Here is a 230,686-nt window from a genome sequence, read left to right as displayed (position 1 = left end):
CGCTTTCAATGAAATCCGCAACGGGGGATTCAAGAAGACGGTACAGACCGTCACCTATGCTCCTCACTTCATTTCAATGGTAGTCATGGCAGGTATGATTATTACCTTCTTATCGCCCTCCTCCGGGATCATTATCCGGATGATCGAGGCCTTTGGCATCAATGCTCCTGACTTTCTGAGCGATCCGCGCTGGTTCAAGACGGTATATGTAATCTCAGGCGTATGGCAGAGCACCGGGTGGGGAACGATTATTTATCTTGCCGCCTTGGCGGGGGTTGACCCTCAATTGCACGAAGCGGCTATCATGGACGGTGCCAGCCGATTCAAGCGGGTATTGCATATTAACCTGCCGACGATCATACCGACGATTACGATTCTCTTGATCCTCAATATGGGCAATGTGTTGGGCGTAGGTTATGAGAAAGTGCTGCTGCTGCAGAACAATTTGAATATGGAGTCCTCGGACGTCATTTCAACGTTTGTATATCGTTCGGGTCTGGTCAGCGCTCAGTATAGCTTCTCGACAGCCGTCGGCCTGTTCAACTCCGTAATTAATGCCATCATGCTCATTGCGGTGAACAGAATTGCCAAGCGGACGAGCGATACAAGTCTGTGGTAGAGGAATGGAGGGGAATCTATAAATGACAACAATCAGAGAGTCCAGATCGGACAAGCTGTTCCTGATCATAAATTACGTGTACCTGGTGTTAGCCTTGGTCGTTGTATTGTATCCGCTGGTATACATCATCAGCGCCTCTATCAGTAATCCCAAGCTCGTAAGCTCGGGTGAAATGTGGCTTTTCCCTAAGGGATTGACGTTGGATGGATACAAGCTTGTGTTTGACAATCCGAAGATTTGGATCGGATACAGAAACACGATTTTCTATACGGTAATCGGCACGCTGCTGAATCTGGCTGTTACATTGCCTGCAGCTTATGCCTTAAGCCGTTCCGACTTTGTCGGAAGACATTTCTTTATGGGGATGTTCCTGGTCACGATGTTCTTCAGCGGCGGGTTAATTCCAACCTACTTGCTGGTCAAAAACCTGGGACTTATCAACTCGGTCGGCGCATTGATTTTACCGGTGGCGGCTTCGGTATGGAACATTATCGTGGCAAGAACCTTCTTCCAGTCGACGATTCCAAAGGAATTGCAGGAGGCGGCGCATGTTGACGGCTGTACCAATATCAGACTATTCCTGAAAATTGTGCTTCCTTTGTCCTCGCCGATTATCGCCGTTATGGCTTTGTTCTATGGCGTAGGGCACTGGAACAGCTACTTCCCGTCCCTGATTTACTTGAATGATGACATGAAGTATCCGCTGCAAATGGTATTGCGCCAGATTCTAGTCCTGCAGGAAATGTCGGCAGAGACCACAGGAGCTGCGATCAGCGGAGATATCGCCCAGGCTATGGCTAACAAGGCTGAAATAGCCGCCCTGGTCAGATATGCTGTCATCATTGTATCCACGCTGCCCGTCATTGCGGTCTATCCATTCCTGCAGCGCTACTTCGTGCAAGGGGTTATGATCGGATCGGTCAAGGGTTAATAAGAGCCCATCGTAGGGTTAGCCTCAGTACCTCAGTAAGTATTAGCTCAGTAATAACGAAGATTCTTTCTTCGATATTATATAATTCTTTTAAAGATATAAGGGAGGATTACGAATGCAAAAGAGCAAAAAGAGCTGGGTCATGCTGTTAGCTGCTGCTATGTTGATCACGTTATTGTCTGGTTGCGGCGGCTCCGGCAACAAGAATGAACAAGGCAGTGCCGCTGGGGGAAGCTCCGCTGCATCGACAGTGAGCAAGGACGGTTTCCCGATTGTACCGGAGCCAATCACGCTGACGATGATGGCGCCGGACGTAGGTCTGCAGAATTGGGAGAACATGGCCGTTCTTCAAGAAATGGAGAAGCTGACGAACATCCGTTTTGAATTCAAGAATGCGCCGAAGGACAGCTTTGAGACGAAGAAGAACCTCGTCTTCGCGAGCGGCGACTATCCGGATGTATTCTACGCTGCTGGACTGACTCCGGCTGAGCAGATGAACTATGGCGAGCAAGGGATTCTGATTCCGTTGGAAGACCTGATCGAAGAATATGCACCGAACTTCAAGAAGGTGCTTGATGAGAATCCGAATGTCCGTAAGTCCATTACAGCACCGGACGGTCACATCTATTCCTTGCCGGTTGTAGAATTCAATCAGCCTTGGTACCGGAACCCGCTTTGGTATAACGGCGACTTCCTGAAGGCGCTGAATATCGATAAGCTCCCAGAGACGACAGAAGAGCTGTATACGTATCTCAAACGTGTGAAGGAAGAAGATCCGAACGGCAATGGCGTGGCGGATGAAATTCCGTTGTCCTCCACAAACAACCTGCGCGACATCCGTACCTGGCTGCTTGGCGCGTTCGGAGTCTATGAGGAAGAAATTTATGTGGATGACGCCGATGTCGTTCATTACACACCGATGGAAGAAGGCTACAAAGGATATCTTACCTTCCTGAACCGCCTTTGGAACGAAGACTTGCTGGATCATGAATCGTTCATTCAAACCGCTGAACAGAAGAAAGCCAAAGCACAAAACAATCAAGTGGCTCTGTTCTCCGACTGGCATGCATACATGACACTTGGCGGCGAGCCTAGCACAGACGATCCGATGTTCGCACCGGTCAAGAGCGATATGGTAGACAAGCCCGTAATTGCAATGAACAGAGGGATTACGACTGGCGCATTTGCCATCTCGAATTCCAATCCTGCTCCGGAAGCATCCATGAGATGGGTGGATTACATCTATTCTTATGATGGAGCTCTGATGTTCAACAAAGGGCCAGAAGGCATTCTTTGGGAGTACACAGATAAGGCAAACCTGGTTAAGCAATACTTGCCTGTGCCTGGCGGCGGTGACCGCGAAGATTACCGTGCGACAATAACGCCGAACTATGGGATCCCGGCACCAACGATTTCTTTTGACGATATCTACAAGGGCTTGAAGACAGATTTCGAAACGTGGGTGGATATTGAGTCGAAGACGAAGCTGTTGGATCAAGGTGCAAGAATTCCATTCCCAACCCTGTTCCTGACTCCGGAACAACAAACCGAGGTTACGACGCTCAGCTCTGACTTGACAACTTATGTTCGTCAAATGGAAGCCAAATTCGTAACGGGCGCAGAATCCCTCGACAACTGGGATAGCTATGTGCAAACCGTGAAGAAAATGGGCGGAGACCGTATGCAAGAAATCTATCAGGAAGCTTATAACACCTGGAAGTCGAACTAATATCCCGATTTCATAAATAAAGCCCGACTGGCTCTCCGAGAATTTTCTCAGAGGGCTGGTTGGCCTTAAAGGGAATTCGACCTAAATAATGATCTAGCGAGAGGTGCGAGTCATGGATTACAAGAACGAGCTTCTGTCTGCAGACAGGAGAGCGGAGGATCTCCTCGGACGCATGACGATCGACGAAAAGATTGGTCAATTAATTCAGCCCTTCGGCTGGAAGTGCTATGAAAAAAATGAGGATGGGTCGATCACCATCACAGAGACCTTCAAGGAGCACCTTGCCCAAGGCGGAGTCGGCTCCCTGTATGGTCTGCTGCGTGCAGACCCTTGGACAGAGGTTACGCTGGAGACCGGATTAACTCCCGAAGAAGGGGCCAAGGCCCTGAATGAAATTCAACGCTACGCGATCGAAAACAGCCGTCTGGGCATCCCGATCCTGTTCGGCGAGGAATGCTCTCACGGACATATGTCGATTGGCTCGACAGTCTTTCCTACGCCGATCTCTATAGGCAGCACCTGGAATCCATCCCTGTACCGCCGGATGTGTCAGGCTGTAGCCATTGAGACGCGCAGTCAGGGAGCGGCTGCGACCTACTCTCCCGTATTGGATGTTGTTCGTGATCCGCGCTGGGGACGCACTGAAGAATGCTATGGCGAAGATCCTTATCTTGTCGCTGAATTCGGTGTGGCAGCGATTGAAGGCTTGCAGGGAGATCGGCTGGACGGAGAAGACAGTCTGCTGGCAACACCTAAGCATTTTGCGGCATACGGCAGCAGCGAAGGCGGACGCAACGCTAAGGCGGTGCATATGGGGCCAAGGGAGCTGCATGAGGTGGATTTGCTTCCTTTCCGCAAAGCGGTAGAAGCCGGAGCCCGTTCAATCATGACGGCTTATAACGAAATTGACGGTGTTCCGTGTACAACCAGCAGCTATTTGCTGCAGGATATTCTGCGGGATGCCTGGGGCTTCGACGGGTTTGTAATTACCGATTGCGGAGCTTTAGGGATGCTGGTAAATGGCCACAATACGGCCCAAGACGGGGAGGATGCGGTTGCCCAGGCGATCAAAGCAGGCATCGATATGGAGATGTCTGGAGATATGTTCCGCAATCACCTGCGGTCAGCTCTTGCTTCGGGACAAATCACTGAGGATGAGCTGGGAAATGCGGTTGCCCGCGTGTTGAAGCTGAAGTTTGAACTGGGACTGTTTGATCGACCGTACGGAGACCCAGCCCGGGCAGCGGAAGTCATCGGCAGTGAGGAACACCGCGGATTGGCAAGAGAGCTCGCACAGGAAGGCATTGTACTGCTCAAGAATGAACAGGGCACACTCCCGTTATCCAAAGCTATCCGCAAAATTGCGGTCATCGGTCCGAATGCGAATACAGCCTATAACCAGCTTGGCGATTATACTTCTCCCCAACCCCAAGGAAGCATTGCCACTGTGCTGGACGGAATTCGCTGTGCTCTTGGTGATGACGGAGAACGCGTGCTATATGCTCCCGGCTCTCGAATCCGGGACGATTCCACAGAAGGATTCTCCAAGGCATTGGCGTGCGCGTCTGAGGCGGATGCGATCGTTGTTGCTGTTGGCGGTTCCAGTGCGAGAGATTTTGGCGAAGGTTCCATTGATTTGCTGACCGGCGCCTCCGTAGTTACAGACCATGCCTGGAGCGACATGGAATGCGGAGAAGGAATTGACCGTGCTTCGCTTAACCTGCTCGGTGCCCAGCTCCCGCTGGTTCAAGAGCTGCGCAAGCTGGGCAAGCCATTGATTGTTGTCTACATTAACGGACGTCCGATTGTGGAGCCTTGGATTATTGAGCATGCTGACGCGATCCTGGAAGCATGGTATCCGGGTCAGGAGGGCGGACATGCCATTGCCGATGTCCTGTTCGGCGATATTAATCCGTCCGGCAGATTAACGATCAGTATTCCCAAGATGGTCGGGCAATTGCCAGTGTATTATTACCATCGGAGAACAAGAGGCAAGCGTTATTTAGAGACCGACTTCCATGCGGAATATCCATTTGGTTTCGGGCTGAGCTATACGACGTTCAAGTATGACCAATTGCGGATCGAGCCGGCTTTCATCGGGCCGGACGGCAAAGCCTCGGTTACTGTGGATGTGACGAATACAGGAGATCGAAGCGGCAGCGAAGTGGTTCAGCTGTACATTTCCGACCTGGCTTCAACAGTTACCCGGCCTGAGAAAGTCTTGAAGGGCTTCCGCAAGATTCATCTGGCTCCAGGGGAGACTCAAACGGTGTCCTTTGAAGTGAGCCGTGAGCAGTTGGAATTTGTCGGTCCGGATCTATCAAGGATTGTAGAGGACGGAGAGTTTAATGTCCTGGTTGGCCCTAACTCGGCGGATTATTTGACGGCAAGGCTGACGGTTCGGACGGAGAGGAAGTCACAATGAAAAGGATCGAGCGGTTTATCGCAGCTCTAAGCAGAAACCAGTGGAGAGAACAACGCGATTTGCGCAAATGGTCCGTTCAACGGTCCACCTATCTGGCTCCGGAAGAATATGAACGTGGTCCATGGTCAGCGGAGCAAGGCCCGGTGAGCTCGTTGGATGGAGGTTACGGCACCACTTACTTCATGAGCACGGACACCTATCTCCCGGAGGAGTGGCATCCTACGGAGTTAGCCCTTCTCTATGAAGGGGGCGGGGAAGGACTCCTTCGTGTGAACGGTTCGCCTTATCATGGACTGGATCGGAATCATGGATTTGTTCCCTTGCCGGCTATTGCGCCAGGGCAGAGGATGCATCTTGAGATTGAACTGTATGATCCTATTCCCGAGCCAAAGGATCCATTGAATAGGCAAGCCGTTATACGTCCTTCTGTAACGGGAGTCTCTGTTGCATTGGTTCGGGTGAACCCTGCCGTATATTCGCTATTTCATACGGTAAAAAACGTATATGAATCTATAAGGTTGTTACCCCCGTCCGATATGCGCCGTATTCGGCTTGCAAAGGCATTAGAACGGATGATTGATGGACTGGATCACGGGGATGAAAGGGCGCTTGCCGATGATGAGAGAGTGTCGGTGATGGAGCGGCAGCTGGTTGAGCTTGCTGCTGTGGAGGCGGCATCCGGAGAGCGTAACGGGTTCATTCATCTGGTCGGACAATCCCATATCGATCTGGCCTGGCTCTGGCCGCTGAAGGAAACGGTCAGGAAAGCCGGACGGACATTCTCGACGGTCTGTACGCTGATGGAGAGATATCCGGAATTTCGATATTCCCAGAGTCAGCCTCAGCTCTATGCTTATGTGAAACGTTATTATCCGGAGCTATTTGAGCGCATCAAGGAGTATGTAAGGGAAGGCCGCTGGGAACTGGTCGGAGGGATGTGGGTTGAGCCTGATCTGAATATCCCGAACGGCGAATCGCTTGCTCGTCAAATCCTGTATGGCCAGCAGTTCTATGAGCTTGAATTCGGTAAACGAACGACGATCGAATGGCTGCCGGATACATTTGGTTACTGTGCTTCCTTGCCTCAACTGCTGAAGCAGGCGGGCATTCCATATTTTATGACGACCAAGCTTGGCTGGAATGACACCAACCCTTTCCCGTATACGTTGTTTGAATGGACCGGCATCGACGGCACCTCTGTCATTGCATACCAGAATCATGGTGTGAATGAATCGACCAGTCCGAAGGATCTGCATGAGCATTGGGAGGATTTCGGAGAGAAGAGTGAACATCCTGGCTTGATGCTGCTGTATGGACATGGTGATGGCGGGGGCGGAGTCACGCATGAAATGCTGGAGGCAGCGGAACGTTCCAATCTGATGGCCGGCCTGCCGGCAAGCCGGTATTCTACGGCCAAGGCGTTCTTTGCCGAGGTAGAGGAACGGCGTCCGGAGCTTCCCGTCTGGCGTGGCGATCTGTATCTTGAGCTTCATCGGGGCACCTACACCTCTCAGGCCTACAACAAGCGAAGTAATCGGAGAGCGGAGACGCTGTACAGGGATGCGGAAATCTGGAGTGAATTTGCCGCATGGAACGGGACAGCCCGCACTTCTGAAGCGCTTCGGGAAGGCTGGGAGCTGCTGCTGCTGAACCAGTTCCACGACATCGTTCCGGGCAGCTCGATTCCCGAGGTGTACGAGACCTCCAGGAAGCAGTACGGTGAAGTCTTCCGGATCGGAGCCCAGGTGCTGGACAACTCGCTTCAAGCCTTGTCTGTTCAATTGCAGCAAACAGAAGGAGCGAGACGGATAGAGCATTCGCTTGATCCTTCTTCCGAAGAGATGACGTACCTGATCTTTAACAGTTTGGGCTGGGAACGGGAAGAAATCGTATGGATCGAAGGAGATGAACGGTTGCTCGAGTGCAGCGTATTCGCCGGACAGCTGCTATTGGATAGTGATGTATGGGTGAGCGATGCAACGCTGGGCAAAGTCACGATGGCGGTTACGGTGCCGGGTGTCCCGGCCTTTGGCTATCGATCCATTCGGATTCGGAAGGCGGAGGATCAAGCGGCAAGACAGCCGAGGGCGAAGATTGATTTGAATCTGAAGGCGCCGCCAATTCCTTTTCCTGAAATTTGGGAGAATGAGCATTATCTGCTTGAATTTAACGATCAGGGAGAAATTGTGCGCTGGTATGACAAGGATCATGACAGAGAACTGCTGCCCGAGGGAGAGAAGGGCAATCAGCTCCTGTTGTTCCATGACCGTCCAACCCTATGGGATGCATGGGACATTGACCCGCGTTATGAGAAGCAGCCGGCGGGAATTCCGTTACTGGCTGAGCGCCGGGTGGTTCACAGCGGGCAGATCCTTGATGTGTTCCAGTTCCGTTGGGAATACGGACAATCTGTAATCGAGCAACAAATGATCCTTCCGAAGCAGGGGCGCCGCATCGATTTCAAGACCAGAGTCCAGTGGCGTGAAGATCATAAGCTGTTAAAGGTTGCCTTCCCGGTAGATGTGCTTGCCGACAAAGCGACCTATGAGATTCCATTTGGAGCATTGGAGCGGCCTACGCACCGCAATACAAGCTGGGAGCAGGCCCAATACGAGGTATGCGGCCACCGTTTTGCTGATATATCGGAGCGTGGATATGGCGTCAGTCTGTTGAACGACTGCAAATACGGCTATGACATCCATGGTCATACGATGCGTTTATCCTTGCTGCGTGCGCCAAGCTGGCCTGATCTGCATGCGGATCGCGGAGAGCATGAGTTTACGTATTCTCTGTATCCCCATGCCGGAGATTGGCGTGATGCGCACGTTGTACGTGAAGCAGCTGCATTGAATGCACCGCTGCGAATCATTGCTGGCGAGCATGGAGGTCTCTATCCTGAGCTTCATTGCTGGATGGATTTCCACAGTGACCATGTTATTTTGGATACGATTAAGCCTTCTGAAGACGGCTGCGGAAGTGTGCTAAGGCTGTATGAGTCGTCAGGCGGAAGAAGCGAGGCTATCCTCAGAGGCCTGTCGTCCGAGGCTCGAATCTATGAGGCGAGCTTGCTGGAAGAGGAGCGGGAGGAGCTTCGTACAGAGCAGGGCAAATTGCGGCTGAAGTTCAAGCCGTACGAGATTAAAACAATAAAAATAAAGCAGGATACAAAATAGGAGGCGGAAGAGATGAAAATTACAAGACACCCTGAGAATCCGATTGTAGTACCTGGCGGATACGAGTGGAGAAAGGTTACGGTGTTCAACCCCGCTGTCATTATTGATAATGACAAATTTTATATGATTGAGCGGACGGCAGGCTCCCTGACACCGTGCAAAAACTTCCTGGGCTTGCTGGAGAGCGAAGACGGCGTGCATTTTACCCATGTGAAGGATGAGCCGATCCTGACGCCGGATGAACTTGGCTTCCCTTATGGCAGTGTGCAGGACCCGCGTATTGTCAAGATTGATGATACCTTCTACATGAACTACGCTCTTCGTCCATGTGCGATGAGTTACTATCCGACAAATCGCGGTGTTCCTGAACGGTCGATTCCTAAATATCCGGATGGTTGGGGGGAAGAGGAGGGGCATTGGCTGACCCGTTCCTCCATCGTGAAGTCCAAAAACCTGATTGATTGGGAATTCGTTGCCGATACAACTCCGCTGGACATAAATGACAGGGACAATATCTTGTTCCCTGAGAAGATTAACGGCAAATTTGTTCTGCTCCGTCGTCCGGAAGAATATATCGGCGAAAAGTATGGAACCGAGAAGGCTGCGATGTGGATCACGTACTCCGAGGACTTGATTCATTGGGAAGAGCCCAAGCTGCTGGCTAAGGCGGAGAATATGTCCTGGGAGTCCCGGAAAATCGGCGGATCGACGCCGCCGGTGAAGACAGACCGCGGCTGGCTGGTGCTGTACCATGGCGTTGATGATGAGATCGTATACCGGGTAGGAGCACTGTTGCTTGACCTGGAAAATCCGGAAAAGGTCATTGCCCGTACCAAAGATTTTATTATGGAGCCGGAAACCTATTATGAAAAATTCGGCTACCAGATTCCGAACGTTGTATTCCCGACAGGCAATGTAGTGAAAGACGGTCTACTCTATATTTATTATGGCGTTACAGATACGGCAATCGCATTGGCCACGGTTCCCGTAGAGGAATTGGTAGATTACATTCTGGAGCAAGCTGAGTAAATCAGTGCAACCTATCTGGATATTACAAACACATGCAACAAGGCAAGGGGCTGTCTAATCAGTCCCCAAAATGAAAAGTTGGACGAAGAAAACGTAGAGTTTTCCGTCCAACTTTTTTTCTTCAAACATCACCGTCGATTTGCTCGCCTGTATATAATTTCCGATACTGTCCGGGAGTATAGCCAGTCTCTTTTTTAAATTTACGTATAAAATTCGGCGCATCAAGATATCCTACTTGCTCGATAATTTCTTTCAACGGCGCGCTGCTCTTAACCAGTAGGCGAGTTACTTCGTTCATGCGGCATTGCCAAATATACTGGGAGAAGTTCATTCCTGTCTTCTCTTTAAAGCACCGGCTAAGGTAGGAGGTAGATATTGAGAACCGAAGTGCCACATGTTCCAGACTTAAAGTGTAATCCGCATACTGCTGATCGACATAGGCGACAATGTCATCCAGCAAAGAATGCTGTTCACTTTCCGCATTACGCTCAACCTGCTGACAGATTCGGGTTGTGAGCGCTCCAAGTCTTGAATCTAACTCCTCTAAGGACTCGAAGGAGGTCAGGCTGGATAGATCAGTGAACACTTCATTCATGCCGAGCTCGGAGGCTGTGCGCAGCAATGAATTCAACAGGTCAAAGCAGATGCAGCGCAGCAGCGAGACAGACAACGATTCAATCTTCAATTCCTCAATCACAGAAGTAATCACTTGCTGGGTTACAAGCGCATTCCCTTGCTTCAGGCCTTGCTCGATCTTCAGGATGGTCTTCCGGGGAATCCAGTAACTTTCGGCAGAAGGAACGTTTAACTCGGCAATCTGCTCAAAATAAGTCACACGTCCATTGCTGCCAACCATCCGGTATTCAAGCGCTGCCGAGGCCTCAATGAAAGATTGGTTCAAATTCGAAAGATCATCGTAAAGCGTCCCTACACCCATATACGGAATGTCTCTTAAATGGTCGACAATAAGCACCTTAATAGCTTCAATAATAGGAAGAATCCGTTTCTGGGCTTCTTCATGACTGGACGCTGCGACGGAGATGATTAGAGCAAATTGCTCATCCGGAGAGAATTCAAGACCATAAACGCGGGTATCCAGCTCTGAAAATTCAAATTCACTCAACATTTCTTGCAGGTGCTGCTGTTCCTGCCAGTTTCTTTCCCCTTCAACTCCCACATCCCAAGCAAGAAGAACTGAAAAATAGAAGCCCCTGCCCGGCGGAAGCATTAACCCGGTTCCTTGAATCATTCGTTCCACATCAGCATCATTGGGCTGGCCGTATTTCAGGAGCAGCAGCAGACATTGGTTACGCACATAAGGCTGCTGCATATCGATTCTGGCGCTATAGTCATGAATCGTCTGCTTAATCCATTCCCATTCATTCCGATGCTGTAACTCATGAGAGGAGCCGGGCTTAAGCTTGGCGAATTCGAGCAGGTCTTTGATCGGGTGATATTGGCGCTTGGCCAGCAGCATAGCGGCCGCAATACCTGTGATGGCTGTGACACAGAAAATCAAGAATACCAGTTCCTTGATATGGGCGACACGGCTGAAGAACTGGTAGCTTGGCATCGTTGTAATGTACGTCCATCCATTATAATCGGATTTCACGACAACAACTGAATACTGGTCATGATTCAGTGTCAAGCTGTGAATTCCGGGCTCAAGGGACGGCAAGGCGGCCAGGTCCTCTGCCGGCAAGCTGGTGCCGTGATTGTTAACGGTCAGCGCTTCGCCGTTCTGGTCAAAAATAAAGCTGCCGCCGGAAAAGTCGCTGAGGATGGAATCCATTACGCCGGTCAGCTTGGATTCCTTCATTAAATAGACAACAATGCCATATGGATACTGATCATTCGGTTTGATCGGCACTAGATAAGTCAGCATAGGATCGCTATGGGAATAGACATTGACGAGTTCCGCCGGCCGCATAACCGGCTGCTTTAATTCATTCAGATCCCTGAGCATCTGCTCTTTCGTCCACCGTTCATACTTATACATCCGTTCAAATACAACATTAATATTCGTCATGCCGGCGGGAGCATAAATGACCGAGTCATTGTGATAATATAAAAACAAGTCTTCCAGGATACTGCTGTTGGCTTTATACTGGCTTAAGGTTCGAATTGCGTCTGCACTATACAGGGAATGATGAACCATATAAGGTGTCAGTTTCTGATCATAGGAAATTTTGCTCGCAATATCCAGTAATTCAGCCATCCGTTCATCGATGGTCGTCTTTACCTGATTCAACTGATTCACGTTCGATTGTTCAATCTCAATCCGGAGGCTCTTGACGGCGCTTTCATACACAAGCAACGTGACCACGGTCAGTGGAATCAGAAAGATTAACACATATGAGATCGTATATTTAAGAAGAAGCTTGGACTTAAAATGACTCCAGGTTGGCGAGGCCCCTGTGGTTTTAGAAGAGCCAGATGTTTTAGGCAAAAGGTAGTCACCTCCAGCGTATGAATTTGATCAATCATTATAACGTTATATCTATTATGCTATAAAAATGCGAAATTAGAAAGTGGAGAGCTGAAATTGTCGAAAATACTGTAGGAATATCATGTGATGAAAATAAATAAAAAATCCCCTCCCCACAGCACTATAAGCTGTCAGGAGGGAAATAATGTACCGCTTGCTGCTCATTTACTTCAAATCTTCGATAGAGTTAATCTCCATGTAAGCTGGAACGACGAGACCGGTCTTGACCCCGGTCATATTCGGTCCGAGATCCTCAAGCTTCTCCCCGAATTCTGCCCAGTAGTCGGCATGAGTCAATGGAAGCCAGGCTGCTGCGGAAGCATCCACATCGCCGCTGGCTACGCCGGTCCACATCGGACCAGCTTCAACTTGCAGGGAAGTAACATCATAGCCAAGCTTGCTCTCCAGTACATATTCGAGCACGTTGGTGCTGGCGATTTCGGAGTCCCAAGCCACATAGCTGAGCTTGAACGTATCGCCGTTAACAGGACTTAGATCCTTAACCCATTCGTCCACACGCTCCGGATGAGCATCAACCCAGTTCTTGGCTGCCTCGGCGGGATCGCTTCCTTCCTGGATGGCGGTCATGATCTCACCCATTTCGTCGGAGGTCCACTCAAACCGGTCGAGAAACTCATAGGCGGTTGGATGATCATCCTTTAGTCCTTGGCGGATAATGGTATGAATTTCTTCGGCTTCACCGTAGGTTTTTTGGGGATCCTCAAGATACTTCAAGTCATATTTGGCAAACATCCAATGCGGCGTCCAGCCGGTAATGATAATCGGATCCTCAGCTTTTATGGCCTTATCCAGCATAGCCGTCATCGCGGCTCCGGATCCTTCAATCAGCTTCCAGTCTTCTAGTTCATAATCGCTAATCGCCTGTTCGGTTGCCTTCATGATTCCTGCTCCAGGGTCAATACCGATAATTTCATGCTTCATACCGGAGAGTCCATTTGCTGCGGAGGCATCACCGTTGTCATTGGTTGCTGATCCGCATGCCGTCAAGGCGAACAGGGACGCCAGCCCAGCAAGCACCATCAGTTTCTTCATCTTCTTCAGCTTCATTAATTACACACTCCTCTTGTTTGATTTAAATAAGTTCTGTGTAAAGCGATCGAGTACGATCGCCAGAACAACAACGGCCAAGCCGGCTTCAAAGCCCTGGCCGATCTTGAGTTGGGTGACCGCACGGTACACCGTTGCCCCAATTCCTTGTGCGCCGATCATCGATGCGATAACGACCATGGACAATGAAAGCATAATGGTCTGGTTCACCCCGGCCATCATGGTCGGCATAGCGAGCGGCAGCTCCACCTTGATCAGCTTCTGCCAAGAGGTCGAGCCAAAAGCATCAGAAGCTTCTGTAAGCTCTCCGGACACTTGCTTGATGCCGAGATGCGTCAGCCGAATCGTCGGCGGAATCGCAAAGATGACAGAAGCAATTACCCCTGGCACGACACCAAGGCTAAAGAAGGTAACTGCCGGCAGCAGATAAACAAAGGCAGGCATCGTCTGCATGAAGTCCAGAACTGGAGCGACGATCCGGTTTGTTGTCTTACTGTAGGCGCAGATAATACCGATCGGAATCCCGAATAAAATAGAGAATAATCCGGAGGTAATGACAAGACCCAGGGTGCTCATCGTTTCCTGCCAATAGCCGAGATTATCAATCAGAAGAAATCCGATGATCGTGAACAGACTTAGCTTCCACTTGCCAATGAGGTAAGCGAGAACACCAATGATTGCTATAAAGATGAGCGGATGAGGAAATAAAAATACATTGGAGAAGAAATTAACAATCGTCTCAATGACCTCGGATATCGCTCCGAACAGAGGAGCAAGATGATCTTCCATCCAGTCGACGGCTTGTTCGATTCCGTTCGCAATGGGCAGCTTAGGCAAGAAGCTCATGATCGCTCACCTCCTTCTTGTGACTGACTTCTCCGGCTAGAGCGCCGAGTACGGCTCCGCGAACGATGACTCCCATTAGCCTCTCTTGGTCATCCACGACGGCCAACGGCACACGAGCCGAGCTGGTGACCTCGAAGAGCTCGTTCAACAGCGTATCCGGAGTTACGCGAGGTCCGTCGGTGATCAGGATATCCTGCAGCCCGCCCCCTGTTTTTAAAATCTGGGAAGCATCTTCCGCTGTTATAACCCCAAGCAGACGTTTGGTACGGTCAATCACAAACAGGTTGGATATACCGCGTTCTCTCATCAATTCCAGCGCAACACGAGGTCCGCGATCCAGAGTGACCGTCTCGGGACGCCGCATGACACGGGAAGCAGTCAGTACCTTGGACAGGTCCACATCCTCGATGAACCGCTCCACATAGCGGTCGGCAGGCTGGGTCAGCATTTCCTCAGGGGTTCCAATCTGAATCAGCTCGCCATCCTTCATCAAGGCGATCCGGTCTCCGATACGAAGCGCCTCATCTAGATCATGTGTGATGAATACAATCGTCTTCTTCATCTTATCCTGCAATGCCACCAGCTCATCCTGCATATCCCGGCGGATTAATGGGTCAAGGGCGCTGAATGCTTCATCCATCAGCAGAATCTCCGGGTCATTAGCAAGCGCGCGGGCTAGCCCGACCCGCTGCTGCATGCCGCCGCTGAGCTGATCCGGATAATGATCTTCCCAGCCCTTTAATCCAACGAGCTCAAGGGAAGACATAGCCCGGCTGCGGCGCTCGGATTTAGCCACCTTTTGCACCTCCAGGCCGTATTCCACGTTTTCCAGCACCGTTCGGTGTGGAAAGAGGGCGAACTTCTGAAAGACCATACTAATGCTTTTTCTGCGGAGCTCTCTGAGCTCGGATTTGTTCATTTTCCGAAGATCACGTCCGTGGAAGAGCACCTCTCCGCCCGTTGGTTCGATCAGCCGATTGAGCATGCGGACAAGCGTTGACTTTCCGCTTCCCGATAGTCCCATGATGACGAAGATTTCTCCCTCGCGAATTTCTAGGCTGACCTGATTTACACCGACGGTCAGATTTTTCTCTTTAGCTAGGCGTTCCTTGGAGTACCCTTGCTTTAACAGGTTAACGCCTTGCTCGGCACCCGGGCCAAACAGCTTGCTTAGTTGATTTACTTTCAATATTTCTTTTTGCATGCACTCACCTCTTACTATTTTCAATAAATTCTGTCTCCCGTGTTAACCCATGCAATAAGTCTAGCAAACGAACAAGCAAAACCTCAAGCATGATTACAGTACGTATAGAACGTACAGAAAAAACAGAACATAAAGATACTTGAGAATACTCCGGATTACTCACATATCCTGCCCAATCTGATTCTTTACTTTTTAAGTTGCTTTTCTTAAGATAGAGGAAGCATAGCTCATAAGAGCAAGAAGTACAGCTATCGTCAGAACTGGAGGTCGCATGACACATGAGCGCAAGCCTGAATCAGCTAACGTCGGAACAGCAGGCTGAACTGATGAAAATTCGTAAGCGTGTAATAGAAGCAATCGGCAGCAATATGGATTTATATGGAATATCGCATTCGACGGGCCATTTATACGGGCTGCTTTTTTTTGCAGATAAACCGATGACTCTTGACGAGATGGGTATGGAAATGAAGATGAGCAAGACCAGCATGAGTACGGGAGTGCGGGCGCTGCTGGATCTCCGAATGGTTAATAAGGTGTGGGAGAAGGGATCTCGTAAGGATTTGTACGAGGTTGAATATGACTGGCACCAGACCTTTACGGATTTTTTCGCGATTAAGTGGAGAAAAGCTGTGGAGAGTAATCTTCTTGTCCTTCGTAAAGCTATGAATGAAATCCATAAAACGTTGAAGTCCGATGATAAGCCGCAAGAACCTTATTGTTCAATATTGGAGGAAGACCTGCGCAAGATGGAGCAAGCGGTGCAATACTATTTGTGGCTTGATCGTCTGATTGACGTTATGGAGAGCGGGGACATCTACAATCTGGTGCCGAAAGAATAAATGAACATGAGCAGGCCATCCGGGAATCACTCCGGATGGCCTGTTTATTATTACGGCTTTAGCCAGTTGAACTCACGAATGCAAGCAAGATTGCACGTAAGCCTTGATCTGACCAGACTTATTCTAGCCATGCTCCTTCTGGTCGCAATTTAGTGAAATTACTTCCCTTATATTCTCCGTTCGGCGTTTAAAGCCACCTGTAGTGAAAAAACTTACCTTAAAAACCCAACAATTTGTAAAACCGACGTTTTAGCCAACTTTAAGCGCAAAAGTTTCACTATTTCCGCCCCTCTAACCATTTTCCCTAAATGTAAGGTAACTTTGTTCACTAAATGTATGTGTGGCCGTATTTGCATGTGGTCGACTCACCGTCATCATATTGCGAAACACCGTGCACTGGAACTGCGTGCGATGCGAGATGTGAAGTCGCTTGCTCGCGGATTTCTCCCTTGTTATAACTTAGTCCAATCAAAGAAATCCGCGAGCAACAGCGATCGTAGCAACTCTTCGCACGTTGCCCCCATCACTTGCAATCCTAAATTCAACTTGTATTGTTACTCATATACGCCGATATCGGCAATCATGACACGGCCCATCCCGTTATAAAGGTGAAAGCTGAGCCTTCCGATACCGGCTTCCGGGTTGAACCGGGAATCTGCTTCAGAAAAGGCATCCAGGTTTAACTGAAAGGTCTGGAAGACAGATTCCGTAGGCTGCTTGTATTTTCCGTCCGATAAGTGGAGATCAAGCCAAGGATGCAGAGTGAACCGGGTCTCGGGAAGCGGCTGCAGCACCATGAACTGCGAGAGCGGAAGCGAGACGGCAACCCCAGCCATGGTTTCCAGTTCAATTTCAATCTCCATCGGTTCCGGCGGGATATCCTCAGCAGAGGACTTCGCAGGTTTATCTAATTCATAGCTTCTGTCCGCCATGGCGAAAGACAGGATACCGATGCCGCCTGCCGGCTGTGGAGCCCCCTGCTCCCAATCCAGTGTATAAGTGGATACCTCGTCAGAGAATTCCCTGCGTTCCAGCATAATCCCTTTTGTGCCTTTTCCCGTATTGCGGCGGTTCTTGGCTTCTTCCTCTCGCCAAATGACTTCCTCGCCCCCTGCGGTTCCGCCCTCAGGGAGGGTGATCCGGTTGGCATCCTCATCGAATCGGGTCCATGCTGTCATGGAACTGCTCTCGAAACGATTAAAATAAGAAGTCTCCGGCAGCCAGTCCAGGGCTTGACGGGAGTCAACGAATAGAGGCGTATACTGCTCCTTGCCATGCAATGCAGCTTCCAGAAAAGCCGATATATACACTTTGGCAATCTGGCGTTGCTCTGCCGGTGTGAGCAGTCCCTGCCGGTTCAGCAGAATTCCTTTCGGATAACTGACATCATGTCTCCCCCAACCGGTATTGAACTGGCTGTGGTTAGCATCTCCGATGTAGAGGGCGGCTTTGAAATAATACTCTTCATCCCCGCTGGAAGAAGTAAAGGAGGTTCGAACGTACTGTCTTTCCCCGTCAAAATCACTGACATCCCCATCCCTTGCTCCTTGCAGTGTTAAATAATTGATGTTCTCCAGCTCAGCCAGATTCCCATCCACTTTTTTATCCGTAGGTGCAATAGCGGCAACCGCTTGAATCTGATATTGCTCAAGTCCTTCAAGCCCGGGATCGGAGTCGAACCAGCGCTGATAATCCGAAGCCATGGCAACCGCCTGACCTCCGCGTGAATGACCAATCAATGCGATCTTGTCGAAGTTCACCTTTTGATAAAAAGGAGACTCCGCATCCTCGGCAAAGGTGCCAATCTGCTGCAAATGCTTCAAGAGCATCCATGCGCGCACCTTCATATCATTATCGGGAATACCGGTCCACACAGAGTAATTCAGGAAATTCTCATCAACGGAGACCGCGATGAATCCCCGGCTTGCCAGCAGATTTCCGAGATAAGCGTAACCGTCGTCAGAGTAGTCCTCCATCAGGTGGTTCCCGTGTACAATCAGCACGAGCGGAAAACTGCCGGAGCCTTCCGGCATCCACACTCTGCCATTCACCGGGAGCGATTTCTCATTGAATCCCCAATATTTTGTCCGGAGACGGTTCCACTTTTTAATATAGGCGGATGCATCCACACTCTCCGTAATATAGTCGCTCTGTTCGCCGAATTCCGGCTGCCAGTAATCCTTGCCGCTGCCATAGGTGAAATGATGGACCTCATAGGAGCCGGCAAGGGAGGGATCCGCAGCCGTTAACTCTTCAATAACCACATCGCTGTCTGCGCTGACCTCCATATCATGCTGGGCCTGCTCAGGCCAGAGGGCGGCTGTCAGCAGCATAAGAACAAGCACAGAGCTGATCGTGAATTTCGTTCGAAAACGTACCTGCCGGGAGGCAAGTACAGCGAATATAAACCCGCCGACAATTCCTGCTACAGTCAATATGCCTGTTACAATGGAAGAAATAAGTACGGATTGATCCTCCTGATAGAAGATCAGATAGACCGCAGCAATATTAAACAGCAAGCTGCCATAATACAGCCTGGGCCCGGGAACTCCGAGCAGTGCCAGCAGGAAAGCAGCGATATGGCACAGGATGAAGTGAGCCAGCGTTCCTAGAAATAAGAAGACAAGGATATCGAAGGCGACGCCGAACCCGGTAGGCATTCCCATGGCAGCAAGCATAAATGCAAAGATGCCGGCCCCCCAGGGACCGGCAATGGCAAGCCGCCAATAGGCGGTATCATATTGATAAGTTCGCCGGATCCGATCGCGCAGTCTGAGGCGAAACGGGCGTCTGCGCGGTTTGATCACATATTGTGTCTGGTAAGGAAGTTCCATAGTATCCCCCAAGTCTTGTACTCTGCCATCAGCAAGTAGTTACAATACGTTTACTATTGTAGCATGCATGCCAAAGAGAGAGAACAGGATAATCCCGGGTTGTGCGGTAAAAGACGGACGCAAATGCTTAACTGGTCAGCTTTGGCGACCCGGTTTTCTTGAAGCGGAGAATGGACCAGACCGTTAATATTCCCAGCACCGCCAGACACACCGCGATGCTGATTCGATTCTGAGGATCGAACAGAAACAGTACGGCAATAACACTAAGGCATAGTACCGCAACCAGCAATACGACGAATCCGGGAACAGCCATCAGCAGGCGAAACAGCCCGTCTTGGGCAAAATAGGCGATCAGGGACCCCGTAATCAAAAGAACGGCTACCCACTGCAAACTGCGAACAGGCACGCCTTTGGACGAGAGCCTTGCGAGTCCCGAAGGCGCTTCGCCCCCGATAGCCATGGAGTGCAGCATCCGAGTCATGCCGTAGATTCCTGAGTTAGCAGCAGATAGTACCGCCGTGATCAGGATGAAATTCATCAGATGGGCTGCACCCGTCATTCCGGCGGAGGTAAGTACCTGGACGAACGGGCTGGTCTGCTCGCTCAGGTTGTTCCAAGGGATCAGACCGCAAATAATTAGAATCGGCAGCGTGTAGAAGAGGATCACACGCAGAATGAAGCTCTTTACCACGCGAGGCAGCACCCGCTCCGCATCCTGGGCTTCAGATAAAGTCAGCCCGAATCCCTGTGCCGATTACCCCGCCCATGGCCATGAAGCTGATGTGCCGGGGAAGTAATTTCCTTTGAAGTGACGTATGTTCTGAATTCAATCAAAAAGCCTCCTAAGCTTCAATGAAATGCATAGCTATTGAATCATCTTACAATAATTCTCACGGAATGTAATCTTAATGTTACCTTGTTGATTAGTATCAGATTTCGTTGATTGAGCAGATAGTAAGCGCGCTTTCATTTTCTTAAAATAAAGGGTAGACGGAGAAAGCAGTAGAGGGAGGATACATAAATGGCGCAATTATCCGTGGAAAACAGGCTGGAACCGGCTGCGGACAAGAAGAGAAGCGGATTCTGGAGGTTTATCAAGCAGTGGGATTTGCAGCTTATGGTCATACCGGCATTAATTTTGATCTTTATTTTTAGCTATATCCCGATGTATGGCATCCTGATGGCTTTTCAGGATTACAAAATCGGAAGAAGTTTTTCCAGCAGTCCGTGGGTAGGGCTCAAGCACTTCGCTTATTTCTTCAATGCACCGGAATTTAAAAACGTGATGAGAAACACGATTGTTATCAGTTTTCTGAAATTTCTCATCGGATTTCCGGCCCCGATTGTTCTGGCTCTCATGCTGAATGAAGTTAGAAAGATGGCCTTCAAACGGGTTGTGCAGACGATCACTTATTTGCCGCACTTTATGTCCTGGGTTATCCTGGGCGGTCTGGTCAGCGCATTGCTTGCGGTAGATAACGGGAGCATCAACATGCTTCTGGAGAAGCTGAACTTCATAGACAAGCCAATTAACTTTTTGTCATTGCCTCAATATTTCTGGGGGATTCTCGTAACGACGAACGTCTGGAAGGAAATCGGATTTGGCTCTATCGTCTACCTTGCGGCGATCGCCGGTGTGGATCCAAATACATATGAGGCTGCATCGATCGATGGTGCGAGCCGATTCAAGCAAATCTATCTGATTACGCTTCCATCCATTATGCCTGTTATCAGCATCTTCATGATTTTGGCGATCGGCAACCTGTTGAGCGCGGGTTTTGAGGATATTTTGATTCTCGCCGCCAACCCGGCCATCCGGGATGTATCCGATGTATTGGATACGTATGTGGTGCGTGTCGGGATCGACAATTACCGATACTCCTATGCAACTGCCGTTGGGGTCTTCAAAGCCGTAGTCAGCGTCGGTTTGCTAAGCTTGGCCAATTTCATAGCACGGCGGTCGGGCAACAGTTTGTGGTAATCCGGATATAATCAGAGGAGGTTGCTTGATATGAAAGACACCTTGGGTGATCGCTTTATGATGTTTTTCATCTATTCATTTCTTATTTTGCTCGCGGTTTCTACGCTGTATCCCTTCTTGAACGCTTTAGCGGTATCTTTTAACCAGGGGCTGGATACTTCCAAAGGCGGAGTTACGCTATGGCCGAGAGTATTCACCTTGGAAAACTATAAAGTCGTCTTTAAGGACGACCGTTTGATGAGCGGATTCTTCATCTCGGTTCTACGGACCATCATCGGCACGGCATCCGCGATTCTGTGCACAGCGATCTTTTCTTACGGCATGTCCAAAAAGGAACTGATGGGCCGTAAATATTATATGGTTATGTGCATTATCACGATGTATTTCGGCGGCGGGTTGATTCCTACCTTCATGCTGATTCGCAACCTGGGTTTGATGAACTCCTTCTGGGTCTTCATTATCCCTTCGCTGATTGGCGTGTGGAACATGATCATTTTCCGAACCTTCTTCCAAGGGCTTCCGAATGGATTGGAGGAGTCGGCCAAAATCGACGGCTGCGGGAACTGGGGCACCCTGTTCAGAATCGTTCTCCCGTTGTCGGGACCGGTTATCGCCACCCTGGCGCTGTTTACCGCCGTGTATCACTGGAATGAATGGTTCCTTGCCGGGATTTATATCTCCGATCAGAATAAATACCCGATCCAGACGATTTTGCGGCAGATTCTGTTATCCAATATCGTCACTGAACAAGGGGGAGGGGGGCTGGATGCTTCATCGCTGGCCCACATGCAGCGGGCCAAAACGATCACAAGCAAATCGCTTTCGATGGCGACGATGATCGTTGCTACACTTCCAATTATTTGCGTCTATCCTTTTGTACAAAAATACTTTGTCAAGGGCGTACTGGTCGGTTCACTGAAGGAGTAGGTGAAGTGGACGAACGACATCTCGAGCGGGTTTAGAGCACAAGCTTTAACCATAGATCCTATCATTTGTATTTCAGAAAGGGGAAAGCAACGCTATGAGGAAGAGGAGAAAGTGGCTGGTTACCGTATTATCGGCCCTGACGATTATTGCACTGGTTGCCGGTTGCTCCGGCAAAAACAGCAATAGCGGAAAACCGGCTGACCAGAACGGCAACACTGCGGAGCCGCCAGCGACAGAGGCGAACTCAGAGGGGCCGAAGCTCTACGAAATTGGGAAAGAGCCGCTCAACATTACTTTGTTCGGAAATTATGACTGGTATACGATGCCTAAGTGGGGCGATGATCCAACCACGAAATGGGTTCAAGACAACAAGAAGATTACGGTGACGGAGGTGCCAAACGGCGGCAACGCTGCTCAGAAGCTAAATACGATGATTGCATCCGGCGAATTGCCTGACATCGTATGGGGCGAACGGGGCACCGACGTAGAACGGCTGCGCGAAGCAGGCTTGCTTGTGCCGCTTGATGATTATATCGATAAATACCCGAATTTGAAAAAATGGCTCGACCCGAAAGCTCTGAACATGCTTCGCTCACCTGACGGTAAGCTGTATCAGTTCCCGAACTGGTATACGAACCGGCCGAACGGAAACGCCGGCTGGGTTGTAAACAAGGAGTACTATACGGCGCTTGGGTCGCCTAAACTAGAAACTACGGATGACTTATACGCCTATTTGAAGCAGGTTAAGGAAAAGTATCCGAACGTGATTCCGTTTGAAACGGACCTTGCCACTGAAGGGCATGGTCTCGACCAAATTTACTCCGCGTTTAAGGAAGATAACATGGGCTTCGGCAGATTCTTTGCCGTACCTGACGGCGAAGACAAGATGAAATCGATCTATAAGGATGAACCTTACCGTGAGTCCGTAGTATATGCTGCAAAATTGTTCCGTGAAGGCTTGATGACGCAAGACGCATTTACGCAAACCCGCGACCAGGTCGACGAGAAATTGATCAATGGCCGGGTAGCGGTGTATGCGACAGCGAACCCGACGGTTTACGCGATGGCAGCGGATACCGAGCTTAGAAAGAAAGATCCGTCGAATCCGGATCTGGGCTATTTCATGATCTGGCCGATTCATAAAGAAGGACTGGATAAGAACAAAATCTATCCGGGCACCTACAATAAATTGGGCTGGAATGCGGCAGTAATTACTACAAGCGCTAAAGATCCGGAAGCCGTTTTCGCATTCCTGGATTGGTGGACCGGTCCGGAAGGAACGACGCTGCAATTCTGGGGCGTAGAAGGCGAGTATTGGCAAGGACTTGAAGCGGACGGTTACACACCGAAATTTACGGAGAAGTATGCTACGCAGAAAGACAAACTGGCTGAGTATCAGAAGTTCATGGATCCGTTGATGTGGGTAGGCAATACCGTATTTGCGGATGATACAAAAGGTAAATACGAGTCTACCTTGGCTGAAAACGAACGTAACTGGGCGACTTACTGGCAGTATCAAATTACGTGGAAAACGCAAGGGGACGCCACGGAGTTCGTTAATATGCCGCCAAGCCCGGACAGCGAAGCAGGCATTGCGTTCCAACGCGCTAAAGACATTTGGGATCAAGTGAGAGCGCAGACGCTGTTCACGAAGAGCGACGAAGAAGTGTTGGCTCTGTTAGACAAGGCTTATGACGATACGATGGCCGCCGGATTCCAAGCCACCTTGGACCACTTCGCTAAAAAGTGGGGCGAGAATAAAGCAATGATTAACGGCAATTAATTTAATCATGAAAGGGCCTGGTTCATTCAGGCCCTTTTTTCCTCTCACTGCCGGACGAACCTGTGCCTGTTCAGGAACATATCGTAACGGTATACTGGATTCAAGAGCCTATCCTAGGAGGACACACATCATGTATAAAGTGCTGTTAGCCGATGACGAACTGCTGGATCTGGAAGGGATGAAACGGTTTATTCCTTGGCAAGACCTTGGGCTTGAAGTTGTTGGAGCTGTCAGCAACGGTTTTTTGGCATGCGAGGTTCTCGAACAGCAGCCCGTCGATATCTTGGTGACCGATGTTAATATGCCGAATATGTCCGGACTGGAGCTGGCACGAATTGCTATTGAACGAAAACCGAATGTTCGAATTATTTTTGTAAGCGGATACCAGGACTTTCATTATGTTAGAGAGGCATTGTCGCTCAAGGCATGCAATTATGTGTTGAAACCGATGGATGATGAAGAACTGATTGCCTCCTTGGTAGCGATTACCGGGGAATTAAAGCTGGAAGCACGTCAGCGTGAGGCAGAAGAGAATTACCTCCGAATGAAACCGATGGCCAAGAACGATCTGCTGATCCGCTTGTTGGAAGGCGAGTTGAGTTGGGATCCTGCCGATAGCTTGACCCGGCTGGCTTCCTCTTATGGTCTGGTTTCGTTGAAAGGCCCGCTCCGGGTTGCGGTGCTGGAGATCGATGATTTCAAATGGCTTCGGCCTGAGCACGGTGAGGAGGATGCCGCTCAGAAGCTTGAAATGTGTCTGAAGCATATTTACGAGATTATTTACAGTAATGGGCTCCATTATTGCAAGCTGAGTCGAAACCGGATTGCAGTGCTGCTGCACGGTGAGGGGCGGGCAAGAGGTCTGGAAGAAATCCGCGGCTCGATCGATTCCACCATCTCCATGTCGATAACCGTCGGATTGGGAGAAGAGGTTCTGAGCCCAACACAATTGCCGGCCTCTTTCAGACAAGCAATTGAGGCATTGGACGGAAAAATGTTTTTCGGCCGCGGCCAGATTATTAATTATGAAGAAGTACATAAAGCGCCGGAGATGAATGATGCCAAGACATTGGATATCCGTCTGGATGCCTTGTTTAAGGCGATGAGCAACTATGAATTGGTACGTGTCCACGATGAGATCGACAATCTGTTCAAGTCGGTGTCGACCTTGCGCTCCAAGTTTACCATTTATAACTTAGCGATGTATATCGTATTCAAGCTGGATCATTATTTGCAGGGCCAGGATGAGGACTTGTTTGAAATGCTGGGGATGGAGCTGCACAGCCTTGATGTGGTGCTCAAATTCGAGATGATGGGCGACATTCGCTCCTGGCTGGTTCGCAAGGTATTTGAAATTTCAGAGATGATGCGCAGGAAGCGGGATACGAAGAATAGCAGGCTGATCCGTGAAATCATGAAGATGATGAAGGATCGGATGCATGAAAATATAACGCTCAAGGATATGGCAGAGCAGTTTTCCTTCTCGCCGAACTATCTGGGCCATTTGTTCAAGGAGGAGGTCGGCAAGAGCTTCAGTGAAATGCTGATCAGCATGCGGATGGAACGGGCCAGGGATTTGCTGCGAAATCCGGTGATGAAAATCTATGAGGTCGCGGATCAGGTGGGGTATCGGTACATTCCCTATTTCAGCCGCCAATTCAAGGAAACCTATGGGATGACCCCGATGGAATTCCGCAAGCGGGAGTAATCGCGGAAGAGAGGTGAATACGGATGATCCCGGCCAGCAAGGCTTCGAAGCAGCCAAGATTCATTCCCTTCGGATATAAACTGATGATTACTTATATGGTCTTTATCATCATTCCGGTGATCGCGATCGGTTATTTCTCTCATTCGATGTATGAGGATTCGATTCGGGTACAGACGAGGAGTAATATTCAAGGCACTCTGCTGCAAATGAAGGATAATATTGAATACAAGCTTTCCGATGTCGAACGGATATCGAACATGCTTTACGAGGATTATTCGCTGATTACACAGCTTCGCATTTATGAGAAGGGGTGGGACACTTATGAGCGCACCACCAAGATCGTAAGACCCAAATTTTCTATTGCAGTTAATGCAACCAGCCTCAATATCGCGATGTACATATTTCTCGCAAATGAATCGTTTCCCGAAATTTATCATGGCAAATTCCTGCAAGAGCGGCCGGACCTATTAGAAAGAAACTACAACCTCTACCATCTTAGCCGGATCGAGGACAAGGCGTGGCATCGCAATTTCCCGGCGGAACAATTCGGCGAGACGATGACATGGCAGCGGGTGGAGAGGGACGAGGATTTTGGCCGGATCTCGTTATTGCGCAGACTGGTAGACAGCCAGAATCCGCTGGACTTGAATGAGATTGGGTTCATGAGGTTCAGCGTCAGGATAGATGAGCTGTTTCAAGGGTTGGATTATAGCAAGATCGGGGAAGGCAGTGCGCTTGTGATTAAGGATGAGTATGGAAGAGTTCTCTACCAGTCAGGCCTATTGCCGGAAGGAGAAGCTCATGGAGAAGCTTCATCCCATCTCTATTTGACGATTCAAGAATCGGTGGGAGAGTCCTGGGCCATGACAGCGTATGTACCTATGACGGTCATGGAGCAGGACTCGGCCAAGGTGCGCATGTTCATTTTACTCATTTGCATGCTCTGCCTGATTGTCTTCACGTTCGCAGGGATGTTCATTTCCAGGTATTTCTCTATCCGAATGAATAAAATTGTCTATGTGCTCAATGCTTTCCGGGAAGGGGAGCTTCACAAGCGAATGGGCTATCGGGGAAAGGATGAGTTTGGTCAAATCGCTGCGGCATTGAATGAAATGGGCAGAGACATTGATCATTTGATCGACCAGGTGTATCTGACCCAGATCGAGAAGAAGGAGGCGGAGCTGGAATCTCTGCAGGCCCAGATTAATCCGCACTTCCTGTACAACACATTATCGTCCATCAGCCGGCTCGCGCAATTTGGAGAGATTGAGAAGCTTCAGCGGATGGTGCTTGACCTGGCGAAATTCTACCGGCTCTCGCTGAACGAAGGCCGGACGGTCATTCCGATCCGCAGCGAGCTGGAACAGGTACAGGCTTACATGAATATTCAGACTACCAAATTTGGCGATGCGGTCTCCATATTCTATGATATTGACCCTTCGATCATAAAGTACGATACGATCAAGCTGATTTTGCAGCCCTTTATCGAAAATGCACTGGAACATGCCTGGTTCGGGAACTCCATTCATATCACTGTGTCAGGGAAGCTGCATGGAGAAGATATCATTTTTAAAATTATCGATGATGGAACGGGGATGAGTCCGGATAAGATCAAGCAGATCTTCGACCCGGTAGAAGGACTGAATACAGGCTATGGCATCCGTAACGTCAACAGCCGGATTCAGCTTCATTACGGAAGCAAATACGGGGTAAGCATCGGCAGTCGCCCCGGAATCGGAACAACGGTGCAGATCGTCATTCCTGCATGGCGCGAAAAGTAGCTTGACAGCCGCTCGGTTCGAGTTTTAAATAGACCAATAGTGTGTAAAAGTCGGATCACGAAAGGGTAGCGATCATCATGTTTCCTCAGTTAAAGCAAATTCACCCGTTGTCCTGGACGATCATTATTGGAACTATTTTCGGGCGTATGGCTACGTCAATGAGTATTCCTTTCCTGTCCATCTATTTGATCGGCAAGCTGTCTGCAACGCCTTCCCAAGCTGGAATCGTGGTAGCGGTCAGCTCTTTGATCGGAGTATTTGCCAGCTTCTATGGCGGTTATATTTCGGATGTGATCGGCCGTAAGAAAGTGCTTTTCATTTCAATATTCGGTTGGGCTATTGTCTTCGTCGGGTTTGCCCTGGCGGACCGGATCTGGCTCTTCTTCGTGTTTAATGCATTGAACGGCTTATGCCGTGCCATGTTCGAGCCAACCTCACGGGCGCTTCTTGCCGATATTACCGCGAAGGAGAACCGGCTGCTGGTATTCAATCTGCGCTATGCGGCGATCAATCTCGGGGTCGTGGCGGGTCCGATTATCGGTCTGCAAATGGGCGTTGCCGACTCGGCTCATGTGTTCTATATCGCTGGGCTGGTGTACTTTTGCTATGGTCTGATTCTTCTGATGCAATTCCGCAGACATACCCACATTGGCGGAGTGAAGTCACAGGCCGAGGAACGGCTGACCTTATCAGAAGCATTGCGAGTAACGGGAAAGGATCGGACCTTTATCTTTGTTTTAATGGGGACGATATTCTGCGTGCTGGGATACGGTCATTTCAATTCTACGCTTCCTCAGTATATGGAATTAAGCGCGGTCATTCAGGATAGTGCAACCTGGTTCGGGTATATGATCTCATTGAATGCAATTACCGTGTTGATCATCCAGTTCCCGCTCGTCCGGCTGGCGAGCCGGTTCTCTCCGGTTGTCCCACTTATTGCCGGGAATGTGTGTGTAGCATCCAGCCTGCTCTTGTTCGGATCCTTTCCGTACCTATGGACGATGTTCCTCGCCGTTATTCTGTTCACGATCGGCGAAGTTCTGATGTTCACGATGACGGATTTGTTGATTGACCGGATTGCAAAGCCGGGGTTAAGGGGAACTTATTTCGGGATGTTCGGCTTCAATAATCTTGGCAATGTGCTGGCGCCATTACTTGGCGGATTCTTACTCGAGGGTTTAGGTGTAGACCGGTCGGTGCAGATCTTCGCGATTATCGCATTAACGACGGCATTTGGCCTGCCGTTCCTGTTTATTGGACATCGCTGCCTATCGGGCAAGACGGCACAAGACGCTGGACAGGACAGCCTCACAGGATAATTCGAAAACAGACCGCCATATGTGCGTGTTCAAAAGATGACTTTTTGAACAACCTCTATATGTTTCTTTCAAAGCTGGGGTTTAGCCCAGTCCCTCCCGGGGATGACACGTATACTGTGTTATGACCCTGGGGAGGTGAGGAACGGTGACGGTAAAAGAACGCGTAAAGCTGGCTCGCAAGCACATCGGAAAACGGGTGAGAATCCGAACGAAGACCGGGGCAGATCTTTACGGGACAATAGTCAAAGTAAAAGGGAATAGATTATATTTGAAGACGAGTTCAGTTCATCCGGAAGGAAATAAAGCCCATGTAACCTTTGCTCCTTTGATTCTTCCGTTAGTCCTGTTCGATTTGCTGGTTATCGTATTGCTGGATGACCGGAGAAGACGGAGATATTGGCTCTAGTATTTTAAAAATAGAAGCTCCTTTCAGGATAAGCACTGCGCCTTATGCTGGAAGGAGCTATATTATTATCTGCTAATGCAGAATGTGTATGATGTAACAGCGTTTTCATGGTATCTTGGTGTTGATACTAATATATGAGAAGGGGGGATTTCAGGATGGTTTGGGTTATCGATTTCGTACTTGGCAAGCTCCATGCAAAGTCTGCAGGATCGACCGGGCGATAATTTGCATGGAGCGATCATGAATGATCGCCCGTTTTACTGGACTTGATGTCCGTTAACAGTTGATTCTCCGCAGGCTTTGCTCCCTTAAACTCAAACCATGATTTAAGGAGCGGAGCAAATATGAAATATAAGAATGCGGATGCGGTTTTGCCGGAAGTGCTGCTTAGAGAAATTCAGAAATACATTCAAGGAACTACGATATATATCCCGAATACGGACGGGGTACGCAAAAAGTGGGGAGAGAACTCGGGAAGCCGTGAACTGTTAATCCGCAGGAACCGGGAAATTAGGGCCAAATTCTCTGCGGGGCAGTCTATCGACCAGTTGGCTGACACCTTCTGTCTCTCTCACGATAGCATCAAGCGGATTGTTTATACGAAAAAAAGATAGCATTAAGCCCGCTCGCTCTTATAACAGCGGGCTCTTTGATATGGCAAAAACAAATATGAACAGAACTCGATCTATTCGCTTTGGAGGAGATTCTTTATTGTTGAACTGTAGCTCATTTACGAAAAAGGATCGATTATTATGGAATACCGCGAATTGACGTCATTATTGGATAGGAATCTTCACAGGATTAAGGCGAACGGAATGTATCATGAGAAAATAACGGAGCTTAAGCGCCTGCTTAACGGCGGGGGTGGCCAGTCGGGTATGGATTTTGCCGTCGAAGCAACAAAGACAACAAAGAAAGTAAAGGGTGAAGAATATGACGATAAGTCTACGGAAGTATGAACCTGATGATCTATATAAAGTGCGAGATTTTATTATTAGAACGCAAAGCTTGCTGGGTCATCCTAACAGCTGGGGAATCGACCGCTGGGAATTCGTCCCTTTCTTTCAGGAGACAAGAAGCGGTACATTGGAGCAGTGGCAGAGCAGGATCGGAATTTGGGAGGATGAGAACGGGGACATTGCGGCAGTTGCTTGCGATGACGGGGATGTGTATTTTTTGCTCGACTCCTTGGAGCCCGGTGAGCAGCTTGTGCAGGAGTTGTTCGAGTATGCGGAAGAGAAGCTTTTGATTTTCGAGCCCGGGCAGCTCTGCACACGTAATGCGCTGGCGATAACAGCGGGAATGAAAGGGATCGACCGCATAGCGGAATCCAGAGGATACACGCGTGGGCCAGGGGAAGATACGATCATGTCCCTTACGCTCGATAGAGATTTTCAAGTCTTCTTGCCGCAAGGTTATGTTATTAAAACGGGTGAAGAAGTAGATAGCCGCACAAAAGCCCTTGGGCATATCATGGCTTTCGACTACGCCGGCACAAGCGATGCGGACAAGACGCTTCTCCATTACGGAAACATCGCCAAGGCACCTGATTACAGAGCAGGGCTGGAACTGTCTGTGCTGAACACCGCCGGGGAAGTAGTATCGTTTTGCAGTCTTTGGTGGGATGAAGCGAACAAGGTAGCGACTCTAGAGCCGGTAGGTACGCATAAAGCTTACAGACGCAAAGGGCTGGGGAAAGCCGTTATTTATGAAGGCCTGAACCGGCTGAAAACACTCGGTGCAGTAAAAGTATATGTCGGTTCAGGCCAGACATTTTACCGGAAAATCGGCTTTGAGCCGGAAGTCTCCATGTACCGCTGGATTCAAAGTAAGAGATAAGCATATTTTGCTATGTGCATCTCACTTTATCAGTTCACCTGGTTATGATTAAAATAATCCAATCCCATAGCTTCCCGCACTTCGCCAAGTGTTTCCTTTGCCAACTCTTGTGCTCTGCGGGTGCCAGTCTTCAGAATATCCTCAATATCATCCGAACGTCGGGTATACATTGCCCGGCGTTCCCTCATAGGCTCCAGCATTAAATTCAAATCCTTGAACAAACACCGCTTGCACATTGTGCAGCCTATACTCCCCATTTGGCAAGCCTCCTGAATTTTATCTGCTTCTTGTGACCGGAATGCTTGATGATAACTAAAGATGGGGCAAATTTCTGGATGTCCGGGATCGTCTTTGTGCACACGAGCCGGATCCGTCACTGCCTTGCGTATCTTGAATGCCAGCTCCTCCTCTGTGCAGTCCAAAGGAATCGTATTCCCGAGGCTTTTGCTCATCTTTGCATTTCCATCCGTGCCAACTAGCCTAGGCATCTCGCTGATAATAGCTTGAGGCTCGGGAAAGACAGGACGATACAGTTCATTAAACCTTCTGATTAACTTGCGAGTTAGTTCCAGATGCGGAAGCTGGTCCTCGCCTACAGGAATAACGGTCGCTTTGCAAAAGGCGATATCCGAAGTCTGGCTGACCGGGTAGCCAAGAAAGCCGTAATATAACTCCCCAAGGCTTCGATTTCCCGATTCGGCCTTAATAGTGGGATTGTGACGAAGAGAATTAACCGTTACAAACATTGAGAAAAAGACGGTCAACTCAGCGATTTCAGGAACCATGGATTGAATAAATATCGTTGATTCATTCGGATCCACACCTGCAGCCAGATAATCAAGCGTTATTTCCCGTAAATGCCTGCTTATATTTTCGGGATGATCAAAATGTGTGGTCAGTGCCTGGACATCTGCCAGCATGACCAGGGTGTCATACCGGCTTTGCAGCTTTACTCGATTGTGCAGGCTGCCGGCGTAATGGCCCAGATGCAGCTTGCCAGTCACGCGGTCGCCCGATAGCATTCGCTCTTTGCTGAAAGGAATAATTTGATTCATTGGTAATCCTCCTTGAATATTGAATTTTTATTGTGTCTATGCAGCAGTTGCGCCACCAGCCCTCATCCATGACCATCACCCCCTTAAATAAAAAAAACTCCGTCCATATAAGGACGAAGAGTCGTTGTGCCACCTTAATTCAACTGCCTAAAGTCTGCCAACATACTTCAGCGCAGGAGATCTCATTCCCAGTACGGAAGAGCCATGAACATTGTGTTCAGATGAGTTCTTCGATACCTGTCCCATGATAACGGCGGGAAACCCGGCTGATCCTACTGGACGAGTCTTTCGGACGAGCAGCTCCAAAGGCCATTCGAATCATCGGTGGAACACCGGCTCACAGCAACCGCCGGCTCTCTGGGATCCTGTCCGATATCTACTTACCCTTTTTCTTAGCTGATAAAGATATACACTTTACTTGAAGAATTACACATTATCTTACTGCAACTTCTGTTAAGAGGTCAATGGGTGGGTTCCTCACGAGGAAGAATAATTGTTTTTTTACACTGTCTCCGGTACAAAATGTCATTGGAAATATGCATAATTTATGTCAGAATAATTTTCAATAGAACATTTTTTTGGATTTATGGATTTATAATCCTCAGAACAATTAAGGGGGACGAATTGGATTTTTTAAAACAGTTTCATTTACAACGATCTAGGGAGTGTATTAAGTTATGGAATATATAAGAAGAAGTGGTACCCGAGCATCCCTTTTGATGTTAGTTACATTCATATTGCTTACAGCCATATTATCTGGTTGCCAGAAAAACGATACTTCCCCGCAAGATGGCGAGGTAGAAATCATCTCGAAAGAACTAATAGAAATCCTTGGTCAGAACCCCAATATTGACATCTATAAGGTGTTTTATAAAAGCGATGGTATCAAGGTGCTGGCTTACCTGACCGTCCCCAAGGCTCCCGGAAAGTATCCGCTTGTTGTGAATCTTCATGGGGGATTAGCGATTGAATACAAGAATCTTACTCATTATAATTCCGACTTGACCTACGAATATATGGATATGAGTGACCAGGTGGTTTACTTATACCCTGCCTATCGTGGCTATTTGGAGAGCGAGGGCTATGTGCAGGGGATTGCGGAGAACACACGGGATGCAGACAATGGAATCAAGCTGGCGATGTCCACTGGCAGGGTCAAGGAAGATTCTGTCTATCTGATTGGTGCCTCTATGGGAGGAGCAGTGGCTTTGAGATTAGCCTCCGAGCGTCAAGATGTACAGGCTGTAGTCGGCATAGCTCCCTTTACGGGTTGGGATGTAATTATACGCTGGTTGGATGAGCATCCAGGCATAACTAAACCTGAAGTTGTAGATAATTTCAGGCAGAACGCATTCTATGTAAGATATAGCTTAATTAAATTGCATCCCGAATCAGAGGGTGACTATTCAATATTGGATAAAATCCCGAACATTAATGCTCCGGTGCTGCTGCTGCAGGGGACGAACGATGATCGTCTGATCTGGCAGACCGTTCAGGACTTTTCCAACGATCTGGAGGAGGCGGGGAAAACGGTAAAGTTCGTTCTCTATGAGGGCGGCGATCATAGCTTAGGGGGTGATTATCTAGATCAGAGAAACCAGGAAATTCATCAATGGCTGCAAAAATATGGTCTCACGGAGTCATTCACCATGCAGTAGCGCTAATCAGCCGTGTTCTAAGGGGCCATCTTAACATGGACTCCAGTCTGAACGCGGCTGATGAAATGGGCGGTGCTTATTTGCTTTTTCGTGACAGATTAAGCATGGACAATCCAAAGAATAACAGGGTTGTGCCGAGAAGGATTACAATGCTTAGCCAGCTTTGTACGGTGTAATCTCCGAAGTAGTAGACAACACCCATGTTCTGCTGGAACTGCTCCATAGCCTCTGCGGGCGCTCCGGCGAAAGAAATTTCCATCGGTCTTTCAAGCATCACACTGCGAATTAATACGCCGGCATGGGATATCGGGAATAGCTTGATGACCCATTGCACACCATCCGGCAAGCTCCCCACAGGTACATAAATGCCTGTCAGGAAGCCGATCAAGGTTCCGATGACGGTACTGGCCGCCGAGAAGGCATTGGAGCTACGCATAAAGGTGGTGATGAAGAAGATGATCGAGCTGCTTGCCAGCACGGCCAGGACAATCAGCCCAAGCACTTTGAGCAGACTTGGCAAGGGTAGAAGCTCACCGTCAAACAGCAGGAGGTATCCTTCCCCCAGCAGGAGGGTCGCTATGCTCATAATGATCCCGACAGCGCAAGCGCTCAGAATGTAGCCGCCAGTCAGCTTCGCTCTACGAATGGGGGAGGTTGTGAAGTCCTTGAGGATCTTCCTGGATCGGTCCTCCACCATAATGCCGAAGGCCCCCGTCGTTGAAGTTACCGAGGTTACGGCGAGGATACCCGCCAATATCCAGCTATTGATAAGAAATTTGACACCCGAAATCCCCGATAAGCCATTTGCGATATTGTCCGCAAGAAATATGACATATAATCCTAAAATGATAAAGACAGCAAGCAAGGAAAACAACACAGCCGCCCGGTCGCGGAAGAAAATCTTCAAGTTTCTCTTTGCAATAGCAATCATCCGTTTCTTATCTCCGTTCCTGTGAGTCTAATAAAGACATCGTCCAGCGTTCCATTAATGATCTCCACGTTCTCGATATTGTTCCGGCACAAGTCCAGAAGCGGCAAGGCGTCCAGGGTCTGATCCAGAGAGATGCAGTAAATGCCTGCTGTATCCCGCTCATACGTAACCGCTTGCTCCTCCAGCAAGGCCACGAGTTCCTCGTCCTGCCGTGGTTTGATTTTCAACACATCCGAGGTGTAGCGAGTCTTCAGCTCAAGCGGAGTGCCATGGGCAAGAACCTCCCCGTGATCGATAATCGTAATATAATCCGCCTGTGCAGCCTCCTCCATATAATGTGTGGTCAGGAATACCGTCATGCCTTGCTCGCGCTGAAGCTTCAAGATCATCGCCCAGACAGACTTCCGCGTCTGAGGGTCGAGACCCGTGGTCGGCTCATCCAAAAACAAGATCTTGGGTGTGTGTATCAATGCGCGGGCGATATCGGCGCGGCGGCGTTGCCCTCCTGACAGCTTGCCGTAAGGTCGCTTCAGGAATTCCGTGACATTGGCGGTCCGCGCTGCCGAAGTGATAGCGGCATCCAGCTCGTTCCGCGACATCCCATAGAAGCTGCCGCGTGTTCGCAAGTTCTCCTCTACCGTCAGCAGCGGATCCAGCAGGCTATCCTGAAAGACGATGCCGATGGATGCCCGTATGTGGTCATCCTCTTGTCCAAGCTCATACCCGTTGATGACAACTCGGCCCCCGTCGGGCTTCAACTGGGTGGAGACCATATCAATGGTCGTAGATTTGCCGGCACCGTTAGGTCCGAGAAAGGCAAACAGACTGCCCTCCTCAACGTAAAAGTCAATTTTTTTGACGGCTTCGAGGGATCCGAAGGATTTCTTCAAATGACTCACTTCCATAATTTTGCTCATTGATTCTCTCCCGTCCTCTTATCTCTATTTTGCTGCAGCCATTGCAATTGCTGGTTGATGCGGCTGGCATCCACCTGATCCTTGATCATCAGCACCCCATATACTGCGAAATAAACGAAGATGCACATCCCGACGACTACCGCCAGATTAAGCGGGTTTAATACGAAAACATTCAGCAGCATGCCTGAGACAAAGACGCCAATTAAAACGTCAATCAAATCTACAGCGATGGAGAGCCAACGATTCTTCCAGGCTATTCTGTCTGTGATTGCCAACAGCAGGGTGGCGGCGGTCGACATGGCAAATAATTGAAATGCCAGCAGCGTGGTGAGCGGGGGCAGAATGTCAAGTGAAGCCAAAATGGAGTAAATAAGCACCACGAAGGTAAACGAGATACAGTCGCTGGTCAAGTATCTTTTGATATAAAGCATCCTTCACGCCTCCTAGAAATTGAATTTTTTCTTGAAGTTCTGGACGTAATGCCGGTTGATGATCAGCTTCTCCCCATTATGCAGAAGGACCTCAAATCGTCCATTCAGCAGCGCGCGTACACTGGATAGCTTCATGATATTTAGAATGCAGCTTTTGCTGATTCGCACAAAATCGGCCTTGGCGAATTGCTCCTCCAGTTCATAGAGCTTGAGGCTGCATTCATAGACATCCTTCTCGCAATAAGCAAAGCTCTTGTCATCGATGGACTCGAAATAATAGATATCTTCCAGCCGAAGCGGATAGGTGGCGCCGTTCTTTTTACCTGTGATGGAAAAACCGTACAAGCGGATCTGGGCGATGAGCTTCTCCAGCTCGGCGTCGACCAGCTTGCATTTAATCGTAATTTCAATATCCTCGTGATCGAGGGATTGATCGATAATCAGCTTCAAAGGATTCACTCCTCGGGTGTTGATGGATTGAACATTTCAGGCTGTACCTGCGGTGAGTTAAACATATCACGGGCATTTTTACAGGCGCAATAGGGTTTCCGGTAAACTGCACCTGCGGCAGGGTGAAATACATTTGCAACTTGTCTGTTGTCAGGGAGGGCCAGTCTGCATAATCGGCCAAGTTCCCTCATAGACATGTATCAGTTTAGGAAATCAAACTGCAGAGGGGATGATCACATGCGTCGGATCACGAAGATGCTGGCGATTATGATCGTTGTAAGCATCGTACTGGTTGCATGCGGGAAGAAAGATGCGGCCGGCGTCGTCAAGGATTTGGACAAAGTAGTGAACAAACTGGAGAGTTACCAGGGTACTGGTGTGATGACGCTGTACACGGGTGACAAGCCCCAGGAGTACCAAGTGGAGGTGTGGTATCAAAATCCGTCTTTTTACCGGATCGCGCTTACGAATGCTGAGAAGGATGTTACCCAGATTGTGCTTCGCAATGAACAAGGTGTCTATGTGCTGACGCCAAGCTTGAACAAGAGCTTTCGCTTCCAAAGCGACTGGCCGGAGAATCAGGGACAGGTCTATTTGTACCAGACCCTTGTCCGGAGTATTCTAAGCGACGGAGCAAGACAATTCGCCAGCGACAAAGAAAATTACGTGTTTGAAGTTGCAGCCAACTATAATACGCATGCCCTGGTACGCCAGAAGATTTGGCTTGATAAAGAAAACTACGCGCCAAAGCAGGTGCAGGTATCCGATTCTCAAGCCAAGGTCGTAGTTGAAGTCAAATTTGACAGCTTTAATTTTGATACCAAGTTTGAGAATAATTCCTTCGATATGCAGCATAATCTGGATACGGCTGCAGAGGATGCCAAAGGGACTTTGTTAGAAGTAGATGAGAACGGGATGCTGGTGGAGAAACTTCCGGATTCCTCAAGCGAAGACCCTGTGTCAGGGAGCATAGCAGAAGGGGAAGAGGGAACAGCTTCTGGAACAACTCCTGCGTTGACAGATTCCTTTGGGGTCATTGTACCGACCTATTTGCCTGACGGCGTGGCCTATCAGGATGATAAAGTGGTCGAGGGCGAAGAACGGATTATGGTACTGCAGCGCTATAATGGTACATATCAGTTCACCCTCACCGAGACGCGTTCCCCGGATCGCACGGCTTCTACTGTAACCGGTGAAATGGTCGATATGGGCTTTACCTTCGGATTTCTCAGCGGAGATGAGCTGCGCACTTTAACCTGGACAATGGATGGCCTGGAATTCCGGATTACAAGCGAGGACCTCCCCGTATCGGAAATGGTGAAAATCGCTGCTTCCATGCAGGATCAAACGGGTAAATAATAGGTAGTTCGGGCGGGTTGCGGCTGTTCGGACGGGAATCATAGTCCCTCCGTCATCCGTCTATCCGCCTCTTTTTATCCATCAAGCCTTCTCTCATTTGACAGCCGCACCGAAAGAACATTACGATAGGTGTATTGTTTTACATGGACTTTGAATCTTTTGAGAAGGTGACCTGAAGTGCAAGTGACATATCGACCTACCCAGGCTGTTATTGATCTGGATGCCCTATACTCCAACTACCGGAAATTTCGTGAGGTTCTGCCTGCTGAGATGAAGCTGCTTGCTTGTGTGAAAGCAAATGCCTATGGGCATGGAGCAGTGACAATTGCAAGAGAGCTGGAGCGCGTTGGCGCTGATTATCTCAGTGTAGCGTTTTTGGACGAAGCGCTGGAACTGCGCAGTGCTGGGATCACGATGCCAATTCTGGTGCTGGGATATACACCGCCCCATGGAGTACGCAAGGCGTGGGAGCATCGTATTACACTGACCGTGTTCAGTGATGAGGTGCTGGAGGCGATAGAGCGACTTGATCCTACGGAATTTGATCATAAGCTGCAAGTCCATGTCAAGATTGACTCAGGAATGGGGCGCCTTGGATTGCTTACCGCAGAAGAGGCTGTGTCCTTCATTCTGAGACTCCGTCAGCTTTCCCATGTGGAGGTTGAGGGGCTGTTCACGCATTTTGCCACGGCGGATGAACGGGACAAGAGCTATACATTGGAGCAGTATGGGCGTTTTCAGGTAGTAGTGGACGCGCTGCGCAAGGAAGGGATTGAGATCCCGGTTATACATACGGGTAATAGCGCAATTGCCATCGATATGCCGGAGCTGTCCGTCAATATGGTTCGGATCGGTATTTCGATCTATGGTCTGTATCCATCGGATGAGGTTGGGAAGGAACGAATTGAGCTGAGTCCGATTTTGACGCTGAAAACCGAGATTGTGTGGGTGAAGACTCTGCCGCCGAATTCGGCTATCAGTTATGGAGCCAGATATGTAACTAGCAGCGAGGAGATCATCGGAACACTCCCGATCGGGTATGCCGATGGATACTCGCGGATGCTGGGAGGCAAAGCGCAGGTATTGATACGCGGCCGTCGTGTTCCTGTCGTTGGAACGATCTGCATGGATCAATGTATGGTTTCGTTAGAGGCTTTGGCTGACGAGGCCGAAGAAATTCAAGCCGGCGAAGAGGTTGTACTCATCGGTCAGCAGTCCGGCAGCGTAATTACTGCGGACGAGCTGGCTACAAAGCTTGGAACCATCCCTTATGAATTGGTCTGCATGCTGGCCCATCGTGTTGTCAGAGTGTATGTGCGCTCGGGTGAACCAGTTACGGCAGTTAATGCACTGTTAAGTGAATAATTGCAGTGATTGACAAAAACCAACAAAACTTTTTTCTCCTGGAAGGAATTTATGCCGGAGCATCGAAACAATAATACATGGCAATATTGAAGTATATTGTTTATAATGGGATGCAGCATACTTGATATACGCTCGGCATATACTTCTTTGTATATATTTCCTTGAATAACGCTATACTGTATGTCAGGGAACAGGGTCGACTAGGTTTTGGGGGTGGAAGTTAAGATGGCCAATTTGCAGAACACCAAAAGAATCATGATCAGTTTGCCGGATCATCTTTTGCAGGAAGTGGATGGAATCGTAGCAATGGAGAATTCCAATCGCAGCGAATTGATTAGGCAAGCCATGAAGCTGTATTTGAATGAGCGGAAGAAGAGATTCATTCGCGAGTCGATGCAGCGCGGCTATATGGAGATGGCAAAAATCAATCTTTCCATGGCCTCTGAAGCATTCCAAGCGGAGGAAGATGCAGACATCACTCTGGACCGCCTAGTAAGCGGGGTGTAACTATTGATCGTAAAGCGCGGTGACGTTTTTTTCGCGGACCTTTCTCCTGTTGTGGGCTCAGAGCAGGGAGGAGTAAGGCCTGTGCTTATTATCCAGAACGATATCGGCAACCGATTTAGCCCTACAGCAATTGTTGCTGCTATAACGGCGCAAATTCAGAAGGCAAAGCTGCCGACGCATGTTGAGATTGAAGCGGCGACGCATGGCTTTGACCGGGATTCCGTAATTTTGCTGGAACAGATTCGTACGATCGACAAACAGAGACTTACTGACAAAATTACGCACTTGGATGAGGAAACCATGAAGAAGGTCAATGAAGCCTTATTGATCAGTCTTGGGTTAATCGACTTTTAAGTGTTCATATGAAGCGCCCTGACTTTTTTTAGCGGGGTGCTTTTTTATTTGAATAATATCTAGAGGTGCAGGATGATCCAAAAGCATTTTATAGCGACCCAGATCAGAAGAACGAATCGTAATCTAGGCATATTGACACTGCTTACGATTATTCCCGGAATCATCTTATTAGCTATTGGAGGAATTGAGGGAATATTGAAGCTGATTGCTGCATTTATTGAAGGACCTTTGGGATTTGAATTGCTGCTTGAGATCATATCTAACTTTATGGAGCTTCTATTCTTCGTTGTTGGATTAAGACTCCTAATTTATGGTTTAAAGAAGATGTGGCGGTTAGTACCCCGCTTAATTCATTTTGAGCAGCATCCTATTTACAAAGAGGTGGCTTATTATGGTGAATTTGAAGATGTAGCCCTCAATATTCATTATGATCTTATCCAGAGTGGGCATAAGAAATACAAAAATATATACATAACCGAGCACTGGGTCATGCAAATAACTGCTTTCCATTTAGCAGTACTCAAGCTGGAGGATGTTGTCTGGGCATACGAAAGAGTCTCAAAGCAAGAGCATGCAGCAGTGATTCCAGGCGTAGTATCCGTAGGACCGTCTGAAGTGGCCAGGACCTACAGCGTAGTTATACATTCCAGAAATCCCTTGGTGCCGATGCTCCAAGCCAGTATTACACATGAACTGGATTTTACGGAGGATATAGAGGGCAATGCACTTGAGGGAAAGAGAAAGCAAGCATACATGAATACGATTCTAGAGGAACTTGAGCGCAGGCATCCGAGGGCTATCTATGGGTATTCACGAGATTTAGAAGAAATGTGGTATAGGGATCGAAGGACCTTTATTAAAAGCGCAGGATTTAGTGTGAATTAGAGGAAGAACTGCAAAGAAACATAGCCCCAGCTTTTACTGGGGCTCACCGGTTTTAAGTTGGCTTGGTCTCAATCAGTCCGCAACGCGTATATAGGACGAAGCTTGGCTGCTTTATAAGCGGGAATCATGCCAAAGACGACCCCGATAAATAAAGAGAAGCCGAAGGAGAAGGCAACCACAGGTGCAGATACACTGGTGGAGAGCTCCGAATATTGGCCGATCAATGCGCTTGCTCCATACCCGAGGCCGATGCCTACCAATCCTCCAAATCCGCTTAGTGCAATAGATTCCACGAGAAATTGAGTCAGGATGTCCCGCTGCTTGGCGCCAATCGCCTTCCTTACCCCGATCTCCCTCGTCCGTTCACTTACCGATACCAGCATGATATTCATAATTCCGATTCCGCCGACAAGCAGGGATATGCCAGCTATGCCTCCAAGTGCAAGAGACAGTATTTGAGTGGTCGAGTTTAAGGTGTCGAGCATTTCCTGAGAGTTGAAGATGTTGTATGCATTATCAGCATTTAAGAACTTTTTGTCCAGCGCAGCCTCCAACTGACTCTTGACTCTATCGATTTGATTCGTATCCTCAACCTGAACTGTAATCGAACGAACCCCCGGACTACGCAGGAAGCGTTCTGCTGTGCTGATCGGAATCAGCAGCTTATTATCGTTTGAGGCAGTCAGGCTGGAGCCCTTGGATTCCAACAAGCCTACGATCTTGAAGCTTACCCCGTTCAGTTGAAGCGTTTGATTCACCGGATTTTCTGTTCCGAAAAAGGTGGCTGCCGCTTCGGTCCCGATCAACGCAACCTTCATCCGAAAGCTGTTGTCCAGGTCAACGATGTAGCGTCCTGCTTGAATGTGGAAATCCTGGACCTCTTCATAGGAAGGCGTGATGCCCTCGACAGAGAGGCTGTCATTGGTCGTTCCCTTCTTGGCAGTGACGGATCCGGATATAACAGGGGATACATTAGCAACCCCTTCAAGATCAGCCAAATCCATAGCTTCTTCGAGAGTCAGGGAACTTGAACTGCCGCGGCCCATAATACTTACGGTAAGGAGATCCGTCCCCAATCCTTCGAGTTGTGCTGTAATCTGTGAAGTCGTTCCTTGGCCGACAGATACGAGTGTAATGACCGAGGATACGCCAATAATGATACCCAGCATGGTTAGGAAAGCGCGAACCTTTGACCCGGAGATGCTCTTCCAGGCCATTTTCATGCTCTGCAGCAGATTCATTCCTGACTCCCCCGATCCTCAACGATTTTGCCATCCTGAATGCGAATGACTCGTTTTGCCTGTTCGGCAATGGAAAGGTCGTGGGTGATGATGAGGATGGTATGTCCGAGAGCATTCAGTTCCTTCATTTTTTCCATAACCTCAATTCCGGTCTTGCTGTCAAGCGCTCCGGTAGGCTCGTCGGCAAGCAAAAGGGGAGGGGAACCGGCGATTGCACGGGCAATAGCGACTCTCTGCTGCTGCCCTCCTGAGAGCTCTGATGGACGATGATGCATCCGGCTCTCCAAGCCTACGATACGCAAGGATTCCTCGACAGCCTTCTTGCGCTCTTTATGAGGCAGGTTACGGTAAATTAAGGGAAGCTCCACATTTTCATAAGCCGATAACTTAGGCAATAAATTGAATTGTTGAAAAATAAAGCCGATCTTCTCGTTACGAATGGTAGCCAGCTTGTTATCGGAAAGCTCCCGAACATTTTGTCCGTCAAGTAGATAAGTTCCGTCATTTGCCACATCCAGGCAACCCAGCATATTCATGAGCGTTGATTTTCCTGAGCCCGATGGGCCGATAATCGCAACAAATTCACCATGATAGATTTTAAAGGTCACTTCATGAAGGACGGTCATCAATTCACCGGCCATGACATATCCGTGCCCCAAGCCTTGAACCTCAATTAAAGGAAGGGAGGTTGAAATCATCTATCTTCCACCCCCGCCGCCATCGAAGCCGCTGCTTCCACTTGGAGCAGAACCTCCTCTTCCGCCGCTGAAGCCGCCGCCCCCCGGTACAGAACCGCTTCCTCCTCCAAAGCTGGCTCCACCGCCGAAGCCGCCAAAGGTTCCTTGCATGGCTGGTTGTTCGGAGGAACCCGATGAAGACTGGATGACGGTAGGAACAACTACTTCATCTCCTTCAGCAAGTCCGCTAACAATTTCTATGAGGCTTTCATTGTGAACCCCGACTTCGACTTCCTGGAACCGCTGGTTCGCATTGGCAGCATTCCCTCCAGGGCGCCTCGAAGGTGCAGACCCTTCAGAACCGGTATCACTCTCCTGCGCTTCAGGCTGCACACCTTCAGGTCTTGCAGGAGCTCCGGCACTGTCCTGCTCCGACGAACCGTCAGGAGCTGTTGCTGTCGCTGTCGCATTATCAGGCAGAATAACGATATAACGGCCACCCATTTGCTGCACGGCCTCAATAGGAAGTGTCAAAGTATCCGTCTTTTCGTTAATGATGATTGTGGCTTCGGCGGACATCCCTACTCGGACATTTTCGGAATTGTCCAATGCAACTGTGACATCAAATAAGGATACGCCATTGGAGGAAATTCCCTCGTTAGCAATTTGAGAAACCTTACCCTCAAAGGCTTGATCAGGAAGGGCATCAATTTGTATCGCTGATCTCATTCCGACGGCTACGTCCGGAATCTCTAGTTCGTCTACTTGAATTTGAACGCTGAGCTGCTGATAATCGTTGATAACGAACAATTCGGATCCGCTCTTTGCCTGCTCTCCTGCGGTGATATTTATACTCGTAATTGTGCCGTCAATTGGAGCTACCAAAGGGTCAGGCGGAATCATCTCTTCCTGTAAGCTTGCAATCTCAGCTTCCGTGTTCTCGATATTCATCTCTTGCTTGGTAATGGATTGCTTGGTAGATTCAAGGGTTTCTTCGTCCGCACCCTCCTGGACCTGTCTTTTGAACTGATCTTGCAAACTGGTCAATTCCCATTGTTGAGACTGAAGGTTATTCTGCATCGATCTAAGACTGTCCGTATGATCTGTTGCTTCAAAGGTCAATAGGGTTTGTCCTTTTTTCACGACATCTTGTTCCTTGACAAGCACCTCGCTGACTTTACCTTCCTCCTTAGTACGGACTGCTTCGCTTTTTGTGGAAATGATTGAACCCGAGCCGGAGACGCTGACGGTAATATCATTTTTACTGACTCGGGTTGTGTTTTGCACAGGTCCGGTTGGGCTGGCCTCTTTGTCTGGGATAACTAAGGTAATTACGACAGCAACAATACACACAATTGCAAATGCAATTCCGATCCATAACCATTTCTTCTTCATCGGTCACTCCAACTTCCTGCTAATTTTATGCTGTAACATTATGTATTGCGAGTTGCCTATCATTTTTATCGTAGGGGTTGTACATGAATCAAACCTGAATCCCAGCTTAAAGTTTTCTGAAAATTGTTTACAGAAATGCTTGGAAGCCAAGCAGGGATCAGGTACAATAGACATAATATGAGCATCCAAGTGATGTATCTGCCGAGGAGGATTTTTTTTCATGAATCAGCAACCGCCGAATCAATATCAATATGACAGTTATAACCCTCAACAAAATTTCGGGCAGCAATATCCTTATCCGCCTGCACCACCCAAGACGAGCACAAAGTCTATTGTTGCTTTGATATTTGGTATCTTGTCTATCCTTATTCCTTACATTGGTTTTATTCCCGGGATTGTGGCTATCATCGTCGCCAGCTTGTCCTTCAAGGACTTTAAGCAGAAGGGAGAGCAAGGCAAAGGGCTTTCCATTGCGGGTTTGGTCTGCGGGATCATCGGTACCGTAATTTGGGGCCTGGTTACCCTGCTTGTGGTTATTGGACTCTTAATGTATGTAAATGGCGGAGATAATTTTTACAATAATTACTACACCAATTTCTAATCCCAAAGCGAAGCACCGTTGGTCCATACTGACCCGGTGTTTTCTTTATTTTCGGGCGGCTAATTGAAGCCGGGGAGCGATACTGGAAAAGCCGACTCATCTTTGTGATAATAATAGGGAGTGCATTTTTGAAGGAAAGAGGGATTTTTTTGACGCAGCAGGTGACTGAACAACAACAAGATATGCAAGCTTCTATAGATCAGGAAAGACTCGTTCAGCAGGTAGCCAAGGAGCTTAGTCTTTCATTGAAGCAGGTGCGAACGACGATCGGGCTTCTGGATGAGGGGAATACGATTCCGTTTATCGCCAGATACCGCAAAGAAATGACCGGCGAGCTGGATGAGAATCAGTTGCGGGACATCGAGGAACGGACAGCATACTTGCGGAATTTGGAGGAACGCAAATCCGAAGTGATCCGCATCATTATGGAGCAGGAGAAGCTGACGCCTGAGCTTGAAGCTTCGATTCGGCAAGCCGTCAAGCTTCAAGAGGTGGAGGACCTTTATCGGCCGTACCGCCAGAAGCGCAAGACGCGTGCCAGTGTGGCGAAGGAGAAGGGGCTTGAGCCCTTGGCGGATTGGATCTTGTCTCAGCCGAAGCAGGGATCGCCTGTCGTAGAGGCGGAACAATATCTTCAGCCCGATCTTGGGGTGAATACGGCAGAGGAAGCGATCCAAGGCGCAATGGACATTATTGCCGAAAGTATCTCGGACGAAGCAGCTACCCGGGCTTGGGTTCGTAAATACACAATGGATCACGGAATGATGGTGTCGGAGGCCAAAGCGAAGGATGCGGAATCCGTCTATGAAATGTACTATAACTATCGTGAAGCCGCTAAGAAGATGCCCTCCCACCGGATTCTGGCGATGAACCGCGGGGAACGGGAGGATATTCTCAAGGTCTCGCTTGAAGTAGAGGCTGAGCCGATTCATCGGTACATTGCTTCGAGATGGATTCAAGGCCGCTCTGTAACCGAAGATTTATTGCGTGCAGCCATCGAAGATGCTTACAAGCGGCTTATTGCGCCATCCATTGAGCGTGAGGTGCGGGGAGAACTGACGGAAAAGGGTGAACAGCAGGCGATCTCCATCTTCTCTGCCAATCTGCGGAGCTTGCTGCTTCAGCCGCCTGTGAAGGGACAGGTTGTGCTTGGAGTGGACCCGGCTTATCGTACAGGCTGTAAGCTGGCGGTCATTGACGATACAGGGAAGCTGCTTGAAGTAGCCGTAACCTATCCGACTCCGCCCAATAATAAGAAGGTTGAAGCCGAGAGGAAGTTTAACGAATTAATCGACCGCTATAGCGTGACCTTGATTGTCATAGGGAATGGAACCGCATCGCGCGAGACAGAGCAGTTTGTGGCGGAGGTTATTGCAGGACGTAAGGATAAGAAAATGGCCTATTTAATCGTAAATGAAGCCGGTGCCAGCGTATATTCCGCTTCCAAGCTGGCTCAGGAAGAATTCCCTGATCTGGATGTAGCCGAACGAAGCGCGGTATCCATTGCTCGCCGTCTGCAGGATCCGCTGGCTGAGCTGGTCAAAATTGAGCCTAAAGCAATCGGGGTAGGTCAATATCAGCATGATGTGTCCCAGAAGCACCTGGACGAGAGCTTAAAGGGCGTTGTGGAATCTGCCGTTAACCATGTTGGCGTTGATGTTAATACAGCTTCTCCGTCATTGCTTGCTTACGTGTCCGGAGTCAATGCCACTACGGCCAAGAATATTGTGAAATATCGGGAGCAGACCGGGCGTTTCATGAACCGTAAGCAATTGCAGAAGGTGCCACGCCTCGGAGCAAAAACCTATGAGCAATGTATCGGTTTCATGCGGATCATGGAGGGAGAACATCCACTGGACAGCACACCGATTCATCCTGAGTCCTATGAGGTGGTTAACCGCCTGTTCGCCTTGTTGGGTGTAGACTTCAGTCAACTGGGCTCCAAGGAGCTGGCTGCTCATCTGGCTTCATTGGATCCGGAGGAGCTGGCAGCCCGGCTCGAGGTCGGGGTGCCTACACTCCGGGATATCCTCGACAGTCTTCAACGCCCGGGCAGAGATCCGCGGGAGGAGCTTCCGCTTCCGATTTTCCGTACTGACGTACTTAAAATCGAAGATTTAACACCAGGGATGGAGCTTCAGGGAACGGTTCGTAATGTGATTGATTTTGGAGCCTTTGTGGACATTGGAATTAAGAATGACGGACTTGTCCATATATCCCAGTTAAGCGAGGGCTACGTAAAGCATCCGATGGATGTTGTGTCTGTCGGAGATAATGTGACCGTATGGGTGCTTCAGGTTGACTTGAAGAAGGGCCGAGTAGGGCTGACGATGAGAAAGTCCCAGGCGCCGGCAGTAAATACGGAGCAGGTATAGCGCTATTCTCTAAAGAAAAAGAGGGCACCGGAAAATCTGATTTTCCGAGCCCTCTTTCTTGTCGCGACTATTCGGTTTTTCCGGGTTCGCTTCCGGCATCCCGGCGGTTATAATAGAAGAACCAGCAGTCATTCAACAGGCGAATCTGACGGCGGTCGCGCTTAAGGAAGGCGCGCATCATCTGGTTGCTGAGCCATTTTGGCAACACGATCTCCTCCTTGGCACCCTTTGCGAGTAGCATATGGGGAAATGCCCGGAGACGTGCAGGTCCGATCAAATTTTTAGTGAAGCTGTTCCTCTTCGTACCACTGTTCAAGCTGCGCAAGTAGCGCGCGAATCTCGGTGAGCAGGGAAATAAGCGGATAGTTCTCTTCTTTAAGAGAGGAGAAGGAGGACTCAAGCTCTTGAACGTATTCCAGTCCGCTTCGAACCGCGAGCGATTCTTGAAGCAGATCAAGCTCCTCACACTCGGCAACGGCAAGTGGAAGAACGGGGATATTATCTGCGGTGAGCTTGCCCACTTCCTTGTTCAGACGCAGATTTAGGGCGCTAAGCTGGTAAGCATATTCGCGGGGCATTTCCACAAAGATAAGGTTTTGCTCCCGCTGTAAAATAACGTATCTCATAAGAGCCATTAGTTGAAATCTCCTTTTACTATCGGATTCTACTTGACAGTGTAGCCTAAGGAGAAGTTAAAATTCAAGTACATTCTGGAAAATGGGGGGCTGGAGAATGAATGATGCTGAGCTTCAGACCTGGGTAGAACAAATATCGCTGAACAGCTTTGGTATGGCGTTTCGTCACCGTGCCAGATTCAATTCGAGACTGCGGACGACCGGCGGAAGATATTTTATGAGGACTCACGATATCGAGATCAATCCCGCTCAATTGGACAACTTCGGACGGGAGGAAGTGGAGCGGATCATCAAGCATGAGCTATGCCATTACCATCTTCACTTGGCGAAAAGGGGGTACCGCCACCGCGATCCTGAGTTCAAGGCGCTGCTTGCAAAGGTAGGAGGCAGCCGGTATTGTCAGTCTTTGCCGGAGAGTTCATCGCGGCGCACCCTACCCTATCGTTACCACTTAATATGTGAAGCGTGTGGAATGACTTATCCCAGGAAGCGTAAGGTGGATACGCATAAATACCGCTGCGGGAAGTGCAGCGGCAGTTTAAAGCAATATAAATTAATGGAATCAGTATGATATACTAAAGAAAATATGCAATGGAATAAAGGAGAGATGCAAGATGGCCAGATCAAGTGCCAGTAAGAAGCGGATCAAAGCCGTGCGCGAGGGCAAACGCGATCCGCTGCATAGCAGAAGCCCGTTTGCCAATCAGGACCTGCGAACGAGAACCACAAAGACGAAGCAGGATGTATTGAACAGGACTAAATATAAGAACCGGATTTCCTACGAAGGAGATAGCGGTTCTTATTTATTTTGCCCGGGCAGCATGTCATGCGGGATCTTCGTTATGGTAAAGAATAGCTCGTAGATATCCTGATCCTCCGTTCTGTCTTTACGCTCATGCGCGTTGCAAAAATCAAGAATAAGCTGGTTCAGCTCATCAAATTCTTCCCGGGTTAATTGCAGCTCGGTATTTGTAATTCTTCCACTAGGTTCTTTTTGTTGATTGGCCTCTAAAAAACGCTTTTTATTCTCATCGTACAAATTGCTGAGCAGCTTCGTTGTTTCGGATTGAAACACTTGATGGATTGTCTCGTCGATCCCGCTCTTCTTAATCTGTACTGATCCTTCGTAAGCTTTATAGTATTTAGCAGTTATGCCATTGATAAGCTTCGTATCCACCAGCGTAAGAAGTCCAATGCTTTCGAGCTTCTTGACGTGATAATGAACTTTTGCAGGCACTTGCCCCATCGCATCGGCAATTTCCTTGACCGTAGCGGGACGTCCGAATTTATTAAAAGCATTTAGAATCTGAATACGATAAGGATCCGAGTAAATCCGGATTTCTTCCAAGGTTTTGAGCTCGATCATAGATTAGGTGCTCCTAAGCATTTTTGTTTCTATTATATCGCATCGTTGTTCAGGCGTACAAAGCACATAATACATATTCAGCTCAAGCGGCAACTATATAGACATGAAGCTGCGATATCTTGGCAGCAGGAGCACCGGGATGATCAGTAGGATGCCGAATCCAAGATAGATGATATCCGTCCGGATCGCATCTCCTAATGCACCAGCCAACAGGCTTCCCAACGGAATTGCGCAGGTGCAGATCATCGAGTGGATAGCCCCAACCCGGCCAAGCATTTCTTGGGGGACGTTCTCCATGAAGTAGGTTGTCGCAGGTGTGCTGATTAAGGAGACGGCAGCCCCCATCCCGAAACTGAACAAGGAAGCGGCAGCGATTGAAAGAACAGGCAGAAAGCCGGGAAGATAGAGCAGGGCATAATTCACACCAAGCAGGGTATATCCTGTGAGCATGAGCACGCTTTTCCGGAAGGCACTGCCTTTACGGGCCAGCCACAGTCCACTGATAGCCATACCGCCGACTAAGGAGATTCCCATCATGCTGAGTCCGGCTGGACCCTCCCCAAGAACCTCTGCGATGAAGGCAGGGCCTAATACGTTGAAGGGGGAGAGGCAGAAATTAGAGAATGCCGCGATGATTACGATGGTCAGGATCGTTTTTTGGCGCAAAATAAAGGTAATTCCTTCTCTGACTTCTTGAAGCAAGCTGCTGCGGTTTGACTTCTCCGTTCCGGCGCTCTCCTTGGACTTCTCCGCTAATGAAATGAATCCGACCAGCAGAGCGGCGGAAAAAAAGGTCGCCCCGTCAACAAGCATAGCTCCGGACACACCGGCGATAGCAATAATACCGCCTGCAGCAGCCAATCCGGCCAGCTCTGCAATCCGAGTAATGGATGTGCTTAGCGAATTTCCGATAAGGAGCTTCTCTTTCGCCAGCAGTCTTGGAACCAATGATATTTCAGCGGGTGAGGCAAAGCATTCCAAGGTGGAGGTCAACAAGGTCAGGATATATAGATGCCATGGCTTCAGCAGGGAGGTTGCGTAGAGAGTTGCTGTGAGGATGACGATGAGGCCGCGGCCCACATGGGTGATTATAATAACCTGACGCTTGGACCAACGATCTACCAGCGCTCCGCTAAAGAAGCTTAGGGCTAGATTGGGTACAAAATTCAGTGCGAAAAGAGTGCCCATCATCAGCTTGGATCCGGTTAACAAATAGACCATCCAGCTGTAAGCGATCGAATCAATGGAATCTCCGAACCGGGTAATCACACGAGCGGCAAGAAGATACATAAATGACTTGTTTTCAAGAATTGCAGCCCATTTTTGCCTTTTAGGTAACGCATTTGCCTGTTCTGTCATTGTGAATCAACTCCTTAATTTTCATTTACATCTTCCGATAAAATTATTTTAACGTTAAATTTATTTTAATGGAGAAATGGAATATTGCAAGAGGTTTTAGCTAAAACGATAAATTTTTTTTCACGGCTTGGATTTTAGCAGCAAGTGAGGGTCGATTTCTTGACTTCATTACAGAAACGTGATAAATTAAATCTTGTTCTAGCGTTCCCTGATAGCTCAGTTGGTAGAGCACTCGACTGTTAATCGAGTTGTCACAGGTTCGAGTCCTGTTCGGGGAGCCACTATCTTGGAGAGATACCCAAGTGGCTATAAGGGGACCCTCTGCTAAGGGGTTAGACTGCGTAAGCGGTGCGAGGGTTCGAATCCCTCTCTCTCCGTATTGAAACAACACCAACCAGAAGCCTCCGGTATGCCGGGGGCTTCTTTATGTATAGGGATGAGAACCCTCAAAAGGAGGGTTCGTCGAAGCATAAGCTTCGATAGGAATACATCGCAGTCTCGAACGAAGTGAGAGTATCCCTCTCTCTCCGTTCTGAAACAACATCAATCAGAAGCCTCCGGTATGCCGGGGGCTTCTTTATGTATAGGGATGAGAACCCTCAAAAGGAGGGTTCGTCGGAGCATAGGCTTCGATAGCAATACATCGCAGTCTCGAACGAAGTGAGAGTATCCCTCTCTCTCCGTATTGAGATACATCATTACAATAGCCTCCGCGATCCGGAGGCTATTTGTTGCAAAAGGGATGAGAATCCTCAGAAGGAGGGTTCGTCGAAGCATAAGCTTCGGTAGGAATACATCGCAGTCTCGAGCGAAGTGAGAGTATCCCTCTCTCTCCGTTCTGAAACAACATCAATTCAGAAGCCTCCGGTTTGCCGGGGGCTTCTTTATCTGGAAGTTTCCAGTTCGGGGACTTGTCCTTTTCTCTGTGTTTTGCGGCAAGTAAACAAGTATAAGGTCGGATGGTGTAGTGTGGCTTTACAAGGAATACCGTACAAAGGTCGTCCTCTGTAGTGAGTAGGATAAAATTGCAGGCGTGGGGGTTCGTGCGACGAAATAAGTGCTCAAAGGCATTAGAATTGCAGGTGCGGGTGCTTCCACGCGAATATAGTGCATAAAGTCACCTAAAGTTCGTCTTAGTATCGCTCGAAAGGCAATAGGCGGAATTTAATGGTTGTCTTTTGGTAGAGTCTGATCTTGTTAACGTTTGTGTTACCTGCCTCAGAGTGATACTATCCTAGAACAATCAAAAGAGAAAATAGGAAGATTATAGGAGAAAATTTAGGAGAAAATTTTGGTTGCATTAGCATTCGGATTTTGCTATACTCATTTTTGCCGCTGCTTCTTGGCGATCTTTGATGTGGCCCGTTGGTCAAGGGGTTAAGACACCTCCCTTTCACGGAGGTAACAGGGGTTCGAATCCCCTACGGGTCACCATTTAACTGAATACGCGGTCGTGGTGGAATGGCAGACACGCTATCTTGAGGGGGTAGTGGGTGTATACCCGTGGAGGTTCGAGTCCTCTCGACCGCATTTCATGAACTAGGATGATTCCTGTGCAAAACAGGGATCATCCTTTTTTTGTTTTGATATTGGCTCAGAGACACATATGTCGAAAAGTATTTTAGTAATGGGTAATATTTACTATTTATCATAAATGCTCCTCCAAATGAAATATGTTCATCCGATATAGATATAAGACAATAGTTGGAGAAATTGCATCTATGTCTGACTAAGACAGGAGGTTATACATAGGAATGAGTGGAGTATGCAAAAAAGGATGGCGGGGCTGGAAGCGAGCTTGCCTGATCTGGACCGTGATATGTCTGTCAGGAAGCTTAGGAGGAGCAAGTGCTGTTCATGCTGTGGGTGCGAGGGGAATCGAGATGGCTTCGGCCGCTATGAGCCAGTCGGATTCAGGGGTATCCGATGGAATCGTGGTTTGGCTAAATGCAGCAGCTGATGGGGAACAGCAGATTTATGCCCGTTATGAGTCAACAGGAGAGACGAAGGCATTAACCTCTCGGAAGACGAGGAAGGATGTGCCCTATATTAAGGGGACAACGGTGGTCTGGGCAGATAAGGGAGAACAAGACGCTTCCAGTACCAACTGGGATATTTACAGTTATGATCTGTCCACCGGAACAGAGCGGAAATTAAATAGCAAAGCAGGCCAGTACGCCAATCCTTCCGTGGATGAGAGCGGAGTGGTATGGGCGGACCAGCAGAAGTATGGACGCATCATTCATTATGATCCGGTCTCGGGAGCGGAATCCTCACTTGGCGAAGGGCAGTACCCGATCCTCAGTCAGGGGAGGGTCATTTTCAAAAATGCTCGTGATGGCGGATTAAGCATGATTGAGCTAAGCAGTGGAGTACAGCGTCAGCTTGTTAGCCTCGGTGCGACGAATTATGTGGATTGGTTTGTGACGAATGGTGAATACGTGCTGTATAAGCAGAAAAATAGCAATCTCGAAAGTAAATATGCGATCATCTCACTTTTGGACCATTCACTCGAGACTCGGGATTTGACTCCCATGAGTGCCAAGGTAGAAGAGTACGCATTTATGTCGATTGGAAATTCGCAGGCAGCCTACCTGGTAAATGAAGGCGGACAGGCTGTGTTAAAGGGCGTTGATTTGGCTACAGCCAAGGTCTATTCGGTTAGAGAAGCCGAAGCAGGCGTTCAATACATTGGGTTCAACGGAGATCGCCTGCTCTATGCTCAATCGGACGGTTCTCTGGGGTCGCTGGAGATGAGCAAGTACAACACGAACCCTGATTCAGGCGGCGGTGAAGTGCCTTCGCCAACAGGCCCGAATAAACCAACAGAACCGAATCCAACAACCAACCCGGTGAAGAATGACGGTGGAAGCACTCTTCCAGAAACATCGGCAACCTTTGTTGTGGGATCTCAAGGGGGTGCTTTCAGCATTCTGGACGGTCAGGTCCAATTCATGATAGCCGCAGATGCGTTCTCAAGAGATACCGAGATCAAGGTGTCGGAGATGGCTGCGAATCATTATTTGCTGAAGGATGAGAAGGGGCGTTCACTGGAAGCTGCCGGGAAGGTCTGGGATATCCAATCCGCCGGAGAATTCGGTAAAGCACAGCTTTCGCTATCCTATTCAAATGAGCCTTATTGGACAGAGCATCGGGAAAAGCTTGGTATTTACCAATATCAAGCAGCACTTGGCTGCTGGAGCTATGTTGGCGGTGTCACTGACAATCCCGATGGCGCCCCAACTATTCAGACGACTATTGATTCACCTGGAACCTATGCAGTGCTGCTGCGGAGCATTCATTTTGCCGATGTAGACACCGCTCACTGGGCTGCGAAGGAAGTAGAAGTACTTGCCGCGCGCGGTATCGTGGACGGAACGGGAGCAGATCTTTTCGCGCCGAAAAGCATCCTGACACGGGAGCAGTTCAGCAAAATGCTGGCAGGTACGCTCGGACTCGAGCCCGTATCACCGGCCGAATCCTCTTTCGCAGATGTTCCTTCCTCCAAGTGGAGTTACAGCTGGGTCGAAGCAGCGGCTGCAGCAGGCATTGTTGAAGGCGATCATGGGTTGTTCAAGCCGGAGGATGCACTTACACGGGAGCAAATGATGGCGATGCTTGTACGTGCCGTTAAGGACCGCCTGGAAAATAACCAGACTCAAGGGACGGAGCTCAATCGATTCAAGGATCAGGAGATGATCAGTGAATGGGCTCTGCCGTTTGTGAGGCAGGCGGTAGCGTTAAAGCTTGTCGAGGGCAGCGGAGAGATTATCCAGGCACGCGCTACGACAACAAGAGCCGAGGCTGCTGTAGTTCTCTACCGGTTGCTTGAGCAGCTAAATGAATTGTGATGTCGATAGATTGAGATTGAGTTGAATGGGGAGTTGCGTTTAATGAAGATGATAGAGAGCTTATTCCTGAAGAGACGCCGATTCAAGAGCAGATCTGTTCTGGCAGGCATACTTGTTCTTATTATGCTGGTAACCTCGATACCTTTCGTTCCTGGCATGAAGATTCAAACAGCTGAAGCCTCGACGAACTTGCGTATTTCACCAAGTGAAATCAATACCGATCTGGGCGAAAAGACCGTCATTAGCTTTAGCTTTAACGCCGCAGATAATGGTCTGGCAGAGCATGAAGTCAAGATTCAATTGTGCACACCCGGCGTGAATGGAGGAGCGCCCCAGTTAGGGCAGTTGATTGCAAGCGGCAAATACCCCACCAAAAATGCTCAGGGTGAGTATATTGTGCATGAGGTGGAATGGGACGGGAAAATAAATGGTGTTCCTTTGCCGGAAGGGAAGTATTACATTGCAGTTTCTCCTGCCGACTATAACGGAATTGGCGTCTATTACGGCCAAATTGGCAGCTTTGAAATTGTGAATAGCACGCAACCGAAACCGCCGGTCTTGAGTTCCATAGAGTCGGGGGCGACCGGTGCAATTACCGTTAAAGGTACCTCGGAAGCGGGAACAACAGTGAGCCTGGAGGTTAGAGATTACCTGGGCCAGCTGGTAGATACGCATACGGGAATTAAAGTCAATGGACAAGGACAATGGACGCAATCCTTGAGTGTGGGTACGGGGAAGCCGGTTCAAATCTCAGCTAGAAGTGATAATAAGGGTCAGCGCTCCAGTTATTCTGAAATCAAGGAAGTGCTTCGCATTGCCGCACCCGGCTTTCCGGTGAGCTGGGGAGCACTTGCAGGATTTTATTATAGGGCGGATTCCACAGCAGCCGTTCAAGCTTCTGTACAGGAAATAGCGGCATGGAATGGTCTGGGCAGTGTCCAAGTATCCGACAATGTGCCAGGGACGTCAATCCTGCTTATCAATCCACAGTCGACGAGCACTTTAACCCAGAGCGACCTGGAGCAATTTACAAATGAAGCCATTAAGAAGCGGCTGCGTATCGTCAATCCATCCTGGAATGACGTGGTGGAGCCTGCGCGGGGAGACTTTGCTTACGCTGCCGATCCACTAGTCTTGCAAGCGTTAATGCCGCTCAACTTCGGCGTGTCTTATCTAAGCCGTGATCCGTATCAGGGAGTGAATGGGCTGGGTTGGCATCATTCCTATGAATGGCGTCTGACTCCGGTTGACGGCAAGCAAGAGCTCATGCAGCCGGATGGCTCACGCTTTGAGTTTATCCCTTTGGCGGGGGGAGCTTATCTGACTCCTGCAGGAACGGACTGGATGCTGAGCAAAAGCGCGAACGGGCATGCTCTAACAACTCCGCAAGGGCTTAGCTATCAATTTGATGCAAGCGGTCTGCTAACTTCTATACGTGATTTGAACGGAAATGAAATCAAGCTGAACTATCAAGGAGAGCTTCTGCAGCAAGTAACAACAGATGGGGCTTCGCTAACCCTATCCTATGGTTCAAACGACAGGCTGATCTCTGTCACCGACCATACAGGACGCAAGCTGGAGTATAGCTATGATAGCGCTGGAGATATGGTGTCTTTTACGGATGTTGATGGGGCAGTTACAAGGTTCGGTTATGATGGCGAACATCATGTCATCTCTGTTACGGATCCGGCACAAACGGCAATTATGCGAATCTCATATGATGATCATCAGCGGGTCACGAGTCTCACGGACTTTTACGGCTCTACACAGACGGCGGAATACAGCGGCAAGGTAGCTCCCGTCGTGCGGGAAGAGGAGGATGAAGCGGTATCGATCGATCCTAGCCATGGCCGGGATATCCCTGAATCCGATGTGGTGCTCTTGTCGGGTACAATGCACAATTTGCGGAATGCTCCGCCGCATCAAATTGTTCCAGGCCTGAAGCCGGTGATAAGCAAATATTTGGATAGTCTGTCCGAGGGAATCCGAAAGCAGATAGATAGTTATGAGGCTGCAGCGGGCTCCGGAGTCGCCGGTGACATGGATACCGTCAAGAAGATGATTACTGCTGGCGGAGGCAGCAGTCCTGTTATCGTCCGTGCCGGGCAATTGAATGTCGAAGAGGGCGTGACCTTAGGCAGCGCAAGCCAGTCGGTCATCCTGATTGCGGATGGTATGAATACGAATCAGGAGATGACAATCAGTATTTACGGCACCCTGATTCTGAAGCAAGGCTTGAATGCCAATACCAAATTGAATCTCAATGCGTATAAAGTCAACGGAAAGTACGGAAGTATTTGGGCAAAGGGTACGATTCATCTCAATAATGACTCCAATGTTAAGGTTGAAGATACGTTATATGCCGGAGTGCTAACCTATAACAGCGGCCAATTAACAGTGGATGCACCTTCAGTTATTGTGCGAGGGGACTTGTCGATCAACACTAAAGTTAAGATGAATATTGCTAGAGAAATGGTACTTGGAGGCATTGTCTCCAATAATCAGATTGCGGATCTGGTCATCAAGGGCGGAGATTTGTTCGTCCGGGATCATGTTCATGTGAATAATCAAATGTCTGTTACTGCTGGCGGAGTCTTTGCCATCGGGAGCGATATGGTTCCCAATCAAACTCCACAGGTGCGTATCGGAGCAGGGGATGGCAAGACAAATCTGACTTACCCTGAAACCCCCAGATTGACTGGGAAGGAACCAAACTATGCTGAGCTTGTAGCCGAGGCCAACCAAAAGGTAATTCTGCCCGCGACAGTCTCTGCAACACTCTTGTCTGTAAGTGAGACGAAGCAGACAGATGCGCAGGGATACGCAACGACTTATACCTGGGGAGATCGGTTTCTCCTGACCAATTTAAGCCTTCCGGACGGATCAAGCTGGCAATATGATTATGATGCCGGTCATCGATTGGCTGCTGTCACGGATGGGAACGGATATAGAACAACTGCAAGCTACGATGCCCGGGGCAATAAGCTGCTGGTTGCGGATGGCAACCGGCAATCTACTGTGATCCGGTATAACGTGCAGAATCGACCGGTAGAGGTTGTTAATGCATTGGGTGAATCTATTCTGTATACCTATGATGCTGCCGGTAATTTAGTGGCGGAAGAGGATGCGCTAGGAAATAGCGTCGCCATTACAAGAAATGCCCGTGGTATAGCCACAGAGGTAAAGGATGCGCGCGGAGGCATTACGCAGTATACGGTGGATGCAACAGGGTTCGCCACCGCTGCCGTAGATCCATCCGGTTACAAGATCGAGATGGACAGAGATGCGCTGCATCGTGTCACTTCGATTCGGGACGCAAATGGCATTTTGGAAGAAATAACGTATGATGCCAAAGGACGGACGCAGGCGAGCACGGATGCTCTGCAGCAAGTACAGGAATGGCATTATGACGCCAACGGCAATTTGGTATCCATCAAAGATCAGGCCGGTTCGGAAACCTCGCTTAGCTATGACGTATACCGCATGGCTACTGTGACGGACCCGCTCGGACATCTGAGCAATCATGTGCATGATGCGGTCGGTAACATCGTGGAAGAAAGCGACGCTAATGGCGGGACAAGCCGTTATGTGTATGACGGTATGGGTCGTACGGTCGAGTTCATAGATGCGGATGGCAATAGAACGGGCTATGCGTATGATGGCAATGGCCAGGTAGAATCTATTACCGATGCTGAGGGGAATAAGACAACATATACGTACAATCATGCGGGCCAGATTTTAACCGTGAGCGATGAGATCGGCACGGTGGTGCAGTACAAGTATGATGCTGCAGGACAGCTCGTCAAAGAAACCGATGCCCTGGGCAACAGCACCTGGTACAGCTATGATGCCGCCGGGAGATTAATCCAGGAGACCGATGCCCTGGGGTATGTTACGAAGTATGCCTATGATGCTTCAGGAAATCTGATCGAAAGTACGTTACCTGATGGCAGTGCCTGGACGACGACCTACGATGAGCGCGGGCTTGCCAAGAGCACGATTGATCCATTGTCGCATGAGACCGTGATAGAACGGGATGGTCGCGGGCGAGTAATTTCCTACACAGATGCAGAGGGAAATGTTACAGAGTACAAGTATGATCAGCTTGGGCGCACGGAGGCAATCCGTAATGCATTGGGATATGATACCCGCTACAGTTATAATGCCCTCGGACAGATAACAGGATTAACGGATGAAAATGGACAGCTTACGAGCTTCAATTATGATATTTTAGGGCGCCTGACCGAGGTTGAGGATGCTGCGGGTCATCGCACGAATTATACTTACGATGCACTGGGGAACCTGCTTACCAAGACCAATCCGCTTGGAGCAGTAACGAGTTACAGCTATAATGGACGCGGCTTGCTGGAGCGCACCGTCAATCCGTTGCAGGAGATTTCAACGATCTCCTATGACGGCAACGGCAACGTGAAGTCAACGATAGCTCCGGACAATACGATAACGCAGTACGGCTATGACGGACGAGGTCGCCTTACGGAAATCAATTATGGAGATGGACAACAGGTTCGATATGGTTATGATTTGGCGGATCGTCGATTAACGATGGATGATGCCACCGGACTGACCCGGTACACTTACGATGCGTTAGGCCGGTTGACGGAAATGATTGATCCGCGCGGACAAAATGTGCGCTATGAATGGACACCAACAGGACAGCGCAGCCGCATTATTTATCCGGACAATACAGCGGTTCTCTATGAATACGATCAGGCTGGACAAATCAGCAAGTTTACGGATGCTCTGAAACAGCAGACGAACTACACCTATAATCGTAACGGTCAAGTGATCAGCCGCGCGTTGTCGGGCGGTGAGCGCAGCCGCTATGAATATGATGCCTTGGGCCAGCTCATTGGCATCGAGCATCGTAATGCCGGCGGAAGTCTATTGGAGCAGTTGAGCTATGTGTATGACCCGGCAGGCAATGTTGTTCATAAGGAGCGCCTGGAGCAGGGCAAGGATGAGGATCGGCCGCAAGATGCGCCGAAGCCGGCAGATGTAGAGGATTATACCTACGATGCCCTGAATCGCCTTATTGAGGTTCAGAACCTCAATGGTTCTACAGTAACTTATGCCTATGATGCAGCAGGTAACCGTCTGGAGAAGAGTCAGACTGGAGTAGGAACAACGATACCGGAAGTAGAGTATTACAACTATGATCTGGCAAATAGACTGACTCGCTGGGAAAAAGGAACCGACTACAAGAACTATACGTACGACTTGCGCGGCAATTTACTTCAAGTAGAGGGGATTGACAGTGCTGCAGCCCTGATGCGGATAACCTCTTTGAATCCGCCGCAGAATGGAGTTGGCGTACCGCAAGATGTATACGGGGATCTGGATTCAATTTTGCCGGATCTTTCGGGAACGCCGGATATAGTAGGCGCGGGTAATCCTCTTGAACTTGTCCCAAGCGTTGAGGCTACATTGGAGACCGATTCTTTAAGCGTGACCCAACAGGTATATGGACCTGAGGATTGGAAAGCTGGAGATGCATTCGATTCACAAATTGCTGCTGCACTTGCCGGGCCAGGAGTGCTGGAGACCTATACTTGGGATGCTGCTAACCGTCTGATTCATCACATGAACCCGGCAGGCGATCAGACTGAATATCGGTATGACGGAGACGATAACCGGAGCTTTATGGGGGTTACAGTCGGCATCGGCAACCAGCAGAACCGTTATCCGGCAAGTCATCCGGCAGGACAGGTAGCAGGCTGGGAACCGCAGTATAAGAAGCTGCAAACTGATATTTATTTTACCTACGATATCACCAGTTCATTACCTGAACCTTTGTATGCTGCTGACGTCAGCGGCAACAAATGGGAGCAATCCTATGTCTACGGAGCCGGCGGAGAGCGGATCAGCATGAATTATCTGCCGAGTGCAGATGGAAGTAATGCTTGGGAGCCAGTAGCAGGATCCAGCGGCGCAGCACCGAATACAACACCTGAAACGTTATTCTACCTGAATGACAAGCTCGGCAGCCCGCTCGCCCTAGTGAACCAGGACAGCGAAGTGGCGCTCCGGTACCATTACGATGAATTCGGGATAGCAGAGCAACCAGAGAAGTTCGACCTGAACTATCCGGGACCAGACAACCTGTTCGGTTACACAGGACTGGGCTACGACGCCTCAAGCGGACTCTCCTACGCAAGGGCCAGATAATTTGATTCCGGAATTGGGCGGTTTGTGAGCGAGGATACGTATCCAGGGGAACTGAATAATCCGCAGAGCTTGAATTTGTATGTGTATGTAGTGAATAATCCGTTGAGATATGTGGATCCAAGTGGTTATATTCCTACGGTGCTGGAAGCCGCAAGAATGGCACAACACATCTATGGTGCTACAGAAGACGACATTCAAAGTCAAACAAGAATGGATGGTGGATGGACAATAATCGACATAATGACTAATGATGAAGGATTAAAAATGGGGGTATATTCAAGGCTCAAGAAGGATGGGGCCACAGAATACTCGCTAGTTAACAAAGGTACTACCACATGGGGGGATTGGGGCAATAACTTTCAACAACCAATAGGCTTTTCTACAGATATGGAAGATTCCATTGAGAAATCGATTGCATTTGTGAATGCGCATAAGGATGATGAAGTAACCATGGTTGGACATTCAAAAGGAGGAGCTGAAGCGACAGCAAATGCAGTTGCTAACAACAAAAATGCTATTACATTCAATACTGCACTAGTGCACCTTTATGCTTATGGTTTAAGCAAAGGAGATTATACTGCAACCATGACCCATTATGTGGTCGAGGGTGAGATATTAAATTATATCTTTACTGCACCTTCAATTGGAAAAACGGTCTACTTACCACAACAACATAAAATTAAGTGGTGGCATGCTTCCTTGTATATCACAAACCAAAGAATAAAAAATCATTCAATGAACTCAGTAATAAATGCTTTAGAGGAGGCTGATTATAACTGAAAGAGAAAATGATGCTAATGCTAGGTATCGCATTTTTATTTGTCATTGCAATTGTAGTGTGTATTGCTTGGCCTTGGTTGGCAATATTATTAGGCATTCAATTGGAGCCCAATCCCCCACGCCCAGAAATCGCCTACGGGGAATTTCCATTTCGTTTGGAATATGAAATTAACGGTCAACGGAAGGTTCTTCAAGATACTTTAATATGTGAATATGATGGTATTGGCGCAGACGAAGGGAGAGGAAAATATCGTAAGTGGAAGCAAAGATTAGCTAGTGGAAATGAGAGAATAACGTTGCTAAGGATCGATGAAACACAAGAAATATACTATTCTCCAGGTAGCGCAAACTATTATATGGGTGATTTAGAGACTGGTAGGGAGTATCAGCATGGTTTTCCCAATGCGCTAATAATTGAAAAGGAGGGTAGATTTACTAGTAATAGATTAATCCGCGCAGATCAATTACTGAAGGAGTACAATATTAAATTGATAAGTTGGGAAGCAAGTCCACCAATTATTAATAATTTTTCAGGGAAATAAAATTAGATGTTTACCACATGTGAGCATAACAACTCCATGTGGTTTTCTTTTCTAGTAGCCCTCATCCAGTGCCGAATGAATCAGGCGGTATTTCTCAATAGAACTTCATCCTCATTGTGATAGAACCCGATAGATATAGTGTCGAGCTCATCGCATCAATTTCACAGGATACTCCGGCCACTATACTGTCAGGACGTAACAGAACATTCTTTCTCGGGAAGCTTATGTGTTAAATGGCTATCCACCTGTCCCTCCTATAATTAAGCCCAAAATTTACCGAAAATTTGGAGGTGAAAGCAAATGAACGGGGTCACTGTATCCAATTGACCATATTATCATTTACTTTAATAGGCGTTCATTGAAAACGTAACCAGTAGTAGCATTCGTGTTCTTCTGCATTGATTCTTATGCAGTATTAACAAGTGGAAATTACTGCATCTCTTAGATGGTAGAAACGCCCATTATGGGATGTGTAATATCGAAAGCAATATTACAAATTACTATATTCCGGATTTTATGATAGGTGCTGGTTTTCAGGAAATCGTAGATAGTAAGGTCTTAGGATATTATGATTATGATAAAAATGATGATCTGTATTTCGTTTCATCAAGCAAAGTAAGATATTCAACATTTTGGAAAGAAGCCAACTTATCTGAGGAAGCTTACTATTATGATTGGGTACTGGCAATCCCACTAGCAGACGCAGTGTTTGGCTCAATGGCCAGCGTAAAATTACCATCAACTTTTAAAACGAATACTACCAAGACGACACCTAAACAGAAGATGCCTAAGGGTGCGGGAAATCTTATCGATTCAAGTCCAATTAAAATCCCTAGTAATGCTGTAAAAGTAGAACAGGCTAAGAATGGGTACGATCAAATAAAATATACTTGGTCTGATGGAACTTATAAGTATGAGGCTCGTTGGCATACAAGAACTCCTGGTGCACCTGCAGACCAAGGGAATACTTTGGTTGTTACAAGAACAACTCCAGGAAGCCAAACAACAAGAAAACAGCAACATATTTTAACGGGCGGGAATCAATGGACATCTATGAAACAGTGGCAGGATGCTGTAAGTGCGAGACAAAATGGAGTAGCGACGCCTGAACAACAAGCGCTCTTAGATTCAGGTCATTGGCCTGCTCCTTAAAAATATGAGGTGTCAAATGGAAATAGTCAAAGACTTTTATACTGGATTTGAGGGTGAACCGGAGATCATCTTCTATTTCGAGAATTCCGAGGAACAAAAATATCAAATTAAGACCTGGATTGGTTATTTTGATTCGATTATGAGGGCTATACAACCTAAAGAAAACGGATGGAGAGGTCTCTCTTATTACTATCATACGGATACTGGTTGGTTTGAAGAGACGCCATGGAGAATACCTGATCTAGGTGATGCGTTGAACGATCTTCAAAGTGTCCATAAAACAGAATTAGATCAAGAGACACTAGCAGTTTATCGAAGTATATATGAACTGCTTCATCAAGCGCAATCCGTAGACAAAGAAGTTTGGGTGGAATATGATTAAATTTTGTCATATTTGACTAAAGACCTTGATCGGCTTCATGCCTTTCAAGGCTTCTTTTTTTAGAGGGGGGCGGGTGACGAATGAACCCATCATTCAACCAATAACACATATAACCCATGTAAACCCGTATAAAGATTTAAGAATAACGCTTATTCTTATTCGAATTATAGCAAACAAATTCAAAACTTCATAAATGAAAACGAAAAGAAATCTGAATCGGGGTGGTACAATTTTTGGTATGGAAAGGATACATTTTTTAATAATATTAAAATAGGAAAGCAGTTATTAGATTAGAAGTGTAGAACAGGATAGATATTGATTATCTATCCTGTTTTTAAGGAGAGATAATGTGAAGCATTGGATTATAGGATTAGCAGTTATCTTTTTGATCTTCTTTGCATATTCAATATTCAATGGAACGCCATGGGGAAAAGAAGCTATGAAAGAGGAGTCAGCAAAATACCTACAAGAAAAATATGGAGATAAGATGGAAATCGAGTCGGTCGAGTATGATTTTGACAATTCATCATATTTCATATATAGATATTACACAGTTGTTCACTTAAAGAGAAATCCCCAGATTCAGTTTAAATTAAGTAAGTATGATGGGAAGATGGTTGATAATTATTTTTTATCCTACTGGGAATACGAAGTTAAAAATGAGATCAAACAGCAATTTCATCAAATATCGAGTGTGTCTTTTTTATTGAGGTCAAATCCATTAAAAAATCTTTCTGAAGGTAATAGAATAAATCCTCCCAGTTATCATGAAATAAAGGGAGAAATCAAGGATGAGGATATTTCTGATTTGAGGTTGTGGATTAATGTAAATGAAGACATACAAGATAACATTATGAATACACTGCTTGAAATTGTTTTGTTTCTTAAAGAGAAGGAATATAAGGTATCTGCTATCCAATTTAAATTTGAAAATCAAAATCACACAAGCTATTATCTGAACAGTGCAGATTTAAAGGATATTATTGATCATGACTCACTTATTAATAAATTATCTGCCGAGTGCAGATGGAAGTAATGTCAGGATCCAGCGGAGCAGCACCGAATACAACACCTGAAACGCTATTCTACCTGAAGGACATGCTCGGCAGCCCGCTCGCCCTAGTGAACCAGGACAGCGAAGTGGCGCTCCGGTACCATTATGATGAATTCGGGATAGCGGAAGATCCGGAGAAGTTCGACCTGAACTATCCGGGGCCAGACAACCTGTTCGGTTACACAGGACTGGGCTACGACGCATCGAGCGGACTTTCTTACGCAAGGGCCAGATACTTTGATTCCGGAATTGGGCGGTTTGTGAGCGAGGATACGTATCCAGGGGAACTGAATAATCCGCAGAGTTTGAATCTATATACGTATGTGTATAATAACCCGTTAAAGTTTGTGGATCCGAGCGGACACAATCTGGTTTCATAATTGGTTTAGTTGCTTTTTAAGCACCACTTTTTGCTCCCTCTTGCAGTCCACCTTTTACAACTTTAAATTCCCTAAAGGGGATATCCGTTGTCCAGGTGGCGTGAAGTTGGAATTGGTACGGCCTTCTCCACGCTAGTTTATTGCGATCACAATATTACCGAGCTGTTCACTCCGCTCCATACGCTCAAAGGCAAGTGCAGTTTCTTTTAAAGGATAGACAGTATCAACAATAGGGTGCAGAGAATACTGCTCCATGAATTGAAGCATCGCGATAAATTCTTCCCTGCTCCCCATAGAAGTACCAATAATGTGGAGCTGAGGAAAAAATATGGCCCTTGCTGGAATCGTTATTTCATCCCCGGAGCTTGCACCGAACATAACAATTCTTCCATTGGGCTTGATGACATCAAAGTATTGGTCGAAGGTAGCTGGACCAACACTATCTAGTATTAAGTCGACGGAATTGTCTCCTAGATGTTCTTCCCAGCTCTCATGACTATCCAATGCTCGAGCTATGGGTAATTGCAGGGCGGCTTGGCGCTTCACCTCGCTTCTTGAAGTTACGCTTACCTCTGCACCAATTGCAGCAGCCATCAGTGTGGCAAAAGTGGCAACTCCTCCTCCGATCCCCGGAATGAGTACATGCTCGCCTTGCTGCAAATTTCCTCTAGTAAATAGCGCCCGGTAGGCGGTGAGGGCAGACAAGGATAGTACTCCTGCTTCTTCCCAGGTTAGATAGGCAGGCTTAGGGGCAACATTTTGTTGGGGAACGATTACAGATTCAGCAAATGTGCCGTCTGTGGGACCTCCCAATATGGCAGGCACAACAGGAACTTGATCTGTTTTTTCCCACCCTATGCATGGATTAATAATGACCTCAGCACCTGGAGTCAGATGGGTTACCTCGTCACCAACGGCTTCAATAATCCCTGCACCATCTGAGCCAAGAATGAAAGGAGCCTCCTGATTCGTTCGTGCAGACATCAGAAATAAATCTCGATGATTAAGCCCTGCTGTTTTTAATCGTACCTTTACCTCGCCTTTTCCTGGCAGCTTGTCTCGCTGCTCTGTATACTGCAATCCACCGATCCCTTGCACTCCCGCATGTATGATCGCTTTCATCTTCATCCTCCTGCTGCTGTAGTTTAAGTAGCTCTCCAATGTCTCCTTTCATTGTACACATCCTGATATACTTGATAAAATTAAGAAAAATGAACGTGGGTATCATAAATAATCATAGCAGGGAGGTGAGCAGAAATTGGAAAGTGGCGATTTAAAAATATTTCAGGCTGTCGCAAGAGAAGGAAGTATTACAAAAGCCGCGCAGGCACTAAACTATGTTCAGTCCAATGTGACAGCTCGTATCCGATTCCTGGAAGCTGAACTAGGCCTTCCGCTTTTTCGGCGAACGAATCGAGGGATGATCTTAACATCAGCAGGGGAAAATCTGCTTCAGTATGCGGATCAAATTATAGATTTGCTGGCAGAAGCGCTGAGAACTACACAACATTCAGATTTCCCCGCAGGTTCTCTGCGCATAGGGTGTATCGAATCTGCTGCTTCCAATTATTTGCTTCCCTTCTTAAAAGATTATCAGTCCAATTATCCGGATGTGCAGTTTCTGCTGCATACTGGTGGAACACATGATCTTTTGCAGAAGGTGCTGACTGGTGAACTGGCTGGAGCTTTTGTATATGGCCCGATCAACGAGTCGCACATTGAATATATACCTGTATTTGAAGATGAGCTTGTTTTGATTTCGGAACGGAACAGAACAGAGCCAATAATGGAAGAATTGCTTACTATGCCTATGCTGTTTTTTGATGTAGGCTGTACGCATAGAACCAGGGCAGAGCTTTTTTTGAAAGAGAAAGGAATTTCTTCTTATGAAATCAGAGAATTTGGCACGATGGAAGTGATCATAAATGGCGTTTCCGCTGGATTAGGCGTATCTTTATTGCCACGATCATCAGTCGCAATTGCGGAAAAGGAAGGAAGAATCTCCAGTCATTCATTACCAGAGCAGTATCGCAGGTTAGAGGTTGGATTTATATATCCATCAGGACAGATATACTCTGCTGCATTGTTGGAACTGATACAACAGCTGCATTAAAATTTGAAGCTTAGAATAGAGGAAACCTTGCAGGAAAGGGGGATGAAGGGCGGCAGGCGATTGAATGCGGACAAATTCGCGAGATTCAACTGGGCTGGAGATGGAGCGCCTCTCTCCGCATCTAAAATTAACCCCGAACGATTTCGAAACTAGAAATTAGAATTTCGAAAATCGTTCGGGTTTTTTTGAGATGAAATACGCTCATCCCAGTCTCATGCGAACCATATCCGATGGAGACTGGTAAATAAAATTGCAAGAGTGCTGCAAGCGTCACCGCACGCGTTGTGCCACGCTATCGCTATCATGTTCATACCAGATCAATCGGGAGCTCTTGCTTGCTTCGATCTCGCCGAATTCCAGTTCGGTTGCGGTTTGCTGTTCGTAGAAGCGCGTAGGGCTGATGGGCAGCAATACAAATGTCATCCCGTTGCCCAGTCGCATACAGAGTTGACTATGCTCGATAAAGACCTCTGCGGATAACGATTGCCCCTGTTCATCCTGAAAGAGGTATTCACCGAGAAAAGGTTCATAGTCCTCTGCTGTGAGCGGGAACAGAGTGCGTGGAGCTGCTGCCTGCGGCACCTCCATCGGCTCATCGGCAAGAGCCTGCTCTACGCTTCGGAGCAACTGCTGGGTATAGTTGTAATCCCGTTCTCCATTTTGCAGAAGGATAATTGTCAGATCCCGCTCGATATAGCGCTTCAGAAAAGTGGCATATCCCGGCCAGCCGCCGCTATGGCTTACCGCTCGGCCTAATTGTGGATGCTGCTCGATCAGCCAGCCGAATCCGTAGTCGAACGTCTCCCCGTTATGGAGTGTCACAGGTGTGAACATGGCTTCGCGCAACTGCGGCTGAATAAACTTGTCGTCATACAGCGCGCGATCGAGACGAAGCAGGTCCATGGCTGTACTGTTCACCATGCCATCTCCCTGCAAGCCGTCCAGATAGTGGACATAGTTCATTGCCGGCACGGCATCCGGAAGCACGTATCCGCCGTGCTCCAGTCGATAGACGTAGCCCCAGGCATAGTTGGATGGCACAGCATCGGGATCAAGACGGCGATTGTAGATGCGTGTCCGCGCCATGCCGAGCGGCTGGAATATTTGCTCAGACAGAAAGTCCGCATAGGATTGGCCACTGATCCGTTCGATCAGAATAGCGAGCATAATATAGCCCGTATTGCTATACATCCAACTATCTTGCGGCGCGAATAGCGGCGCGGGACGATGGGCTGCGAGCATGTTCAGGACATCAGCGTTAACGGCGATCTGTGCAGGATTCCACTTTTCGCTGAATAGCGCAATGTAATCCGGAAGCCCGGAGGTATGGGTCAACAAATGTCGGATGGTAATGCCTGGATAAGGCAATTCGGGCAGCCATCTGGATACCGTATCGTCCAACTCCAGAAGTCCCGCCTGATGCAAGCGTATGATGCCGAGTGCCGTAATTGGCTTGGAGACGGAGGCTAACTCGAACATCGACTCTGTCGTAAGCGTACGCGCCGGTTCCTGCCCCTGGCTCAGTTCTGCGAACCCCACGGCTTCATATAGCAACGGTTTTCCCTGTTCCGCAACCAGGATCACGCCATTAAAGTGTTCTCTAATCTGTTCCATGAGTGCGGATAATTGTGCTTCCTTCTTTTTTCTTGTCATTTCGGTACCCTCCTTGGTCTACAGATGCTCCTGCAGAAAATGCAGTGTAAGCTCATTAATCTGGCGGTGCTGCTCCTTGCTATCGGGAGCAAGCGGTTTAAAGAGCAGCGGCGAATAGAGGGGAAGATCAGTGAAACTCAAATGTCCAGCTTGCGGCAGCGTCACTTCAAGCCCATTTGGGCCCAGCAGGCGGTTTCGGACAGCTCGTTCTTCCTCCAGCCCGACCATCGTCTCTTCCAAACCTTTAACTTGCAGACCGCCATTTACAATGAGCAAGGGCTTCTGCTGAAGCTCGTCAGGATATTCGCCATACAGATACCCATCGAGATTAACTGCGGCTCTGGCTATGGTTGTATTAGCCAGTATATGTGCGGCAGCTGCGCCGCCGAAGGAATGCCCCACCAAAGCGATTCGGTCAGGATCTATTCGATCGGAGAGAGGCGAATTCGGCTCATAACGGTCGATTTGCTGTAGATGCTGAAGTACGAACTGAACATCGGCCTGCATTTCCTGGATGATTGGAACCGCAACCTTATTATGAGCGCTGAAGTTGTCGGGCAAGCCCGTGAATGAATTTGTGAACGGGATGTAACGGTCTTCATCGAAAACACTTAAGAAGGCTGTGCCGGGATGTTCAATCGCAATAACCATGTAACCATGACTCGCTAATTCGATCGCTTGGAACGTGCCTGTAAATCGCGTGCCGAGTTGATTGCCGTGCAAATAGACAACAACGGGAACAGAGTTGGCATTCGGATAAAAGGGAGCCGCATACTGAGCGGGAATTTCGAGTTGACGGTAATTGCGCAGCAGTTGCGACCACAGGCCGTATTGTTTTTTTATTGCTTGGATAAATAAATCTGCTTGAGGAATATAGCGCGCAGGTGTGGTAAGGTCATCGCTTGCCGGATACCAGATTCGAACATTCAATTGGCGGCTTGTTCCGTCAATTGCTGTACGTTCAGGATCGGTCCAGGTGTAATCTAACACGCCCACATTGTGGGAGCCGCTTGGTTTCGTAAATTGAAAAAGTGGAAGCAGACCTGCCCCTCCCCAAGAAAGTGTTCCCGCAAGCAACGCAAGCAGGCTGAGCAGGAACGGCCGGAGCCGTCTAGATGGAGGGGAGACGTGGTTCCGTCTTCTGAGTATACAAGCGATAACCACGACAGTTGTGATTCCATATACAGGAAGCATGATCCAACGCGCATGTTCGAATATCAAATGAAGAATCAGGATTCCGAGCAAAGAAGCGGGGATAACCAGCTTCATTATCGGACGGAAGCGCTGCTTAGCCCAGATGACATAGAGACAGCTAAGAATAGAAGCGCATAATAAGGCATACTCGAATAATTTCATTACAAATTTCAACTCTCTTCATAAATAATTCCGAGCTTTTGTGCGATCTGTCGCTATGGTCCGGTGATTCCAGGAAGGCCGAATTTGGCCGCATAATGTGCTAACGCCTCATCCAGCCAGGCAGTCTCCCTTTCGTTGAAGGGGAGATCGACCAACTGCTCCAACTTCTCATGCTGCTCCTCCGGAATCTGGGCAAAGTTTGCAATCGCTTTGTCATCCAGAAAGCTGAGTGTTCGTTGCACGTAGAAGCCCAGCATTTCTTCGACCTCCGAAGTATCGGGTTTTCCGGTTGAAAGACGCCTGACGGCTTCGGCAAAGGCGAGCATATCCCGATCCAATTCAACTGCGGTATTCTGGGAGATATCGAACAAGGTAGTGGCTGTGTGCTCCGACAAATGCTCCGCCGCCCAACTGCGCTGTTTGTCCTCCCTTAGCATGTTGCGTATCAGCAGAAACATCATCTCATGCTCCAGTTCTCCTTCACGCTGGAGGATGGCTTGCAGTCGTTCGATTATCTCCAGTGACTTGTCTAGTTCAACGCGGGCGGCTTGCAGGGCTTGTTGCTGAATGCGCAGGGCGTCGGCCAGCTTCATCTCCGGTTCACGATGATGAATGAACTGGCGAATACGCTCCAAGGAAAAGCCAAGCGACTTTAAGCCGATAATTTTCTGTAAGGTGATCAAATCAGCCGAACCATAGATGCGATGTCCATTGTCCTGACGGCGCGGACACAGCAGTCCTACTTCTTCATAATAATGAAGCGTGCGTATCGGAATGCCGCTTAACTCGGCAAATTTCCCGATGGAATAATGTGCAGCTTCCATCATCCTCTCCTCCTCTCTTGCCCCATTATATAACCTCCAGTAACTGTAGGATCAAGCCCATAAACTGTATTTATTTAATAAGAGATAGAAGATATGTATCTAAGAGAACTGAATAATCCGCAGAGTTTGAATTTGCATGTGTATGTACAAACAACAGCCATTCACCACTAATTAATGAGGTGGAGGGCTGTTGCTCGTCTTTTATCCGGAATTACTGGCAAATAAGCTGGGTTAGCAGGTTAATGGTTGTTTCGCTTTTTAACGGGTATCCATACTTCAACCTGGGCATCAGACGGGTTTCCATTTAACAGAATTTCAGCAATAGGAGCACCCGTATAGATCCATTTGTCGTTTTCGGTCAGCAGATCATTAAAGGCCTGGTCCTCCAATCTGTCGAAGGCTAAGCGCGACAAGCCGCCGTTCCCCGTAAGGACTAAATATTCGCTCTCCGGAAACAAAACCTCCTCTGTTTGTTCTAATGCAAGCTGCGAGGTCTTAACTCCCGCATAGTAGAAGACATTCCCTTGTTCCACAGTTATTGCGGCATAGCCATACGAATCTTCGGCAAGTGGACGAAGGAGTGCCATTTGACCATTTTCAACGGCTCCAATGAAAAACTTCGTTTTTTGTTGGGAAAATTCCGGGGAATGTGCATTGCCGGATCCCTCTAAAGCCGTTTTGTAACCAACGAAACGAAAACCTTCTTTTCTCTCAACTCTAAAGTTACTCATTTCAATTTCCTCCTGCTTATTTTTTTGATACATAAATAACGTAGCATTCTATATATGACAACAGTATGGCATACTTAGAGTTGAGGTGATGTTGTGAAAATTGACCGTCTGATTGCGATGATCATGATTCTATTGGAAAATGAAGTTATAAGTGCCGGAGCGCTTGCCAAAAAGCTTGAGGTCAGCAGCAGAACCATCTATAGAGATATCGATACCTTGACAATGGCTGGCTTGCCGATTTTCACCACACAAGGGGTAGCTGGCGGAGTAGGCTTGATGAAATCATATAAAATCGATAAAAAACTGTTCACACCCAAAGATATTCAAACCCTGCTAACAAGTCTGAGAAGCTATAGACAGTTATACAATCATAAAGAAATCGTTCATGTACTGGAGAAGCTAAGTAATATAGGCCAAGAAGGCGTGAAATCAGAGAAAGGAAGCAGTTTTACTGTCGATTTATCCTTAAATCAAGGGAACCGATCTCTGCGTTCCCTGCTAAGCAGTGTAGAAATCGCCATCAATGAAGAGAGATATATAAAGTTTGATTATATCAATAAAGACGGGAATGTTACCTCTAGAAAGATAGAGCCCTATCAAGTTGTTTTTAAAGAAAGCAGCTGGTATTTGCAGGCATTCTGTACCTTGAAAGAGGATTACCGAATATTCAAATTGGCTCGGATGGGCAATCTTTATGTGCTGCCAGAAACGTTTGTACCTCGCGACTTTTCACCTCTAGCAATGGATGGATCAGGTTGGATGAGTGATGAAAGGGTTCCGGTCAAGATCCGAATTGCCTTATCCTTAAAGGATAAAGTGATAGAAAGATACGGTGAGGAGAACATTATTAGTGTAGAAGGGGATAGTTGTCTGGCCATATTTCCAATTGTCAACAACGAATACGGTTATGATATACTGCTAAGGTTTGGAGATAAATGCGAGATCATTGAGCCTTCCGATGTTCGGGAAGCTTTTCAGAACTATGTTCGTAAAATATTGGCGATATACAAATAGCTACGAGTTGGACTTGTATATAATAGGGTATTCGGGCTTCCAATCCGATGATTGACCAAGGTAATTAACACCACGAACAGGACTCCATATGGGGTTCTGTTTTCTATTACAGCACGCTCAACTGAACATAAAACATTTACAGCCACCCTTAAATAAATGATAATGATAATTGTTATCACCCGCTAATATAACTATATTCATATACCCATTCATGAGTAAGGAGTTCGATTGCGAATGAAAGCACAATCGGAAATGATGCTTCATCGAGATAGGCCTTGCGGTTCTTCAGGTCGCAGATTTGGCGAACAGCAAGCAGTGAACATGGATAAAGCCGATATCCGGTTTCATTTGCGTGACGTGCAGTATCTTCAGCCACGACCGGAGAGAAGGGAGCATCAATTGCATGTGCTGACGGCGCTCATTCTTGTTCATGAAGGAGAAGGAGTGCTGGAGCTGGCAGATCGCAAGAGGCTGGTTCGAAAGGGAGATTTTATAGTGTGCCCTGCAGGGTCTACGTCCTTATTCTACTTCCATACTCCTTCAAATCCGAGCGACGCTTCCAATTCGGGCTTAGCAACTATGTTTCACTTCGATGCTTATCGATGGGGAGAGAATTTTCAGGAGAGTCCTACGGTTCCGGATACCGCATGCCCTTGGTTGCCTTCCTCAGGTAAGCTGGCGAGCCAATTGGAGCGAATCGGGGTGTACTGCCGCTCGATATTCGAGCATTTTTACAGTGGAGAGGATCGCAGTTTGTGGCTTGCCCGTATTGAGTTTGAGCACATGCTGCACGAAATATCCCTCTATGCCGAGACACCGTGTTCGAACGATAGAATGGGTGCCGTTGAGAGTACGAAGGCATTCATTGATCAGCACTATGCGGATGAGCTAAGCCTGGAGAAGCTGGCCGGGCTGGCCGAGCTGAGCCCCAAATATTTTGCCGAACAATTCAAAAAGTATTATGCGGTATCTCCGATGGAATATGTGGCGGAAGTGAGATTGCGAAAGGCCAAGCAGCTGCTGGCTTCCGGGAGCGGACCGATGAAGGAGATTGCCCATGCGGTGGGATATCGAGATGAGTTCTATTTTAGCCGCAAATTCAAGAAAAGCTTTGGTGTTTCCCCTTCGGCCTATCTCAAGACCAGACACACCAAAATAGCGGTATTTGGAACGTCTGCGATTCTCGGATATTTAGCCGCTCTCGATGCGGCTCCCTATGCGGCCCCGCTGCACCCGAAGTGGTCTCCTTACTATTACCGGACCATGGGCCCCGATATTCCGGTACATCTCAATGCCTACCAGCATCGGCAATTTCAGCAGGAGAACCTGGAGCAGATTCAGGCGGCTCAGCCTGAACTTATCCTTTGTTCTTCGGGTGTGCAGGATTGGGAGCTGGATGTGCTGCGGAAATGTTCTCGCGTTTACGAAATAGAAGGGGCACATGGAGAGAAAGCCTGGAGGGAGCAATTAAAGGATTTAGGCGCATTGCTGCATAGAGAAGAAGAGGCGGATGCGTGGCTGGCTGGATTTGATGAGCTTTTGGCGGAAGCCAAACAAAGCCTTTCCTCCATAATTGGAGGTGCCAGAGTTCTCCCGATCAGATTGTTTAACGATAACTTTTATGTCAGTGGAGATGAAGGTGCGTCGGAGACGCTTTTCACACAATTAGGCTTGGTGCCCTCAGAAATGCTCAATGGACTCAAGCCCGGAGATTCCCGCAGATCTACACTTGCGGAAATCCGAAAGAGCGATGCCGACCTGCTGCTGCTCGTCGTTCGTCAGGATTCGCATACGCTTGAGCATTGGCGAAGCATCCAGAGACATTCGGATTGGTCAAGCCTGCCGCAGGTGAAGCGGGGGACCGTATATGTCATGTCCTCTTACCCTTGGAGAGAATATTCTCCGACAGCCTTTGTACACATGATTCAAGACCTGCTAAGGATCTCAGGGAATTAATCCATGTAAAACCGGAAGATTGTCCATGGATTAACGGGGGAGTATCCTTTAACATAACCAATAATGATAATCATTATCAATCTAGAAAGATGGAAGGGGAAAGCGGGGTATTATGAAAAAGAGTAAACTGATGGCGTTTGTGCTTCTGGCAGCCGTCCTGCTGATTTCTGGTTGTGGCGCCAACAAGACCAACGAAGCCTCCGGTAATGCAGCATCCAATAATGGAGCAACAAACGGAGTAGAAGAGACACAAGCGGCAACGACAGAGACAGAGCCTGAGGGCAATGAGTCAGCGACGAGAGTTATTAAATATCTGGATCAAGAATATACCGTTCCATCCAAGATTGAACGAATCGTTATTACAGGGGCTGTAGAAGCGATGGAGGATGCGATCGTGCTGGATGTTCAGCCGGTCGGGGCGATTTCATTTGCAGGAGAGTTCCCCGAACTGTTCTCCAAGGTGACAGCAAATGCTGTATCCATCGGTGAGAAGACGGAACCAAACTTTGAACAAATTCTGTCCTTGAAGCCGGATGTAATCCTGGGTACCTCGAAGTTCAAGCCGGAGGTAGCGGAGCAATTGAACAAAATTGCCACGATGATTCCTTACTCGCATATCTCCACCAACTGGGAGAGCAACCTGAAGCTGCTCGGTGAGATCAGCGGCAAGACAGCCGAGGCGGAAGCGGCGATAGCTCAATATAAGAGTGATCTTGAAGCAGGGAAAGGGGAGCTTGGCGAAGCTCTGACAAAGAGCAAGGTAGTCACAATTCGTATTCGTGGCGGCGAGGCCTATGTCTATCCGAAGGACGTCTTCTTCAACCCTGTTCTGTATGAAGATCTGGGCTTTACCGTGCCGGCTGAGATTGAAGCTGCCGAAGCACAAGAGCTGATCTCTACGGAGAAATTGGCCGAGATGAATCCGGACTATCTGTTTATCCAATTCTCGGAAGCTGAAAATACGGACACACCTAAAGCATTGGAAGAGTTCCAGAATAATCCGATTGTAGGAAGCCTGGATGCCTTCAAGAACGGTCATGCCTTTGTTAACGTTGTCGATCCATTGGCACAAGGCGGAACAGCATACAGTAAAATCGAGTTTCTGAAGGCGGTATTGTCGAGTTTGAAATAAAATTTGCGATAAGGCGTTGTTAAACTATGCGATTTCGACCTTCGCTGCCGGCTGTCATTCTCATAATGACACCGGCAGTTTGCCTGTTTCTTGCTGTGGTGTCCGTTCTCTACGGTGCCAAGGATATCTCCGCCGAGACGGTCTGGCAAGCTTTATTTTCCTTTGATAGCAGCAATGTGGATCATCAGATTATTCGCGCCTCCCGCCTGCCTCGCGCGCTCGGCGCACTGTTGATCGGTGCTTTTCTGGCCGTATCCGGCGCCCTGATGCAAGGGATGACGCGCAACTATCTGGCCTCCCCTTCGATTATGGGGGTAGCGGATGGCTCGGTCTTTGCCGTGACGATCGTGATGATTCTTTTGCCGGATACAAGCTCTTATGGACTGATCTTCAGCTCAATGCTGGGCTCCCTGATCGGCGCCACGATTGTCTTTGGGCTGGCCTGGCTGGTTCCCGGAGGGCTAAGTCCGGTTAAGCTTGCGATTCTTGGCACGATTGTCGGGACCTTCTTGAGCGGAATTTCTTCGGCGATCTCGGTTTATTTTCAAATCTCACAAAATATCAGCTTCTGGTATAATGCAAGGCTTCACAGCATGGACCCCGCTTTGATCAAGCTGAGCCTTCCGTTTGCTGCAGTCGGACTGCTGCTTGCTATCGGCTTGTCCCGTTTCGTTACGCTGCTTGCCTTAGGCGAGGATACGGCGAAAGGGCTGGGGGTGCATACCTGGCTGATCAGGGTGCTCTGCACCATTGCCGTGGTCATTATGACGGGGGTAGCTGTTGCTCTGGCGGGGAAAATCGCATTTGTCGGATTGATCATTCCGCATATTGCCCGCTTCTTTGCAGGCACGGATTATCGGCGGATTGTTCCGGTGTCCGGGGCGCTCGGAGCGATTTTCCTTCTGGTCTGCGACATTCTTGCCAGATTCATTAACTACCCGTTCGAGACGCCGGTTGGGGTGGTCACCTCACTGATCGGTGTTCCGTTCTTCCTTTATCTAATCAAGATGAAAGGAGGAAAGAGCAATGTCTAACCGGAATTCATCGTTCGCAAGGTTCGGGTGGGTGGTATTCATCGGGTTGTTGTTCGTCCTGGCTACGATGTATGTGAGTCTGACGAATGGCATGTTTGATATATCGGTAAAGGATGTCTTTAGAACCTTGCTCGGGCTGGAGACCAACGAGGATTATCGCCTTGTCATCTTCGAGTTCCGCCTGCCGCGTATCGTCCTGGCAGCTCTGGTGGGAGCAGCCTTGGGGATGGCAGGGGCGGTTATTCAGGGAATTACCCGAAACGGCCTGGCGGATCCGGGGATCCTGGGGATCAATGCCGGAGCGGGGATGACGGTGGTCCTGTTCATGTTCTTTTTTCAGGGGCAGGTAACCTTTACCGGATGGCTTGGGGTAATGCTCATGCCATTGTTTGGATTGGCGGGAGGGATCGCAGCCACCTTGTGCATGTATGCCTTCGCAAGGCAACAAGGGCGGCTTGATCCGCAGCGCCTCGTGCTAGTGGGGATAGCGATCGCTTCAGGCTTTGGAGCGGTGACCTTGTTCATTTCATTAAAAATGAATCCCAGAGACTACGAGACGGCCGTCTCCTGGCTGGCAGGAAGCCTGCATGGAGCTAACTGGAGGTTCGTCGTCACGATGCTGCCGTGGATGCTGGTGCTTCCGCTCTGTATCTGGCTTAGATCCAAGCAGCTGGATATCTACCAACTAGGCGAGGACAGCGCCAGAAGTTCCGGAGTAGCGGTGGAGCGGGAAAAGAATCTTCTCTTATTGTGCAGCATCGGGCTAGTGAGCGCGGGGGTATCCGTATCAGGCAGCATCGGCTTTATCGGGCTGATCGCTCCTCACCTCGCGCGCCGTCTCGTGGGCCTTGGTCACAAATATATGCTGCCCGTTAGCGGCATCCTTGGCATGGCTGTGGTCGTGATCGGCGATTTCATCGGTAAGACCCTCTTCGCACCGGCAGAGCTTCCGGTAGGGATTGTAGTGTCGATTATCGGCGTGCCTTACTTTGTTTATCTCATGATTCGAACGAGAAATTAACGAGAAATTAACGAGAAATTAATGAAGGGAAGTTGACAGGGTGTATTTACATCGACTCCAAAAGATAAAGGTAGGAGAACGAGCTCTAACCGTGTACCTGCCCCCATCCTATGACCAGGGACAGGAAGCCTATCCGGTGGCTTATGTGCATGATGGCGGGAATCTGTTTATGGACTGCTTGAACTATCTGGAGCATCTGTACGCCGCATATAAGCTGTCAGGAGTTATTCTGGTTGGCGTCGAGTCCGCAAACCGGAATGATGAATATACACCATGGCCGGCCGAGGAATTGATTAAGACCTGGCCGAATTTCGGAGGAAAAGGCCCGGCATATGTACAAGAATTAGCTGATGTCATCAAGCCTTATATTGACGAGAATTACCGCACCTTGCCTGAACGGGAGCATACAGCGGTAATCGGAGGATCTTTCGGCGGCCTGATTTCACTCTTTGCTCTGTATTGGAGACCGGAGGTGTTCGGTAATGGCGGCTTGATCTCGGCATCCTTCTGGTATGAAGGCGTACTTGCCTATGTGCAGGAGCACCCGCTTCCTTCCACGGTTCGCGTATTCATGTCGATCGGGAAAAATGAGGGAATCTACAAGCAGAATATCCAAAAAAACATGGTGCCTTACACCATGAAGGCACATCAATGGTTCCAGTCCGCTTTGCCAGACGGCGAACTGCTGCTGGCAGTAGATCCAGAGGGCACACATGATCCCTTGTTCATGGCGAGGCAGTTCCCGGAAGCTCTATCCTGGCTATTTGAGCGGAGGGGGCGTAAGGTGCATGAGACTGATCATGGCGAAGGGGAAAATAAACCTCATCAAATTCAAGGAACGTTCAGCTTCCTGAGAAATTCTGAGCGGACCGGCAGACAGTACCGAATTTCTGTCGCCGAGCCAATGGCGCCGCCTCCAGAGGAAGGATACCCGGTACTATATATGTTGGATGCGAATGCTTCCTTCGGCACCTTCGCAGAGGCGGTCCGCTTGCAAACCCGGCGTCCGCGAGGGCATGAACCGGCCATTATTGTCGGCATCGGGTATGATTCTCCGGATGCGATGGTCACACCGGACCGGTTCATCGATTACACCGAACCTGCTGACCAGGACAAAATGCCCGTCCGGCCGGACGGCAGCTCGTGGCCGGAAAATGGCGGAGCCGAGGAGTTTCTTCACTTTATCAGCGAGCAGCTAAAGCCGGAGATCGAGCGGATGTACAGCATTCATCGGAAGCGCCAGAGCCTGCTGGGCCATTCGCTGGGCGGATTTTTTGCTCTCTATGCGATGATGACCAGAACAGAGCTGTTTCAGCAGTATATCGCTGCGAGCCCGTCGATCTGGTGGAACGATCAGGCCTTGTACGGCCATTTGGACCGATGGCTCGCTTCCCGGCAGGCCAGCCATGAACCGTTGGAGCCTGTCGGCTGTATGATCTGTGTCGGTTCGGAGGAAAAGGAAAACATGCTGGACGGGGCTAGAGCAATGGCCAAGGTTCTGAGCGAGCATCAGGAGCATGTAGATGTACACTACTTTGAAGTAGAGGGAGAGGGGCATGTCTCCTTGCTGCCTGCTATTGTCAGCCCAATCCTTCGGTATGTCTCGGGACACCGTAAGCCTTAACCTTGCAGAGTTTCATAGTTTTTGATGAAGAGCAGCCCTCTCAGAAAGGGACTGCTCTCCTCTCTTTTAAGGGCAATATGCTATAATATAATACATAAATTCATATAGATATTATTGGATTTGAGGGAGTAAGATGGAGAATCTATTTTGGATCATTGCGGTGACAGGTGTGGGGACTTATTTATTTCGTGCTGGTTCCTTGGTATTGGGAAGCCGAGTGAAATGGAATGAACGGACAAAAGAATGGCTCTCCTACGTCTCTCCGGCTGTGCTGGGGGCTATGCTGGGGGCTATGCTGGGACCAGTTCTGCTATTGTCGGACAATCGCTGGGTATCCGTGACAGACAATGCCGTATTGCTTGCCGCGCTCCCAACCATGCTTATCGCATGGAAGACGCGCCGGTTCCTATTAACCGTAACCTCCGGGATATTGCTGTATGCGCTCATTAGCCACCTCATCTTATAGTGCGAGAGAATTCGGAGAGAAGAATATGAATCCATTGGACAAGATCAGACTTGGGTTAAGAGATGTACTTCCTGTTGTATTAGCTTATTTTCCTTTGGCGGCCGCATTTGGCGTTCTGGCTTCCGCTTCCGGGATGCCGGCACATTATAATTTTCTGACCTCCGCATGGATATACTCTGGCGGGGCTCAATTTATGCTGCTTAGTCTGCTGGGCGATGCTATCTCGCCTTTTACAATCATATCGACATTGCTGCTGGTTAATATGCGGCACATTATGTATGGCACATCGATCGGGCCGCATGTAAGGGGCTGGAGCGAGCCCTATAAATGGCTGGGTGCCTTCGGGCTGACCGACGAAGTATTTGCCGTCGTGTCCAGCCGATTAGACAAGAACGAGCGCTTGAGTGTCCCTTATTTCATTACTGTGATGCTCGCGGCATACGGCTCTTGGCTGACGGGAACCCTTGCGGGCTATGGTCTGGGTACACTGATCCCATCAGGAATGGCAGAAATTCTCGGGTTTGCGCTCCCGGCCTTATTCATAGCCTTGCTCTTTGGCAGTGAACGAAGCCGCGCGGACTGGACAGCTGCGCTGTGCGGTGCCCTCTTGGCTACCCTCGCAGCCTTATGGAATGCCGGGGGGATTGGGATCGTGCTTGGAGGGTTGCTCGGCGCGGCCGTCGCAATGAAGGTGAGGCCTAAGAAGCGAGAGCACAGCTAATCAGTATCGGAGGTTTTGTCAGGGGCATCGAGAATGGAGGAGTATTCAGGGTATAGGGTTCTAATGCAATCCGGGCAAATATCGTGGGTAAATTCTGCATGAGTGTGCCGAATGAGATATTCCTCGATCAGGGTCCAATGATTAGCTTCGTCCTTAATCTTTTTGCATACTGCGCAGATGGGCAGCAAGCCCCTTAACGTCCTCACTTCACCCAGTGCTGTCCTCAGGCTGTTCTCCAGCGCTTTGTAGAAGGTGATGTCGGTCAACGTCAGCAATAACCCTTCGACCTGGCTTGAGAAGGGATGAATGAAGGGAGAGAGCTCCAACACCAGTGATCGTCTGGAAGGGGTATCGATGGTAAACTCCATGGCGAAGAAGGGGGCACAGCCTCTTAATACGGAACGAAAATGGCGAAAAAGCTGGCGGAAGGTATGTGGTGGAGAGAACTTGGGATAGGGTCCTTCTTTTAAACGCTCAAGCATGTTGAACCCAATGCTGCTCCATACAGGCGAGAGCCCAAGATCAACGGTTTGCTGAATCAAGACGGGATTCACGGCCTGAACAACTCCTTCAGGATCGATGATTGCAAATCCTCTAGACAGATTTTGTGTTGCTTGGTGTGCGGAAATGATCTCGGTCACAGTAGACGCTCCTATAATACATATTTATATCCGTGCTTTACGACCCTATTAATGGCTGGAAATGCTGTGATATAATGGTTCTACAATTCTATTTCTAAGTCATTATAAGCGCAAAAGCGTAATTTCTCAACTATTAATTACTTTTATGCGTAATTCGATGTATTTTGAAGGAAGGTCGGGGCACAGTGTCTATCTACAACAGGATCGAGTTTCTTATTAAGTCGCACGGTTTAACGAAGAAAGCATTTTGCGAGGAATTGAAAATCAGCACAGGCAACCTCGGAGATTGGAGAAGGGGAAAGTCGACGCCAAGCACGAACAAACTAATTGAGATCGCTGCCTTTTTTGATGTCAGTCTGGATTGGCTGCTAACCGGGCGAGAGCGGATCGCTCAACCGGCGGGGCGTGTGAACGAGCTTCCTGCCGACTATGTATTTCAGGAAGGGGAAGGATTGAATACGGAGCTGGAGCCGGAAGAGAAAGAATTTATTCAGGAATACATAGCCTTCGTGAAATACCGCAAGCAGCGCGATTCAGGAGGGAATTAATACCACTTTACATTTAAGATTTCAGAAGATATAATAAATCTTGTCGCTTTAACAACTTGCGGTCGTGGTGGAATGGCAGACACGCTATCTTGAGGGGGTAGTGGGTGTATACCCGTGGAGGTTCGAGTCCTCTCGACCGCATTGAAATGATGGACTCCGTGAAGAGTCTGAGAAGAGATCGATTAGGGGCAAGTCCCTTAGTCGATCTTTTTTATTTTGACATCTGCTATAAGTTCAAGCTAATCCGGCAATAATGGAAATAGCCCCGGAGCAGATTGTCATCCTCTTCCAAGTTGACACACCCCGGAAAAATAATTTAATATGTCTAAGTACTACAGAGCACTATATCTTATAAATACGGGTGATGATCATGTCTTACAGACCGAATGTAACGAATGTGACCAAGGCTGGAAGCAATGAGAAAGATGGATTGTACGAGTTTATCGTCAAGTTGGCCGATGGAACGGAGTGCCGGGTATTTTACAACCGCGAACCGGAATGGCAGCTGACAAACATCAGCCGGTTGCAGAAGACGCCATGCCCGGTCTGCCGTAAAGACTTCATCTGCAAATGCATGGATCAGTTTTCAGGTGATATTGCGAGCCAGATCGAAGCTGGACAATGGTTTGACAAGGCTCTGGCTCAATAAGCAGCAGAGTTGGAATAATGAGCGCGGGGGAGCAGCCCCGTGCTTTTTTCTATTAGAGGTTGTTCAATACGCAAGCAATATAAGGAGGTTAGGATGAAAAAGAGTCCGCCATTGAAGCAGGAACGCAGCATCGTCTTGTTTGACGGTGTATGTCATCTGTGCCAGGCTGCCGTTCGTTTTATCATTGACCGTGACCCTTCCGGGAGATTTGCCTTCGCGTCTCTGCAATCGGATACTGCGGCAAGGTTACTGGGAAGAGCCCTTCCGGAGGGAGAGGCTCCATCAACGATCATCCTGGTGGAGAACGGAAGCTGTTATACCCAATCCACGGCAGCCCTTCGCATTGCCAGACGCCTTCGTTTACCCTGGCCGGCCTTGTATGTCTTTATTGTGCTTCCTTCACCAATCAGGGATCTCATATATAATTTTATTGCTGCTCGCCGTTATCGATGGTTTGGCAAGGATACAGCCTGCATGGTGCCTACGCCGGAAATTCGCAGTCGTTTTATTGAAGAAGAATAAGGGTGACGAAAAGGCATGGCAGTGGTATGTTCAAGGAGGGGTTACTGAGCGTTTTAGTAATTACAAGTATGGGGGTGTAGTATTCAACGCGATTTAGTATGAGAAGAGGAAGCACCTCTTATTTAGCGGAAACGCTTTATAAGTGGTGCTTTTTTATTCTAAGAGATTTTTTTAAAACCAATACTTGGCGAGGTACAAGAATAGGACACAATAGCCAGCCAATGCTAAAGCTCCGCATATTCTTCCTGCGATCGACAACCCTTTTCCTTGACTATCTGAACTTGACATTTCATTAATAGATTGCCTTGACAGTATAATTGCTGCTATCGCAAGGAAAAATCCAAAAAGCGGTATGACCAAAGATAAAATTCCCAAGATTAACGAGGCAACAGACTTAGAATTAATCTGTTCTGGTGAATTTCTAGACAGTTCCTTCGACCTCCTTTACTCCGTTGACCTAAATATATCAAATTATAGAAAAGTATCCATACTTTATGTCCAGTCATTGCTTTTGTTTGGGTGTGATTAGAAAAAAGGACTTGTCTGAATAACGGTATTATGATATTCTAACTGTAAATTTAAGGAATACCGGAACGGAAGCACCGTCCACCTACCGAGTCATCGGTTTGTGGGCGGTGCTTTTTTTGGTTCCGGGAGGAGGTGAGGCGGGCGATGCAGCCAATCAGGCTTGTTTTAGCCGCAACGGAAGAGGATTACATTGAACCGTTTCTTCAATATATCCGTTGTAGTGAGTTTGAAAGACGGGTGGTGGTGACCGCTTTCAGCCGGAAGGAAGCACTTTGGAAATATATTGAGAATGAGTCCGATGAGATGGATGCCGTTCTTGGAGAGACATCGTTTCGGGAGGGCTGGCAAGGGAAGCTGCGGGAGGGAGCTCCATGGATTGAACTCCGGGAAGGAGGATATTCCGGTCGGGAAGGGAGATCAGGCCTAGGGGTATCGAAGTACCAGCCCTTAAGCCGTTTGCTGGCAGAGATTGAGGAGATGATCCGGGGCAGAAGAGAGGCGGCTGCAAATGAGGGAAGGACAACACTGATCGGAGTCATATCGGCAGCCGGAGGAAGCGGGAAGACAACAGTCTCTATCCAGCTTGCCAGACAGTTCGCATCCGAAGGAAAGCATGTAATTTACATCAGTCTTGAATCACTTCAGTCCAATATCTCAAGTGACGGAAGGGAAGAGATTGAGGCTGAGGGACGTCCGGGTTTGGCTCGGCTGTTATATGACTTGAAGGCAGCAGAAGAGAAGCATCAGAAGCCCCGTTATCCAATTAGTCACTATGTATATAGAAATGCTTTCTTGAGGGGCGACGCCTTTCCGGCATTGTATAACCTGAACGAGATGAAGGAGCTGGAGCGAAATGATGTTGTGGCATTGCTCAAATTCATTATCGAGAGCCGGAGTTATGATGCTGTAATTGTTGATACGGATTCCATTCCTGATCTTCGTATAGAGACCGTGATGGAAGAGGCGGACCAGCTTCTTTGGATTGTCGGTGAGAACCGGATCATATTGGACAAGACGGTAAAATGGCTGGCATTTCTGGAACGAACCAACCCGGGGCTATACAACGGGATTATAGGGAAATCGCTGTTTGTTGCCAATCGCACGACAGGAGAAGGCCTCCTTACTCTTCCTGAAAGAAACATCCCGATTTCGGCCGTATTGCCATGGATTCCAGCGTGGAATGGCTCAGCCGGATATGCCGACATTCAGCGGCAGGCGCCCGCATATCAACGAGATGTGATGAAATTGAGCAGATTGCTTCACGAGAATGAGAACTGGACGACTCCTGGCGGAAGGGAGAGCCCGGCATGATCGAAGATGAGCTCTTCCTGACACTGCGTCGAGAGATTCGCACTGGGCTTGATGTGACATCTGCCATGCAGGATGACCAGCTAATGGAGCATATCGAGCGGTATGTTCTTGGAGATGAACGGTTGACGGAGCTGACTTCAACGGCGAAGCGAAAATGGGTGCGCAGGCTGTACGATTCCTTCCGGGGGCTTGACGTACTGCAGCCGCTGATTGATGACCGAACCATCACCGAGATTATGATCAATGGTCATGAGGAGATTTTTATCGAGCAGGCAGGAGCGATCCGGCAGCTTACGGCGCAGTTCGAATCCAGAGAAAGGTTGGAGGATATTATTCAGAGCATTGTGTCGAATGTGAACCGGGTTGTCAATGAGTCGTCTCCAATTGTCGATGCCCGGTTGAAGGATGGCTCCCGTGTCAACATTGTACTCCCGCCAGTTTCACTTAAAGGACCGGCAATGACGATCCGGAAATTTCCCGAGCGGCCGTTATCTATGGATGATCTTGTGGCTAAGGGCTCGCTGGACACAGATACCGCTGAATGGTTAAAGAAGCTGATTTACGGCAAATTCAATATTTTTATCAGCGGCGGAACCGGGTCCGGGAAAACCACGTTTTTGAATGCTCTGTCCCAGTACATCCCTTCAGATGAACGGGTGATTACGATTGAGGACTCCGCAGAGCTGCAGATCGTAACGGTTCCCAACCTGGTCTCCTTAGAGACGCGGAATGCGAATACGGAAGGCAAAGGGGAAGTTACGGTCAGAGACCTGATCCGCTCCTCCCTCCGGATGCGCCCTAACCGCATTATTGTCGGGGAGGTTCGGGGGGCCGAGGCGCTTGATATGCTCCAGGCGATGAACACTGGCCATGACGGCAGTCTATCATGGGTATTGTGGTGTTGAAAAAGAATATTGAAATCAATGCCACAATACTTATAATGGGTCTCCATCATGGGTATTGTGGAAGTGAAGTTAATCAAGGTGCTTTTAATTGAATGATATATCTTGGATATAAGCATCAAAGAACTTGTTCTTTACTCCCTTTACATTTTTTAAATCTGTGTTAACTATAATTTCACCAAAAATGGTATAGATAAGTTCTTTCTTCTCCTGGTCATCGAAATATGACCAGCCTTCAGCTAGTCCAACCAGTTCTTCAATTCGAGGTATGCCAGAAAAAGCCTTTTGTTCTTGTACAATCCGCTGGCGAAGCTCCTTCTCACGCTCATCCTCTTCAGCCATCTTCTTACGAATTTCCTGCTTCCCTATCAAGCCTTCAACAAACATGTACTTCCATTTTTCTCGACGTTCAGCAACTTTTGAAAGTTCACGTTTGGCAACATCAATTTCACTGTTCTTTCTTCCTTCATCAGCAAATATCTTAATAGCCTCATCATTGAGCTTTTCCATATCTGCTTGGATTTGATTAATATACTGGAATACCAAGTGTTCAATATGTGTCTGACGAAACATAGGAAGATCACACGTTTTACTGTGATGACGGTTAGAGCAAATGTAATATTGAGAACGAACGGTTCCTTTGCTTGTAGTCCTTTTTGTCGTCATTCTACCAAACATAGCTGCTCCGCAACGACCACATCTTAATACACCACTGAACCAGTACGTTGCAATTGGACTAAAACCACCATTAGATTTGCGCCCCATATATGCTTTAAGTTCTTCATACTCTTCCAACGTAAAGATTGCTTCATGACTTCCTTTTCCATATACACATTTGACTCTTTCGTCTTTTTTACTGTTTACATACGTTCCAGCAGGCGTCTTAGAGCCAATCCTAATGATGCCCGCATAATAAGGGTTTTCTAATGTGTAGGCAACGGTAGCGTCAGTCCAATCCTTGCCTCTCCGCAGTTTACCAGCACGATTCATTCGCATGGCTACACTTTTGTATCCAAGACCGCTCATATATAGTTCTCTAACCTCACGGATCAGCTTGGCTTCTTCGGGAATAAGCTGCTCGTCTGGTGTGTATCCAAAGGGCCTAACCCCACCTGGTCTACGTCCCTCAGCAACCATCTGCTCTACACCAAATCTAACCCGCTCTGAGATGGTTCCACGTTCCCATTCAGCCATTGCGCCGACAAGAGTGATAAAGAACCTCCCCATTGCCGTTGTGGTCTCAAAAATCTCCGTAGCGCTTTTAAACTTCACGCTGTACAGGTCGAAAATCTTGAGCAGGGAGTGGAGGTCGCCTACAGAACGAGTGAGTCGATCTAGCTTATAAACCAATACGACATCAAATTTCTTGTTCTCCATGTCCTCTAGCATACGTTGCATACTAGGACGCTTCAGGTCTTTAGCTGAGTATCCGTCGTCAACGTAAAAATCGTATACAGTCCAATCTTGTGATTCTGCAAAGCTTATCAGCCTACTACGCTGTCCCTCGATACTAAATCCCTCTTCAGCCTGCATATCTGTTGATACACGGATATAGATCGCAACGCGCATTTATCTTTCTCCTCCTAGAGCGCACAGTGAATTAAACATACTCCATCTGTTTTTAGCTAGGTCAAGCGGAACAATAAACTCTTCAGCGATCCAGCGAATACCTTCATTGATGTAATTGATATGTGCAATATCGTCGTGATTGATCATATGAAGGGGTACAAGCAGATACTCAGCGAAGTGTGATGCTTGTATTTCATGGCGCTGGATATGCAATTTAGATATCTCCAGATGGGATGCTACATGCAAAACATGATGACACAACTCGTGTGCTACAGCCTGTCTCCACTCCGGAAGTGGTAATTGTTCATTTATATATAGTCCACTCCATCCTGATTTAGTGGGATGGGGGATGCAATGGCTACGAATTGGAGTCGGGAACACTTCGGCCTTACAAGCATAAGCGATAGCTTCAATGTCAATTTGATGCGGATAAAGAATACCAAGGTAATCTAAGAGCTTATTTATGTGCTGTTCTAAATTCATAAAACATCATCCTTTTTTCTTGTTGTTTGGGTGCAAATGCATTTAAACACGCGTTTAAATGGAACGTATGTTCTGTTTTTGCTGTAAAAGAAAAGCCCCAAAGGGCTATAGGCTTATTCGTCTTTCAAATCCCATGCAGAAGAAGTAGTGTCCTTTTCTGTTGGAGGTGCTTTCTTTCTCCTTTTGATCTCTTCATGCCAGTAGCGAATAATTTCCTCTTTTTCCTCCTTTGAAGCCTCTAGGAAGCCGTCAAAGAAAATTTGTTCAAGTAGAGGAAGATTTGATGTATCAAGAGATGTTTGAATGGTCCCGTCTTCTGAGTGGCGCGAACGTTCGTCGGAATTCCCAACCAGATAGTCTATGGAAACATTGAAAAAATCACTCAACAAGACCAAACGCTCTTTACGAGGTAAAGAAGAAATGGAAGATACCTCCAAGCGCCTGATTGATGCAGCTGGAATATCAGTTTTTTCAGCTAGCTGTTCCTGAGTTAAACCACGTTCTTGTCTAAGTTGCTTTAGTCTTTGTGCAAAACTCGGCATCTAATCACCACCTGAATCAATAGTACAACAAAATGTTCGTAAAATAAACGTTCAATAAATGAACAATTTTGTGTTGAATTATTCGTATTACGATTATATAATGAGAATATAAATCGAAAAACGATCATTAATGAAAGGGGAATCTCTATATATGAAACGTAATAATTTGGTATCTGCAAGAAAAAGTAAGGGATGGACACAGGATGAATTGGCTGCTCGAGTAGATATTTCTAGGGCATATCTTTCAAATATTGAACGTGGCGTATATTCTCCTTCCTTGAAAGTAGCTCAGCGTCTGTCGAGCATTTTGGGACTGAGTACCGACACCCTTTTTTTTAATGATAACGCTCGTTTATCGAGCTAAAATGTTTGTTTGGAGATGATTTTGTGAATATAAAAAGTCGAATTTCTCACAACCCAGGGCTGTCGGAAAAGGCTTGGGATAGATTGCACAAAATGCTGGCGGCTCTAAATATCAAATACGCTGCTGAAATTCAAGCAAATCGGAGATCAAATCAAGAAAAGGCGATCTGATATTAACTCAAAACTACTAAAGGAGGTACTCTGATGGGAGCAGCATTTGCAATTCAGGTTATGACTGGTAAAGAGAACAATGTTAAGAAACTGATGGATTGGGCGTTTGCTCGAAATGAATCCGCTCAAAATTGGATCAAGACTGTACATACATTCACGACAACAACTCGACGATTGCTCGGTCAGGGAAAGCTCGGAAAAGAGATTAAACGTGCTATTATGCCTGGTTATATTTTTATCGAAATGAACTATTCAGTTGATGATAATAACTGTTCGGCTCATTTACCTGCTGAAGTGTGGCATCTTATCAAGAGTATCCCCGGAGTATTAAAACAATTTACTGGTTCTGGACAAGTCATTGGAGCTGATGAGTTCCAAAAGATGCTTGGGCTGGAACCGGAAGAGCAACTGATTGAGATCGCAGTGCCTATTGAAGAAGCTTCTGGATCTGAGGAAGAAAAGGTTCAAGTCGATGAAGTCGAGAAAAATATGAAGAGTGCTCTACATGAAGTCAATATGGCCAAGACCAGTAAAGAGCGCGTACAAGCACTAAAAGCTTTGGATCTTGCTGAACAACAGATGAATGTATTGGTTGAAAAGGTTTATGAAGAGCCGGTTGGAGTAGTAGCGAAGGAACTGAGTGGCATTCAGCAGCTTAAGAACCGTATAGCTGAAAGGGTACGAGCATTTGTAAGAAATAGCAAGGAGATCGTGAGCTTTCCAAGGGCCTTTTTGAATCAAATTATATCTCCTACCGATCTTCAAAGCAAATGGCAGCAATCACCGCGATCATTGATAACCTTATTGTTTGAATATCTACGTGAGTCAGGTGCTAGTTGATGGAAACACCAATTTTCGAAACAAGTACGGGCCATGTGGTGTACTTTATTCATCCGCGTAACGGTAGCTTGAGTGAGGAAAACAACTTTGGTATAGCGCGTTGGCAACCTGAGAACGGCGGTGAGCCGTTTGCTATCAAAGGTAATCTATTCGGAGTAAACAAAGGTGAACGAATTGCTATACACGGCAATTGGGAGACTCATACCAAGTATGGGCAACAATTTGCAGTGGAACATTGGGAGCGGCCCCTACCTAAAACCAAAGATCAGATTGTTTCCTTTCTCAGTTCCAGATTTGTGAAGGGCTGTGGGAAGAAAACGGCTGAGCTGATTGTTCAGAAACTTGGTGATCAGACGCTTGAACGAATTATGCATGAAGGCGCCATCTGCTTGACAGGTATTAAGGGTATTGGAGCCAAGAGTGCAATTAAAATTGCAGATAGCATTAAAAGCAATTTTGAAGTTCAGCAGATTATGATGACGTTGTTGCCCTACGGCATTTCTACGGATACTGTAACAAAAATGTATAAGCAGTGGGGAAAAGAGTGCGTAGATATTGTCCGTCGTAATCCATACAAGTTAACTGAGATTCGGCTAATTGGGTTTCTTAAAGCCGATGAGATTGCAATGGCAATAGGCATTAGTATTGATTCACCCTACCGTCTGAACGCAGCGCTGCAACATGTTCTTGGTGAAATGTGCTATGGAGGCGGTCACTGCTTTGTCTTTGAGCGTGATCTGATTGAGCGTACTAAGGAGCTTTTAAGGGGAGTTTCAGAGCAGGATATTGAAATTGAACTTCAACTAATGGCAGCCCATGAACAAGTGATATGGGAAGATAATAAGATTTATCTGAAACCTCTGTATGTATATGAAAATAAACTTGCCCATAAGCTGGCTTGCATGGCAACCCGGAGTGGCGAAGCTATGCCTTTTTTAGAACCGATGATTCGTGAATATCAGCTACAGCAGGGAATTGTACTGGCTGAAAAGCAGCGTGAGGCAGTTAGAGAGATGTTCAGAAAGCAGTTGCTGATCATCACAGGAAATCCAGGCACTGGCAAAACCACTGTGGTTAAAGCTATGATTGATATCTATAAGAAGCATCATCCTGAAGCATCTATTGGGCTATGTGCGCCAACAGGACGTGCAGCACGCAAGCTTGGAGAACTGACAGGAATGGATTCCGAGACGATCCACACAACTCTTGGCTTTCGTCCTGGAGAAGAACCTATGTATAGTGAAGCGTTACCTCTGCCTTTTGATCTTATTTGTATTGACGAGGTATCTATGATGGATCTGCAGTTATCTTACTATTTTTTCAATGCTATTAGCACGAAAACTAAAGTGATTCTAATCGGAGATAGCGATCAACTTCCATCTGTTGGGCCAGGGAATGTCTTACGTGATGTTATTGCTGCTGGCGTTCCACATGTACGACTAACTGAAATCTTTCGCCAGGCACAAAAGAGCCAGATTATTACGAATGCCCATCGCATCAATCGTGGGATGGATATTGTAATTGATAAGAACAAAGATGACTTTTTCTTTATTGAACAATCTGTCCCGGAAAGAATCGGTCACTTAATTGTCCTTAGCGTGCTTCGCTTCTTGGATAAGGGCTATAAGTTAGAGGATATTCTAGTTCTAAGTCCAATGAAAAAAGGGGTTATTGGCACAGAGGAACTAAATAACGCATTGCAAGAGGCGGTAAATCCTCCATCGGATGAGAAAGTAGAATTTAAGGTGAGAAATCAGATATATCGTCAAGGGGACAAAATATTAAGACTAAAAAGGAATGACTATAAGAATAAAGTATTAAACGGAGACGTCGGGACTGTTGTTGGAATTGGTTTTCTTCGAGATTCGGAGGGGATTGAGACAGATGAGCAAGGATTAATATGTGAGTTTTATGGGAATAAAGTCACTCTTTCTAGAGAGGACTTGAATCATTTTGGATTGGGTTATGTTGCAACGATTCATAAAACAATTGGATGTGAAGCGCCTGTTGTGATTATGCCAGTGTCAACCGCTCACTATGCAATGTTGTTGAGAGAGAACTTTTATACTGGATTAACTAGAGCAAAACGTGTTTCAGCAATGATAGGAACTCGTAAAGCGCTTAGTATAGCTATAAGAAATAACAAGATGGCACAGCGTAGTACAGGGCTAAAGGAAAGAATCGAACAGTATATGAGAAAAATGAACAAAGGAACTTTTAAACAGGAGAGCTGCGGTCTATTAAAATTTCTTGTCTAATGGAATGATGCGGATGGGAGAGGTCAGATGTGCCAGAGAGTAGACCAGTTACGGCCAAGACAATGAAACTAAAGCGAGATTTGGATAAAGCTGAACTTCGAGCTAAACAAAGGGCAGAGGTTCAATTGGATGTAGTGAATGCGGAAGCAGCCAAGGCGAATGATAAAGGGTTTATGCTTGTAAAGAAGCCAGAAGCAAATAGAACTTTGTTTTCACAAAATATTTCGGAGAATATTGAATATCTGAATGAGAAGAAGTACTTGACTGGGGCAGAGAACTCTTTTGTATTTAAATTGGCCCCCTATCTTCAAACGAATACGAATGCGCTGACTGACCGGAAAACTGGTCAGTTTTTTAGTGTGTCTGATATTGCCAAGAAATTAGGGATTAGTCGTACAAATGCCAGCTTAATCATAGATGGTCTGCTCCATAAAGGAATTCTATATGAATTTGTAAATGCGGTTGAATGGAAAGTATACGGGCGCACGGTGACACAACGCCCCTTCTTTATGAATCCAGAGATTATTTGCTGCGGAGATAAGTCAAAACTTGATGCAGGTATTGTCGATTTGATGGTTCACTACAATATTTTGGAGAGGAAGGGGATCAAGTTGCCGATCAAGGCAGTGAGGTTGCCGAATGCTAGATACGGCAAGCTAATTAGCCGTAAGCAGTACTTGGAGATCCGAAAATTGACTAAGTAATTTTTTTGCAACCTTTCATTGGATGGGGGAAGTGTCGAATGGGGGTGTTAAGATTTGTTAACACCTGTGTTAAAGAATTTTAACACCCAAAATTGCCCGGAAACATTGATGCACCAAGGGTTTAGAGTGTTTTCGGGGAGGAGGTTTTTCTTACTCTTTATATATACAACTGCAGTTGTAGTCTCATTTTGCTTAAAGTTATGCGCACGCGCATGTGTTGTCTGGTAGAAAGAATGCTAGTGGAAATAATTTTTCAGTTGGCTAATCCTGCTACTTAAGCTTTTTCCAAATACCTTTTGTATAGGTGGCACGCTGGGTAAATGGGGCTGATGGGCATAAGGGGGGGATCATAAGAGCGTTACGCAGCTATGGTAGATCAGCCAGGACATAGGAGCGATCCCATCCCTAGCCCTGTCAGCCCCATATCTCAAAGCCTGTTATTGCACTAATGACCTAAACTATGAAGTAGAGTTGATAGATTATGGAACTTCAACCATTCTGTGTGATTTGCTTCTGTGATCTACCGAAACTGCGTCTATGTCCTGATTGCAAAAAAGGTTCAGGATCAATTGGAGGTTCACTGGGAGCAGCGGCGCCAAGATGAAATATCGAAGCTTGATGCAGATGTTGGTGATGCTGACGCGGCTAAGCGGTCTGGTGTGCTATTCGGTCAGTTGAACCCAAAAAATGGACATAATAAGGGTGTGTTTTCTATGATAGACATTGCTTTAATCATCGTAGCAACTATCAATATAACCTTTCAGATTGTAGCTTGGAGAAAGTGGAGAAATTTATATATAAAGAAAAGAAATATCATTTTTTTGATTAATATACTGTTATTGTTTGCTCTTATCATTAGGCTTTTTGTCTTAATTAGCATTAGTTTAGAACCGTTATTTCCACAAGCGGTAGTAGAGTAGAGCGCATTCCGATAAAAATTCCGTTCTTTAAAGGACAAAGAAGCGAAGGCAATTGGGTTTATGGCAGCCTGATAATAAGCGAAGATGCGGAAGAAGAATTCCAAGCGATCATAATTCCAAGAGTAAACAATGGCGTATTCACAAAAGAAGAAATTTCATACCCTATTTCCGTAAGCGACAGGGCCAACAGCCAGGGCACTTCGAATAGATGCACCGTGACAGCGCCATGCTACGGCCAACGGTGGGCGAACCGGCAATTTAGCGAAGGAGAAAGGTTAGATGAAACTTGAATACAGGCGTGAACCATTGAGAACGGGCTGAGTGGATCGACACTGATCCAAGTACAAATCTTTGTTGGTCCATATGGCCATCTTTTTTTCAGTAAGAGGAACAGAAGGGATTGAATTGAATGCAGGAACCAGTCGAGTTACAGGACATTTTGTTAACCTACAGCTTAAAAGATTGTAAAGAGTTATTTCAGTTGGTCAGTAGTGATCTATTCGATTACTCCGAGCTACCAAATGAATTGCAGAAATTCCATCGGGCTAGACTGTGGAGATGTTTGCTGGAGCGTATAGAGAAAGGGGATATCACTGTAATGTTTTGAATTCCAATTTAGGGTATACGTGTGCGCAGCATGAACAGTTCTTGAAGTGCCGGATGTGCAGGATGTCACTTTTGGCGAATAGGCTGAGGGCATAAGGGAGAGGGGAGGAACGATGGGTGCTACATAGGTATGGTGGCTACTGGCAGACATGGAGCCGTGACCCTCCCAACCAATCAGCCCAATGTCAAAAGGATATCATTCCTCTTATGATCATTTAACGAGTGAAAGTTTAGAGAATGTATCACTATGATGTCGTTTTTTTTCGATACAAGATTCCAAAATATATAGTACAATATACATAGTAATCCCAAAATATAGGAGGTACAAAGTTAAATGAAGAAGAAAATTCTATTGATTTCTTTTTTAGGAACCGTGTTTTTATCCTTTGCTGCGGGAGCTTCAGCGGCATCGACAATTGAGAAGATAACTGCAAGTTTGGACAATGGTATTTCTTTTCTCTTAAACGGGTCAACATGGGCACCGAAGGATGGGAATGGTAATAAAGCTGCTCCTATCATCTATCAAGGTACTACCTATGTCCCTCTACGTGCGGTAGCTGAAGCTGCAGGAGCTGAGGTTAACTTTGATGGAGCAAAGAAACAAATATCTATTGATATAAATGCGAATGAAGAAGCTACTACTGATGGACAGCGCCTTCCTTTCGACGAAAAAACAGTAACACATGTAAAGGGTTTTCATAGTAGTGGTATTACAAGATCCGAAGCGGACTTACTCTTTGGAGAGGTGCAATACAACGCTGCTTTTATCGTAAATGAGGTAAATGTGGCTAAGAAAGAGTTTGGGTTTACGGTAAAGGAAGGCACAAAGCAAATTGGTATTTTGATGGGATATAAAGATAATGAAGATGATCTGGATAGATCAGCCACATATAATATTACCGATTCCAAGGGAAGTTCGGTTGCTTCTGGTAAAATTGAGGACGGTAAAGTTCTTGGAAATGTGATTGTGACTAATGGGGAAACTGAGTTTACAGTTTCGTTTGAATCTGGGAGTACGAAAAGTGTAGGAGCAGGATATTTGATTTGGGATGAAAGTTGGATTGAAAACTAAATTTGAATAAAAGTTAAGCAAGCCTCTGACCAGATAAAAGGTCAGAGGCTTTTTGCTTTTTTAGAGAGTGAGGAAACTCTTAAAAAACAAGATGGAGGAATTTGATATGTCTGAAAATGTATTTAAAGTATCTTCGAAATCTCCGGTGAATGCATTGGCTGGGGCTGTGGCTGGTGGTATCCGAGATGGAAAGGTAAAGGTGGAGCTGCAAGCTGTTGGTGCAGCAGCCGTTAACCAGGCGCTGAAAGCTGTAGCCGTAGCTAGGGGTTATGTATCAGCACGGGGGATTAACTTAACTTGTACCCCTACTTTTGTAGATGTCGTGATCGAAGGGAAACAGAGAACGGCTATGAAGCTGATTGTCGAGTCTGGTAGCAACTGATAGCGTCAATTTCCTATGAGGGGGTGAAAGAATGTTCTTTGCTGATGAACAACACAAGGCTAACTTTCAGCGGATTGCGGCAAAGTTCCCAGAAGTGAAGAAAGCAAGGGATTATTGCGCTGCTTGTTATATTGGGGCATATCCAGAGATATATAAGTGTTTCTCATTGGAGAAGCAGAAGCATGGGCCTTTCGATTGGTATTTTGATTACATGGATGATCCAGCTGATTTTGTTAAACGAAGAGATCGTTGGAAAACGACAGGCGATACGGCTCCACTTACTGGGCAGACGCGACGGTTGGTCGAACTTGGCTTGAATCTTTGGAATGGTCATGATTTCAACCTGTCTGATGGGTTGAATACTTGGGATCGTGAACTATATCTTGTGGCGCTCCAAGCTATTGATTTGCGGCGTTCCTCACCGATCTTGTCATTAGCTCAGTAGAATGGAGGAATCGTTCATATGGAAGCATTAACGAAGGTTGAACAAATTCGAAGTAGAGAAAACATCCAGACCATACGTGAGGAATCTGGACATAGCTGTGAGTATATCGACTTTGTTACTGGAGAACGTTGCAGTCATCCAGCAGAGGGAGAGCCGCATCATATTCGTACTCGCGGAGCTGGCGGGGATGACCGCAGAGAAAATCTAATTCATTTGTGTGGTTGGCATCATAGGCTGTTTCATGATGGTAACTTGGACAGAAATGAATTAATAGCTATCGTTGCCAAACGCGAGGGAGTGACACCGGAGGAAGTGGCAGATATGTTGAAGCTGAGCTATCAGCCTCCTCCAGCCCAGCCAGCCCCTCAGCCCAATATAGAAGAACTATTACAAGCTTACATCCAGATCGACGAGCAAGAACAGGAGACACGGTTCGTCAAAGGTCAGCTTCTGGATGCAATGCTAACGGCTGGGGCAAAGCAAAAGTTCCTATCATCACAGATCGGTGTCAGCCCTGCTCAAATTAGGGAACTCGTGCATGTTTACCGTACATTTCCCACACCAGAATCTCGTATCCCTTCGCTCAGTTGGTATCACCACCGAGTAGCCAGTCATTCAAACGAGCCTGCTGTGCTATTGGTCAAAGCGAGTGATGAAGCTCTGAGTACGAGAGATTTAAGAAAGGCCATCTTAGAGCAGGAGGGATCTGGTGAGATTGTTAAACAAGAGGAAGATCGGGAACAAAAGAAGGCTCAACGATTATTGGTATCTGTAAAGAAGTTCCTGGATACAGGAAGTGCGGCTGCCAAGTGGCTTGAAAACGAATTAAAACAGTTATTTGAGGAGGAAGAAGATTGATTTTGGAAAATGTGCTTAATATGCTAGATCGTGATCATGCCAGACGAGTCAGCGAACTTTCAAAGTCACTGGCACGCCAGTTGGGGTTATGTGAGCATGAGATTCATCTTATCGGTCAGGGAGCCTTGTATCATGATATCGGGAAAATAGCTATCCCTACGTCCTTACTGGAATCGAAAGAAAAGTTTAATGAAGAGGAACGTAGGTTGATGCAACGACATGTTGAGTACGGCCTATCCATCTTGTCTGTACATACAGGTGAAGAGATGGAAGCGGCGAGGGAGATTATTGCCTCACATCATGAACGTTGGGACGGTCAGGGCTATCCTCATGGTCTAATGGGTGAAGAGATCCCGTTGTATGGTCGTATCGTTGCTGTATGTGATGTGTTTGATGCTCTATGTTCTGACAGGTCGTATAAGGCTGCATGGCCTGTAGGTAAAGCATTGGACTATATAAGAGGGCAAAGTGGAGAGACGTTTGATCCGAGAGTGACTGAGGCATTCATGCAGATGCTGGCAGAGGGTGTCGCAGTATGAACGGGGCTTCCCATTTAGTAGGTGGAGTGACCGCCGCAGTTGTGCTTGGCATCCACTCTCCAGCCCAGCTTGCTGTTGTAGCAGTTTCATCCTTACTGGCTGATATAGATCGTAATAATAGCTTGCTAGGGCGTTTTATTCCTGTTTTGCCGAGTATGCTGGAGTCTACTCTTGGAAAGCGGACATTGACACATAGCATCATATTTGGATTTTGTATATGGTTATTGCTTAGCGTTCATTCAAGCTGGCAATGGCCTTTTTTGATTGGTTATATATCACACCTCCTACTGGATGTCATTACGGGTAGGGTTGCTTTACTGTGGCCGCTTCCATGGAAATTCGGTATACCGCTTTTTGGTATACCTCCGATATTTGTGGAGACAGCAGCAGTGGCTGCTTGGGGAGCATGGATGGTACTAGGTGGCTACAGTTATTTTTATATCACTTAATGCAACGAAAAAATTAGAAGCTCCTGCATATTGTTGCGGGAGCTTTTTTGCTTTTATCGAGAAGATATGAAGGGAGGGGATCGCATGTTTGCAGGTTGGATTAGCAAAAAGTACGGCATTGCGTGGTCGGTGAGTAAGTTTCGGAAAGACAAACGAGTTGGAGTATGCAAATGAAGGAGGGCATCCAGTTGAAAAGACTTAAGCAAATTATTTTAGTCATGATGGCGGCGTTGTTATTTATGTTCAGTGCTGTCCCTGTTCAGAATTCTGTACATGCGCAGAGCATCAAGGAGAGAATTCAAGGCAGCCAAGGTAGTGAAGTATCTAATCTAGAAAAAAAGGTAGATGATTCTACTAGTGCGGGTGTAAGTATGGCACGGCGCATTTTTGTAACATTCACGGTTATTTTTGGATTGTGGCTTGCTATTTGCTATTTTAGAGCTGGATTTTCGCCAGATTCTTTACGTGAGACAAAAGGAAAAATTTTGTTCTTTATTCTTTTCTTAATTCTATCGTTTTGGACAGAAGACATCATAGGGGCGGCCTTCAAGCTGTTTGGTATAGACCTGTCCAAACTGTGAACTGTGAGGAATTAACTATGTGGGGACAATATCATCCGATACCGTTCAAAAGTGCAATTAAGGAAAAGTTCATTTCGATCTTTGGCATTGGCCTGAGTCTTAGCCAAGCGGCTTGGTGGACAGTTGGAGGATATCTATCTGTTCAGATGTCTAAGGTAGTTCCGCGCATTGGAACAGACTGGTTTTATTCAAGGCTTCACTACTCCATACCGTTCTTAATCTGCATGTATCTTTGCTATTTCAAACATACCGGGACTAACCTCCCGGTATGGAAATACTATTATTTAATACTCCGCTTGAGACTCCGAAATAGAAAATTTTTGTATAGGAAAGGAGGAGCGTGAATTGACTTTTATATTCATTTTAGCTCTAGTGGCAGCAGTGTTCTATTTCATGAAATATCAAAAAAGGGAGCAGCCACTTACCGTCCAAGACCTAATTGGAGCGAAAGCATCCAAAATTACCTGGGATGGACTTGCTCAAAACGGTAATCAATACCGTTTAGTGGTTGAAGTTGAACCTATCAACCTGGATAATGCCTCAATTGAGGAAAATAAAGCAGTGTGGCTTAACTTCCTTGGACTGATTAACACGATCTCGTTGCCGTATACCTTTGTCACGCAATCTCAACTCTTTGAAATGAAGGATTATACGGATGCTTACGGGCAGTCTGTTCATGAGCTTCCTGATGAATATCCGGATTTGAAGAAGTCGGGTGACTTGGTGAGACAATACTTGATAGAGAGTTTGGATCAAGGCACGATCAGAAACTTTCACGGCTATGTCATTTTCAATTACAACCCATTGAAGGCAGAAACAGGCGTAGTGGGGGCAGGAAAAGTGAATGCAATTTTGGACAAAGCGGCTCCTAAAAGGAATAGCTTATCTGAAGAAGAACAGTCCGAATTGGCACTGCAAGTATTAGAGGAAGCCGAGAGCATTTTATATGGTTTCTGTGAGCAAGTAGGAATGCGTTATCAGCGGCTTGATAAGGCAGGGATTTGGAATCACACCTATCAAACTTTACAGCGGGAGATGGCTCCACAAGCTCGGATGATCGATGCTATCCGGTCCGATAGTTTTAAACGGACGAAAGAATCGCTGACATTAAGAGAAATTGAACATGCGTAAAGGAACTTGGGCAGATGCTGTGAAAAAGGCCGGACATAATGAAGTTGATCAAGTACCCAATAGACCTGGAGTTTGCCCTTGTGGAAGTGTAAGTTTTTCACTAAGCTATTTAAGCGGTCGGCTTATTCGTACATGTAAAGCTTGTGGGGATAAATTAGCAGTATAAGAAGGTGGAATGGCAGTGTTCAATTTTAAATGGAATAAAAAAGGTGAGGGGCTGGAGCACGAAACTCAGCCCCTTCTTGATGTAGGAAAGGCAAGTGGAGCCGACTTCGCAGCCCCTTCCTTTGTGAGAGAAACGCTTCCTCAAGATATAAGCTCGAACCAAGTTAAACTTGATGACTATGCGGTGGAGGTCGGGGGAACTATTACGCCAGCCCGTTATTTCCGCAGTTTTTATGCTGAAATTTCTTCGGGAAATACATGGGCAGGGATGTTGGATTCTCTAATTCGTGGTGATCACGGTAGAGGGGATGTGGACTTGGCGATCCATATTCACCCATCCTCGAACGATCGGGAGCTGGATGAAATCGGTCGGCGGATTGCTGGGTTGTTATCTGATCTGGCCGATGAGAAGGACGTTCGTAAGATTGATGCTATGCGCGATGAGATCGCAGATTTGAAAGAGCGACAAAAACGCATTCGTTTGAATGTTGAACGCAGTTTCAGGGTCTCTATTCAGGTAATCGTAAGCGCCCCTGAATGGAAAGAACTCATGAAGCTGTGTCGCTCGCTTGTCCAGCGCTTTGCTGGGAAGTCGATTTATCTCCGTTCAGCCGATGGTCAGCAACTTGCGGCGCTGCAATCCGTATTGCCTACAGCCACGGCTACGACAGTTCCAAAAGAGCACGTCCTATCATTGGAAAGCTCTAACGTGGCTGATCTTTTCCCGTGGGGTGGAGGTAGTCTTAATCACCGCAGCGGTGTGGTAATTGGCAAGGATAGAATGGGAAGACCAGTATGGCTTGATAACTGGCATCACGAGTTGGCCAACTATAATATGTGTATCATTGGACGTTCAGGTGCAGGTAAAACGTTCGTTACTATGCTTGTCACTCATCGTTCTTCACATATAAGGAGACAAATAGGAATTATTGATTGGAAGGGTGAGTATGGTGACTTTCTTCGGGCTTTGGGTTGTCCATTTATTGAACTCCATGAACATTCAAAGCATCGAATTAACCCGTACGACGTTGATATTACAGAATTGGCCGATGGGACAAGGTTCGTTGACATTGAAGAGGCGGCAAACTCTGTACAAGCGCTGGCTTTCAAAATGATTTCTGTTTATGATCGTGCTGTTTTAACGGGTGAAGTTAAGGTATATATTGGACGTGCTATTAGGCAACAGTATGCAGAGTGCAATATAAGCACAGACCCTGAGAGTCTGTATACAACAGACCAGACAATGAAAGATGGTGTTTTTCGGACTGGCAAGACGAGAAAAGCAATGCCTGAATTAATTGGGTTATGGGAGAAAATGAATGCCCATAAAAGTGAAGCGATCCGAAAGGCAAGCGAGTTACTACAGCCATTTACCCGTAAGGGAGAAATGAGTTCATATTCAATATTTGATGGGCAGTCCAATGTAGAGTTGAAAAACGCACCTATTTTTGGATTTGCAATTAACCGCCTTGATCCAGAAATAATGCGACCAATAGGTCTATTCGTGACTGAACGTTGGATGATGGAACGTTGGGCGAAGAAGCATCCCGAGGTCAAGAAGCTCCTTATCATTGAGGAATGCCAGAATATTTTTTTGGATGAAGATTTTGGAGCGGTTTGGGCAGAGAGTGCATTTCGTGAGGGGCGTGCAACAAATACAGGGATTGTCCCTGTTACTCAGGGTTTGGAGGTATTTACTCGTTCTCAAGCTGGGATGGCCGCAATAAAAAATAGTCCAATCAAGATTATCGGTATTCAAGAGGCGCTGGATATTGATGCTGTTCGTGGGAAACTAGCATTAACTGAGGGTGAAGCAGACTTTTTGGTATATCAAGCTCGTAAAGGTGACATGCTCGTCAAAGTCGATAACCAATCGGCTATTGTACATGTAGATGCAGCTCCATTCGAGCATATGTTGTTTACCACAGACCCGAATGACCCATTATACGCTGAACGTAAAAGGTATATCAAGGAAAGGGCCCGAGGAACAGCGTAGGAAGGGAGGGATGAGATTTGCGCCGCGTTACGATAGTTGTATGTTTATTTCTAATGCTGGTTCACAGCTTTACCTTAGCTTCACCAGCTATGGCAGCCGATGAAAAGGGAGTGATCGGGAAGCAAGTCGAGGAATATTATTCGGATGAGGATAACAAGCCGGGCTTGATGGAACGAACCCTTTCTGATGTTCTTATTGGAGCAGCGAATTTTTTGATCAAAGCATTCGGGATGAAGGATGTAACTTTATTGGTTTTTGGAAAGAATCCTGATCCAACAAGTGATGGTTTTCTTCAGGGAGGGGATGCGGGAGACCTTCGTTCCGAGTTATACCTTGGGACTTTATCTGAGGGAATGATGAATGCAGTAGACGCGATCTATACCACATTTGAACGTTTTATACCATATCCTGTTGTCATCGCACTTCTACTGATGGCGTTCTTGTTACTATGGCATGGCTACACCGGAGAAGGGCGAACGAAAGCGAAGGATTACGCTACAGCCTTTGTTGTAGGCCTACTATCTGTTCGTTTTGGGGTGTATCTATGGAAATTCATAGCGTCCATAGTTAGTTGGTTTACAGATTTAATTTGGGCGGTTATGGTTGATTATGGCTTGAATCCAGGATTGTTTCTAAATACTGTTTGGGGGACAGGAGAAGCCGGATATGACGATATGGTTAGCTATCGAGGGTTTGTAGTTGCTGTCTTGGTATTATTAGCTGCATTTATGACAGCAAAGTTGAATTACGATTATACCATTCGATCAATTAATCTGATGTTACTTCTGGTCACATTCGTTGCATGTTGTATATTGACCTTGTTCCCACGTTACCGAAACGCTTTGCAAACATGGTGGGATCAATTTGTTGCCAATATGATATTGCCCTGTGCCCACGCCCTGGCTATAGGGCTATTTTTTTTGTTGCTTTATTTTAGTAGTGATGGTGTTTCGAATTGGGTGATTGTGGCGTACTTATTTGGATTTTCCTCTATACAAAATCTTGTTCAACGCCTTTTGGGGACTGAACAGCCAGATTCAAAAATGGGGAAGGCACTAGGTTTCGGTACATTACTTATGATGGGTAAAATGTTCTCTGGAAAAAAATCTAACGGAGCTAGTAACGGAAAGACGAGTGCGTCCAAAGAACATTCTGGAGGAGACGGTAGTGGCTCAATTGAGTCGATGGACGATATGACTGGTGAAGTTTCATCTATGCGATCAACAGGGGGTGCTTCCGGTTCATCTTCCAGCGTAATGTCTGGTGCAAAGCCGAATTTCAGGAATAGAGCAACAAATGTAAGTAAAAAGGTCGCAGGTTTCGCATTAAATCAAGGAGCAAAAGGAGTTGGGGCTGCATTAGGGGCTTCGATAGGATTGATGGCAGGAAGACCTGCCGAGGGTGCTTTTGTTGGTGGAGCGATTGGAGGGTTTACAGGAAAAGGAGTCGAGAAGGTAGGTCAAGGTGGCATGTGGTTAGGCAAAAAGGCATATTCAGGAATACAAAAATTAAACGGATTGAGCGCAGGGAACTCAGAATCAGTCCCAGATGAAGATATTGGCAACGTTATGTCATCAGTATCTTACTATGAAGAAAAGCCAATGCAACGTTCAACAACCGTTGTAACTGAACAGCCTTTCAGACCAAGAGCAAAAGGTGGATCAGGAGTTATAAACGAAGGTGTAGTTATCAATGGTGGTAGATTCGACAAGGATTTAATAGTGACGGGTTCCACCTCTGATACTGAGCGTAAAGGTGAAGATACGAAAGCTGAAAGTACCAAAGTAGGAAGTACCATAAACCGGGGCGTCAGAATCAATGGTGGTAACTTTAAAGGAAACGTTATTGTAGATGAGGATGATGTCACGATTAAAGAAGGTGTGATAGATGCAGAAAAAATCAAAAATAAGAACGGCGAAACTGTATATTCATCAAGAGAGACCAAGGGGCCGACTCCTTCGCAATCTCCTTCTTCGGCGGCTCCAAAATCAGGACAGTCTACATCTCCCCCATCTGGAGGAAAACACTATAACTACCACGTTTAAAGGTTTATGGTGAAAATATGGATATTGAAAAGCTTTTAAAGCAGGGTGGCAAGTTGCTTCTTGATAAAGCGATTAAGGCGATACTAAAAGCAATTCTTCCCTACGCGATTACTATTGGAGGGATTGCACTTCTGCTATTTCTGGTCTATTTTATGATCTTCGAGCTTCCAAAGCAGTCAGTGATGGGGACGATCGATTCGGTTAAGGAGCGTACATCTGGTTTCTTCTATGGTACTAAAGAAAGTAAAGATGAACAATTGTTTGATGATTATCAAAAGATTGCCGACCGTTGGCACGAAGAATTAACAGCGGAGCAGGAAGTACAAGTTCAAAGCTACGCTTTGAATTGGCAGTGGCTGGCTCAGGTGGATCGTTCATTGAACGATCCTTCTTTTTTTAACACATTTTTAGATGAAAACGTCAAGGAAGTAGTGCTGAAACCAGAGAAGACTTTTGAAGAAGTACGCCCCAAGTTCACCTGGAAAAATTCTGAGATTATCACGGTGAAAGAGGTCTGTCTTCGAAATGAAGATGAGGAAGGCGAAGTTACGTACGAAAAGTCAACAGTGACTGAAAGTCAGCCCGTTCTTCTTCTGAAAAAGGCAGAGACAATTCAAAATGATTATCTTTATACCTACGTTTCAGAGACAACGACTGAAACGTCATCCTCTGCATGCGGTGAATTGACAACAACAATCACCCAAGACAAATTACAACGGATTGAACCAATGTTCAGTGAAGATTGGGAGCCATTAAGAGAGATTCTTCTTGCTCATGGTGCAAAGAGAGTAGAAGATCAGGATTTTCTCTTAGAATACTGGCTTTCGTATCTTTCAGATGGTGACGGGGAAGGGAATTCTCTAATTGGGTTTTCTCCAGTCGTAGGAGAATTAGTATGGCCGACAGAGGGGAGCAAGATTACATCCACTTTTGGCAGCCGAGTTCATCCAATCACAGGAATTATTAAACTGCATGCAGGTGTTGATATTGGAGTTCCAGTAGGTACGCCTGTATATGCTGCGAAGTCGGGGAAAGTGATTTTTGCTGATTACATGGGGAATGCAGGCAATGCGATCATGATTCAGCATGATGGCATGGAGACAAGATATTACCATCTGAATAAATTCAAGGTGGAATCGGGGCAAGAGGTCGAAGCAGGGGAAGAAATTGCAGAGTCGGGAAATACAGGTGGTTCAACAGGACCTCATTTGCACTTTGAGGTGAGAGTGAATGGAGATCCTGTCAATCCACTGGTTTATTTCGGTTATGAAGGATCCTCTGATATATTGGCCTATCGTCCTTTGGATATTCCTGTGTTACTTGAATGGTTAGGCAAAAAAGATTCTATGTTGGCTACACAAGAGATTTTAACAATGATAGACAATGCGGCTAAAGGTCAAGGAATTGACCCTTATTTGCTAATTGCCATAACAGGAGCAGAGCAGTCTTTTGTACCAAAGAGTAACAAGTATGCTGATAAAATAGTGAAAAATCCATGGAACGTTTTTGGAAGCTGGAAAGAGGGGAAGGGAGCAGATTTAACAACGAAGGAGGCTGCGGTAATTGCGGCCAAGACGATAGTAAAGCTTTCTAAGGGGAAACCATCTACAGTTGGTCCTATTGCCTGGTTAAGTGATCCTGATAATCCAAGTGGGGTATATGCAACGGGTTCTAATTGGGTGAAAAACGTGACCAGTATTTATCAGCAACTATCTGATTTGGGGAATTGACAGTTGTCTAAAGTTAAGATATTCTATTAATGTCCTTAGCGAAGCTATGTTTTAAAAACTGTAAATATATACCAATACAACAACCTCTATCTTAGGGGTTGTTTTTGTTATGCCATAAAAGGGAGGACGTACAAATGATTTCAAAAATTCAGGCGATAGTAATCACAATCCTTATACTGGTTGGCTGTGTTCCCTTTAGTGTTCATGCAGCATCTAGTGAAGCATCCTCAATAACTCAGGAGATTGTAGAAGGGTCTAAGGGGTTTAATCCCGAGGAAGTAGGAAGCCGCTTAAACAAGAAGGGAGAAGAACTTTTCGAAGCAGCTAGATCGGGGAGTAACTTCTATATCTATCTTGCACTGGCTGTTTTCCTGATTTTACTTATTGGCGGTTTGTTCTATAAGAAGCTGCTTTCAGTTGCTTTTCTACTCTTGTTTCTATCCATTATTGGATATCTGATCATCAATTTCTGGCCGCAGATATTTGATACGGTTGTGTCTATCTTGGATTGGCTGTTCGATAAGGGAGGAAGTAACGGTGAAGCTGCACTTGGTGTTTGATCTGTCGATTTTAACTCCGCTTGTCGGAGCGCTAGAAGGACATGGACATTCTATTACTGGTACTGATGTCACACTTGAGCAGTTTGCCGTTGCTGCATCGGCAGGGCAGGTAGATGCAGAAATCGCGATTGTCGATGGAGGCTTGGGAGTTATACGTAGACAGGATTGTGTAACCCTCCTTAAAGAGGTGCGCATGCGCGTACCTGATATGCGGCTAATTGTCATCTTGCCTGAATTAGATAGCGAGTGGCAACGAAGTTTAGGAATGTATGGTATATACGATGTTTATGCCGCTGAACAATTTGGAATAGAGGACATACAAAAATGGATTCAAACTAAGAAGACACTTGCGGACATTCCGGGCTTCAGTGTTGATATGCCTGAGTTACCTCAGAATCAGAAAAATGTAACCAAGAAAGTTGGATTCTCACTGGAGAAGAATAAAGGGAAGATCCAAACTTTATTGGCTGACTGGACAAAGGGATTCAAGCGTAGTGAGAAGGATGTTAATCCGGATGAAAGCGAAAGTATAGAGGCGGAAAGTCATGAGGTAACAGAGCATTTAGAAAGCTTGGTTGATGCGAAGATAGAAGAAGTACAGGAACATGCAGAGACAGATGAGTCGAAGAAACCTGTTCTCCAGCCAGAACCGCAACCAAATTACCAAGTGTCCCAGCCCTTTATTGTCGCTGTTGGAGGATTGGCGAATAGAAGTGGAAACACACACACAGCTATCCAGATTGCCTATGAGACAGCGAGCAAGGGATTGAAAACGGCTTTTGTTGAATATAGAAATAGGCCACGGCCATCAGACATCGTGAGTTTTGCTACAGATTTTGACGGTTTAAAATTTAAGTGCCAGGGTATTGATTTCTTCCCTAACCGTTCACCATTTGATGTAACTGAAGTTTATACATTAGGATATGACTCAGTTATTCTTGACCTGGGTGTATTAGTGGATGAGAATGAAGATAGGTTGGAGATGAACTCAGCCGCACAGGAATTTTTGCGTTGCCAATTTCAATTTATTACCCTGTCAGCTGCTCCCTGGGACTTGCACTATATTGTCCAACATCTTAACGAACTCTCTGTTCTCTTGAGAAAATCATCATTCATCATTAACTATGCAGATGAAGACATGATCAAGGAATTTAGAGAGATGTTCCCTGCTATAACCTCTATTATGAATCCTCTAGAGGCTAATCCATTTACGGATTCAGGGGAACTTGCTTATTGGCTGGAACGGCCTAAAGAGAAAAGAAAACGATGGTTTGTACAGTAAAGGAAGCCTCTGCTCATTTTTTTGGGCGGGGGCTTTTTTTGTAACTATTGAAGGGAACGTTTATTCCCTATGAATTTATAAGGAGAGGAGACATGTCTAGAGATGTTTAGAAGAAAGACAGAAAAAGAACCTGCACGCTCAGCGAAAGGCGTTATGGTGGCACTGTGGAACCCGGCGGGTACGGATTCATCGTCGCTCTTAGAAAGGCTATTGAATCACGTCAAAAAGCGAGAAGAAACGGCTGTAGTCGTTGAGCTTCCTTGCCTGGGTTTGCCGCGAGTGGCATATCGCATGGGGGTGTCGGAACTGGAGCATGCCCAAACAGTGGATCAATTGCTGATTGACTATGATCGAGGAATGTTGCAGGGCATTCATCAGTATTTGCAGCACTTCGAAGGTTTCGATGGACTACTCATTCAGCCCAAAAGTAAACCAGATAGTTCTACGTTGATTAAGCTTCAGCAGGACAAAACGTTGAGTGAATTGCCAGCGTATTTGAAAGTTCATTTGTCAGGCTATCACTACATCTTTGTGGTCCTACAAGGTCAATTGATTCATCCAATGACCTTCTTCGCATTGCGGGAAGCTGATCATGATGTGTTAAACATGAATGAACCAGTTGAAATTATCCGTACCTATGCAGCCTGCAAAGCTCTGAGACAGGACTACGATGTGCAGAATGTAAGCTTATTTAGTAACGAGTTTAGAAATAGTGACTTTAAGGAAGAACCTATTCTAAGCCGTCCAGAACAACTATTTACAAGATGGGAGGGTGAAGAGAATGGCTATCGGATTGATCAATCCGGCAGAGTACGTACAGTACCGTCGGCCTGATATCAAAATGACCAGTGCACGTAGTAAGACGGACGATGAGAATTTGAAATCATTGCTTGAGCGCACGCAACAATACCTTATCACTAACTACAACGATGAATTTGTCCGGGCAATTATAGATGAGCAAGCAAGGAATAGGGTCAAGTACCACATTTCGGACTTCATTCGTGATCAACGTGATTTGAAGTTTAGCATGGATATTGGTGAGGTCATCGATTATATCCGTACTGAAATTACGGAAATGGGAGTGTTGCAGCCAGCGTTAGATGATCCGGCTATTAGCAGCATAGAGATCAATGGCCCTACGGAAGTAATCGTTGAGCGTAATGGTTTTTCCGAGCATATGACGGAAATCAAGTTCCGAGACAATGACCATATTTATCAAACCATTGATAAAATGCTGATGCCTATTGGGAAGACGCTCACTGCAAACGAACCTGTCATCGATGCTAATTATCGTGGATTTCGTATCAATGTCATTATGGATGTGAGCCGCGGAGGGGTAAGTACACGTAGCCCAATAATCTCTATCCGCAAATTTCCTCCAGATGTATATTCTGATGAGGATTGCATCAAGTATGGAAATCTATCACAGGAAATTGCAGACTTTCTAGCTGACATACTACCGCATGGGGTTAACACGATTATTGTAGGAAGTACTAACAGTGGTAAGACAAGCCAACTTATACGATTTCCTAAATACTATGATAAGCTGACACGTTTTTTTTGTATTGAAGATTCTCAAGAAATGTTGTTAAAGGCAAAAACAACTTATCAGGATTACCCCAATATTGCATCTGTTATTGTGAAAGATCATGAAGATGTACGAAAGGCCTTTCCAATACCGAAATTGGTTAAAACCAGTCTTCGTCAGAATCCTAATGTTATCTTAATTGGGGAAATAAGAGACGAAGAGGCAGCTAAGCAAGCAATTGTTGCAGCCCTTACAGGACATATTGTTCATCTTACGGAACATGCGGATGGGGCTGAGGAAGCGCTTATACGTATGTTAGAGTTAGCAGGGAATAATCGGATCGCTGCATCTCAAATCGTTACATCATTCCATTTAGTTATGTATCAGCAATATGAGAAAGCAACAGGGAAACGGGTTGTTTTTGAAATAGCTGAAATTATTGGCTTTGAGGATGCCGAACGTCCAATTGTGAATCCAATTTTCAAGTATGACGTAGAGAGCCGTGAATTTAACCATGTGGGTAAGCTAAAAAGATTAAAAAGCAAATTAATAGGTAAAGGCGCACCTAAAGAGGTTATCGCTCGTTGGTGTGAGGAGGAGTGAGTAATGTCAGTATGGGTCAGTTACATTTACTTTTTCGTCTTGGCTGTCGCTACATTAATTTTAACCATTCCTAAGGCTAACTCAGGTAGCAGTTTCACACTTTCTAAGTTTTTGGGATATGAAAAGGTAAAGAAAGAAGCGGAGACAGTTGGGTGGTCACTCACCTTTCGAGAATTTATTTTTCTGATTCTGTTCTCCATAGGCTTGATAGGAGTAATTGCCTTGTTTACAGGTAACTACTTTTTTATTGCTTTGGGTGCGGTGCTATCCTTTACGCTCCCGAGAACGATTGTCCTAAAAGTGAAAAGGAAAATCAGACAAAATGTTTTGTTTGATCTTCCTTCAAATTTACGGCTGTTTATCAGTAAACTGACCGATTTTCCAAATATCCAGAAAGCTTTAGAGAATGCAGTGCTTGATATGGATGGTGTCACAAAGCCGGTCTTTGAAAAGGCATCGAAACAATTACGTGTGGGGCTTCCGATTGATCGCGTGTTTGAGGAAATGCTGGGCGAACTGAAGATCAGAAAAATGGAAGACTTTTTGGACAAGCTCAGAATGGCTCAAATGGAAGGTTTCCATCCCGAATCTTTAGATAGCCTTAAAGAGACTGTAGATGAAATCGGGGAAGATATCACACAGATTCAGGAGCTAGATATTGAAGCGAAAAGTAAACGGAAGCAACTCTTTACGGTGATTGGTATGGCTTGGATGATGCCGGTGATGATGAGTTTTATGAACAATGGTAATGCAAACGTCTTTTTGAATACGGTACATGGTCAAATTTATATTGTTTCCTTTGCAGCTGCAACGCTGTTTTCAATAGGAAAAGGCGATGATTACTTGTCGCTTAATCTAGACAAAATCTAAAAGGGGGGATGTCCATTGATTGTATCTAATATCTTGCTGTTTCTGTCTATCATGCTACTTACTGGATTGGCTATGAAAATCCTTTTACCGGGCTTTGACCTGGAGAAGCGCTATGCGAACCAGGCAACGTTACTCCAGAAGAATCACAGGGAATTACGGCAACTGAAGATGGACCCCGTTACGGTCTTTCTTGCAGATAGGATTATGCCCAAATTGCTTAATATTCAACTTCCTATTTTTAACGGGAAACTCCGACGAATGTACAATTTGCTTGGGAAAGAAAACACTTTTGAGGAAGAGCTTGCTGACAAAGCGGTTAAATCGCTTGCCGGGAGTCTTCCTTTTTTAGTGCTTCCTTTTCTGCTCGATCTTCCAGTTCTGTTTTTAGCCATACCGTTGGCTGTAGCTGTGTTCTTTTTTGCGCAGGTTGGTGAGATAACCAAGGCTTATAAGCGCAGGCAGGATGAAATCACAAGGGATTTACCACAGCTTATAAGTAAAATGATGATTGCCCTGGAAACAGGGAAATCTTTCATGATAACGATTCAGCGCTTGGCAGAAACGAGCGGACCACGGATGAAGAAGATGCTGGCACGGCTCAATGCCAATATTCGCATTATGAAACTTACCGATGCCGTAGACCTATTTGCGGCTGAAACCGATGTTCCGGTTATGCGCGACTTTGCGGCTGCTGTGAAAATTGGGGTCAATAGCGGCTATGGAGAAGCAAAGAAATACTTCGACAGTATTAAGGGTGATCTCCGAAAGCTCCGGCTGGCTGCATTAAAGGAAGTTACTCGAAGCCAGCCTCAAAAGATCAAGATGCTATATGTTTTGGTGGCAATCCATGCTTTCGCAGCTGTCATTATTGCGTTTATCGATACTCTCTCACAAGTTCAAAATTTATAAAAAATACGGAGGTAGTTTGTAATGAAAAAACTTTTAAATAGAGTGGTAAATTGGAAAAATGGTTGGGCTGGGAAGTTGGCAGTTCGTACCGAGGCTGTTGTACTACGACTTGCAAGACCGTTACAGAATCAGAATGGCGCAACTATCGTTGAAATCTTAGGTTATGCTCTCATTGCGGTACTTGCCATAGTGGTTGTTTGGGGACTTATTAAAGGATGGTTGCCTACTTTTTGGCAGTCTATTACTGGTAGATTAGATAACCTCTCCTGATGCTTGATATTTGAAAGTCCGGGGAGGAGGGACAAACTTGAAATTGAACAGATGGTCAGTTCCGTTAAGAAATAATCGCGGGGCTGTGGGATCTATCCCACTTATGTTTTTTATGCTGGTTGCAGCCATATTTCTCTACCTTGGAATCGACCTGTACGGCTACATCGTACAACAGCAGAAGTTGACTGTAGCCACGAATGAATTGCTTGAAATCGTAAAGGCGGAAAATGGCTATGACAGTATTAATAGAGAGCAATTTGATAAGCTTGTGCAAAAATCAGGCATTGATCCAGCTAAGGTAAGTCTTTCAGCAACACCCAAGCAGGTTGAACGTGGTGGCACTGTTGTTGTTGAAGCAAGAATGGTATATGAGTGTATCGGCCTGAAGCCATTAGGGAAGACGGTAGAGCTTCCGATCCGTGTAAAACAAGATGGCTTGGCTCGTACATTCTTCCGATGATGATAAGGAAGTGATGGAATATATGTTCCGAAATCTGGCGCTGATATTATTCGGCGCCTTTGCTTTGTATTTTCTTGCTGATTTTCTTGTAGTGTACAATGCTCACATCAAAATCGAAAAGGCGGTAGAGCAGGCGTTAGATGGAGCGATTATTGCCAGTACAAAAGAAACAGACAATCAGCGAGGTCGCTTGGCGATAAATGAATCTTTAGCAAAAGGTGCAACTCACAGCATTTTAAGAAGCAACTTAAAGTTAGATGTCACCTTGTCAAACGACTTTTTTTCGGATAGTAGCTTGTCGGTATCACTGGCTTATTTAGGTACAGTCCCGAGAATTGAAGCTCAGTTTGATACTCGTGTGAAGCTCGTTGCAGGTAAGATTTTCGGATTGGAATCTTACCCATTGACAGTTAAGCGTCATACGCCATATCTTGGTGAATTTAAGTAGGGAGTGAATACAGTTTGAAGAAATTATGGAACAAAGTCACGCGGCGATTGCTGATCGTGTTTATCGCCTTGATATTGGCAGGGGCAGCCGTTGCTATTCAAAGCAGCATTGTTAATAAGCAGGTGACAACAGAGCTTGTTTATGTGGCTGTAGACGATTTAACGCCGTACAGTTTAGTGGAGGGTAAGCTTGTACAACGCAAGGTTGTTAGGAGTGAGGTGCCTGAGGATGCGATCCGAGACTTAAAGGAACTCGAAGGAGAGTCTTGGGTTACAACAGAGATTGGGATTCCGAAAGGAATACCAGTCTCTAAATCCATGCTTCTTACAGCGAAGAACAGCAAGTACGGTGAAAGCCTAGAGCTAAGAGACGGAGCGATGTTTGTTGGCGTTCAGACAGACCAAGTAAAAAGTGCTGGCGACATGATTAAGCCAGGAACTGTGGCTGACGCTTACGTTTATATCAAAGGGGCAGAAAGAGAACCATCTCGTCTGGTTACTCCTGACGATGATCCGCTACTGAAGGGGCTTTTAATTAAAGACCGTCAGAACCAGAACGGTTATGAGCCTCAGAGAGAAGGAACGGGCAATCAAAATCCGATCCCAGCCATTGCTGTGGTGGAAACAACTAATCCCAAGGTAGCGGCAGCCCTGATTCATTATCAAGAAGAAGGCGAGATTTATTTTACTCCTACAAGTGTAGAGATCAGTAGTGAATTGAATTTACAAATTCAAGAGGAGCAAGAACAAGAGTTTGGCGATATTTCTACAGGCACTGAGCCTCCTATACAATAGGGGGCTTTTGTGATTCCGATAAAGATTGGAGGGCTTAAAGTGAGCAGTATTAAAAGAATACTGAGTATGATGTTGGCAGTCGCCATTGTGATCTCGGGGTTTTTGCTTCCGCCAAAAGCATCGGCTGCACCAGTCCGTGTCACAGTCTGGGACAAGTATGACACAAAGATGATCTGGACTGACGGCGAGTGGGAATCCCAAGGTTTTAGCGGTGGCTCTGCCTATGGATATAGGGATTACCGAATCAGCAACGGTCAATTCGAACTTTATGGAGATAAGGGTTTTAGCGAAAATGGATCGTATGTATACGAACGTTGGAACGGCATGCTTGCTAGATATTCATCGGCGGTCGATTTGATTAACGGTAATTGGCAATCTGGCTTTTACTGGTGGACACAACGCTATCCTGTACAAAAAAAAGTTCGTGGCGATTTAATACAGTCCAATTTGGTAGGAGCATATCCAGATAACGGCCTTCATTCTGATGGATACTGGTACACCAAAAAGACAATTAGTAACAATGTACCCACAATATCTATTAGTAATTCTGTAGATAAAACACTCTATAACGATGGTGGAACTTTCAGCATATCTGGGACTGCACAAGACCTGGACAATGACAACATCACAGTGTCAGCTACAATTGGTGGCGTCACTAAGTCTACTGTGCTGACTGGCACATCAACAGCTAAAACATGGACGCTGACCTGGTCTGGCAGCGAGCTGCCGGTGGGTGTATATACTAGCCCAACTGTCATGGCTGCGGACGGTAAATCAGAGTCTTCGACAGCTTACAACGGCAAGCTGGTGATTAACGCTCAGGTCTACTATTTCTGGAGTATGTTTACTACAAAAGCTGCTACAGGGTGGTACGTAGACCGAGATGCAACCGCGTCAGAGGTATACAATAAAAGTATTAAGACTTATTACCAAGAGGATCAGTCCCAAGGGTATATTCAAGCCCTTGATGTGTATAATCGTGGTGATCATACGGGCAAGCGTGTAGATCAAAATCTAGATGGTCGTTTAGGATTTGGCGGTCAATTAGACGCGGGTATTATGAATAGATATTACAAGGATTTTACTTGGCAGGGAGTCCTATATCCTTATATAAAATTCACCTATTTTTCGTACGAGGGGAAAGGCAGGGTTTCTGTCTCCGAAGTAACGGGGAAGGTGAGTAAGGAGAAAGGGACGTTAGTACAAGCCAACATCAAGGCAGCTCAAGGTACGTACCCGGATGATGGTCTTCATACTGATGGATATTGGTACGTTAAATCTGGTGCAGTCCCTAACAACATGCCAGTGCTTGCCGTAACCTCCAGCGGTAACAAGTCAATTAACCTTAAGCAAGGACAAGACACGTTTACAGTATCGGGTAGAATCTCTGATGCCGATAATGATACGGTTCGAGTCTATGCAGAAATTGGGGGCGTGCTGAAAGAAGCGGCTATATCAAATACGACATCCACCAAGACCTGGACTTTGACATTTCGGACTTCCGAGTTTGTCCAAGGCGGTACTTTTAATGGCATTACCGTTACAGCTGATGATGGCCGCGGTGGAGTGGCGACGGCTACCTACTCAGGTACACTGACGGTAGATAAAACGCCACTGTTTTATTGGGACAAATACACGTCTCGTGAAGCCTACGTGCTATCAACCTGGGAATATGAAACATGGAACCAACTTACCGAAATAGACGGTTATGAAGACTACGCCATTGATGTAGGTAATCGAGTCTTTGTCCCTCAAGGTAAGAAAAGTTCAACACATCTACTTGGCCCATATCGTTATGAAATAACCAACAACGGGAAAATAATACGAAGATACTCATTGACTAATGGTTATTTAGGATACAATACCGTGACCACAAATATTGATATCCGTAAATTCGAAACGAACGGTCAAAAAGAAAAAGGTAGCTTACTTGAATCAAATATATTGGATTTAGACGGAACTTATCCAAATAACGGGATTCATACTGACGGTTACTGGTACGTCAAAAAGGCAACGAACAATTTGTTTCCGGTGCTTTCCGTCGATAATTCGGATATTACGATCAACCAGTCAGCAACAAAAGTAATTTTAAGCGGTACAGTATCCGACTCAGATGGAGATTCGGTCACTATAACAGCTACGTTAGCTGGAGTAGATAAATCAACCGTCGTTGTAGGATCTGGTTCATGGCAGTTGGAATGGACAACTTCTGAGGTTCCTGAAGGTATCTATTCCGGATTAACCATTACTGGAAATGATGGAAACGAGGGTATCGACACGATAACCTATGCAGGTACGATCATCGTTGATAAAACAGCACCGTTCATTACTGTCACACCAGATCAGCAAACTTGGACAAGCGATCCGATCAACTTGTCTATACAATGGTCGGATAGTTTATCAGGGGTCGATGCCAATGAACGCAAATATAAGTTGAGTACTTCTCAGGCAACTCCTGCCAGTTGGGATACTGCCGACACTAATCAGTTGGACCTGAATATTCCTGGGGAGGGTGAATGGTATTTTCATGCTAAAGCCTTAGATATTGCTGGCAACGAAGCAACCATTGTTGTCGGACCGTTCCAATACCAAGAGCAGCCAACGGTCCCTACACTAAAGGCGAACAGTGTCGGAACTGATTGGGCTGAAGTAGGTTGGTCGCTGCCCAGCGGTTCTTTTGGGCACGGTTATCAGTATGAAGTGCAGAATACTGTGACTGGCCGATCATGGACAGTGGACTATCCAACAGATCAAGTCAGGGAAGAAGGCTTAAGCGCTGGCACAACTTATCAATATCGTATAAAGGCGAAGAACCACGTGGGAGAAAGAGATTGGAGTGAACAGTTTGAAGTGCTCACTCTTCCGGCAGCTGTAGAAGATTTAAAGGTTGCGTTTGTGCCAAACACGAGTGGTACAGTCAATGTATCATTTGAAACAGTGGAGTCCGCTGAAAGCTATTTGCTCACTATTAAAAAGGGAGCGGATCTCGTTTATGAGGAGGAGCTTGCAGCCGCTGGAACTCATCAAGTAACAGGACTAGAAGGCGGCAAGCAGTATACAGCAACTGTTACAGCTAAAAACGCGAGTGGCTCCGGTCAGAGCAGCGTACTTGGCTTTTTATCTCTTCCGGCAGCTCCGGGCGAATTCCAATCTGCTCAGATTAGGGAAACAGAAGTGGAGTTGTCATGGAATGCCTCGCCAACCGCATCGCTGTATGAGCTTCTGCGTGATGCCGTAAGTCGATATAGCGGGCTGGACTTGTCATATATAGACACGGGATTGGAAAGCGGCACTGAATACGATTACTCCATTTCGGCTACAAATGAATCGGGTTTTGGGGACATCGCTTACCTTAATGGAGTTCTTACGCTGCCGGGTAAGGTAGTGTTGACAGCGAAAAAAATCGAAAAGGATGTCGTGAGCTTTACTATTGAGCCGGTTCGTGGAGCTGGGCATTATGTGATCATGGTGAACGGTGTGAAGGAGAAGGAACTTGCTCCTGAGACAACTCAATTTGAAATTGACTCATTGTCACCAGGAACTGAATACACGTTTGAAGTCTATGCGGAAAATCGAAGCGGAACTGGCGTAGCCGACAGAGTGACAGTCCGCACTTTGCCGGATAAACCGGACGAAGTGATGATCTCCGATATTGGTGAGACAACGGCGAAGCTAAGTTGGCAGCCAGTACAAGGAGCGGACAAATATAAGGTAACTGTAACCGATGACGTGTACTTCGAGACATCCAGCACTGATGTATTGCTCAATGAGTTGCTGGAGGGTACAACTTATCAGCCGAAGGTGCAAGCAGGTAATGCTTCGGGATATGGGGAGGCTGCTGTGGAGACTTTCTTGACGCTGCCAGCCAGCCCGAATGTGCAATTGAAGAGTGTTCAGGCCAATCAGTTTACCTTGGCTTGGGATGAGGTTGCTAGCGCTCAAAAATATGCCGTTTATAACGAAACAGGCGAGCTAATTGGAGATGTGGAGGGGACAGAATTCTCTGTCACAAACTTGAAGCCCGGTCAAACTCGTACTGTTTATGTATCAGCCATGAATGAGACTGGCGAGGGTAAGAAAGCTGGATTTACGCAACGGACGCTTCCTGCGAGTTGGGCTATTGATCCGGACGACCCGGAAGCTAGCCGTCCGATCACTATTGGGGATCGGGGTGAGCACTCTGTAGTTATCATCGTCAATCCTGTAGAGGGTGCGGATCAGTACAAAATTGTTGATGGCGGAGGGAATGTTATTGGCATCATCACAGTCCCTGAGACGGCCAAGGAGATTGATGGTCTGGAAAGCGCGAAGGAATACGCAGACTGGACGATCATCCCGATTAATGATGCGGGTGAAGGACAAGCAGCCCCGGTTCCACCGTTTGTAACGCTTCCTTCTACTGACTTTACTGTGTCGGTAGTTGATCCAACTACATCGTCACTGACCATCAGTATCGACAGCCAGCTAATCAATGAAGTCTTTGTTTATGCAATGGGTGGCAAAGAACTGCACCGTGGTAAGGAGAAAACTTTTACCGCGAGCAATTTGTCGGCGAACAAGAGCCATACGTTTACTGTGTGGGCAGAGAACAGCGCTGGTGATAAAACTGAACCTAAATCAGTAACTGGCCAGACCCTGCCAGTACCATCATCGGGCGGATCAGACACTGGCGGCGGTGGAAGTAGTGACCTGAAACCTGAGGAATCAGGTAAAGAGAATGAACCGACGAATACAAATTCGGGAGATTCGCAAGATTACAAGAACAAGTCTGGCTTCCAGGACATTGACCGGAGTTTTGCGAAAGACGAGATCCTTGCTCTCTATGACAAGGGCATCGTCAAAGGAGTATCTGATTCTAAATTTGAGCCGGATCGGCAAGTGACTCGCGTAGAGTTTGCATCAATGCTCGTACGCGCTTTGGAGCTTCAGGAGGCTTCTGATGATGCCCTCACCTTTGAGGACGTGCAACGGACAGCCTGGTACGCACCGGAGCTTTCAGCAGCCGTATTAAACGGTGTGGCCAAAGGAATTAGCGCGAAAGAATTCCGGCCATTCGACCCGATTACAAGGGAGCAAGCGGCTAAGATGATTGCTAATGCTGCTTATAAAGAAAACGTGCCCGCAGCTCAAGCCAGCTTTAAGGATGAGGAATTGATTGCAGTTTGGGCCAAACCAGAGGTGGCAGCCCTTACCGCAGAGCAAGTCATTAATGGTTATCCTGATCAGACATTTAAGCCGAAGCGTGACTTGACGCGGGCTGAATGTGCTGCACTAATCTATCGTGCGTTGGGCATACTGAATTAGTTGACATCTGATTAATGGGTGGATAATATAGTATTAATCGAATATTTTCAAAAAGCGGAAGCACCGCTTCGAATAAATGGGGGAAACCCTTTATTTGGAGCGGTGCTTTTTTCGTTCATATAGGAGGGGACGATGAGCATTTTCTGATATATCCGATAGATATTTAACTTTGGAGGTTAGAAAAATGTATCAATACTGTTTGGACTTTTTCAGTAAGGAAAAGAATGTTTTTGAAAGAGGGCAGTTTCGGCAGATCATGAATTTAGGGATTTATGAAAGTCCCGTTGAATTGCATACTGGAGAAGTTGTAGTTTTAAGTGAGGAAGTTTGGGATCAAATTAGAATGGAGTTTCCAGAGGCTAGAAGTCCTCAAATGTGGGTTGGTGGAGTTATTCATTATGTGCCTGATAACTCGTTGCCGACAGTGTACATTCAAGTAAAACGACCGTAAATGACACCAGCTATTAAAATGGAATAAGTAGGTAAAAAAAGGAGCCAGTGAATCGGCTCCTTATTTCAATTGCTTTGTTGTTACAAGGGTAATCTTTTTACCATCGCTTACCGCTGTGATAGTGCCTTGTTTATCGGTCCTATACGCAGTAGCATTGATATTCTTCAGCCTTGCAAGGATGCCCGAATCTGGATGACCATAGCTATTCTTCCCAACTGAGATGATCGCATATTTTGGGCTAACAGCATCAGCAAAAGCCTTGCTGGTGGATGTTTTAGAACCATGATGGCCGATTTTCAGCACATCTGCCTTCAGATCACTGTCTTCAGCCAACATGTCTTTCTCGGCCGCATATTCTGCGTCCCCTGCAAATAGAAAGCTTGTCTCATTGTAAGTAACCTTTAAAACTGCGCTCCAATCATTTAGATTATTTCCATAATCATTGACAGGGGAGAGGAACTCAGCTTCAATACCTTCGAGTTCAAGCGAAACGCCAGCCTTTGCGGTTTTAATGGTACGCCCTTCATTTTTAACTGCTGTTAAAAAGTCCTCAAATGTTTGAGTATTGTGTTGCACTTTAGGAGCGAAGACTTGCTTTACATCTAGTGCCTTAAGTACATCATCAAGACCTCCGATATGGTCCGCATCTGGATGAGTAGCGATCATGACATCGAGAGTCTTTACTCCAAGATGAGTAAGGTACTTCACAACGTTCTTTCCTTGATCGTTATTGCCACCGTCAATCAGTATGTATTGGTTTTTAGGAGTAATGATTAATGTAGAATCTCCTTGGTCTACATCGAAGAAGTAAACTTGCAGGGTTCCGCTTGTTTGCTTCTTGGGCAATACAATTTCAGTGGCTTTTGAATCAACTTTCTTCGTCGACTTATCTTTTTTCTCAGTGGTCGTACTTTTTGTTTCAGTTGTAGTGTTTGTGCGTTTTATAGTTCCGTCCGAGTTATGATAATGATATTCCCCATCCTCAAGGCCCCATTTAGCACAGTTTGTTCTGCAAGTATGACCACCTTTGGAATCAGTTCTTCCTGGATGAGCATCAGCCCCTGCCGGAATGAATGAAATAATCAGTGCGAATAGCAAGAATAATGATGTGAGCTTCTTCTTCATAATCATCCTCCATGATCCTTTTGACCTAAGTCTATCAAATAAAGGAAGATGTATCCAGACATTAGTTTGAAGCCTCTTTTGTAGCATATGTATCTGATGTAGTGCAGAAGTTAAGTATGGTTGTAACATGCACTATTTCATTTAACGGTATCCAGATTGTTCGTTCATCTGACTTAATCTTAATCCTACTGTGATCCTGACCCCAGCTTGGCAGACCCGCAATTTTCGAGTTGTCCTTAAGTGTAAGTATAATTTCTCTGTTTACTTTTATTGCTTTAGCTATGTATGTGTACACATGTCTCACCTCCTCAATGTACATAATTATCCTTCCGAATTAAAGGAAAAGAGCTGCATTTAGCAGCTCGCAAAATCTTGCGATATGTTACGGCAGTAGCCGTACTATACTCATTTATCTCAAAGGTGAGAATGTTGTTGAAGATAACGTAATCAGTCCGCTTGCTTGCTGAATGAACCACGGTTGTTGTCGTACTTGTTGATGGCATACGTAGTTAGTGATTTTAGTATTTATAATTCACATAAGAAGAAATTAAATAATCAGAACTAATTGAGTCGTTTGCCTTTACTGAATCTTTCATACCATTCCAATAAGTTGCTCCTCTAGATGTAGTACCGTACCATCTGTCGTAATAAATAGAAATCATTACTCCCTGATCTACATCCGCATATTGTCTGATACTACTTACAAAGTTGGCATCACTTACCGTTTTTAATAAACCCAAAGTGGCGAGATAAGGACCAGCAGCTGGAATAAATGATGCTCCAAACCATACAATACCTTCGAAAATCGATGTTTCGCTTTCTCTCGCAAATGCTCTTGCATCCATAGGATTTAAATATATCTGGTGCATTTCAATATCTACTCTACCACCTGCAGCTTTGTACCGGGCATATGAGTATGCTCCATTAAGTGGTGTGTCGATTTCTGCAAATGGACTTACTGAATCTGTGGGTACTGCACGTGAATTAAGGAAATCTGCTGGAACTACTATATCTTTCGGAAGCACCTCTAGAACTAGCTGATCTACTGGATCTACTGGAAGATCTGCTGGCGCTGCTGAAGCTCCAACTGCTCCAAAAAGCCCCGAAACAACGGCCAGCGATAATACTAGCGACAGAATTTTTTTCATAATTATCCTCCCTATGAAAATATTTACACAGAAAGCATATCACAAAAATACTAAATATGTCCATTTTTATTATATAATTTCCCAAATATATAAATTATAAGTCCTAAAGTAAATATAATTATTGCTGTACCTATGCTCCCCATTTTAAAAACAACAAATAAAATAGAGAATCCCATCAAAAATTGCCCTAACAAACGAATGTACTTGAGCATATTAAAAGCCTCCTTGTAATTTACAACTTTGAACAAAACCAAGAGCAAGCTGAGTGAAACTCGTCTTTTTGATTGTTAACCATAACCTATAATTTCCTTATTTAACTTTTATAATAATAATTGTATCAAATAATCAAGGGGATCACACATAATATATTCCTAGTTCGCGGCCGTACTCCTCCGGACGAGACTTTTTCTTTCAGATCTTCCTCCACTACTGAGAGGACACTTTTTCGAATCTTAACGCTGGCTTGGAGGATCGTTTACCGTTAGCCTTGTTCTTATTAATATGTGTAAGCAATAATCTTAACTTCGTAGCATCGTCTATTCAATATATTCACATAAACTCATTCTTTAAAAATAATAATTTCGGTTTTTCCTCTATCAAATTTCGTAAAGATAGACCTTGGGAATCAAAAATAGGTATAAAGATACATGACAAAGAAGGGGAATACTTCCTAACGTCGAAGATACATAGTATGAACGTCAAATATTGTTGTTTTATAGCAAGATATGTTCTCTTTGTGAGAGAAATAGAATTTTAACAGCGAGAAGTGGAGTAGATACGGATGAGTAATTCTCTTTTATCCAAAGACAGTTTATCCGAAGCATATAAGAGAGAACTGAAAGAAATTAGGAACATCGTTGGAAACTCATTAGAGCAGCGAAAATATACCATAGTTGCCGAAGTTGAATTCATCAATGAAGGCAGATTTGGAACAAATTTCGTCACTGTTTTTGATGAGAGTGGTACTAAGATTCAGATGAAGGTAGCAGAACAACTTGCTCATGTACTTGAGCGAGAGAAAACCTACATATTCTCGGGTCACTTTGAAGTCGGTTACTCAGAAAAGTTTGGCGCTCTACAATTTAAACCACAGCAAATTGAAGCGTTTGGGAACAGCTTCAGGACAATGCAACAGCAGGTTGCTTCGAGAGAACTTATTGAAAGCCAGTATTTAAGTAAGTACAAGAATGATTTCTCTTCTTTCCTGGGCAAGCAGAGATGCCATGTGGCCTTAGTTACCTCGGGCCAGTCAAAAGCAATACATGATGTGGAGGAAGTATTAAAAAGGCGACCAGGCATTGTACATAGCGTATACAGAGTAAAGTTGAATGACTCCAAAAGCATAGCTGCTGGAATATTTGAAGCATCGGAATCTGGCTGTGATGTGGTAATGATCGTGCGTGGTGGAGGAAGCGATACTGATTTTCTTGTCTTTGACAGTGTTGAAGTAGTTCGAGAAATCTATAATTGCTCAATCCCTGTCATAACAGGTTTGGGGCACACGAGCAATCTTACGCTTGCTGACCAGGTAGCCGATCGATGCGAAACTACTCCGACTAAGGCAGCTCAGTTTCTCTTGGATAGGCTGGGGAGAGTCGAAAATACAAGTAGTTATGAAGTACGAGAAGAAACTTCGCATTATGCAGCATATAAGAAGCCTGTGAGGTTGCCAGAGCAGCCAATAAAGAATAAAAAAGGAAATATACCTTTATTTATTGTGATCTCTATCTCTGTGGTAATACTTGCTATCATCTACCTGAATTATTATTTGTGATTTATAACTTTCTTGATTTATCTCAAAGCAGAGAAATCAGTGTGTGAAACATGGCATTAATATCAAGCGGTTGAATGATAGAGTATGTGATTGGCAAATGAATGAAAAGGAAGAAGTCTAGTGAACTCATTTACTGAATTGTTGAAATATGCGGGTTTACCCAACACTTTAATATTGGTTGTGGCAGTTATATTTGCTTTTAATAGGATTAGACCCATTACAATGGTAACTTCAACTTTTGTTGAAGGAAGTTTACAGACAAAAGAAAAAAGATTGTATTCTAAAATTATCAGGAATATAGGGTACTTATTTATTGTATTAATTTTTCAAATGATAATTTTATTGAACTCTATCTTTTTTCCAATTAATCACTATAGGGAATTTGTAATTGTTATCAGCGTATTAACTATTCTAGGACTGATCTTTGCTGTTTTAATTCGTTGGGGTAAAGAATGGTTTAGAGGATTTTGGCAGGAATTATCGATTCCACTACGTAGTATAATATTACTTTTCTTTGTAATCAGTATTCTCTCTACTGTTTTCATGTTTCCTTTTATAATTGGTTCTAATGTTTCCATTAAGGAATCTACTGATAATGTTTATAGAGATTTAATAACTTTTCTTACAGTCCTAGTAGTCATTTCTTTAATTTCTTTGTCTTTGTTTAAATGGCAAATTAAATCAATAGATACTGCCCTATCTAATCCTAAAAGTATATTTGTTAAAGAAGATGAGAAAGAGTGGTATGTTTTCTATCCAGTTGATGATAAATACTTTTTATGCGGCAATCAATCTAATAAAGAAGAATCAACTGTCTTTAAATATTTTGATAGAACTAAGTTACTTGAAAAGGAATTGCATGTTTTTGAGAAAAAAAGTGAACAGAAGGATGCTATAGAGTACATAATTTGATTTTGGATATTTTTAAACGCATTTAGTTGTAGATTGATACTGGATACCAATATCGCATAAGGATCAAATGGATAGTTTAAAAGAGTTATTGTACAAAGCGTTTTGATTTTACTCGCTGAGCTTCAAGAGTTGATGGAGGAAAGATAATGATTACTATATCTAAGGATGAGTTTTTTGAAAAATATCATATTCCTGAAGAGAGTAAAGAAATTGTTAATTGGGATCAATTAAATGAGATACACACTCATTTTCTATCAATAAGAGAGAGCCTTACTACCCAGGCTGACTTCATTGCAAATACCTTGCGTGTAAACGGAAAAATTCATACCGTAAGGTCAAGAGTTAAGGACCCCGAACATTTAATAGCAAAAATAATTAGAAAAGTGCCTCAACGTAGGGAACAAAAAGAAAAAGACTTTTGCTTCACAGTTGATAACTATCAGGATGAAATAACTGATTTGATAGGCGTTAGAGCAATACATATATTCAAAGATGAATGGGAAGAAATTCATAATTACATTAATAAAACATGGAAAACTACTGAGATTATTGCAAACGTTAGGGCGGGCGATGATACAAGCAGATTTGAGGAACTTGGAATTCCAGTAGATCCAAGAGAAACAGGTTATCGTTCAGTTCATTATCTAATTGAATCTTCTCCTACTAGCAAAAAAATAGTAGCAGAAATTCAAGTAAGAACAATATTTGAAGAAGGTTACGGAGAGATTGATCATATTTTAAGGTATCCTCACGGTGATGTACCTCAAGTGCTTGCTTTGAATTTATTATTACTTAACAGAATTGTTGGAAGTTCTGACGAGATGGCTTCTTACATTAATCTTTTAAAAGAAAGCTTAAGGCAAATACAAAATGATTACCAAAATGCAATTAGTAAGAAAAATGAGGAAATTGAATCATTGCAAGAAAAAATTAACAAAATGGAGATGAAAGAACAAGACAGAAGCTCTTTGCTGTCTAGCATAGGTGTTATTAAAGAAAGTAATACGTCGACTTATAAGTTACCTTCCACCCAGACTATTAGAGCATTAAGTCTGTCAGATCTCATTAATAATCAAGCAACAGAATTTAAAGCGGGAACGATTCTTACTGGAAATCTTTCCCGATATTTGGAGGAAAAGAGCGGGGATGATTGATCATAGAATCATTTTAAAGAGACTTTTGTTATAAGTCTAAGTTCTAGCTCTAAAAACTGATAGAAAATATTATGAAAACAAGTGAAAAGTGAAAGGAAGAGGAGGAGAATGGAGCTAACAGATAACAGTTGTGGTATGGGAACAAAGCCAGGCTCAGATTGTGTCATTTTTATGAGTGCATACAAGTCTAGTTATTTTACAAAAAAGATATTTCTACTATTAAAGAAGGAACAAAAGGCACAAGATTTACTTAATAAACATCATGTCTCTAGCATAATGACTAACGATAGGCTTCTGACACCCGAGGGGATTTTGAAGATACAAACAAGTTATAATGTCTATAATCAGAGGACATTTTTTGAATTTGAATTATATAATCAAAATGACGATATAGAAGACTACGATAAATTTATTGAAGAGACAAAGTGGTGCTTATCATTAATTCATTCAGTTGAAATGCTTCTTGACCCATCCAATTTCGAAGCCTCTTTATTTATCAACATGGATAGTTTCTTGGTTTTCATATCTGATAAGAAGTTTCAAGTAGACCCATTAGTTTTCTTCATGAATGAGGTCATGTTTATATGTTTTGAGTTGATAGATTTTGATTCAGGAGAGCCGATAAGAAAGGAAAACATATATGGAAGGGCTAACAATTACAATATCACACCAATAAGTAAAATTAAGTTTTTTGGAAGTGATGAGGTCTTAATAAACAATAAAAGAATTCCAGATATTATCTTTGAAAACGTAAATTCTTTATTAGAAAAGATAACTCGAGGTAGGTTAATTTTAGATAAAACGAGTTATTTGCATAATCTTCTTGTTATTACTGATTCTATCTCGAATGTGACTACATATTTTCAAAGTGTTCTAGGTGAGAAAATATCAAATATAAAATTAGATAATATTAGTACTAAAGATACTTATGATTACTATTCGCAAGAATATTTAGGCGCTGTAATTATAGTAAATAATGAACACAGAAGTGAAGTTCTATGGGATGTTCAGGTATTGGAAATACTAAAGATGTATATTCTTTTGAATCAGATCGTAAGTTATGACCTTACTCTGGATTTAAAACGTACTTTAGATGAAAAAATGTACATTGATCAACTTTTATTGATGTCAAGGGCTCCCATCATAACAACCAAAGCTATTAAAAATATACAACTTACTGAATCTTTTGAAAAATTCAAGGAATCAATCAATTTTAAAATTTCATATTTGAATATGTATTCTGAAAGACGTAAAAATCGAAATGCACTGCTTCTAAATGTGCTCTTGTACGTTATCTCATTTATTGGGAGTGTGGGTACATTTCAAATATTACAAGAGGAATTTAATTTATCCTTTAAAATTAGCTTTATAGTTTTAACGAGTATCTTCTTTGTGTTAGGAGTGTTATGGATTTCTCTCGAACGAAAAAAATGAAGAGTCCAGTTGGGTAAAACTAGGGCGTGTCTGAAAACTCAATCAACTGTAGATTTCAATATTTTTTTGTCGGTGGATGCATTTGCAAAAGGCCACTAAAGTACCTTTTGTAGAGCAAAGCGGATTGAAATCCGATTGATATCTATCCTTATTAAGAGTTTTCAGACATGCCCTAGAGATTTAGAGTTATAAATTTTTCATATGCTTTGCGATGCTCGTAATTATAGTAATATTTAGAAAAATGAAAAAGTGTACATAATAAGTACAGCTAAACGGAGGAGTGAAAATTCCAAAGATAAATTGATTAACTAAACTACATTCATTTTGAAGACTATAACGCTTTAAATAATTCTCGAATTTGGGTTATAACAAATAAAAAAAGGATAATTTAACAAAGGAGATGTGCTGATGTTACCATCGAACTCAAATCTTCCAATTTCTAATAATTTAATACAAACGGATGTAGGGAATTTTGCGCAAGGTCTCACTCGTTACCTTGATGAGTTAGGACTCCCATCAGCTCAAGTATTAGTTGATCCTAGTGAGAGCCTAAGGGTCATTACTAATTTACCTTATGTAGTTGATAAACTCAGTGAAGAAAAAAGAGGCAACTCTATGTATATATCTAAGTTTGTTGCCGCTTGTGGAGCAGGATTGTTTGATGCAGCATTAAATATGTTATGGAATGAAACAGTAAACAACTTGAGAGAAAAAGTAACTAGATTCGATATGGATTACTTTTTAGACAGTGTTATTACTGACACTAGAAGAAGAGTAATATTTAAATCTGTAGAGGATTTAAATAAACTTGAAGAATGGGAACTCGTAAAAGGTTGCAAAGACACAGGTATAATTACTGAAATTGGATATAAACATCTTGATTACATTCGAGATATGCGAAATCATGCAAGTGCAGCACATCCTAATCATAATGATCTTACAGGTCTGCAACTTGTAGGATGGTTAGAAACTTGTATTATTGAAGTACTTGGTAAAGAGCCAGAGGGTCCTGTTATCCATGTGAAACAATTGTTACATAATCTAAGAACCAAAGTGTTGAGTAATGACGATGTAGCTCCAATAAATGCTAATATTCAGCAGCTTCCTATTGAGTTAATAAATTCAACTTTACGAGCTGTTTTTGGGATGTTTACATCACATGAGCTCGCTGTACATGTGCGCAATAACTTGAAGCTGATTAGTAAATCTTTGTGGGATAAAAGTTCTAAACAAGTAAAGCACGAAACGGGAATTAAGTACGCTACATTCTCAGCAAATGCTGAATTGGATAGGAAGCAATTTGCACATGACTTTTTAACAAACGTTAATGGATTATCATTTATACCAAGTGATCTTAAAGCAATAGATATGGATCAGGTACTCGATACACTAACTAATGCACATTATGGTTGGAATAACTTCCATAATGAGCCACCTCATGCTAGACTGCTCGCTAGTTATATTCCTGATACAGGAGAAATTCCCGAATCCGTTAGTGAAAAATATGTGAAGACGGTTATAGATTGTTCAATTGGAAATGCCTATGGAATATCAACAGCAGCAAATAGTTATTATAGATTCATGCTTGAGCGGTTTACAGAAGATCAACAAAAACAGTTTATTTTATTGTTATGGGATGATGATATTTGCTATAAGCTATCTAAGAAAGAGTGTTTGAATAATTTCAAAAGCATTGCATCTGAATTTTCAGATAAAGCAACAAATCCTTTATTGAAAAAAGTGCTTTCAATGATAGTGAACCCCAAAGGAACAATTATCGAAGGAGCCCCCTTATCGCAGGTAAAGAGTGTTACCAAATTTTATGAAGAGGTTGAAAGATTATTGAATTCATAATGAGTCATTGTTAAATGTGCCTGTAACAACCTTGGAATTCGATTAGTAAAATAGATGTATGCAGTTTCCTTTATTGATTAAATAAGGGCCATTATCATGAGACAGGAGTAATTGAAGATCGATTTATTTGGTATATTTAATGATAATTTAAAATTATTTCTAATCAGAAATTTACTTCAGTAACGTTTGGATAGGAAAAACTTCTAGATATTGGATGTTATCTTCTGGCGGAAACATTCGGCTATCAAACAAAGTGGTTTGTACAGGAATATTTTTTGTGATAATTAGTTTGGAGGGAACATGATAGAAAGATTAGAATATATTACTAGTGAACGAGCATTCTCTGATTTGTGGATTGAATATGAATGTCCTGATGAAATAAATGGTGTACAGGAGTGCTACCTTTTTTTGTCCAAATTAATGGAACGAACGGAAGGTTACTTTGTATTAGATCACTTTTCTGGAGCTAGCTACGATCATATTCAGCGTATTGAAATGAAGGAAGAAAAGTTATTTATTTATTGGAAAGATTTTAAAATCAATCCTATAGATGTTGAAGAGCAAGAGTTGAAAGAGTTATTATCTTGGATGTATGACAACTCAACATTTATTTATACAGTATGTGATATAAGAAAACTTAAATTTTTTGAATCTAATGGACACTTGTTCATACTATTTATGCCTAATGTTATTAGTGTTGACGAAACTAAGAAAGTTTTAAGTGTTCAGAATTTAAAGAATGAAGAGGTAGAGATTGATGAAGAGTATAATTCTTTTGAAACAAAGATCAGATTTGTGTTGGAAGGTAAAATCCATGATTGTATAATTTCAAAATTCCCATTTTACAGCTTTCTAATTCAGCCTAAAGAAAATGTTTCTGTCACAGTCTATTCTACCGAATTGTTGAAAGAAAACACCTTGATTGAGGCGCAGAACAGATTGAATAGAGCGCTGGAGACTTTAAGTTTTACTGAAGGCTTAGAGTATGATCAGATAAATAGTGCAGGGAGCCTTGCACGAACTGTTCTTGAATCAATAATTAAATACTATTGTTTGTATTCAAAATACTCGTTACCTAACGAAAGTTATGGTCACAATATGCTGGGAAACTTAAGGAAACACTTGCAAAAAAACAACGATGAAATTGCCAAATTACTTAGTAACGAACTTATTAAAAAGGCTAATCAATTTTCGCATGATACAGGAAAGACACATACGATTAAAGAAGTAGAGGAATTAATTGAAGCTATAAATGATATTATACTCAGCATTCATGATAAAATTAAGTATAGGAGTAGGGCTAGAAAACAACGATAAGCAATTTGAAATTTTCTACTAAATGAGTAATTTTTTGTCGATGGGAACATACGCTCTTTCATTCTTTCTACACAAGGTGTATAATGGAATTAATCAAGTGGCGAAGCTGTAAAGTAAAATATGTAAAAATATTATATCTATAATTCAACTCCACTAACTTTAATGTTGGTGGAGTTTTTTGCATTTTATAGAGGCTGAAACATGGGGGAGGGAAGATTTGATTGAATGCCATTGTCATTTCAAGAAAGCGTAGGTTAGCCTTAAGGACTGTTATAGTTTTATAAATTTCAGCCGTTAATGAAGGATAAGTACTATAATGTAGCTCATGCTATTCATCAAATAACCCGTTAATGCCCTCATCATTGGGGTAAGCCCTAAGAAAGACCGCAAAAAAGCGGTCTCTCTTAAAGTGGATATAGTTGAACAATATACATGAAACTAAAGAGCTGCTTTTTTAATGTTCCATTCCGTGACTGAAGGTAATTACAGTGGATGTGGGAATTGTAGGTAAAATAACTACACTAAATAACCCTAACGAAATCACCATCATAAAAAATACTTTTTTCATCTTTTCTTAACTCCTCCTCCAGAACAGTATTCATAATACTTAAGTAGTGTTGTTGCTGTTCTTCACTAGCATATTTTCTAAAGGATTCGAACAATGATACACATTTTTTAAATCCTATTGTATCTTTCAGTGTATGAGATAATGCAAGACCTTGCAATGTGTTATCTATCGCATCTACGTACCGATTTTTAATCAAATAGTACAATGATAATTTATGGAAGAACTTTGTTGCATATAGTGACTTTTTTTGTTTGTAGTACTCTTTTGCTTCTGTGATATTATCCTTAAAAGATTGTAACAATCCCGCCACATCGATCCCAAAATTATGTTGCATATCTGCCTCTATAATGTTAAGCAACCCTGGAAAGAGTTCATCAATCCTGGATTCTCGGAGAAATTTTATGTAAGAATCGAGACATTCCTTATTCCCTTCGCGCACGCTTAAAGCATAACTGTTTGCTTTTGCAAACAACTTGAAACTTTCTATTTCCTCAGCTGCTTCCGGACTTTCATCATTCAACCACGTAAGATCTCGGTACTGCTCAATACAATATTTTGATTCCTTAAATTGTTCTTTATTTTGCAAGGCAATACCTTTGGCTAATAAACTAAAACCAAAATAATAAATAATGTGCCTTTTTCTATCACTGTAAACATATTTTCTTCCTAATTGAATGGCTTCCTTTTGTTTATTGTAAATTTCTTGTGCGGAGTCATAGAGTCTATCTGCTATCTCAATCATCTTGTTCCATTCTTCAAGAGAATAAGATGCTTTAAGAAGATCAACCAAGGAGTCAATCTTTAGATCTTCTAAATATAAATCGTTCAAAACTGTTCCCCTCACTCATCCATTTTTATCCTATAATATAGAATTATTTACCATCAGTCAATTAATCTGATCAAAAATGCATAATTTTAGCATTTATTATGAATTTTGTTTGAACTTGAATTATTATCAGAACTTATGACATGAAGTGAAAAAAAACGAACAAACGATCTTGTTTTCTCCTTAGGGTAGGTATATAATGGAGTTAATCAAGTAGCGAAGCTCTCTAACTAAATATGGGATTTTATTCCAAAATAAACATTCCCCTGAAAAGGGGATGTTTTAGTTTAGGGGCATAAATTTAAAAGCTCGTTTAAACGCAATTATTCATTGAAGAAGGGACGAGAAAAAGAATGAAGAAGATTTTCACTCCGTTTAGTAAGTTGCTGATTTCGGTTTTGTTCAGGTGGCTTACTGTGCTGGCTTGCTTTTTGGCCGTGCAGTACGACCTAATACCTTACTATTCGTGGATAATATTAATTACAGTCCTAACGTTATTCTGTTCGCCTGAAACAATCGGTGCTTTTATTGATCAAATCGAAGATATTTCATCTTCAACGACTGAGAACTGGGCCATAATCGGGCTTAGCGAAGGGAGTGGAGATAGTTACAGTACCGCCCATATGTTAAACTTTATTTTCGCCGCTCTAGGTACAATTTTTTTGGTAGGCATCTTTATCGTGTTTGGCGCTGTGAAATGTGGATATTTGTTACTTAAAGACACAATCATACTTATATTGCACTGGGTCAGAACTGCGCGACAGAGAAAATCTAAATATAGGCATTCTAATTCCAAGTCCAGAAGACAAAAAAATGAAAGAACTCAGACTAGAGTATATTATTATGTATAAGGAGTTGTTATTTTTGAGAGCAAAAATGATGATTGTAGTATTAGTGGTAGCTGTAATGTTAATGGGCTGTTCAAAAGGAATATCGAATGATACGCCTGAGGCAGCAGCTAAAACATTTATTGAAGCACTTATTAATGGTGATGAAGATACTTTAAATAAAATTAACCGTTCCAGTTCTTTGGACTATCCAACAAGCTATTTGTTAAGTGATTTTGCTCCAGAATATGCTGATCGAAAAATTGAAGACTTCACATTTGAAGTTATAAGTAATGAGAAGGTATTAGCGCAATCAAAGGATGGAGAGAAAAAATGGACCTTACGAATTAAGAAAATTGGTGATGGATACTTTTTTACAGGTAAGTAAAAAGAGGTCTTATCCTTAACATTAAAAAGGTTATTAATCAGCGCTCCACTGACTTCGGTTGGTGGAGCTTTTCGCATTTTTATAGAGGCTGAAATATAGAGGAGGGAGAATTAGATTGAAAGCAATTGAGTGATATTGTCGTTTGGATTATAATGGATTTTATGTTGTGTATTCGGGAATTGAAGGTTTTAAAATCAGTAGGGTATGCGAATACCCCTCTAATTCAGAAAAGGGAGTTGTAGAAATATGTTTAAGAAACTAGGACTTGTTTTAATGTCTACAGTCATGTTGCTGGGGATGGCATTGGGATCGGCTTCGGCGGCTCAGACGGTTTATGTTCAGGTTGATGGGAAGAACGTGACGTTCCCGGACGCGAAGCCTTATGTTGAAAGAAACAGGGTCCTGATTCCGGTGCGTTTTGTCAGTGAGTCGCTTGGTGCTAAGGTGGATTATAAGAAGGAAACTATCGGAAATAAGGTAGCTCGTACAGTTTACGTGACCTTGGGTGACAAGAACATCAGCTTGGAGGTTAACAGTAACAAGGTGCTGGTGGATGGCAATATTGTAACCCTAGACGTGCCAGCCCGGGTTAAGCAAGAGCGTGTATTTGTACCGCTGCGGTTTGTATCGGAGGCATTGGGTGCAACGGTTGAATGGAAATCTAGCCAAAGTCTTGTAAGCATTTTTACAGGCAAGGAAGTGAATGAGCCTGATCCGGTTCCTAGTGATGGGGATAGCGACAATGTATACAGTAAGAACTTTGAATGGAAAGCTGGCTATACGGAGCTGGCGAAGGAACTGTTTGTTGATAACACGAAGGTGGAAAATGGAAAGTTGACATTCACACTTCCAAAGGGAGCTACAGCCCAGCACTATGCTGCTGACGGTACACCTACTCGTCTTGTACCGGGTAAAACATACATGTACTCAATTGGAAAAGGGAATGGTTTTATCTCATTTGCAAAGGTTTATCCTGGTCGTGATGAGCAAGAAGGGTATGTTGTTAATCTAGATAGTAGCTTTAACGAATACTTGCAGGAACTGTTTGAAGGAGTAAACGATGCCATTGTAATAAACTCAGGTAACTCCTCGGCTTCTCCATTGACAGAAGTCCAACAGTTGGCAGGAAAATTGTAAAAGTATAATTCTATATCATGTGAGGGTCTGCGAAATAATCGTAGACTCTTTTTGATTTTCTATTTTTATTTAATGGAGGTAAATGAAAAGGAATGAAAAAAAGGGTAGCCTTTGTATTTATAGTGTTGTGTATGCTAATATCAACAGCGACATCTGCTGCGGGAATACCAATGTTAAATAAGCATGTAAAATGGGAGTATGGTATAACGGGAGAAAGCTTTGTAGGTTTTATTCCGGCGCTAGGTCGCAATGCAGAAAATAATAAATGGAAACTTTATCAATGGAAAGCTATTTTTAATTTTGCTGATGGTCAAAAGAAGAATATAGATAATTATGATGTATTCGCTGTGAAAGAGAAGCCGGATGAACCTGCATTTTCTGATCAGAACGGATTTGGCTTAACGTACAAAAGCAAAGAAGCAGCAGGAGAACTGTTTGATGCCATATGGTCAGATCATATGAATGTATCCCCAAAACAGCAGCAGTATTTTCGAGATACTTTTACAGTACGAGGAGTAGATTACAGTTCAAACCATGATTATTTTTACGAATTGGAAAAAAGTTATTTTTTTCTCCGCACTTCCGGCATCGTCAGTCGTATGGGTGTCCAATTCGACCGCACAGAAAAGATTGAGGGTAAAGGTCATGCTTACTTCAAAGTAACAGCATGGCCTACCTTGAAAGTCACACAAGGCGAGGAACTGACAGTGAGCTTCACGACTTCTGGTGTTGACACTGGTGAACGTCAGGTAGATGTCTATGCACTGCCTAAAGATGCCTTCCCTGATATGAGTAAGCGTGTAAAGCTCACCTCAATCATTACAACCGATGCTGAGTACAACAATACCGTGAAAATCGCCAGCAAAGAGCTATCGCGTGTTTTAGGCAAAGACGTGGACATTGTTGTAGATGATGGCTACGGACGTACTCAGATCGAGAGTGTGACATTGGCGGATGATCTCAACATGGACTACGTTCCAACCAAGCTCACGCTAACTGAAGCTGGCCAGCTTTGGGTGAAGTTCCGCTATGATGGCGATGAAGATATTATCTCCGGTGACTACGCAAGTGAACGTGGAATGCCCATGACAGCGAAGGTAAGCATTGGCGGCGCAGTTAAGGCAAACTTCGACCTCTCGTCAATGCACAAGGAGTTACCTGAGCAGTTTTCGGTAGGCAAAGAATATAGTTACATGCTCGGCAAGATTGAGATCAGCGAGGATCCAGGCACGTATTATATCAAAGCAGATGTCACGATAAACAATCCAAATCATCCGGACAGGGCGCTGGAATCGCCAAATGAGTCGTATCATAACAACGAGATTAAAGGTGGCTGGACGATCGAGCGTAAGGGGGCAGAGAACGACCTGATTGCTCAGTCCATTACGGCCAGCCCATCGGCGCTAACCGTAGGTCAATCGTCTACCCTAACAGCCAAGGTGAAAAATGTGGGGGCTACGGATATATCCAACGTACTGATTCGCTTTGTGGAGAATGGTAAGAAGACTATATATGAAACCCGAAAAGACATGCCAGCCAACAAGCCAATCACTGTAGGAGGCTTCAAATGGACAGGCCCGGTTGGGACTCATAACTTAAGTGTTCATGTAGACCCCGAGAAGGAGAAGCGGGATAAAGATCGTTCTAACAACGTAGCCTTCACAGGCTGCTCTGTAACTAAGAACGGCGGGGATGCTTATTGTGATACCACCAAGCCAGAAGCAAAGTGGGATGTATCGTATCCATTGATTACAGGCTATCCAACCAAGACAAGAACAGTAACATGGACGGATAGTGAAGGCAAATCGCATACCTCTACCGAATCGTACACTGACTACAGTGATCCGATTTGGGAGAACCGTACAGTAACCTATAATGAAAAACTTACCGTTTCGGCTGAACTGAATACCAAACAAGGGATTCCCACTGAGCCAAAAGATTATGAAGGAAAGTATCGGGAAAGCCGTGGTTCGTGGGAGATCATTCCATGGGCGAAAGAAAACGGATTGAATCCAAACGAGGTTACTCGTGCCGGTTATGGAGTAGAAATCAAGGTTCAGACGAAATACACTAGCGATTGGGAAACGAAGGTTCCTAAGGGACTGGAGGACACAGCCAAACCGATTGGCGGAGAACTAAAAGGGCCAACTGAGGTCAGAGTATACATTTGGGATACCAACGATGACTACGTGACCAGCATCGGTCTCGTTAAGACAGGCGGAGACGATAAGACATCCACATGGGAGCTACCAGAAGAGCGATACAAATCTGATCTTATAGATTTTGACATATATGAACGCAAATTCTATACGGATGTAAAAGCTCCTGACGGAGAGTATACGTTTGAGATTGTAGCTATGCATGCAGGGCAGAATGATCTTTCTTCTTGCTTTGTTAAGAAAATAACGATTTACGGCAGTATGTATGATGATTGGCAAACGAAGCGGGATACATCGGAGTGGTATTAATAAGGGCGTTGCATGTATGTAATTTCAGCCTTATAATAAGAATAAGAAAGGGACGGCGGTAACCGTCCCCTGCAACAGCCGCTTTTAAGGGCGGTTCGGCTTTAAAAAGGATAATGCTTATTAAGAAATAAGACCGAAACCTTTCCAAGGGGGGCGGTCTATTTCTTTTGGTTAAGGATCGCCAAAACAATTGTAACTACCAGCGTCAGTAGCGCGATAATTAGCGAACTGAAACCGATCATAATTGTTAAAGCGTCTTTAACTTCCATGGCATCACCTCCCTTCCGAGAGGTTAGCCGACCGCCCATATAGCCTTTCTGTTGCATCTTCAATTATAGCATGAACAAACATCAGCAGTCTCTTCGGAGGCTGCTTTTCTGCATTTAGTAAGAGTAATTTTGAAAGGAGAGAATATGAGCTATATTTACGTGCAAGTTACTCTTTTCCTTGTAATAGGAGTAGCAACATATACTGATCTTAGATGGAGAACTATTCCGGATTGGCTTATTATGAAAGGATTAGGGCTTATATTACTGATAAGGATTTTTAATTCAGATCAGAATCAATGGCGCTATTTTCTTGGACTGTTTGTAGCATCAGGTGTGTTGTATCTTGCCGCTTTACTGATTCCAGGTTCAATCGGCGGTGGAGATATAAAATTGATGGCTCTAGTCGGGCTGGCTATTGGCTGGCAGGAGTCATTATTGTTTCTTTGTTTAATGCTGATCTTGGCTGGGGTATGTGGAGTCATTGGGGTCATGGTTACGAAAAATCGAAAAATGAAAATACCACTGGCGCCATTCTTTTTAATAGCGCAGACATCAATGCTTGCAATAGGATTAAGTTAACTTGAACTTGGAAAAATGGTTAGAACGAATATATCAATATAGAATGTATGTTTCCATTTTGAGATGAGGGTGGTATAATTATCTTATATATTTATTCTCTCTATACTCCCTAATGCAGGAGACAAGAGTCACCTAAATTGGTGAAGGTTTGCAATCCCTCCCCTACAGGCTATAGGCTGAGGAAAAAGTAGGACAAAGAGGTTTCCCCAAATCTCCATCGCTGAGAACAAGGGAAGAAGAGTACCGAAAGGCTCTGATAAAAGTATTGCTTTCACGCATTTGCTTGTATCTGTTGAAATTATGACATTGTTTTAAAAGCCGATTTTTGCATGGATTTTTCATGTGGGAATCGGCTTTTTTATATTTAATGAAAGGAGCGTGCGCCATTCTTATTTGTTTGATAAGTTAAATGAGGAGGTATTAATTTGCTGTTGCACGTTAAAAGTGGAGAGCTGTACCCGGTTGATTTTCTCCCCCTGCAACCTGTGGATATAAAGCAGGGAATGAAGGGTTGGGAGAAAGCATTTAATTGGAGTATCTATTTTGGATACCGCAATGTAGAATTATATAAATTGGTTGTTAGAGGGAATGATGAGATACAAGGGGTTATTGCCTTGGAACGAAAAGCAGATCATGTGTATATACATTTGATCGAAAGCGCACCTCATAATCGCTTTGATACGGTGTTTGATTTTGTGGGGGAGACTTTAGTTTCCTTTGCTTGTCAACGTAGCCTTGATCTTGGCTATGAAGGATTTGTAGCTCTTGATGCAAAAACACATCTAATTGCCTATTATGCACGGAATATGCTTGCTACGCATATAGGCGGTGGTCGTATGATCATTAACGAGGCTAACGCCAGAAAGCTAATTATGCTATACTTAAAATAAGAGGTGATGACCATGGAAAGAATGAAGTATCCAGAGGAGAGCATTGATGAAGCAGCTCGCCGTTTAACCGATGGACATTATGTTGTTCCATCTGTTCCAGGGGACAATCCTGATCGTGACAGAACTATCAGTGAGGCCATCGCTAAAATGAAAGCTGAACGTGCAGAAAATGCTCGTTCCTGAATAACAGCTTATAGATATTTGATATTGTTTATTTAAAAGTCGATGAACAGGGAAACGCCTGCAGACATTGGCTTTTTTTGCTATTCATAAAAATCTCGCCTCTCGCCCGGCGTTAAACGGCGGTGTTTATTTCCGACACCGCCGTAAGGCGGCTTGGGATAAACGGGAAGGAGTGAAAATGAGTTTAGAATTGAAAGGGCACAGTGCCAATGAGATTATTCAGGAAGAGATGGAAATTCGTCGTATGAATGCGGAAGCTCGGTTGATCAACGCTCGGATTCGGGCTGAATTGTTCAAAGGTAAAAAGCAAATGGACTCAGGGAAATCCGCTTCTCCTTCTTGCGGGAACGACTATATTCTTCAGAAATATCGTAAAATTAAGCAGTTGGAGAACTACGTTAAAGAGGAAAAACACCGCTTGTTAGAATTGATGGAGAACCCGGAAGGTGTATTTAATTTACACCTTGAAGATGAGCAATCTCTCGATATTGGAGAAAAATATTTGAAGAAGTATTATTTCAGTTTGTTTCGAGAAAATGTATTGAAGATGGGATTGCTTCCTGAACCAAAGTGGTCAGATGAATTTAATGTTCTGCTTTGGTGGAACAAGTTATTACCCATGCTCGATAAGGAAACAGTTAAAGAACTGTACATGTTTTTCCAAGTGGATGAGAATGATCGTGAAGTTGAACAAGTCATGCGAAAAATGATTGTAGAACAATATCGACGTTTAGGTTTGAAATGATTAGACTTAGCCTCTGCCTTCGGGTAGGGGCTTTTTTTTGTTTTTACTGAAGGTTGAAGGGAGGGAGACGATCTTGATGAGCAGAGAAGCCATATTAGATTCAATATTGTCGGCTACTGCTGAGAACGAAAACATGATGTGGATGCTGGCAGCTCTCAGGATGGCAGAACGGCCTGTGCAGAAGGAGCAGTTAAGAGATGTGACCAATGCCTTATATCAGCAAATTCACCCTGATGTGGAGCAAGAGCAGTTACCGATTAGATCAAGGCACTTGCTGGACGAAGCAGCAGCCATGTTGGAAGGAGCTTCGCTGGTAAAGGTTGCTGAAGTAGCAAAATCCAAGCGATACACATTATCTCCGTTAGGGGAAGAACTACTCAACTATAGGCAATATAAGCTGATGCAAGAACGAGTCAAACGAAAGGAAGTGGGGCAATGAATATCAGCTTGAAGTATGGTTTTTTCGGCTTGGGTATGGGAGGGACATCTATTGCTCATGCGTGTGCTGGAATACGGTTGACTGCAAAGAGTGAACAGCGCCCTTATACGGCCATGCTCGTTAACAGTAACCAAATGGATCTTCTTAAATTGCCGGATTACCCAAATATTAAGAAGATTACGCTCACGGGGTACGAACGAGGTGTAGGTCGAGATATTCAGCTTGGACAGGAGGCATTCAATGTCCATAAGGCTGATATTGCGGAGACTGTGCAAAGCTATTTTAGTGACCGAGATTATATTTTCATCTGCTGTGGTTTAGGTGGTGGTACAGGTACTGGAGCGGTTATTGAGGCTATTCGTCTATTGCACGGAAAAGGCTTTGTTGGGCGCTTCGGTCTGCTGCTTACGTTGCCACGGCGTAATGAAGGCAGGAAGGTACTGGATAATGCCTTGCAGCGTCTTCAGGTGATAAAGAGAGCTATGCAAGGATTAGGGGCTATCGTTGTAGTGGACAATGAAAAGCTGTTTCAAACTGGCCTGAGTCAAAGTCAGAGTGTAGAGGACTTCATGAAATCATGTAATCGGCATGTAGCACGTCTGCTTCATGATCTTAACACTGTCACTTCCTGCTATAAGCCCTATGGTAGCTATCATTTTGATGCTTCGGAGTGGCTGAACATGTTAAAGACGGGAGGATGCCTGCATATTGGTAAGTGTGTACTACCTGCTCAGTCAGTTGATCTAGCTTCTCCAGTAACATACATGGAAGCAATCAAGAAAAGCGTGCTGAACGGAGAGCTGTCGGCTGGGTATGATCTTCAAGGCGCAACCAGTAGCGCAGTCAGCATTGTAGCTGACAATGTAGCGGCAAGACGTCTTTTCACTCATGCGTTTGTGGAGCAGATTCAGTCGTTCCTGCATGAGAGTACACCGATATTGGATGAAAATCCGGTGGCGACTTATGTCGGAGATCAGCCGGGGCAAATTACGATCTATACCGTATTTGCAGGACTCAATTTCCCGGATAGTGTGATGAAACTGACAGAGGAATTGGCAGAGCTAGAGCGCAAAGCGGAAGAACGCAGCCAGAAAACGGATACCATTGCAGAAGCGCTGGCAGGGGTTAAGTCTCAAGGGAAGAAGGCAGCGGTCGATCTGGAGGCATTGCTCACAGAGGATGAACCAGCTTCAGCCCCAGCCCAAGGGAAGTCAATTGACAAAGATCCCTTTGATTTTTTAAACCACTTGAAGTGATACGCTTCAATTAAAACGGTCTGCGGCAGAAGAAACGAGAATTTTCTAAATTTTTACTGTTAAGTGATGCACATAAGAAAAGGAGAGTGAAGCAGATGTCATTTTGGGAAGATCAGGCCCGAAATAAAGTTGAAGAGGTTGAGGGGGTGTATCGTCAAGCAGTGGAGCTTTCATTTAAATTAGGAAAGTCTTTGTCGGAATGGCGAACGATGCTACCTGAAAGTACATCTCCTGATCCCAAGGCTTATCCACCGTGTATCTATAGCACATTCATGTTAGGAGATTATCCAGTGTATCAATTCTCTTATCAAGGAATGCTTCCGCTTTACCTGAAAGACAAGCAATACAAAAATCAGATTAAGGACTACTACACTCAGGCCACTATGGAAGCAACCGCAGCTTCTCAAAAAGAAGCCCCAGTATTGAAGTCGGCCTTTATTTACATCTGTCATTTCTTTGAGGATTTAATGATTCGTGATCTGGACAATCGTAACCGTAGTGCAATAATCAACGCTATTCGATATGCCGGATTTGTTAAAGATGATTCATGGAAGGAAATTGAAACAATGGAATCAGGATTCTTGGATGTGAAGCGTAGAAACCACGTTCAAGTCTTTGTTACACCTTCCCGAAATGCTTTGAAAATGATCGAAAATGTCCGTGAAAAATATAAATCAGGGTACGATTTTTCGGGTATGTTTGAACCCGATAAACGCCCCGTATGAGTTGAACCCGTTATTTTCGGAAAGAACTTCTTGAAAATATATGCTGGATGTTGGATTGTACCCGGTACGGAATAGAGGCTAGAGCGGAAAGGTGGGAAGAGGCTACCGCGAAACGCAGTTGAGCGTTAGACTCTGAGCACCCCGTCCTACGCCCCCCGTCAATTAACCCATAACCCGTCCCTGATAAGACAATGTGCCTTAGAAAGCGGGGCAGTAAATTTCCAGCGGAAAGGAGGTAAATATGCCAAGACAACGTGAATGGACAGAGCGAGACCTGAGTATATTGCAGGAACTCTATGAATTGCGGGAAATGACGAAGAAGCAAATTACGGTGAAGCATTTCGATAGTGAGAAGTATGCCCATAAGCGGTTGTATGTCATGAAGAAGGAAGGACTAATAACTACGAATGTGTATGGTAAGAGAACGGCAGGTCGTACAGTAACGGCGGCGTATGTTCGATTGACCGAAGCGGGGATGGATTTGTTAATAGAACGTGGTTTGTTAGATAGCAAGAACTATCGTGCAAGGGATTTGGGACTGTCGATTCAACAGCGGCAGTACATTACCGATGCGAACGAACTGTTCGTGCAAATACCAGAAGTACCGTATATGGACTCTCGCCAGATCAAGCGGAAATACAATCTCAACCGTGGTAATCTAACGGTCGGTGGATTCAGAAGTGACAAAGGGGATTATATGATCTACATCCTGATGCCCGATGCCAGGGAACAAACGCTAGTCAAGATCATCAACGAGATCAAGAAGCACATGAAACTGCGAGGATTCCTGGTGTATTACAAGAGCGTATCCGTAAAACATGCTTTTGAAACCATGAGTGAGAAGCTAAATTTAGTTACAGGTGGCATTCCGGTTCACTTGCTGCCGTTCAATGAGTGGGGGATTCAAATCACAAGGGAATACATCCTGACAAACACGTTTTTAAGGCTACAGAAATTGCTTGAACCGTATGGAGAACTGAAAGAAGTTGGCCATTCCAGCAAATACGGATTTGAATACGGGCTGGTGCAAAAAGAACGGATTGGTCCGTGGAAAGACCCCTATGTCATCGAACTCCTGACGAGGAACATGATGACTTTGAAACGATGTTTAACCAACTACTCCATAGGTGTAAGCCAGACAGTAGGACGAAGAGTCCTTCTTTTTTGTTATGAGGATGAAGTTGAACACTACAAGCAGGAGTTATCAACCGCAGCACATGTGGATATTGTGGGTATTTCAAAGAATTCCCTTTGAATTCATTTGAACGAAGATTTGAAAGGAAACTTATATGCCATGATCAGATTCGTAAGCTTATTGCTCACTCTTGGCGGGTGGGCTTATTTGTATTGGCGCTTACCGGGTTGGCCGTTATTTATTCCTTGGTCACTTAGCATCATCGGTTTAATCATCTATTTATACGGTTGGGTGTTAGAACGGGAGAATAAGCTAATTTACTTCTTCACCAGCCTGCTTTGGATTGGGATAGCGTTGTGTCTCAGACTGAAAGAGGAGATTATAGCGACTCTATCCTTTCCGTTTTCGATAACAGGAACCGTGCACACAGCCTTTATAGCAGCACTCATTTTGTCCTCGTTCCTTACTTTTGCCAATTACAGACTCGAACACAATTTGAAAAACCGTCGAGGCAATGTGAGCAAGCAACAACTTGTCCATGTCAAACCTACGGCAGCCGATCGTTGGAAAAGTTTTAAACGTCTATTTATTTCCTCCAAGACAGAGATTCGGCTGATCTTGGGTGAAGAAATACCTATGAAGGATTGAGGTGAGAGCATGATTCAATGGGGAGGCAGTGATATGTTCACGCATATGCTTGTTGTTGGCCCTACCCGCTGTGGAAAGACAGCCACTTTACTCAAGCCCATGATTTATCAGTTGCTGCTTCTGAAGAAGAAGGGGGTTCCACTCGGACTTTCTGTTGTGGAGCCTAAAGGTGATGTTGCGGCAATGGTAGCAGAAATGTGTGATGAAATGGATATGCCCTGTGTCCATGTTGATCCCACAATAACTCATAGCGCGCGGTTTCCGGTGATGAAAGGCGACGAGGACGACGTAGCAGAAGCTACGGTTACTGTCCTTAAATCTATGTTCGGGAAACAGGAAGCATTTTTTGCTACAGTGCAGGAGCTTGCCGGACGGAATATTACCAAGCTTTTAAAACGTCTTTACTTGGATGATGTTAACCTGGGCGATGTACTCCGAACGATGCGAGATCAACGAATGCTGGAGGATAAGGTACAGGAACTTCGTTTTAAAGAGGGTGAATCCGATCTGGTTCAGTTTTTCCAATCGGAACTGCTTGGGGCACAGAAGGAAAAATATCAGCAGTTTGTTATCGGGCTTCGCGCCCAGCTTGAGAACTTAACGTCTAACCGGCATCTGGAGCCAATCTTGACTGGACAATCCGATTTCGACATGGACAAGCATTTTGCTTCTGGCGGTGTATTAGCCGTAAATACGGCCATGGGTAAATTGCGGAAAGCCGGAGATGCCTTTGGTCAGTTCGTCGTTATGCATTTGCAGAGCGGAACATTCCGCAGGCCGGGCACAGAGCGCACGCGCGTACCGCATTTTATGATCGTGGATGAGTATTCCCGATATATTAATCCCGATGTGGAGTTGTTCTTATCCATTGCAGCGGAGTATCGAACAGCCGGAATATTTGCTATCCAGTCTTTGGGGCAGCTAGAAGTCGAATCTGGCAAGATCAACGCTAAGGCCATGAAGCAATCCATTATGACGAGTTGCCGAAACAAAATCGCTTTTGGCGGGCTATCTTATCAAGATGCTGTTGAATTTAGTCGGGAATTTGGAAAAAAACAAATCATTATGCGTCAAAGCACATTTAAACAGCAATTATTACTCCCTAACTTTTTGCCGGAGAACTACCGGGACACGGAAAAGGAAGAAGACCGTATTTTTTACACGCAGATGATGGATGGACTACCCAAATTCCATTACGTGGCGAAGCTTCTGGACGATGGCACACCTTTACCGCCGAAAATAGGCAAAGGTTCATTTGTTCCGAGGGACTGGAAAGAGCGGCGGGAATGGGAAGTAAAGCGGCGATGGTGGAGAGGATTTGGTGCCGTAATCAAGAGCGGAGGCGCTAAACTTGAACAGGGCAATGTGGCATTAGATGTGCAGCCTAATCAAGAAACATTTACTTCACGTTTAAAATTTATATCCGACCCTATCCAAGACGAACCACATGTAGACGAAGATGATTTCGATTACACAACGACAAAAACAGAAGAAGATCCATTTGAGTAAGAACCTCAGCGCTAATTGTGCTGAGGTTTTTCAAATATCAAAAAACAAATTTATGGAGGTTAATGAACATGAGTGAAGAGTTAAAGAAAGTGCTGATTGAAGGTTATAACGAGGAGAAGTTGGAGCAGAGCAGCTATGATGAAGGCTGGGCGCAGATTTATAGTGCCCGGCAGAATGATCTTGTATTGCAAGCTGAACTAATTGGTCTTGAGCCAAAGCTAAACAAGCTGTGTGGCGTGGTATTAGTCGGTGGAGTCAGAGGATATATCCCACAGGATTTCTCTGGTACGAAGGATGCCCATGAATTTCGGCGGTTACTTGGAGAACCCGTTGCCTTTAAGATCCTGAGCTATGATCGTGAAGGAGATACCTTCATCGCATCCCGTCAAGCAGCCCTGGAACATATGGAAGGTTTGACGTGGAAATGGCTGGAGCAAGATGCGGTAATTACAGCGGTAGTACGTAATGTTACTCCTAAGGTGTTGATGCTGGATATTGGCGGTATTACAACGGAGCTGCCGGTTCAGGAGTATGGTTATGGATGGGTAGATGATCTTCGTGAAGAAGTAAGTGCCGGGGATCACCTCAAAGTGAAGGTTGTAGAACTGGATAAAGAAAATAAAATCGTGAAGGTTAGCAAGAAGGCAACAGAGAAAAGCCCATGGCCGGATTGCGCAAAACGATATGTATCAAAAGGAACCTACAAAGGTAAGGTATCCGGTGTAATGGAATATGGCATCTTTGTTAATCTTGAGCGCGGAGTCGATGCTCTGGTTCCCCATATCCGGTTCGGAAAAGTGAAGCGGGGCGATACAGTCTATATTCGGGTCCGCGGGGTTGACCCTAGGCAAGAACGGATTTATGGACGGATTATTCCAAAAAAGTGAAAGGGGCGATTCTCGCCTCTTTCGCCTCTTTCCTTACTTCGGTTTTAGAAAGGAGCTTTGTATGAAAACATCACCATTCTCAATTACACATGAATGGACGTTTAAACCTGCTTCATTTTCGGAGGAGCTTGTACCGGGATATGCTCCATTACGAGCTGCTACCGAAGCAGATGGGCTCAGATCGCTTGGTTTAATCGGCTGTATGGGAAGTGTTCAGATGGAGCGTTTATTCCAGTGGAAACGACATCAAGTCCGGCGCATGTTAGCTGAGAAGAAGCTAATTCAGCACCTGCTTCTCAAGAACAAGAACACGATACCCATCTATACGATTGGCCCGCGAGCTGCGCAATTACTCAACCTGGAATGGTCACATGAGTTCTGGAGAACATGGACAATGGAACAGATTTTGTCCCATTTAGTGTTTTTTCAGTTTTGCTGTGCCATGCGGGATAAACAAAAAGCGTTTCAAATTCATGCCGCTCCTTATCCCTTTACGGGGAGAGTTGAGATTGGATCTGAATCCAGAAATGTATTGGTGATCCGTGGTGATACCAGTCACTTGCATGCATCATTACGGCACTCGTCGTATCCCATTATCGCAATATCAGAATCTCTTGAAGCAGTTATGCCGGTGAATGAACTTTTGAAGGAAGCGAAGTTACTACTGGACGCTGACCTGAAACAAGAATATCGTTTCTACAGGCAGATCAAGGGAGAATGGGTAATTAAGTAAATGTCTTGGGAAAAATCTCCTTTCCTATTGAAATACGAACATATGTGTGGTAAATTGTTCCTATAAAAAGGAACATACATTCGTATTGTAGGGAGGAGTTTTGGACTATGGACAACCAAGAAAACAGACAAGCGGCACTAGAAAAGGCTATGAAGGAAATTGAGAAGTCTTATGGGAAAGGGGCTGTCATGAAATTAGGGGAGGCAGCTCATGTCCAAGTTGAAACCGTTTCGAGCGGCAATCTTGCTCTTGATATAGCTTTAGGTGTAGGAGGTTTTCCGAGAGGACGAATTATTGAAGTTTTTGGTCCAGAATCCTCCGGTAAAACAACAGTGGCACTACACGCGATTGCTGAAGTACAGAAGTTAGGAGGACAAGCTGCTTTCATTGACGCCGAACATGCACTGGATCCTACATATGCTAAAAATCTGGGCGTTAATATCGACGAGTTGCTGCTGTCTCAGCCCGATACCGGTGAACAGGCGCTTGAAATTGCAAATGCCTTGGTACGAACCGGAGCGGTAGAAATTTTGGTTGTTGATTCCGTAGCGGCCCTTGTTCCTAAAGCAGAGATCGAGGGAGAGATGGGGGATTCTCATGTAGGACTTCAAGCCCGGCTCATGTCTCAAGCGATGCGAAAATTATCCGGTTCGCTTAATAAATCCAAGACGATCGCTATTTTTATTAATCAACTCCGGGAGAAAGTCGGCGTATCCTTTGGAAGTCCGGAAGTGACTCCTGGTGGTAGAGCTTTAAAGTTCTATTCAACAATACGTCTGGATGTTCGACGCGTGGAGATTCTTAAGGCAGGAACTGAAGCAACAGGGAATCGAACACGGATCAAAGTTGTTAAAAATAAAGTTGCTCCACCGTTTAAACAAGTTGAGGTCGATATGATGTTTGGAGAAGGAATCTCAAAAGAAGGCAGTATTATTGACCTTGGGGTTGAAATGGGTGTTATCGATAAGAGTGGATCATGGTATTCGTTTGGCGAAGAAAAAATTGGCCAAGGAAGAGATAATGCAAAACAATTTTTAAAAGATCATTTTGGTATTGCTCGGCAAATTGAAAAACGAATCCGTGAGGCGAGTAACTCATTAAGAACAAGTTCACTAGATGAATCTTTGGTACAGAGTGGAGTGGCAGGATAAAAAATTGGATTTATAAGGCGTTTATAAATAGGGGCGGGACCGGGTGCTGATTTGTGTGTCCGTCTCGCCTTTTTTAGTAACTAGCCTCTTAGGGAAAGGGCCTCTTCTGGCTATCTATAGATCGAAACTTACCGTCTTTATCGTGGATGATAAGCTCGGAGCCTTGACTTCTTGCAATATCTCTAGCAGCGACAATGGATTTTTTCTTCGTTTTTTTTTACTTTGGTTGCGAACCCATGTTCATATGGAAGAACATATTTGTTAGGCATATTATCCCCTCCTTTTTTAGGTCGAAAGTTCGACACAAAGGGAGGAAATACCTTCTTGAATGCCGAATATTGGATTCATTCAAGCTCAAACTATCATTACAGGTGAATTTTATGATATTGACTAAAAGTAGAATTGATCTTTTTGAGTTAAATCCTTACGAACCCTGTCCGTGTGACTCAGGTGCTAAATTTAAATTTTGTTGTTATAAAAAAGCAAAAGCTAGTAAGCCAAAAAGGATTATTGATTTAAGTTATTCAGATGGTCGGATACATAATTTCGTCAAGCAATTTTGGGAAAAGACAGATTTCCATACTTGTTTCGCCTTCAATAAAGAAGAGTGTGATGACTTAATTAAAAGCGCTCATTCAATCCAGAATAATAGAATTCTTAATAGAATTAGCAAAGATGGGCATTTATACACTATAAGTTCAACAGGGACTAAAGAGGGCCCAGTTTCCTATCTTAATAAAATCAGTAGAAATAAAGCCAGCACATTTTTTGGGTTTTGTAATATTCATGACACAGAGCTCTTCAGACCAATTGAAAAAAAAGAGTATATTGGAGAGTCAATACAAAACTTTTTGTTTGCATTTCGTGCTCATGCTATTGAACATCATAAAAAACTAAGAAAGCTTAATTCACAAAAAAATATTTTTATCGAGTTTCCGTTTACGATGTTAGAAAAAGAACATATTTATGTATATAGAGTCGCTCAACTTGATGTTAGAGATTGTTCCGTTGATTATAAAGTGTTTAAGAAAGATTATTCTAATGCGAATTTTGACAACTTTAGAACCTTATATCGAAAATTAGATTTTGAGGTATCCTTTGCAGCATGTTCATCATTTGCTGTTGAATATGACTTAGAAGGTAACATAATGAATGATATTTATAGTGTTGGTTACGAGCATATGCCATCAATTTATGTCAATGTATATCCGACAAGTGGGGGAACAAATATTTTATTATCGTATCATTTGAATAACGATGGGACATATAAAAATTATTTTGACCAACTAGAGAAACTAAAAAATGAAGACTTATTAAAATATTTAAATTTCTTATTAATCCAATATACAGAAAATATTTTCTTCGATCCTTCTTTCATAGAAAATTTATCTGAAAAACAAAAGAATTCATTATTAAAAAGTTTTGACAGTTCCATATATCCAATCGAAAAGGCTATCCTAATAAGCGAAGGTAGTTACTATAAGTTTAACTTGTTTGAGAAGAATATGGATAAATCTGATTCCTAATTTATTTGATGGATAAGAACATATGTTGCATTGATATTAGTCAAATGCTATAATATTCCTGTAATTATTTTTACCTCTAAACTCCCCATTGCCGGAGACAAGAGCCACCTGAATAGGTAAGATTGCAATACCTCCCCTACAAGCCGTTGAGCTGAGGATAAAGTAGGATAAAGCAATAGCCCGAAATCTCCAGCGCCGAGAACAAGGGAAGAAGAGTACCGAAAGGCTCTGATAAAGGTCAAACAGCACGCGCATGTGTAATTTAATGTACTGATAATGTGAATTAAAGCCGATTTTTGCATGGATTCGTCCGTGCAGAGATCGGCTTTTTTTATTTTCCAAAAAATGAAAGGGTGGATCGAAGCATGTTTAAACACTGGTTCAAAAAGGACAAGCGTCAAGATTCATTAGTTTCACGTCAAAAGCTGGTTCTTCCCAATGAGAGCGAGTGGACTAAGCTCAAGCTAATGTGGGAGAAATCCAGAAATGAGCATAGCTCTTTAGAGCAAAGTCTTATTCAGGCTGAAGCAGAAGCCTTTGACCGAGTTAAAGGGATGCTTGAAGAGACTCTATCGTTATTGGATGATGCCTGTGTCGAAACAGACGGAATGCTCAAAGTGAGGCTCCAGCAAATCTGGAGTGATCTGGATGAACTTGTGAAGACCTATACGTTTGATTAAAAATCAGAAAGGATTCCCTCCCCATCTTCCAATAGCATATGGAGTAAGCGGGGAAATTACCAAAAGCAAATGAACGGCAGGAGGGGCGGAATGTTAGGACATCCCTTTCAGCAAATCAACTTCATGACACTGTCGTGTTCCTTAAAATACCCATGTGGATTGAAGCAAGTAACAGTAAAAATGGTGAATAAACGTTGTTCCTGATAGAGGAAGGACGTTTTTTTATTTTACCTTTCTGTGCGGGTATAAAAACAGCACAGGCGTCAATTGACGGGTGGAGGTTAAAAAATGGACTTGTCGATTATGGAAAAGGTAGTAGTTCAAGGTGATCTTTCTTCATTGAAACCTGAGGAACGTTTGATCTACTACACGAAAGTTTGTGAGAGCGTTGGACTTAATCCCCTCACCAAGCCGTTTGATTATCTGAAACTGGATGGAAAGTTAGTGCTTTATGCTAAGCGCGATGCTACGGATCAGCTTCGTAAAATTCACAAAATCAGTATCACAATAACCAGCCGTGAACGCATTGGTGATGTTTACTGTGTGACAGCTCGTGGAACGACTCAAGACGGTCGTGCTGATGAATCCATAGGTGCTGTTTCCTTAATGAAAGAGGAGAAGATCTGGGACGAGATGCGTAGATGCAAAGTCCCTACAGGAAAGATTCTCCCGTTGACAGCAGATGAACTTGCCAATGCCATTATGAAAGCCGAAACAAAAGCGAAGCGTCGGGTAACGCTGTCACTATCCGGCCTTGGAATGATGGACGAAAGTGAGATTGAAACCATTGAAGGTGCAGAACGGATTGAAGTGGGTGAGCTTGCTCAAACGAATAATCAAGTTCCGAAAAAGTTGTCTTCTGATAGCACTGCATCCAGTTCTGATCCTAAGACTACTGAAAGTAAAGGTAAGAAAAACAATTCGGGTGGAAAGCCTTCAAACTCGAATCCAAAGAACTCGGGAGAAGTATACAAGATGCTGGATATGGCAACAGGAACCTCTCCGGGCGGAGTAACATTCGCCAAGTTGAAAGTAGTCAATGTAGGGACGGGTGAAGAATCCATTGTGCTTGCCAATACAGCTGAAACGCTAGATCAGGTCAATGCGATTTCAAATAACATGCAATTTAAACTTGATTTTGAAATGAGCAATGGATTCAAAATTGTGAAATCGATTCAGTTAGTGGGTGAAGCTGCATGAGTCTGACAACCTTTACGGATGGGAAGGCACTAATCTGTGCGTTCCCATCCAGTAAGCAAAATGGTGTGTATCTCGTGAAAGTGGAGCCTCATTACAACGATTTGATTATTACGCATGACTGCCCTGCATGTCATTTCGGACACAAGCAATGCAAGCATGTTCAAATGGCTGCGGAAGTTTACGAGCGTTGGCAGTGGTGGGAGCCTAAAAAACAGATTCACACGGTTACGCGCAAAATTGTTCTTTCGTCGGAGTGGGAACAGATACAACTTCCTCCCAGCCAAGAAGAACAATTAAGGGCAGTGATCGACCATGCTTCCTGACATTCTGGACGTTGCAGACCAGAACGGACTCATTATTAAGCCTTCCTCACAATCGCGGGAGGAAGTTCTCTGTAAATGTCCATTTTGCCATGAGGATTCTAAACCGGGAAAAAGGCGAAGATACTACCTTTCTCTTAACACCAAAGACCAGGTGTTCAAATGCTGGTTTTGTGGGGAGAGTGGGGGAGTGCTTCGCTTTATTTCTCTTTTGGAGGGAGTTCCGGAAGAACAGGTGCGGCAGAGATATCGTAAGCGGAAAATTGTGCATCCAGCTGAACGACTCAGCCGAAATCAACGAAAGTTATTGAGGCAACACACAGGAGGCAAAGAGCCTAATTGGAAGCTGATGAGAGAAAGAGATTTTGCCTATTACATGCGTTCTATGGATCTTCTTTGGGAGCAGTGGAATGAGTTTCTGGAAACAGAACGGCAAGGTGCTTATCTCTGGCTGATCATCGGGATAAAGAACTTTAAATATCAAAAGTACATTGGGCGTATCCGACAACGCGAGAAAGAAATTGAAGCTCCCTTATTGGACGATGTGCTCCAAATTTATTCATGTTCAGTACGTCCTAGGTGGACGGAAGACGCGGAAAGATTTGTTTGCAATTTTAAATCTGTAAGTCCTGAGCCTGAAAGGGCAGGCATGAAGACGGAGGATAAAAAATGAGCTTGAACCAAGCAGTATTAATCGGAAGACTGACAAAGGACCCTGAGTTACGTTATACACCTTCTGGTGTAGCAGTGGCACAATTCACATTGGCTGTAGATCGTCCCTTTACGAATCAAAATGGAGAACGAGAAGCGGACTTCATTCCTATTGTGGTCTGGAAGGCAGTCGCTGAAAATGTAGCTAACTATGTGAAGAAAGGCCACCAGGTTGCAGTTACAGGACGAATTCAGGTTCGCAACTATGAGAACAATGAAGGGTGCCGTGTATATGTAACGGAGGTAGTTGGACAGTATGTTCAATTCCTTACTAACACATCTAACGGGACTTCTCAAACCGGCGATCGTCAAAATTCGACAAATAATAAAGGGACCAATTCAGCCGGAGATGGATGGAACATCTCTGATGAAGATTTGCCATTCTAATGCTGTACTCTTATTCCCGGCTCTCGCTTTATGAAACTTGCCCTTATCGATTTTACCAAAAGTACATTTTAGGTAAAAAAGAGCCAGTTACCAAACCACTAGCTCTTGGAAAAGCAGTTCATAAAGCGATTGAGCTAAAGATCAATGGAGTATCTGAGCATGAAGCCATTATAGAGGCAATTATTGAATCAGATTTTCATCCCGAAGTGACTTATGAAGAGATTGCTTCATTGGTGCAGCGTGCTCCGGAAGTCAGGGGACAAACGGAAGTTCATTTTGTACTTCCACTTGGAGATAGCATTCAATTTCAAGGCTACATTGATCTTCTGGAAGAAGAACGATTTTGGGATTGGAAATCGAATTGGCGACTGTACCGAGCAAATGATACAAGGCAGCTTGCATTGTATGCTTGGGCAATTATGAAAAGAAGAGGACTTCGGCAAGTCAAGGGGACATTGTACTTTCTACGCTTCAGGAAAGCAGAATCGTTTGTATATAACGAGTCTGATGCCAATGAAGCTAGAGAATGGGCGCGTGGTTTGGCGGAAGAAATTGAAATGAAGAAGTCTTGTCTGGAATCATTCCCGGATATGGCTTCTTCTTTATTTCCACCTACACCAGGCAGCCATTGTAAGCATTGTCCGTTTGTGCTGGAGTGTTATTTAAAAAAGGGAGAATGCTGATTCGGTAAAACGAAGTTCTAAATTTGCACTCTTTGCAAGTGTGCGGAAAGTAAGATATATAATTACTGATCCGTTGATGTTCCCCTTCCGTTTGGTTACAATGAGTTTAATAAACTAAGCGGAAGGAGGGGCGTCATGAACAAGGAGGAGAAGCAAGTGGCAAAATCCAAAGATACAAATTCGGAAAATGCTAAATTAAAAGATATTCCTAGAGATGCTTGGGTCGTTGGCTCTGAGTATAATTTCTGGCTGAACGACAAGGACGATGTTTATGACGAACTCTACAAGGACGTTTAAACGTGGGAGTGTTTGGATTGCTGAAATTGTTTATCGTGACGATGTAAGCAAGTCCAAGAAGCGACCTGTCGTTGTGTTAATGGAGGACAATCAGGATGAAGATTTACTGATTGCTCCAATAACAAGTTCATATATGCGGAATCATTGGGACATAAACTTGCTCGATTGGAAGTTAGCCGGGTTGGTCTTTCCTTCCTATGTTAGAACGTCCAAATTGAGTAGCGTTCATTATGAACGACTAAAACATGAAATAGGAATTTTAACTGATGAAGACTTACAAGCGGTTCTTAATGCTTGTAGGTCTTTATTTTTATGAAAATTAAATTAGGAGAGTGTTGAAAATGACAGCAGTAATTGAAAAATTGACCGAAGAAAAAGCAATTGAACTAGCCTTAGAAATCGAGCGTACGGAAGCGGCGTTGAAGCAAATGAAAGTGAACTTGAAGGCTTATGTGGATGATAATGGCCCACTGCAAGCTGGAGATAAATTGTGGGGATACAGTGTTTCGACTTCTTGGCAATTTGGAGCCGATGGTTTAAAGGAATTAGCCGTGGCGATTACAGCAGAGGGAAAGAATGCTTGGGAGTTCCTGAGTCTTCCGGCTACTTCCATTAAGAAGCTCGGTTGGGAAGAAGCTGCGTTGTCTCAATATGGCACGCTGAAAGAAACGAAGCGTTTCGATTCGAGAAAAGTCTAATTGCATCTTTAGTTCTCAGAGTAAATTATGGTTCGAGATAGTTATAAATAATTTCGCCTCTCGCCCGGCGTTAAACGGCGGTGTTTATTTCCGACACCGCCGTAAGGCGGCTCGGGATAAACGGGAAGGAGTACAAATGGAAGATTTTATGGTGAGGGAATCTCAGTTGAGCGCTTTGCCACCTAAACGACGCAAACAGGCTGAGAAGTTGCTTGAACTGATACGAAAAGTGATGGAAGGGGAGAAAGATCACTATATCCATACACCAGCCGATGTTTTTCAGGCTGTGGCTACGGATTTAGTCGGATTAGATAAGGAGCACTTTATGATCCTTATTTTAAATACAAAGAACCGTATTTTGTCCAAAGAGGTTATCTCTATCGGTACATTAAATTCGGCAATCGTGCATCCTCGTGAAGTTTTTAAACCTGCGATTATCAAAGGTGCGGCATCTCTCATCTGTACTCATAATCATCCTTCGGGTGACCCTACTCCAACTGTTGAAGATATTAGACTGACAGAAAGGCTAATACAAGCCGGTGAAATTCTTGGTATCGATGTTTTGGATCATGTTGTAATCGGAACGGAAGGATATGTTTCTCTAAGGGAGCAGGGTATGATATGACAGCCAAGGATCGCTTTTTAAATGAGCTTTTGAAGCGGAATGGTAAGGAACGGTGGGTAGCTGCGTTGTTGCTTGCTGCTCCTCCTGAAGTTTTGAGTACAGTTACGGTGAAAACTTTGCGCAAGGAAGGAAAGGTGAGTATGAATGCTTCGGGTAGCTAATGAAATTAATTACTTTCAATCTACGCACTTTTCATAAATAAGTTGATAAGCCGGTAATCAAAATACATGAAATTTTTAGGATCAAATTCTTATTAGTACTTAAACTTTTAAAAATTAGCCTGTGGTATCCATTTCGTCCACAGGCTTATGATCTTAACAGGGCACAAATTAGTCTGCATTAATATTTGTTGTCCTAGACTTCTCCCAAACAACACTGGCTCCGATTGTCTCACTGATAAAACGAAGTGGTATTTACATGCCCCCCTCAAGTACATTCATCTTTTCTACAGAAGAGCGACAAATTTCACTGTTTAATAAGCCTTATATTTTCCATAAAACTACTAAACTATTAAAGTATAATATAGGATGTAAAGATCAATAGAGAGGATGCGAGAATATGAAGAAGTTTAGTAAAATTTGTAAAATCTACTGTTGTACTGTGTACTGCATTTCTGGTCATCAGGTACGCAGGGGCAGCACCCGCAACTGAATTGTCACAGGATCAAAAGGACGCTTACTACAAGCAGTATGTTGAAACTGTTAAAAAAGTTGTTTCAGAACATCCTGGTGTTTCACTTGAAGATTGAGTTGATCCTGCGATTTTCAAGAAAATTGCATAAGAATGAGCTTCCGCTAAATTAGTTGTCACTGATAAAAAAAAGGGTTTTCATTGATGTCCACCGCTTCTGCTTCAAAGACAGCTACATTGAATTCAAACGGTGCAAGTGTAACTTAAACAATTATTGGTTCTTTTGAGACTTCACTGGCTGGCGGTAGACAGGTGTTTACGGGAATAAATTCAATTACTTCGTCTACTAATAAAGGCTCTTGTAACCAAACTGGCTACGAATATGATCTCTTCGATGCAAGTCGTACCTATGGCGCAGCTACGGATATCCAACCTGTTAGCAGCGCTCCACCTTCCGAATGGTTACCTGCGGAAAGTTCACCTCCGTGTAGCCTTACAATTCTTTGTGAAATGGTCAAGCCTAATCCGCTACCTCCAGTTGAACGATTTCTAGATGCTTCACCACGATATAGAGGTTCAAAAACTCGATGTAGTTCTTCCGAGGAGAAGCCCGGGCCTGTATCACGGATCATAAACTTTATTTTGTTACCTTCTTTATAACATTGAACAACAATTTCACCATACGAGGGTGTGTGTCTGACGGCATTATCCAACAAATTGTTCATCGCTCGTTCCAATAAATGCACATCACCGTTAATGAAGCAGTCGTCTTCAATATGGGTCGAAATCGAGATGTTCTTTTGGCGAGCTAGCGGACTTAAACTGTCAATCGATTTCAGGATGATGAGTTTAAAATCAATCTTCTGATTATGAAGATCCATCTGCACATGCTCCATCTTTGTAAATGTGAAAAGGTCCTCTACCAACCGGTCCAATTGCGCCGATTTTTCCTTACAAACGGCCAAATATTTGGTTATTTTATCCGGGGATTGGGCAATGCCTTGTTCCAGACCATCCAAGTAACCTCGTAAAGCGAACAACGGGGTACGCAAATCATGAGCGACAGCTGTAATGACGAATCGGCGCTCTTCTTCCAATTCTGCTTGTATTTGAAAAGCTTTTTGCATTCCATTCACCATCACTTCGAATGCATCGCGTACCTCAGAGATTTCGGTGATATAGGATCTAGGCAACTCTACGTCCCAATCTCCTGCAGCGATTTTTCTAGCTGCAAAGCTCATCTTTTCGAGAGGCTTAAGAAGAAACCTTCGCATTTCAACACCGACAATAAAAAAAGCTAACAATAGCCCGGTAAATATCGAAATGAACTTAGCCGCATTTGACTTCGGAAGATAAATAATGACCTTTCCAAGTAAATGACCGTCCTCTATAATGGAGAACCGTTCGGTAGAAGGCAATATGCCATGGCTCTGCGGATTAGAACGGTAAATTTCTTGATCTGATGCAGATAGAATAGCCGCTTCCATTTTCGCTTGTTGCAACTCATGATGCAATTGGTTTTGCCAATTCGGATCCCTCCAATTGTCCGAATTGGTTTCGATCAGCTGTACGATCTTCTCGATCCATTGTCCTTGCAGAATCTCGGCTTGAGCTCCGTTTTTTGCGAAGCTGAGCGTTTTTGTCTCTATGAAGTGTGTTGTCACATAAAAGATCCACGGCACTAACATTAAGAAAAAGAAAAGCAGTATAGTAAACGAACGAATACGAAGTGTTCTCATCTTAACCTCCCTCGAAGCGATACCCTATTCCCCATACGTTGACTAGGTATTGAGGATGGTTCGGATCGGATTCAATTTTTTCGCGAAGTCGACCGATGTGCACCCGAATCGTATGCCTGTCACCTACCCCATTCCAAAATTTCGAAAGTATCTGTTCATATGAAAAAACATGCCTAGGGTGTTCGGCAAATAATCGCAATAATTCATATTCCCTCGGGGTGAGCACTACACTCTTCCCATCCACGAATACTTCTCTTGTGGATAGATTTAGCTTGATGCGGCCAAAATCCAAGATTCTCTCACTCATTTGCAGTTGGGAAACAGAACGCCGTAGTACAGCTTTTATCCTGGCTACGATCTCGCCAGGTGAAGCGGTTTTTACGATATAATCATCGCCGCCGAGCGTCAAGCCACGAATCTTGTCTACATCGTCGCTGCGTGCGCTCAAGAAAAGGATCGGAACATTACTCTTCTCACGAATCCGGCGACATAACTCAAACCCGTTTTGCCCCGGCATCATGATGTCAAGAACAATACAATGAATGGAATTCCGCTCAAACAAAGTCCAAGCTTGAACAGAATCACAAGCGGTTATAACGCGAAAATTTTCATACTCTAAAAAGTCGCTCAATAGTTCGACAATGCTTTGATCATCGTCAACAACCAGTATGGTACTGATTTCACTCATGATATCCCACCTTTGAAAACTAGTTTATCATTTAACCCCATGCAACAAACAGAACCACCTAATTTGTGATGATTTGTTTATTGTTTTGTGACCTTTATACAACTTCATTTGAGATACTCGTTTGTTACGATACTTCTTGCCGAGTCGGACAGCAAATATCGCGAGTTAGGGCCCGTTCTACGCAAAAACGGATGAAGGAGGTTGACATAAACTTGGAATACGGAAGTTTCTCATTTTTTCCATTCGGTGCTCTATTTTGTCTTACACTTTTTTCTTTTATGGTAGTTCGAATTTATGCGATTAATCATCGCTACAGAGTTTCCAATCAAAAAGACCGTGACATCACATTGATTCTAAAAGGCCGGATGGCTAGTGGTGAGATCGACGAGAAGGAATATCACAGGCTGAAGGATCTTCTGACAAAATAATTTTTCCCTGATACGATCCGCAGGTTCGAGGATCAATCTACTGACTTTGAATATGAGGAGGTTTGTGGATGTTAACGGTTCAAGTCGTGCTTTTTGATGGCTTTGACCTTCTGGATGCCATTGCGCCTTACGAGGTTTTTTGTGCCGCGGCAATGTATGCTGAAAACGCGTTAAGCGTAGAATTCGTCACCGCTGAAGGGCCGAGAATCGTCACCAGCGGCATCAACGGGTTAAAAATTGAAGCGAGCGGCAGACTGAACCCGGAACGTACGGGCATCATTCTCGTACCTGGCGCGTCGGGTGACGTCGAAGGAGATGGGCCGAATTCGCCCCCAGCCATTCTGTCTCGGGCATTGAATACGGAATTGGCTGGATTGATTGAGCGAGCACTCGGGCAAAAAGACATCATCGTTGCCACGGTTTGCGGCGGTTCCCTGTTACTGGCCATGGGGGGGCTCTTGGAGGGCAGACCGGCGGTAACGCATCATCTGGGCATGAATGTACTTGGAGCAACCGGAGCCATTCCCGTCCCGGCACGCGTAGTGGATAGCGGCGATCTGGTTACTAGCGGCGGCGTTACTTCGGGACTCGATGTAGCGCTGTATCTGGTGGAACGCGAGCTTGGACCGCGTATCGCGCACGCGGTAGAGCAGCTGTTCGAATATGAACGGAGAGGAACGGTCTGGCGGGAAGAAGGAAGGGCGCCTAGCTCTCACAAGGCAGAGACCGACGAAGAAACGAACATCGCGACGAACAATACGGGGATGATTTATGATACCTCGGAAATCAAATTACCCGGAGAATCTGAATTCGACGGGGATTGGGATACGACAATTGCTACGCCTGTTGGGAAACTGGAGGTCAAGCTCTCCATTTCCATAAGGAATGGGTTGATCCAAGGCCAGGCCACACAAGGGGATGAGACGGTCGAGTTTATAAACCCCTTACTTCAGGACAATAAGCTTACCTGGTCGCTGCGCGTCACGAAACCTATGCGGTTAAATCTAAAATTCGAAGTTATCGTGCGTGGAGATGACATGATTGGATTTGCCAGGGCCGGCATACTGCCTGCATCCAAATTAACAGGCAAGCGTGTTACCTAACCCATAAATGCGAATTGGTCATAAAAATGAGGGGATGGATCGCATGAAGGAATGGAAAATAACATACGGACTTTTGGCCTGCATCAGTATTCTATTTATCCTTTACGCTTTGGTGGCCAATTTTATTATCGATCCTGGAGCCAAGGCGTTTTTAAGCCATAAAATCGGCCTGAAGCGCGAACTAAATCTTCCAGTCTGGATAAACGTTATGCACGTTCATGTTGCGTTTGCCTGCATCGCCATGGCGACGGGGTTGCTGAACTTCTCCAACCGCGTCTTTGAAAAAAGCCGCAAGCTCCACCGTATAAACGGCTACGTTTATTTAGTATCCGTCCTTCTTGTCGTGATTACTTCCGGATATATGGCTCCTTATGCTACTGGAGGAAAAATAAGCAGTATGGGGTTCAATGCTCTTAATATAATATGGCTGTTTATCACCATTATGGCGCTTGTACAAATCAAAAAGAAACGTATCATTCGGCACCGGAACTGGATGATCCGAAGTTACGCCTTTTGTTTTACGAACATGACAATTCATCTCATCACCTCCCTTTTTTATCAGGGATTTGGTCTCATTTACGCTACCAGCTATACAATTGGCGTTTACGGCTCTATTGTGCTGCTGTTGATCATTCCTAACATCATTATCAGAAATATCAATCGATCCAGAAAGGCAGTGTAGGATGAAAAAAATTATAGGAGTACTCATGTCGTTTGTACTAGTTCTATGTCTAGTTACCTCTACAGCAAGTGCGAATTCAAAAGAAAATAATGATCCATTCAAAGACAAAAGGATGCATGTTCAAATCGTCTTGTTCGATGGTTTCGATCTGCTGGACGCATTAGCACCATACGAAGTATTCGCTGCTGCGGGAATGTACTCAAAAGGAGCAGTTACTGTGGAATTGGTTTCCGCAGAAGGCAAGCGTTCTGTCCCGAGCGGTCTGAACGGGCCCGCTCTCGAAGCGCAAGCTGCATTAGACCCAAAGCGTCCGGGAATCATTTTGGTGCCTGGGGCTTCGGGCAAGCCAGCGGGAAATTCGGAAGATGCCATTCCAAATATATTAAAGAAGGCCATGAAGACAGGCTTGTCGGAAAAATTGAAACAAGCTTTTAACAATGAGGAAGTTATTGTAGCTACAGTATGCGGTGGTACACTACTGCCTGCGATGGGAGGTTTGTTGAAAGATAGACATGCGGTTACCAATCAAATAGGCATGGAAGCGTTAGGATCTCTCGGTGCAATTCCGATTGAAGCAAGAGTCGTTGAAGATGGTCCTCGCTTCGTAAGCGGGGGAGGCGTGACTTCGGGTCTTGATGTGGCCTTGTATTTGGTTGATCGTGAGTTAGGTCCCCAAATCGCAAATGCTGTAGAAAAGTTATTCGAGTACGAGAAAAGAGGCACTGTGTGGCGAGCGGAAGGCATTGCGCCGATCAATTTTAACGAAAACTAATACCGATCCGATAAGAGCAACAGCGGCAGACTAGGATGCAAAAGACCCTAGCCTGTCCGCTGTTGTTGGCTCGATCACATGCCAAAAGAATGCAACTGGCCTTGGTATGGCTAAATTTTCATGAGACTGACTTGCATCTTATACAAAACAAGGTTATCATAGATACATGAAGTCTTTAATTTGAAATGGAGGAGTACTATGAAAATTCACAAGCAACTGATTATGCGTTTGAGGTGATGTTCTATTTATTGGTTACTGGCAACAACGCCGGACAAGATTACTAGACCCATTTTATGACAAATTAAAGATATTATATATCCATAGTATATTTAATTGAAAGGAAGATCACGATGGCTATTCAACATGCGATAGATTCTACTTTTAAAGAGATGGTGCAAACGGAAGGTACAACAGTAGTGAATTTTTGGGCTGCTTGGTGCGGTCCATGCAGAGTGTTTGCACCTGTATTAGAGGAGTTTGAAAAGGAAGCAAATGATTCCATTAAAGTCGTTAAAGTTAATGTAGACGAAAATCCGGTAACCTCTTCACAATTTCAGATTATGAGCATACCGACAACCATTATATTCAAAGATGGACAGCCTCTATATAAAGAAATAGGCATATTGTCGAAAGGTGCCCTGCAGCAGCTTGTTGCCTCCAAATAAATCAACAAAAAAGGGGAGATTCTATTGACTTATGATTGTGCTATTATCGGCGGAGGCCCGGCAGGACTCAATGCGGCTCTGGTACTTGGGCGAGCCAGACGCAGTGTTGCGTTATTTGATAACAGCCAGCCCCGAAATGCGGTTACACATGCTTCTCATGGATTTATAACAAGAGACGGTGTGACACCAGCCGAGTTTAGACGTATTGCATATGAGGAGGTTCTGGGGTATCCCTCCGTTGAACTTTTACCTTGGGAGGTAACCGAGATTCACCGGAATGATCACAGGTTCGTCGTCGTGACGTCAACCGGAAAACAGATTGAAGCACGCAAATTACTGATCACCACGGGACTTAGGGAGATTTTCCCGGATATTCCAGGTTTACGTGATTGTTATGGAACAAGTTTGTTCAGTTGTCCCTACTGCGATGGTTGGGAGCTTCGAGATCAGCCGCTAATTGTTGTTTCCGAGAACTCTGGAGTGTTTCATATGGCCAAGCTGCTCTATACCTGGAGTAAAGATCTTGTGATTTGTACAAATGGGCATGCTGTTCTGGACAACGATCAAAAACAATTGTTGAAATCCAGAAACATCGAAGTGGTTGAACAAGCAGTAACGATGTTTATCGGTCATGAGGGGAAATTGCGGCAGGTGGAATTTGCGGATGGCACGCGAATCGAGAGAACGGGAGGATTCATTACACCGGAATGGAAACCGAAGGCGTCTTTTCAGGGTTCGCTTGGTTACGAGGTAAATGAGTTTGGCGGTATCGCCACAAATGAGTGGGGCAAAAGCTCGGTTCCAGGTGTGTATGCCGCCGGGGATGCAGCTTACGTAATGCCTTCCCAGTTGATTTTTGCTGCAGCAGGCGGAAGCAAAGCGGCGATTGGCATCAACATGGAGCTGACAGAAGAAGATTTCGTTTAGCTCTAAGTGGACATGTCCTTCTCTTGGGAAAAAAGTTTCTTAGAGAGAAGGACTTTTTTCAAAAGTCATAAGTGTAATGGCTACATATAACAGAAAGGGATGAAGAGGATGATGACGAACGATTTTTTTAATGATGCCGTTTGGGAAGCAGCTTGGAAGAATGATCCAGATACAGCGGTTAGCAAAATGAAAAAAGCTGGAATTGATCCAGCACATACTTTTGACCATAGGGCAAAGTCATTTAACGAGCAGGCGTTTAGCGAAGAAGGCAGGCGAAGAACAAAACGGATTATGAATTGGCTGGAAAGTCAGGGTGTGACATTTAAAGATATCTCCATATTAGACATTGGAGCGGCCTCAGGCGGATTTACAGTGCCATTTGCGGAGAGAGGGGCTAGTGTTACTTCTGTGGAGCCTAGTCTTCCATTAGTTGAGCTATTGAAAAGTAATATAACGGGATTAAAGAACGGGAATGTAGAGATTGTGGCTGAGCCTTTTGAAGACATTGATATTCAAGCAAAGGGGTGGGAAAAAGCCTTTGATTTCGTATTTGTCTCCATGTGCCCGGTTATTGTCGATTGGGACAGTGTGGAGAAAGTGCTGAGCTGCGCACGACAGTATTGCTATATCAGCCTGTCTGTCGGCTCCAGGGAGCACAGTCTGGTAAAAGAGATTTGGCCTTTGGTCACTGATCAGCCCATGAAAACGGAACATTTGGAAATGGCTTATTTGCTCCATTTACTGTATCTCAAAGGGTATTCCTATCAGTCGCTCGTAACCCGGGAAATGAAATCTACAGAAGTATCTAGAGACACGGCGCTCCAGGAGGTTATGGAATGGCTGAGAATTTTCGGTTTGACTGCGGACGACCAGAATAGGAAAATCATAGCCAATTATTTGGAACGGACCTATCCGACGGATAAGGTTGTCATCCAGCAGGGTGGGCGTTTTGGCAAGGTGCTTATTCAATTGAAGGATCAGAGCATGTACACCGGTGTCCAAGAATTTCCCCATAAGTAATTTCTTTAACTGTATAATGGATAAAAAATATCTGTAATATCTACAAACTGTTAAGGGATGATTATATTCATGGCATTTCTACACGCAACAGATTCTACATTTCATGGGCTGGTTCAGACAGAAGGAGTGGTCGTAGTAAATTGAGGAACGTTATGAAAAGAAAACCTGTAATCATTGTCGCATCTCTAATCGTCGCGAATTTTTTGGCACAACTCATGCAAACCATGCTGAACACGGCTTTGCCACAAATGATGCTTGACCTTGGAATCCAGGTCAATCGGGCGCAATGGCTGATCACCGTCTATCTTCTGGTTTCTGGAATTGTCATCCCTGTGACGGGATTCCTGATCGGAAAATACTCGACGAGAACCCTGTTTTTCGCATCCGCTGGGGCCTTTACGACAGGGACGCTAATTGCCGGCTTCTCCGTCGACTTCACATTGATCCTATGCGGACGAATTATTCAGGGGATTGGCGCCGGATTGCTGGTACCGGTGTTCCTGAATACGATTATCCTAGTGTTCCCAAAGGAAAAACTCGGGGCAGCGATGGGGCTGGCCAGTCTCATTGTGGGACTCGCCCCTGCACTGGGGCCGACGATTTCCGGCTTCGTGATTCAAAATCATTCTTGGAGAATCTTATTCTATGGGGTGGCGCCCATAGCGATCGCGAACCTGTTTGTCGCATATTATTGCTTGGAAAACGTTTGGGATACGCATAAAGCGAAATTGGACTGGAGATCTATTCTCTATTCGAGTTTGGGCTTCGGTTGTCTGTTGTATGGATTTAGCATCCTTAGCGATCAGGGAAAAGGGATTCAGCTTGCGCTGACCTTCCTTATCGTGGGATTCGCAGTGTCGTTTCTGTTTGTGAAGCGCCAATTCAAACTGGCCGTCCCTTTGCTTGATTTCAACGTATTTCGTTACCCGAGATTTACTTATGCATCGATTATAGGCGTAGTCCTGTTCATTGTGATGGCCGGGGTGGAACTGCTGCTCCCGATATATGCACAAAATGTCAGGGGACTACTGCCTAGAGAATCGGGGCTAATGTTGCTCCCAGGTGCATTGCTGATGGGGGTGTCCGGAGTGGTTTCGGGTAAAATCTACGACCGTTATGGCGGTCGCTATTTGATTCGGATTGGCTTCTTCGGGATAGCCGCCGTAACGGCCCTATTAACGATAGCGCTATCGATTCACGCTCCGTATGGTCTGTTGGTAGGGTTATATGCGTTGCTTATGACCGGGGTCGGTTTTATGATGACCCCAATTACTGCTTTTGCCATGGCAAGCTTGCCGAATTCGATGATGAATTACGCTTCGCCGATGACCACGGCCATACGTACATTGGGCATGTCAATGGGCGGGGCTCTGCTCATCACCTTGGTGACAATTACCGCAGATTACAGCTCATTATCTTTTCCGATCAATATGCATCAAGGAATTCAAGCCGCATTTTGGTCACTAGCCCTCGTTGCAGCGAGTGGTTTTCTTCTTACCTTCTTTGTTCCATATGGTAAAGGTTCAGTGGAATCGTAGGTCTTGGAGTGTTGCCAGTTACAACGAATAAAGGAGTAATAAGGGAGGCGATATTTGACATAAGCCAATATAAAAAGTTATTATGGGCACATAAAGTCCATAATTGAGGTGAACATCACGTTATGAAATTTTCTAAAGCGACAAACTATGCTCTTCATACTATGCTCTTTCTTGCCGCATTCCCGCCGAACAAACTTATCGGCGTACAGCAATTGGCGGAGAGACAAGAGGTTTCTCCAACGTATTTATCCAAAATCCTTACCAAGCTGGTCAAGGCAGGAATGATTGAATCGACTTCAGGAGCCAATGGTGGATATCGCTTAAAACGGAATTGGGAAGAAATCTCGTTTCTCGACGTGATTCATGCCATTGAAGGCTCCGCCTCCTTATTCGACTGCGAAATGAATCATGGATCAGAGTGTTTAGTTCAGAAGGTGATGGTATCGGCTGAAGAGAAAATGGAGGACTTTTTAAAAAAACAAAAATTATCTGAGATTGCTAAGAAATTGACGGTAGTTCTTTGAAGAAAAACTGTTTTTATGAGAATGGTTTATTTTATTAAACCGTTTGGGAAAAGTATGAAAGGAAGATATACAAACGGCATTGAACAAGATAGTGCTGCGTTAGATTGATACCATTGTCCTCTCGACCGCATCGATGTTCGCGAAGAAGAGCTCTCGATATAGCTTAATGGTGAATCGAGAGCTCTTCTTTTGCATATTCGGAAACTTGTCGAATGCAGGAGCCTGGAGGGTCTGGTTTAATTCGTGAAATGATGGGTCAGGAATCGGGATGATGGACTGAAAAATAAAGTATTAGACTAGGAAAAATAAGTTGTAGACTGTGAAATTAAGTTTTAGACTCACACGGTGGTGCTGAACGGGCAGTATAACACGACAAAGACTCTGTGGTGTATATAAGCTGGATGCTTATATGAATGGGCTGAAGAAAAAGGAAAATCTAAGCCAAGGGACTTATTCTAAACTGTCTGTTATTCCGTCAAGTAGGTTCAGCATTAGGCTTAGCAGCTGGCGGCCCTGCAGCAGCCGTGATTATTCCGGGTGGCGATTAGCTGCAACAAACAAACTTCCTGAGGAACGAAGCTCACTGCTCTGCTCTTCAGGAAGTTATTCAGCAGACAGTCCCCTCAGCTAGAGCCCAGTCAATGATCATTTATTCGTGAGGGCTAAGGGCTAACAAGCGTTTCAGGTTATCATCAATAAACAGATTATCCGCACTGTTGATTCCACGGCCGGCAAAATGGCCCCAGATGGACGGAATTGGCTTAAAGTCGGCATTAGGCATAAACTTGGCTTCGTATGCATTATCGTCGGCTGAGCAGAAGAGGTCCGTGCTCCCCGGCATGATGCAGGCTAGGGCTTTAATGCTTTTAAGCGCCTTCTCAAAATCCCCGTTGTATGAAGGGTTCGCACTAATATCTGCATGCTGGCCTGTCTCTAACATGGCCAGTACATTATGCGGATCCATCTTCATGAAGCTATGTTCCCAGACCTCGGTCACAAAGGCCTCCAAGGAGTCAAAGCCTAACTCCCGGTACAGCTCCTCCCTATAAAACGCCTGCGACAGTCCCCATCCGGCATAAACCCGGCCAACGGCGCGCATGTCTTCGGAAGTCAGCTGGTTTAGCTTGCTTGAATCAAAGCCTACTCCTGCCAGTAGCGCGGCCTTCAGACTGTCCAGCACCACAAAAGTATGAGGCCAAGTTTTGGCAATTCCCGCGAAAGGCGCAATTCGTTCCACCATCTCCGGGTAACTTGCCCCCCACTGAAAGGCTTGAATGCCGCCCATGGACCAGCCCACTACGAGTGCGATCTTTTGAATGCCAAATTGTTCGGTCACCAGCCGATGCTGGAAACTAACGTTGTCATAGAGGGTTACCTTGGGAAAATGAGCTCGGTCAAACGGAGGGGCTGTGTTGCTGGGAGATGAAGATAACCCGTTGCCCAGTAGATTGGGAACGATAATAAAATATTTGTCCGGATCCAGGGCCATTCCGCTGCCAATCAGCCATTCATTCTGAGTATGCTGGTCACCAAATGCAGTCGGATAGACGATAACATTATCTTTTTGTGCATTTAGTGTCCCATAAGTCTTATATGCTAGAAAAGCGTTCGGCAAAATCACTCCTGATTGCAAGGTGACATCACCCAAATTAAAAATTTCATAATCCATCCTAGAGGCCTCCCTTCTAAATGAAACCACATGTTCAAGGTCAGATGTGATTTCTTGTGTTTAGTATAGAGTCGTGATACTCTCAGAGAAAGTGAACACAATTCATAATAGTATTCAATAATTTTGAAGGTATGGGGGATCGATAAATGGAGCTGCGTCAACTGAATACGTTTTGTACGGTTGCATCAACCTTAAATTTCACTCGGGCCGCAGAGGTGCTGAACTACGTACCCTCTAACGTAACCATGCAAATAAAAGCCTTGGAGGAGGAGCTGGACGTTCGTCTCTTTGACCGCTTGGGCAAGCAGTTGGTTCTCACCGCAGCGGGTAAACGTTTTTTGATTCATGCCCGGAGCGTTCTGGACAAATTGGATGAAGCACGCAGCGTTGTTCATGATAACGAGTCTTTAAACGGTACTCTGACGATAAGTGCCAATGAGGTTATTTGCGCGTACCGGCTTCCTGCTGTCTTTCGGCGCTTTCGTTCGCAGCATCCCAGCGTTCGTCTGATCTTCCGCTCCGTTCCCAATCAAGAGCTCAAACAATCGCTTTTTGAGGGGAACTCAGATATCGTCTTCATGCTTGACGAGCCCATTCGCTCGAGCGGACTTGCCGTAGAACCGCTGCTGGAAGAAACCTTCCGCCTGTTTGCTGCTCCGGATCACCCGCTTGCTAGGCAAAAGGAGCTGCAACTGGAGGATTTTCACGGAGAAGTGTTCCTGACGAATGAAAAAGGCTGTCCTTATAGAACCATGTTTGACCGGTCATTTGAGAAAGAGGGCATTGACAGCATTACGTATTTAGAGTTTCAAAGTGCAGAAGCCATTAAACAATGCGCCATTTCGGGAATAGGTATAGCTTTTCTCCCAGAAATCGTAACGGAAGCCGAGGTAGAGCGCGGTGAACTTGTTGCCCTTCCCTGGCAAATTCCCGATCTGCATGTGTATACACAGATGTTGTGGCATAAAGACAAGTGGCTTTCACCCATCCTGTTGTCTTTCATAGAAGCGGCGAGAGAAGTTCTGACTTAACCCCCCTTTTTTTGTCGGGGATACAATCAAGGACTTTAGTTTTCACATGGGAGGAAATTGATGGATCTATAGCGTCTCACGCACCGGGAGCAACTGCTGTCGAAGTTGTAAAGTGTTGTAATGTCTGCAAGGAAGCTTCTGCGTTATATGGATGTAGAAGGAAAGAAGGCGGATTCGTATTTCGAACTTAATGAACTGAGAGAAGTTGGCACGCCTGGTACTAACATTATCACACTGACGGGATATCAATATACTGAGGCAAGTTTCTCGGATATTATCACTACGCTTATCACTCTACTAAATAAATCCGCAAAAATAAAAATCCAAAATTACATTGTAGTTTGATGCAAGAAGCGGCTAAAAGGTGTATACTCGACTCTGTTCTATCCCAAGGTCGAAGATTACAAGGAGAAGTTTATCACTTACGCTGAGCTAGAAATTATCTCATTAATTGACAAACCAAACACTCTAATTTATAGCCAAGGACTTAGAACTCCATTGATTTCCTTCTATCGGATTTTGGATGAAAAATACGTCAAATACGTTGGTTTACCAAAATATTCTACCAGTGCAGATCCTCTGTCTGGACAACTGGATATCTTGAACTAAAGGGAGGGCACGATATAAAAAACGACAATGGAGTACGTATGGCTATCTATAAAGAATAAGTAATAAGTGGGTGTGAGGGTGATGATATACGAGAAGTGTCGAATTAAACTGAAGTAAAGATTTTAGTTGTATTCTAAAACAGTTGATACGTTAAAGAAGTAATCCATTTCTAACGTCGAAGCTAGTTAGTTGCGATTAGAGTTTGAGGGGGCTACATAATGAATATTACTTATGAAGGTAAAGTAGATTTCAAGATGCCGTCCACTATTTTGCCCAGTAATGATTCAAATATTAAAAATATCACTGTACACGCGGACGGAAGTATAATATCGTTTCTTTTCGAGACGAATTATGAAAATGAAGCAGATGCACTTTATGCCACTAACAAAGAACTCATTAAAATCGAAAAAATGATATTTTTTACCTTTGAAGAGAAGATTCGTGATCTCGACTGGAAAAGCCAAGTAAAAACGAATGATGCTGGCGAAAAGGTTTTGATTATAAAAGATAAAGTTGATCTCGATTCGATATTGACAGTAAGACGTAATTATAACTCTGAGGATACTAAAAAGCTTAAATTGAACCTGGAAGCCTATAGAACCGAATCAGACATTTATAACGTACTTATAGATATTTTAAAGATGAAAGATAAGGTTGGTAGTTTTGTTATGCTCTATAGTTTGCTGAACATTTACGTCGGTCCTACTCAAAAGGAAATTGATAGGTATATAAAGGGGAAAAAACCTGAAATAGAGATGAAGCCTACCACTAGAGAGGGCAAGAATTACAAAGAGACAATTTATACATCTTTGCGTAATCAACTGGGACATCTTTCAGTCTCTTCTGATACTGACACTAATCAAATAATTGAAGAAATAAACAGACACTATAAAGATTTCTCCGCTGTAGTTAAACAAATGCTCGTCGAAAAAGAGATAATATAAAGACATTTCTTATAAAAAAAGATAAAGCAAAAATATTTTGGTTGAGACATTTGAATAATATCGAAACGATTTGCTAAAGTTTGGAGAGAACGATTCATGCTCCGAACGTATGATTGCATCTTTGAGAGCTGAATGCTATAATATTCCTGTAATTACTCTTACCTCATACTCCCAATTTTGCTGGAGACAAGAGTCACTTGAGATAGTAGTACCTCCCCTACAAAGCTTTATAGCTGAGGATTAAAGTAGGATAAAGTCATTACCCCCGACATCTCCTGTGCTGAGAACAAGGGAAGAAGAGTACCGAAAGGCTCTGATAAAAGTTTTACATTGGCGCATTTTATGGCGTTATAGAAATTTGATATTTTTTAAAAGCCGATTTTTGTATGGATTATTCATGCAAAAAATCGGCTTTTTTTGTTTTTATTAAAAAATGAGAGGATGAATAAATATGTTCAATTTATTTAGAAAAGAGAATCGTATTCAAGCCGAGTTCACTTCATTTTTACAACAAGAAAAATATCGGTGTAAAAAGGCGGATGAGTTTATTCGGATGCTCTCAGAAGCCATCCCATATGTTGCAGAAGAAGTATGGGGGCTGCGAGATAAAGAAATTACGATTGGCGATAATATTGTTTTTCAGTTTGAAGAAAAAGGATTTTACCTCATGGATGAAAGAAACGACACAATAGAAGAAGTCGAGATGTTAAAAGGGCAATTATACTGGAAAAGCGTGCAGGTAATTATGAACTATGCTAAAGATATGATCGAAGATATACAGGAGCGGGATGCAGGAAGAAATCGACTCGTTGCTGAGATGGCTAATTTGACACAACAAATGAAAAATAGCCCCATTATCTCTGACTTAAATGTGAAAGTATTTCGGGTGTAGGCCATTAGCAAAAATTAAATGTTAAGCCAAGACTGGTTCCTTACTCTTAGGAATTGGTCTTTTTTATTAAAATGAGGAGGTTTTTCTTATGAGTGCCATTTTAAAGGATGTAGTTGCTGTTCCATCCAGTAAAGACAATGCGATTGGATTTTTAACCTGGAATTCTCTATCCAGCATGCTGATTACTCCAGATGAGTTGAAACAAAAGCTTGTTGATTCTGGATTAGGGGCTGGTTGGATGCCAAAGGACATCCGATCCCCGGATGCTTTTAGAAGAGCCACAAGTGAAAAATTTAAGCGTGAAGTATCACCTGGAGTCTATGAGAACTACATGTTCCGTGAGGTGGCTTCAACCAGCACTTTCGTACAACGAAATTTAGTTTGCGAAACTAAGGATACGAAAGGTAGAAGATTAAAATATGTTCCTGATGTAGGGGCACTGGTATTAGATCGAAAAACGGAGACAGTAGAGACCAGCTATATTTCATCAATGGCGCAGCAACTAGTTAATAATGCTGCGTTGCAGTTTGAAATTTATCGAAACAATTATGGTTCTACTACACTACGTACGTTGATTACCAGCGTCTTAAAGAGTATGTCACCTACACCGGTTAGACCATCAGGTGGTGTTTACTTCATACCGGCACAGTTTGAAGGCAATTTGGATGCATTGGTTCAATTCGTTGTGTCTCTTGAAAAAGGGGAGGCAGAGAAGGTTCCTGTAATGAACACCATGGATATGAAGAACATGGTTACAAGGAAGCTTTTAGATCATCTTCGTGGCACTCTGGCTGCATGTGAAAATGGGGTAGCTAATCAGCTCAAGAAGAATGAGCTTAAGGCTATTCTTGAGGATGCCAAGGTGATTGTATCCAATGTTAAAGATTATGAAGCGATTGTTACTGGGGATTTGCAAGAGATGGAAGAATACGTTGCGCTTATCCGTGAAAAAGTGGCGAGTGCGCTGACAAATATGGCTGATTAAAACAAGGATTCGTTATCTGACGATAACAGAAAGGATAAAATCATGGAAGGACAAGCTTACTTGCAGCATTGGCCTTTGATCAGAGAGATACTTGAAGAGCATATTGATTCAAGTAAAGTGAGGTATAGTTATCACGCCGATGAGCGGATGAGAGTGCGCGGAATTACAAAGGCGATGGTAGAATTCATCCTGTATCATAATGATCCAAAAGAAATGCACGAAGCTCAAAACTATCCTTTTGGAGAACAACCCTATAGAAACGCTGATCCAGTGCTTACCGTAGTTGGTGAATATAACGATCGCAAGCTGGCTATTGGATTGGCTGTGAAGAGAAGAAACCGAGGAGTGCTTTTTACAGTAGTGACTGCTATGTTCCCTGAACATGGTCGGCATGTAAGATAGCAGAAGTTCCTTTACTATTTCGTTTTGATGTATAATTAATACATTCCAAGACGGGTGGTGAAATTTTAAGTGAAAGGAAAAAAAGACATGATAATTGACAATGTCAAAACACAAAATTTCCCTTACGAAGTTATTGACGGGGAAGAACACTACCCTTTGCATTCTGCTGTAGTAGTTGAAAGTATTGCATCTAAAATTCCCGATGAGGTAAAAGCATCTATAACCATTGATTACGATCAGATTCCAGAGTCTTATTTTCAAAAGATAAAGGAAGATATGGGGATTCGTTCAGTGGATAAAGATCAGGGTGAGACCATGCAGCGTGAACGCAAATTATTGGAACTCTTAGAGCAAGATGGCGCGTTTCCAAACTAAATCGTGAGACACAATATATAAACAAAGAGCTGATGACTTCTTAAATTTGAGAAGCGTTGGCTCTTTTTATTTTATCTAAAAATGGAGGAAGCTAAATGAAAATCAAGGATATCCAGAATGCATTAAATAGTCAGTATACTGAACGCGAAGAGGTGATTGAAGGTCTGATGGTGGCTATGATCGCTCGGCAGCACGCTTTGTTGATTGGACCTCCGGGGACAGGAAAGAGCGCCCTCGTCAGTGATCTAACGAAGCGTTTTACAGGGGCGAATTACTTCCAATGGCTGCTGACACGTTTCAGCACACCAGAAGAACTGTTTGGTCCTGTCTCGTTGAAGGAATTGGAGCAAGGTGTGTACAAGCGGAATACGGCTGGAAAGCTTCCGGAAGCTCACACTTCATTCTTGGATGAGATTTTTAAGGCAAACAGTTCAATATTGAATGCCTTGCTCACGCTCATTAATGAACGAATGTTCTATAATGATGGCGCACCAGGACAAGTTCCATTAATGTCCTTGATAGGTAGTTCAAACGAATATCCAGAAGAAGGGGAAGGGCTTGAAGCTCTGTTTGACCGCTTCTTGCTGAGATATGAAGTGGACTATATTGGCGAAGATCAATCTTTTGTTTCCATGTTGAAAGGTTCAGTACCATCTCAAGCTGATATGAGCATTGATGAATTATTTGAACTTCAGTTTTTTAGTGACACGGTAAGTATTCCTGACGAGGTTTTTGAAGCACTGAGCAAGATCAGACGAGAATTGATGGATGAAGGTATTCGTCCTTCAGATCGGCGGTTCAAGCAAATTCTTTCCGTAATTCGGGCAAAAGCTGTGCTTGCAGGCAGAGACTATGCAGAACTTGAAGACCTCATGATCCTTAAACATGGCCTGTGGGAGAAGCCGGATCAGCGTGATAAGACAGCCAAAATTGTACGTAATCATGCTCAGGATGCTGTCAAGACTCGTGTTGAGGAAATTCAGGTCGAAGCAACTGATATCATAAGGGGTCTCGAACAGTCTAATAATTCTACGGATGTGGCTGTTGAAAGTACGAAAAAACTCAAAACCTTGGTCAGCGAACTTAAGAAACTTCAAAAGGATAACCCGAATCGCTCGGAGGTTGAGCAAGCCATTGTTCTTGTTCAGAAGTCGTTGAATGATATCGCATCCCAAGTGTTAGGAGTGTAGAGGATGAAGGAACATAAAGGCTCTGTTTTAAACACAGATTCATATGATCGAAGACGCTTCGGGCAGCTCATGGAAATGTCTGAGAAGCTCAGAGAGGTTAGTAAAGAGGGAAGTAAACTATTTCCCTCTTTTCAGCCTTTAATGGGTGACATGTGGGCAGGTCTATTTAAAATGAAGCCTGAGTTGCTGGAAGAAGTTACTGAAGGGCTAGAGATGAACCATCAACTTATGGAGCGAGTCATGTCAGACGAAGGCTATCAGGAGTTTCGTGAATTTACTCGTCTGGATGATCTGGCCGCTGCACTTGGCACAACGAAGTATAGCGAGACTGTTCTTGGCTGGGTGAAGGAACAAGCGCAAAGGGATCAGGACTTAGCGGATGCGCTGCAGAACTATATGAAGGGGAAGGCAGGGGCATCTCAGGAGGCGTCAGAGGCGTTATATTCAGCCTTGAATCAAAATGGCAATGCACTATCTCAGATGCTAGCCAAAGCTGCACAAGAAGCAATAGAAGCCAAGGAAAATGTAAAATCTCTTTTGGGAGGTATGCAAGCAGGAAGTGGAGACAGTGAACTGAAAAAGGTTCCTTTGAAAGATCAACTGATTCTGGCTGAAAGGTTGAGCCATGATAAGAAGATGAAGGACATTGCGAGATGGGCTGGTCGTATGAAAGTAATTGCTAATCGGAAACAGCGTTCGAAGCATAAGGATGCCATCAACCGTAATGGGATAAAGCAAGGAAATGCTATAGAACAACTGCTCCCGATGGAACTTGGCAGTTATGCCAGCCCAATGACGAAAATGGATTTCCTACGCCGATATGTCGAGGGGCAAACACTTCAGTACGATACAAAGGGACCTGAGCAGCTTGGTAAGGGGCCAATCATTTTGTGTCTGGATCAGTCTGGGAGTATGAGTGGTCAAGATACCATCTCCAAAGGATTTGCTCTTGCCTTGATGAGTATTGCCCGTAAGCAGCGAAGAGACTTTGCATGGATTCCGTTTTCTTCACATGCAGATACCCCATTGATCTATGAGCGTGGGAAAATAACAGTTCAGGATATGATTCAGTTGGCCACTATTTTTTTGGGTGGGGGAACAAGTTTTGAACCTCCACTTAGGGCAGCAAGTCAAATCATTCAACAGAGCCGCTTTAATAAAGCAGATATTGTATTTGTGACGGATGGCGAGTCTCATGTGAATGACCATTTTCTACAGTCGTGGAATGAATTGAAGGACAAGAAGGGATTTTCGGTCTTGTCTTTACTTCTTGGAAGGGAGTCTATTCAAGGAGTGGAAGGTTTCTCGGATCGAATTGTCAGAGCTTCTTCGTTTGAAGATGAGTCAGTGCATCAGGCGTTTGAAATATGAAGATGAGCAGGGCAGATTATTTCTGTCCTGTTCTTTATTTTAGGGAGGGTTATGTAAATATGAAGAGATCAAGCATTCAACGTACAACAAAGAGCCTCTTGAATATGCGGGATCGAATTCGTTTCGATCTTCCGTTTCAACGTAATAGCGTTTGGAAGAATGATCGCCGCTCGTATCTTGTTGATTCAGTCATTCGTGACAAATACATCCCAAATATTCTCGTATGGGATAACGGCGATGGGTACATTTGGGTTGTTGACGGAAGGCAGCGTTGGGAATCCGTTTTCTTCTTTGCAGATGGTGACTACAAGCTCAGTAAAGGAACGGCTGACTTCAATGGGGAAAACATTGCTGGTAAGAAATTTGAAGACTTGTCTTCAGATACGCAGTTTGAGTTTCTCACGTACAACTTTACGGTAACAGAGTTCCGAGAATGTACCTTTGAAGAAGTAGAAGAGATGTTTTATCGGGTGAATCAGTCGGTTCCGTTGACCTCAACAGAGAAGACCAGAGTCAAAGTGAGTCCTGCTGTACGAGAAACGGTACAAGAGTTGGGACAACATTTGTTCTTTGAGAAGATTGCCTTTACCAAGGCAGATCGCAATAGGTACGTGGATGAGCAGCTAATTTGGCAGTTCATTGCTTCGTCCATGAACCAAGATATTGATTTCGGTGGGGCAAGTTTAAACAGGTTCATTTCTGGTTTGGATGAGGTTCCAGCCCATATTGTGGAACTGATAGAACAAAAGATTAATTATATGGATGCTGCATTCCGAAATTGGGATCAGGCTAAGCGTAAAATGCTGAAAAAGGTTCATGTTGGAAGCTTGTTTCAAGTCGTTGATCATGCCTTAATACAGAATTGGACAGATGAGCGTTTTGGTAAATGGGCTGAGTCATTTTTGATTGACCGATATTCAGTGGACAGCCCTTATGGTCAGCTTTGTCAAAAAGGTGCAACAAGCAAGCAATTTGCTTTGAATAGACTGAATTATATGATTAAGGATATGGTTCAATCAACCTAATATCTTGACCTTGTTCTAGCAAGAAGATTTGAATAGAGTACCCCAAATAAAGAGAAGCCTAAGAATACTATAATTATTCTTGGGCTTCTCTGAATAATGATATTTTTACAATTCCCCATACAATTTCATAATAGGCATCGTGGCTATGGTTTCTAGGGTTTCGTTATCCAACTTTGAGTAGAGTCTTTTGGCCTCAATCTTGCTTTCAAGTAGTATACAAGCACCGAATTGTTTAAGAATGTCTGCTGATGGGGCACTCTTGAGGGACATTAATTTATCTTCTTCCTCTGCTGTTAATGAGCCGTTAAGTCTTTTATTGATTTGTAAGAAATTAATATAGTTAAAGTCATCCGTTTCAATAGACGGATGCATGGATAGAATATATTTTGCTAGTAATAGCAATTCTCTCCTATTAGACTTGTCATAAGCATTGATACATCGTAAACAAAAATTAGTAGTTGTACTAGAAGCAAGTTCATTAACAAAGGGATCATATGTTTGAAAAGATTCTTTAATTGCTGGGAAATCTAAGTTTATCCCTTTAGAAAGTGAATCATCATTAAGTTGTACATAAATGCTGTAGTCGCACTGGTCTGGTGTATTGTAGCCAAGAATGGCTTTTATATTAATTTGATCTTTTGAAAAGAAGTTTTTTAATTTATCATCGTTGAGAAAACAAATAATAGTTTGATCCCCTACCAATAAATTAATGAGGCATGAATTCTTCATGGTGGATAATCGCTTTTTGAAATCCGAAATGTCCCCATGTTTGGAGGCCCTAACTAGAAAGGAAAGACCGACATTCAAGTTCATACCTTCCTCATTTTTAGAAAAGATAGTATCTGGGTTTATAGAAAAGTATAGAAAGGCCTTTTTCAAGTCCTCAATAAATAGTATATGTTCTTTCATTTCATCAATAAAACGTATGCTCTTTTCTGAATAATCCGTTATCTGGATATCTCCAATAGGTAACGTTATCTTCTTTCGTTCTATCAAACTTGATAATAATGGTATAACCTTTAATTGACTGGACAAAGAGTGGAACTGGCAATTGCTAATTTTGAGGTCGTTTCCATCCAAAACCATTTTCAAAACATTTTCGAATGTTATCGTCAAGCTTCCAGAATTGAATGTAGTCGATACACTGAATTTTTGATTAAACCCGTCTATATTTACATCCATCTCAGAACTACTAGTTATAGATGAAACCCTCCCCATACTTATAGGAATATGCAGGTTTTTCTCTAAAGCATACATGAAAAAATCATGTTCAAATAATTCATCGAATTTCATACTTGATGGATTAAATGTGAGACTTCTAAAGATATATTTTTGGTGTTCCTCACCTAATAATGTCTCACCATCTTCTATAAGTACAAGTGGCTGATGTAATTGTTCTTTTAGAAAAGCTTGGCAAATTCGCTGCATGTCGGTGCCTTTTAAGGATCTTAATTCAATTCTATGTGATTTTTTTTCTTTCTGCTCACACTCATTAATAATATGAGAAAGCTCAAGTGGAAGAAGTTGTTTGTAGAATATTTTACTTCTTTCTTCTCTTAACTCAACTACAAAAATAATAACTCCCTCCTTTTTATAATAGTTTTCAAAGTGGGCTAATTGAAGTGAAAACGTTCTTTTATTATCAGAAAAAAACTTTACTTGTGTACCTTTCACCTGTACTGGAATAGATCCATTGAAGGAACTGGTAGTGTGAGAACTATCATTAAAAACAATTATCTCCCCATCAAATGATATTCCTTTATCTCCTTCTGGGATCTCAGCTTTTAAGCAATATGGAGGCTTAGTGACTTCACTTTTGACTGCTTGTACAGCGAGTCTTTCTATAATATCATTTGACAGTTTGTTCATAGTTCTCAATGCTCCTTATAAGAATGTGATTGTGTATCGTTGGAATAATTTGAAAAAGTTCATCTTAAGTAGATTTATGTAAGCAATGATCCATATGGTAATATTATCAAAAAAGTCGGAAAAAGTGGTACTACTACTGACTACTAGTAGGATTTATCCATCGAAATTTGAACGATTATGTATAAATAAGGTTGAAGACGATACAAGAATATACATATCACATATCTAGAGTTTCATCTGTAAGGGGATGTAGATTAACTGAAAATGTATTTTCTAAATCTTGTATGTTAAAATATAGTTGAATAATCTCAAATTAGGAGGAGGGACTCGATGTTGGAAGACACGGAGAGTGTATCTGAAGAAGTAACGCCTGAACAGAAACGTATAATTAAAGTACAACAAGATAAAGAAAATCTAATGAAACAATTGAGCGAAGGGGTATTAAAGACTGCAACAGCGAGGGTCGCATTTATTCTGAATCATTATCCAGAGACTCGTGATTCAGATCGTTTACTCACCTTGCGTTATTGGGAAACATTTCAAAAAGATTTATATAATGGTGGGGTCATTACAAGCCAAGCATTTTTAAGACTTGAGCAGCAAAGCGATATAACTAGGGCAAGAGCAAAAATTCAGAATACGTTTAAGGAGTTTAGATCGAGTGAAGATATCCAAAGAATAAGATCTGAACGAGAAGATACATACAGAACCAGCCAGATTCAACTTAGTGAAGATGCTACACCAGTATCCTTCATTTTTTATGATGAAACCGGAAAAACCCAGAATTATATCTCAGTGGGCGGTATGTGGAGGAGTGGGCAAGATGGAGTTCTTCGGTCTTCTATCATGGACTTACGAAAACAACTTGAAATGGAGTCAAAAGATGAGTTCCATTTTGTTAATGTGGATAAGAAAAATCTAGAAAACTATGTTAGATTAATTGATGTAGTAGCTGAAGAATCAGCCAACATTGGATTCAAGGCAATATGTTTCTGTCAAAAGGGATCTGGTCAGAAGCCTGAAGATATAGTCACTAGACTCTATAAAGTAGGAATATCAGATGGATTACAACATGAAATTGAGACAGGTCGCATATCAATTCCCCGCACTCTAAATATTGTAAAGGATAAGGAAGATGCTAAAGACACACTATTTTTAGAAGCCTTGAGGCTGGATGTGGCGGGGCATATCAAAGCAGCTTTTGATGGAAAAGTAAAACTCGGAGCATTCGCAGCAGTGGAATCACATATTGATCCTTTTATCCAAGTAGCAGATGTTTTCATGGGTTGCCTTAATCGAAGATTAAACTTACCGGATGGAACTAATGTAAAGGATCAATTGGCAAAGTATTTCTTTGACAAGTTTGGCATTAATCCAGAAACATTTGAAACTGAGCATTATTATGATTTTATAAACATTCGCATGTTGGATTAACATACATAAACTTGATTGAGTATTACCTTAACGGTCTCCTAGGAGGCTGTTTTTTAATTCTCTTATAAATACCACAATACCCATGATAGGAGCTTATCCACTGGGCACGCGAACAATACAGCAGATATGATCAGCCGTCTGGAGACCATGGTGTTGAGTGGAGCTGATTTGCCGATTAGGGTTGTAAGGAAGCAAATTGCTTCGGCGATCGATATTTTTATCCATTTGTCCAGGCTTCGTGACCGGAGCAGACGGGTAATGGAAATCTCTGAGGTCATCGGCATGGAGGATGGGGAGGTGGTTCTGAACCGATTGTATCAATTCAAAGAATTGGGTGAGGAAGAGGGGAAATTGATAGGGGTTCTGGAGCGAACGGGAACGATGCTTCGAACCGAGAAGCTGAGCATGGCGGGGATTACTGCCGATGTAACGGCCCTATCTGAGGAGGCAAGCGCACATGGCATGGACTAAAAGGGTGCTGAGACAACCAAACGAAGCCAAAAAGCAGCCGCAAGGTGCCTCACCACTTCCTGACTATCGGCAGTATACGCTCAGTAACCGGCAAAGAGCGGCCTGTTTATTGGTGGGCGGGTTATTGCTGTACGGCATTGGCTATGTGTTTTTCCATTCGGTCATGATAGCTTTTGTTCTTGTCGGAGGCACGGTGCTTTTGCCGAAGTACTGGAGCCAATATTTGCTGCGCAGAAGACGCGAAGCATTAGGTCTTCATTTCAAACAGGCGCTCTATTCGCTGTCTTCCTCATTAGCCGCCGGGCGCTCTGTGGAGAATGGATTTCGTGAAGCGATCAAGGATCTTGAGCTGTTGTATCCGGACGGGGGCAATGACTTGATCCGCGAGTTGGAGATTATCTGCGCCAGAATGCAGTATGGTCAACCTATCGAAGAGGCATTGCAAGACTTTAGCCAACGTGCAGATCTTGAAGACATACGCAATTTTGCGGATGTGTTCACAACCTGTAAACGCTCCGGAGGCGACCTCATCGAAATCGTAAGACGAACCTCCACCATTATCAGTGAGAAGCTGGAGATTACCCAGGAGATCGGAGTCATGCTTGCCCAGAAGAGGTTTGAGTCCAAAGCGATGCTGGCGGCACCCGTGTTATTTCTGATTTTTATGGATGTCAGCTCACCGGATTATATGGAGCCCCTGCATAGCGGGGGAGGACTCCTTATTTCTGCGATAGCTCTTCTGATGTATGGAGGCTGCTCCTGGATGATTCTGCGTATGATGGATATCCGCCTATAAGGAGGCTAGGTATGCTCATTCTGGCTGGACTATTATTTGGGATCTTATCGGTAGGCTGGATAGTACTCTTCGCTGTATCCCGGCCAAGATATACGGCTGGCAAGCCTGCTGATCTGGAGGGAATCCGCCTTCAGGCCATTGCTCCACCCATGTTGTATTTATTGGATCAGATAGCCGTTTCACGAAGACTCCCTATTTTCTTCTATAAAATTCAGCGCTCGATTACAAAAATTAGCGGAGGCAGACGCGGCGGAGAACACACCTTATTATTTTTAGCTGAAATGCTGTCTTATACTTGGCTGCTGCTCACATTGGGCTGTCTGATGTCCTTGTTGACTCAAGGATCGGATGGACTGATTATCGGCACGATGCTTGCCTTCCTGCTGCCTGCCGCATTGATTCATGATTTGCACAAAAAGGTCGTTCGGCGGGAGCAAGAGATGCTGCTGGAATTGCCGGAGCTGCTTAACAAGATTATCTTGCTGGTCGGCGCAGGCTCAACTGTGCAGCAGGCGATTCGGACGAGTATCGAACGGAAAGGAGAGGATTGTAAACATCCTTTGTATAGAGAACTGAGACAGATGCAGCGGGAATGGGACGGGGGCTATTCATTTCAACAGGCGTTGGAGGGCTTCTCCAGGCGCTGCGGCATCCAGGAGATTTCTGCATTCGCAACAGCCGTCCTGCTGAATTTCCGAAGAGGAGGCAATGATTTTGTGCTTGCCTTGATGGACTTGTCCAGATCGTTATGGGAGCGGAGGAAGGCGATATGCAAGACACTCGGAGAGCAAGCCTCTTCGAAATTGATATTTCCGATGGTGCTCCTGTTTTTGGTGGTCGTCATTCTCGTAGGAGCCCCGGCATTTATGATGATGAATTTATAACTTGCTTAACTTAATTTAATTCATGAATAGGAGCGGATGGATATGTGGATGCAAATTCAAGGGAAAGTAAAGAGCTTTTGGGGAAATGAGGACGGTCTTGGCATGCTGGAGATGATCCTGATTATTGCTGTCATTGTTATTATTGCAATCATTTTCCGGTCTCAGCTTAAGGAGATGATTACGAGTCTGATGGGCAAGGCGAAGTCTCAGACTGAGGACTTCATGGAAGGTAAATGAGTAAGCTGCGTCGGGATTGTGAGGGAAGCTTTACGCTTGAAGCTTCCCTGGTCATGCCGGTTATATTTGTATCCTTGTTTCTGCTTCTGTTCTTCTGCTTGTATTTCTATCAGCAGAGTATTCTCAGTCATGTTGCTGTCGTGGCAGCGGAACGAAGCGCCTATGTATGGGATAACAGCCACCGCGGGATAAGGGATGGCTCCTTTGGAGCCGGTGAACACGATCAACTGTACTGGCGTTTGACCGAGGATCGGATGCTTGAGGCGATTTTCGGACTCGGAGGGAAGGTAGACACGACGGAGTTGCAATTGCCTGTCGATGGGAACAGCAAAGATTCACTTGCGATCACGAAGCTGCTTAGAGTTGGTACAGAGATTCCTGCCGGACTTCAGGGGAGTGTGGAATACCGAAATCAATTGCTGCTGCGAAAGGTAAGCGTCTCGCTAAACCGATTCGTTCCCTTTCCGGCCTTGGAGCGAGTCATCGGCTCACTGAAGCAAATTGGCCATTCCGAGGCCTATATCGTCGATCCGGTGGAATGGATCAGGACAGTAGAACTGGCTCGATATTATGGCGGCAGATTTAAAGAACGCGGAGATGGTGGAATGAATCCCTCGGAGGCAGGGAAGGCGCTCGAAGCTTACGGAAAATGAGTGGTCCGTTCCAAGCGCTTGGAGGTGACGTGATTGAAAAGATGGAGAAATCATTCAGAAGCAGGCAGTGTATCCGTATTCTTGATTATGATATTTGCTGCGGTATTTGCCTTTGTTGCCATTTTCATTGATTTTGCCAGAATGTCGGCGCTGCAGGCAAAGACAGAGCTGCTGGTGCGCTCTGCATCACGTTCTGTGCTCTCGGCTTACGATCCGATGCTTCTGGAGCGATACGGCTTATTTGCCTTTGGTGAAACAGATGAGAATTACCTTATGTCCAAGGTGTTAAGCGACCAGCTGAACTATATGAGGCGAAGCGATTCCTTTCCGATTGTGGATGTTCGGCTGGATGAATCTACAGTGGAGCTGGGGCGGCAGCTTGGTAAATATGAAGTGTTTGAACAGCAGATTCGGGAACAGATGAAGTATCGTGCCCCGATTGACTTCTCTATCGATATTATTAATCGCTTTAAGCCGATGTCGGAGGCGATGAAGGAGGCTTCCAACACGGTAGATTTACTTGGAAAGCTGCAGAAGCTGTACGACCGTCGAGAAGCCAAGCTGGATGAATTGCTGAACGGACAAGCCTCAGCGGCTCAGTCAGCAGCTCAGTTGGCTGCCTTGCTTCCAAGAACCGGTTCAGGTTCCGGCAGCAGTCAATCGGGCTTATCAACGGCGGAGCAGCTGGTGTCAGGGTACAGCAATTATGTCTTGATGATTGAGGCTGAGCGGGCACGCAGAGAAGCTTCTGAGCATTCAGGAGAAGAACAGGATGAAGATGATAGTTATGCTTTGGAAATTAGCCGGTACCAGCGGTCGGCTTCGCTTCTGTTTAGCGAGATGAACGACCGTAATAATGCTGCAAAGCAGCTTCATAATGTTGTGCTTTCTAAGGCAAAGGAGCTCTTGCAAGAAATTAGAAGCTTGAATGCAGAAATGCTGCTTCTGATCGAGAAGGCGGAGCAACGCCCTGAGCAGGAGGCCTATAACAAAGTGGGAAGCGGCGAGAGCTTACCGGTCTCCGGAAAAGAAGAAATCGCTCCGCTTCGTGCTCAAAGCCGAAAGCTGCTGCTTTCTGACTCATTATTGAATGATATTTCAGCAGGAATTGAGGCACAAACTGAGAGGGTCATTTCATTTTCAGGCGCTGCAAGCGCATTTTTATCTATGGAAGGCTCGCTACTGTCTGCGTCGGCTTCAGAGTCAGCGCTTCATTCTGCGGTTGATCAAGCGAGAAAAGAAGCCGATAAGTACTTGACTGAATTTGCTGATGCCGGATCTGGAAACCGTCTGCAGCGAATCAAGGCAATCATTGAAGAGTACCGCGGATCAGACAAGGAACGCAAAGAGACCGAAAAGAAGGCCGAGGATAAACTGGATGAAGCTAAAGGGCTTCTTGGCCGAATTGATAATCTGAAGGAGGAATCGCAGCAGCATCAGGAGCAGTTTGATCTGCTGGAGTCCTTTTACAAGGCGAACAAAGATATGAATCAAGCTGGGGATAGCGATAATGCGCGAAAGAACAGCATTAAGAGTGATCCATATGAAGCCGGAGGAGCGGCGATGGGCGGAATGGATTCCTTCTATGGTGGAATTGCGGCACTGATGGACAGTATGTCGGACAATCTTTTTCAAGCAGAATACATAACAGGCTATTTCAATCATTTCGATTTGAAGGAGCTTCAGGGAACGATCGACTCCTCGGGGGGAGGGGCTGGTGCATCGGGCGCTGCAGATTTCTCTGTGGAGAGCCAGGAGATTGAATATATTCTCTATGGATTTCATTCTCCCCAAGGCAATATTGCCGCCGCGTACGGGGAGATCTTTGCGATGCGTCTGGCGATTCGGACGATGGAGGGGCTGCTCAAAAACTCGAAGAACGGGAACCCGTTGCTGATTGTGGCTGGAGCGCTTCTCTACGGCGTAGAGCACGCTATTAAGGACATGATTTCACTGACGAAGGACGGATATCTGGAGCTGAGTGATTATCTGAAGGTCAAGCTGACCTACCGGGATCACTTGCGTATATTTCTAATGCTTCATGGTCCCGGCAAGTCTCGATTGTCACGTATGCTGGCTGTTATTCGCCTGAATACCGGGGTGCCTGTTGATGAGAGGGAAACCTATGTGAGTGCCAAGCTGACGACGGCAATTCCGCTATGGTTCCTCCCGGGAATAGCAGGTTTGATGGGGAATACGGGGATTTTGAAGGGCAAAGTGGAAGGGACAAGATATTATGCGGAGAAACAAGCAGACTTTTCATACTAGATCCCTGGGCGAAGTGCGCGGAAGCATTGTACTGGAAGCGACCCTGGTTATGCCTATGTTCGTCATGGTGCTGTTCTTGTTTATCTATATGATTCAAATGACCCTTGTCGCTACCCAACTTCATGCTGTGACATCGAATGCGGTCAGACAAGTATCAGCACATATCTATCCGGTCGCGCTTGCAGTTGCTTCTTCCCAGACGGAGGAGGAGCAAAGTGCGAGCTCGAATAATTCGCTATCGCTTGAACGCATCTATGACTTTTCTTTATCAGAATGGTCGTCCCAGTATGCTTCCAAGCTGCCTTCTCCGGTATCGGAGTGGGTTCAGGCAGCTGTGAAGAAGGGCGAAGCCCCCCTTCAGGACCTTAAAGGAAATGCCGCAGAGGCGGTTCTGGACCCGGTGATCAAGCCGCTCCTAAGTCCATTTCTGCAGGCGACCTCCTTAAATGAAGACAGATTACATGTTAGCAGAGTTACGATTCCGGATTTACGGACAGGAAAGACCCCGTACTTTGGACTGGAGGTTAGCTATGTGCTGCCGATCAAGGTTCCTTTTACCGGGCAGGCGATCCGGATCCAGGCTCGGGCAGAGGAACGGCTGTGGATCGGAGACACGGATGAATTGGGGAACAAGAATTCAGATGGTGAGTCCGGTACAGGGGCTGCAGCCAAGGTATTATCCAAGCCGGATCCTGCTTATGCAGGCCGCAGGGCTGAAGTGACGGCGTTAGTCGAGCCGGGGGCGTCTGCCACGATGACTGTTTATTATAAAAGCGGGGTCAGCCAGGCCAAATATTTAGGGGAAGCCCAAGCGGACGACAATGGAATCGTTTCATGGAATTGGCTAGTAGGCGGCAATACCACCCCCGGGGAATGGACTTTCGTCATCGAAACAGAGGATGGGGCGCGGACCACAGAGCAGTTCCTTGTCGAGAGCCCGCGATCCAAAGAATAGGAAGGAATGATAGAAAATGAATCTGCCATGGGAATATATCGGATGCTTCATCATGTTAGGAGCGGCATTTGTTACGGATATTAAAACTATGAAAATTCCAAATTGGATTACGATTAGCGGGCTGGTGACAGGCATAGTTGCTCATCTGCTCCAAAATGGCTGGTCTGGAGGGTGGTTTTCACTTCAAGGAGCGGGGGCAGGCTTTGGCTTGATGCTTCTGATGTATTGGTGCGGTGCGGTTGGCGGAGGAGATGTCAAGCTGTTTGCAGGGATCGGCGCTTGGACTGGTACACTGCTTACCCTGCAGATTTTATTCTATTCTGTAATGGCGGCAGGTCTAATCGGTCTGATTGTCTTGTTGTTTAGAAAAGAGATGTTTTCCCGGATCAGGGCTCTGTTTGCCCGTATCTTTTCTGCCCTTATGCTGCGCAGTATTGCTCCTCTCCGGATTGCTGGCAAGAGTCAACTCCGGATTCCATTCATGCTGGCCGTCTTGCCGGGAGCTATTCTGACCGCTGCTTTATATTAGTAGGATCGAGGTGTATGAACTGTGGTAGTGCTGCTGACCGATTTCTCCAGAAGTGACGGCGTCTTTATGCACTTGACCGGTAAGGAGCCCTTGAAGGGAGCGCATATGAATCGTGTTCAACGCATGATGCTGTCTTCTATGGCAATCCCTCATTTGCTTCCGCTTATCGTTCGCGAGGTCGATGATGATGTAAGTCTTCAATATAATATTACAGGCAAAAAGATGCTGTCCCAATGCCTGAGACAGGACAAGCTGGAATTGACGGAGTTCTACAGTCTCCTGCTGCAAATTGTGACCGTGCTGGAAGAGAGTAGGCAGTATATGCTTTCTCCGGATCAGTTTTATTTGGACGAGGACCATATTTTTGTGGAGGAGCCCTTATCCTTGGCGGTATTGCACTTCACGTATGTGCCTTTGAAGCAGGCGATCAGGGAAGAGCCGCTGCCCCAGGTGTTTTTAAAGCTGATTACCAAAATGATGGCATGTGTGGACAATATGAATGGAAACGGTATCCAGAAGCTGCTTCGCTGGTGCTCTGATGAACGCTTCACCCTGGCGGAGACCAGGCAATTGATCAGTGATTTTATGACCGATACGGGTCCGCAGCAGCCCGAGCCAAAGAAGCTTGACCCTCGATTCAAGGTTAGGGAATATGTAAGAACGAATGAAGAACAGGTACAGTTTTCGGCTGTTTCTTATTCTCCAGAGTGGAAGATGCCCGAAGCGCCGCAATGGAGGATGCCGAAAGCCCCAATGTTCTCCGATGAGGGAGAGGAGGAGGAACAAGAACAGGCGGAACAAGAGCAGGAGCCGAAATCCTCATCGATGAAAACTTATATTGTCCTAGGAGCTGTATTGGCTGCGGCTATGCTTTGGAAATTCGTATATCTGGATCATCCGGGAGCCGGGGCATTATGGATATGCCTGCTGGGAACGCTGCTATTGGCGGGGGGGATCCTGCTGAGCCGAATTGGCTTCAAGCCGCCTTTTCCCAAAATGGGAATACATAAAAACGAAGAGCACGAAGAATATGAAGAGTACGGAGAGCATGCAAAGGAAGCAGAGAAGAATAGCGGCCTGGGTGCATACAGATATCCGGTAGATGAGGATGAATTGTCTGCACTAAGTAACTGGAGAAGGGATGAAAAGTCGGTCACTGTTCAAGAGGAAGCCCCGGTACGAAAAGAATTAGAGAAAAAGCCTCCAGAGCTGATCGTCCAGCCGCCTCAGACTGTGTTGCTCTCAAGGAGTGGACTGGATAAAGAACATAAGATTGGCGCTGCTGCCTATTCTCTTGAACGTACCAGCCGCGGTTCATCAGGAGGTGAGACCATTACGCTGTCCAAGGGAAGCTTCGTCATTGGAAGGTCCGAGGAGATTGCTCAATACATCGATAACACGCCGGGCGTATCTCGCGCTCATGTTGAATTGATGGTCAAGACCACAGGCTGCACGCTTAAGGATCTGGGATCCAGAAACGGCACGGTACTCGGAGAGGAGCTAATGGCCCCCTATAAGGAGTACCCTCTGAGTCCTGGCGATACGTTCTCTATTGCGGAGGGTAAATATACGCTGCGGGTAGATAAGTAACTTAAAAGCGAAGCTATAACCCAAAATATGTAAAAGTATTACATTATGTAATTAACTCCACTAACTTCATTTTTGGTGGAGTTTTTCGCATTTTAATAGGGGAAGCATTTAATTATTCAAGTTTTCTCTGATCTATTGATAGTACAAATAAATTTAGTAAAAAAACGGAAAGAGGGTAGGAAAAAGGTTCTTTTGGAGAAAATCTCTTCAATCCGAAAAAGATCAGACTACGTACTTACGTGGCAACGAAAATTAATACATTTGTTGATTATCATTATGTTTGGTGTATTTATGGGATTTTTAGTAAAGTACTTTGATGGAACGGAGATTGGGCTTATTGGTTCGAAGTTTGGTGTTTGGATTTTTTCGGCAACAATTATTGCAACATTGAGTCGTTCATCCCAATCTGTCGCACTACATGTGTTTGCTTTTTTTTCCCCAGTTTATCTGTATATTATTTTTATTCATCATTATTGTTCGGCTTTTTCCCCACAAAATATGTACTAATGTGGGCAATGCTTGCTTTGACCACGCCAGTAAGAGGATGGATTGTTTGGTTTGCAAGAGGAAAGTGTTGGGTATCCTCAATTTGTGCGGCGCTTCCCATAGCACTAATACTTGTTGAAGGAGTTGATTAATATTATTCCTTCTTATCGGAGCTCGTTATATTTTATCTCGATATAATGGATTGGTTTGATATCCTTCTAGCAGTTGCTCTATTACTACTCTTATCATGTGCATTTTATCAACTTCAAAAGATTCTGATTGTAACACTTTGTTTGTTTTTTTAGTGTTAGAATACATTGGGATATATCAATATCTATCAGTATGAGCCATCTTATAAAATCGACCTACAAACTATGCATTTTTTTCGACTTGTTTAAATTGTATTTGATTACATTTACACACCAGTCTGTTTCTCATGGGATAAGGCCCAAGGAAAGCAGGATCATCCTACAGTTATGATTACGGTATCGACGCAGCATATTGTGAGACACTATGGTTTAGGTGGGTATACTATTACATTTATGGACTACAAGATAAAAAAAAGCTTCATGAAGACCATGAAGGGAAGAACATATGCTTCTCCCGGGATGCTGATATAATGAACCCCAAACACGCCCGATATGCGGTCGATTCCAGCGCGGCACCCGTGACAATACTATATTGCTGCAACAAGCCAGCAATGTAACAAGGGTAAGAAGTTTGAATTTGCTGCCTTGCTTGTAAGAGAGTCCTCTCCACTACGGTTAATCGATTAAAGAACAGGGGGAAGAAAGATATTTTATAAATAGTCTCACAGATAATAACAAGTAAGTATTATAGACTCTTGATTCAGTGTTTTAGGTAAGGTGGGATATATGCTGAGAGTTGGTAGTAATAGGTGAACTACCTAAATATATATTCTTTTTGTTTTTGAACTTGTGTACTGGTTACTTGGCTCATTTTCAACAGTGATGCATAGTAGTAAATTGAATTAATGTCCATCTCTCCGCGCTCACCTTTTATTACCACCATATCATCTATCTTACGAATATTAAAGTGATTAGCTACTTGTGCTTGTTCGAGCTTCTCTCCCATGGATCGTTTTAGGATTTGGTAATGGTAAAAGGTTTCATCTGTCATAACTGATTCTTTCTGTTTTAAAATACCTTTTATCTTATCCCAGTATTCGACGGAGTAGTCTTGATCAATTTTAAATGTTAGCCAAATATCAAGTGCTACTACCATACCCCATTCATCTTTTTTATCTAGCGATAACTGACTTTCTGACTTTAGCTTATCGATCTCTTGTGAACTTAGCTCAAATCCAAGCAAATGATATGCTTGATATAGATAATACTTAGACATCATAGAATTATCATCCAATTGCAAGGATTTTTTTAATGCCTCCACCTTTTCAAAAGGATATTGAAGATTATTTAGATAACTAAACAGGACCTGATAGTATGTTTCCATTGTTGAATTACTAGGCAGTGACTTAGAAATATACTGAGATAATAAAGTTGTCAGATCATTCGGGGAAGTATCAATATTAAGCAGTTTACTCATGATTATTTGCCACTGTAACATTTCAATTTTATTATTTTCTTCTACAACATAAATCGGGTATAGATGTTCACTTGTCGTGAGGATAGCAGCATGGAATTGTTTAAACAAATCACTGTAATTTTCTATCGCTTTTATATCATAAATCTCCAATATTTTATAGCTGTAATAAAGTTCGTATGCATTAAAAATGTAACTTAGTCGATCCTTCATTAGATTTAAGTATCCTGGATCCACAATAAACTTATTGTCAACCTGCTTACTAATTAGAATATAGTTGTAAAGAGTTTGAATATCAGAATATAAAATTTCATCATTTAGCTCATATTTTAATTTTTTTGCAATATCAATAATTCTATCGTTGTTCTCGGAGGGGGGGAAACCTAATTCCAATAGATCAAAGTACCAATATAAATAGTATATTAAATTTTCATCGATGTTACTTTTGAGTATAGTATTCCCTAAATTGATCAAACTAAGAGGGCTTTTTTCGTTTTGATATACATAAACTGCTTTAGACAAAGAATATACTAAATATGGATTACTATCGGCACAGTTACAAGTGATTTGATATGTGTACTCGTTATACAAATCTTTTGGCATTTGACTGTTGTGGTTGTCCTTCTTACTTATTTCAGCTACTAGATCCAAGTAAATACTATTTGAAGGATCTTCCTTTTGCTTATGTAATAATTCTTTAGAGAACGTATGGGCAACTTTTTTATCATATGGAATATTAAACATATGTTGAAGTTTTAGCCTGTAATAAGTCTGATCTAAGCTACCAATATTATAGTCAAGTCGATTCGTAAAAAAGTTACCATTATCAGTCGGCATTTCATTAAGTAATGCAATAAGTTTATCTGGAAATAGGATATCCGTTTTTAGACTTCCGCTATCTTCTATATCTATATTAGTCTTAATCGAAGAATCCTGTTCTTTTTGTAATGAGTTAGTACCTAGATTGGAAAATAAATAAGGTTGGGATAACAAGAGAACAAAAATGAAAATGATCAAAAAACTGAAGATTAGAACCTTACTATTACTTTTTATCGGAACCACATTCTTTCTTTTCGTATTTTCATATGTACATTGCCCAGGTACACCGCCATAAAATATTTTTTGCAGTGTACCTGAGAAATAGGAAACGTTTAATTAATTTTGCTACTTCTATTTATTTTGGGTTGCTTGGCTGGTAATACTTGCCTTCTTTACAATACTGCCACCCCAGCAAGAAGCTACGTTTGTCATTGTTATATATTTCCAATCCCCCTGAATAGCAACATTAGATCGATACGAAGAGTCTTGCTGAGACTGAGTATTCTGATAGTATTTCTCTGATGTGGTAGCTTGAGTAACTGTACTTGTCGTCGTAGCAGTAACATTTACACCAGTTGGGAAATTCATAGAAACAGAAGCTGTAGTTGTAGTGCTCACTGCACCAATAGTAGCTTTCCATCTGGTTTCAATGTATTTGTGGTCTGTTGCATCATAGTTTGCTGAAACTTGATAGTCAGCAAGACCGTTACTGTCCACACTACCTAACCAGGTATTACTTGTTAGAGTGTTTTTTGTATCGGTTTTAACGGTTTTAGAAGAACTCGCAAAGGTCGTAAATACTCCTTCAGCACCTGAGATCGGGGAGAGAGAGGGCAGCGAATTTTCAATTGCTGCAGGTGTCGCATTTACTTGAGTTTGGTTTGCTGCAAAAGCGCTATTAGTTCCTAAAGCAAATGTGAGAACAGAAACTACTAACATACTTTTCTTGAAATTTAATTTTTTCATTAGATTTTCATCCCTCTTCTTATTTATTTTATATTTTGAATGCTATACTTCTGAAACTAATCATAAAAAAATCTAATTCAATATTATCGACATATTTCAATAGAGAGACAGTTCAATCAACTTTGATGTCTAGAATATTGCTTAGCAATACGACGAAATAGTGCCAAGATTTTTCTCAATTCCGTGGTAAAAATTGTCTTGCAGCATCCATATCTATTGTTCATAAATACATGTTTCGCTTCACCTCCCTATATTTAATATAGTAGATCTAAAATACATAATAAACCATTTATGTATTTATAATCTCACATGTAGTATATATACTTGTAATGGCTAAAACAAGTTAATTTTGAAATATATTACATTATTGCAAGAAGAATAATCTATCATTTCTAAGTTAAAATCATATAAATTACTATCAAAAAAATTCTCTGATCTATTGATAGTACAAAATGCGTTGAAATTTCACTATTTTATGCTAATGTCTATGGTATTAATAAATTTAGTAAAATAACGGAAAGAGGGTAGGAAAAAGGTGCTTTTGGAAAAAATATATTCAATCCGAAAAAGATCAGACTACGTACTTACGTGGCAACGAAAATTAATACATTTGTTGATTATCATTATGTTTGGTGTATTTATGGGATTTTTGGCAAAGTACTTTGATGGAACGGAGATTGGGCTTATTGGTTCGAAGTTTGGTGTTTGGATTTTTTCGGCAACAATTATTGCAACATTGAGTCGTTCATCTCAATCTGCCGCACTACATGTGTTTGCTTTTTTTGTTGCCAGTTTATCTGTATATTATTTTTATTCATCATTATTGTTCGGCTTTTTCCCCACAAAATATGTACTAATGTGGGCAATGCTTGCTTTGACCACGCCAGTAGGAGGATGGATTGTTTGGTTTGCAAGAGGAAAGGGTTGGGTATCCTCAATTTGTGCGGCGCTTCCCATAGCACTAATACTTGTTGAAGGAGTTGGTTTATACTATTCTTTCTTATCAGGAGCACGTTATATTTATCTCGATATAGTAGATTGGTTTGATATCCTTCTAGCAGTTGCTCTATTATTACTCTTGCCACGTACATTTTATCAACTTCAAAAGATTCTGATAGTAACACTTTGTTTGTTTTTAGTGTTAGAATACATCGGGATATATCAATATCTATCAGTATGAGCCATCTTATAAAATCGCCCTATAAACTATGCAATCTTTCTTAGTATTGAGATGACAAGTTGTTAAGGAAAGAATAACAAGTTCTTTGGAATTGTAATTGCTGCAACTATCAAGGATAACTATGAACGTTTGATTGCATTTTTCATGAGCTAGTCAGCCACCTGTTATCAGGAGGTGAGACCATTACGCTGTCTAAGGGAAGCTTCGTCATTGGGAGGTCTGAGGAGATCGCTCAATACATCGAGAATACGCCGGGAGTATCCCGCGCTCATGTTGAATTGATGGTCAAGACCACAGGCTTACGCTAAAGGATCTGGGATCAAGGAACGGAACGGTGCTAGGAGAGGAGCTAATGGCCCCCTATAATGAGGAGTACCCTCTGAGTTCTGGCGATACGTCTCTATTGCGGAGAGTAAGTATGCGCTACGGATATAAAGTTAATGAAGAAGCTGCTTTTCCTTCAACAGCAGCTTCTTTTTCTGTAAACGATCAACTGTGATCGTATCTCCAAGAGAAAGTATCTATATAGTTTGGAATTTCCAAATTTTGAGGTGAAACGGTGAAAAGTTAAAAGTGTATTTTCATTATTATTTTTGTTTGTTCCTTAATTAGCTGTCAGGTGACTGAGCAAAAAAAGAAATTAGTACTCTTTATAGCTCTTTATCTGACTTTCAACATTTTGTTTTCTCCAGAATCTTTATTATGCAGACTTAGTAGATGAAGGTGCGTTATCTAACCTATCTGCAATTCAGCTATAGATGAATTAACGGGGATTAACTCAAATATTATCAGTATGAATAAGTTAATTGATAGCAATGCACTAAAAGGCAGCCTTCAAAAAAGTCTCCAAATATTATTTTATTATAAAATAGGGTGTGAAAAATGAACTATAAAAAACCGACTTTTGTAAGTGCCCTAGTTCTTATCATCACTTTTTTATTTTTCTCTACTTCAGTGCTAATCTTTCACAGATGAATGTATATCTATCATTTTCTATATGTCTATTGATTAGCATCATTTGTTTCTCTCTAGGCGTTTATTCATTAGCTAAAAGACTATCAACACCCATTTCTATATTAATTATAACCGCATCACTAATTATATTACTTTTCACCATTTTTGCTTATTTACTTCCTGAAGCAGGTTATCCGCCTCTTATAAAACTAGAGTAAAAAAAGTAAATAGTGAAAGAGAAATCATAAGAATCAAATTTCTGTAATGCTTTTCGTTGTCAAGAAACGATTTCTGAGGATAAGTTATGCCCTTTTAATTGAAAGTAATTCTACCCCAAAGGGGCGATTCCCAAGCTGCTGTCAGCCGATGGGAACCGCCCTTCTTCATCGTTCTTTAGGATATACTAAAAAACTTGTTGTCAATAAAGCAAGCAAGATCATAATTCCAAAACACGCAATAGAAATTCCGAGCGATAAAGAACCGGTCATTGAGAGGTAATCAGATAAAAGCTGATCATATAGATAGAAGAAAATTCGGAGTATGCCCCAGAAAACGAGTGCGGAGACAATCCGCTTTTTCAGGGTAATCCATCGGTTAGAGTGGCGCTCCAAGCCAGCAGCCTCCTTTATTTATTCATCAGGTGCTTATAAGGCTGATAGTCAATTTGATTCTTCTCCAGGAACCGGACGAGGAATTTATTGTCACGTTTTGGCGTGGCTACAATGTATCCTTTGATGCAGTGATCGCGCGTTACTTCCGACGCCTGATCCTCGAGGGCAATGCGTCCGATTTCGGCGGCGATGGAGTGCTTGGCAATGTCTCTGAATGCGCTGGGCACCGGCTGGACGAGTTGATCGAGGAAAGCTTTGGCGTCCTCTGTCCATAAATGACGGCTGCTCTCCACCCAATGGTTCTGCCAGTCGAGCTTCGATCGCCCGTCCGCCTTCGGAAGCACCTTCAGGAACTTGCGGAACATAAAGAAGCCGCCAATGCACAGCATGCCGAGCAGAAGGAAGGCCCAAAAAACGATGCTGTTCAGGAATAGATTGCTTGGTCCGTTCGAAAGGCTGTATGCAAGGGATTGCTTAAGCAAGGAAATCACCCCAATAAGTACATTTGATGATCAATTTGGTTAAAATTATACCTTATTTCTTTATTTATTTCAGCTTTCAGGCTAAAATAGGTTTGTTTAGCGATTTAATGTCCAAAAGGGGGATTAACATGCTGAAAATTGGATCCCATGTATCTTTTTCAGATAAAGGACTGCTTAGTGCGACTGCGGAAGCAGCAAGCTACGGTTCTAGCTCATTCATGATTTATACCGGTGCGCCTCAGAATACCCGGCGCAAACCAATCGAGACCATGCATATTGCGGAAGGCAAGCTGGCTATGGAAGCTGCCGGCATAGAAGAAATCGTCGTTCATGCACCGTACATTATTAATTTGGGCTCTTACAAACCGGCGACATATCAACTCGCGGTTGATTTCTTGCAGGAAGAGATTCGCCGGACTCATGCTCTCGGTGTAAGAAACATCGTGCTCCATCCCGGTGCCTTCACGGATATGGATGCCGAATACGGAATCGACCGTATTGTGGAAGGACTGAATGCCGTTCTGAACGGTACGGCTGAGACGGATGTGAATATTGCTCTGGAGACGATGGCCGGCAAAGGCACGGAGATGGGGCGCAGCTTCGAAGAAATCGCGGCTATGATCAACAAGGTGGAGCATAACGAGCGCTTGACCATCTGCCTGGATACCTGTCATATCCATGATGCAGGTTATGATATCGTCAATGATCTTGACGGCGTGCTGCGGAAATTCGATGAGCTTATTGGGCTGGACAGGCTGGCCATTGTGCACATTAATGACAGTAAAAACCCGATTGGCTCCGGCAAGGACCGGCACACCCCGATCGGCAGCGGATGGATCGGCTTTGAAGCCATTAACCGCATTGTGCATCATGAAGCTTTGCAAGGACGTCCCTTTATTCTGGAGACGCCTTGGATCGGAAAGGATGCGAAGACACAGCGGCCGATGTATGAGATGGAGATTGCCTTGCTTCGCGGCAATGTTGCCGAACGGTTCGGAGAGAGTATTCTGTCCGAGATTGAGCAACTGAAGGAGTTTTTTGCAGGACAAGACATTCATCCTCGTTCCTTCGTGCTAGATACGTGGAATTTGCTTAAGTCGGACGCGAAGGCGAAAAAGGCCGATCCTCGTGAACCTTTGGAAAGACTGTATGATCTGGTTCTGGCTGCCGGCTTGTTCCCGGATCATGCAGAGGAGCAGATCAATCAGCGGTTGGTCGCCTGGCTTGCTTTAGGAGAATAACGCTATATAAGTTGAACATAAAAGCTACGTAGAAAGGGCATAAGTGTGAAGTGTTACAAGCTTTCTCACATGTTGCCCTCAGAACGTGAAATTCAGTAGTTCAACTGATATATATTAGGAGATAGAGATCAGGGGGCTTGGAGAGATGGACACTCATGTCAAGGCGGCTTTGAAGCCGGCGAAACCTTATGAACAAAACCGGGCAAGAATGCTGATATCCTGTCCGGACGGACCGGGGATCGTAGCGGCGGTATCACATTTCCTGTATCAGCATGGCGCTAATATCGTGCAGTCTGATCAATATACGATGGACCCGGAGGGCGGTATGTTCTTTATGCGGGTCGAGTTTGATCTGCCGCAGCTGGAGTTGCATCTTGCAGGCTTAGAGCAGGATTTCGCGGAGATTGCGGACAAGTTCGAGATGAAATGGCAGATTTATCCATTGAGTCACAAGAAGAAGCTAGCGATTTTTGTGTCCAAGGAGGATCATTGTCTTGTTGAACTGCTCTGGCAATGGCAGGCTGGCGATCTGGATGCGGAAATTACCATGGTGGTCAGCAATCACCCGGATATGAAGGAATATGTCGAATCCTTCGGCATCACTTATCATTACATCCCGGTTACACCGGAGACGAAGGCTGAAGCGGAGAAGCAGCAGCTGGAGCTGGTAAATGGCCAAGTGGATCTGATCATTCTGGCCCGCTACATGCAAATTGTATCTCCGGCTCTGATCGAGCCATACCGGAACCGGATCATTAATATCCATCACTCCTTCCTTCCGGCCTTTGTCGGCGGCAAGCCCTATGCTCAAGCTTATAACCGCGGTGTGAAGATTATCGGCGCTACGGCACATTATGTCACCGAAGAGCTGGACGGCGGACCGATTATTGAACAGGACGTGCAGCGGGTCAGTCACGGAGACGATGTCAACGAGCTGAAGCGAATCGGGCGCACGATTGAGCGTGTGGTTCTGGCGCGTGCTGTCAAATGGCATATCGAAGACCGGATCCTTGTACATCAGAATAAAACAGTGGTGTTTAATTAATTTTGAAACGCGATAGCAGAGCCATAATCATCAGCCTCGTCAGCAGGGAACACCCTCGCTTGTCCGAGGCTTTTTTCATGAAAGGATAAGGTTGTATCCATTGAAGGAAACCTTTGGGTACAAGTGTACGTTATAATAACAGTAAGTCTATGGATGGAAATACAGACAGGAGAGGGGAACGAAGCGTGTATTTAACAATACCAAGAACCAATAGAAGCAGCATTTTGGCTAAGGTTGTGTGTGCCTTGCTTACAGTACTGGTCCTACTGGGCATAGCGCAGCCTCTGACTGCCTCGGCAGCAGGACCCAAGATTGCGGTAGAATCTGAGCTCGGCTACAACGGAAGTATTAAAATGAATGATTGGGGACCGCTGACTGTCAAGCTGACCAGTGACCAGGATATTTCCGGTGATCTGGTCGTCCAGATGGAGAATCCGTACACCGGAACGTTCTCTTCCTATGTGGAACGGGTGGATTTAACTGCGGGTACGGCCAAATCAGTTCAGTTTGCTGTTGTAGGCAACAGCTTCGGCAAGCAGAACAGCAGTATTAAATTTTACGAAGGATCGATGGAAAAAGGAGATTATATCGCTTTTTCAACCGGCCGGGCTTACATACAAAATTCAGCGGTGAACGGTTTGATGATCGGTGTTCTTGCTGCTGATCCGGATACCCTGAATTTTCTGGCTATGGGCAGCGGCATCGGGAAGACTGCATTCGTCGTTCCGCTTGAGAAGGAAAAGCTGCCGGAGAACGCCACGATGCTGTCGACAATGGATGTCATCGTTATGAACGACTATTCGGCTGATACATTAACCGAAGCTCAGATCCATGCCATTCGTACTTGGGTGAAGCGAGGCGGCACCCTTGTGCTGGCCGGAGGTCAAGGTTATGCCAAAACCGCGAAAGGCTTCGAGGATTTGTCTCCTGTGGAGGTTCAGGGCGGAACGGACGTGCTTGAACTGGATGCCTTGGCTAAAGCAAGCGGGGAGCCCCTTGTCCTAAACGGAGCCTTTCCTGTCTCTAAGGGAGCTCTGAAGCAAGGGGCAATAAGCAGCTATGGTACGGCAGAATTACCGCTTATCGCAGAGCAGGCGGCAGGAAAAGGGGAAGTCATCTACGCGGCTTACGATATTTCCATGGACCCGGTCTATCATTGGCGTGGTCATGCGGCATTATGGCTGGATGTGCTTCAGGAACAGTTCTCGAATAATAATGGCAATTATAGATCGAACTCATCGGATTGGAATCTGTTGACGGGGTTGTCCTATATTCTGGATTACTTCCCTTCCTTGACGCTTCCACCATTCTCATTACTGTTCTGGATGCTTGTATTATATGCGGTTGTGGTTGCTCCGCTCCTCTACTATGTGCTTAAGAAGCTTGATCGAAGAGAATGGGCCTGGGGATTGATCCCGCTGATTGCTATTACGGCAAGTGCATCGATTTACTTTGCGGGAACAAGCGGCAGATCGGACATCCGTGCCCATACGCTTAACATTATCGAGCTTGATGGACAAGGGGAGGCAGTACAATCCGCCTCTTCCGCCTTGTTTGTTCCCAAAGGAGGAGACTATAGCCTTAAGCTGCCAGCGGGAACTCGCGTAACAGTAGAACGGGAGCATAACCTGATCACGGGCGGACAGATTGGCGGAGCGGATCGTCAGATGATTCGTGTCCAGGCGGATTCTACGGATTTAATCTTGCGTGAAATGACGACTCGGTCCATCGCCAAGCTGTGGATGGAATCTCCGGAGCTGTTAAGCACAGGTGAAATGAAATTGGATCTGCATTTTGATGGTCAAGGTAAATTGCAAGGTACAATCGAGAACCAGACCAAGCATGACATGGAGGAGACCTTCATTATCGCGGCAAGCCGGATTTATGAAGTTGGAGAACTCCCTCGGGGAAAGCAAATCCAGCTTCCTGCATCATTTACTTCTTCCTATGGGAACGATTACGGATCAGCCATTTTTCCCTATCATGGATACTCCTCCGGTTCTTCTAATGAAGACAAAGAGCGGGAGCGGTCTATGATTAACCAGTATATGAATTATTCGGGCCACTACGGCGGATATGTGTTGATCGGCTGGAGCAAGGAAGCTCCTGATCCGGCAAGTAACTATACGGTTAATGGCAAGGACCCCAAGTTTGATTATTTAAATATGTGGATTCAATCGTTCGATCCTCAATATGACCTCGATGGTGCGGTTGAGATTCCAGCAGGGGTAATTGTGCCTGAAATTTTAAGCAATACGGCCACCGATTTTTCCAGAGACTGGGGCAATCAGATCAATATGTCTGCAGGGGAGGTTACGTTCGGATTCACCCTGCCGACAGATACAAAGGTAGAATATAATGAAATTCAATTTTCAACCTCCTTTCCTAGTAATGTAAGCATGCAGGTATGGAACGAGAGCAAGGGGGAATGGGAGAACATGATGACCGGGCCGGCGAATGAGTATACAGGGAACGGGATCGTCAAGGTGAAATATACAACGACGGAGTGGGCTAGCTTCCAACTGCCAGAGATCATGCTGAAGGGAGAGGTGTCCCATGATTGAAATCCGGAATTTAACTAAAATGTATGGCAGCTTCGCAGCCCTTCAGGATGTCAATATTTCAATTGGCAAAGGAACAGTGTTTGGCTTTGTAGGACCCAATGGAGCGGGTAAGTCAACAACGATGTCCATCTTGGCTACCTTGTTGTCACCAACCTCCGGATCCGCCAAGGTTGGCGGCTATGAGGTAACGGATTACCCGCAAGAGGTTCGCAAGCTGATCGGGTATATGCCCGACTTCTTCGGAGTCTATGATCAGTTTAAGACAACGGAATATTTACACTTCTACGGGGCCAGCTACGGGATTCCCCGCCATGAGCGCGAGCAACTGATTCCCCAGCTTTTGGAGCTCGTTAACCTGAGCGATAAACGGGATGTGTATGTGGACAGTCTTTCCCGCGGGATGAAGCAGCGCTTGTGTCTGGCACGCTGTCTGGTGCATGATCCCGAGGTGCTGATTCTAGATGAGCCGGCATCTGGGCTTGATCCGCGTGCGCGGATTGAGATGAGAGAAATACTCAAAGAGTTGAAGCTGATGGGCAAAACGATCATTATTTCATCTCACATCCTGCCTGAGCTGGCGGAGATGGTGGATGAAATTGGCGTTATTGAGCATGGAAGAATGGTGGCTCAAGGCAAGGTATCGGAGATTCAGAACCGGCTGCGGGTGAAGAGAGTGCTCCATATCCGGGTGCTGGAACGGGCAGAGGAATTAGCGGGACAGCTCCGTGATGAGCTTCATGTGAGCCAGGTTCTATGCGATGAGACGGGAGTCCATGTTCATTTCGGCGGAGGAGATGCCGAGCAGTCGGCGTTGTTGACGAATATTTTGTCATCGGGGTATCAAGTCGTCTCCTTCCATGAAGCACAGAGCAATCTTGAGGATGTATTCCTTGAAATCACGAAAGGAGGCGGAGCGAATGAACTGGCGTAACATGGTGATGAACCCGGTGTTGGATAAGGAATTCCGGCTACGGATGCGCTCGCCCCGTTCGGCGATTACGATCCTTGCCTATGTGCTTGTCATGGGACTTTTTGCGATGGGGATTATCTACGTGCTGACCTCTACAGGAATGACGTCCTCGCGGGTAGATTCCGGAACGAGCCGCTTGATGTTCTACGCGCTTAGTATTGCTCAGCTTGTCTTGATCGCTTTTATGACCCCTGCACTGACAGCTGGAGTCATCAGCGGCGAGCGAGAGAAGCAGACGTTGAATATGCTGCTGACAACACAGCAGAGCTCGTCCGCTATCATACTTAGCAAGCTGGTTTCCTCACTCAGCTTCATGACGCTGATTATAGTGGCGACGCTTCCTGTTTACAGCATTGTGTTCTTGTATGGCGGAGTATCCACAGGGCAGCTTCTGCTGGTATTCCTGTTCGATCTATTCGTTATGCTCCTGTTAGGTGCAATCGGGGTATGCTTCTCTACCTTATTTAAAAAGACGATTTTTGCAGTCATCATGACCTATGGAGCCGGATTGGTTATCTTCCTGTTTACGGGAATCGCTTATTTGTTCGCCATGAGCATTGATCAGGCCAACTATTACAGTTCGGGTGCTGCGCCAGTACGTGCATATTCCTGGGTGGGATATATCCTTGGATTGAATCCCGCAGGGGCTTTGATCAGTATTTTCGAGCCATCATTCTCAGAGTCTGCCTTCTTCGTACAACGAAGCAATCTTCAGTCTTCGGCTCCGATTGCTCTGTGGCAGGAGTTCTTGCTGGTATATAGTGTTGTGATTGTCATTATGCTCTGGATTGCGATCCGCAAGATCCGCCCGGTACGCGGCAGACGGCGGGGCAAAGCCGGGCAGGCTGTTCAGGCAGCTTCTGACGGTCGTCATGAGGATTCAGTTGAACTGCCGCCTCAACCTGAGGAGCTTAAGCAGATGGAAAAGGTAGAGCCCAAAGCAGGCGAACGTGAAAAATAATATGCAGAGTGTTAAAGTGTGGGATCAAAAGCTGATTTTTTGAACTACCTCTAGAAAGGAGCCATGGAGATGGACAAGTCAGGTATAGAAGAGCTGCACCAGCAACTCAAAAAAGTGTCGTTTCGGATGAGATGGATTCGATTGTGCTCCGGTGTCGGATACGGCAGCCTTGTTGGACTTGGCTTGGTCCTCCTTTGGCTGTCAGCCGAAAGAGTCTGGCCGATTCACCATGTCACTCTATATGCAGGAATAAGCTTTGTATTGTGTGTGACCGCGGGAGGCGTATGGGAGCTGCTGCGCCCTGTATCCGCACAATTGACGGCCCGAATTATGGATCATCAGCGTGACGGCAGCGAGAGACAGGATGCTATGGTGACGGCGCTTCATTATTTGAATGCAAAGGGATACGCTGCTGATTTGCAACGGAAGCAGGCGATCATTTATGGACAGCAGTACGTGGAGGGACTGAAGCAGCATTTGCCGCTTCCCCGTCCGCGGCGTTCCATGCTTATTGCGGCGTGCAGTGCGGTCTTGGCCGCTGTAGTCCTATTTATGGCTCCGAATCCGATGGATGAAGTGCTGGAGCGTGAACGGCAGCAGCAAGCATGGATCGACTCCCGGTTGGAGGAAATCGATAAGAATCTGGAGGAGCTTGATGCGCAAGAGCTCGACCCGATTGTTAAGGCGCCATTGCAAGAGGAATTGACTAAGCTTCGGGAGGAATTGACTGCCGCAAAACAACCGGAGGAGGCCCTCCAATCCCTGGAGGAGAGCATGAAGAAGCTCCAGGAAATGGCGGAGCGCCAGGAGCTGGAGCAGCAGGAGCGGTCGGCCTGGCTTGATGCTTGGAAGCAGCAGCCCGAGCTTCAGGATATTGCCCGCGCACTGGAGCAGGACGAAGCAAAGCAGATTTCAGAAGAACTGGATAAGCTGAAGCAGAAGCTGCCAGAGCTAACGGATGAGGCAAAAGACCGACTAGCCGATGCGTTATCCCAACTCGCGGATCAAGTCCCCCAAGAGGGAGAGGATGCCAAGCAGCTTGCGGAAGCACTGCGCAAAGCAGCCGAAAGCATCGGGGAAGGACAGGACAGCGCCACTGATCTGGCGCTCTCGGAGCTGGCCGCGGCCCTTGAGAAGGAGCTGAAAGCAGCAAGCGCAGAGGCATTGCAGGCTGCCGCGGCGTCTGCAATGGCATCCGGACTTGCCCAGCAGGGACTGGAGCTTGCGGCTGAGATGTCCGCAGCAGGTCTGTCTGTCTCCGATGCCTGGGCTATGGGCGGAAGTGCGGAGCAATTGGCTGCTGCGTCAGGAAGCGGACAAGGTTCAAATGGTGAAGCAGGAAATTCGGGAGGAAGTAACGGGCTTTCGGGTCAAGGTAACAGTCAAGGAAATGGGCAAGGGCAAGGGCAAGGGCAAGGGCAAGGGCAGGGCTCAGGCAGCGGCTCAGGAAATGGCTCGGGAAGCGGTCAAGGAGGCAGCGGAAGCGGTCAGGGCCAGGGAAGCGGAGCTGGATTTGGCAGCGGCGGACGGGCATTGGTAACCACCCCTCGCGATAGCTCGGGAACGGGCAATGTTGAAATTGACTCAGGCCCGGCAACGGGCGGAAATGTGCAGAAGGGCGGACAAGGACCTGTCTTTGACGGAGCAAGTCGTCCTTATGAAGAGGTCTATAGCGATTATGCAGCTGAGGCAAAGCGAGCGCTCGATCGCGGCGAGCTTCCTCAAAGCTTGCAGGGCTTGGTAGAAAGTTATTTTACCGAAATTGATCCGGGGAATTAAGGCAGCGACAAGGAGAGGGGATCGAAATGTTGGAGCAGACGGCTGATGTGAAGAGATGGAGCAGTACAATTGCAAGGGTCCGGGAGCAGATTGCCAAGGTGATTGTGGGTCAAGAGGACGTTGTAGAGCAGATGCTGTGGTGTATTTTTGCTGGAGGGCACGCCTTGCTGGAAGGGATTCCCGGGCTTGGGAAGACGGCGTTGGTCCGTACCGTATCCGACACGCTGGACCTGTCTTTTTCGCGGATCCAGTTTACGCCTGATTTAATGCCAAGCGATATTACCGGTACGAATATTATCTCCTTCGGCCCGCAGGGAACCGCGGAGATGAGCTTTCAGCCGGGTCCGGTATTCAGCAGCATCGTACTTGCAGACGAGATTAACCGGGCTTCGCCGAAGACACAGAGCGCCATGCTGGAGGCAATGCAGGAGCAGACAGTCACCGTAGGCGGAGAAACGCGGAGTCTGCCGCGGCCATTCTTTGTCCTTGCGACGCAAAATCCGCTGGAGCAGGAAGGGACCTACCCGCTTCCGGAAGCCCAATTAGACCGGTTCATGCTGAAAATTCTCGTCAGCTATCCTTCCGAGGAAGAGCTGAAGGAGATTGTACGTAGAACCACCTCAACGGCGCAGCCTTTAGCGGATAAGGTGGCTTCAGCAGAGGAACTGCTGGAAATTCGCCAAGCAGCCAAGGAGGTTTTGCTGGCGGACGAGGTACTGGATTTTGGCGTACGCTTGTTAATGATGACCCATCCGGAGGAAGCAGCGGCCCCTGAGCTGGTAAGAAGCTATGTACGCTTCGGCTCCGGTCCGCGCGGCATCCAGTCTATTGTTTCTGCAGCCAAGGTTCGAGCGGTCAGCAAGGGCAGAATGCATGTATCGACCGGCGACATTTCTGCTGTAGCTATTCCGGCGCTTCGACACCGTCTCTTCTTGAATTTTGAGGGGCAATCGCTCGGGATTGTTACGGATCACGTGATCCGTGAGATCCTTGACGTACTGGAGGGAGGGAAATGACATCCTCCCTGCTGCCGTCTTCCTTGCTGCCAAGACTGGAGCGGTTGTCTATCGTCTCCAAACACAATGTGCGCGGGACAACCCAGGGCAAACGGCGCTCCGGCCATTTGGGAGCTTCTCTTGAATTTGCGGATTATCGCGAGTATACCCCTGGAGACGATATCCGAAGATTCGATTGGGGAGTTTACCGGCGGACAGGAAAACCGTTCATCCGCCAGTTTTGGGATGAGCAGGAGCTTACCTTCAGCCTGTATCTGGATGTATCTGCGTCTATGAATTTCGGCAACAAGCTGGATATGGCCAAAAGTTTAGCCGCAGCAGCCGGCTATGTGGCTCTTTCTTCTGAAGATAAGGTCCAGGCGGTACTGCTTGGCGAGCGTCCGCTGGATAAGCTGCCCCCGCTGCGAGGCAAGGCATCCAGCCCACGGCTGTTCACTTTTTTGAAGGAAGCAAGCACAGTCCAGGGCGGCAATCTGGCTCCGGCCATGAAGCAGATTCATGCACGTCCGGGCGAGCAGGGGCTGGCCTGGCTTTTCTCGGACTGCTGGATGGAAGGCGGAGTCCATCAACTGCGTGACCTGCTGCTTCGCTTGATGTCGATGGGACAGGAGCCGATACTGGTTCAGGTGATATCCAGGGAAGAGCTTGCCCCGGGCTACAGCGGCGATTTGCGGCTGGTCGACAGTGAGCTTGGCAGCGGCAAGGAAGTAGCGATGAGCGGCAAAGTATTGAAGGCCTATGAACGGGAAGTGAGCCGGTATACCCAGGAATTGAAGGAGTGCTGCGCAGGGCTGGGGGCCCGTTATGTGCAGATTCCCTCGGATTGGCCGCTTGAGAAGGCCGTATTTACCATGCTGCGCGTTGCAGGTGCGGCAGGCAGTTAGGTAGATAGGGAAGCGTTGCAACATGAGTAACGATATGGTTGAACTTATAGAGTTACGTAAAAAGGGATAAGTGTGATGTGAGCTGAAGAAGCGGAGCGTTCGCCTTTGCGAGTGGATTTCTTCCTTGTCAGAACTTCGTTAAATAAGAGAAATCCGGGAACAACAGCGATCGTAAGAACACATCACACGTTCCATTAGAACGTAAAGTTCACTTGTTCAACTTGCATCGTTAAACTTGGGGACGGACAGAGAGGAGGCGAGCGGAAATGGGCATCGGGTCATGGATGAGTCTCTGGTTTGCACTGGCGTTGCCGGTCATTATCATTTTGTATTTATTTAAACGGATTTATATCGATACGCCTGTTCCCAGCCACATGCTGTGGAGACGGGTGCTGCTTAATATGGAAGCAAATCGTCCGTGGCAGAAGCTCCAGAACCGACTTCTGCTCTGGCTTCAGTTGTTGGCTGCGGCATTGCTTGTGCTGGCCTTAATGCAGCCCTTCATCTGGAAAACTGGAGGACATCAGGGGCATACGGTGCTCATTGCCGATACTTCCGCCAGTATGATGGCACTCCCGCAAGCAGCGGAAGAGACGGAGGATGACAGCAAGCTGGCGGAGATGAAGCACAAGCTGAATACATATGTCCGTGAAGCAGGAGCAGGCGAGGAGATCACGCTGATTCGGCTGGGAAGCAGACCGGAGGTGCTTCTGACTCGGGAAAACGATAGAGAGGCTTTGTCCCGTACAATCGATGGTTTATCTGCGGATTATGGGAGGGCGGCTTACCATGAGACACTATCGCTCGCTGCTGCACTGACCCGGGGAGAAGAGGGCAGAGTGTTTCTTTATACTGATACACGTTGGCCGGAGCAGGCAGGTGATGCTGGAATCGCCTTTGAGGTTCCCGTTCAAATCGTGTCCATCGGGCCGGAGCAGACGACAAATGCTGCAATTGAACAGTTTGGGGTAAAGCGTTCTGCTGGAGAAGAGCCGGGGAGCACGGGCAATGAAGACTCTGGCGGGGCCCATTATGGGGTAGCCGTAATCCGCAATGACGGTCCGGCCAGTGAATTAAAGCTGGATCTGTATGGTGACGGCAAGCTGATTGCATCCCGTGATTTCACGGCCGATCCGGGCCGGAGGACAACGGTGGAATTCAACAGCTTACCTTCTGCGGAGGTCTACCGGTTATCATTAAAGCCGGAAGACAGCTATTCGCTGGACAATGAATCATTTGCTTTCCTGGAGCAGGCCGGAGCGACCAAGGTATGGTTGATGTCAAAAGGAAACCTGTTTCTGGAAAAAGCGCTGCAACTGACCGGAGCGCAGGTTACCCGGATCACAGAGGCAAAGGCGAACGGTACAGGGACGGCAGAAGCTCCTCCCATCCCTGAAAGCAAGCCCGATGTCATCGTCATTGAAGGGGTATTGCCGGACTACGCGGCGAGCGGAGCCTGGGCGAAGCTGCTTGCCGAGACGCCGCAGTGGACGATTGGCGGAGCCGATGAGGGCGTGGATCTTGAGCATGCGGAGACGGTAACGGCCAAGCATCCGGTCACGCGTTATTTGCAGTTCAAAGAGCCCCCGGCCGGCCGGCTTATCGGCGCACCGATTCCGGCCTGGGGAAAACCGATCCTCACTGTAGGCGGGAAGACAGCAGCATATGCGGGAACAGAGAACGGCCGGCCGAAGCTGGTCTTTCTGTTCCGGCTGGAGGACGGGGATCTGACGCTTAAGCCGGAATTTCCGGTGCTTGTTGACAATGCAGTGACCTGGCTCAAGTCCGGTATGAGAACCGGATTGGGCAGAGCGGCGGCTGGAGCAGAGCTCGATATTCCGGTAGCACAGGACGCGGCAACAGCGGTTTGGAGCCCGATGGATGGTTATGCCCTGAACTCGGGAGCGGAGCCGATTCCTGCAGTCCGTATGAAGAGCGGCGCTCTATCAGCGAAGCAACCGGCGCCGTCCATCCCCGGGCTTTGGCGGCTTGATGTCACTGGAAGCGATGGAGAAGCACAGCCTGGGTATTGGCTGGCAGTAGCGGCGGATCCGTTGGAGTCGGTTACAGCTCCCCATCAAGCCTTGTTGACTGCTCTGGTTGCTGATCCCGGACAGCCGGACAGCGGGAATGAGGGGATGCAGAGTGAGCCGGGCTCCAATGGACCGTCGGCCGGCAGCTCTGAAGCCGGAGATGTCCAGCGCGCGGAAGCGCCGCTGCTGAAATGGATTGTACTGCTTGTGCTGCTGCTGATTTTGGCTGAATGGGGGGTGTACCAACGTGGGCGTTCAATTTGATCATCCCTGGGTACTGCTGTTGCTTCCCCTTGTGATTGCAGGTGCCATCTATGCATACCGTAAAGATTTCAGGCTTGCCGGAGCGCGAAAAAAATGGGCTGTAGGCTTGCGGACTGCCATCTGTGTGCTGTTGATTTTCGTACTGGCAGGTTTTCATACCTATACGATTGCTTTGAATAAAGAGGTCGTATTTGTTGCAGACCGTTCCTCAAGCGTTTCCTCCACGGTCCCGATCGATGAATGGATAGGGGAGGCCGTCAAGTCAAAGGGAGAACATGATCTTGCCGGAGCCGTCTCCTTCGGTATGAATACCGTAGTGGATAAAAGCCTGAGTGAGTCGATTGAACTCCCTGGCTGGGGTCAAAGGGAAGTATCGCGGGAGTTTACTCATATCGAGCATGCGCTGTCCCTGGCAGGAAGCCTGTTTCAGGGCAAGGAAAACCGGAGATTGGTGCTTATTACAGACGGAATGGAGAACGTTGGGGCCGTACTGGATGAGGCGCAGCTGTTGAAGGAAAGAGGAATTGCGGTCGATGTGCTGCCGGTAACCTCCCCGGAGCAAAGGGATGCGTCCATTGAGGAGTTTCTCGTTCCCGAGAAGCTGTATCCTGCCGAATCCTTTGCCTTCGAGGTGCTTGTCCGCAGCACTTATGCGGGAAGCGGAGAGCTTCGGCTGTATGAAGATAATCGTGAAATCGGACGTCATGCGGTCACTCTGGAACGGGGAGATAACCGGTATTCCTTGCAGGGACTGGCGAAGGAGATGGGACTGCACCGTTACCGGGCCGAGATCTATATTGAAGGAGATGAGCAGTCCGCTAACAATGCTCACTATGCCTTCACCCGGGTGACAGGCAGTCCAAAGGTGCTGATTGTAGAAGGAGCCTCGGGTACGTCTGCGAATCTGGAAAATGCCTTAAGCGCAGGCTTGATCGATTATTCCGTTATTTCCCCTGGAATGCTGTCCTCTGAATTGTCTAAATATGCGGCCTACGACAGCATCATATTCAATAATGTGTCGGGCGAGCAGGTAGGCGGACGGCAAATGGAACTGATTGAGCAGGCCGTGCGCTCCTATGGGGTCGGCTTTATGATGGTCGGGGGCCAGGACAGCTTTGGAATGGGCGGATATTTCAAGACCCCGATCGAGCAGCTCCTTCCGGTATCGATGGAGCTTGAGGGAAAACGGGAGATCCCTTCCCTGGGACTAATCCTGGTTATCGACCGCTCCGGAAGTATGGACGGAGAAAAGCTGAGATTGGCCAAGGAGTCGGCCATCCGTACTGTGGAATTGCTTCGGGAGAAGGACACGGTAGGTGTTCTCGCCTTTGATGATCGCCCTTGGTGGGTGGTTGAGCCGCAGAGGCTGGACGATAAGGAGAGCGTGATCTCCTCCATTAATGGAATCCCCTCGGGCGGGGGCACGGACATTTACCCGGCTGTTGCCGATGCTACTGCCAAAATGCTGGATCTGGATGCTCAGCGCAAGCATATTATTTTGCTGACAGACGGCCAATCTGCAGGAAGCTCAGGTTATGTGAATCTAATCGAGAGCATGGTTGAAGGTAATATTACGATGTCGACGGTGGCCGTCGGCGGAGATGCCGACGTACAGCTGCTCCAATCGCTGGCTTCAGGGGCAAAGGGACGGTATTATCTGGTAGAGGACGAGACGACTCTTCCGGCGATCTTCAGCCGGGAAGCGGCGATGATTGCCCGAACCTATATCGTAGACAAGCCCTTCGTACCGGCACAGGTTCAGGGGGGAGACTGGGGCTCGTGGTTCAAGGGCGGCTTGCCGCAAATTTACGGTTATGTAGCAACTACGGCAAAGTCCACCGCCCAGACCGTGCTGGCAAGTCCGGAGCCTGACCCGCTGCTGGCAAGATGGCAATACGGCTCCGGCCGGACCGTTGCCTGGACAAGCGATATGACCGGCAAATGGTCGCGGGATTGGGTAGCTTGGCCTGGCTTCCCGGGATTATTCACAGATATGGTGAAGTGGACCTTCCCGCAGTTCTCTTCCTCTACCTTTGAAGTGGAGACGGAGCAGTCGGGCAATGAAGTTCACTTTACCGTACGCGCTGCAAGTGAGCCGTATCCCGGCGAATTGACCGGAAAAGTGACGGGGAATAACGGGGAAGAAGCCGAGGTTGTGCTAAGCCAGGTATCTCCAGGAAATTATGAAGGAGTTATGACGGTAACGGAGCCGGGATCCTTTCTGCTGCATGTGTCCAGCCCGGAAGAGGAGGCGGAGGCAGGCAGCACGAGCACCGGCTTTGTCGTACCTTATTCACCGGAATATCGGCTTAGCGCCGATTTTGACCCGGAGGAGCGGATGGAGGCCTTAGGGGAGCTGACCGGCGGAAGATGGCTGGCTTGGGATGAGCCGGAAGCGGCGTATGACTTCACCCCGTATCCGCAGCGCAAGCTGGATAATTGGGATTGGCTGCTGTTAATTCTGGCGCTGCTGCTGTGGGTCTGCGACATCGCCGTCCGGCGGCTCGCAGTATCCTGGAGCTGGATCGCTGAACGGCTCGGGCCATTGGCCGGTCGGGGACGAAGACCGGCCGCAAGCGGCGGCGCGGTGCCTGCCGCGCCGCGCGAGGACAGCGGGCTGGGCCGGTTGGCCGCCCGCAAATCCCGCACTGCCGCGTTCTACGGCGGCAGTGCTGCTGGCGCTGACCGCGACCGCGGGGTCAGCGCCGAAGAAGGCGGCGCGCCTGCGGAGGCGCCGTCAGCTCGTCCGCCGCGCAGCGAGGCGGACGCCGCCGCAAGGCCCGCGGCCGCAGGCGCGCGGACCGAGCCTTCGTCTCCACCCGTGGAGGAGACGAAGCCAGAGCCGGGTGCGGAGACAGAGTCCGCACCCGGGCAAGAACGGCTTGGCCGCCTGCTGGAGGCCAAGCGCCGGGGCGGGCGGCGGTAGCTCCGCCCCGCGCAGTGCGCAGCTTCCGAATTCACAAACACTCATTCTTGATTTATTATTCGTATTTGTTATTTGTGATTCGTGATTCGTGATTCGTGATGCATCCCTGGGACATGTTGGATTTATGTGCGATAATTCGTACAAGCCCTGCCTCAAAAGGAGTCAGCTTGATGGTTTTGTACGATAATTCGTACAAATGCCCACATACCTGTCTTCTGCCTGTCTCCTGCACACCGATTTTGTACGAAGATTCGTATAAAGGTCACCGTGGAAACAGCCAGTTCGGAGATTTTGTACGGAAATTCATACAAAAACTGCCCCGAAGGAGCTATCTCGATGTTTTTGTACGAAATTTCGTTCAAGCACTGCCTCCAAAGGGGCCAACTCGATGGTTTTATACGGTATTTCGTACAAATGCTCTCACGCATGCCTCCTTTACACTGGTTTTATACGAAATTTCGTATAAACGACGCTGTCGAAGGTGCCGGCTCAAATATGCTATAAGCAAAACCGTCAGCCCCAACCGGGCTGATGGTTTTTATATATCCAAAACCTAAAAAAACAAACTATCGAGTTCCAGTTGTTTCTGACCTCGATCAAAGCGGAAGGGAGGACTGAAGGATTCCAGCAGGATGTCCGATCCCATTTGCCTCAGTACTTGAAGGCTCCGTTTCAGTCCGTTTCAGTTCGCATTCTCCGGGTTAACTCGATTCTGCACCGCGCGCAGCTCCCGGCGTGCGGTGGGACGGTACGGGTGTCACCACACGCTGATATCGGAGAGATTTCTGCTGTAGGGATGCCCGGCATTTTACCCAGGTGTTCCGCAGACGCTTTCAGTTGACGCCGACGGAGTACCGTCACCAGCAGCAAGTAAACATCATTTCTTAATTCAGCGGCGAACGGCTATAAGTTGTGCAATGTTGGAATAATGGTATGGAAAACGAAGGAATGAAGTGTTACAATAGATAAAGTCAAAATGATCTTTTCAATTTGAATGTTTTGCACGTGCAATTTCCATGACCAAGGAGGAAATGAAATGCCACTCTCTGACAACACAATGATTGACAATTTATCGATTACCACGATTCGGACGCTGGCGATCGACGCGATTGAGAAGGCGAAATCCGGGCATCCCGGGATGCCGATGGGTTCCGCACCGATGGGATACCAGCTGTTCGCGAAGACGATGAATCACAATCCGGATCAACCTGATTGGGTGAACCGCGATCGGTTCGTACTGTCTGCAGGACATGGCTCAATGCTGTTATACAGCTTGCTCCACCTGTCAGGCTATGATCTGTCATTGGATGAATTGAAGCAATTCCGTCAATGGGGAAGCAAGACACCTGGACATCCGGAGTTCGGACACACCGCCGGCGTGGACGCTACCACCGGGCCGCTTGGTCAAGGGATTGCCATGGCAGTGGGGATGGCTCTGGCCGAGACTCAACTGGCAGCAACTTATAATAAAGGTGATCTGAAACTGGTTGATCATTATACTTACGGCATCTGCGGCGACGGGGACCTGATGGAAGGCGTTGCTAGTGAAGCTGCTTCTCTTGCCGGGCATTTGAAGCTGGGCAAATTGATCTTCCTGTATGACTCCAATGATATCTCGCTGGACGGCGAGCTGAACCTGAGCTTCTCCGAGAATGTAAGACAACGCTTTGAGGCTTACGGCTGGCAGACATTGCGTGTGGAAGACGGCAATGATCTGGCGGCGATCGAAGCTGCAATTGAAGAAGCCAAGCGCGACACGGAGCGTCCAACCCTGATCGAGGTGAAGACGATCATCGGCTACGGCAGCCCGAACAAGCAAGGCAAGGGCGGCCATGGCGGTACGCACGGTTCCCCGCTCGGCGCTGAAGAAGCTAAACTGACCAAGGAATTCTACAAATGGGTATACGAAGAAGATTTCTATGTGCCTGAGGAAGTACGTGAGCACTTTGCAAAAGTGAAGGAGCGGGGCATTTCCGCTTATAACACTTGGAAGCAAACGCTGGACAAATATAAGGCGGAATATCCTGAGCTTGCCGCTCAATTTGAGCTGGCTGTTGCAGGCAAGCTTCCGGAAGGCTGGGATGCAGCGCTTCCTAAGTACACCTCCAGCGACAAGGCTGTCTCGACTCGCGTTGCCTCCGGAAATGCATTGAATGGGCTTGCTGCGGGCGTTCCTCAGCTCCTTGGCGGCTCTGCCGACCTGGAGAGCTCTACAATGACGCATTTGAAGGGCTTGACGGTATATACTCCGCAAAGCCGCGAAGGCCGCAACCTGTACTTCGGTGTGCGTGAATTCGGTATGGCAGCAGCCATGAACGGGATTGCTCTGCACAGCGGTCTGAAGGTATTCGGCGGAACCTTCTTTGTCTTCACCGACTATCTGCGTCCGGCCGTACGCCTTTCTTCCATTATGAAGCTGCCGGTTACCTATGTTCTGACCCACGACAGTATTGCTGTCGGTGAGGACGGACCTACGCATGAGCCGATTGAACAACTGGCATCCCTTCGCATCATTCCAGGCCTGACGGTGATCCGTCCTGCCGATGGCAATGAAACCTCGGCTGCATGGGCTTATGCGGTAGAGAATACCTCGAATCCAGTTGCGCTTGTGCTGACTCGTCAAAACCTGCCGATTCTGGAAGGCACGGATGTTTCTGCACGTGAAGGTGTTGCGCGCGGCGGTTATGTGGTCTCCGATGCCAAAGACGGCAAGCCGGTTGCTCAACTGATCGCTACAGGCTCTGAGGTACAATTGGCGGTAAGAGCACAGGCTGCTTTGGCGGAAGAAGGTATTCATGTTCGCGTAGTCAGTCTGCCTAGCTGGGATTTGTTCGACAAGCAGGATCAAGCTTACAAGGATTCAGTCATCCTGCCTGAAGTCAAAGCACGCGTAGCCATTGAAATGGCGCATCCATTTGGCTGGGAGCGTTATGTGGGTGAAAAGGGCTCCATCATCGGAATTAACACGTTTGGCGCATCCGCTCCTGGCGACCGCGTCATTGCTGAATATGGCTTCACGGTAGAAAATGTTGTGAAGCATGTGAAGGAACAGTTGAACTAACCCGGGAGAGACTAGATTAGGCGCTGGAGAGGGGTATGGAGATGGAGCAGCAATTCAAGAATGTTACGGTGGACAAGGCGGCCAATATTTATTTCGACGGCAAAGTGACGAGCAGAAGCGTATGGCTTCCGAACGGAAGCAAAATTACGCTGGGCATTATGCTGCCCGGAGAATATGAATTCGGAACCGATTCGCTTGAAGTCATGGACATTCTGTCCGGCGATCTGAAGGTTCTTCTTCCGGGCGAGACGCTATGGCGTGAAATCAGCGGCCGGGGAACCTTTACGGTTCCGGCCCGCTCATCCTTTAAGCTGGAGGTCCGGAGTGTGACGGATTATTGCTGCTCCTACGGCTCCGGTGCTTAAGGCTTCATAAACAAACCGAAAAGGCAGGGTCCCTGCTTTATAACGAGGGAACCTGCCTTTTTTCTTTAGGCTGTTTTCGTGAAAATTGTTGCTATTTGATATATGTGAAGTGCGCAGAGACAATTTATGGAGCGACTAATTCGACCTTTATTCGGTCGGGGTCTTCGAAATACAGAGCATAATAGTTCTCTCCGCCCGCGAAAGGATGCTTGTCTTGGGAGAAATTACTATTACACGAACTACAGCCAAAAGAGATTAGCGAAGCTGGACTGGTACATTCTGCAGAGATTAACCGGGTGTTATGCGAAGAAGAGACAACGAACAAGATGGATGAGTTCGCTGTCTGAGGTCAAGTATATTGCCAACATGTATGGACTGAGAACGCTTTTGTAATCGGGAAAAAGCTCTTTACTCTGATTCAGCGTCAATCCCACAATTGGAATAATGCTCTACCTCAGTTTCATCAAGGCTTACTTGCCAATTCCATGTTGAGAAACTAGAGTTATAATCTAATTTCATTAGATATAGAAGCCAAAGTATGAGTAACAGACTATTATATTATTGTAATTTCATCTATACTCCACATTCCCTTCATATGGACTCCACTTCGAGATGATATTATTTTTTTTTGTAATTGATATCCTTTTTTTTGTGGTAATTTTATATAAATTTTCAAATATGAAAGTGAAAGTTTTCACAATATTATCATAGCAAATAACGTTACTTGGCTGTAGCTGTATCACAATAATTGATATTAAAGGAGGTAGTAATTATGTCTTAGATTCTCGAGAAACGAGTGTTTTATCAGCAGATATTGATAAGCTAAAAAAAATTCTCCCTAAAGGTAAGTTGCTCGGATTAACCTTCGAAACTGAACAAAATAAATATTTTTATGACACAGAAACAGGCAAAGTTTTGATCTGTAATGAAGTTAGCCATATTAGTTTTGGATGAACCATCCGCCTCGTTAGATCCAAAATCTGAATATGAAATGTTTCAACAACTTAGAGAGGTAATTCCCAATAAAACAACTATTTTGATTACACACAGATTTTCCAATGTTAGTATTGCGGATGAGATTTTAGTTTTAAGTGGTGGGCAGCTCGTTGAGAAAGCATCACATAGATCACTTATGGAGAAAAATGGAGTTTACTGCGATTTGTATAATATGCAAGTGAACGCTTACGAGACAGAGTGGAAAAACAGTTCCTCTGCTGTGGCACAGTAAAGCTGCTAAACTTTGAAAAAAACGAATCAAGGAGCTGTTTCATATACATTTCATATTAACCAGTTAAAATAAACTTCAGATAGGGATGAGGAGGTAGCGGGGGATTGTCAACGATACTGGTTGTAGAGGATGATCGGGAAACGAATGAGGCTATTGCCGAATATTTGAAAGTTGCGGGACATCGGGTTATTTCCGCTTATGATGGGGAGGAAGCTTTGCGCCGTTTTAGAGATCATAGTATCCACCTCATTATTTTGGATATTATGTTGCCCAAAATTTCAGGACTGTCGGTTCTTTTGCAGGTGAGGGAAACCAGTGCTGTGCCCGTTCTGATGTTATCGGCCATTAGTGATGAATACACACAAATTATCAGTTTTGATATCCAAGCCGACGATTATATAACCAAGCCATTTTCGATGGTGCTGCTGGACAAGCGGGTAACGGCGTTACTCCGCAGAGGTGACAAACCGCAAAACGTGAACTTCATGACATTCGGAGATGTCAAGGTGGATTTTTCCGGGTATACGGCTAGCGACGCAGGCGGCAGAATTGATATTACCCCCAAAGAAATTGAACTGTTGAAACTGTTGGTGGAACATCAGGGGCTTGTGTTGACCAGAACCCAAATCCTTGACGATTTATGGGGGGAAGAATGTACCATTAATGACAGAACCATTGACACCTATATTAAGAACCTTCGCAAAAAACTTAGGCTGGAATCGATTGTAACTGTGAAGGGTGTCGGTTATAAGTTTGAGGCTCGCCCATGAAACGGTTGAAAATTTTCCCGAAAACTTTTTTGTATACGCTTGGCTTGATGGTATTCATGAATGTGATGGCCCATACTTTATTTTACCTTCTAACGCCTCCCGTAAGCTTTACTGCTAAAGAATATACCAATGATCCCGTATTGACGGCAGTTACATTAAACCTCTCCGATTATATCGCCGGCATTATTCGTTCCGTACTTCCTATTTCGATGTTGATTTGTTTTATAGTTTCCGTGCTCTGCTCCCTGCTTTTTTCCAGAGCGATGACTCGGCCGATTCGGCGGATTTCGGCTGAAACGGCGCAGATGGAAACCTTGGATAGAAACGCTCGGTGTATCGTTCAGTCCGATGATGAAATCGGCGCCTTAGCGAACAACGTGAACCGGTTATATCACAGCCTTCTAAAAACCATCGAAAATTTGGAAATCGAGAAAATCAAGGTGAGTGAATCCGAAAAATCAAAAGTGGATTTTCTGAGAATGGCATCGCACGAACTGAAAACGCCAGTAACCGCGCTGAATGCGATGCTGGAGAATATGATGCTTGGCGTAGGCAAATACAAGGATCATGAAGTCTATTTACCGAAATGCAAGCGAATGATGGAACAACTGGCCGAGATGATCAAAAATGTTCTTGATACCTCAAACTTGAGTGTTTTGGTACGGGATGAAGCAACAGCGGACATTTATCTTCCGGCGTTCTTAACCGAATTATGCGAGCCTTTTCAAATCATAGCCAAGGCTAAAGGGATTCGGTTTGAGCTGGACGTTACGGAGGGGGTGACTGTCCATTTACCTCCAGAGCTTTTTGGCAAAGCGCTAAACAATCTCGTTTCCAATGCGGTCTCTTATACCCAAAGGGGACATTCAGTAATGGTGTATTGTGATGCCGACCACTTGGTCATTGAAAATGAGTGCGACCCCATCCCGGAAGAGCATCTGAAAGAATTATTTAAACCGTTTTACCGGCCGGAATATGAAAGAGGGAGAGATACGGGAGGCAACGGGCTGGGTTTATATATTGTCGATTCCATTCTAAACGCCTTACGGATTAGCTATACGTTCACTCCAACACCATCGAAAAAAGGGATGGCCTTTAGCCTTCAAATAAAAAAGTAAATTCACCGCCCGGATGATTACGGCGGTTTTTTTATGACTACATCCGTGCTCCACATACATTCTAAATGGCTTCCATTTCAAGGTGTTAAACTGGTTCTCGTCATCACAATCCTTGAAAGGGAGGCTTTGTTCATCATGAGTTTTATGCACCGGGCAGTAATGTACGTAACTCGAAAAAAAGGAAAGAGTATTCTATTGTTTTTGGTTTTATTCGTGATCGCGACTTTTGTTTTGACGGGAATATCCATTAAAGACGCTTCTCAAGCGGCAAGCACCGACCTTAGAGAATCGCTGGGGGGGAGATTTACCATCTACATAGATATGAGTAAAGATAACCCTTATGTAGTTACGGAAAGAACGGAACCCAGTGACGGCGGAAAACTAAGTATAAATTCATACAGTACGGGTCCGCTGATTTCAGTTGAAACGCTGGAGTCCGTCAAATCGGTGGGTGGAATAAAGAACTACTATGCCTCCGAAATGTGGCAGCCTCATGCCGAGAACTTTAATTTATTGAGAGGCAAACTTCCTATTAAGGACGGCTATGAAAATATGGTTAACGCCATAGCGGTGTCAGGAACAGAGGCCAGCGATTTTTTTACAGCACGATCCATTCAGCTGTCCGAGGGGCGCCACATTCTACCGAAGGATCGTCATGTTGCCGTGATCAGTCGCGCATTAGCCGAGGAAAACAAATTGAAGGTCGGGGATAGCTTAAAACTGGGGATCATGGATAGCGTTGCAAACCAACTGGGGGTCAATCCGCGCAACAAGATTGAACTCAAGATTGTCGGGTTATTTCAACCAACGGGTGAGGACCAAATAACCGAGATGACTTCTGCCTATAACATGATCGAAAACCGTGTGTTCACGGATATTTATTCGCAGGCGGAACTGTTTAATAGCGATAAGGAGCCAGGGTTTTCGGAGGCTATGTTTTTTGTGCAAGACCCTGATCAATTAAATTTCATAGTGGAAAAAGTTGAAGCACTTCCAAGCATGGACTGGAAACAATTTAATGTCAGTGTGGATAACGAGACATACAGCCAGGCGGCTGCACCATTAAACAGCCTGTCTCGTCTGGTTAAGATATTGCTGATTATTATGATGGCGGTTAGCGTTGCCATTCTTTCTCTGCTCTTAACGCTATGGATGAGAAACAGAGTGTATGAAACAGGTGTTTTCCTGGCTTTAGGAATCCATAAGTTCAAAATATTGGGTCAGTATGTGACGGAAGTTCTGCTCATCGCAATAGTTGCGTTTGGATTCTCCTATTTTTCGGGAAATGCTATTGCGGAGAACGTAGGGAACGCGCTGCTGCAGCAACAGCTTTCCCGGGGAGAACCAAGTGAACAGACTGGCACCGTGGCGGTGTCGTCAGTTGTGGTTGATGAGCCGATAGCCGGCACGGAAGCCTTAGATAGTATCGAAGTAAAGGTAACCTCAAGGAGTTTTGTCCAGCTATACTTGATCGGAACCTTGATTATTGTAATCGCCGTAGGGATGTCATCCGTTTCGGTCATGAGGCTGAATCCCAAAGAAATTCTTTCCAAAATGAGCTAAGAAGGGTGGTAAAGAGGCGATGTATTTTGAGGCACTCCATGTATCCTACTCCTACGACAAGCAAAAATTGCTTTTTAGTGGGGTTGATATGAGCATGGAAACAGGGAAAATGTATGCCATAGTTGGCCCATCCGGTTCAGGTAAAACAACCTTGCTCTCGATCCTGGGGGGACTGGATTCCCCGATACAAGGTAAAGTTCTGTTTAATGGTGAGGATATAGCGCAAAAAGGATTGGAATACCATCGGAGGCATCACGTAGCGTTGGTTTTTCAAAACTATAATCTTATCGATTATATGAATCCCGTGGAAAATATCAAGATGATCACACACAAGAATCCACTGGATATTTTGAAAAGATTGGGCCTTACGGACGAGGAGGCAAAACGAAATATTCTACAACTTTCCGGAGGCCAGCAGCAACGGGTAGCGATTGCCCGTGCCTTGGCATCGGATGCTCCCGTGTTGCTCGCGGATGAGCCGACCGGAAACCTGGATGAAGATAACGCGGCGGAGATCACGGAAATTCTGAGAGAAAGCGCACATGAATTTCAAAAATGTGTTGTCGTCGTCACCCACTCTAATGAAGTCGCGAAAAAAGCGGACTACATATACCGAATTAAGCGCGGCAAAGTGCAAGGTATGGAAGCGTAGCATGCTAATTGACGCGGTTTGCGGATGATTGGGGGAGTGGGTGAGATGTATGGAAAAAAGTTCAACAGGGGCTTGGTGGTCATCATTCCGAGGAAATAAAAGTGACTCTCGGGAAGAAGTCCCGCTAATAACGAGGATATAAGCCGTAGGTCGCTGAATCGCCCAAATTAGCGAGAGAAATTCACGTTAGTTGTGTAAGGCGCCAGGGAGCCATTGGCGAGGCGGCGCCCGGAAACTGAATTTTAGCATAAATCGGCGCGATTCGTACATGTTAAAATCAAGTGTAGGCAAAAACCTCATAGGGGGAGATCCTTGTGGCAAACATTGTTTTTATTTCACCGGGTAAATACATTCAAGGTCAAGGCGCCTTGCAGGAACTGGGCAAACACATCAAAGAACTGGGACGCAAACCGCTCATCATGGCCGACGAGGTAGTATGGAACATTACGGAGGAGCGGATCAAACAAAGTTTGTTCGCGGAGCGGTTGGACTTTCATTTTGTTTTGTTCAACGGGGAGGCCTCTTCAAATGAAGTCAACCGCATTGCCCAGGAAGGGAAGGCGCAATCCGTGGATTTCGTCATTGGCGTCGGCGGAGGCAAAACGTTGGATACGGCCAAGGCGGTTTCGGATGAATTGAAGTCCAAGGTGGTGATCGTCCCGACTACCGCGTCGACCGACGCGCCCACCAGCGCTTTGTCCGTGATTTATAGTGATGAAGGGGTCTTTGAAGCCTACCGTTTCTACCATAAAAATCCAGACCTGGTACTGGTGGATACCGCGATTGTAGCCAAAGCGCCGGCCCGCCTGTTCGCTTCGGGAATCGCCGATGCGATGGCGACATGGATCGAAGTGCGTGCGACAGTCAAAAGCAACGGTGCCGCGATGTCCGGCGGCAAACCGAGCATTGCCGCCCAAGCCATTGCCAAGGCTTGTGAAGAAACGCTGTTCAAGTACGGGATCCCCGCCTATCAAGCCGTGCAAAAAGGACTGGTCACCCGGCATGTAGAGGCGGTGGTCGAAGCCAACACCCTTCTATCGGGTCTCGGCTTCGAAAGCGGCGGCCTGGCGGCGGCGCACGCCATCCATAACGGATTTACGGTGTTGTCGGGGGACATCCACCACTTAACCCATGGAGAAAAAGTAGCCTATGGGACACTGGTGCAGTTGGTGCTTGAACTCCATCCGGAAGAAGAAATCCTCAAGTATATTAGCTTCTACCGAAAGCTTGGGCTTCCGACAACCTTGCGAGAGTTGCACCTGGAACAGGTTACTTTTGATGAATTGCTTAAGGTCGGCAAAGCCGCTACACAGCCTAATGAAACCATGGTGAATCTTTCGGGGGAAATCACAGCCGAGCAGGTTGCGTCCGCCATCCTGGCTGTGGATGTGCTAAGCGGACAGATTGCAAAGGCTTAAATCAAGCTTCTCTGAAAAAAAGCGGGAAGAAGACAATAAGCGAAAGTGCATGCTGGATGTGCGCTCTCGCTTTTTTGCATGATCGGATGTAACATTTCGGCAAATCATCTCTAATACTATAGCGAAAACATGATATAAACACATAAAATCAACATAAGACCACATAGTATTTAACAATATTTGGATGTACCATCATATTGGAAAAGCGCGAAATTTGTTGAATAAGTTGTTTTTTTGGTATCGTTGGCATAAGAGGAGGTGTTGCCATGCAAATATCCAGACAAGAGATACTTAAACGGCTAAATGCCCAAATCAAAGTCAACAGGCATATTATAGGTGTCGCTGCGGGCAGCGGCATGACGACCAAATACAGTGTTTTGGGCGGGGCGGACCTTATTCTGGCCCTCAGTGCCGGACGCTTTCGGCAGATGGGACGGGCGTCTCTGGGATGTTATCTTTGTTATTCCAACAGCAATGAAGTCGTAATGGATTTTGCCTCGCGCGAGTTGATGCCGCTCCTGCAGGATACTCCGATTTTATTTGGGCTGAACGCTACGGACCCCGGCATTTCCCTCCCGGAATACATTAGGCATATTAAAAAATCCGGCTTTGACGGAATCAACAACTGGCCCACGATCGGACTGATCGACGGGAAGTTTCGCGAGGCGCTGGAGGAGGAGGGGATCTCCTATCGTCAGGAAATCGAGGCGATCCGCCTTGCCCATGAGCAAGGGCTGTTTACCTTGGCCTTCGTCTTTGATGCCTGGCAGGCGGAGCAGATGCTGAAGGCCGGGGCGGATATTATCTGCGCCCATTTGGGGCTGACGACCGGCGGCGTCTTGGGCGCGAAGAAAGTGCAGTCGTTGGAAAGAGGGCGAGGGGATGCCCAGCGGATTTTCGATACGTGCCATCGGATTCGTCCGGAGGCGATAAAGATGGTCTACGGCGGCCCGATCAAATCCTCCATCGATGCCCGCTACTTTTACGACAATTCCGCCTGCCAAGGCTTTGTAGGCGGCTCTTCCTTCGAACGGATTCCGGCGGAAAAGGCGATTTTGAACACCACCAAATCCTTTAAAATTTCCCAAAGCGACGAGGAAGAGAACAGCCTGATCAAGGTGTTGAACGGACAGGCCCAGGACTATGACTATGTGGAGTTTATCAAAGAGCATATCATCCATCACTATAATGAGCCTATCTTCCTCAGCGAGCTGGCCTTGGCGGCCCATGTCACGCCTTCCTATCTGAGCGCCAAGTTCAAACGGATTGTCGGCTGCAGTTTTACGGAATATTTGATCCGTTTCCGGATGAACAAGGCGGGGGACTTCCTGAGGGAGACCGACATGCCCGTCGGAAAGGTGGCGGAGCTGGTGGGCTATGGCGATTATTTTCAATTCACCAAAATATTCAAGAAATATAAAGGCATGACGCCCACAGGTTATCGAAAAAGCAACACCCCGAAATAAACGGACGGCGAAGCGAAATCCAACATAAGCACAAAAACGGCTTATTTCAAGCAATATTAAAATTTCCGCCGAGCCGTACAATTAAATTATCAGTTTTGAAAGCCGTTACAGTTTCAACGGCGGACAGAAACAGATCATTTCAGGAGGTGTTGTTCATCCATGAAAACTGTAGCCATCGTGGGGACGTTCGACAGCAAGGGAAGGGAATTCCTTTACTTGAAGGAGCTGTTTACGGAAATCGGCCTTAATACCTTGACCCTGCACACGGGAACCTTTGAACCCGCCTTTGTTCCCGATGTGTCCAACGAAGAAATTGCCGCCGAGGCGGGCGAAAATCTTCGGGAACTGGTAGCCCGCAAAGACCGGGCGTGTGCCACAGCAGCTATGGCCAAGGGAACCGAAAAAATCGTTCTCCGCCTTTATCAGGAAGGCAAGTTCCAAGGCATCATCTCTTTGGGCGGCTCAGGAGGCACCTCGATTATTACGCCGGCCATGCGGGCTCTTCCCATCGGCGTCCCGAAAATCGTGGTATCCACCATGGCTTCCGGGAATACCGAACAGTATGTGGGCACCAGCGACGTGATTTTGATGCCTTCGATCGTCGATGTGGCCGGACTTAATTCCATTTCTACCAGGATTTTCAGCAATGCGGTCTTTGCCATGGCGGGCATGCTGGAGCATGAAATTACGAAGGTGGAGAAAAAGCCATTGGTTGCCGCAACCATGTTTGGGGTAACGACCCCTTGCATAGAAACCGCGAAGGCCTATTTGGAGGAGCGGGGCTATGAAGTGCTGGTCTTTCATGCAACCGGGACCGGTGGCCGCACGATGGAGGATCTGGTACGCAGCGGTTATTTCCAAGGTGTGCTGGATTTGACCACGACCGAATGGTGCGACGAGCTGTTCGGCGGCGTGCTGAATGCCGGGCCGAATCGCTGCGAAGCCGCCGGTCTGTGCGGCGTCCCGCAGGTGGTTTCCGTGGGGGCTTGCGATATGGTTAACTTCGGTCCGATCGATACCGTGCCTGAGTGCTACAAGCACCGCAACCTTTACCGGCATAATCCGACGGTTACCCTGATGCGCACCACAGTGGAGGAGAACCAAGCCGTTGGCGAGAAATTGGCGGAGAAGCTGAACCTGGCCAAGGGTGAAAGCGTTTTAGTGTTGCCGTTGAAGGGCGTCTCCATGATTGACGCCGAGGGTCAGCCTTTCTATGGCCCTGAGGAGAACAAAGCTTTGTTCGATGCTTTAAGAACCAACTTAAATCGCAGCAAGGTGGAGCTTTGCGAATGGGATGCGCATATCAACGATGATTCCTTTGCGCTTGCCGCCGCCAAAAAACTCATCGCCATGATGGAGAGCAAAATATAATCATTCACAGAAAAAAGGAGAAATCAAACATGAATACGATGACCCGAAACGAAATCCTGGCCAAATTCAAAGCGGAAGTTGCAGGCGGAAAAATCCTTCTAGGCGTAGGCGCCGGCACCGGCATTACCGCCAAGAGCAGCGAAGCGGGCGGCGCGGATATGCTGATTATTTACAACTCCGGCCGTTACCGTATGGCCGGCAGAGGTTCTTTGGCCGGGCTTCTCGCCTATGGCGATGCCAATGCGATCGTGGTCGAAATGGCTTCCGAGGTGCTGCCCGTCGTAAACGACATTCCGGTGCTGGCCGGCGTTTGCGGTACCGATCCGTTCCGCGTCATGGACATTTACTTAAAGCAATTGAAGGATATGGGCTTTAACGGTGTGCAAAACTTCCCGACGGTGGGACTCATCGACGGGGTGTTCCGGCAGAACCTGGAGGAAACCGGCATGGGTTATGACCTGGAGGTGGAAATGATCCGAAAGGCGCACCAGTTGGACCTGCTGACCTGCCCTTATGTCTTTGATTCGGAACAGGCCAAAGCGATGGCGGAAGCCGGTGCGGATATTTTGGTGGCTCATATGGGACTTACCACGAAGGGTACGATCGGTGCGAAGACAGCGCTCACCCTGGATGATTGTGTCGTGAAAATTAAGGATATCATTGCCGCGGGGCGTGCCGTTCGTCCGGACATCATGGTCATTTGCCACGGCGGCCCGATCGCTGAACCGGCGGATGCCGCTTATATCATGCAGAATATCCCGGACATCGACGGCTTCTTCGGAGCCTCCAGCATCGAGCGTTTTGCGGCGGAGAAGGGCATCCGGGAGCAATCGGCCGCGTTCAAGGCTATCTCGAAATAAGGAAAAAAGTGTAGGAGTCCGGACTACAAAAATAAGGAGCTTCCCAATCACCGTCAAGGGGATCGGGAAGCCTACTCCGTTCACTTAACTATTTTTTAGGCTGTTTTCGTGGAAATTGTTGCTATTTGATATATGTGAAGTGCGCAGAGACAATTTATGGAGCAACTAATTCGACCTTTATTCGGTCGGGGTCTTCGAAAAACAGAGCATAATAGTTCTCTCCGCCCGCGAAAGGATGCTTGTCTTGGTAAAGCACGTTCATTCCCTTGGAACGAACCTTTACAGTCAACTCATCCACTTGTTCTCTCGAAATCGCATGGAATGCCAAATGGTTCAGTCCTACCCGACAACGATTGTATGGCACGTCTAAGTGTTTTTCTTTTGCTTGAACAAACACAAGGTAGGTGTCTCCTAATTTCCAACTACGACCTTCTTCCCATTGCTGATATGGCGTATAACCAAGCTCTGACAGAAACCACCCCCAGAACTCGGCCGAACGTTTAAGGTCTGATACGTAAATCTCGATATGATGTAGTAATCCCAAAGGATTCACCCCTTCATGTTGCTTTTTCAAGGTTTAAAGCTCAGGCTTGGGAGCATCACCGATTTTCTGCCCGATCCAGCTTTCGTAGATTTTCACGACAGACGATAAGTCCTCTTCGCCATAGCCCTGAGTTTGTCCGGCCTGGAACAGGCTCTTGGCTAGATTAAGCATCGGGGAAGGGATCGAAGCCCCGTCGGTAAGACTGGAGGCCAGCTTCAGATCCTTGAGCATGAGTGCGAGTGAAAATTGATTGGTGAAGTCATGCTCAATAATCTTGCGGCCCTTTAGGTCGGCAGCCTTGCTGCCCGCTGAACCGAGCTGTACAAGCTCCAGGAACCGTTCCGCAGGGAGACCAGACTTGGCGGCGATGGAGAAGCCTTCGGCCAGCGCCAGATTATTGATGCCTACGATGGTGTTATGAGCCAGCTTGGCGACAGCGCCGGTTCCGTTGTCACCCATATGGAGCACCTTCTTGCCCAGGCAATCAAAGATATCCATTTGGCCTTGAAGCACATCGCTGCGGCCGCCGACCATAAAGACCAGCGTTCCGTCGATGGCGGCAGGCGAGCTGCCGGTCACCGGCGCGTCCAGGAATGCACCGCCCAGTGCTTCAACCTTGGAGGCTGTCTCCCGAACCAAAGCTGGCGAGACGGTGCTGCAATCGATGACGGTGGCGCCTTGACGCAGACCGGCAAGCAGGCCTTCTTCGCCTTCATATACCGCTGCGATGGAAGAATCGTCACTGACCATCGTAATGACCGTGTCAGCTTGACTGGCAGCCTCGCACGGAGTGGGGGCGGCGCTTGCGCCAAGAGCGACCAATGGCTCGCATTTAGAGGCTGTCCGGTTGTATACGATCACTTCAAATGATTGCTTCAGCAGGTTTGCGGCCATAGGAGCTCCCATGGTTCCCAGACCGATAAATCCGATTTTTTTCATCGTTGTCACCCTCCTGGTGTGTGTTGAACAATACAGATTCATTTTAGCACGGACGTCTGCGGGGTGTACAATATGTCCTTGTTTTCGGGTATATTTTACAGTATCCTAATTACAAGTTGATACCTGGTTTGTCCGGCGGGATAGGCAGTGAGATCAAATAATTAGATGGAGGTAATTTTCACCATGTCTAAGAAAGTCACTTTTGATTACAGCACAGCGCTGCAATTTGTAGGGCAGCATGAAGTTGATAACCTGGAAGCACAAGTGCGTGCAGCTCATGAGCAGTTACATAAAGGCACTGGAGCAGGCTCGGATTTTCTGGGCTGGATCGATCTCCCGACAGCTTATGACAAAGAGGAGTTCGCCCGCATTCAAAAGGCGGCTTCCAAGATTCAAAGCGATTCGGAAGTGCTTATCGTGATCGGCATCGGCGGTTCGTACCTTGGAGCCCGTGCAGCTATCGAATCTCTCTCCCATTCGTTCTATAACACATTGCCGAAGGACAAGCGCAAGACTCCGGAAATTTACTTTGCCGGTAACAATATCAGCTCCACGTACGTCAATCACTTGCTTGACCTGATCGAAGGCAAGGACTTCTCGGTCAATGTCATCTCCAAATCAGGCACGACCACTGAGCCTGCAATTGCATTCCGTATTTTCCGTGCGGCTCTGGAGAAGAAGTATGGCAAGGAAGAAGCCCGCAAACGGATCTACGCTACTACGGACCGTGAGAAAGGGGCGCTCAAGAAGCTGGCTAACGAGGAAGGCTATGAAACCTTCGTTATTCCGGACGATGTGGGCGGACGTTATTCCGTACTGACTGCTGTAGGGCTCTTGCCGATTGCGACTGCCGGAATCAGCATCGAAGAAATGATGCAAGGGGCAGCCGATGCTGCCAAAGAATACAGCAATCCGAACCTGGCCGAGAATGCCAGCTACCAATATGCGGCAGTTCGTAATGCATTGTACCGCAAGGGCAAGGTAACTGAAATTCTCGTTAACTATGAGCCTTCCCTGCACTATGTTTCGGAATGGTGGAAGCAATTGTACGGCGAAAGCGAAGGCAAGGACTACAAGGGGATTTTCCCGGCGGCCGTTGACTTCTCCACAGATCTTCATTCGATGGGACAATTCATTCAAGAAGGCAACCGCAACATTTTCGAGACAGTTATTCAAGTTACCGAGGTGCCTAGCCATATCACGATTGAGGAAGATCCGGCAGACCTTGACGGACTGAACTTCCTTGCAGGCAAGACCCTGGACTTCGTGAACAAGAAGGCATTCCAAGGCACGCTTCTTGCACACACGGACGGTCAGGTTCCGAACCTGGTTGTGAATATTCCGGACTTGACTCCATATTCCTTCGGATATCTGGTATACTTCTTTGAAAAGGCCTGCGGTATCAGCGGCTATCTGATGGGCGTTAACCCGTTCGATCAGCCTGGAGTTGAAGCCTATAAGAAGAACATGTTCGCATTGCTCGGCAAACCGGGCTATGAGAAAGAAAAGGCGGAGCTGGAAGCTAGACTTTCCGAATAAGCAAGCTCCTTACAGGCAGGAATCACGCCGCCAGGAAGCAGTTCGCCGATACCCTTATCGGTCGGGCTGCTTCTTGGCACATTCATAAGGATGATGTCATATGCTGGAACGGTACAGAACGGTTCGCGGAGCCGGAGACAAAGAAATCGTCATAAAAAAGTCAAGGTTCATCGGTCATATCAAGCCGGTGCAGCATGACGAAGAGGCCGTCGCGTTTATTGAGGAGATCAAGAAGCGCCATTGGAATGCGACTCATAATTGCTCGGCTTATATGCTTGGCGAACGGGACGAGATCCAGAAGCAGTCCGATGATGGAGAGCCAAGCGGAACTGCGGGGAAGCCGATTCTTGAGGTGATCCGGAATCAGGGACTAAAGAATGTCGCCATCGTGGTCACCCGTTATTTTGGCGGTATTATGCTGGGAGCGGGCGGACTGATTCGGGCTTATACCGACGGGGCGGTCGCTGCGATTGAAGCGGGAGAAGCAATTACGCGCGTGCTTCACCGTGAGATTTTCGTAGAGCTGGATTATACCTGGCTGGGCAAGGTGGAAAATGAGCTGAGAAGCCGGGGAATTCGAACCGGAACTACGGCGTTTGCAGACAAGGTTACATTGTTGTGTTTGCCGCTAAATGCTGAGACGGAGACGTTTAGGAACTGGATGATTGATCTGACACAGGGGCAGGCCGTCTTGACGGAAGGTGACAAGGTTTACTTTATCGAAGGGGAATAAAGCCTATGGCAAGAAGAGCAGTAGAGCAGGAGTTGTCGAGGGAAAGAATTATGGACGCAGCGAGGCATCTGTTCATTACGAAGGGATACCGCGGCATTTCCATGCGGAGTATCGGTCAGCATTTGGGCTATAGTCATGGCTCACTCTATTATCACTTCAAGGAAAAGGCTGAATTGTTCTATGCGATTGTCGTTCAGGATTTTAATCATCTGGCGCGGATGTGCGAGCAGGTGACAAAGCGTCCTCCGATGGACGGCTTGACGCGTCTGGAGCAGCTGATGCTTGATTTCATTAAATTCGGGTTGGAGAATCCTTATCAGTATGAGATTATGTTCATGCTCCGGGATGAAGAAATCCTGTCCTATTGCAAGGTGGAACAGGCAAAGTGCTTTGACATGTTTGAGAAGATTGTGAGGGGCTTTCTAGCGGAAGAAAAATATCCTCTGGAGCAAAATTCTTCGCTTCCGCTCAGCATGTTTCTGGGCATACATGGCTTTATATCGTTTTATATTCAGGACCGTCTGACTTTTGAGGATATTCGTCCTGCTGCAATTGCTCATGTCAAGATGTTAAGTCAAAGCTCTTATCGTATGACGTCGTAAAGGCGTTTTTTTAGAAGTCCGCACTTTATCCGTTCACTCTTGCATAGCAGTAATTCATCAACACGCTAAATGATTAACGTATGAGAATGGGGCTGATTAGTCCCGGCAAAAAAGTGGGGCGAAAAACCGGGTTCCGGGTTTTCGCCCCACTTTTTTGTTTGGTATGTGTCACAGGAATGCAAGCAGCTTCTTCAAGAGGGCGCACCCGAACGCTGGCTAATCATCTACTCCGGCTATTCGTCTACGCCGGCTGCCCATCTAACGAATGTCTTTGAGGGACGTTTCTTCTTTTCTCCCCCTTATTGCGTGTATTTGTGATTACGATGTCAGTCAAATTTCTGTACATCGGGGGCGGGAATAATCTTGATCAGGCATTGACGGTGACGCGGGCCGTCAAATTCGCAAAAATAAATGCCTTGCCAGCGGCCGAGCAATAGCTTCCCATCTTGAATGATTACTGTTTGAGAGGTTCCGGTGGTAATTGCTTTTAGATGTGAGGCGGTGTTGCCCTCGGCATGTCTGTAGCCCGGATGCTTCCAGGGAAAGACTTCATCCAGGCGGAGCAGAACGTCATGCTTGACGTCGGGGTCTGCATTCTCATTGATGGCGATTCCTGCAGTGGTGTGGGGACTATATACAACAACCAGTCCGGACTTTACGCCGCTTTGTTGCACGAGTGAAATGACCTCTCTGGTAATGTCCCTCATTTCATCGCGTTTGGTGGTGGTCAACTCAATGGTATGTAGCATGCGGGTCCCTCCTATTCAGCTAAATTACTCTTTAGTTGTATTGTACCCGTTCAGAGGAGCGGTGCAATACGATAAAATTTATGCATTTTCAAATCACGTGCGGGATAAGGATTGACGTACCTTGGACGGTTTGGTAAAGTGTGTATAAGTTAATTCCAAGTATTTATATAAGAATAAGTTATATTGAGTATATATGATAGCGGAGAAGGGATGTGCTCGATCATGCATGTGGAGGTTCGTAATCTGGATAAGCATTTCGGCAATTTTCATGCGGTGAAGGATGTCAGCTTTGGGATTGAAAAGGGGCAACTGATCGGACTTCTTGGCCCAAGCGGAGGAGGCAAGACCTCCATCCTCCGTATGCTGGCTGGCCTGGAGCAGCCTGATTCCGGTGAAATCCTGTTCCATGGGGAGAGAGTGAATGCTCTGGCTCCGCAGGATCGGGGCATCGGCTTTGTATTCCAGAGTTACGCCTTGTTCAAGCACATGACCGTATTCGATAATATCGCCTTTGGTCTTCAAGTGAAGAAGCTGCCCAAGAACCGGATCCGGGAACGGGTGCTGGAGCTGGTTGAGCTAACGGGCCTTTCCGGCTTTGAAAAGCGCTACCCTCATCAGCTATCCGGCGGACAACGGCAGCGGGTTGCCTTTGCAAGAGCTTTGGCACCGGAGCCGCAATTGCTGCTGCTTGATGAGCCGTTTGCCGCTATCGACGCGAAGATCCGGCAGGAGCTGCGTTCCTGGCTGCGTGAACTGATCGAGCGAGTTGGCATCACCTCCATTTTCGTAACCCATGATCAGGATGAGGCTATTGAGGTGGCGGACGAGATTATGATTATTAATGAAGGAAGACTTGAGCAGAAGGGTTCTCCATGGGATATCTACAAGGCGCCTAATACGCCATTCGTGGCCTCCTTTGTAGGTCAATCGACTTTGATTCATCGAGCCGCTGATTTAAAAGGATTTGAGCAAGAAGCAGGAGACGGCAATACGAAGGCGCTTATCCGTCCGGAATATCTGGAGGTAGGCAGCGAGCATGAATTCACCTTGCTCTCGGCGACCTCTTCCGGGGTGGTGAAGCATACCCATTTCCGGGGAAGCGAGTGGTTGGTAGAAGTTGAGGTTGGCGGGCATGTCCTGACCACCTTCCGTTCGCTGGAGAAGGAGACATTAAAGGCGGGGCAGGAGGTCAGGGTTCTGGTACACCGGGCTTACCTGTTCAATGACGAGAAGAGCTGGATCGTAGAAAATCCGTTAAAGGGCGGCCCGATCACGGTGATGATCTAGAAGCGTGGTGAACAATGGAGAGCCATCATCTTGTCCACTTGTAATCCAGTCTTGCTTCAGACTTCACCCCCTCTTCTTGGCGAAAGGGCATAACCCTCTTCGCCGCCATAGCCGGCATCGGCGATGATGGTGCCCGGGAGCTGTCCTAACTGTGATTTTACTTGTTCAAGATGCGGGATGAGGCAGCGCGTATCGGTCGGTCGCTGGTGCAGACTGTAGCCGATAGGTGAATTGACGCTCAGTGCCGACCTGGACAGTATAGCCTGGCATTAGTTGACCGTTTCGCATGTGGTCTTCTTTCATTCGCATAAAGGCAGCGTCATGATCTGTTTTACTACGGCTGTTTCTCTTCCCTATTATCGCTGTCGGATATTTTAAACTCGCTAACGGACATTCTGGACTCTTAGCAGACTTGTTCTCAGGATTCGAAGGGTTAACGGACATTTCGGGCGCTTAGAACGCTCAAACGACTCCGGTTCACTTCAACCTACTCTCTTAGCAGCCAAAATGTCCGTTACAATTCTGGCTCCTCCAAAGGCGGATCGTAAGGAGACAAAATGTCCGTTGATATGAACGAAACCTGTCAAGCGCCTCTGTGACTCTCTCGTTTTTGACGCGCTTAAATAAGAGCCTGTCAAGCGCCTTTCTTGACAGGTGGCTCTTTCCGGCGATACTTTTTGAAT

The 230,686-nt window shown here is 45.7% G+C and carries 206 protein-coding genes, 5 tRNA genes and 8 pseudogenes (1 of these 219 cut by a window edge); 171 read left to right on the top strand and 48 right to left on the bottom strand.

Annotated elements, in window-relative coordinates; all coding sequences use genetic code 11:
- From KI362_RS10820 to KI362_RS10795, 6 genes are all read left to right on the top strand, one after another.
- A protein-coding gene (locus KI362_RS10820; RefSeq protein ID WP_044477398.1) for an ABC transporter permease crosses the window boundary here: on the top strand, window positions 1–619 show its 3' portion. It extends 332 nt beyond the left edge of the window; only the last 619 of its 951 coding nucleotides appear in the window; its start codon lies off the left edge, out of view; it ends in the stop codon at window positions 617–619.
- 22 nt (window positions 620–641) lie between these two features.
- On the top strand, window positions 642–1,550 hold the full coding sequence (locus tag KI362_RS10815) for a carbohydrate ABC transporter permease (protein ID WP_212943208.1): 909 nt from the start codon (window positions 642–644) through the stop codon (window positions 1,548–1,550).
- Between the two features lie 115 nt (window positions 1,551–1,665).
- Entirely contained in the window at window positions 1,666–3,279 is a 1,614-nt protein-coding gene (locus KI362_RS10810) for an extracellular solute-binding protein (protein WP_301627202.1), read from the top strand.
- A gap of 112 nt (window positions 3,280–3,391) precedes the next feature.
- Window positions 3,392–5,704 carry a glycoside hydrolase family 3 N-terminal domain-containing protein gene (locus KI362_RS10805; protein WP_301627200.1) on the top strand — a complete coding sequence of 771 codons (2,313 nt, stop codon included), beginning with the start codon at window positions 3,392–3,394 and terminating at the stop codon, window positions 5,702–5,704.
- Window positions 5,701–8,877 carry an alpha-mannosidase gene (locus KI362_RS10800; protein ID WP_301627199.1) on the top strand — a complete coding sequence of 1,059 codons (3,177 nt, stop codon included), beginning with the start codon at window positions 5,701–5,703 and terminating at the stop codon, window positions 8,875–8,877. Before KI362_RS10805 ends, KI362_RS10800 begins: the two co-directional genes overlap by 4 nt.
- Before the next feature lie 12 nt (window positions 8,878–8,889).
- On the top strand, window positions 8,890–9,906 hold the full coding sequence (locus KI362_RS10795; protein ID WP_044477405.1) for a glycoside hydrolase family 130 protein: 1,017 nt from the start codon (window positions 8,890–8,892) through the stop codon (window positions 9,904–9,906).
- A 121-nt stretch (window positions 9,907–10,027) separates the two neighbouring features.
- On the opposite strand, the gene KI362_RS10790 is transcribed toward KI362_RS10795, so the two are convergent.
- The 4 genes and pseudogenes from KI362_RS10790 to KI362_RS10775 all read right to left on the bottom strand — a co-directional run bounded on the left by KI362_RS10790 (window position 10,028) and on the right by KI362_RS10775 (window position 15,512).
- Window positions 10,028–12,355, bottom strand: a complete 2,328-nt coding sequence (locus tag KI362_RS10790) for a helix-turn-helix domain-containing protein (RefSeq protein WP_301627197.1) — start codon at window positions 12,353–12,355, stop codon at window positions 10,028–10,030.
- Window positions 12,356–12,559: 204 nt separating this feature from the next.
- Window positions 12,560–13,462: a glycine betaine ABC transporter substrate-binding protein gene (locus KI362_RS10785; RefSeq protein ID WP_301627195.1), complete on the bottom strand. Its 903-nt coding sequence runs from the start codon at window positions 13,460–13,462 to the stop codon at window positions 12,560–12,562.
- Window positions 13,463–13,476: 14 nt separating this feature from the next.
- A pseudogene (locus KI362_RS10780) lies at window positions 13,477–14,308 on the bottom strand (ABC transporter permease); the annotation flags it as partial.
- The gene (locus KI362_RS10775; protein WP_301627192.1) at window positions 14,292–15,512 is read right to left on the bottom strand and encodes a quaternary amine ABC transporter ATP-binding protein; all 1,221 of its coding nucleotides are present in this window, start codon (window positions 15,510–15,512) and stop codon (window positions 14,292–14,294) included. The gene KI362_RS10775 and the pseudogene KI362_RS10780, both read right to left, overlap by 17 nt.
- 278 nt (window positions 15,513–15,790) lie before the next feature.
- Here KI362_RS10775 and KI362_RS10770 point away from each other — a divergent pair, with 278 nt between their 5' ends.
- Window positions 15,791–16,351 carry a GbsR/MarR family transcriptional regulator gene (locus KI362_RS10770; RefSeq protein ID WP_212943190.1) on the top strand — a complete coding sequence of 187 codons (561 nt, stop codon included), beginning with the start codon at window positions 15,791–15,793 and terminating at the stop codon, window positions 16,349–16,351.
- A gap of 554 nt (window positions 16,352–16,905) precedes the next feature.
- Here KI362_RS10770 and KI362_RS10765 read toward each other — a convergent pair.
- Together KI362_RS10765 and KI362_RS10760 are read right to left on the bottom strand one after the other, a co-directional pair.
- The gene (locus tag KI362_RS10765) at window positions 16,906–19,185 is read right to left on the bottom strand and encodes a poly(ethylene terephthalate) hydrolase family protein (protein ID WP_301627189.1); all 2,280 of its coding nucleotides are present in this window, start codon (window positions 19,183–19,185) and stop codon (window positions 16,906–16,908) included.
- Between the two features lie 127 nt (window positions 19,186–19,312).
- A pseudogene (locus KI362_RS10760) lies at window positions 19,313–19,924 on the bottom strand (amino acid permease); the annotation flags it as partial.
- Window positions 19,925–20,206: 282 nt separating this feature from the next.
- Here KI362_RS10760 and KI362_RS10755 point away from each other — a divergent pair.
- From KI362_RS10755 to KI362_RS10710, 10 genes are all read left to right on the top strand, one after another.
- Window positions 20,207–21,166, top strand: a complete 960-nt coding sequence (locus KI362_RS10755) for an ABC transporter permease (RefSeq protein WP_301627187.1) — start codon at window positions 20,207–20,209, stop codon at window positions 21,164–21,166.
- Between the two features lie 30 nt (window positions 21,167–21,196).
- Window positions 21,197–22,093 (top strand): carbohydrate ABC transporter permease, encoded by an 897-nt coding sequence (locus KI362_RS10750; RefSeq protein WP_301627185.1) that lies wholly within the window; start codon window positions 21,197–21,199, stop codon window positions 22,091–22,093.
- Window positions 22,094–22,187: 94 nt separating this feature from the next.
- Window positions 22,188–23,876: an extracellular solute-binding protein gene (locus KI362_RS10745; RefSeq protein WP_301627183.1), complete on the top strand. Its 1,689-nt coding sequence runs from the start codon at window positions 22,188–22,190 to the stop codon at window positions 23,874–23,876.
- Between the two features lie 130 nt (window positions 23,877–24,006).
- Window positions 24,007–25,584, top strand: a complete 1,578-nt coding sequence (locus tag KI362_RS10740; protein ID WP_301627181.1) for a response regulator — start codon at window positions 24,007–24,009, stop codon at window positions 25,582–25,584.
- A 23-nt stretch (window positions 25,585–25,607) separates the two neighbouring features.
- Window positions 25,608–27,365, top strand: a complete 1,758-nt coding sequence (locus KI362_RS10735; protein ID WP_044477415.1) for a sensor histidine kinase — start codon at window positions 25,608–25,610, stop codon at window positions 27,363–27,365.
- Between the two features lie 77 nt (window positions 27,366–27,442).
- Window positions 27,443–28,684 (top strand): MDR family MFS transporter, encoded by a 1,242-nt coding sequence (locus tag KI362_RS10730; protein ID WP_301627179.1) that lies wholly within the window; start codon window positions 27,443–27,445, stop codon window positions 28,682–28,684.
- A gap of 145 nt (window positions 28,685–28,829) precedes the next feature.
- Complete coding sequence (locus KI362_RS10725; protein ID WP_301627177.1) at window positions 28,830–29,090, top strand: hypothetical protein; 261 nt, start codon at window positions 28,830–28,832, stop codon at window positions 29,088–29,090.
- Window positions 29,091–29,434: 344 nt separating this feature from the next.
- Window positions 29,435–29,704: a CD3324 family protein gene (locus KI362_RS10720; RefSeq protein ID WP_301627175.1), complete on the top strand. Its 270-nt coding sequence runs from the start codon at window positions 29,435–29,437 to the stop codon at window positions 29,702–29,704.
- A 138-nt stretch (window positions 29,705–29,842) separates the two neighbouring features.
- Window positions 29,843–30,049: a hypothetical protein gene (locus KI362_RS10715; RefSeq protein WP_301627174.1), complete on the top strand. Its 207-nt coding sequence runs from the start codon at window positions 29,843–29,845 to the stop codon at window positions 30,047–30,049.
- Window positions 30,024–30,929 carry a GNAT family N-acetyltransferase gene (locus KI362_RS10710; protein WP_301627172.1) on the top strand — a complete coding sequence of 302 codons (906 nt, stop codon included), beginning with the start codon at window positions 30,024–30,026 and terminating at the stop codon, window positions 30,927–30,929. Before KI362_RS10715 ends, KI362_RS10710 begins: the two co-directional genes overlap by 26 nt.
- Window positions 30,930–30,958: 29 nt before the next feature.
- On the opposite strand, the gene trpS is transcribed toward KI362_RS10710, so the two are convergent.
- Window positions 30,959–31,984: a tryptophan--tRNA ligase gene (gene trpS, locus KI362_RS10705; protein WP_301627170.1), complete on the bottom strand. Its 1,026-nt coding sequence runs from the start codon at window positions 31,982–31,984 to the stop codon at window positions 30,959–30,961.
- A gap of 719 nt (window positions 31,985–32,703) precedes the next feature.
- Here trpS and KI362_RS10700 point away from each other — a divergent pair.
- Window positions 32,704–33,642: an alpha/beta hydrolase family protein gene (locus KI362_RS10700; protein ID WP_301627168.1), complete on the top strand. Its 939-nt coding sequence runs from the start codon at window positions 32,704–32,706 to the stop codon at window positions 33,640–33,642.
- Window positions 33,643–33,718: 76 nt separating this feature from the next.
- On the opposite strand, the gene KI362_RS10695 is transcribed toward KI362_RS10700, so the two are convergent.
- From KI362_RS10695 to KI362_RS10680, 4 genes are read right to left on the bottom strand one after another with little or no spacing between them, the layout of a single operon-like run.
- A complete protein-coding gene (locus KI362_RS10695; protein WP_301627165.1) occupies window positions 33,719–34,573 on the bottom strand; it encodes an ABC transporter permease in 855 nt (284 codons plus the stop codon).
- A complete protein-coding gene (locus tag KI362_RS10690; protein WP_301627163.1) occupies window positions 34,570–35,490 on the bottom strand; it encodes an ABC transporter ATP-binding protein in 921 nt (306 codons plus the stop codon). Before KI362_RS10690 ends, KI362_RS10695 begins: the two co-directional genes overlap by 4 nt.
- On the bottom strand, window positions 35,487–35,921 hold the full coding sequence (locus KI362_RS10685) for a hypothetical protein (RefSeq protein ID WP_301627162.1): 435 nt from the start codon (window positions 35,919–35,921) through the stop codon (window positions 35,487–35,489). Before KI362_RS10685 ends, KI362_RS10690 begins: the two co-directional genes overlap by 4 nt.
- 12 nt (window positions 35,922–35,933) lie before the next feature.
- Window positions 35,934–36,371 (bottom strand): LytTR family DNA-binding domain-containing protein, encoded by a 438-nt coding sequence (locus KI362_RS10680; RefSeq protein ID WP_044477427.1) that lies wholly within the window; start codon window positions 36,369–36,371, stop codon window positions 35,934–35,936.
- A gap of 237 nt (window positions 36,372–36,608) precedes the next feature.
- Here KI362_RS10680 and KI362_RS10675 point away from each other — a divergent pair, with 237 nt between their 5' ends.
- From KI362_RS10675 to KI362_RS10655, 5 genes are all read left to right on the top strand, one after another.
- On the top strand, window positions 36,609–37,730 hold the full coding sequence (locus KI362_RS10675) for an outer membrane lipoprotein-sorting protein (protein WP_301627159.1): 1,122 nt from the start codon (window positions 36,609–36,611) through the stop codon (window positions 37,728–37,730).
- 177 nt (window positions 37,731–37,907) lie between these two features.
- Window positions 37,908–39,095, top strand: a complete 1,188-nt coding sequence (gene alr / locus KI362_RS10670) for an alanine racemase (protein ID WP_301627157.1) — start codon at window positions 37,908–37,910, stop codon at window positions 39,093–39,095.
- Window positions 39,096–39,320: 225 nt separating this feature from the next.
- Window positions 39,321–39,602 carry a CopG family ribbon-helix-helix protein gene (locus KI362_RS10665; protein WP_044477430.1) on the top strand — a complete coding sequence of 94 codons (282 nt, stop codon included), beginning with the start codon at window positions 39,321–39,323 and terminating at the stop codon, window positions 39,600–39,602.
- Between the two features lie 3 nt (window positions 39,603–39,605).
- Entirely contained in the window at window positions 39,606–39,956 is a 351-nt protein-coding gene (locus KI362_RS10660) for a type II toxin-antitoxin system PemK/MazF family toxin (RefSeq protein WP_044477431.1), read from the top strand.
- A 132-nt stretch (window positions 39,957–40,088) separates the two neighbouring features.
- Window positions 40,089–40,841: a hypothetical protein gene (locus KI362_RS10655; RefSeq protein ID WP_301627153.1), complete on the top strand. Its 753-nt coding sequence runs from the start codon at window positions 40,089–40,091 to the stop codon at window positions 40,839–40,841.
- 68 nt (window positions 40,842–40,909) lie between these two features.
- Here KI362_RS10655 and KI362_RS10650 read toward each other — a convergent pair whose 3' ends face one another.
- The 3 genes from KI362_RS10650 to KI362_RS10640 are packed head-to-tail and all read right to left on the bottom strand — an operon-like array spanning window position 40,910 to window position 44,154.
- Window positions 40,910–42,082: an ABC transporter permease gene (locus KI362_RS10650; protein WP_301627151.1), complete on the bottom strand. Its 1,173-nt coding sequence runs from the start codon at window positions 42,080–42,082 to the stop codon at window positions 40,910–40,912.
- Window positions 42,079–42,780, bottom strand: coding sequence for an ABC transporter ATP-binding protein (locus tag KI362_RS10645; RefSeq protein ID WP_044477435.1), 702 nt, complete (start codon window positions 42,778–42,780; stop codon window positions 42,079–42,081). The genes KI362_RS10650 and KI362_RS10645 overlap by 4 nt, the downstream gene beginning before the upstream one ends.
- The gene (locus tag KI362_RS10640) at window positions 42,781–44,154 is read right to left on the bottom strand and encodes an efflux RND transporter periplasmic adaptor subunit (RefSeq protein WP_301627148.1); all 1,374 of its coding nucleotides are present in this window, start codon (window positions 44,152–44,154) and stop codon (window positions 42,781–42,783) included.
- 220 nt (window positions 44,155–44,374) lie between these two features.
- Between KI362_RS10640 and KI362_RS10635 the strand changes: the two genes are divergently transcribed.
- Both KI362_RS10635 and KI362_RS10630 read left to right on the top strand, forming a co-directional pair.
- Entirely contained in the window at window positions 44,375–44,755 is a 381-nt protein-coding gene (locus KI362_RS10635; protein WP_301627146.1) for a DUF4190 domain-containing protein, read from the top strand.
- 182 nt (window positions 44,756–44,937) lie between these two features.
- Complete coding sequence (locus KI362_RS10630; protein ID WP_301627265.1) at window positions 44,938–47,130, top strand: Tex family protein; 2,193 nt, start codon at window positions 44,938–44,940, stop codon at window positions 47,128–47,130.
- Between the two features lie 67 nt (window positions 47,131–47,197).
- On the opposite strand, the gene cmpA is transcribed toward KI362_RS10630, so the two are convergent.
- Window positions 47,198–47,335 (bottom strand): cortex morphogenetic protein CmpA, encoded by a 138-nt coding sequence (cmpA, locus tag KI362_RS10625; RefSeq protein WP_212943106.1) that lies wholly within the window; start codon window positions 47,333–47,335, stop codon window positions 47,198–47,200.
- 76 nt (window positions 47,336–47,411) lie between these two features.
- Window positions 47,412–47,765 carry a hydrolase/acyltransferase gene (locus KI362_RS10620; RefSeq protein ID WP_212943104.1) on the bottom strand — a complete coding sequence of 118 codons (354 nt, stop codon included), beginning with the start codon at window positions 47,763–47,765 and terminating at the stop codon, window positions 47,412–47,414.
- A gap of 97 nt (window positions 47,766–47,862) precedes the next feature.
- On the opposite strand from KI362_RS10620, the gene KI362_RS10615 reads away from it, so the two are divergent.
- Window positions 47,863–48,336, top strand: a complete 474-nt coding sequence (locus tag KI362_RS10615; protein WP_212943101.1) for a SprT family protein — start codon at window positions 47,863–47,865, stop codon at window positions 48,334–48,336.
- Between the two features lie 43 nt (window positions 48,337–48,379).
- Window positions 48,380–48,628: a hypothetical protein gene (locus KI362_RS10610; protein WP_212943098.1), complete on the top strand. Its 249-nt coding sequence runs from the start codon at window positions 48,380–48,382 to the stop codon at window positions 48,626–48,628.
- Here KI362_RS10610 and KI362_RS10605 read toward each other — a convergent pair.
- Window positions 48,565–49,131, bottom strand: a complete 567-nt coding sequence (locus KI362_RS10605; protein ID WP_212943089.1) for a winged helix-turn-helix domain-containing protein — start codon at window positions 49,129–49,131, stop codon at window positions 48,565–48,567. The genes KI362_RS10610 and KI362_RS10605 overlap by 64 nt on opposite strands.
- A 93-nt stretch (window positions 49,132–49,224) precedes the next feature.
- Window positions 49,225–50,490 (bottom strand): MFS transporter, encoded by a 1,266-nt coding sequence (locus KI362_RS10600; protein ID WP_301627140.1) that lies wholly within the window; start codon window positions 50,488–50,490, stop codon window positions 49,225–49,227.
- Between the two features lie 205 nt (window positions 50,491–50,695).
- Between KI362_RS10600 and KI362_RS10595 the strand changes: the two genes are divergently transcribed.
- The 12 genes from KI362_RS10595 (at window position 50,696) to KI362_RS10540 (ending at window position 64,817) form a co-directional block, all read left to right on the top strand.
- Window positions 50,696–50,771, top strand: a tRNA-Asn gene (locus KI362_RS10595).
- A gap of 7 nt (window positions 50,772–50,778) precedes the next feature.
- Window positions 50,779–50,867, top strand: a tRNA-Ser gene (locus tag KI362_RS10590).
- A 982-nt stretch (window positions 50,868–51,849) separates the two neighbouring features.
- A tRNA-Glu gene (locus tag KI362_RS10585) sits at window positions 51,850–51,924 on the top strand.
- Between the two features lie 13 nt (window positions 51,925–51,937).
- Window positions 51,938–52,020 (top strand) — tRNA-Leu (locus KI362_RS10580).
- 224 nt (window positions 52,021–52,244) lie between these two features.
- Window positions 52,245–54,341, top strand: coding sequence for an S-layer homology domain-containing protein (locus KI362_RS10575; protein WP_301627138.1), 2,097 nt, complete (start codon window positions 52,245–52,247; stop codon window positions 54,339–54,341).
- 42 nt (window positions 54,342–54,383) lie between these two features.
- Window positions 54,384–60,527 (top strand): DUF6531 domain-containing protein, encoded by a 6,144-nt coding sequence (locus KI362_RS10570; protein WP_301627136.1) that lies wholly within the window; start codon window positions 54,384–54,386, stop codon window positions 60,525–60,527.
- Window positions 60,528–60,551: 24 nt separating this feature from the next.
- Window positions 60,552–61,307, top strand: coding sequence for a hypothetical protein (locus KI362_RS10565; protein ID WP_445376004.1), 756 nt, complete (start codon window positions 60,552–60,554; stop codon window positions 61,305–61,307).
- Window positions 61,308–61,324: 17 nt separating this feature from the next.
- Window positions 61,325–61,849 (top strand): hypothetical protein, encoded by a 525-nt coding sequence (locus KI362_RS10560; protein ID WP_301627134.1) that lies wholly within the window; start codon window positions 61,325–61,327, stop codon window positions 61,847–61,849.
- Between the two features lie 468 nt (window positions 61,850–62,317).
- Window positions 62,318–63,001 (top strand): hypothetical protein, encoded by a 684-nt coding sequence (locus KI362_RS10555; protein WP_301627132.1) that lies wholly within the window; start codon window positions 62,318–62,320, stop codon window positions 62,999–63,001.
- 16 nt (window positions 63,002–63,017) lie between these two features.
- Window positions 63,018–63,383: a dihydroorotate dehydrogenase (quinone) gene (locus KI362_RS10550; protein ID WP_301627130.1), complete on the top strand. Its 366-nt coding sequence runs from the start codon at window positions 63,018–63,020 to the stop codon at window positions 63,381–63,383.
- A gap of 349 nt (window positions 63,384–63,732) precedes the next feature.
- Entirely contained in the window at window positions 63,733–64,419 is a 687-nt protein-coding gene (locus KI362_RS10545) for a YfjL-like protein (protein WP_301627128.1), read from the top strand.
- Complete coding sequence (locus KI362_RS10540; RefSeq protein WP_306432835.1) at window positions 64,419–64,817, top strand: RHS repeat-associated core domain-containing protein; 399 nt, start codon at window positions 64,419–64,421, stop codon at window positions 64,815–64,817. Before KI362_RS10545 ends, KI362_RS10540 begins: the two co-directional genes overlap by 1 nt.
- A 132-nt stretch (window positions 64,818–64,949) precedes the next feature.
- Here the strand turns inward: KI362_RS10540 and KI362_RS10535 are convergent, their stop codons facing one another.
- Window positions 64,950–65,939 (bottom strand): zinc-binding dehydrogenase, encoded by a 990-nt coding sequence (locus tag KI362_RS10535; RefSeq protein ID WP_301627263.1) that lies wholly within the window; start codon window positions 65,937–65,939, stop codon window positions 64,950–64,952.
- Between the two features lie 136 nt (window positions 65,940–66,075).
- Here KI362_RS10535 and KI362_RS10530 point away from each other — a divergent pair, with 136 nt between their 5' ends.
- Window positions 66,076–66,930, top strand: a complete 855-nt coding sequence (locus tag KI362_RS10530) for a LysR family transcriptional regulator (protein WP_212940255.1) — start codon at window positions 66,076–66,078, stop codon at window positions 66,928–66,930.
- Window positions 66,931–67,200: 270 nt separating this feature from the next.
- Here the strand turns inward: KI362_RS10530 and KI362_RS10525 are convergent, their stop codons facing one another.
- The 4 genes from KI362_RS10525 to KI362_RS10510 form a co-directional block, all read right to left on the bottom strand.
- Complete coding sequence (locus KI362_RS10525) at window positions 67,201–68,583, bottom strand: serine hydrolase domain-containing protein (RefSeq protein WP_301627125.1); 1,383 nt, start codon at window positions 68,581–68,583, stop codon at window positions 67,201–67,203.
- Between the two features lie 18 nt (window positions 68,584–68,601).
- Window positions 68,602–69,939, bottom strand: coding sequence for an alpha/beta hydrolase family protein (locus KI362_RS10520; RefSeq protein WP_212940257.1), 1,338 nt, complete (start codon window positions 69,937–69,939; stop codon window positions 68,602–68,604).
- Between the two features lie 53 nt (window positions 69,940–69,992).
- Complete coding sequence (locus KI362_RS10515) at window positions 69,993–70,763, bottom strand: MerR family transcriptional regulator (RefSeq protein ID WP_301627122.1); 771 nt, start codon at window positions 70,761–70,763, stop codon at window positions 69,993–69,995.
- Between the two features lie 239 nt (window positions 70,764–71,002).
- Entirely contained in the window at window positions 71,003–71,494 is a 492-nt protein-coding gene (locus tag KI362_RS10510) for a GyrI-like domain-containing protein (protein ID WP_301627120.1), read from the bottom strand.
- A gap of 93 nt (window positions 71,495–71,587) precedes the next feature.
- On the opposite strand from KI362_RS10510, the gene KI362_RS10505 reads away from it, so the two are divergent.
- The 8 genes from KI362_RS10505 to KI362_RS10470 all read left to right on the top strand — a co-directional run bounded on the left by KI362_RS10505 (window position 71,588) and on the right by KI362_RS10470 (window position 80,462).
- A complete protein-coding gene (locus KI362_RS10505) occupies window positions 71,588–72,508 on the top strand; it encodes a helix-turn-helix transcriptional regulator (protein ID WP_301627118.1) in 921 nt (306 codons plus the stop codon).
- A gap of 234 nt (window positions 72,509–72,742) precedes the next feature.
- Window positions 72,743–74,464 carry a helix-turn-helix domain-containing protein gene (locus KI362_RS10500; protein ID WP_301627116.1) on the top strand — a complete coding sequence of 574 codons (1,722 nt, stop codon included), beginning with the start codon at window positions 72,743–72,745 and terminating at the stop codon, window positions 74,462–74,464.
- A 112-nt stretch (window positions 74,465–74,576) separates the two neighbouring features.
- Window positions 74,577–75,596: an ABC transporter substrate-binding protein gene (locus KI362_RS10495; RefSeq protein ID WP_301627114.1), complete on the top strand. Its 1,020-nt coding sequence runs from the start codon at window positions 74,577–74,579 to the stop codon at window positions 75,594–75,596.
- Between the two features lie 26 nt (window positions 75,597–75,622).
- Complete coding sequence (locus tag KI362_RS10490; RefSeq protein ID WP_301627112.1) at window positions 75,623–76,630, top strand: FecCD family ABC transporter permease; 1,008 nt, start codon at window positions 75,623–75,625, stop codon at window positions 76,628–76,630.
- A complete protein-coding gene (locus KI362_RS10485) occupies window positions 76,623–77,651 on the top strand; it encodes a FecCD family ABC transporter permease (RefSeq protein WP_301627109.1) in 1,029 nt (342 codons plus the stop codon). The genes KI362_RS10490 and KI362_RS10485 overlap by 8 nt, the downstream gene beginning before the upstream one ends.
- A gap of 40 nt (window positions 77,652–77,691) precedes the next feature.
- Window positions 77,692–79,275 carry an alpha/beta hydrolase gene (locus KI362_RS10480; RefSeq protein ID WP_301627107.1) on the top strand — a complete coding sequence of 528 codons (1,584 nt, stop codon included), beginning with the start codon at window positions 77,692–77,694 and terminating at the stop codon, window positions 79,273–79,275.
- 133 nt (window positions 79,276–79,408) lie between these two features.
- Window positions 79,409–79,741, top strand: a complete 333-nt coding sequence (locus KI362_RS10475) for an AzlD domain-containing protein (protein ID WP_301627105.1) — start codon at window positions 79,409–79,411, stop codon at window positions 79,739–79,741.
- Between the two features lie 25 nt (window positions 79,742–79,766).
- The gene (locus tag KI362_RS10470) at window positions 79,767–80,462 is read left to right on the top strand and encodes an AzlC family ABC transporter permease (RefSeq protein ID WP_301627103.1); all 696 of its coding nucleotides are present in this window, start codon (window positions 79,767–79,769) and stop codon (window positions 80,460–80,462) included.
- On the opposite strand, the gene KI362_RS10465 is transcribed toward KI362_RS10470, so the two are convergent.
- Entirely contained in the window at window positions 80,459–81,103 is a 645-nt protein-coding gene (locus tag KI362_RS10465; RefSeq protein WP_301627101.1) for a hypothetical protein, read from the bottom strand. The genes KI362_RS10470 and KI362_RS10465 overlap by 4 nt on opposite strands.
- Before the next feature lie 185 nt (window positions 81,104–81,288).
- On the opposite strand from KI362_RS10465, the gene KI362_RS10460 reads away from it, so the two are divergent.
- From KI362_RS10460 to KI362_RS10445, 4 genes are all read left to right on the top strand, one after another.
- The gene (locus KI362_RS10460) at window positions 81,289–81,651 is read left to right on the top strand and encodes a helix-turn-helix domain-containing protein (protein WP_212940269.1); all 363 of its coding nucleotides are present in this window, start codon (window positions 81,289–81,291) and stop codon (window positions 81,649–81,651) included.
- A gap of 58 nt (window positions 81,652–81,709) precedes the next feature.
- Window positions 81,710–81,792: transfer RNA gene (locus KI362_RS10455), tRNA-Leu, on the top strand.
- A 229-nt stretch (window positions 81,793–82,021) separates the two neighbouring features.
- A complete protein-coding gene (locus KI362_RS10450) occupies window positions 82,022–82,300 on the top strand; it encodes a hypothetical protein (protein WP_044477470.1) in 279 nt (92 codons plus the stop codon).
- Window positions 82,301–82,393: 93 nt separating this feature from the next.
- Entirely contained in the window at window positions 82,394–82,822 is a 429-nt protein-coding gene (locus KI362_RS10445) for a thiol-disulfide oxidoreductase DCC family protein (protein WP_301627097.1), read from the top strand.
- A gap of 171 nt (window positions 82,823–82,993) precedes the next feature.
- On the opposite strand, the gene KI362_RS10440 is transcribed toward KI362_RS10445, so the two are convergent.
- The gene (locus KI362_RS10440) at window positions 82,994–83,227 is read right to left on the bottom strand and encodes a DUF4190 domain-containing protein (protein WP_301627262.1); all 234 of its coding nucleotides are present in this window, start codon (window positions 83,225–83,227) and stop codon (window positions 82,994–82,996) included.
- A gap of 267 nt (window positions 83,228–83,494) precedes the next feature.
- Here KI362_RS10440 and KI362_RS10435 point away from each other — a divergent pair, with 267 nt between their 5' ends.
- Together KI362_RS10435 and KI362_RS10430 are read left to right on the top strand one after the other, a co-directional pair.
- Window positions 83,495–84,661 carry an AAA family ATPase gene (locus tag KI362_RS10435; protein ID WP_301627095.1) on the top strand — a complete coding sequence of 389 codons (1,167 nt, stop codon included), beginning with the start codon at window positions 83,495–83,497 and terminating at the stop codon, window positions 84,659–84,661.
- A pseudogene (locus KI362_RS10430) lies at window positions 84,658–85,548 on the top strand (CpaF family protein); the annotation flags it as partial. The gene KI362_RS10435 and the pseudogene KI362_RS10430, both read left to right, overlap by 4 nt.
- Window positions 85,549–85,650: 102 nt before the next feature.
- On the opposite strand, the gene KI362_RS10425 reads toward KI362_RS10430, so the two are convergent.
- The 3 genes from KI362_RS10425 to KI362_RS10415 all read right to left on the bottom strand — a co-directional run bounded on the left by KI362_RS10425 (window position 85,651) and on the right by KI362_RS10415 (window position 88,157).
- Complete coding sequence (locus KI362_RS10425; protein ID WP_301627093.1) at window positions 85,651–87,132, bottom strand: recombinase family protein; 1,482 nt, start codon at window positions 87,130–87,132, stop codon at window positions 85,651–85,653.
- The gene (locus KI362_RS10420) at window positions 87,133–87,615 is read right to left on the bottom strand and encodes an ImmA/IrrE family metallo-endopeptidase (RefSeq protein WP_301627091.1); all 483 of its coding nucleotides are present in this window, start codon (window positions 87,613–87,615) and stop codon (window positions 87,133–87,135) included.
- A 113-nt stretch (window positions 87,616–87,728) separates the two neighbouring features.
- The gene (locus KI362_RS10415) at window positions 87,729–88,157 is read right to left on the bottom strand and encodes a helix-turn-helix domain-containing protein (RefSeq protein WP_301627089.1); all 429 of its coding nucleotides are present in this window, start codon (window positions 88,155–88,157) and stop codon (window positions 87,729–87,731) included.
- Window positions 88,158–88,308: 151 nt separating this feature from the next.
- On the opposite strand from KI362_RS10415, the gene KI362_RS10410 reads away from it, so the two are divergent.
- From KI362_RS10410 to KI362_RS10275, 28 genes are all read left to right on the top strand, one after another.
- Window positions 88,309–88,521 (top strand): helix-turn-helix transcriptional regulator, encoded by a 213-nt coding sequence (locus KI362_RS10410; protein WP_301627087.1) that lies wholly within the window; start codon window positions 88,309–88,311, stop codon window positions 88,519–88,521.
- Between the two features lie 203 nt (window positions 88,522–88,724).
- Window positions 88,725–89,531 (top strand): transcription termination/antitermination NusG family protein, encoded by an 807-nt coding sequence (locus tag KI362_RS10405; protein WP_301627085.1) that lies wholly within the window; start codon window positions 88,725–88,727, stop codon window positions 89,529–89,531.
- On the top strand, window positions 89,531–91,789 hold the full coding sequence (recD2, locus tag KI362_RS10400; RefSeq protein WP_301627083.1) for an SF1B family DNA helicase RecD2: 2,259 nt from the start codon (window positions 89,531–89,533) through the stop codon (window positions 91,787–91,789). The genes KI362_RS10405 and recD2 overlap by 1 nt, the downstream gene beginning before the upstream one ends.
- Before the next feature lie 29 nt (window positions 91,790–91,818).
- On the top strand, window positions 91,819–92,493 hold the full coding sequence (locus tag KI362_RS10395) for a hypothetical protein (protein WP_301627080.1): 675 nt from the start codon (window positions 91,819–91,821) through the stop codon (window positions 92,491–92,493).
- Between the two features lie 569 nt (window positions 92,494–93,062).
- Window positions 93,063–93,413: a hypothetical protein gene (locus KI362_RS10390; protein WP_301627078.1), complete on the top strand. Its 351-nt coding sequence runs from the start codon at window positions 93,063–93,065 to the stop codon at window positions 93,411–93,413.
- A gap of 940 nt (window positions 93,414–94,353) precedes the next feature.
- Window positions 94,354–95,091: a stalk domain-containing protein gene (locus KI362_RS10385; RefSeq protein ID WP_301627076.1), complete on the top strand. Its 738-nt coding sequence runs from the start codon at window positions 94,354–94,356 to the stop codon at window positions 95,089–95,091.
- 106 nt (window positions 95,092–95,197) lie between these two features.
- Window positions 95,198–95,473, top strand: coding sequence for a stage V sporulation protein S (locus KI362_RS10380; protein WP_445376005.1), 276 nt, complete (start codon window positions 95,198–95,200; stop codon window positions 95,471–95,473).
- Between the two features lie 31 nt (window positions 95,474–95,504).
- Window positions 95,505–95,918: a hypothetical protein gene (locus KI362_RS10375; RefSeq protein ID WP_301627071.1), complete on the top strand. Its 414-nt coding sequence runs from the start codon at window positions 95,505–95,507 to the stop codon at window positions 95,916–95,918.
- Between the two features lie 18 nt (window positions 95,919–95,936).
- Complete coding sequence (locus tag KI362_RS10370) at window positions 95,937–96,776, top strand: hypothetical protein (protein ID WP_301627069.1); 840 nt, start codon at window positions 95,937–95,939, stop codon at window positions 96,774–96,776.
- A gap of 20 nt (window positions 96,777–96,796) precedes the next feature.
- Window positions 96,797–97,315, top strand: coding sequence for an HD-GYP domain-containing protein (locus KI362_RS10365; protein WP_301627261.1), 519 nt, complete (start codon window positions 96,797–96,799; stop codon window positions 97,313–97,315).
- Entirely contained in the window at window positions 97,312–97,764 is a 453-nt protein-coding gene (locus KI362_RS10360) for a metal-dependent hydrolase (protein ID WP_301627067.1), read from the top strand. Before KI362_RS10365 ends, KI362_RS10360 begins: the two co-directional genes overlap by 4 nt.
- Before the next feature lie 188 nt (window positions 97,765–97,952).
- Entirely contained in the window at window positions 97,953–98,345 is a 393-nt protein-coding gene (locus KI362_RS10355) for a hypothetical protein (protein ID WP_301627065.1), read from the top strand.
- A 372-nt stretch (window positions 98,346–98,717) separates the two neighbouring features.
- The gene (locus KI362_RS10350) at window positions 98,718–99,476 is read left to right on the top strand and encodes a hypothetical protein (protein ID WP_301627063.1); all 759 of its coding nucleotides are present in this window, start codon (window positions 98,718–98,720) and stop codon (window positions 99,474–99,476) included.
- Between the two features lie 175 nt (window positions 99,477–99,651).
- Complete coding sequence (locus KI362_RS10345; RefSeq protein ID WP_301627061.1) at window positions 99,652–101,637, top strand: VirB4 family type IV secretion system protein; 1,986 nt, start codon at window positions 99,652–99,654, stop codon at window positions 101,635–101,637.
- Between the two features lie 17 nt (window positions 101,638–101,654).
- The gene (locus KI362_RS10340) at window positions 101,655–103,682 is read left to right on the top strand and encodes a hypothetical protein (RefSeq protein WP_301627059.1); all 2,028 of its coding nucleotides are present in this window, start codon (window positions 101,655–101,657) and stop codon (window positions 103,680–103,682) included.
- A 17-nt stretch (window positions 103,683–103,699) separates the two neighbouring features.
- Entirely contained in the window at window positions 103,700–105,412 is a 1,713-nt protein-coding gene (locus KI362_RS10335; protein WP_301627057.1) for a M23 family metallopeptidase, read from the top strand.
- 134 nt (window positions 105,413–105,546) lie between these two features.
- Window positions 105,547–105,972 (top strand): hypothetical protein, encoded by a 426-nt coding sequence (locus KI362_RS10330; protein WP_301627055.1) that lies wholly within the window; start codon window positions 105,547–105,549, stop codon window positions 105,970–105,972.
- Window positions 105,950–107,254, top strand: coding sequence for a hypothetical protein (locus KI362_RS10325; protein WP_301627053.1), 1,305 nt, complete (start codon window positions 105,950–105,952; stop codon window positions 107,252–107,254). The genes KI362_RS10330 and KI362_RS10325 overlap by 23 nt, the downstream gene beginning before the upstream one ends.
- Before the next feature lie 102 nt (window positions 107,255–107,356).
- Complete coding sequence (locus tag KI362_RS10320; protein WP_301627051.1) at window positions 107,357–108,088, top strand: hypothetical protein; 732 nt, start codon at window positions 107,357–107,359, stop codon at window positions 108,086–108,088.
- The gene (locus KI362_RS10315; protein WP_301627048.1) at window positions 108,036–109,385 is read left to right on the top strand and encodes an ATPase, T2SS/T4P/T4SS family; all 1,350 of its coding nucleotides are present in this window, start codon (window positions 108,036–108,038) and stop codon (window positions 109,383–109,385) included. The genes KI362_RS10320 and KI362_RS10315 overlap by 53 nt, the downstream gene beginning before the upstream one ends.
- 3 nt (window positions 109,386–109,388) lie before the next feature.
- Entirely contained in the window at window positions 109,389–110,255 is an 867-nt protein-coding gene (locus KI362_RS10310; protein ID WP_301627046.1) for a type II secretion system F family protein, read from the top strand.
- Between the two features lie 15 nt (window positions 110,256–110,270).
- Window positions 110,271–111,164 (top strand): hypothetical protein, encoded by an 894-nt coding sequence (locus KI362_RS10305; RefSeq protein ID WP_301627044.1) that lies wholly within the window; start codon window positions 110,271–110,273, stop codon window positions 111,162–111,164.
- 21 nt (window positions 111,165–111,185) lie between these two features.
- Window positions 111,186–111,434, top strand: a complete 249-nt coding sequence (locus tag KI362_RS10300) for a hypothetical protein (RefSeq protein ID WP_301627043.1) — start codon at window positions 111,186–111,188, stop codon at window positions 111,432–111,434.
- Window positions 111,435–111,471: 37 nt separating this feature from the next.
- Window positions 111,472–111,894, top strand: a complete 423-nt coding sequence (locus KI362_RS10295; RefSeq protein WP_301627041.1) for a DUF4320 family protein — start codon at window positions 111,472–111,474, stop codon at window positions 111,892–111,894.
- Entirely contained in the window at window positions 111,866–112,342 is a 477-nt protein-coding gene (locus KI362_RS10290; protein ID WP_301627039.1) for a hypothetical protein, read from the top strand. Before KI362_RS10295 ends, KI362_RS10290 begins: the two co-directional genes overlap by 29 nt.
- Window positions 112,343–112,356: 14 nt before the next feature.
- Window positions 112,357–113,136: a hypothetical protein gene (locus KI362_RS10285; protein WP_301627037.1), complete on the top strand. Its 780-nt coding sequence runs from the start codon at window positions 112,357–112,359 to the stop codon at window positions 113,134–113,136.
- A 39-nt stretch (window positions 113,137–113,175) separates the two neighbouring features.
- Entirely contained in the window at window positions 113,176–118,440 is a 5,265-nt protein-coding gene (locus KI362_RS10280; protein WP_301627035.1) for a fibronectin type III domain-containing protein, read from the top strand.
- Between the two features lie 256 nt (window positions 118,441–118,696).
- Window positions 118,697–118,891, top strand: coding sequence for a hypothetical protein (locus tag KI362_RS10275; protein ID WP_301627033.1), 195 nt, complete (start codon window positions 118,697–118,699; stop codon window positions 118,889–118,891).
- A 60-nt stretch (window positions 118,892–118,951) separates the two neighbouring features.
- Here the strand turns inward: KI362_RS10275 and KI362_RS10270 are convergent, their stop codons facing one another.
- From KI362_RS10270 to KI362_RS10255, 4 genes are all read right to left on the bottom strand, one after another.
- On the bottom strand, window positions 118,952–120,016 hold the full coding sequence (locus tag KI362_RS10270) for an MBL fold metallo-hydrolase (RefSeq protein WP_301627031.1): 1,065 nt from the start codon (window positions 120,014–120,016) through the stop codon (window positions 118,952–118,954).
- Window positions 120,017–120,077: 61 nt separating this feature from the next.
- Entirely contained in the window at window positions 120,078–120,311 is a 234-nt protein-coding gene (locus KI362_RS10265; protein ID WP_301627029.1) for a hypothetical protein, read from the bottom strand.
- Between the two features lie 223 nt (window positions 120,312–120,534).
- A complete protein-coding gene (locus tag KI362_RS10260) occupies window positions 120,535–121,164 on the bottom strand; it encodes a hypothetical protein (protein WP_301627027.1) in 630 nt (209 codons plus the stop codon).
- 50 nt (window positions 121,165–121,214) lie between these two features.
- Window positions 121,215–121,376, bottom strand: coding sequence for a hypothetical protein (locus tag KI362_RS10255; protein WP_301627025.1), 162 nt, complete (start codon window positions 121,374–121,376; stop codon window positions 121,215–121,217).
- 569 nt (window positions 121,377–121,945) lie between these two features.
- On the opposite strand from KI362_RS10255, the gene KI362_RS10250 reads away from it, so the two are divergent.
- The 6 genes from KI362_RS10250 (at window position 121,946) to KI362_RS10225 (ending at window position 129,609) form a co-directional block, all read left to right on the top strand.
- A complete protein-coding gene (locus tag KI362_RS10250) occupies window positions 121,946–122,938 on the top strand; it encodes an exodeoxyribonuclease VII large subunit (protein WP_301627023.1) in 993 nt (330 codons plus the stop codon).
- 120 nt (window positions 122,939–123,058) lie between these two features.
- The gene (locus tag KI362_RS10245) at window positions 123,059–123,850 is read left to right on the top strand and encodes a hypothetical protein (RefSeq protein WP_301627021.1); all 792 of its coding nucleotides are present in this window, start codon (window positions 123,059–123,061) and stop codon (window positions 123,848–123,850) included.
- Window positions 123,851–123,996: 146 nt separating this feature from the next.
- Window positions 123,997–125,004, top strand: a complete 1,008-nt coding sequence (locus KI362_RS10240; protein ID WP_301627019.1) for a RelA/SpoT domain-containing protein — start codon at window positions 123,997–123,999, stop codon at window positions 125,002–125,004.
- An 81-nt stretch (window positions 125,005–125,085) separates the two neighbouring features.
- Complete coding sequence (locus KI362_RS10235; protein WP_301627017.1) at window positions 125,086–126,438, top strand: hypothetical protein; 1,353 nt, start codon at window positions 125,086–125,088, stop codon at window positions 126,436–126,438.
- Between the two features lie 408 nt (window positions 126,439–126,846).
- Window positions 126,847–128,292: a hypothetical protein gene (locus KI362_RS10230; protein WP_301627015.1), complete on the top strand. Its 1,446-nt coding sequence runs from the start codon at window positions 126,847–126,849 to the stop codon at window positions 128,290–128,292.
- Between the two features lie 300 nt (window positions 128,293–128,592).
- The gene (locus KI362_RS10225; protein ID WP_301626998.1) at window positions 128,593–129,609 is read left to right on the top strand and encodes a hypothetical protein; all 1,017 of its coding nucleotides are present in this window, start codon (window positions 128,593–128,595) and stop codon (window positions 129,607–129,609) included.
- 521 nt (window positions 129,610–130,130) lie between these two features.
- Here KI362_RS10225 and KI362_RS10220 read toward each other — a convergent pair.
- A complete protein-coding gene (locus KI362_RS10220) occupies window positions 130,131–131,006 on the bottom strand; it encodes a hypothetical protein (protein ID WP_301626996.1) in 876 nt (291 codons plus the stop codon).
- Window positions 131,007–131,816: 810 nt separating this feature from the next.
- Between KI362_RS10220 and KI362_RS10215 the strand changes: the two genes are divergently transcribed.
- From KI362_RS10215 to KI362_RS10205, 3 genes are all read left to right on the top strand, one after another.
- Window positions 131,817–132,218, top strand: a complete 402-nt coding sequence (locus tag KI362_RS10215) for a hypothetical protein (protein ID WP_301626994.1) — start codon at window positions 131,817–131,819, stop codon at window positions 132,216–132,218.
- Window positions 132,219–132,464: 246 nt separating this feature from the next.
- The gene (locus KI362_RS10210) at window positions 132,465–133,355 is read left to right on the top strand and encodes a copper amine oxidase N-terminal domain-containing protein (RefSeq protein WP_301626992.1); all 891 of its coding nucleotides are present in this window, start codon (window positions 132,465–132,467) and stop codon (window positions 133,353–133,355) included.
- A 92-nt stretch (window positions 133,356–133,447) separates the two neighbouring features.
- Entirely contained in the window at window positions 133,448–135,823 is a 2,376-nt protein-coding gene (locus tag KI362_RS10205) for a CARDB domain-containing protein (RefSeq protein WP_301626990.1), read from the top strand.
- 158 nt (window positions 135,824–135,981) lie between these two features.
- On the opposite strand, the gene KI362_RS10200 is transcribed toward KI362_RS10205, so the two are convergent.
- Window positions 135,982–136,092: a putative holin-like toxin gene (locus KI362_RS10200; RefSeq protein WP_197070091.1), complete on the bottom strand. Its 111-nt coding sequence runs from the start codon at window positions 136,090–136,092 to the stop codon at window positions 135,982–135,984.
- Between the two features lie 144 nt (window positions 136,093–136,236).
- On the opposite strand from KI362_RS10200, the gene KI362_RS10195 reads away from it, so the two are divergent.
- The 13 genes from KI362_RS10195 to recA all read left to right on the top strand — a co-directional run bounded on the left by KI362_RS10195 (window position 136,237) and on the right by recA (window position 146,972).
- Window positions 136,237–136,671 (top strand): prepilin peptidase, encoded by a 435-nt coding sequence (locus tag KI362_RS10195; protein ID WP_301626986.1) that lies wholly within the window; start codon window positions 136,237–136,239, stop codon window positions 136,669–136,671.
- Between the two features lie 425 nt (window positions 136,672–137,096).
- On the top strand, window positions 137,097–137,561 hold the full coding sequence (locus KI362_RS10190; protein WP_301626984.1) for a hypothetical protein: 465 nt from the start codon (window positions 137,097–137,099) through the stop codon (window positions 137,559–137,561).
- A 12-nt stretch (window positions 137,562–137,573) separates the two neighbouring features.
- Window positions 137,574–137,744, top strand: coding sequence for a hypothetical protein (locus KI362_RS10185; RefSeq protein ID WP_162944401.1), 171 nt, complete (start codon window positions 137,574–137,576; stop codon window positions 137,742–137,744).
- Between the two features lie 67 nt (window positions 137,745–137,811).
- Window positions 137,812–138,489, top strand: a complete 678-nt coding sequence (locus tag KI362_RS10180; RefSeq protein ID WP_301626980.1) for a hypothetical protein — start codon at window positions 137,812–137,814, stop codon at window positions 138,487–138,489.
- A gap of 73 nt (window positions 138,490–138,562) precedes the next feature.
- Complete coding sequence (locus tag KI362_RS10175) at window positions 138,563–138,928, top strand: hypothetical protein (RefSeq protein WP_301626978.1); 366 nt, start codon at window positions 138,563–138,565, stop codon at window positions 138,926–138,928.
- Window positions 138,925–140,184 (top strand): plasmid replication protein, encoded by a 1,260-nt coding sequence (locus tag KI362_RS10170; protein WP_301626976.1) that lies wholly within the window; start codon window positions 138,925–138,927, stop codon window positions 140,182–140,184. The genes KI362_RS10175 and KI362_RS10170 overlap by 4 nt, the downstream gene beginning before the upstream one ends.
- 95 nt (window positions 140,185–140,279) lie before the next feature.
- Window positions 140,280–140,909, top strand: coding sequence for a hypothetical protein (locus KI362_RS10165; protein ID WP_301626974.1), 630 nt, complete (start codon window positions 140,280–140,282; stop codon window positions 140,907–140,909).
- Between the two features lie 241 nt (window positions 140,910–141,150).
- Window positions 141,151–142,164, top strand: a complete 1,014-nt coding sequence (locus KI362_RS10160; protein WP_301626972.1) for a hypothetical protein — start codon at window positions 141,151–141,153, stop codon at window positions 142,162–142,164.
- Between the two features lie 6 nt (window positions 142,165–142,170).
- The gene (locus KI362_RS10155) at window positions 142,171–142,692 is read left to right on the top strand and encodes a hypothetical protein (protein ID WP_301626970.1); all 522 of its coding nucleotides are present in this window, start codon (window positions 142,171–142,173) and stop codon (window positions 142,690–142,692) included.
- 9 nt (window positions 142,693–142,701) lie between these two features.
- Entirely contained in the window at window positions 142,702–144,201 is a 1,500-nt protein-coding gene (locus KI362_RS10150; RefSeq protein ID WP_120465018.1) for a type IV secretory system conjugative DNA transfer family protein, read from the top strand.
- Between the two features lie 68 nt (window positions 144,202–144,269).
- Window positions 144,270–145,088, top strand: coding sequence for a S1 RNA-binding domain-containing protein (locus tag KI362_RS10145; protein WP_301626967.1), 819 nt, complete (start codon window positions 144,270–144,272; stop codon window positions 145,086–145,088).
- Window positions 145,039–145,821: a hypothetical protein gene (locus KI362_RS10140; protein ID WP_301627270.1), complete on the top strand. Its 783-nt coding sequence runs from the start codon at window positions 145,039–145,041 to the stop codon at window positions 145,819–145,821. Before KI362_RS10145 ends, KI362_RS10140 begins: the two co-directional genes overlap by 50 nt.
- 107 nt (window positions 145,822–145,928) lie before the next feature.
- A complete protein-coding gene (gene recA, locus KI362_RS10135) occupies window positions 145,929–146,972 on the top strand; it encodes a recombinase RecA (protein WP_301626965.1) in 1,044 nt (347 codons plus the stop codon).
- Between the two features lie 88 nt (window positions 146,973–147,060).
- On the opposite strand, the pseudogene KI362_RS25545 reads toward recA, so the two are convergent.
- A pseudogene (locus KI362_RS25545) lies at window positions 147,061–147,174 on the bottom strand (DUF2188 domain-containing protein); the annotation flags it as partial.
- Between the two features lie 136 nt (window positions 147,175–147,310).
- On the opposite strand from KI362_RS25545, the gene KI362_RS10130 reads away from it, so the two are divergent.
- From KI362_RS10130 to KI362_RS10080, 12 genes are all read left to right on the top strand, one after another.
- A complete protein-coding gene (locus KI362_RS10130; protein ID WP_301626963.1) occupies window positions 147,311–148,498 on the top strand; it encodes an SEC-C domain-containing protein in 1,188 nt (395 codons plus the stop codon).
- Between the two features lie 365 nt (window positions 148,499–148,863).
- Window positions 148,864–149,178, top strand: a complete 315-nt coding sequence (locus KI362_RS10125) for a hypothetical protein (RefSeq protein ID WP_068779956.1) — start codon at window positions 148,864–148,866, stop codon at window positions 149,176–149,178.
- Window positions 149,179–149,466: 288 nt separating this feature from the next.
- Entirely contained in the window at window positions 149,467–150,378 is a 912-nt protein-coding gene (locus tag KI362_RS10120) for a hypothetical protein (protein WP_068779957.1), read from the top strand.
- Entirely contained in the window at window positions 150,375–150,701 is a 327-nt protein-coding gene (locus KI362_RS10115) for a hypothetical protein (RefSeq protein ID WP_020816499.1), read from the top strand. The genes KI362_RS10120 and KI362_RS10115 overlap by 4 nt, the downstream gene beginning before the upstream one ends.
- A gap of 187 nt (window positions 150,702–150,888) precedes the next feature.
- Window positions 150,889–151,371, top strand: a complete 483-nt coding sequence (locus tag KI362_RS10110; RefSeq protein WP_301626956.1) for a hypothetical protein — start codon at window positions 150,889–150,891, stop codon at window positions 151,369–151,371.
- On the top strand, window positions 151,368–151,796 hold the full coding sequence (gene ssb / locus KI362_RS10105) for a single-stranded DNA-binding protein (RefSeq protein ID WP_301626954.1): 429 nt from the start codon (window positions 151,368–151,370) through the stop codon (window positions 151,794–151,796). The genes KI362_RS10110 and ssb overlap by 4 nt, the downstream gene beginning before the upstream one ends.
- Window positions 151,796–152,479, top strand: coding sequence for a PD-(D/E)XK nuclease family protein (locus tag KI362_RS10100; protein ID WP_068779959.1), 684 nt, complete (start codon window positions 151,796–151,798; stop codon window positions 152,477–152,479). The genes ssb and KI362_RS10100 overlap by 1 nt, the downstream gene beginning before the upstream one ends.
- Before the next feature lie 135 nt (window positions 152,480–152,614).
- The gene (locus KI362_RS10095) at window positions 152,615–152,776 is read left to right on the top strand and encodes a hypothetical protein (protein ID WP_157259345.1); all 162 of its coding nucleotides are present in this window, start codon (window positions 152,615–152,617) and stop codon (window positions 152,774–152,776) included.
- A complete protein-coding gene (locus KI362_RS25540) occupies window positions 152,745–153,092 on the top strand; it encodes a type II toxin-antitoxin system PemK/MazF family toxin (protein WP_082790026.1) in 348 nt (115 codons plus the stop codon). The genes KI362_RS10095 and KI362_RS25540 overlap by 32 nt, the downstream gene beginning before the upstream one ends.
- Window positions 153,093–153,117: 25 nt before the next feature.
- Window positions 153,118–153,474, top strand: a complete 357-nt coding sequence (locus KI362_RS10090) for a hypothetical protein (protein ID WP_229520987.1) — start codon at window positions 153,118–153,120, stop codon at window positions 153,472–153,474.
- Window positions 153,475–153,610: 136 nt separating this feature from the next.
- The gene (locus KI362_RS10085) at window positions 153,611–154,099 is read left to right on the top strand and encodes a JAB domain-containing protein (RefSeq protein ID WP_068779961.1); all 489 of its coding nucleotides are present in this window, start codon (window positions 153,611–153,613) and stop codon (window positions 154,097–154,099) included.
- Window positions 154,096–154,260 (top strand): hypothetical protein, encoded by a 165-nt coding sequence (locus KI362_RS10080; RefSeq protein ID WP_157259346.1) that lies wholly within the window; start codon window positions 154,096–154,098, stop codon window positions 154,258–154,260. Before KI362_RS10085 ends, KI362_RS10080 begins: the two co-directional genes overlap by 4 nt.
- An 876-nt stretch (window positions 154,261–155,136) precedes the next feature.
- On the opposite strand, the gene KI362_RS10075 is transcribed toward KI362_RS10080, so the two are convergent.
- Complete coding sequence (locus KI362_RS10075; protein WP_068779962.1) at window positions 155,137–156,468, bottom strand: sensor histidine kinase; 1,332 nt, start codon at window positions 156,466–156,468, stop codon at window positions 155,137–155,139.
- A 1-nt stretch (window position 156,469) separates the two neighbouring features.
- Window positions 156,470–157,156, bottom strand: coding sequence for a response regulator transcription factor (locus KI362_RS10070; protein ID WP_068779963.1), 687 nt, complete (start codon window positions 157,154–157,156; stop codon window positions 156,470–156,472).
- Between the two features lie 496 nt (window positions 157,157–157,652).
- On the opposite strand from KI362_RS10070, the gene KI362_RS10065 reads away from it, so the two are divergent.
- From KI362_RS10065 to KI362_RS10030, 8 genes are all read left to right on the top strand, one after another.
- Window positions 157,653–158,687, top strand: a complete 1,035-nt coding sequence (locus tag KI362_RS10065; protein ID WP_213486903.1) for a DJ-1/PfpI family protein — start codon at window positions 157,653–157,655, stop codon at window positions 158,685–158,687.
- A 43-nt stretch (window positions 158,688–158,730) separates the two neighbouring features.
- Complete coding sequence (locus KI362_RS10060) at window positions 158,731–159,369, top strand: DUF2306 domain-containing protein (RefSeq protein WP_068779964.1); 639 nt, start codon at window positions 158,731–158,733, stop codon at window positions 159,367–159,369.
- 1 nt (window position 159,370) lies between these two features.
- The gene (locus KI362_RS10055) at window positions 159,371–160,141 is read left to right on the top strand and encodes a DJ-1/PfpI family protein (protein ID WP_068779965.1); all 771 of its coding nucleotides are present in this window, start codon (window positions 159,371–159,373) and stop codon (window positions 160,139–160,141) included.
- Window positions 160,142–160,491: 350 nt separating this feature from the next.
- Entirely contained in the window at window positions 160,492–160,806 is a 315-nt protein-coding gene (gene trxA, locus KI362_RS10050; RefSeq protein WP_301626941.1) for a thioredoxin, read from the top strand.
- A gap of 24 nt (window positions 160,807–160,830) precedes the next feature.
- Window positions 160,831–161,733 (top strand): NAD(P)/FAD-dependent oxidoreductase, encoded by a 903-nt coding sequence (locus KI362_RS10045; protein WP_068779967.1) that lies wholly within the window; start codon window positions 160,831–160,833, stop codon window positions 161,731–161,733.
- A 111-nt stretch (window positions 161,734–161,844) separates the two neighbouring features.
- On the top strand, window positions 161,845–162,753 hold the full coding sequence (locus tag KI362_RS10040; protein WP_028537997.1) for a class I SAM-dependent methyltransferase: 909 nt from the start codon (window positions 161,845–161,847) through the stop codon (window positions 162,751–162,753).
- A 152-nt stretch (window positions 162,754–162,905) separates the two neighbouring features.
- Window positions 162,906–164,291 (top strand): DHA2 family efflux MFS transporter permease subunit, encoded by a 1,386-nt coding sequence (locus KI362_RS10035; protein ID WP_137669811.1) that lies wholly within the window; start codon window positions 162,906–162,908, stop codon window positions 164,289–164,291.
- A 122-nt stretch (window positions 164,292–164,413) separates the two neighbouring features.
- Window positions 164,414–164,815 (top strand): Rrf2 family transcriptional regulator, encoded by a 402-nt coding sequence (locus tag KI362_RS10030; RefSeq protein ID WP_068779969.1) that lies wholly within the window; start codon window positions 164,414–164,416, stop codon window positions 164,813–164,815.
- Window positions 164,816–165,464: 649 nt separating this feature from the next.
- Here KI362_RS10030 and KI362_RS10025 read toward each other — a convergent pair.
- On the bottom strand, window positions 165,465–166,484 hold the full coding sequence (locus KI362_RS10025) for an alpha/beta fold hydrolase (RefSeq protein WP_016312674.1): 1,020 nt from the start codon (window positions 166,482–166,484) through the stop codon (window positions 165,465–165,467).
- Between the two features lie 146 nt (window positions 166,485–166,630).
- On the opposite strand from KI362_RS10025, the gene KI362_RS10020 reads away from it, so the two are divergent.
- The 9 genes from KI362_RS10020 (at window position 166,631) to KI362_RS09980 (ending at window position 175,308) form a co-directional block, all read left to right on the top strand.
- A complete protein-coding gene (locus tag KI362_RS10020) occupies window positions 166,631–167,515 on the top strand; it encodes a LysR family transcriptional regulator (protein WP_028537996.1) in 885 nt (294 codons plus the stop codon).
- A gap of 827 nt (window positions 167,516–168,342) precedes the next feature.
- Window positions 168,343–169,068 (top strand): hypothetical protein, encoded by a 726-nt coding sequence (locus tag KI362_RS10015; protein WP_068779972.1) that lies wholly within the window; start codon window positions 168,343–168,345, stop codon window positions 169,066–169,068.
- Between the two features lie 451 nt (window positions 169,069–169,519).
- Complete coding sequence (locus KI362_RS10010) at window positions 169,520–169,960, top strand: hypothetical protein (protein ID WP_068779973.1); 441 nt, start codon at window positions 169,520–169,522, stop codon at window positions 169,958–169,960.
- A gap of 88 nt (window positions 169,961–170,048) precedes the next feature.
- Window positions 170,049–170,945 (top strand): DUF6744 family protein, encoded by an 897-nt coding sequence (locus KI362_RS10005; RefSeq protein WP_301626925.1) that lies wholly within the window; start codon window positions 170,049–170,051, stop codon window positions 170,943–170,945.
- A gap of 42 nt (window positions 170,946–170,987) precedes the next feature.
- Entirely contained in the window at window positions 170,988–171,347 is a 360-nt protein-coding gene (locus tag KI362_RS10000; protein WP_301626923.1) for a DUF4258 domain-containing protein, read from the top strand.
- A 69-nt stretch (window positions 171,348–171,416) separates the two neighbouring features.
- Window positions 171,417–171,722, top strand: coding sequence for a hypothetical protein (locus KI362_RS09995; protein ID WP_301626921.1), 306 nt, complete (start codon window positions 171,417–171,419; stop codon window positions 171,720–171,722).
- 95 nt (window positions 171,723–171,817) lie between these two features.
- Window positions 171,818–172,912: an AAA family ATPase gene (locus KI362_RS09990; RefSeq protein ID WP_301626919.1), complete on the top strand. Its 1,095-nt coding sequence runs from the start codon at window positions 171,818–171,820 to the stop codon at window positions 172,910–172,912.
- A gap of 3 nt (window positions 172,913–172,915) precedes the next feature.
- Window positions 172,916–174,283: a VWA domain-containing protein gene (locus KI362_RS09985; protein ID WP_301626917.1), complete on the top strand. Its 1,368-nt coding sequence runs from the start codon at window positions 172,916–172,918 to the stop codon at window positions 174,281–174,283.
- Window positions 174,284–174,342: 59 nt separating this feature from the next.
- Window positions 174,343–175,308 carry a DUF262 domain-containing protein gene (locus KI362_RS09980; protein ID WP_301626915.1) on the top strand — a complete coding sequence of 322 codons (966 nt, stop codon included), beginning with the start codon at window positions 174,343–174,345 and terminating at the stop codon, window positions 175,306–175,308.
- A gap of 105 nt (window positions 175,309–175,413) precedes the next feature.
- Here KI362_RS09980 and KI362_RS09975 read toward each other — a convergent pair whose 3' ends face one another.
- Window positions 175,414–177,177 (bottom strand): DUF4365 domain-containing protein, encoded by a 1,764-nt coding sequence (locus KI362_RS09975; protein ID WP_301626913.1) that lies wholly within the window; start codon window positions 177,175–177,177, stop codon window positions 175,414–175,416.
- A gap of 330 nt (window positions 177,178–177,507) precedes the next feature.
- On the opposite strand from KI362_RS09975, the gene KI362_RS09970 reads away from it, so the two are divergent.
- The 10 genes and pseudogenes from KI362_RS09970 to KI362_RS09925 all read left to right on the top strand — a co-directional run bounded on the left by KI362_RS09970 (window position 177,508) and on the right by KI362_RS09925 (window position 186,994).
- Window positions 177,508–178,611 carry a DUF3800 domain-containing protein gene (locus tag KI362_RS09970; RefSeq protein WP_301626911.1) on the top strand — a complete coding sequence of 368 codons (1,104 nt, stop codon included), beginning with the start codon at window positions 177,508–177,510 and terminating at the stop codon, window positions 178,609–178,611.
- 81 nt (window positions 178,612–178,692) lie between these two features.
- Window positions 178,693–179,082, top strand: a pseudogene (locus KI362_RS09965) (hypothetical protein); the annotation flags it as partial.
- On the top strand, window positions 179,069–179,878 hold the full coding sequence (locus tag KI362_RS09960; protein ID WP_301626909.1) for a type II secretion system F family protein: 810 nt from the start codon (window positions 179,069–179,071) through the stop codon (window positions 179,876–179,878). The pseudogene KI362_RS09965 and the gene KI362_RS09960, both read left to right, overlap by 14 nt.
- Before the next feature lie 11 nt (window positions 179,879–179,889).
- On the top strand, window positions 179,890–180,762 hold the full coding sequence (locus KI362_RS09955) for a type II secretion system F family protein (RefSeq protein ID WP_301626908.1): 873 nt from the start codon (window positions 179,890–179,892) through the stop codon (window positions 180,760–180,762).
- 42 nt (window positions 180,763–180,804) lie between these two features.
- Entirely contained in the window at window positions 180,805–180,999 is a 195-nt protein-coding gene (locus KI362_RS09950) for a Flp1 family type IVb pilin (protein WP_044477476.1), read from the top strand.
- Window positions 180,996–181,652, top strand: coding sequence for a TadE/TadG family type IV pilus assembly protein (locus KI362_RS09945; protein WP_212940330.1), 657 nt, complete (start codon window positions 180,996–180,998; stop codon window positions 181,650–181,652). The genes KI362_RS09950 and KI362_RS09945 overlap by 4 nt, the downstream gene beginning before the upstream one ends.
- A 33-nt stretch (window positions 181,653–181,685) precedes the next feature.
- Window positions 181,686–183,920: a hypothetical protein gene (locus KI362_RS09940; protein ID WP_301626905.1), complete on the top strand. Its 2,235-nt coding sequence runs from the start codon at window positions 181,686–181,688 to the stop codon at window positions 183,918–183,920.
- 13 nt (window positions 183,921–183,933) lie between these two features.
- Window positions 183,934–184,875 carry a TadE/TadG family type IV pilus assembly protein gene (locus tag KI362_RS09935; RefSeq protein WP_301626903.1) on the top strand — a complete coding sequence of 314 codons (942 nt, stop codon included), beginning with the start codon at window positions 183,934–183,936 and terminating at the stop codon, window positions 184,873–184,875.
- A 16-nt stretch (window positions 184,876–184,891) separates the two neighbouring features.
- Window positions 184,892–185,404 (top strand): A24 family peptidase, encoded by a 513-nt coding sequence (locus KI362_RS09930; protein ID WP_301626901.1) that lies wholly within the window; start codon window positions 184,892–184,894, stop codon window positions 185,402–185,404.
- A 21-nt stretch (window positions 185,405–185,425) separates the two neighbouring features.
- The gene (locus KI362_RS09925; protein ID WP_301626899.1) at window positions 185,426–186,994 is read left to right on the top strand and encodes a DUF6382 domain-containing protein; all 1,569 of its coding nucleotides are present in this window, start codon (window positions 185,426–185,428) and stop codon (window positions 186,992–186,994) included.
- A 1,389-nt stretch (window positions 186,995–188,383) separates the two neighbouring features.
- Here KI362_RS09925 and KI362_RS09920 read toward each other — a convergent pair.
- Complete coding sequence (locus KI362_RS09920) at window positions 188,384–190,060, bottom strand: hypothetical protein (protein WP_301626897.1); 1,677 nt, start codon at window positions 190,058–190,060, stop codon at window positions 188,384–188,386.
- 153 nt (window positions 190,061–190,213) lie between these two features.
- Window positions 190,214–190,828 (bottom strand): hypothetical protein, encoded by a 615-nt coding sequence (locus KI362_RS09915; RefSeq protein WP_301626895.1) that lies wholly within the window; start codon window positions 190,826–190,828, stop codon window positions 190,214–190,216.
- Window positions 190,829–191,369: 541 nt separating this feature from the next.
- Between KI362_RS09915 and KI362_RS09910 the strand changes: the two genes are divergently transcribed.
- A complete protein-coding gene (locus KI362_RS09910; protein ID WP_301626893.1) occupies window positions 191,370–192,008 on the top strand; it encodes a hypothetical protein in 639 nt (212 codons plus the stop codon).
- A 277-nt stretch (window positions 192,009–192,285) separates the two neighbouring features.
- Window positions 192,286–192,507, top strand: coding sequence for an FHA domain-containing protein (locus KI362_RS25535; protein WP_374705651.1), 222 nt, complete (start codon window positions 192,286–192,288; stop codon window positions 192,505–192,507).
- Window positions 192,508–193,345: 838 nt separating this feature from the next.
- On the opposite strand, the gene KI362_RS09905 is transcribed toward KI362_RS25535, so the two are convergent.
- Both KI362_RS09905 and KI362_RS09900 read right to left on the bottom strand, forming a co-directional pair.
- A complete protein-coding gene (locus KI362_RS09905) occupies window positions 193,346–193,573 on the bottom strand; it encodes a hypothetical protein (protein ID WP_044477487.1) in 228 nt (75 codons plus the stop codon).
- Between the two features lie 14 nt (window positions 193,574–193,587).
- The gene (locus tag KI362_RS09900; RefSeq protein ID WP_374705648.1) at window positions 193,588–194,055 is read right to left on the bottom strand and encodes a DUF2621 domain-containing protein; all 468 of its coding nucleotides are present in this window, start codon (window positions 194,053–194,055) and stop codon (window positions 193,588–193,590) included.
- A gap of 128 nt (window positions 194,056–194,183) precedes the next feature.
- Here KI362_RS09900 and KI362_RS09895 point away from each other — a divergent pair, with 128 nt between their 5' ends.
- The 13 genes and pseudogenes from KI362_RS09895 (at window position 194,184) to ppnP (ending at window position 213,164) form a co-directional block, all read left to right on the top strand.
- Window positions 194,184–195,296, top strand: a complete 1,113-nt coding sequence (locus KI362_RS09895; RefSeq protein ID WP_301626890.1) for a deoxyribonuclease IV — start codon at window positions 194,184–194,186, stop codon at window positions 195,294–195,296.
- A 145-nt stretch (window positions 195,297–195,441) separates the two neighbouring features.
- Window positions 195,442–196,341, top strand: a complete 900-nt coding sequence (purU, locus tag KI362_RS09890; RefSeq protein ID WP_301626888.1) for a formyltetrahydrofolate deformylase — start codon at window positions 195,442–195,444, stop codon at window positions 196,339–196,341.
- Between the two features lie 185 nt (window positions 196,342–196,526).
- Entirely contained in the window at window positions 196,527–198,905 is a 2,379-nt protein-coding gene (locus tag KI362_RS09885) for a DUF7408 domain-containing protein (protein ID WP_301626886.1), read from the top strand.
- On the top strand, window positions 198,898–199,836 hold the full coding sequence (locus KI362_RS09880; RefSeq protein ID WP_044477492.1) for an ABC transporter ATP-binding protein: 939 nt from the start codon (window positions 198,898–198,900) through the stop codon (window positions 199,834–199,836). The genes KI362_RS09885 and KI362_RS09880 overlap by 8 nt, the downstream gene beginning before the upstream one ends.
- On the top strand, window positions 199,823–200,836 hold the full coding sequence (locus KI362_RS09875; protein WP_301626883.1) for an ABC transporter permease: 1,014 nt from the start codon (window positions 199,823–199,825) through the stop codon (window positions 200,834–200,836). The genes KI362_RS09880 and KI362_RS09875 overlap by 14 nt, the downstream gene beginning before the upstream one ends.
- 69 nt (window positions 200,837–200,905) lie before the next feature.
- A complete protein-coding gene (locus tag KI362_RS09870; RefSeq protein ID WP_301626881.1) occupies window positions 200,906–202,615 on the top strand; it encodes a phage tail tape measure protein in 1,710 nt (569 codons plus the stop codon).
- Window positions 202,616–202,641: 26 nt separating this feature from the next.
- Window positions 202,642–203,631: an AAA family ATPase gene (locus KI362_RS09865; protein ID WP_301626879.1), complete on the top strand. Its 990-nt coding sequence runs from the start codon at window positions 202,642–202,644 to the stop codon at window positions 203,629–203,631.
- Window positions 203,628–204,515, top strand: a complete 888-nt coding sequence (locus KI362_RS09860) for a DUF58 domain-containing protein (RefSeq protein ID WP_301626877.1) — start codon at window positions 203,628–203,630, stop codon at window positions 204,513–204,515. The genes KI362_RS09865 and KI362_RS09860 overlap by 4 nt, the downstream gene beginning before the upstream one ends.
- A gap of 266 nt (window positions 204,516–204,781) precedes the next feature.
- Window positions 204,782–206,812 (top strand): vWA domain-containing protein, encoded by a 2,031-nt coding sequence (locus tag KI362_RS09855; RefSeq protein WP_301626875.1) that lies wholly within the window; start codon window positions 204,782–204,784, stop codon window positions 206,810–206,812.
- A complete protein-coding gene (locus KI362_RS09850; RefSeq protein WP_301626873.1) occupies window positions 206,796–209,738 on the top strand; it encodes a VWA domain-containing protein in 2,943 nt (980 codons plus the stop codon). The genes KI362_RS09855 and KI362_RS09850 overlap by 17 nt, the downstream gene beginning before the upstream one ends.
- Before the next feature lie 792 nt (window positions 209,739–210,530).
- A pseudogene (locus tag KI362_RS09845) lies at window positions 210,531–210,626 on the top strand (AraC family transcriptional regulator); the annotation flags it as partial.
- A gap of 148 nt (window positions 210,627–210,774) precedes the next feature.
- Window positions 210,775–212,799: a transketolase gene (gene tkt, locus KI362_RS09840; RefSeq protein WP_301626871.1), complete on the top strand. Its 2,025-nt coding sequence runs from the start codon at window positions 210,775–210,777 to the stop codon at window positions 212,797–212,799.
- 41 nt (window positions 212,800–212,840) lie between these two features.
- Complete coding sequence (gene ppnP, locus KI362_RS09835; protein ID WP_044479736.1) at window positions 212,841–213,164, top strand: pyrimidine/purine nucleoside phosphorylase; 324 nt, start codon at window positions 212,841–212,843, stop codon at window positions 213,162–213,164.
- A 124-nt stretch (window positions 213,165–213,288) separates the two neighbouring features.
- Here ppnP and KI362_RS25605 read toward each other — a convergent pair.
- Window positions 213,289–213,378 (bottom strand): annotated as a pseudogene (locus KI362_RS25605) (VOC family protein); the annotation flags it as partial.
- A 711-nt stretch (window positions 213,379–214,089) separates the two neighbouring features.
- Between KI362_RS25605 and KI362_RS09830 the strand changes: the two are divergent.
- The 9 genes from KI362_RS09830 (at window position 214,090) to KI362_RS09790 (ending at window position 223,610) form a co-directional block, all read left to right on the top strand.
- Entirely contained in the window at window positions 214,090–214,392 is a 303-nt protein-coding gene (locus tag KI362_RS09830; protein WP_301626869.1) for a hypothetical protein, read from the top strand.
- A gap of 104 nt (window positions 214,393–214,496) precedes the next feature.
- Complete coding sequence (locus tag KI362_RS09825) at window positions 214,497–215,162, top strand: response regulator transcription factor (RefSeq protein ID WP_301626867.1); 666 nt, start codon at window positions 214,497–214,499, stop codon at window positions 215,160–215,162.
- A complete protein-coding gene (locus tag KI362_RS09820; RefSeq protein ID WP_301626865.1) occupies window positions 215,159–216,280 on the top strand; it encodes a sensor histidine kinase in 1,122 nt (373 codons plus the stop codon). The genes KI362_RS09825 and KI362_RS09820 overlap by 4 nt, the downstream gene beginning before the upstream one ends.
- Before the next feature lie 135 nt (window positions 216,281–216,415).
- A complete protein-coding gene (locus KI362_RS09815; protein ID WP_301626863.1) occupies window positions 216,416–217,843 on the top strand; it encodes an ABC transporter permease in 1,428 nt (475 codons plus the stop codon).
- Window positions 217,844–217,862: 19 nt separating this feature from the next.
- On the top strand, window positions 217,863–218,495 hold the full coding sequence (locus tag KI362_RS09810) for an ABC transporter ATP-binding protein (RefSeq protein WP_301626861.1): 633 nt from the start codon (window positions 217,863–217,865) through the stop codon (window positions 218,493–218,495).
- Window positions 218,496–218,809: 314 nt separating this feature from the next.
- Window positions 218,810–219,913 (top strand): glycerol dehydrogenase, encoded by a 1,104-nt coding sequence (locus tag KI362_RS09805; RefSeq protein ID WP_301626860.1) that lies wholly within the window; start codon window positions 218,810–218,812, stop codon window positions 219,911–219,913.
- Window positions 219,914–220,179: 266 nt separating this feature from the next.
- Window positions 220,180–221,379 carry a phosphoenolpyruvate hydrolase family protein gene (locus tag KI362_RS09800; protein ID WP_301626858.1) on the top strand — a complete coding sequence of 400 codons (1,200 nt, stop codon included), beginning with the start codon at window positions 220,180–220,182 and terminating at the stop codon, window positions 221,377–221,379.
- A 159-nt stretch (window positions 221,380–221,538) separates the two neighbouring features.
- Window positions 221,539–222,750: a Tm-1-like ATP-binding domain-containing protein gene (locus KI362_RS09795; RefSeq protein WP_301626856.1), complete on the top strand. Its 1,212-nt coding sequence runs from the start codon at window positions 221,539–221,541 to the stop codon at window positions 222,748–222,750.
- Between the two features lie 29 nt (window positions 222,751–222,779).
- Window positions 222,780–223,610, top strand: coding sequence for a phosphoenolpyruvate hydrolase family protein (locus tag KI362_RS09790; protein WP_301626855.1), 831 nt, complete (start codon window positions 222,780–222,782; stop codon window positions 223,608–223,610).
- 154 nt (window positions 223,611–223,764) lie between these two features.
- Here the strand turns inward: KI362_RS09790 and KI362_RS09785 are convergent, their stop codons facing one another.
- On the bottom strand, window positions 223,765–224,184 hold the full coding sequence (locus KI362_RS09785) for a VOC family protein (RefSeq protein ID WP_301626854.1): 420 nt from the start codon (window positions 224,182–224,184) through the stop codon (window positions 223,765–223,767).
- A 3-nt stretch (window positions 224,185–224,187) separates the two neighbouring features.
- Complete coding sequence (locus tag KI362_RS09780) at window positions 224,188–225,093, bottom strand: NAD(P)-dependent oxidoreductase (RefSeq protein WP_301626852.1); 906 nt, start codon at window positions 225,091–225,093, stop codon at window positions 224,188–224,190.
- 183 nt (window positions 225,094–225,276) lie between these two features.
- Here KI362_RS09780 and KI362_RS09775 point away from each other — a divergent pair, with 183 nt between their 5' ends.
- The 3 genes from KI362_RS09775 (at window position 225,277) to KI362_RS09765 (ending at window position 227,967) form a co-directional block, all read left to right on the top strand.
- On the top strand, window positions 225,277–226,632 hold the full coding sequence (locus tag KI362_RS09775) for a glucose-6-phosphate isomerase (protein WP_301626850.1): 1,356 nt from the start codon (window positions 225,277–225,279) through the stop codon (window positions 226,630–226,632).
- A gap of 100 nt (window positions 226,633–226,732) precedes the next feature.
- A complete protein-coding gene (locus tag KI362_RS09770) occupies window positions 226,733–227,365 on the top strand; it encodes a YigZ family protein (protein ID WP_301626848.1) in 633 nt (210 codons plus the stop codon).
- Window positions 227,366–227,370: 5 nt separating this feature from the next.
- Complete coding sequence (locus tag KI362_RS09765) at window positions 227,371–227,967, top strand: TetR/AcrR family transcriptional regulator (protein ID WP_301626846.1); 597 nt, start codon at window positions 227,371–227,373, stop codon at window positions 227,965–227,967.
- 326 nt (window positions 227,968–228,293) lie between these two features.
- On the opposite strand, the gene KI362_RS09760 is transcribed toward KI362_RS09765, so the two are convergent.
- Window positions 228,294–228,716: a secondary thiamine-phosphate synthase enzyme YjbQ gene (locus tag KI362_RS09760; protein ID WP_301626844.1), complete on the bottom strand. Its 423-nt coding sequence runs from the start codon at window positions 228,714–228,716 to the stop codon at window positions 228,294–228,296.
- A gap of 222 nt (window positions 228,717–228,938) precedes the next feature.
- Here KI362_RS09760 and KI362_RS09755 point away from each other — a divergent pair, with 222 nt between their 5' ends.
- Window positions 228,939–230,003, top strand: coding sequence for a sulfate/molybdate ABC transporter ATP-binding protein (locus tag KI362_RS09755; RefSeq protein ID WP_301627258.1), 1,065 nt, complete (start codon window positions 228,939–228,941; stop codon window positions 230,001–230,003).
- An 89-nt stretch (window positions 230,004–230,092) separates the two neighbouring features.
- Here the strand turns inward: KI362_RS09755 and KI362_RS09750 are convergent.
- A pseudogene (locus KI362_RS09750) lies at window positions 230,093–230,366 on the bottom strand (IS1182 family transposase); the annotation flags it as partial.
- Window positions 230,367–230,686: the final 320 nt, after the last annotated feature.

The sequence above is a fragment of the Paenibacillus apis genome, from assembly GCF_018333295.1.
Taxonomy (GTDB): Bacteria; Bacillota; Bacilli; order Paenibacillales; family Paenibacillaceae; genus Fontibacillus; species Fontibacillus antibioticophila.
The sequence above is the reverse complement of the archived record's forward strand: the minus strand, read 5'-3'. Positions and strand labels throughout refer to the sequence as shown.

Coding starts and splice junctions, on each gene's coding strand:
- KI362_RS10070 (WP_068779963.1), bottom strand. CDS start 157,156: ATGAGTGAAATCAGTACCATACTGGTTGTTGACGATGATCAAAGCATT.
- KI362_RS10425 (WP_301627093.1), bottom strand. CDS start 87,132: ATGCGCGTTGCGATCTATATCCGTGTATCAACAGATATGCAGGCTGAA.
- KI362_RS10150 (WP_120465018.1), top strand. CDS start 142,702: ATGATTCAATGGGGAGGCAGTGATATGTTCACGCATATGCTTGTTGTT.
- KI362_RS10200 (WP_197070091.1), bottom strand. CDS start 136,092: ATGGAAGTTAAAGACGCTTTAACAATTATGATCGGTTTCAGTTCGCTA.
- KI362_RS09980 (WP_301626915.1), top strand. CDS start 174,343: ATGAAGAGATCAAGCATTCAACGTACAACAAAGAGCCTCTTGAATATG.
- KI362_RS10745 (WP_301627183.1), top strand. CDS start 22,188: ATGAGGAAGAGGAGAAAGTGGCTGGTTACCGTATTATCGGCCCTGACG.
- KI362_RS10730 (WP_301627179.1), top strand. CDS start 27,443: ATGTTTCCTCAGTTAAAGCAAATTCACCCGTTGTCCTGGACGATCATT.
- KI362_RS10015 (WP_068779972.1), top strand. CDS start 168,343: ATGAATATTACTTATGAAGGTAAAGTAGATTTCAAGATGCCGTCCACT.
- KI362_RS10260 (WP_301627027.1), bottom strand. CDS start 121,164: ATGAAAAAAATTCTGTCGCTAGTATTATCGCTGGCCGTTGTTTCGGGG.
- KI362_RS09865 (WP_301626879.1), top strand. CDS start 202,642: ATGTTGGAGCAGACGGCTGATGTGAAGAGATGGAGCAGTACAATTGCA.
- KI362_RS09830 (WP_301626869.1), top strand. CDS start 214,090: ATGAAGTTAGCCATATTAGTTTTGGATGAACCATCCGCCTCGTTAGAT.
- KI362_RS10095 (WP_157259345.1), top strand. CDS start 152,615: ATGAACAAGGAGGAGAAGCAAGTGGCAAAATCCAAAGATACAAATTCG.
- KI362_RS10775 (WP_301627192.1), bottom strand. CDS start 15,512: ATGCAAAAAGAAATATTGAAAGTAAATCAACTAAGCAAGCTGTTTGGC.
- KI362_RS10490 (WP_301627112.1), top strand. CDS start 75,623: ATGCGATTTCGACCTTCGCTGCCGGCTGTCATTCTCATAATGACACCG.
- KI362_RS10815 (WP_212943208.1), top strand. CDS start 642: ATGACAACAATCAGAGAGTCCAGATCGGACAAGCTGTTCCTGATCATA.
- KI362_RS10060 (WP_068779964.1), top strand. CDS start 158,731: ATGAAGGAATGGAAAATAACATACGGACTTTTGGCCTGCATCAGTATT.
- KI362_RS10215 (WP_301626994.1), top strand. CDS start 131,817: ATGAAAGAACTCAGACTAGAGTATATTATTATGTATAAGGAGTTGTTA.
- KI362_RS10030 (WP_068779969.1), top strand. CDS start 164,414: ATGAAATTTTCTAAAGCGACAAACTATGCTCTTCATACTATGCTCTTT.
- KI362_RS10185 (WP_162944401.1), top strand. CDS start 137,574: ATGGAAAGAATGAAGTATCCAGAGGAGAGCATTGATGAAGCAGCTCGC.
- KI362_RS10170 (WP_301626976.1), top strand. CDS start 138,925: ATGAATATCAGCTTGAAGTATGGTTTTTTCGGCTTGGGTATGGGAGGG.
- KI362_RS10055 (WP_068779965.1), top strand. CDS start 159,371: ATGAAAAAAATTATAGGAGTACTCATGTCGTTTGTACTAGTTCTATGT.
- KI362_RS10310 (WP_301627046.1), top strand. CDS start 109,389: ATGTCAGTATGGGTCAGTTACATTTACTTTTTCGTCTTGGCTGTCGCT.
- KI362_RS10085 (WP_068779961.1), top strand. CDS start 153,611: ATGGAAGATTTTATGGTGAGGGAATCTCAGTTGAGCGCTTTGCCACCT.
- KI362_RS10205 (WP_301626990.1), top strand. CDS start 133,448: ATGAAAAAAAGGGTAGCCTTTGTATTTATAGTGTTGTGTATGCTAATA.
- KI362_RS10065 (WP_213486903.1), top strand. CDS start 157,653: ATGTTAACGGTTCAAGTCGTGCTTTTTGATGGCTTTGACCTTCTGGAT.
- KI362_RS10750 (WP_301627185.1), top strand. CDS start 21,197: ATGAAAGACACCTTGGGTGATCGCTTTATGATGTTTTTCATCTATTCA.
- KI362_RS10630 (WP_301627265.1), top strand. CDS start 44,938: ATGCAAGCTTCTATAGATCAGGAAAGACTCGTTCAGCAGGTAGCCAAG.
- ppnP (WP_044479736.1), top strand. CDS start 212,841: ATGGAGCAGCAATTCAAGAATGTTACGGTGGACAAGGCGGCCAATATT.
- KI362_RS10675 (WP_301627159.1), top strand. CDS start 36,609: ATGCGTCGGATCACGAAGATGCTGGCGATTATGATCGTTGTAAGCATC.
- KI362_RS10475 (WP_301627105.1), top strand. CDS start 79,409: ATGGAGAATCTATTTTGGATCATTGCGGTGACAGGTGTGGGGACTTAT.
- KI362_RS10300 (WP_301627043.1), top strand. CDS start 111,186: ATGAAAAAACTTTTAAATAGAGTGGTAAATTGGAAAAATGGTTGGGCT.
- KI362_RS10240 (WP_301627019.1), top strand. CDS start 123,997: ATGATTACTATATCTAAGGATGAGTTTTTTGAAAAATATCATATTCCT.
- KI362_RS10650 (WP_301627151.1), bottom strand. CDS start 42,082: ATGAATCTGCTGCAGAGCATGAAAATGGCCTGGAAGAGCATCTCCGGG.
- KI362_RS10100 (WP_068779959.1), top strand. CDS start 151,796: ATGCTGTACTCTTATTCCCGGCTCTCGCTTTATGAAACTTGCCCTTAT.
- KI362_RS09895 (WP_301626890.1), top strand. CDS start 194,184: ATGCTGAAAATTGGATCCCATGTATCTTTTTCAGATAAAGGACTGCTT.
- recA (WP_301626965.1), top strand. CDS start 145,929: ATGGACAACCAAGAAAACAGACAAGCGGCACTAGAAAAGGCTATGAAG.
- KI362_RS10800 (WP_301627199.1), top strand. CDS start 5,701: ATGAAAAGGATCGAGCGGTTTATCGCAGCTCTAAGCAGAAACCAGTGG.
- KI362_RS10770 (WP_212943190.1), top strand. CDS start 15,791: ATGAGCGCAAGCCTGAATCAGCTAACGTCGGAACAGCAGGCTGAACTG.
- KI362_RS10635 (WP_301627146.1), top strand. CDS start 44,375: ATGAATCAGCAACCGCCGAATCAATATCAATATGACAGTTATAACCCT.
- KI362_RS09970 (WP_301626911.1), top strand. CDS start 177,508: ATGTTGGAAGACACGGAGAGTGTATCTGAAGAAGTAACGCCTGAACAG.
- KI362_RS10765 (WP_301627189.1), bottom strand. CDS start 19,185: ATGGAACTTCCTTACCAGACACAATATGTGATCAAACCGCGCAGACGC.
- KI362_RS10785 (WP_301627195.1), bottom strand. CDS start 13,462: ATGAAGCTGAAGAAGATGAAGAAACTGATGGTGCTTGCTGGGCTGGCG.
- KI362_RS10345 (WP_301627061.1), top strand. CDS start 99,652: ATGGCAGTGTTCAATTTTAAATGGAATAAAAAAGGTGAGGGGCTGGAG.
- KI362_RS09765 (WP_301626846.1), top strand. CDS start 227,371: ATGGCAAGAAGAGCAGTAGAGCAGGAGTTGTCGAGGGAAAGAATTATG.
- KI362_RS10115 (WP_020816499.1), top strand. CDS start 150,375: ATGAGTCTGACAACCTTTACGGATGGGAAGGCACTAATCTGTGCGTTC.
- KI362_RS10470 (WP_301627103.1), top strand. CDS start 79,767: ATGAATCCATTGGACAAGATCAGACTTGGGTTAAGAGATGTACTTCCT.
- KI362_RS09820 (WP_301626865.1), top strand. CDS start 215,159: ATGAAACGGTTGAAAATTTTCCCGAAAACTTTTTTGTATACGCTTGGC.
- trxA (WP_301626941.1), top strand. CDS start 160,492: ATGGCTATTCAACATGCGATAGATTCTACTTTTAAAGAGATGGTGCAA.
- KI362_RS10690 (WP_301627163.1), bottom strand. CDS start 35,490: ATGAGCAAAATTATGGAAGTGAGTCATTTGAAGAAATCCTTCGGATCC.
- KI362_RS09955 (WP_301626908.1), top strand. CDS start 179,890: ATGCTCATTCTGGCTGGACTATTATTTGGGATCTTATCGGTAGGCTGG.
- KI362_RS10445 (WP_301627097.1), top strand. CDS start 82,394: ATGAAAAAGAGTCCGCCATTGAAGCAGGAACGCAGCATCGTCTTGTTT.
- KI362_RS09880 (WP_044477492.1), top strand. CDS start 198,898: ATGATTGAAATCCGGAATTTAACTAAAATGTATGGCAGCTTCGCAGCC.
- KI362_RS09990 (WP_301626919.1), top strand. CDS start 171,818: ATGAAAATCAAGGATATCCAGAATGCATTAAATAGTCAGTATACTGAA.
- purU (WP_301626888.1), top strand. CDS start 195,442: ATGGACACTCATGTCAAGGCGGCTTTGAAGCCGGCGAAACCTTATGAA.
- KI362_RS10255 (WP_301627025.1), bottom strand. CDS start 121,376: ATGCTCAAGTACATTCGTTTGTTAGGGCAATTTTTGATGGGATTCTCT.
- KI362_RS09915 (WP_301626895.1), bottom strand. CDS start 190,828: ATGAAAAAATTAAATTTCAAGAAAAGTATGTTAGTAGTTTCTGTTCTC.
- KI362_RS10090 (WP_229520987.1), top strand. CDS start 153,118: ATGACAGCAGTAATTGAAAAATTGACCGAAGAAAAAGCAATTGAACTA.
- KI362_RS10225 (WP_301626998.1), top strand. CDS start 128,593: ATGATAGAAAGATTAGAATATATTACTAGTGAACGAGCATTCTCTGAT.
- KI362_RS10575 (WP_301627138.1), top strand. CDS start 52,245: ATGAGTGGAGTATGCAAAAAAGGATGGCGGGGCTGGAAGCGAGCTTGC.
- KI362_RS10550 (WP_301627130.1), top strand. CDS start 63,018: ATGGAAATAGTCAAAGACTTTTATACTGGATTTGAGGGTGAACCGGAG.
- KI362_RS09770 (WP_301626848.1), top strand. CDS start 226,733: ATGCTGGAACGGTACAGAACGGTTCGCGGAGCCGGAGACAAAGAAATC.
- KI362_RS10795 (WP_044477405.1), top strand. CDS start 8,890: ATGAAAATTACAAGACACCCTGAGAATCCGATTGTAGTACCTGGCGGA.
- KI362_RS10710 (WP_301627172.1), top strand. CDS start 30,024: ATGACGATAAGTCTACGGAAGTATGAACCTGATGATCTATATAAAGTG.
- KI362_RS10370 (WP_301627069.1), top strand. CDS start 95,937: ATGGAAGCATTAACGAAGGTTGAACAAATTCGAAGTAGAGAAAACATC.
- KI362_RS10005 (WP_301626925.1), top strand. CDS start 170,049: ATGAGTGCCATTTTAAAGGATGTAGTTGCTGTTCCATCCAGTAAAGAC.
- KI362_RS10250 (WP_301627023.1), top strand. CDS start 121,946: ATGAGTAATTCTCTTTTATCCAAAGACAGTTTATCCGAAGCATATAAG.
- KI362_RS10120 (WP_068779957.1), top strand. CDS start 149,467: ATGGACTTGTCGATTATGGAAAAGGTAGTAGTTCAAGGTGATCTTTCT.
- KI362_RS10645 (WP_044477435.1), bottom strand. CDS start 42,780: ATGATTTCAACCTCCCTTCCTTTAATTGAGGTTCAAGGCTTGGGGCAC.
- KI362_RS10540 (WP_306432835.1), top strand. CDS start 64,419: ATGTCAGGATCCAGCGGAGCAGCACCGAATACAACACCTGAAACGCTA.
- KI362_RS09870 (WP_301626881.1), top strand. CDS start 200,906: ATGGACAAGTCAGGTATAGAAGAGCTGCACCAGCAACTCAAAAAAGTG.
- KI362_RS09815 (WP_301626863.1), top strand. CDS start 216,416: ATGAGTTTTATGCACCGGGCAGTAATGTACGTAACTCGAAAAAAAGGA.
- KI362_RS10600 (WP_301627140.1), bottom strand. CDS start 50,490: ATGACAGAACAGGCAAATGCGTTACCTAAAAGGCAAAAATGGGCTGCA.
- KI362_RS10695 (WP_301627165.1), bottom strand. CDS start 34,573: ATGATTGCTATTGCAAAGAGAAACTTGAAGATTTTCTTCCGCGACCGG.
- KI362_RS10270 (WP_301627031.1), bottom strand. CDS start 120,016: ATGAAGAAGAAGCTCACATCATTATTCTTGCTATTCGCACTGATTATT.
- KI362_RS10385 (WP_301627076.1), top strand. CDS start 94,354: ATGAAGAAGAAAATTCTATTGATTTCTTTTTTAGGAACCGTGTTTTTA.
- recD2 (WP_301627083.1), top strand. CDS start 89,531: ATGGAAACACCAATTTTCGAAACAAGTACGGGCCATGTGGTGTACTTT.
- KI362_RS10020 (WP_028537996.1), top strand. CDS start 166,631: ATGGAGCTGCGTCAACTGAATACGTTTTGTACGGTTGCATCAACCTTA.
- KI362_RS10610 (WP_212943098.1), top strand. CDS start 48,380: ATGGCCAGATCAAGTGCCAGTAAGAAGCGGATCAAAGCCGTGCGCGAG.
- KI362_RS10620 (WP_212943104.1), bottom strand. CDS start 47,765: ATGGCTCTTATGAGATACGTTATTTTACAGCGGGAGCAAAACCTTATC.
- KI362_RS10330 (WP_301627055.1), top strand. CDS start 105,547: ATGATTTCAAAAATTCAGGCGATAGTAATCACAATCCTTATACTGGTT.
- KI362_RS10230 (WP_301627015.1), top strand. CDS start 126,847: ATGTTACCATCGAACTCAAATCTTCCAATTTCTAATAATTTAATACAA.
- KI362_RS09855 (WP_301626875.1), top strand. CDS start 204,782: ATGGGCATCGGGTCATGGATGAGTCTCTGGTTTGCACTGGCGTTGCCG.
- KI362_RS10290 (WP_301627039.1), top strand. CDS start 111,866: ATGGCTTGGCTCGTACATTCTTCCGATGATGATAAGGAAGTGATGGAA.
- KI362_RS10075 (WP_068779962.1), bottom strand. CDS start 156,468: ATGAGAACACTTCGTATTCGTTCGTTTACTATACTGCTTTTCTTTTTC.
- KI362_RS10535 (WP_301627263.1), bottom strand. CDS start 65,939: ATGAAAGCGATCATACATGCGGGAGTGCAAGGGATCGGTGGATTGCAG.
- KI362_RS10520 (WP_212940257.1), bottom strand. CDS start 69,939: ATGAAATTATTCGAGTATGCCTTATTATGCGCTTCTATTCTTAGCTGT.
- KI362_RS10510 (WP_301627120.1), bottom strand. CDS start 71,494: ATGAGTAACTTTAGAGTTGAGAGAAAAGAAGGTTTTCGTTTCGTTGGT.
- KI362_RS10000 (WP_301626923.1), top strand. CDS start 170,988: ATGGAAGGACAAGCTTACTTGCAGCATTGGCCTTTGATCAGAGAGATA.
- KI362_RS10415 (WP_301627089.1), bottom strand. CDS start 88,157: ATGCCGAGTTTTGCACAAAGACTAAAGCAACTTAGACAAGAACGTGGT.
- KI362_RS09985 (WP_301626917.1), top strand. CDS start 172,916: ATGAAGGAACATAAAGGCTCTGTTTTAAACACAGATTCATATGATCGA.
- KI362_RS10410 (WP_301627087.1), top strand. CDS start 88,309: ATGAAACGTAATAATTTGGTATCTGCAAGAAAAAGTAAGGGATGGACA.
- KI362_RS10335 (WP_301627057.1), top strand. CDS start 103,700: ATGGATATTGAAAAGCTTTTAAAGCAGGGTGGCAAGTTGCTTCTTGAT.
- KI362_RS10375 (WP_301627071.1), top strand. CDS start 95,505: ATGTTCTTTGCTGATGAACAACACAAGGCTAACTTTCAGCGGATTGCG.
- KI362_RS10380 (WP_445376005.1), top strand. CDS start 95,198: ATGTCTGAAAATGTATTTAAAGTATCTTCGAAATCTCCGGTGAATGCA.
- KI362_RS10495 (WP_301627114.1), top strand. CDS start 74,577: ATGAAAAAGAGTAAACTGATGGCGTTTGTGCTTCTGGCAGCCGTCCTG.
- KI362_RS10195 (WP_301626986.1), top strand. CDS start 136,237: ATGAGCTATATTTACGTGCAAGTTACTCTTTTCCTTGTAATAGGAGTA.
- KI362_RS10365 (WP_301627261.1), top strand. CDS start 96,797: ATGCTAGATCGTGATCATGCCAGACGAGTCAGCGAACTTTCAAAGTCA.
- KI362_RS10025 (WP_016312674.1), bottom strand. CDS start 166,484: ATGGATTATGAAATTTTTAATTTGGGTGATGTCACCTTGCAATCAGGA.
- KI362_RS09945 (WP_212940330.1), top strand. CDS start 180,996: ATGAGTAAGCTGCGTCGGGATTGTGAGGGAAGCTTTACGCTTGAAGCT.
- KI362_RS09795 (WP_301626856.1), top strand. CDS start 221,539: ATGAAAACTGTAGCCATCGTGGGGACGTTCGACAGCAAGGGAAGGGAA.
- KI362_RS10210 (WP_301626992.1), top strand. CDS start 132,465: ATGTTTAAGAAACTAGGACTTGTTTTAATGTCTACAGTCATGTTGCTG.
- KI362_RS10570 (WP_301627136.1), top strand. CDS start 54,384: ATGAAGATGATAGAGAGCTTATTCCTGAAGAGACGCCGATTCAAGAGC.
- KI362_RS09755 (WP_301627258.1), top strand. CDS start 228,939: ATGCATGTGGAGGTTCGTAATCTGGATAAGCATTTCGGCAATTTTCAT.
- KI362_RS10360 (WP_301627067.1), top strand. CDS start 97,312: ATGAACGGGGCTTCCCATTTAGTAGGTGGAGTGACCGCCGCAGTTGTG.
- KI362_RS09800 (WP_301626858.1), top strand. CDS start 220,180: ATGCAAATATCCAGACAAGAGATACTTAAACGGCTAAATGCCCAAATC.
- KI362_RS10035 (WP_137669811.1), top strand. CDS start 162,906: ATGAAAAGAAAACCTGTAATCATTGTCGCATCTCTAATCGTCGCGAAT.
- KI362_RS10080 (WP_157259346.1), top strand. CDS start 154,096: ATGACAGCCAAGGATCGCTTTTTAAATGAGCTTTTGAAGCGGAATGGT.
- KI362_RS09760 (WP_301626844.1), bottom strand. CDS start 228,716: ATGCTACATACCATTGAGTTGACCACCACCAAACGCGATGAAATGAGG.
- KI362_RS10160 (WP_301626972.1), top strand. CDS start 141,151: ATGCCAAGACAACGTGAATGGACAGAGCGAGACCTGAGTATATTGCAG.
- KI362_RS09950 (WP_044477476.1), top strand. CDS start 180,805: ATGTGGATGCAAATTCAAGGGAAAGTAAAGAGCTTTTGGGGAAATGAG.
- ssb (WP_301626954.1), top strand. CDS start 151,368: ATGAGCTTGAACCAAGCAGTATTAATCGGAAGACTGACAAAGGACCCT.
- KI362_RS10735 (WP_044477415.1), top strand. CDS start 25,608: ATGATCCCGGCCAGCAAGGCTTCGAAGCAGCCAAGATTCATTCCCTTC.
- KI362_RS10560 (WP_301627134.1), top strand. CDS start 61,325: ATGCTAGGTATCGCATTTTTATTTGTCATTGCAATTGTAGTGTGTATT.
- KI362_RS10450 (WP_044477470.1), top strand. CDS start 82,022: ATGTCTTACAGACCGAATGTAACGAATGTGACCAAGGCTGGAAGCAAT.
- KI362_RS10665 (WP_044477430.1), top strand. CDS start 39,321: ATGGCCAATTTGCAGAACACCAAAAGAATCATGATCAGTTTGCCGGAT.
- KI362_RS10145 (WP_301626967.1), top strand. CDS start 144,270: ATGAGTGAAGAGTTAAAGAAAGTGCTGATTGAAGGTTATAACGAGGAG.
- KI362_RS10435 (WP_301627095.1), top strand. CDS start 83,495: ATGCAGCCAATCAGGCTTGTTTTAGCCGCAACGGAAGAGGATTACATT.
- KI362_RS09960 (WP_301626909.1), top strand. CDS start 179,069: ATGGCATGGACTAAAAGGGTGCTGAGACAACCAAACGAAGCCAAAAAG.
- KI362_RS10515 (WP_301627122.1), bottom strand. CDS start 70,763: ATGGAAGCTGCACATTATTCCATCGGGAAATTTGCCGAGTTAAGCGGC.
- KI362_RS10685 (WP_301627162.1), bottom strand. CDS start 35,921: ATGCTTTATATCAAAAGATACTTGACCAGCGACTGTATCTCGTTTACC.
- KI362_RS10715 (WP_301627174.1), top strand. CDS start 29,843: ATGGAATACCGCGAATTGACGTCATTATTGGATAGGAATCTTCACAGG.
- KI362_RS10700 (WP_301627168.1), top strand. CDS start 32,704: ATGTTAGTTACATTCATATTGCTTACAGCCATATTATCTGGTTGCCAG.
- KI362_RS10525 (WP_301627125.1), bottom strand. CDS start 68,583: ATGACAAGAAAAAAGAAGGAAGCACAATTATCCGCACTCATGGAACAG.
- trpS (WP_301627170.1), bottom strand. CDS start 31,984: ATGAATCAAATTATTCCTTTCAGCAAAGAGCGAATGCTATCGGGCGAC.
- KI362_RS10320 (WP_301627051.1), top strand. CDS start 107,357: ATGTTTAGAAGAAAGACAGAAAAAGAACCTGCACGCTCAGCGAAAGGC.
- KI362_RS10615 (WP_212943101.1), top strand. CDS start 47,863: ATGAATGATGCTGAGCTTCAGACCTGGGTAGAACAAATATCGCTGAAC.
- KI362_RS10275 (WP_301627033.1), top strand. CDS start 118,697: ATGAATTTAGGGATTTATGAAAGTCCCGTTGAATTGCATACTGGAGAA.
- KI362_RS09930 (WP_301626901.1), top strand. CDS start 184,892: ATGAATCTGCCATGGGAATATATCGGATGCTTCATCATGTTAGGAGCG.
- KI362_RS09775 (WP_301626850.1), top strand. CDS start 225,277: ATGTCTAAGAAAGTCACTTTTGATTACAGCACAGCGCTGCAATTTGTA.
- KI362_RS09810 (WP_301626861.1), top strand. CDS start 217,863: ATGTATTTTGAGGCACTCCATGTATCCTACTCCTACGACAAGCAAAAA.
- KI362_RS10125 (WP_068779956.1), top strand. CDS start 148,864: ATGTTTAAACACTGGTTCAAAAAGGACAAGCGTCAAGATTCATTAGTT.
- tkt (WP_301626871.1), top strand. CDS start 210,775: ATGCCACTCTCTGACAACACAATGATTGACAATTTATCGATTACCACG.
- KI362_RS10165 (WP_301626974.1), top strand. CDS start 140,280: ATGTCATTTTGGGAAGATCAGGCCCGAAATAAAGTTGAAGAGGTTGAG.
- KI362_RS10740 (WP_301627181.1), top strand. CDS start 24,007: ATGTATAAAGTGCTGTTAGCCGATGACGAACTGCTGGATCTGGAAGGG.
- KI362_RS10555 (WP_301627132.1), top strand. CDS start 62,318: ATGTGTAATATCGAAAGCAATATTACAAATTACTATATTCCGGATTTT.
- KI362_RS10420 (WP_301627091.1), bottom strand. CDS start 87,615: ATGAATTTAGAACAGCACATAAATAAGCTCTTAGATTACCTTGGTATT.
- KI362_RS10605 (WP_212943089.1), bottom strand. CDS start 49,131: ATGATCGAGCTCAAAACCTTGGAAGAAATCCGGATTTACTCGGATCCT.
- KI362_RS10755 (WP_301627187.1), top strand. CDS start 20,207: ATGGCGCAATTATCCGTGGAAAACAGGCTGGAACCGGCTGCGGACAAG.
- KI362_RS09790 (WP_301626855.1), top strand. CDS start 222,780: ATGAATACGATGACCCGAAACGAAATCCTGGCCAAATTCAAAGCGGAA.
- KI362_RS10640 (WP_301627148.1), bottom strand. CDS start 44,154: ATGAAGAAGAAATGGTTATGGATCGGAATTGCATTTGCAATTGTGTGT.
- KI362_RS10010 (WP_068779973.1), top strand. CDS start 169,520: ATGTTCAATTTATTTAGAAAAGAGAATCGTATTCAAGCCGAGTTCACT.
- KI362_RS09780 (WP_301626852.1), bottom strand. CDS start 225,093: ATGAAAAAAATCGGATTTATCGGTCTGGGAACCATGGGAGCTCCTATG.
- KI362_RS10500 (WP_301627116.1), top strand. CDS start 72,743: ATGAAAGCACAATCGGAAATGATGCTTCATCGAGATAGGCCTTGCGGT.
- KI362_RS09975 (WP_301626913.1), bottom strand. CDS start 177,177: ATGAACAAACTGTCAAATGATATTATAGAAAGACTCGCTGTACAAGCA.
- KI362_RS09875 (WP_301626883.1), top strand. CDS start 199,823: ATGAACTGGCGTAACATGGTGATGAACCCGGTGTTGGATAAGGAATTC.
- KI362_RS10720 (WP_301627175.1), top strand. CDS start 29,435: ATGAAATATAAGAATGCGGATGCGGTTTTGCCGGAAGTGCTGCTTAGA.
- KI362_RS10040 (WP_028537997.1), top strand. CDS start 161,845: ATGACGAACGATTTTTTTAATGATGCCGTTTGGGAAGCAGCTTGGAAG.
- KI362_RS10405 (WP_301627085.1), top strand. CDS start 88,725: ATGGGAGCAGCATTTGCAATTCAGGTTATGACTGGTAAAGAGAACAAT.
- KI362_RS10485 (WP_301627109.1), top strand. CDS start 76,623: ATGTCTAACCGGAATTCATCGTTCGCAAGGTTCGGGTGGGTGGTATTC.
- KI362_RS10805 (WP_301627200.1), top strand. CDS start 3,392: ATGGATTACAAGAACGAGCTTCTGTCTGCAGACAGGAGAGCGGAGGAT.
- KI362_RS09860 (WP_301626877.1), top strand. CDS start 203,628: ATGACATCCTCCCTGCTGCCGTCTTCCTTGCTGCCAAGACTGGAGCGG.
- KI362_RS10810 (WP_301627202.1), top strand. CDS start 1,666: ATGCAAAAGAGCAAAAAGAGCTGGGTCATGCTGTTAGCTGCTGCTATG.
- KI362_RS25540 (WP_082790026.1), top strand. CDS start 152,745: ATGTTTATGACGAACTCTACAAGGACGTTTAAACGTGGGAGTGTTTGG.
- KI362_RS10315 (WP_301627048.1), top strand. CDS start 108,036: ATGGCTATCGGATTGATCAATCCGGCAGAGTACGTACAGTACCGTCGG.